We start from the raw sequence: 226,325 nt of genomic DNA on the forward strand, positions 1-226,325 counted from the left end.
TCCGGGTTGACGTAGATCAGGCCCATCTGCACCGCGGCGAGCGGGTTCTCCAGGTCGCGGTCGCCCGAGTAGCGGGCGTCGCCGAGCCAGGTGGTCTCGGGGCCCCAGTAGACGTCCTCGTCCGGCTCCCACACGTCGGCGCGGCCGCCGGCGAACCCGAACGTCTGGAAGCCCATGGACTCCAGCGCCACGTTCCCGGCCAGGATCATGAGGTCGGCCCACGACAGGCTCTGGCCGTACTTCTGCTTCACCGGCCACAGCAGGCGGCGCGCCTTGTCGAGATTGCCGTTGTCGGGCCAGGAGTTCAGGGGCGCGAAGCGCTGCTGCCCGGCCCCGGCGCCGCCGCGGCCGTCGCTGATGCGGTAGGTGCCCGCGGAGTGCCACGCCATGCGGATGATGAGCGGGCCGTAGTGCCCGAAGTCGGCCGGCCACCAGTCCTGCGAGGTCGTCAGGACGCGCTCGATGTCGGCCTTGACCGCCGGGAGGTCGAGGGTCAGGAACGCCTGCCCGTAGTCGAAGTCCTCGCCGAGCGGGTTCGTCTCGGCCGGGTTCTTGGCCAGCAGCCGCAGGTTGAGCCGGTCGGGCCACCAGCCGCGGTTGCCGCCGCCCTGCGCCGGGACGGGCGCCCGCCCGTGCGCGACGGGGCACTTCGACTCGGCCCCCGCCTCCGGGTCGTGGACGATGGCGTCGTGGTCCTGGGACATGGATTTCCTCCTCATTCGCCGGGGAGCCCCGAACCCCTGCCAGGGGCGGCCCCCACACCGGGTCTAGACAACAACCTACTCGTAGTTTAGACAGAGTCTAAATCAGGGCCCTGCGGCGGCTATCCACCCGTCCAGACCGGTACAACGGCCCATCCTAAGGACCATCGGTGCGCCGGTGGAGGAAACGCCCATTGCTCACCTGATCCGCGACGGTTCCGGGCCGCCGGACCGGCCGCCCAAGCCGAACCGCTGGACCAGGCCGCTGGACCGAACCGCCCGGGTCAGGCCGCCAGGAGCCGCCTGAGCGCGTCGAGCTGGACCTCCGGCAGGCCCGCGAGCTCCGGTGCCGCCAGGTCGGCGGCGTTGGCGACGGTCCACTCGTCCATCGCCCACACCACGGCCTTCGCGAGGTGGCGCTGGAGCGCGAGCGGGAGCCCGTCGCCGACCGCGCCGCCGGCCCGGCCGACCTCCAGGGCCCGGTCGATCCAGGCGTCGACCGCCGCGCGGACGGCCGCGAGCGGCGCCCCGGCGGGCGCGTCGGAGAGGTAGAACAGCGCCGCGAACCGCATCGCGTCCGGCTCCTCCCGGGCGATCCGGGCGAGCCGCGCGGTGAGGTCGCCGACGCCCGACCAGAAGTCGCCCTCCGCCAGCGCCTCGGGCGGCGGGGCACCGAGCGCGGCCGCGGCGGCCTGCGCGAGGTCCTCGACCACCGCGTCGAACAGCTCCTCCTTGGACGCGAAGTAGTGGTAGAACGAGCTCTTGCTCATGCCCTGGCCGCGGATGACGCGGTTGAGCGACGCGCGCTCGTACCCCGCCCGCGCGAACTCCTCCGCCGCCGCCCCGAGCAGCGCCGCGCGCCGCCGCGGCGGCAGTACTCCCACTGCACGCGTCATGGCGCCAGCATACCCACCGCACTGGACCGGGTGGTCCACTCGGGTGTACGGTGGCTCTGGACCACCCGGTCCACTCGTCTCGATCCGCGCTTTCCGAACCGCGCCTTCCCAACCGTGCCTCTCAAGCCGTGCGACCCGAACCACGTATCCCGAACCGAGGAGGAGCCGTGCTCCAGGAGACCTCCGTCCGCACCCAGCTCGACGCCGCCGCGCGCGACCGCACCCGGGTCCTCGTCGTCGGCGCCGGGGTCGCGGGCCTGACCGCCGCGGGCATCCTCCGCCGCAGCGGCCTGCACCCCGTCCTGATCGAGCGGTCCGGGCCCGACGCCCCCAGCGGGTACATGCTCGCCCTCATGCCCCTCGCCGACCCCGCGCTCGCCGACCTCGGCGCCACCGACGAGTACCGGGCCCGCAGCACCCCGATCGACCGCTACCGCATCCGCGACCACCGCGGCGCCGTCGCCCGCGACTACACCATGGGCGCCCTTCTCGACACCTACGGCGACTACCGCGGCATCTCCCGCGGCGAACTCCTCGCGGCCCTGGCCGCCCCCGGCGGCACCGTCACCCGCCGCGCCCGCGTCACCCTGCTCGACGCCCGGCCCGAGGCCGTCACGGCCGTCATCGCCCATGGCGGCACCGAGACCGAGGCCGTCTTCGACGCCGTCGTGGTCGCCGACGGGCTCCACTCCCAGACCCGCGCCCAGGTCACCGGCACCGCCGCGGAGCGCGACACCGGCTGGGTCGCCTGGACGAGCGCCGACGCGGACGCCGACCTCGCGGAGGAGCTGTGGGGCGTCGGCTCCTTCGTCGGCGCCTACCCCGTCAAGGACCGCCTCGGCACGATCGTCTGCGCCCCCGCCACCGCCGCCGCGGCCGGACTCCCCGCCTTCATCGCGCGGATCCGCGAGCGCACCCCGCACCTGAGCGAGCGCTTCGACCGCGTCCTCACCGAGGCCGCCGACGGCCGCGAGACCTACTACTGGCCGCTCACCGACTGCCGCAGCGCCGTCTGGGCCCGCGGCCGCATCGCCCTGGTCGGCGACGCCGCCGCCGGGTTCCTCCCCACGGCCGGGATCGGCGCGGGCATGGCGATGGAGTCCGCCCGGGCCCTGGCGATCCGCCTCGCCGGCGCCGACGACGTCCCGGCCGCGCTGGCGGCCTACGAGCGCGACCAGCGCCCGCGTGTGGAAGCGGCCCAGCGCAACTCGCGGCAGCTCGCACCGCTGCTGTTCAACACCAGCCGGACGGCCGCCGCTGTGCGCGACGCCGCCGTCCGCTTCGTCCCGCTCGGCGCCGCCCTCGGTCCGATCCGAAAGCTCCTGGACTCGCGGCCCTGACGATCGGGGTGCTGGTGAACCGCAGCGCTGATGAACCGCGACGCACACAAACCGGTTGCGTCCGAGAGCGGTTGCCGGTTGAATGCGCTGCATGGAACCAGCAGCGGCAGCGGCCGCACTCGGCCTCGGCGCCCTGCGCGGACCGGCGGTCGTCCTCAAAGCCGATGAGCTCTCCCCGGTGTGGCGGCTCGACACCGCGACCGGGACCTGGGTCGTCAAGAGCCTTCTCCCGCACGGCGACTACTGGCTCGCCGACGTCGCCCAGACCGGCCGCCTGGAGGCCGCGGCCTGGGAGGCCGGCGTCGCCATGGCCGAGCCGTTGCGCCCCGAGACGGCCGCCGCCGGCATGTGGGCGCCGGTCGGCGACGGCTCGTACGCGAGGGCCGCGAGGTTCCTCGACGGCGCCCCGGCCCCCGCACCGGTGCCTCGGCGCCTCGCCGCCTGGGCCGGCGCGACCTTCGCGGCCCTGGAACGGCTCGCGGTCGCGCCCGACCGGGACCCGGCCGGCGACTACGCCTTCCGCTTCCACCCCGAGGCCGAGTGGGACGAATGGCTCGGCCAGGCCCAGGACCTCGACGTCCTCGACGCCGCCGGGAGCCGCGCGCTCAAGGACATCGCGGTGCGCATCGCCGCCGCCGGCGAGCCCGCCGTCGCCGCGATGCCGCGGCGGCTGGTCGTCCACGGCGACTTCAGCCACCTGAACATCATGGTGACTCCGCAGGGCCCCAAGCTCATCGACTTCGACTCCGGCGGTCCGGCCGTCCCGTGGTGGGAGCTGGTGGCGATCGCGATCGAGATGGGCGCCCCGGCCCTCGGCGTCATGGAGCCCGACCGCGCCAGCGTCGAGGCGTGCGTCTCCGGGTACGCGGACGCGGGCGGTACGGTCCGCGACACCGGCGAAGGCGCCTTCACCGGCATGCTCGCCGGGCGCCTGTCCACGGCCGCTTGGCAGCTCTGGATGGCCTGCGGACACCGCGGCGGCAGCCCCGAGACCCAGGCGGGCTTCGCCCGCGACCTCCGCGGCTCGATCACCGCCCTGACGGCGATGCTCGACGCGCTCCCGGTCTGGTCCTCCTGGCTCAAGGGCTGACCACGGTAAAGTCCGATCGGCTTGCGCCGCAGACGATCAGTGCCTGCGCGGCCCCGACGCCCGAGCCCGCTCAGTCCTCGGGTCCGACCCCGCCGCCGGGGGTCACCAGGCCCGTCTCGTACGCCACCACCACCGCCTGGGCCCGGTCGCGCAGGCCGAGCTTCGCGAAGATCCGCGCCACATGGGTCTTCACGGCGCTCGGGCCCGCGCTGCGCGCCCACCGGCTCTCGGCCGCCGAGGCCGTCAGCGCGGGCTCGGCCCCCCGCGGCGGCCGCGGCCTGCGCGTCCACCGCCGCCTCAGCGGCACGCCGCTGCCGCGCTCGGTGAGCCTGGGGCTGGGCCTGCCGTTCGCGCGGCCCGGCCGCACCGCGCTGACGGCCGCGGCCGTGGTGCTCGGGGTGACCACCGCGACCTTCACCGCGGGCCTGGCCGCGTTCGCGACCGGGGTCGACGCGATGATCCAGCGGCACGGGGCCGCCCAGGTCGAAGTCCTCGGCGGCTCCGGCGGTCCCGGCGCCGACACCGCTGCCGCCCTGGGGGACCGGGAGACGCAGGACCTCCTCGCGGCGATGCCCGGCGCCGCGAACGTGACGGCGAACCTGCGGATGCCGGTGTCGGTGTCCGGGTTCGCGAAGACGCCGACGCTGTGGTTCATCCGCGGCGACGCCTCCGACATGGGCTTCACCGAGCAGCTGGTCGACGGGCGCTGGCTCGGCGGCCCAGGCGAGGCGGTCCTCTCCTCGAAGGCCGCCCACCAGAGCGGCCTGGGGCCGGGGGACGAGATGACGCTCGAACTCGACGGCCGCACCGCCGCCGTGTCGGTCGTCGGCGTCGTCATGGGCAGCGGCACCGGCACGGTCTACACCGACTGGGACGTGCTCACCGGCCTGGCCGCCGACGTCGACGCCCTCGGGCAGCCGATCGCCTACGAGGTCGCGCTCGACGCGGGGACCGACCCGGCCGCGTTCCTCGCCGCCGTCGAGGACGAAGGGCTCATCGGCCGGTCCACGCGCCAGTCCGACGCCACCGGGGTCGCGGTCGTCGGCCTGGCGACCCTGTTCGCGCTCATGCTGGGGACCGTCGCGGCGCTCGGGGTGTTCAACACCGTCGCGCTCGACGCGCGCGAGCGCCGCCGCGACCTCGCCATGCTCAAGTCGATCGGCATGACCCCGCGCCAGGTGGTGGCGATGATGACGACCTCGATGGCGGGCCTGGGCGTCCTCGGCGGCCTGGCCGGCATCGGCCTCGGCGTGGCCGCCCACCGGCAGGTCATGCGGCTCGCGGCCGCCGCCTCGCAGGTCGACATGCCCGACTCGCTGCTGCGGACCTGGAACGCGCCGCAGCTCGCGCTGCTGGCCCTCGCGGGCCTGCTCATCGCGGTGGCCGGCGCCTACCTCCCGGCGCGGCGCGCGGCCCGGCTCACCATCGCCGAAGCGCTGCACAGCGAGTGAGGCCGGGAGCGGCGCCGGACTCCGGCGCCGCTCCCGCTCACGACTCGGGCAGGCCCTTGGGCCTGCGGGCGGCGGGGGAGCAGATCGCGGCCACCGCCACCAGCACCAGGACCACCAGGAACGCGTTGCGCAGGCCGACCTCCTCGCCGAGGACGCCGATGAGCGGCGGGCCCACGAGGAACGCCATGTAGCCGATCGTGGCGACGGCGGCGACGTTCGCGGTGGCCCGCCGCGGGTCGTCCGCGGCGGCCGACATGCCGACCGGGAAGCCGAGCGAGGCGCCCACGCCCCACAGGACCGCGCCGGCGATCGCGATCGGCGCGGTCGGGCCGATGATGACGAGCAGGAGCCCGGCGAACGCGAGCACCGCCGACCCGGCCAGGACCGGCACGCGCCCGAACCGGTCGAGCGCGGCCCCGCCGAACAGCCGCCCGGCCGTCATCGCGGTGACGAACACGGCGAACACCGCGGCCCCGCCGGGGTTGGTGAGGCCGTAGCCGTCGACCATCGCCAGGCCGAGCCAGTCGTTCGCGCTGCCCTCGGTGAACGCCATGCCGAGGATGATGAGTCCGATGAGGATGATGCGCGGGTCGCGCCACGCCGACAGGCGCCCGCGCCACCCGGCGGACTCGCCCGGCCCGGCCTCGTGCGGCTCCTCGGCCGGCTGGAGGTACCGGACCACCCACAGGTCGACCGCGATCACCGCGGCGCCGACCACCACGAGGTGCCACTCGACCGGGACGCCCAGCTGCTCGGTGAGCGCGCCGGTCCCTGCCCCGAGCATCGTGCCGACGCTGAACCCGGCGTGGTACATCGGCATCAGGGTCCTCCCGATGCGCCGCTCGTTGGCCGCGCCGGCGACGTTCATCGCCACGTCGAGGATCGCGTTGCCCCCGCCCGCGACCATGAGCGCGACGAACAGGAGCCAGAAGTCGGGTGCGAACCCGGCGATGAGCCCGGCCCCGATGAGCCCCACGGCCGCGGTCGCCAGGAACCAGCGGATCGCCCGGTTGACGCCGAGGTGGGTGATGACGTGGCTGGAGGCCACGAGCCCGAGGATCGCGCCGCCGGCCATGCCGAGGATGAGGACCCCCATCTCCTGCGTCGAGGCCCCGAGGATGTCGCGGATGTTCGGCACCCGCGCCGCCCAGTTGGCGAACACGAACCCCGACAGGGCGAAGATCGTGAACACGGCGTTGCGCCAGCGCGCGAGCACCGGGTCGGTACGGGGCGGGCGCTCGCGCAGGGAGGATTCGGTCACGTCGGTCCAATCGGGCGTCGAACGGCTGGCGGAGCGGCCCGGGGCGGCCGGGCACCGGACCAGCTTGCATCCGATCGGGCCGAACGGCAAACCGTTTCGACAGGTGGGAGCCGGTTGATCGCTAAAGGTGAGCGGAACCCGAGGTCAAGCTAGGCTTGCCCCCATGGACGACCAGGGGCTCACCATCGGCGAGGTCGCCGAAGCGACCGGCCTGAGCGTGCACGCGCTCCGCTTCTTCGAGCGCGAGGGCCTGTTCCTGCGCGACATCCCGCGCACGGCCGCCGGGCGGCGGGTCTTCGCGCCCGCCGACGTCGAGTGGCTGACCCTGATGAACCGCCTGCGCGACTCCGGGATGCCGATCGCGGGCATCCGCGGTTTCGCGGCCCTGGTGGCGGCCGGGCCCGGCAACGAGGCCGAGCGGCTGAAGCTCCTCAAGCAGCACGAGGCCGACGTCCGCGCGAAGATCGCGGAACTGGAGGCGTGCCTGGAGGTCGTCCACCACAAGGTCGTCGTCTACGAGCGCCACGTCGAGGCGGGCACCGCGCGGGGCCTGTGGTCCCCTCAGGGGCGCGCCGCGTAGGGGAGCGGCGCGTCCATGCGCCAGTGCTCGCGGTCCCGGTCCCCGGTCGCCGACATGAGCCGCACGCCGTCCTCGCGCCACCACAGCCACCCCGCGACGCCGGCGACCGGCAGGCCCGCCAGGAACGCGATGAGGACGAGCTTCCCGAGCGGGTCGGCCAGCGGCAGGTAGACCAGCGAACCGAACACGACGGCGCCGGCCGCGACCGCCGCGCCGGCCAGCGCGACCGCGAGGTACCGCCCGCGGACCCGCTTCGTGTCGGCGACGCTGCGCACGCGCACCAGCAGCTCCCGCCCGCACTCGCCGCAGTGCGCCTCGGCCACGTCCGCGCCCGCGGCCGGGCGGCGGAACGCGAGGTGCGTCAGCGCGAAGCGCCTGGTCTCCCTGGAGTACACGATCACGGTGAAGAACCTGGTGTCGACCAGGTGCCCGACCACGACCCGGGCCTGCTCGTGCAGCGGCTGCATCACGGCTCCTCCCACTCGCCGCCACCTTAACCCCCGCCGGCCATCCGCGGCCCCGGACGCGCCCGGGGCCGGTTCCCCTGCGGCGCTTGGACTCCCTCCAATGAGCTCGCTCCGGTCGGGCTCTATCCAAAAGCGGCGGTCGCTGCCATACTCGAAGGCATCGATGCATTGGTATCGATACCAACGAGACGGAGGGCAGTCTTGAGAAGACTTCCTATCGCCTGCGCCGCAGCGGTATTCGTCAGCATGCTGGTCATCCAGCCCACCCAGGCCGCCCCACCGGGCCCGGCCGCACCGACCCGGGCCGAGGTCGCCACCGAGACCGACACCGAAGAGCTGCCCCAGCAGGGCGTCGGCGAACCCCAGCCGTTCGACCAAGCCGCCTTCGACGCCTACACCGACGACGGCGACGCCGACTTCGGCCCCTACGAGGCGGACTCGGCGCAGGCCGCCGAGCACAGCGCCGTGCGCCAGGAGATCACCGCCGACACGCTCGACGTCGAGCCGTTCGCCATGGAGGACGCCGCCACCGCGGCCGCCGACGACTGCGCCTCCTCCTACAACTACAACTTCCACGACTACGAGTGCCAGGCGTTCGCGGGCGACTTCGTGTTCCTCTACGACGTCAAGGACAGCCCCGGCGACGTCCGCGGCGTCCCCGCCGCCGCGGGCCCCAACGGCCGGCCCACCGCCGTGGTCGACATGATCAACGCCGTCGACGAGGCCCAGTCCGCCTACCGCCAGATGGGCTACGACGTCGACCCCGGCTCCGGGCCGTGGGCGGTCGTGGTGGGGCTCAACGACACCCAGGAGGGCTGGTTCCAGGGCGGCGCGTTCACGCTCCCGTTCGGCGCCACAGCCAGCCGATGATCGTCCTGCCCTCCGACCCCGGCCGGTACGACAGCGACAACTACGACTACCTGCCCCGGCACGAGTTCTTCCACATCGTGCAGTACCAGTACTGGGACGACACCGGCGACATCGGCTGGGCCTACCTGCGCGACTGGATGGGCGGGAGCGACTTCAAGACCATGAACTGGTGGATGGAGTCCACCGCCGAATGGGCCGCGCTCATGTCCTACCGGCTCCAGCCGTACCCGCCGTCGAACACCAGCGCCTCGCGCATGTACGCCCACGCGCTGGAGGAGTTCCTGGGCGACCCGGGCAGGGCGCTCAACGCGGCCGAGGAACTCGGCAGCTCGCGCCAGTACAGCACCTTCCTGCTCGCGTTCTACCTCAACGAGCAGACCGGCGGCACCGCCGCGGTCCGCAAGACCTGGGAGCACATCCGCGACCACGACTCGACCCCCGTCACCGCGATCAAGGCCGTCCTCACCGGGTACGGCCTCGACATCCCCTCCACCCTCCTCGGCTTCTCCGTGGCGAACTACCGCCTCGCCGCCGAGCAGGGCGGCGCCCCGCCGAACCCCATGGCCGGGTACGGGTACGACGACGCCGAGCGCTCCGTGTGGCGCGCCCAGCTCGTGGGCGACTCCCGCACCGACGACCACCTCCTCGGCGAGTACCGCCCCGCCCGCACCACCCGCGCGGTCCCCATGGGCACCCAGGAGACCTACGCCGCCGACATCGAACCGGGCGGCTCCGCCTACTTCGACTTCGCGGCCGTCCAGAACTCCGGCGACCCCGCCGACGGGTACGAGTCGAAGCTCACCATCGGCACCGAGGACCGCGACGACCTCGAGTACGTCGCCATGGTCTGGTCCCCGCAGGGCAGCCCCGGCTCCCTCTCCGAGTACCCCACGGCCGCCCGCGCGGTCTACCCGAACGCGAACAACGTCATCACGGTGACCGACTTCGCCTACCCGATGGTCGTCACCCTCGTCGCCACCCGCACCGACCTGAAGACGAACTCCGTCGAGGCCGACGGGGACGGCCGCGAGTACCGCTTCCGCGTCCGCGCCCTCGTCCCGCTCGACAGTCCCTCCTGCAACCTCTCGAACCTCACCGTCAGCAACCTCCAGGACGACGGGGTCGCGCCCGAGCAGCAGTTCCTCGACTACGCCGAGTCCACCCCGAACGGCTGGACCGGCGGCGACTCCACCTACTCGGTGCGCCTGCCCGACGGCGACCTGCTGTGGCTGTTCTCCGACACGTTCCTCGGACCGCTCAACAGCGACGGCACCCGCCCGGTCACCGCACCGCTCATCAACTCCACCTTCGTGAGACAGGACGGGGGCACGCTCTCGACCATCCAGGGCGGCACGGCCGCCAACCCCGAGGCGATCATGCCGCCGCCGGAGGCGAACCACTGGTACTGGCTCGGCGACGGGATGATCTCCCGCCGGGGCGGCACCGACTACCTCCAGGTGGTCTTCCAGGAGTACCTGCGGTTCGGCTCGGGCGACTGGGACTGGCGCTTCGACCAGAACGTGGTCGCCACGTTCGCGCTCTCGAACCTGAAGGACCCCGTCAGCGTCCAGTCCCTGCCCTCGCAGGCGGGGGCGTGGGGCTCGGCGCTGCTGCCCGCGAGCCAGTCGGGCGACGGCTACACCTACATCTACGGGATCGCCGACGCGCCCACGAACAAGAAGCAGCGCATCGCCCGCGTCCACGGCACCGACCTGGGCGCGACCGCGAAGTGGCAGTTCTGGACCCCCGACGGGTGGACCGCGTACGAGTCCGACACGGGCACCGGCCTCAACGGCATCGCCAACGAGTACTCGGTGACGAAGTGGAACAACCAGTACGTGCTGGTCTCCCAGGACTCGACCGTGGCGTTCAACAACCAGGTGTTCGCCTACACCTCCTGCTCGCCGGCCGGGCCGTTCACCAACCGGAGCCTGGTCTACGCGATGCCGGAGACGGGCCTGTTCGGCAGCTACGGCGACGAGCGGATCTTCGCCTACAACGCGCACCTGCACCCGACGATCAGCTCCGGGAACCGGTTCGTCATGTCCTACAACGTCAACACCTTCGACAGTCGCATGACCGCGGAGGGCTCGCACTACACGGACCCGAGCATCTACAAGCCCCGGTTCATCAGCTTCACGCTGAATTAGGACGGGGCGCCGGCACATCCTCTCGGTGCCTCCGGGGTACCCCGGAGGCACCGAGAGGAGGGAACGGCATGACCTGGATCCTGCGAAAGGTGGCGTTCGCCGTCGGCCTGGCGATCACGCGGCGCCTGCTGCGCATCGCCAGGCGCCGCCGCGCCGAGCGGCGCGCACTGGAGGCGTCCGTGACACCCGGGAGCCCGGCGTCCCGGGGTTCGTCGCCGCGGTGATCGCCTCGGCGCCGCTCACCGGCGCCGCCGAGACCATCGCCTCCGGCCGCCACCAGACCGCCCACTCGTCTCCCGAACGACCGCGCCGGGGCCTGCTCACGCGAGCGGGCCCCGGCGGCCCCACGCCTGGAACAGCACGGCCGTCGTCGGCACCGGCACCATCCGCACCCCCGCCCGGCGCCCCAGCCCCCACCGGAACGCGTCCACCAGGGACGGCCGCACCCCGCGCAGCACCAGGTCGACCCCGTGCCGAGCGCACTCCTCCACCAGCGCCCGCCGGTCCACCAGCAGCGCCGGGTCGTGCACCCCGCGCACGGCGATCCGCGGGATGCGCTCGGCCACGGTGATCGCCAGGAACCGGCACAGGGCCGTCGCCGCGAGGGTGTCGACCAGCAGCAGCCCGCCCGGGCGCAGCAGCCGGCACGCCTCCGCGACCGCCGCGGGCAGGTCCGGGACGTGCTCCAGGATCTCCCCGGCCGCCACCACGTCGGCGCACCCGTCCGGCAGCGGCACCGCGCACACGTCCCCGCGGACCGCGAGCACCCCGTGCGCGGCGGCCAGCCGCAGCGACTCCCGCGACAGGTCCACCCCGATGTGCGTGTAGCCCTTGCCCTCCAGGTGCGGCGCGAGCAGCCCCGCCCCGCAGCCCAGGTCCACCAGGACCGCGCCGGGACGCCCCGCCTGCGGAACCAGCGCGCCCCGCGCCGCGGCCAGCCAGTGCAGCACCGCGAACGCGCCCCGGGGCCGCCACCACTCCCCGGCGAGCCGGTCGTACATCGCAGGGTCGTTGGGGGCGAGATCGTTGGGGGCGAGGTCATCGAGAGCGAGGGCGTCGCGGGGGAGGTCGTCGGGGGCGGGATCGTCCGGGGTGCGGCCGTCGGGGGCCGTTCGGGTCTGGCGGCGCATGCCCCCAGGGTGGCACACTGATCCGCATGACAACGGCCGCAGCGATGCTCAAAGCGCTCGTCCAGGCGTCCCACACCCTCCCCGCCCTCGCGGTCACCCTCGTCACCGCCGGGCTCGCCGCCTCCACCGGCCGGTCCGTCCCCGGGATCATCGCGATCGCCGTCGCGATCCTCCTGGGCCAGTTGTCGGTCGGCTGGCTCAACGACCTCGTCGACGCGCCCCGCGACGCCGAGGCCGGCCGGCCCGGCAAGCCCCTCGCCTCCGGCGAGCTCCACCCCGCGATCGCCAGCGCCGCCGTCGCCCTCGCCGCGCCCGCCGCGGTCCTGCTCACCCTCGTCTCCGGCCTCCCCGCGATGCTCGCCCACCTCGCCGCCCTGGTCTCCGCGTGGGCCTACGACCTCGGCGTCAAGGGCACCGCGTTCTCCGTGGCGCCCTTCGCGGTCTCCTTCGGACTCCTGCCCGCGATCGTGTCGCTCGGCGAGCCCGGCTCGCCCTGGCCGCCCCTGTGGCTCACCGCCGCCGCGGCCGCCCTCGGCTCGGGCGCGCACTTCGTCAACGTCCTGCCCGACCTCGCCGACGACGCCGCCACCGGCGTCCGCGGCCTCCCGCACCGCTTGGGCGCCACCGCGACCCGGCTCCTCGCCGCGGCCCTGGTCCTCACCGCCTCGGTGCTCCTGGCGTTCGGTCCGCCCGGCCCGCCCTCGCCGCTCGTCCTCGCCGCGGTCCCGTTCGCCGCCGCCGTCCTCGCCGCCGGCCTGCTCCTCGGCCGCCGCCCCGGCTCGCGCGCCGCGTTCCACGCCGTGCTGCTCGTGGCCCTTGTCGACGTCGTCCTGCTCCTCCATACTGGGGTGCCCGCCGGCTGAGGCCCGAAGGTTCGGGAACCGGGCTCCGGGGCATCCGCCACCGGTTGTCCGCGACCCGAGGAGTGAACGCCCATGCCAGCACCCACCGAGTCCAGGGGCGGTGAGGCGCTCGCGCTCGCGCGCGAGCTCGCACCGCGCTTCGCCGAACGCGCCGCGGCCCACGACGAGCGGGGGCGGTTCCCCGAAGCCGACTTCGCGGAGCTGCGCGCGGCCGGACTGACCGGGCTCATGGTCCCGGCCCGCCTGGGCGGGTTCGGCGCCTCGTTCGCCGAGTACGCGGCGGTCGCGGCGGCCCTGGCGCGCGGCGCGGGCTCGACGGCCCTCATCTTCAACATGCACGCCTCGGTGACCGGCGCGCTCGCGCAGACCCCCGAGCACCTGGTGCGCGCCCTCGGCGCTCCCGAGAGCTTCTTCGCCGCTCGGGACAAGGCCCTCGAAGCGGCCGCGGGCGGCGCCCTGTACGCGGTCGCGATGAGCGAGCGCGGCGGCGGCTCGCGCCTGTCGAAGACCACCACCGCGTACCGCCGCAGCGGGGACGGCTTCCGCATCACCGGCGCGAAGGCGTTCGTGTCCGGCTCGGGGCACGCCGACGCCTACCTCGTGACCGCGCGCGACACCGAGTCCGAGGAGCCCCTGGTCTCGCACTTCCTGGTCCCCGCGGGGGCCGGGGTCCGGGTCGAGGAGACCTGGGACTCGCTCGGCATGCGCGCCACCGGGAGCCACGACGTCCACTTCGACGCCGAGGTCGGCCCGGACGCGCTCCTCGGCGGGGTCGAGGGGCTCGCGCTCCTGCTCGCCGAGGCCATGCCGCAGTGGCTCGTCGCCTCGTACGCCGCGGTCTACACCGGGGTCGCGCGGGCGGCCGTCGACGCCGCCTGCGACCACGTGCGGGGCCGCGGGCTCGACGGCCTCGCGCCCGTGCGCGCCCGCATCGGCCGCGCCGAGGCCGCCGTCGCCGCAGCCGAACTCGTGGTCGCCGAGGCCGCCCGGCGCATCGACGCCGACCCGGGGGAGGACGCCACCAACCGGTGGGTGTGGCGGGCCAAGCTCACCGCCGGGGACACCGCGTTCCAGGTCGCCTCCTCGCTCCTGGAGGCGGCCGGGACCGGCGCCTCGCGGCGCGGTCACCCGCTCGAACGGCTCTACCGGGACGCCCGCTGCGGCGCCCTCCAGCCGGCCACCTCCGACGTGTGCGCCGACTGGCTCGGGGCCGCCGCCCTCGGCGGGGACCCCGACCGCGACACGGCGGTCCCGCGGTGGTGAGCGCCCGGATCGCCGGGATCGGCACCGCGCTGCCGCCCCAGTTCGAGCAGCAGTGGCTGTGGGACAACGTCTTCCGCGGCCACTTCGGCGGCAGCCGCGTCGCCGGGCGCATGTTCGACACCGCCGGGGTCGCCCGCCGCCACTCCTCGACCCCGCCCTACGAGCTCGCCGACGCCGCCGGATGGTCCACCGAGGAGCGGATGCGCCGGTACGCCGAGCGCGCCCCGGCCCTCGGCCTGCGCGCCGTGCGCGGCGCGCTGGCCGCCGCCGGGACCGACCCCGACGAGATCGGGCTCCTCGCCGTCGCCACCTGCACCGGCTACGGCACGCCCGGCACCGACATCGAGCTCGCCGGGTCGCTGCCGCTGCGCGCCGACGCCCGGCGGCTCCTGGTGGGCCACATGGGGTGCCACGCCGCGATCCCGGCCCTCGGCGCGGTCACCGACTACGTCGCCGCCCACGACCGGCCCGCGGTCCTGCTGTGCGTGGAGCTCACCTCGCTCCACGTCCAGCCCGGCACCCGCGACATCGACCAGGCCGTGGTCCACGCCCTGTTCAGCGACGCCGCGGCGGCACTGGTCCTGCGCCCGGGGGACGGGCCGGGCCCCGAGTCTTCGCGGCTGCGCGTCGTGGACGTGGCCGCCCGCACCGACACCGCCCGCCGCGGCCACATGACCTGGCGCGTCACCGATCTGGGCTTCCGCATGGGCCTGTCGCCGGAGGTCCCCGAGGCGCTGAGCGAGCACGTGGGCCCGCTCGTGAAGGACCTCCTGGCCCGCCACGGGCTCGACCGCTCCCAGGTGGCGGGGTGGGCCGTCCACCCCGGCGGGCCGCGCGTCCTCGACGCCGTCGCCGCGGGCCTCGACCTCGGGCCCGACGTCCTCGACCCGTCGCGCCGCGTCCTCGCCGAGCACGGGAACTGCTCCTCGGCGACAGTGCTGCTCGTCCTCGACGAGATCCTGCGGGCCGGACCGCCCGCAGGACCGGTGGTCATGCTCGCCTTCGGCCCCGGCCTGACCCTCTACGCGGCACTCCTCGACACCTGAGCGCGGCGGCCCGCGGCGGCGCGCCGCCGCGGGCCCGCCGCGCATACGAATCTGCTGAGGTGGTCCCCGTCGAGGCGGGGATGCGCTTTGAGAACCGTGCTCCGAGAACCGCGCTCCGAGAACCGCGCCCCTGAAACCCGGTCGCGCGCATCGCCGCACCCTGGTACCTTCGGTGCCATGTCCTCTCCGGAAGCGTTCAGAACCGGGCCGCCGCACCGCCGGCGGCCCGCGGCGCACGCCTGAGAACTCTCTATGAGCCCTGCCCCCGAGGCAGGGCCTCCCTCCGTGCGTCCAGGGCCCGGCGGCGTCCCGCCGTCCGCTCTCGACAATTCGGAGAAACCGCAATGCCTTTCGTGCTGTACCTGCTCGCCACAGCCGTGTTCGCCCAGGGCTCCTCGGAGTTCATGCTCGCCGGCCTGCTGCCCGACCTCGCCGCCGACCTCGGCGTCACCGTCGCCGAAGCCGGGCTCCTGACCTCGGCGTTCGCCGCCGGAATGGTGGTCGGGGCGCCGCTCATGGCCGCCGCCGGGCGCCGCTGGCCCCCGCGCACCGCCCTCGCCGCGTTCCTGGCGCTGTTCATCGCCGCGCACGCCGCCGGCGCCCTCACCGACCACTTCGCCGTCCTCCTCGCCACCCGCGCGGTCGCCGCCCTCGCCAACGCGGGCTTCCTCGCGGTCGCGCTCACCACCGTCGCACTCCTCGTCCCCGAGACCGCCCGCGCCCGGGCCCTCGCGGTCCTGCTCGGCGGCACCACCCTCGCCCTGGTCGCCGGGGTCCCGGCGGGCGCGCTCCTCGGCGACGCCCTCGGCTGGCGCGCGACCCTGTGGGCCGTCGCGGTCCTCGCCGCCCCCGCGCTCGCCGCGGTGCTCCTCGCCGTCCCCGACCGGCCCGCCGCCGCCGCGCCGCTGGCCCTGCGCACCGAACTCGCCGTCCTCACGCGGCCCGACGTGGTCCAGGTGCTCGCCCTCGGCGTCCTCGTCAACGGCGGCACCTTCGGCGCCTACACCTACCTCGGCGCGCTCGCCGAACGCCGGGTCCCGCTCGTGCTGGCGCTGTTCGGCATCGGCGCGTTCCTCGGCGTCGCCGCGGCCGGGCGCCTCGCCGACCGGCACTGGCGCCGCCTCCTCGCCTGGTGCGGTCCGCTCCTCCTCGCCGGCTGGCTCGCCCTCGCGCTCGCCCCGGCCGCGCTGGTCCTCCTCGCGCCCGTCCTCGGCGCGCTCGCGTTCGCCGCGGGCAGCACGCTCATCGGCCGCATCATGGCCGCCGCGCAGGACGCGCCCACCATGGGCGGGTCCTACGCGACGGCCGCGCTCAACGTCGGCGCGATGCTCGGCCCGGTCCTCGCCGGGGCCGCCTACACCGCGGCGGGCGCCGCCGGACCTGCCTTCGCCGCCGCCGGCCTCACCGCGAGTGCGATCGCGGTCGCCGTGTACGCCGGCAGGACCAGCAGCCCCGCCCACCACGGCAGCGGGAAGTAGCCCGTCCACGGGACGTGGTGGCCGATCACCTGCGGGACTCGGCCGCCGTCTGCTTCACCACCGCGAACCCCGCGGCCGGGGCGGCGCGCAGCAGCCACTGCGCGGCCGAGTCCCGCAGGACCGGCACCGCCCCGGGCGTGGGCTACCGGCTCGCTTGAGGCCCTTCGGGTCCGCGGTGCCGCTTGGCGCGGATCGTGAGCTTCTGCGCCACGAGCGAGGCCGACCCGGCGATCGCGGTGATGTTGAACGCCATCTGGACGCTGAGCACGCCGCGCGCGAGCTGCCCCGCGGCGTGGACGTCGCCGAACCCGACGGTGAGCAGGGTGCTGAGCGCGAAGTACAGCGCGTCGATCCGGGTGTCGAGCCCCGCGAACTCGCCGGGCCGGTGCACGGCCACGGCGAAGTCGATGAGCGCGAACAGGAGCACCCCGGCCAGGACCCCCACGACCAGGCCGCCCAGCGGCGCCCGCGGGTCCCGGAGCTGCCGCACCGCCTGCCAGCGGATCGCGACCGCCAGGACCACGAGCATCGCCGCGGTGACCGTCCACCGCACCGCGAGCGTCCCCGAGTCCGCCTCGGCCTTGACCGGCACCACCGCGTACGCCACGCCGAGCGCGACGCAGACGACCGCGTACCGCACCGGCCCCGGGATCCGCCTCACGCCGCCACCGCCTCAGTTCCCGCGCGTGGCCGGTCGAGGACCCGCTCGGTCACGAACGCGACCACGACCGCGATGAGCACCACCGGGGCCATCGACGCCGCGTCCGCGCCCAGCAGCAGCGTCACCAGGACCGCAGCCGAGACCGGCAGCGGCAGGACCGCCGCGGTCGCCGCGGCCATCCCCACCGCCAGCGCCGGCACGGTCCCGAACCCCGGCAGGGCGCTCAGCAGCACGCCCGCCGCGGCGCCGAGGAACAGGCCCGGGAAGATCGGGCCGCCGCGCAGGGCCGCGAGCGACACCGCGTACGACACGCCCTTGCAGACGATCATCGCGACCAGCGCCCACGCGGTGATCGAGGCGGGGTCGCGGCTCAGCTCCGCGAGGGAGTCCTGGCCCGACAGCAGCACGTCGACGGGGGAGCGGCCGGTGAGCAGCGCGTACGCGCCCGCGGCCACCGCCGTCACCGCGACCGCGGTGAGCGCCATCGTCATCGGCCGCCGCTCGGCCGCGGGCGCGAGCGCGCGCCCCAGGACGTGGACCTGCTTGACGAGGACCGCGACCGCCACTGCCGCGGGGACAGTCCACAGGAGGTCGGTGACGTGCAGGACCGCGCCCGCGTCCAGTCCCGGCAGCGAGAGCGAGGACACCGGCAGGCCGGTCCAGTCGCCGAGCCCGGTGAACACGAGCGCGCCCACGCCCGCCGCGAGCAGGCACGGCAGGATCACGCGAGTCAGCCGCGGCCGAGCGAATCCGGCCGCCTCCATGATGAACACCGCCGCCACGAGCGGGCTGCCGAAGATCACCGCGACCGCCGCGGCCGCGCCCGAGGTGCCCAGGACCGCCGACTCCGGCGTCCCCTGCTCCGGCCCCCACCGGCGCGCCACCAGCAGCGCGACCGCCCCGCCGACGGCGATGAGCGGCGCCTCCGGCCCGAGCACCACGCCGAGAGGGAGCCCGCCGAGCGCCGCCAGCAGCACCCCGGGCAGGTACGAGGGCTTCACGGGATCGGCCGACAGGCCGTCGATCGGCACGTGCCCGCCGCCGCCAGGCAGCCACTTGACGGCCGCCCCGGTGGCGAACCCGCCGACCAGCAGCCACGGCGCGGGCCACCACCACGGCGGCACACCGTGCCCCAGGTCCGCGGGCAGGTCCTCCCACACGAACCCCGTCAGCCAGTGCAGCAGCGCCAGGAACGCGAACGCCGCCACCGACACCGGGACGCCGACCAGGCCGGCGAGCAGCAGCAGCCGCACGTACCGCCAGGCCCCCGCCGACCGCTCCGCCTGCGCGTTCCCGGCCGGCCCCGTCTCCGCCTGCTCGTCCACTGTGCGCCTCCTGCGTCACAGTTTTCCCTGCGGAGGGGCCCCGTACCGGGCGTTCGGCCCAAACCGGGCCGGATCAGCGCGCGGCGCCCGGCCGCAGCGCCGCCATCGTGCGGTCCAGGCACGGCTCGAACGCCTCCGGGTCGCCGAGGGCCGGGAACGCCGACGCGTGCAGGCACGCGAACGCCCCGCCGACCATGGCGCGCAGCATCACCGGGTCCGCGTCCTCCCCGGCCCGCTCCAGCAGCGCCTCGGTGAGCATCCGCTGCAGGAGCTCCAGGCGGCACAGGTACGAAGCGAGCAGCCGCGGGCTGCCGTCGATAATTCGCTGGATCGCGGCGTCGTGCTCGCGCGATACTGGGTCGCCGAATCGCTCCACGACCGGATCGAACGCGCGCCGCAGGGAGTCCCACTCGGGCTCTCCCGGGGGCCGCGCCGCCAGCCGGTCGGCGAGGTCCTCGCCCAGCCGCTCCAGGCTGTCGAGCACGACCTCGTCCTTGGACGCGAAGTAGCGGAAGAAGCTCCGCTGCGACATGCCCACGGCCGCGGCGATCTCGTCGACCGTGGTCTCCTCGAAGCCCTTGGCGACGAACAGCGACTCGGCGGTCCGCGCGATCCGGGACTGCACGGCCCGACGTGACACTTCTCGCAGACTGGTACCGGCGGTCATGCCAAGGATGTTAGCAACTGCAATGATTGACAGTCACTGACACTTCCGGTGCGTACCCGCCGTCACCACAGCGGGCCCCGTCGGCACCGGGAAGGCCACAACACCCGAAGGATCCCCCATGAGCGTTGACCAGCGTCCGGCCGACACACCAGAAGCGGCCGGCACACCCGCGGCGGTCGAGACCCCCGCCTCGGAAGGCGTCCCGGCCCAGATCAAACTGGTCCTCGGCGTGCTCCTCGTGGCCGCGTTCGTGATGATCCTCAACGAGACCATCATGGGCGTCGCCCTCCCCGAACTCATGGAGCAGTTCAGCCTGACCGCCGCCACCGTCCAGTGGCTCACCACCGGCTTCATGCTCACCATGGCCATGGTGATCCCGATGACCGGCCTCATCCTCCAGCGGTTCACCACGCGCACGGTGTTCATCGCCGCGATGACCCTGTTCACGGCGGGCACGATCCTCGCCGCGTCGGCGCCGGTCTTCGGCGTCCTCGTCGCCGCCCGCGTCATCCAGGCCAGCGGCACCGCCGTCATGCTGCCGCTGCTCATGACCACCGTGATGACCTTCGTCCCCGCCGACCGGCGCGGGCGCACCATCGGCCTCATCACCATCGTCATCGCCGTCGCCCCGGCGGTCGGGCCCACCTTCTCCGGGTTCGTCCTCGCCCAGCTCTCCTGGCACTGGATGTTCCTGTCGGTGCTGCCCATCGCCGTCCTCGGCCTCGTCCTCGGCGCGCTGAAGATCCAGAACCTCGGCGAGACCCGCCCGGTCAAGTTCGACCTCCTCTCCGCGCTGCTCTCCGCGGTCGCCTTCGGCGGGCTCATCTACGGCCTGTCCTCGATCGGCGAGGCCGCCGCCGGGGCCCACACCCCCGTGCCGCCGTACGCGACGATCGCCGCGGGCGCGGTGGCGCTGGCCCTGTTCACCATCCGCCAGCTCCGCCTCCAGCGCACCGACTCGGCGCTGCTGGACCTGCGGGTGTTCCGCAGCCGCTCGTTCACCGTCGGCGTGGTCATGCTGCTGGTCTCGATGGCGGCGCTGTTCGGCTCGCTCATCCTGCTGCCCATGTACCTCCAGAACGTCCTGGACCTCACCACGTTCCAGACCGGCCTGGTGGTCCTGCCCGGCGGCCTGGCGATGGGCCTGACCGGCCCCGTGGTCGGGCGCCTGTACGACCGGTTCGGCCCGCGCCCGCTGGTCATCCCCGGCTCGTTCGGGGTCTTCGGGGCGCTGGCGCTGCTGACGATGCTCGACCAGGCGAGCCCGGTGTGGTTCGTCGTCGTCATCCACGTCCTCATGAGCCTGTCGCTGAGCATGCTCATGACGCCGCTCATGACCTCCTCGCTCGGGTCGCTGAAGATGGAGCTGTACTCGCACGGCAGCGCCGTCCTCACCACGCTCCAGCAGGTCGCGGGCGCGGCCGGCACGGCCGTGTTCATCACGCTGATGACCACGGGCACCACCGCGAGCCTGGAGGCCGGGGCGAACCCGGTCACCGCGCAGGCCGACGGCATCCACACCGCGTTCCTGTGGGGCGCGGGGATGGCCGTGATCGCCGTGGCCGCCGCGTTCCTGGTCCGCCGCCCGGCGGTGGACGGCCAGGAGCCGGCCCTCGCCGCGCACTGACCCGCACGGCAGCAGTACGGAGGAACGGGCCCGACCGCATCGCGGTCGGGCCCGTTCCCGTGTGATCCCTAGAGTGCGTCCAGATAGGGCCGGTGGCTCTCCATGAACTCCCAGCCGTAGTACTCGTCCCAGTTGATCGACCAGGTCATGAGTCCGCGCAGGCCCGGCGAGGCGCCGCCGCGGAGCGTGTAGCCGCCGCAGTCCGCCCCCGAGGTGAGGCAGTCGAGGGCCTGGTGCACCTGGGCGGGCTGCGTGTAGCCGTTCCCGGCGCTGACCGCGGCGGGGAGCCCGAACGCGATCTGGTCCTCGCGCAGGCCGGGGAAGAACCGGCCGGTATTGGCGACCTGGAACCCGGCCTTGAGCATGTCGGTCATGGCGATGTGGAAGTCCGCGCCGCCCATGTTGTGGTACTGCCCGTCCAGGCCCATGACGGGGCCGGAGTTGTAGTCCTGCACGTGGAGCACGTCCAGCTGGTCCCGGAGGGCGTGGATGACCGGCAGGTACGAGCCGGTGCGGTTGTCGCCGGCGCTGGTGCCGCCGTAGAACTGGTGGCCGACCTGCACGAAGAACGTCTCGGGCGCCATCGAGAGCACGAAGTCGTCGCCGTACTCGGCCGTCAGCGACTTGAGCGCGCTGATGAGGTTGACGATGACGGGCGTGGTCGGGTTGCGGAAGTCGCCGTCCCCGGCGTTGAAGTACAGCGAGTGGCCTTCGAGGTCGACGTCGAGGCCGTCGAGCCCGTACTCGTCGATGATGGCGCCCACCGAGTTCACGAACGCGTCCCGCGCGGCGGTCGTGGTGAGCTGCACCAGGCCGTTCTGGCCGCCGATGGAGAGCAGGACCTTCTTGCCCTCGGCCTGCTTGCGGTCGATCGCGGCGATGAACTGGGCCTTGGTCTCCACGTTGGGGCACTCGGCGACCGGGCACAGCGAGAAGCGGATGTCGCCGGAGGTCGGGGTGGTCGGCTCGCCGAACGCGAGGTTGATGACGTCCCATTCGGACGGCACGTCGTCCATCCGCAGGTAGCCCGATCCGTTCGCGAAGCTGGTGTGCAGGTAGCCGATGAGCGCCCGGTCGGCCAGGCCCGATCCGGTGCACCCGGCGGTCCGGCCGCTCACCGCGGCGGCGGGGCCCTCGCCCTCGGCGTTGCGCGCGGTCACGGTGAACTCGTAGGTGGTGCAGGCGGACAGGCCGCTGATCGTGGCGCTGGTGCCGGTGACCGCGACGTCGGCGGCCCCGGCGCGGCGCACGGTGTAGCCGTCCACGTCGCCGGAGGCGGCGTTCCAGGCGAGGGACACGCTGGTCTCGGTGGTCTGCGCGACGCGCGGCGACCCGGGCGCGCCGGGCACCGAGCCCTCGCCGCCGCCCTCGCCCGGCGGGCCGTCCACGACCACGTCGTCGACCCAGAAGTCGCCCTGGCCGTACCAGCCGTGGACGTACACCTCGGCGGTCGTCTGCGACGCGCCCGTGGTGAAGGTGGTGCTCAGCTGCGCGTACGACGCGGGCGACCCGGTCCAGGTCGACCCGCCCCCCGTCGCGCCGAGGTACACGTAGGAGCCGCGCACCCAGGCGCTGAGCGTGTAGGTGCCGCCCGGCTGCACCGGGACGGTGAGCGCGCACCGCCCGGTCGAGGCCGAGCCGGCGGTCCCCTTGAGCGCCTTGGTCCCCGAGCGCACCGGCGACGACACCACCTGGCCCCCGTCGCAGTTCCACGGTGCCACCGTCCCGGATTCGAACCCCGGATCGGCGAGCAGGTTGGCGGCCTGCGCGGGCGAGGCGCTGAGCGCTCCGGCCAGCAGCACCGCCGCGGCGGCGAGCAGGGATGCGAGCAAACGCGGTCTTCTCATGTGGTCCTCCCGTACTGACAGTAAACCTTCCTATTAATAAATGTCAATACGTCGGTGCCGTCCTCGGGCGCGGCGGGTCCACAGGAGATCAGCGGCAGCGCGGGGCTCGGGATCGCGGCTCCCGGTCAGGACCGCCGGGGCCGGTAGAGGCCGACGAGGACGCCGTACCGGGCCCCGTCCTCCTCGTTCTCGAGGTCCTGGACCAGCGCGTCGAGGGTGTCGCGGAGGCGCCGGGCCTGGGCCTCGGAGAGGCGGACGCTCCGGAGGTGGAGCAGCGGGTCGTCCTCGGCGGTGAGCATCTCGTCGGCCACGGCCGCGAGGGCCGCCTTGGTGCTCTCGCCGGGGTCGAGGTGCAGCTTGCGGAAGGCGCGCTTGAAGTACTGCTCGGTGCCGCCGCGGACCTTGCGGGCCTCGTCGAGGTCGACCAGGCCGGCCTCGCGCAGGATCTTCAGGTGGTGCCCCGCGCTGCCCTTGCTGATCCCCAGGTCGGCGGCGAGGCCGCTCAGGGTCGCGGGCCGCTCCCCGAGGGCGAGGAGCAGTCGGTGGCGCACCGGGTGCCCCAGGGCCCGGTACTGCGCGGGCGTCGCGACCTGCACGGGTTCGTCCATGAAAATAAGTGTCCAGAACTCTGGACACTTTGTCAAATCGGTGGTTGACTGCTCGATGTCACCCGCCCCTCCAGGAGGTCCCGATGTCCGTCGTCACCCAGGTCGCGCAGCTCCTCGACCAGCACTACGTCTTCCCCGACGTCGCCGCCGAGCTCGGCGCCGTCCTCGCCGCCCGCGCCGCCGAGGGCCGCTACGAGGGCGCCGACCAGGCCCGCCTCGCCGAACTCGTCACCGCCGACCTCCAGTCCGTCAACGGCGACCTCCACCTGCGGCTCAAGCACAGCGACACCGCGCTCGAGGAGACCCACGACGACGAGGAGACGCAGCTGCGGCAGATGGCCGAGTGGAGCGACCTCACCTGCGGCGGCGTCGCGAACGCGCAGCGCCTCCCCGGCAACGTCGGCCTGCTCAGGATCGCCCCGCTCCTGTTCCCGCCCGCCGTCGCCGAAGCCCGCGTCAGCGCCGCCCTGCGCCTCCTCGCCGCCACCGACGCCCTCATCGTCGACCTGCGCGAATGCCTCGGCGGCGACCCGACCATGGTCTCGTGGGTCCACAGCCACTTCACCGGCGTCGAACCCGTGCAGCTCTCCGGCATGGCCCACCGCGACCCCGCGGACTTCAAGCAGCAGTGGACCTCCCACGTCCCCGGCCCCAAGTTCGGCCCCGACAAGCCCATGTGGGTGCTCACCAGCGCCGCCACGTTCTCCGGCGGCGAGGCCCTGAGCTTCGACCTCCAGGAGCAGGGCCGGGCCGCGATCGTCGGCGAGCGCACCAGAGGCGGCGCCCACCCCCGCCAAGGCTTCAAAGTGGACACCCACCTGGAGGTCACCATCCCCACCGCCCGCTCTGTCAGCCCCCGCACCGGCGGCAACTGGGAGGGCACCGGCGTCGTCCCCGACGTGCCCACCACCGCGGCCGGCGCCCTGCCCGAGGCCCACCGCCGCGCCCTCGCAGCCGTCCTGGCCCTCGGCGCCGACGGCCTGCGCGCGCAGGCCGCCGCCGAAGCCGCCGCGGCCCTGCGCGACCTCGAAGCGGCCCAGGCGAACACGTAGCCGGAGGGCCTGCATCCCGCCGCCCCCGCGGGCGGCGGTATCGTGTGGCGCACCGAGGAGCGGACCATTCGTCACCGTTGCGGCGGTATCGGGCGGCCCGGCGCCCCGGCCTCCCCCGTAGCCGACGGCCTCTCGAAGGAGACCTCCCTTGCAGCGCACCACCCAGATGCTCGGCGTCCTCAACATCCTCATGGAGGGCCAGCGCCGCTCCGAGTCGGGCACCACCCGCAAGGTCGACGCCGTGTTCGACAAGATGCAGGCCAAGGCCCGCAAGGACACCGGCACCGCCGGCCTCGTCCTCGACGACGAGGACGCCGCGCTCATGGAGACCCTGCGGTACCTCCTGCACTGCTGGGCGAAGACCCCCGACCTCTCCGGCGTCGGCTGGCGCTCGGCCAAGGACATGGTCGAGGCCCGCATCTCCAACCTGCTCACCGTCCGCCGCCTCCAGGCCCAGCACCCCGAGGTCCGCGACGAGGTCGTCGAGCGCCCCATCTTCGTGCTCGGCCTGCCCCGCACCGCGACCACCCTCGCGCAGCACATCATCGCCGGCTCCGACTCCGCCCGCGCCCCGTTCCTGTGGGAGATGTACTACCTCGGCCTCGAACCCTCCCCTGAGGAGCGGCGCCGCCGCATCCGCGCCACCCAGAAGCGCCTCGACATGACGCTGCTGCTGTCGAAGTCGTGGACCTCCATCCACCCCACCAACGCCGAATGGCCCGAAGAGGACTTCTGGCTCAAGTTCCACGCCGTCTTCCACACCACCGTCGCGCCCCTGCCCGGCTACCTCGACTGGTACCGCACCTCCTACGACCGCGACACCGACTTCCGGTTCGTGCGCGACGCCCTCCAGGTCCTCCAGGCCGGGCGGCCCAAGCAGCGCTGGGTCCTCAAGCACCCCGGCAACATCTTCAACCTCGACTCGATCCTGCGCGTCTTCCCCGACGCCCAGATCGTCCTCACCCACCGCGACCCCACCACCGTCATGTCGTCGCTGTGCTCCATGGTGGAGAGCCTGTACAGCATCCACCTCAAGCGCGGCGCCGTCGACCCCGAGGAGATCGGCCGCACCTGGCTCCGGGAGCTCGCCCAGGGCATGGAGCAGTGCCGCCAGGTGCGCGCCGCCGCCGGGCAGCCGGGCCGGTTCGTGGACGTCAAGTACCACCGCCTCACCGGCTCCCCGCACTCCGCCGTCCCCGAGCTGTTCCGCCAGCTCGACCTCCCGTGGGGCCCCGACGACGAGGCCCGACTCGAAGAGCAGCTCACCCGCACCGGCCAGGGCGGCGGCCGCGACGGCGTGCGCCGCCACGAGCACTCCCTCCTCGGCTACGGCCTCGACCCCTCCGAGGTCGACGACGCCTTCGGCAGCGACTACATGCGCATCGCCGCGGGGTAAAAGCGCTCGCGCGGGACGCACGGGCCGATCTAGACTCGCGCCCGTGCGCCCCGCCGCGACCCCGAGGAGACCCATGACCGAGCCCACCGCCGACCTCGCCCGCGCCCTCGTGGCCGAGCAGTTCCCGCAGTGGGCCGGCCTCCCCGTCGCACCGGTCGACCGGCAGGGCTGGGACAACCGCACCTTCCGCCTCGGCGACGGGCTCACCGTGCGCCTCCCCACCGGACCGACGTACGCCCTCGCCGTCGCGAAGGAGGACCGCGTCCTCCCCGCGCTCGCCCGCCACCTCCCGCTCCCCGTCCCCGAACCCGTCGCCACCGGGAAGCCCACCGCGGACTACCCGCACCCGTGGTCGGTCCGGCGCTGGCTCGATGGCACGACCGTCCAGGACGCGCCCGGCCTCGACCAGGAACGCCTCGCCCGCGACCTCGGCGCCGTGCTCACCGACCTGCGCGCCGCCCCGCTCGGCGACGGCCCCGCCGCCGGGCGCCACTCGTTCTACCGCGGCTGCCACCCCAGCGCCTACGCCGACCAGGTCCAGGACGCCCTCCGGACCCTCGCCGGCGAGGTCGACACCGCGGCGTGCGAAGCGGTCTGGGCCGCCGGCATGACCACCGTGTGGCAGGGCCCGCCCGTGTGGTTCCACGGCGACATCGCCCCGGGCAACCTCCTCGCCTCCGGCGGGCGCCTCTCGGCGCTCATCGACTTCGGCACCTGCGGCACCGGCGACCCCGCCTGCGACCTCCAGATCGCCTGGACCCACTTCACCGGCGACGCGCGCCGCGCCTTCCGCGAGGCCGCCGGCCTCGACGCCGACACCTGGGCGCGCGCCCGCGCCTGGACCCTCTGGAAGGCGCTCATCGTGACCGCGGGCGACCACGACCGCGACGGCTCCCAGCGCCGCGCCCTCCACGCCGTCCTGGCGGACCCGGCCGCATGAACGCACAGCACGTCCTCGCACTCCTCGACGCCATGCGCCGCAACGGCATCGACGTGTGGATCGGCGGCGGCTGGGGCGTCGACGCCCTCCTCGGCGAGCAGACCCGCCCCCACCGCGACCTCGACCTCATGCACCGCGCTGAGCACGAGGGCGCCCTCACCGCCCTCCTCCAGGACCTCGGCTACACCGAGACCCTCGACCAGCGGCCCGTCCGCTTCGTCATGACCGCCCCCGGCGGCCCCGAGATCGACCTGCACCCCCTGGTGTTCGGCCCCGACGGCGCCGCCGTCCAGTCCTCCTTCGACCCCGGGGCGCCCTTCCGCTACCCGGCCGACGCCTTCACCACCGGCACCGTCGACGGCACCCCCGTCCCGTGCCTCTCCGCCGCCCAGCAGAACCACTTCCACCAGGGCTACGAACCCACCGACCGCGACCGGCAGGACATGGCCCGCCTGCGCCGCGCCTTCGGCATCGCCACCCACTTCTGAACCACGGCACTCCGACGCGCTCACCGGAAGTCGCGCGACGGCGCCGCCGGACTGCTCAAGTCCAGCTCGACCAGCTTGTACGCCACGATCATCGGCATCGTGCTCGCATGCGCGTCGACGGCCTTCTCCACCGTCCCCTTGACCCGCAGCGCCTTCGCTACCGTCGCCACCGACTGCCAGCGCTTCCACAGCCCCTGCGAGCACACCACGTTCGCGATCCCCGTCTCGTCCTCCAGGCTCAGGAACGTCGCCCCCTTCGCCGTCGAGGGGCGCTGGCGGTGCGTGACGATCCCGGCGATCTCCACCCGCTTGCCGTCCTTCATGTGCGGCAGCCGCTTCGCGGGCAGCACCCCGTCGGCGTCGAGCGCGGCGCGCGCGAACTCCATGGGGTGCATCTCGACCGACAGGCCCAGGCCCGTGTAGTCGGCGCGCGCGAGCTCGGTCGCGCTCATCCCCGGCAGCGTCGGCGGCGGCGCGGCGGGGCCCGTCCCCGCGATCGTCCCCGGCCGCTCGTCCACCGTGCCCGCCGCCCACAGCGCCCGCCGCCGGTCCGGCTCCAGGCTCTCCAGCGCGCCCGCGACGGCCAGCCGCTCCAGCGCCCCCCGGCCCAGCCCGGCCCGGCGCGCCAGGTCGGCCAGGGACGTGAACGGGCCGTCCGCGTCCCGCGCGGCCGCGATCCGCCCGGCGGGCGCGGACCCCAGGCCCTTCACGTTGTCGAGGCCCAGCCGCAGGTCCGCGACCCCGTGCAGCGGCGGCTCGCACGCCCGGTCGGCCGCGATCAGCGAGGCGACCTCCCCGCTCGCGTTCACGTCCGGGGCCAGCACCGCGATGCCGTGCCGCTGCGCGTCGGCGACCAGCGACGCGGGGGAGTAGAACCCCATCGGCTGGCTCGCCAGCAGCCCCGCGTAGAACGCCGCCGGGTAGTGGCACTTGAGCCACGACGAGGACCACACCAGGTGCGCGAACGAGGCCGCGTGCGACTCCGGGAACCCGAAGTCGGCGAACGACTTCAACTGGTTGTAGATCTGATCGGCCTGCTCCCCGACGATCCCCTTGCGCCCCATGCCCTCGTACAGTCGCGCCCGCAGCTCCTCCATGCGCTCGGCCGACCGCTTGGCGCCCATGGCCCGGCGCAGCCGGTCGGCCTCCCCGCCGTCGAACCCCGCCGCGATGATCGCGATCTGCATGAGCTGCTCCTGGAACAGCGGCACCCCGAACGTCTTCGCCAGCACCGGCATCAGGTCGGGGTGCACCAGGTGCTCCCACGCCTCCCCGTTGCGCCGCCGCAGGTACGGGTGGACCGCGCCGCCCTGGATCGGGCCCGGCCGGATGAGCGCCACCTCCGCCACCAGGTCCCGGAACGTCCGGGGCCGCAGCCGCGGCAGCGTCGCCATCTGCGCCCGCGACTCCACCTGGAACACCCCGACCGTGTCGGCGCGCTGGAGCATCGCGAACACCGCCGCGTCGTCGGGCGGCAGGCGCGCGAGATCGACCCGCACCCCGTGGAACTGCGCCACCAGGTCGACCATCCGGTGCAGCGCCTCCAGCATCCCCAGGCCCAGCAGGTCGAACTTGACCAGCCCCGCGTCCGCGCAGTCCTCCTTGTCCCACTGGAGGACCGTGCGGTCCTGCATCCGCGCCGGCTCCACCGGCACGATCTGGCTCACCGGCTCCTCCGTGAGCACCATCCCGCCCGGGTGGATGCCCAGGTGCTGCGGCATGTCCCGCAGCTCGGACGCCAGGGCCTGGACGTCCACCGGGATGTCCCCCGCCTCCTCGGGATCGAGCCCGCTCCAGCGGTGCAGGCGCTTCGACCACGCCACCGCCTGGTCGTGCCCGTACCCCAGCGCCTTCGCCGCGTCGCGCACCGCCGACCGCGGCCGGTACGTCACCACGTTCGCCACCAGCGCCGCCCGGTCCCGCCCGTACCGCTCGTACACGTACTGGATGACCTCCTCGCGCCGCCCCGACTCGATGTCCACGTCGATGTCCGGCGGGCCGTCCCGGTCGGCCGACAGGAACCGCTCGAACAGCAGCCCGAAGTCGATCGGGTCCACATTGGTGATCCCCAGGGCGTAGCAGACCGCGCTGTTGGCGGCCGAACCCCGGCCCTGGCACAGGATGTCCCGCTCCCGGCAGAAGCGCACGATGTCGGCCACGATGAGGAAGTACCCCTCGAACCCCAGCCCCCCGATCACCCGCACCTCCTTGTCCAGCTGCGCCCACGCCGCCCGCAGCGCCGGGTCGTACGGGTCCCCGTACCGGTCCCGCGCCCCCGCCACCACCAGCGCCGCCAGCGCCGACAGGTCGTCGTGGCCCTCCGGAACCGGGAAGCGCGGCAGCCGCGGCTTCAGCAGCTCCAGGTCGAACGCGCACTCGGCCGCGATCCGCACCGACTCCTCCACCGCCGCAGGGAAGTCCGCGAACCGCAGCGCCATCTCCCCGCCCGAGCGCAGGTGCGCCCCCGCGTTCGCCGGCAGGTACGGATCGGCCTGGTCGAGCGTGCTCCGCGCCCGGATCGCCGCCAGCGCCGCGGCCGCCTTCGCCCGCGCCGGCGACGCGAAGTGCACGTTGTTCGTCGCCACCACCGGCACCCCGCAGCGCCGCGCCACCGCCGCCAGGGCCTCCATCCGCTCGACGTCCCCGGGCAGGTCGTGGCAGGTCAGCTCCACCGACACGCGCCCGGGACCGAACAGGTCCACCAGCGTGCGCAGCTCCCGCTCGGCCGCGGCGGGCCCGCCCGCGGCCAGCGCCGAGTGCAGCGGGCCCTTGCGGCAGCCGGTGAGCACCTGCCAGCGCCCGCCCGCATGAGCGGCCAGCGACTCGATCCCGTACCGGGGCAGGTCCTTCTCACCGCCCGCGAGCTTCGCCTCCGTGATCGCCCGCGACAGCCCCCGGTACCCGCCCGGGTCCCGCGCCAGCACCACCAGGTGCGTCCCGGCCGGGTCCGCCTGGCCCCGCCGCGCCCGCGGCATGTCCAGGCCCAGCTCCGCCCCGAACACCGTCGGCAGGCCCGCCGCCCTCGCGGCCGTGGCGAACTGCGACACCGCGTACAGGCCGTCGTGGTCGGTGATCGCGAGCCCCCGCAGCCCCAGCCGGACCGCCTCGGCGGTCAGCGCCGCGGGGGAGTCGGCGCCGTCGGCGAACGAGTAGTGCGAATGGCAGTGCAGCTCCGCGTAGTCAGTCATACCAGCCCACCGCCCGCCACCGGCCGTCCTCCCGGGCCAGCAGCGCGACGCTCCCGTCGGCGAGCTCCACCTGGAGGCGCGCGTACCGGCGCGCGTCCGCGCTCCACCACCGCTCGGCCACCGGCCACGGCCCCGCCCACGCCGCGATCCGGATCCGCCTGCCGCCCAAGGCCACCAGTGCCGGCGTCGCCGACAGGTCGCCGCGCGCCGACACCGCCACGACCGCGCCGGCCGCGTCCAGGACCTCCACGTCCTGCCCGGTGCCGGTGAGCTGCGGCAGCGGGTCGGGCAGCCCGCCCGGCCACGGCCCCGACGGCTGCGGCGGCGGCGGTTCGACCTCCCAGGCGGCGCTGGCGTACCGCTCGGAGAGGTCGCGGCCGTCGGAGGGCCCGGCGATGCGGACGGCCTCGGGGCCGAGCAGGCTCTGCGTGTGCCGCAGGGCCGCTTCGGCCCTGACGGCGGCGGCGGTCTTCTCGCCCCACAGGCCGCGCCCGGCGGCGACGAGGCCGACCAGGCCGCCGGGGGCGAGTTCGAGCGAGGTGACGGCGTTCGCGGCCTCGTCGCCGCCGTGGACGAGCGGGCCGGCGGCGAGCCAGCCCTCGAGCTGCCAGCGGACGCGGCGGGCGAGGTCGGGGGCGGTGATGGCGGGGTCGATCTGCCAGGTCCGGCGCCGCTCCAGGCCGCTGCCGGTGCGGGCGGTGACGGTGACGCGGGTGCAGGTGAGGTTGCGCTCGTCGAGGACGCGCAGCAGCCGCTCGGCGAGCGGGCGGGCCGCGAAGACGGCGTGCTCGACGGTCTCGTACGGCGTCTCGGGCGTGTCGGCGACCGCGAGTTCGGGCGCGACGGGTCGCGGCACGAGCGGGCGGGTGGAGCGCCCCGCGGCGAGCGCCTGGGCCCGCCGCACCGGCGCGCCGAACCGCTCGGCCACGGCCTGCGGCGGGAGCTCCCGGAACTTCCCGAGCGTGTCGATTCCCAGGTGCCGCAGGATCTCGCAGGTCTCCGGCTCCACCAGGGCGGTGGCGAGGAGGTCGGCGACGTCCCTTCGCGCGAGGAACGCGGCGTCGCCGCCGGGCGGCACGATCCGGCCGTCGCGGGCGGCCAGGACGGCTGCGAACAGGCCGTCGGCGACACCGGTGAGGCAGTCCTGCTCGACCAGGCCCGAGACGGTGTCGATGAGCCGCTCGCAGAACAGCGCCTCGTCGCCGGACCCGGCGCGCAGGGGCACGGCCGCGCAGCCCGGTTCGAGGACCTCGACGTACGGGGTGAGCAGGTCGAGGGCGTCCAGGACCGGCTCGAACGCGGCGGCGTCCTCCCCGTCCCAGTCGACCAGCCGCATCACCAGGACCCGGCTGGGGGCCCGGCGGATGCGCGGGTTCACGGCCCCTCACCTCCGGCGATCCGGGCCGCGGCGGGAACCGGGCCGCCGGCGTCATCGAGGGTCCGGGCCCCGCCGAACGAAGCCGCATCGCCGCGCGGTTCGGCGGCACTCTGTTCGGCGGTACTCGGCTCGATTGCGCTCTGCTCGACAGTGCTCTGTTCAACAGTGCGGTCGCGGAGGTCGAGGACGTGCTCGGGGGGCCTGCCGCCGTAGGGCCAGACGGAGGCGCGGCGGACACCGCCCGAGCGCCAGCGGGAGGCGACCTCGAGTTCGCAGGCGTCGAGCCGCCCCGCGCCCCAGCGGCGTCCGGCGTTCTCGCGCAGGCCCTTCCAGTGGGCGCGGGCCACCTGGAGCCGGGCGTCGGCGCCGGCCACGGGCCGGGTCTCCCACCACACGATGGAGGTGCCGCTGCCGCGGGCGCGCGCGGCCAGGCGCCGCGCCTGCACGGGGCTCAGGGCCTCGCTGGGGACGACGATCGCGGCGACGCCCTCGGCCAGCGCCCCGGCCGCCTCGGCGACGCGCGACCCCGGGTCGACCAGCGCCACCCGCCCGAGGTCGACCCCGGCGGCGGTCGCGGCGAGCGGGTAGACGCGCGGCAGCCCGACCAGCGCGCACCACGCTCCGGCCCCGGTCGGCCCGGCGAGGAGCCGCCACAGCAGTGAGGTGGCCCCCCGCCGCCCGGCCGTGATCGCTGTCACTGTTGCGAGTCCGCCGTGGGGGAGGAGCCCGGAAATGTCGGAGGTGACCGGCAGGATGGTCTTCGGAGTTCCGACGACCGCCTGGCGGTGCTGTTCGATATGGCGACGCTGCTCGGCGAGACTGTGTTGCTCGGTGTGACGGTGTTGTTCGGCGTGGCGGTGCTGCTCGGCGAGACGCTGCTCGGTCTGGCGCTCGGCCTGCCCAAGCAGGCGGCTCTCGGTCGAGTCCGGCGCCTGCCGCCCGGCGGCCCGGCCCGCCTCGCCCGGCGCCGCAGGCGCCGGGGCCGTGCCCGCGGCGGCACCGCGAAGGTCCGCGCCTGTGCGCAGCCCGAGCTCAGCGGCCAATGCGGCCGCGACCGTCGTCGCCACCAGAACCCCCGTGCTGTGTCGAACGTGTGTATCAAGATCAACTTACCGAACCTCGACGCCGATGCAACATCAAACGGGTGTTCGATAAATCTCGCGGGCCTGGTATGGCCGACCCCACGCCACTCGTCCGGGTGACAATGCCCCCGCGACCCCGGTTTCCTGTCGCACCCCCCGGCAAGACTGGCCGCTACGGTCCCCTCAGGGTGGGTGGGGGTTTGGGATGGTATACGACCTTCAGCTCTTAAAGCGCGTCGCGAACACTTCTCGGTCGGTTTCCCGGAGAAGCCCTGCTCGATCCGATCCGCGTCATTTCACCGTGCCGTTCCACGGCGCCGCTCCGCAGTGTCGTTCTGCGGTGTCCCTCCATGGTGTCGATGGTGCCGCTCGATGGTGCCGCTCCACGGTGCCACTCGACGTGTCATCTCGCAGTGCCGTCCCGCGGTGCCATTCGATCATTAATCGAGACATGGCTATATAGAAAAGCCTGTGCTAAAGTCTGGTTACTTCTTGCAAGAACTGCAAGAACACATCTGGGAACGGCAAGAAACACCGGATCGACCACCACGCCCCACAGGAGTTCGACATGACCCGCGGACACCGCCGCCGTTCCCGGCTGCTCGCCGCCGTCCTCGCACTGGCCGCCGCGCTCATGGCGCTGCTGGCCGTCCCCGCCGCGACGGCCGCCGCCACCACCGCCACCGTCTACTACCGCGCCCCCGCCGGGTGGACCGGCGCCAACCTCCACTACGCCGCCGACGGCGGCGCCTGGACCGCCGTGCCCGGCGTCCCCATGGCCGCCGCCTGCACCGGCTGGCTCTCCCGCACCGTCGACCTCGGCGCCGCGACCGGCGCGCAGGTCGTCTTCAACAACGGCGCCGGGACCTGGGACAACAACAACGGCGCGAACTACCGGATCGGCTCGGGCGACGTCACCGTCTCCGGCGGCCGCGTCGCCGCCGGGAACCCCTGCGGCGGCGAGGAGGCCGTCGTCTACTACGACCTCACCTCCATGGGCTGGACCCAGGCATACCTCCACTACGCCGTGAACGGCGCGTGGACCACCGCCCCCGGCACCGCCATGGCCGAGCCCGCCTGCGCCGGCTGGGCCCGCCTCACCGTCCCCCTCGGCTCCGCCGCCGGCCTCACCGCCGCGTTCAACAACGGTGGCGGCGTCTGGGACAACAACGGCGGCGCCGACTACCGGATCGGCACCGGCACCACCCTCGTGACCGGCTCCGAGGCCGCCGCCGGCACCGACCCCTGCGAGGCCGCCGAGCCCGACACCACCGCCCCCGCCGCGCCCGCGGGCGTGACCGCGGTCGTCAACGCCACCACGGTGATCCTGTCCTGGAACGCCGCCACCGACGACGTCGGCGTCACCGGCTACCGCCTCACCCGCACCTCCGCAGGCGGCACCGAAACCCGCACCACCACCGCCACCGAGTTCACCGACGCGAACCTTGACCCCGACACCCGCTACACCTACACCGTGGCCGCCTACGACGCCGCCGGGAACGTCTCGGCCGCCAGCGCCGCCGTCACCGCCATCACCGGCGACGCCCCGCCGACCGCCGCCGGCGGCGAGATGCTCGGCGGCGACCCCCGCCAGGATCCCATCTACTTCGCCATGACCGCCCGCTTCTACGACGGCGACGAGTCGAACAACCGCGGCGGCGCCAAGCACGAGACCTCCGGCAACGCCGCGTACGACGACCCCATGTTCCGCGGCGACTTCTCCGGCCTCATCGAGCGCCTCGACTACATCAAGGCCCTCGGCTTCTCCGCCGTCTGGATCACCCCGGTCGTCCTCAACCGCTCCGACTACGACTACCACGGCTACCACGGGTACGACTTCTACGAGATCGACGCCCGCCTCGAATCCGAGGGCGCCTCCTACCAGGACCTCATCGACACCGCCCACGACAAGGGCATGAAGATCTACCAGGACGTCGTCTTCAACCACTCCTCCCGCTGGGGCGCGGTCGGCCTGGAGACCCCCACCGTCTACGGCGTCCAGGACGCCCAGTGGGGCGACTTCTACGACACCTACAACCCCGACTTCACCTACGACGGCCTCGCCGTCGAACCGGGCTCGGGCCGCTCCCACTACAACGGCGACCTCTGGTCCACCGCCGAGCCCGCCGGCAACACCTGCCGCAACTGGGGGCAGTTCACCGGCAACTACAGCGCCGAGGGCTGGAAGGTCTACCACTGCCAGTGGCCCAGCCCGACCTCCGGCATGTTCTCCGCCGCGAACTACCACCAGTGCTGGATCGGGAACTGGGAGGGCGAGGACGCCCGCTCCTGCTGGATCCACGAGGACCTCGCCGACTTCAACACCGAGGACGAGGCGGTGCAGGAGTACCTGATCGGCGCCTACGAGCAGTACATCGACATGGGCGTCGACGGCTTCCGCGTCGACACCGCCGTCCACATCCCGCGCGTCACCTGGAACCGGGTCTTCCTGCCCGCCCTCCAGGAGCACCTGACGGCCAAGTACGGCGCCGAGAAGGCGCAGGACTTCTACATCTTCGGCGAGGTCGCCGCGTTCGTCCACGACCGCTGGAACCGCGGCTCGGTCAACCACTCCGCGCAGTTCTACACCTGGCAGGAGCGCCGCGAGTACGCCGCCGACGACGTGGCCGCCGCCCTGGAGCAGTACGACTGGGAGAACACCCAGGGCACCGGGAACCAGCCCACCAGCGACAACGCCTTCCTCGACGGGAACACCTACCACGCCCCCGACCACTCCCAGTTCTCCGGCATGAACATCATCGACATGCGCATGCACATGAACTTCGGAGAGGCGTCGAACGCGTTCTTCAACGGCAAGGACTCCGACCCCTGGGTCAACGACGCCACCTACAACGCCGTCTACGTCGACTCCCACGACTACGGCCCCAACAAGTCCAGCACCCGCTACGCCGGGGGCACCGACGCCTGGGCCGAGAACATGAACCTCATGTGGACCTTCCGCGGCATCCCGACCCTGTTCTACGGCTCCGAGATCGAGTTCCAGGCCGGGGTGCGGATCGACTGCGGCCCCACCTGCCCCCTGGAGGAGACCGGCCGCGCCTACTACGGCGACCACCTCGAAGGCACCCTCGCCGTCAGCGACTTCAGCCAGGTCGACTCCGCCACCGGCGCGATCGCGACCACACTGGACCAGCCGCTCGTGCAGCACCTCCAGCGGCTCAACGAGATCCGCCGGGCCGTCCCCGCGCTCTCGATGGGCCAGTACTCCACCGAGGACGTCAGCGGCGGCATCGCCTTCAAGCGCCGCTACACCGACGCCGACACCGACAGCTTCGCCCTCGTGGCCGTCACGGGCTCGGCGACCTTCACGAACATCCCCAACGGCACCTACACCGACGCCGTCACCGGCGACGTCAAGACCGTCGCGAACGGCACCCTCACCGCCACCGTGAGCGGCCAGGGCGACATGGCCGTGTGGGTGCTCGACACCGCGCTCACCGACGCGCCGGGCCAGGTCGGCGAGGACGGGCCCTACCTCTCCTGACCCGCCCCCGGACCGCCGGAAGCCTTGCCCTCCCAGAAGGGCCGGGCCGGCCGCGGGGCGACCCCCCGCGGCCGGCCCGGCCCGCCTACCCGTCCGGTCCCGGACCGCGCTAGTCGATCGTGTGGCCGCCGTTGACCGTTAGGCGCTGGCCGGTCACGAACGACGCCGCGTCGGAGGCCAGGTAGGACACCGCGGCGGCGATGTCGCCGGGCACGCCCATGCGGCCCATCGGGACGTCGGCCACGTACCCGGCGGTGTCGGCGTCGGTGAGCTCGCCGTGGCGCTCCACCGGGGTCCAGCCGGGCGCCACCAGGTTCACGGTGATCCCGTCGGCGCCCAGCTCCCGCGCCCACGACCGGGTCAGGCCCCACTGCGCGCCCTTCGCGGCCACATAGGCCGACCAGCCCGCGAGCGCCCGCTCGAACATGTCCGAGCCGATCTGCACCACCCGGCCGCCGCCCGCTTCGCGCATGTCCGGCAGGAACGCCTTGAGCAGCAGGGTCGGGCTCTTGACGAAGAACTCCAGCTGCGCGAGGTGGTCGCTCCACTCCAGGCGCTCGACCGGGACCTCCGGCTGCGGGCCGGTGGCGTTCGCCACCAGCACCGTCACCGGGCCCAGCCCGGTGCGCACCCGCGCGGCGAGGTCCGCGACCGCGGCCTCGTCGGTGACGTCGCCGCCGAACGCGGCGGCGGTGCCGCCCGCGGCCCGGATGTCGGCGACGACCCGCTCGGCCGCGTCGGCGCTGGAGCCGTAGTTGACCGCGACGGCGAACCCGTCGGCGGCGAGGCGGCGCGCGATGACCGCGCCGAGACCGCGGGACGCACCGGAGACGAAGGCGACGGGCATGGCAGGAGTCCTCCAGACGGGCGGGCCGCCCTTCGGCCCGGTCGAACCTAGCCGCCGCTGAACCGGTTCGGCAACTCCCGTCCCGGCCACGGAGACGCGACGCGGGGGATCGGGGCGGCGGTCCGGGAGGCAGCGGTTCGGGAGGCGGCGGTTCGGCATTGGGCCGGACCGGCAGCGCCCTCACCCCGAGCCGGCCCCCGGACCACCCGGCGGCACCACGCCCGAACGCCGAACGGCGGCGCCCCCCAGGGAGCGCCGCCGTCCGTTCAGCCGGTCAGCAGCCGATGCTGTCGAAGCCCTCGCGGGTCACGTTCACGATCGCCGGCCGCGGGAGCGAGCCGGGGCCGTCGGGCCACTGCGAGAGCGGGTTCTCGTAGCTCGCGCCGGACAGCTCGCCCGGGTGCTGGGCCGCGACCAGGATGTGCTTGTCCTGCACCACCGGGCCGCAGGTCTCCGCGCCGATCGGCACCGTCAGGAACTGCTTGGTCAGGCCGCGGTACCGGCCCTCCAGCGCGACGGCGAACAGGCCGTCGTTCGAGCCCAGCGCGTTGCCGTCGGTCGAGATCCACAGGTTGCCGTGCGGGTCGAACGCCACGTTGTCGGGGCACGAGATCGGCGAGACCTGGTCCTTCGGGAAGCCGCCGAAGTAGGTGTCGGCCGCGGCCGGGTCGCCGCAGACCAGCAGCAGGTTCCAGCCGAACGTCGACGCCGTCGGGTCGTCGCGGCGCTCGGTCAGCTCCAGGACCTGCCCGTGCTTGTTCGCGTTGCGCGGGTTCGCCTCGTCGGCCTTCGCGTTCGAGCCGGTGCCGCGGTTGGTGTTGTTGGTGAGCGCCACGTACACCTTGCCGGTCTTCGGGCTCGGCTCGACGTCCTCGGGGCGGTCCATCTTGGTCGCGCCGACCCGGTCCGCGGCCTGGCGGGTGTGCACGTACACCTCTTCGGCCGAGAAGCCGTCCACGTACGACCGGTCGCCCGAGGCGAGCTTGATCCACTCGCCGGAGCCGTCGAAGGCCCCGTCGCGGGGCAGCGCGCCCGAGCCGTCGATCTGCTCGACCGGGCTGTCGCCGGTGAACTTCGCGACGTACAGCGTGCCTTCGTCGAGGAGCTTGCGGTTGTGCTCGCGGGCGCTGCGGGAGTTCCCGGTCTTCATCTTGTGCTTGGAGATGAACTTGTACATGTAGTCGAAGCGCTCGTCGTCGCCCATGTAGACCACGACCCGGCCGTCGCGCGCCAGGCGCGGGCCCGCGCCCTCGTGCTTGAAGCGGCCCAGCGCGGTCCGCTTGCGCGGCGCCCAGTCGGGGTCGTACGGGTCCAGCTCGACGATCCACCCGAACCGGTTCGGCTCGTTCGGCTCCTGCACCAGGTCGAAGCGGGTGTCGTACTGCTCCCACTTGCGGGCCGAGGCCCCGCCGGAGAAGCCGTAGCGCGCCAGCGCCGCCTTCCGCTCCGGGTCGGTCACCGACGCGAAGTTCGCGAAGTACTGGTTGAAGTTCTCCTCGCCCGAGAGGACCGTGCCCCACGGGGTGGTCCCGCCCGCGCAGTTGTTCAGCGTGCCGAGCGCGGTCTCGCCCTCGGGGTCCGCGGAGGTCTTCAGCAGGTCCGAGCCGGCGGCCGGGCCGCTGATGACGAACGGGGTCTCGGCGGTGATGCGGCGGTTGAGCCCGTCGCCGACGACGGGGGTGAGCGCCCCGGTGCGGCGGTCCTCCTTCACCGTCACCACCGACAGGCCGTGCGCGGCCAGGCCGATGCGGATCTGGTCCTCGGTCGGCGCGGCCTCGTCGTAGTCCGGGAGCATGGAGCTCTCGGTGGTGTACTCGTGGTTCGCGACCAGGACCTTCTTGTGGCGGTCCGAAGGATGGGGGAGGAGCGCCACGTAGTCGTTGTTGTACCCGAACTGGCCCGCCTGCGACTCGGGGGTCTGGTTCTCGGGGTCGAACTCGGGGGCGCCCGCGAGGACCGGGTCGCCCCAGGCGATCACGACCTGCTGCTCGTAGCCCTCGGGGGTGACGACCGCGTCCTCGCGGTTGGGGGCGACCGCGTCGAAGTCGAGGCCGCGGGGCGCGCGGCCCCACCAGTGCGCCGAGGAGGCGTCGCCGCCGGCGTCGGCCGCGGCCGCGGGGGCGGCGACCGCGCCGGTCGCACCCACGACCAGGCCCGCCGCCACGCCGCCCTTGAACAGGCCGCGGCGCGACACCGCCTTGGCGATCACGTCGCCCAGGTACTCGTTGTCGGAGGTGTTCGGGACCGGGTGGCTGCAGGCGTCGCCGCAGCGGTACATGCACGTCAGCGCCGAGCGCCCGCCGTGCACGGACGGGAACAGCTGCAGGCGCCGGCGCTCCGGGTTCTGGGGTTGCATTCGCTTCTCCATGGCAGTCCGATGGGGAACGCGTGCGGGGGTCGCTGCGTTCGGTTGTCTCTCGCCCCGGACGCTATGCGGCACGGGTACGCGGTTCCACCAACGTCGAATGAACAGCCGGAGAACGCCCTCGCCACGGTAGTGCGGATTCGTCCGAGGCGAGGGCGAAACGGCGCGGCTCAGCCCGCGGCGCCCGAGGCCGCCCGCGCGGGCGCCCCCTTCACGCCCAGCAGCTCGGTCGGGACCTTCGCGGTCTCCCGCGCCGTCGCCACCGCGATCGCGTTCACCAGGCACATGACCGCGGTGAACACCGCGACCCGCACCCACGCGCCCTTGTCGGCGCCTTCGATCGCGACCGCGATCGTGGGCAGGAACCCGCTGATCGCGAACCCGATCTGGGTCCCGATCGCCATCCCCGACAGGCGCACCCGCGCGGTGAACATCTCCCCGTAGAACGAGGGCCAGGTCGCGTTCGCCGCCTGGTACACGAGCCCGAACAGGAGGATGCCGAGCCCGAATACGAGCGCCCAGTTCCCGATCGAGATCGCCCACAGGTACGGGAAGATGAGGATGCCGCACCCGATCGAGCCGGTCAGGAACACCGGCTTGCGCCCGTACCGGTCGGCCGCGATGCCCCACAGGGGGATCAGCGCCACCGCGAGGATGTTCGCGGCGACCCCGACCCACAGCATCGGGGTCCGCTCCAGCCCGACGGTGTTGACCGCGTACGTGAGCGCGTAGACGGTGAAGATCGTCGAGACCGAGGCGATGAGGGCCGCGCACACCACGCGCAGCACGTCGGCCCAGTGGTCGCGCAGCAGCACCGCGAGCGGCAGCTTCACCACGTCGCCCGAGCGGGCCGCGTCCTCGAACACCGGGGTCTCGTCGAGCCGGCGGCGGATGACGTAGCCGACGACGACCATGATCACGCTGGCCCAGAACGGGACCCGCCAGCCCCACGACAGCAGCGCCTCCTCGGGGAGGGCCGCGACGGGCAGGAACGCGGCGGTGGCGATGAGCTGCCCGGCCTGCGTCCCGCTCAGCGTCCAGGAGGTGAAGAACGCCCGGCGGTGCGCGGGCGCGTGCTCCAGGCTCATCGAGTTCGCGCTGGCCTGCTCGCCCGCGGCCGACAGGCCCTGGAGGAGGCGCAGCGTGACCAGGAGGATCGGCGCGGCGATCCCGATGGTCTCGTAGCCCGGCAGGCACCCGACGAGGAACGTGGAGGCGCCCATGAGCAGCAGGGTGAAGACGAGGACCTTCTTGCGGCCGAAGCGGTCCCCGACGTGGCCGAGGATGACGGCGCCGAGCGGGCGGGCCGCGTAGCCGACGCCGAAGGTGGCGAGGGCGAGGAGGGTCCCGGTGGCGGGGTGGGACTCGGGGAAGAACACCCGGCCGAACACGAGTGCGGCCGCGGTGCCGTAGATGAAGAAGTCGTAGTACTCCAGGGCCGAGCCGATCCAGGCGGCGACGGCGGTCTTGCGGGGCGCGCCCCGGTGCGCGGGGCCCGGGGGCTGGGGGGCGGGGTGGTCGGACACGGTGAACTCCTCCGGCGGTGCGCCGTTGCAGGGCGGCGGGGTGGCCATTCCATCCAGTGAACGTACTGGATAGTTATGTACTGCTTGGTTAATCACCGATCATTCGCCAGCGTGGCGGCGCTGTCAAGAGGCTGGAGCGCGCGATATGCGCAGGTCGGCGGGCAGCATGCATCGCGGCCCGTCGATACGGAAGCAGGGGAGGGCGGGGTCAGCGCCTGGAGAGGTACTCCACGACCATGTCGCCGAGCATGGTCCGGTGGTGCGCGCGGCGCCCGGGGTCGAGCATGTCGCGGCCGAAGATCGTGCTCCAGGTGTGCCGGTTGGCGATCCGGAAGACGCAGTACGAGGAGATGAGCATGTGGACGTCGAGGGCGTCCACGTCCTCGCGGAGCACGCCCGCGGCCCAGCCGCGTTCGAGGATGCGCCCGATGAGCTCGGGGACCGGCGCCGACAGGCTCGGGAGCATCTCGGACTGCGCGAGGTGCTTGGCGCCGTGGATGTTCTCGATGCTCACCAGGCGGATGAAGTCCGGGTGCGACTCGTGGTGGTCGAAGGTGAGCTCGGCGAGCTGGCGGAGCGCGGCGAGGGGGTCGAGGTGCTCGACGTCGACCTGCCGCTCCAGGGAGCGGATCACCGAGTACGCCTGCTCCAGGACCGCGAGGTAGAGGCCCTGCTTGCTCTGGAAGTAGTAGTAGATCATCCGCTTGGTGGTGCGGGTCTTCGCGGCGATCTCGTCGACCCGCGCGCCCGCGTAGCCGTTGGCCGCGAACTCGCTCGTGGCCACGTCGAGGATCTCGGCCCGGGTGCGCTGGGGGTCGCGGACGCGGCCTTCGGCCGGCGCGGTCTCGGGCGGCTGGGTGCTCAAGCGGTTCCCCCGGGTGGCGGTGCGTTGCGGACTCGCAACTGTATCCCGCTCCCGCGCGCGCCGGCCCCACGGCCGCTCGTGCGGTGGGGCGCAGTGGGTCCGGTCGCGCACCGCCTTCCCGGGCGCGGCGCCTTTCCGAACCCCGTGCCTTTCCAAACGTCCCCGGGGTTGCTAAGTTGAAGTAACTAGTTCGTACATATGCGGCCGCATCGCGAGGAGACCCCCGTGCCCACTGACTTCGGCGCTCCCGGCGCGCACCTCATCGGGCTCATCGGCGCCGGGATCGGGCCCTCCCTCAGCCCCGCGCTCCACGAGCGCGAGGCCGACGCCCTGGGCCTGCGGTACCAGTACCGGCGCCTCGACCTCCTCGACCTCGGGATCGGGCCCGAGCGGATCGGCGACCTCCTCGCGGCCGCGCGGCTCACCGGCTACACCGGACTGAACGTCACCCACCCGGTCAAGCAGGCCGTCATCGCCCACCTCGACGCCCTCGCGGAGGAGGCCGCCGTCCTCGGCGCGGTCAACACCGTCCTCTTCAAGGGCGGCAGAGCGATCGGCTACAACACCGACGCCTCCGGGTTCGCCCGCTCCGCCATGGGCGGCCTCGCGGGGGCCGCGCTCGACCGGGTCGTCGTCCTCGGCGCGGGCGGCGCCGGCGCCGCGGTCGCCCACGCGCTCCTGGGCATCGGCGCCGGACACGTCCTGGTCCTCGACCTCGACACCGACCGCGCCGCCCGCCTCGCCGACGCCCTCGGCGCCCACTTCGGCCGCGACCGCATCGGCTCCGGGCCCGCCGACGCGCTCGCAGGTGCCGTCGCGGGTGCCGACGGCCTCGTCCACGCCACCCCCACCGGCATGGCCGCCCACCCCGGCTCGGCGGTGCCGAGCGGGCTCCTGCGGCCGGACCTGTGGGTCGCCGAGGTCGTCTACTTCCCGCTGGAGACCGCGCTGCTCACCGCCGCCCGCGCCGCCGGATGCCGTGTCCTCGACGGCGGCCGCATGGCCGTCTACCAGGCCGTGGACTCCTTCCGGCTGTTCACCGGCACCGAACCGGACGCCGACCGGATGCTCCGCCACTTCGACGAGCTCGCCCGCTGAGGAGGACCCCCGTGCACACCCTGGGCATCGCCACCGTCTGCCTCTCCGGCACCCTCGACGACAAGCTCACCGCGGCCGCCGCCGCGGGCTTCGACGGTGTGGAGGTCTTCGAACCCGACCTCGTCGCCGCCGCCGACGGCCCCGAGGAGGTCCGCGCCCGCTGCGCCGACCTCGGCCTGAGCATCGACCTGTACCAGCCGTTCCGCGACTTCGAGGCCGTCCCGCCCGGCCTGCTGCGCGCCAACCTGCGCCGCGCCGAGGCGAAGTTCGCGGTCATGGAGCGCCTGGGCGCCGACCTCATGCTCGTGTGCTCCAGCGTCCACCCCGACGCCGTGGACGACGACGACCTCGCCGCCGAACACCTGCACCTCCTCGCCGAGCGCGCCGCCGGCCACGGCGTGCGCCTCGCCTACGAGGCCCTGGCCTGGGGCCGCCACGTCGCCACCTACGACCGGGCCTGGCGGATCGTGCGCCGCGCCGACCACCCGAACCTGGGCCTGTGCCTCGACTCCTTCCACATCCTCTCGCGCGGCTCCGACCCGGCCGCGATCCGCGTCATCCCGCCCGAGAAGCTGTTCTTCCTCCAGCTCGCCGACGCCCCGCACCTCGACATGGACGTGCTCCAGTGGAGCCGCCACCACCGGCTCTTCCCCGGGCAGGGCGCCTTCGACCTCCCCGGGTTCCTGCGCACCGTCCTCGGCACCGGCTACACCGGGCCGCTCTCCCTCGAGGTCTTCAACGACGTGTTCCGCCAGTCGGACCCGCGCGTGGCGGCCGTCGACGCGCTCCGGTCCCTCCTCGGCCTCCAGGAGGCCGCCGGGCACACCGCCCTGCCCGCGCCGCCGCGCCTCGACGGCACCGCGTTCGTCGAGATCGGCGCCGGACCCGGTGCCGACGCCGAGGTCACCGGGGCCCTGGAGGCGCTCGGGTTCACGCGCGGCGGCGAGCACCGCTCGAAGCCGGTCTCCCTGTGGGAGCAGGGGAGCGCCCGCGTCCTCGTCAACCGCGCCGCCGCGGCCGAGGGCGCGACCGCGGTGGCCGCCATCGCCGTCGAGAGCACCGATCCGCCCGCGTCGGCCCGCCGGGCCGAACGCCTCCTCGCCCCGGTCCTGCCGCGCGAGCACCGCGCCGGCGAAGCCGACCTCGCGGCCGTCGCCGCCCCCGGCGGCACCTCGGTGTTCTTCTGCCGCACCGACGCCGCCGAAGGCTGGCGCGCCGACTTCGCACCCACCGGCGAAGTCCCGGACCCCGGCGCGGGCCTCACCGCCGTCGACCACGTGGCCCTGACCCAGCAGACCGACGACTTCGACGGCGCCGCGCTCTTCTACCGCACCGTCTTCGGCCTCCACCCCGAGAAGGCCGCCGAGGTCGCGGCCCCCTTCGGGCTCATGCGGAGCCTGTCGATGACCGACGCCGAACGCCGGGTCCGCATCGCCCTGAGCGTGGCCGCGGTCCGCCGCGGCGGCTGGGCCCCCGGCGTCCCCCACCCCCAGCACGTCGCCTTCGCCACCGCCGACGCCGCCACCGCCGCGGCGCGCCTGCGCGGGGCCGGGCTCCTGCTGGAGATTCCCGGCAACTACTACGACGACCTCGACGCGCGCCTCGACCTGCCCCCCGACCGCCTCGCCCTCATGCGGGAGCGCTCGCTGCTGTACGACCGCGACGAGCACGGCGAGCTCCTCCACTGCTACACGCCCGTCCTCGGCTCCCGCGTCTTCTTCGAGGCGGTGCAGCGCATCGGCGGCTACACCGGCTACGGCGCCCCCAACGCCCCGGTCCGCATGGCCGCGCACCGCCGCGAACGCCTCGCCCGGAGCCGAGCGGCGCGCCCTCACTGGTCGCCGCCCACCCCGACGCAGCGGTAATGTCGATCCCGTCCACGGCCCCGCGACCCGACGGGTGGTCCATTCCATGCAGCGCGTCCGCCTCCACCTCGACGCCCCGCCCCGCACCGTCCAGGCCGGGATCGGCCTCCACGGCCGCACCGTCGCCGAGGACGTCTTCCGCCTCCCCGACCTGTGGCAGCTCCACCTCTACGACTACGAGGCCGACCTCGACGTGGGCGGCACCGCCCACGCGATCCGGCCCGGCCGCGTCAGCCTCATCCCGCCCGACACCGAGGCCCGCTTCCGCTACCGCGGCCCCTCCGAGCACCTCTACGTCCACTTCAGGCTCGCCGAGTCCGGTGCGGCCCACTCGGTCCCGGTCATGCGCGACACCGGGGCCGACCTGACCCGCGTCGCCGAGGCCCTGCGCCGCACCGTCGCCTCGCCCTCCACCACCCGCGCGAACGCCGAGGTCTGGACCCTCCTGTGGCGCCTGGCCGACCTCCCGCCCGAGGCGCCCGCCGGGCCCGTCGCCGACGCCCTCGCCTACGTCGAGGCCAACCTGCCCCGGCCCCTCGCCGTCCCCGACATCGCCGCCGCGGTCGGCCTGTCCCACAACCACCTCACGCGCCTCTTCCGCGCCGCCACCGGCACCACCGTCGTCGCCCACATCCGCCGCCGGCGCCTCGAACGCGCCCGCCACCTGCTCAGCGAGTCCACCCTCTCCATCCCGGCCGTCGCCGCCGCGGTCGGCGTCCCCGACCTCCAGGCGTTCAACAAGGCGTGCCGCCGCGAACTCGGCGCCGCGCCCCGCGAGATCCGGGCCGCCGGGCGGGGGAGCACCGGCTGAAGAGGGGTTACCGTCCGGTTCGCGACCTGATATCTTCACGAACGTTACTCACGTCACTTTCGGAGGTGCCCGTGGCCGCGATGCCGCGCCTGCCCGGCGGATTCGTATGGGGCGCCGCCACCTCGGCGTTCCAGATCGAAGGGGCCACCACCGAGGACGGCCGCGGCCCGTCCGTCTGGGACGCCTTCACCGCCACCCCCGGCAAGGTCCGCGACGGCCACACCGCCGACACCGCGTGCGACCACTACCACCGCTACGAAGAGGACGTCGCCCTCCTGCGGCGCCTCGGCGTCGACGCCTACCGCTTCTCCGTCGCCTGGCCACGCATCCAGCCCACCGGCTCCGGCCCCGCCAACGAACCCGGCCTCGACTTCTACGACCGCCTCGTCGACGCCCTCCTCGCCGCCGGGATCGCCCCCATGCCCACGCTCTTCCACTGGGACCTCCCGCAGGCCCTCGAAGACCGCGGCGGCTGGCTCGACCGCGACACCGCCCACCGCTTCGCCGAGTACGCCGCCGTCGTCGCCGCCCGCCTCGGCGACCGCGTGCGCCACTGGATCACCCTCAACGAGCCCTTCGAGCACATGGCCCTCGGCTACGCCCTCGGCCAGCACGCCCCCGGACACACCCACCTCCTCGACGCGCTCCCCGCCGCCCACCACCAGCTCCTCGGCCACGGCCTCGCCACCACCGCGCTCCGCGCCGCCGGAGCCCCGCACGTCATGCTCACCAACTCCTACACGCCCGCGGTCCCCTACAGCGGCAGCGAAGCCGACACCGAGGCCGCCCTCGCCTACGACACCCTCCACCGCCGCGTCTTCACCGATCCCGTCCTCCTCGGCACCTACCCCGACCTCGGCGCCTTCGGCCTCGACGGCGCCCTCCCCTTCATCGAGGACGGCGACCTCCAGGCCATCAGCGCGCCCCTCGACGGCCTCGGCGTCAACTACTACAACCCCACCCGCGTCACCGCCCCCGAACCCGGCACCACCCCGCTCCCGTTCGAACTCGCCGAGTTCGACCACGTCGACACCACCGACTTCGGCTGGCCCGTCATCCCCTCCGGCCTCACCCGGACCCTCCTCGACCTCACCGCCGACTACGGCGACGCCCTCCCGCCCCTGTGGGTCACCGAGAACGGCTGCTCCTACGACGTCGCGCCCGACGCCGACGGCCGCATCCGCGACCAGGCCCGCACCGACTACCTCGACGCCCACGTCAGGGCCGTCGCCGCCGCCGTCGAGCAGGGCGCCGACGTCCGCGGCTACCTCGTGTGGAGCCTCCTCGACAACTTCGAGTGGGCCGAGGGCTACCACCAGCGGTTCGGCCTCGTCCACGTCGACTTCGCGACCCAGGCGCGCACCCCCAAGGACTCCTTCGACCGCTACGCGGCGCTCATCCGGGCCCAGCGCCCGTGACCGCCGCCCCGCCCGCGCCCCACCCCGCCCTGGCCGAACCCGAACGCAACGTCGGCCGCGTCTGGATCGGCGGCATCACCACCGCCATGCTCGGCCTCTACATGGCGTTCTTCACCCCGATCCAGGTGCTCCTGCCCCTCCAGCTCGCCGCGATCGACGAGGACGGCAAGGTCGCCGCGTTCGGCCTCGTCACCGGCGTCGGCGCCCTCGTCGCCGTCGTCGCCAACCCCGTCGCCGGGGCCCTCTCCGACCGCACCACCGGCCGGTTCGGGCGCCGCCACCCCTGGACCCTCGGCGGGGTCGCCCTCGGCGCCGCCGCCCTGTGCCTCCTCGGCACCCAGACCACCGTCCTCGGCGTCCTCGTCTGCTGGTGCCTCGCGCAGGCCGCCCTGAACGCCGGGTACGCGAGCCTGAACGCCGGCATCCCCGACCACGTGCCCGTGCGCCAGCGCGCCGTCGTCTCCGGCTGGATCGGCTTCCCGCAGGCCCTCGGCCTCGTCGTCGGCGCCGTCATCGTCACCATGCTCGTCACCGGCCTCGCATCCGGCTACGCCGTCATCGGGATCGGCGCCCTCGCCATGGCCCTGCCGTTCGTCCTGTCCACACCGGACCCGCCCCTGCCGCGCCGCGCCCGCCCCGCGTTCTCCTGGAAGGCCCTGCTCGACACGTTCTGGGTCTCCCCGAAGGCCCACCCCGACTTCGCGTGGGCCTGGTTCACGCGCTTCCTCGTCATGCTCGGCAACGCCACCGGCACCCTGTACCTGCTGTACTTCCTCGACGACGCCGTCGGATACCCGAACCCCGAAGAGGGCGTGCTCATCCTGACGCTCCTGTACACCGGCGGAGTCATCGCCACCGCGGTGGCGGGCGGGATCGTCTCCGACCGGATCGGGCGCCGCAAGGCCCTCGTCACCGCGTCCTCAGTGGTCATCACCGCGGCCGCGCTCATCCTCGTCTTCTGGCACACCTGGCCCGCCGCGATCGCCGCCGCCGCGATCATGGGCGCGGGCTTCGGGGTCTACCTCTCGGTCGACCAGGCGCTCATCACGCAGGTGCTGCCCGCGGCCACCGACCGCGCCAAGGACCTGGGCATCATCAACATCGCCTCCACCGTGCCGCAGGTGCTCGGCCCGGCGCTCGCGGCCCCGATCATCGCCGGGTTCGGCGGCTACGCCGGGCTGTACGCCGTCGCCGCGGGCGTCACGCTCCTCGGCGGCATCCTGGTGTGGCCCATCAAGTCCGTGCCCTAGAACCCGCGGCCGTACAGGCGCCGCAGGTCCACCAGGGCCGCGCCGCCCTCGCGCCCGGCCGCCTCCAGTTCCGGTGTGAACCCCGTCAGCGAGAAGACCCCCAGGACCGCGCCCTCGGCGCGGTAGCCGAGGCCCCCGAGCGCGCGCCGGATCGTCTCCAGGCGCTCCAGCGCGGGGACGCCCTGGCGCTGGCCGGTGGCCTTCGCCTCGCCGATGAACGTGACGGTGCGGCCCTGCACGCCCAAGACGTCCACTTCGTACTTCGCGCGGCCCGCGTTGTCCTGCACGTTCGCGGTGCCGACCTCGCCGAAGCCCTCCTCGCGGCCGAGCTCGGCGGCGGCGAAGCGCCGCACCCACTCCCGGGCCAGCTCCTCGAAGTGCGGGCCGATGATCTGCGACCGGAACGTGTCGCGCATGGCCCGCCACACCTGCCGCGACTGGCCCAGTTCGAGCTGCCCCTGGCGCGGGGCGGTCACGAGCCGGTCGAAGCGGATGATCGGGTCGCGCACGCTGATCGAGCTGCGCCCGCGCACCAGGTCGACCCGGCGCGCGACGTACCCGGTGGACTCCAGGGTCCGCAGCAGCGGGCGCACCGCGTCCTTGCTGCGGCCGGTCTCGGCGCCGATCTTCGCGAGCGTCGTGGAGCCGCGGGCGATGGCGCCGAGCACATCGTGGTACGCCGACCGGTCGGTGATCCGCGGGTCCTCGCGCAGCAGGTAGTCGACCTCGGCGGTGGTGAACGCGCCGAACCCGGTGCTCAGCAGCGTGTCCGGGACCCACTCCTCGAACTCGGCGGGGGAGTGCGGCACCCGGTCGATGAGGCGCCGGTACCCGGGGTAGCCGCCGACGCAGGCGTGGACCTTGAGCGCGGTCTCGGGGTCGTCGATGCCCCACAGCCCGGCGGTCTGGCGGTAGTCGAGCGGCCCGAGCTTGAGGTCGACCATGGCGCGCCCGCGCAGCGGCTTCGTGCCCGAGAGCAGTTCGCGCATGACGCTCAGGGACGACCCGCACAGGATCACCCGCCCGCCCGGGCCCTCGCCGCGCTGGGACCGGTCGTAGAGGAGCTGGAGGAGGCCCGGCAGCTGCGGGGCCTTCGCCATCGCGTAGGGGAACTCGTCGATCACCAGCAGCGGTGGGCGCCCCGCGGGGGCGGTGCGGGCCGCGACGTCGAGGGCGCTGACGAGCAGCGGCTCCCAGTCGGCCGTGGCGGCGCCGGTGATCCCGCCGTGCGCGGCGATCCCGGCCGCGAACCGCGCCCGCGCCGACAGGTCGCCCTCCTCCTGCACGCACACGTGGTAGAGCCCGCCCACGGCCCCCGCGGCGGCGGTGAGCAGGTGCGTCTTGCCCGCGCGGCGGCGCCCGGAGACGATCCCGATCTTGAGCGAGCCGTCGTCCCCGGCGCGCAGGAACCGCTCCAGGACCGCCCATTCGAGGTCCCGGCCGATGATGGTGTCGGGCTTCTCCACGAGCGCCCCCTTCCCGGTCGAGTCGTGTAGTCGAGACTACACGAAAACCGTGTAGTTCGAACTACACGGTCTTCACTTCCGGGCGGTCACCACTCGATCGGGAGCTCGTGCACCCCGTAGATGATCATGTCGGTGCGCATCCGCACCGCCTCCGACGCCACCGCCAGCCGCAGGCCCGGGAACCGCGACAGCAGGGCCGGGACCGCCACCTGGAGCTCGACCCGCGCGAGCTGCTGGCCCAGGCACTGGTGCACGCCGTGCCCGAACGCCACGTGCCCGGCCGTCGACCGCAGCAGGTCGAGCACGTCCGGATCCGCGAACCGCGCCGGGTCCCGGTTCGCCGCCGGGATCGACACCGTCACCGACTCACCGGCCTTCACGGTCTCCCCCGCCAGGACCACGTCCTCCGTCGCCGCCCGCACCGTCGCCGGGATGACGCTCAGGTACCGCAGCAGCTCCTCCACCGCCGGAGCGGCCAGGCCCGGGTCCCCGCGCAGCTCCGCGAGTTGCACCGGGTGCTCCAGCAGTGCGAACGCCCCCAGCGCGATCATGTTCGCCGTCGTGTCCAGGCCCGCCCCCAGCAGCGAGAACCCGATGTTCACCAGCTCCTCGTCCGTCAGGTCGGTCGCGACCAGCCCGCCGAGCAGGTCGTCGGTCGGCGCGGTCCGCTTGGCCGCCACCAGCTCCGACACGAACCCGTGCACCGCCGCGAACGCCGCCGCCCGCTCCTGCGGCGCGTCCGACATCCGGAACAGCCGCAGCGCCGGCCCCTGGAACCGCTCGCGGTCGGCGTACGGCACGCCCAGCAGCTCGCAGATCACCTGCGACGACAGGGGCACCGCGAGGTCCCGCACCACGTCCGCGGGGGCGCCGCCTTGCTCCATCGCGTCCAGGAGCCCGGCCGTCACCTCCTCCACGTGACCGGTCAGCGCCCGCATGCGCCGCACCGTGAACTGGCCAGTCAGCAGCCGCCGGTAGCGGCCGTGGCCGGGCTCGTCCATCGACCCGAACATCCCCGGCGGCGCCGGCCGGACCGCGTTCGGCACCCCCGGGAACGGCTGGTGGTACCGGTCCGACCGCGCGCTGAACCGCGGATCGGCCAGCACCTCCCGCACCAGGGCGTGCCCGGTCGCGAGCCACCCGACGTGCCCGTCCGGGTAGGTCATGCGCGACAGCGGGGACCGCTCCCGCAGCCGCGCGAGCGCCGCGGGCGGATCGAAGGGGCGGTCGGCCGGGCGGTCCGCCGGCAGGGCCGGATGCTTCACGTGCTCCTCAGGTTCCATGCCCGGGACGCTAGGCTCGATCCACCCGGTCCTGCAAGCACCGCAGAGTGAACCGCCAGTTCACCGCCGTCCCGTGCGTGCAATGACCTTGGATCTGAACGCACAGGAGGAGCGATGCCCGGAGGCCGCCTGACCTACGAGGAGCGCCGCGCCATCGCCGACGGCGTCGCCCGCGGCCGCAGCTGCGCCGAGATCGCCCGCGGCCTCGACCGGCCCGCCTCCACCGTCAGCCGCGAGGTCGCCCGCAACGGCGGCGCCCGCCGCTACCGCGCCAACCTCGCCGAGCAGGCCGCGCGCTGGCGGGCCCGCCGCCGCGCGCCCCACCCCGAGCCGTCCCCCGGGCCGCGCTCTGACGAGGCCGCCCCTGCCGCCGACCGGCACGGGTTCGGGGACCGCTTCGCCGCGACGATGGTCCGCACCGGCGTGCCCGCCATGGCCGCCAAGGTCCTCGCGCGCCTGTACACCAGCGACGCCGGGAGCCTCCCCGCCGCCGACCTCGCCGCGGCCATGCGCGTCAGCCCCGCCTCGGTCGCCAAGGGCGCCGGCTGGCTCGTCGAGCGCGGCATGGTCGCGCGCGAACGGGAAGGGCGCCGCGTCCACTACCGGATCGACGACGAGGCCGCCTACCGCGCGTGGCGCACCAGCCTCGACGGCATGGCCGCCTGGGCCGAGCTCACCGGCCAGGGCGCCGACCTCCTCGGCGACGCCACCCCCGCCGGGGCGCGGCTGCGCGACACCGCCCGCTTCTTCGACCTCCTCGGCCGCGACATGGCGCAGGCCGCCGAGCACTGGCGCCGGATCTCAACCGGCCGTTGAGGCCGCCGTCGTCGCAGCCACGGTCCGGTACTGCGAGGGCGCGAGGCCGTACTCCTTCGCGAACGCCTGGCGCAGGGACTCGGCCGAGGCGAACCCGCAGCGGGCCGCGACCCGGGCCACCGGCAGGTCGGTCGTGGCCAGGAGCTGCGCCGCGGAGGTCACGCGGGCCTTCCTGACGTACCGGCCCGGGGTCTGGCGCAGGTGCGCGCGGAACAGGCGGGTCAGGTGGCGCGGGCTCACCCGCGCGAGGCGGGCCAGCGCCTCGGTCGACAGGTCGGCGTCGAGCGAGGCGGCGATGTGGCCGGTGACCTTGCGGACCGTGTCGTGGTCGGTCGCGGGCGCGGCGGTGAACACGCTCATCTGGGCCTGGTTCCCGGGCCGGTGCAGGTAGGTGACCATGGCGCGCGAGACCCAGCGGGCCATGTCTGGCCCGAAGTCGGCCTCGATGAACGACAGCGAGAGGTCGAGCGCGCTGGTGACCCCGGCGGCGGTGTAGACGTTCCCGTCCTGGATCCAGATCGGGCGCGGGTCGACCTCGACGGCGGGGTAGGCCGCGGCGAGTTCGTCGGCGAAGCGCCAGTGGGTGGTCGCGCGCCGGCCGTCGAGGAGCCCGGCGGCGGCGAGGACGCTCGCGCCGGTGCACAGGGAGGCCACGCGCTCGCTCTCGCGGGCGAGGCGGCGCACGTGGCCGACCAGGCGCTCGTCGCGGGCCGCGCCGGTGTGCCCGAGGCCGCCGGAGACCACGAGCGTCCCGACCGGGCCCTTGACGCGTTCGAGCACGGCCTGGGCGTTGAGGACCAGGCCGGAGCTGCACGTGACGGGAGCGCCGCCGGGGGTCGCGAGCACGAGGTCGTAGCGCAGCGCCGGGTCGATGTGGCGCACCGCGTCGAGGGTGGTGGTGACGCAGGCGATGTCGAGGAGTTCGGCGTCGTCGTAGCCGACGACGACCACGCGGTGCGGGTCCATGCCTCCAGGCTAGGGCAGACCGGGGATGGTCCGGAAGACCATGATGCCAAGATTTCGGACATCGGGCCGTCCCCGACTTGACCGCGGGGGCCCACAGGCGGAGAGTCGAAGACGTCAGATACCCCCTCCAGGTATACGAGGAGCTTCCAATGTCGACCACCACCCCTGAGCAGACCGGTCCGGAGCGGACCGGGAACCGGGTCCTGCGCTACTGGCCCGTCGCCGCGGGCATCGCCGTCGGCGTGCTCTCCGGCTACGGGGTCGCCGCCGGGGCCGACCTCGCGCCCGTGCTCACCGCCTCCGGGCTCGTCTACCTCGGCGCGGCCGCGCTCCAGCGGCGCGGCGCCGCCTGGCCCGTGTTCTTCGTGGCCTTCGTGGTCATCGGCGCGTCCCGCTTCCTGCCCTGGGAGGACGCCGCCACCTGGGTCCTGCTCGGCTTCGCAGCCGCGTTCGCCCTGTACGGCCTGGTCCGCGGCGCGATCCGGCCCTTCGAGGCCCTGCCGCTCCAGTCGCTGGCGATGGTCCTGTTCGGCGGCGCCTCGGTCCTGGTCCTCATCATCGGCGGCGACACCGCCGCCTACATCGTGGCCGCGGGCCTGCTCGCCCACGCCGGCTGGGACGCCTGGCACCACCGCACCGGCCGCGTCGTGGTCCGCTCGATGACCGAGTTCTGCATGTTCCTCGACGTCATCGCCGCCGGTTTCATGATCGCCGCGGCCCTCGCCTGAAGCCCCGCCCGCACCACCGGCCATCGCCCGGGACCGACCGGTCCCGGGCGGTGGCGTCCTGAGACCGTTTGCCCTACAATCTGGATCGACAATTATAAATGCCTGGATTGCTGAGGAATTTTTTTCCCGGCATGCTCAGCGACCGGGCGCGTCCAATGGAGTCGATATGTCATCGAGTACTTCAGTGCGCCCATCGCGACGACGCCGCCTCGCGGCGGCGGTCGCCTTCCTGGTCGGCGCGGTCCTCGCGGCCGCGACCGCCCTCGTCACCGCCACCGGGGCGCAGGCCGTCGAGACCGGTGTCTGGTACAACGTCGAGTCCCGCCACTCCGGCCTGGTCCTCGGCATCCGCGCGGCCTCCACGGCCGGCGGCGCCGAGCTCGTCCAGTGGTCGAGCAACGGCTCGCACGACCAGCAGTTCCGCTTCGTCGACGCCGGCGGCGGCTACTTCAAGATCCAGGTCCGCCACTCCGGCCAGGTCCTCGACGTCGCCAGCGGGTCCACCGCCGACGGCGCCAAGGTCCAGCAGTGGGGCGACGCGGGCAGTACCAACCAGCAGTGGCGCATCACCGAGAGCGGCGGCTACGCCACGATCGTCAACCGCGCCTCGGGCAAGGCCCTCGACGTGTGGGAGTGGTCGACCACCAACGGCGGCAGGATCTCCCAGTACACCGCCACCGGCGGCACCAACCAGCAGTGGCGGCTCGTCCCCGCCGCAGGCGACATCGAGGCCGACATCGTCGTCGCCGCGGACGGCTCGGGCGACTACACCGGGGTCCAGGCCGCGGTGAACGCCGCCGCCTCGGGCTCGACCATCCTCATCAAGGCCGGCACCTACAAGGGCGCCGTCACCGTGCCCTCCTCCAAGACCGGCCTGACGTTCGTCGGGGCCACCGGGAACGCGGCCGACGTCGTCATCCACGAGAACCGCTGCGCCGGCTGCAGCAACGGCTCGGGCGGCACGTGGGGGACCAGCGGCAGCGCCAGCGTCCTGCTCCAGGGCGCGGACTTCACCGCCGAGGACCTCACCTTCGCCAACACCTACGACGAGGCCGCGAACGGCGCCAGCCAGGCCGTCGCCGTCAAGGTCCAGGGCGACCGGATGGTCTTCGACAACGTCCGCTTCCTCGGCAACCAGGACACCCTCCTGACCGACTCGGGCAGCGCCACCACGGTGTCGCGCCAGTACTACCACGACTGCTACGTGGAAGGGGACGTCGACTTCATCTTCGGCCGCGGCACCGCCGTGTTCGACGGCTGCCGCATCCACTCGCTCAGCCGCGGCTCCACCACCAACAACGGCTACATCGTCGCGCCGAGCACCGAGATCACCAACCCGTACGGGATGCTGTTCCACCGCTGCTCGCTGACCAGCAACGCCCCCGCCGGCTCCGTGTACCTGGGCCGCCCCTGGCCCGCCGGGGGCTCGACCACCGCGCGCGGCCAGGTCCTCTACCGCGAGACCACCATGGGCGCGCACCTCCGCACCGCCGAGCCGTGGTCGGACATGTCCGGCCTGGCCTGGGAGGACGCGCGCCTGCGCGAGTACCAGAACACCGGCCCGGGCGCCGCGGTGAACGGCAACCGGCCCCAGATGTCCGCCAGCGAGGCCGCCAACTACGAGATGGTCGACTACCTGCGCGGCTCCGACGGCTGGAACCCGATCCGCTAGCACGGCCGCCGGGGCACCCGCCCCGGCGGCCCCGACACCGTTGCGGCACATGGATTCGGCCTCCCGGCCGCGCCGTCCCGTTAGAATCTGCGGATGCCCACGACCCCCGCCCGCCCGTGACCGCCGCCTACCTCGCCGGACTCGCGCTCGGCTTCGCGCTCATCGTGCCCATCGGCGCCCAGAACGTCTTCGTGTTCGGCCAGGGCGTCGCCCTCGGCATGCCGAGGGCGCTGTGGGCCGTCGCCGGTGCGGGCCTGTGCGACACGCTCCTCATCGTCCTCGGCGCGACCGGCGCCTCCGCGCTCCTGGACTCCGTGCCCGGCCTGCGCCCCGCCATGCTCGCCGCCGGGGCCGCGTTCCTCACCTACCTCGGGGTGAAGTCCCTGCGCGCCAAGCCCGCCGCGATCGAGGACGAGGCGGGCTCCTGGTCCCCGCTGCGCACGCTCCGCCGCACCGCCGCGGTCTCGCTGCTCAACCCCCACGCCATCCTCGACACCGTCGGCGTCCTCGGCGCCGCGATCGCCGCCCAGGCCGCAGCCTCGCGCACCGTCTTCGCCGCCGGGGCCGTCACCGCCTCCTGGGCCTGGTTCCTGCTCCTCGCCGGCGCCGCCACCGGCCTGCGCGGCGCCATGACGAAGGAGCGCCACGTGTGGTTCGACCGCGCCTCCGGGCTGATCCTCCTCGTCTTCGCCGCCTGGCTCGCGTACGAGTTCGTCCAGGCCCTCCTGTGAACCCTTCCTGGGCGCGCTGTTGCGATCCGCGCCTTGGGAGCGATTGACAAAGTTTAGTCTCACAACTTAGTCTTGGCATCGAGGATTCTCGATGGGTTCCCGCGGCCCCGCGTCCTCCCCGGCACGACGCGGACAGAAGGAGCACCATGCAAGGCGTCAAGCGACGAACCCGCAAGTGGATGGCGCTGGCGGTAACCGCCCTCGCCGTCCTGGCCGCCGGGCTCGGCATCCTCGCCCCCTCCGCCGCGTACGCGGCCGAGGGCTGCAAAGTGGACTACAAGATCGCGAGCCAGTGGGGCGGCGGCTTCACCGGCGACGTGAAGATCACCAACCTCGGCACCGCCGTGAGCAGCTGGAACCTGGTGTGGACCTTCCCGAACGGGCAGCGGGTCACCCAGGCGTGGAACGCGACCACCACCAACTCCGGCGACACCGTCACCGCCAGGAACATGAGCTACAACGGGTCCATCCCCACCAACGGCTCGGTCTCCTTCGGCTTCAACGGCTCCTGGTCCGGCACGAACGGCACCCCGGCCTCGTTCAGCCTCAACGGCGCCGTGTGCACCGGCACCGTCGGCGAGCCCAGCACCCCGCCCACCACCACCCCGCCGCCCACCGGCGGCGCCGACGCCATGGAGACCGTCCAGGCGATGCAGCCGGGCTGGAACCTCGGCAACTCCCTCGACGCCGTCGGCGCCGACGAGACCGCCTGGGGCAACCCGCGCATCACCGAGGCGCTCATCGACAACGTGGCCGCCCAGGGCTACAACAGCATCCGCATCCCCGTCACGTGGGACAACCACCAGTCCAAGTCCGCGCCGTACGCCGTGGAGGACGCCTACCTCGACCGGGTCGAGGAGGTCGTCGGGTGGGCGCTCGACGCCGACCTGTACGTCCTCATCAACATCCACCACGACTCGTGGATCTGGATGGCGGACATGAACGCCAACCGGACCGTGGTCGAGGACCGCTACGAGGCCATCTGGACCGCGCTGGCCGCCCGCTTCCGCGACGCCCCGCCCGAGCTGCTGTTCGAGAGCGTCAACGAGCCGCAGTTCAACAACGTCGACGACACCACCGCGTACGCGCTCCTGGACGACCTGAACACCTCGTTCCACTCGATCGTCCGCGCCTCCGGCGGCGGCAACGCCGACCGCGTCCTGGTCCTGCCGACCCTCCACACCAACGCCGACCAGGGCCGCCTCGACGCCCTCAGTGCCACCATCGACGCCCTGGACGACCCCAACATCGCCGCCACGATCCACTACTACGGCTTCTGGCCCTTCAGCGTCAACATCGCCGGGTACACGAAGTTCAACGACGAGGTCCGCGCCGACCTGGAGGGCTACTTCGACCGCGCCTACAACGAGTTCGTCGCCAACGGCATCCCGGTCCTGGTGGGGGAGTACGGCCTCCTCGGCTTCGACGCCCACACCGGCACCGTCGAGCAGGGCGAGAAGCTCAAGTTCTTCGAGTACGCCGGGTACTACGCCCGCCAGAAGGGCATCACGCTCCAGCTGTGGGACAACGGCCAGCACTTCGACCGGACCGCGTTCACGTGGAAGGACCCCGAGCTCTTCACCGCCATGAAGGCCGCCTGGACCACCCGCTCGGGCACCGCGTCCACCGACCAGGTCTACGTCGGCCGCACCGCCACCGTGGCGGACGTGTCGGTCACCCTCAACCTGAACGGCACCACGTTCCAGGGCCTGCGGGTCGGCTCGACCAACCTCGTCCAGGGCACCGACTACACCGTCTCCGGATCGACGCTCACCATCAAGGCCAGCAGGCTGACCACGCTCCTCGGCGACCGCTCCTACGGCGTCAGGGGCAGCGTCCACGCGGTCTTCTCGCAAGGCGCGCCGTGGCGCATCAGCGTCATCTCCTACGACCAGCCGACGATGTCGGCGGCCACCGGGGCCGCGGCGACCTTCGCGATCCCCACCCAGTTCAAGGGCGACCAGCTCGCCACCATGGAAGCCAAGTACGCCGACGGCACCCCCGCCGGCCCGCAGAACTGGACCAGCTACAAGGAGTTCGGCCGCGCGTTCAACCCCGACTACACGGCCGGCACCGTCACACTGCCGACCGCGTTCTGGTCCGAGGTCAACGACGGCCAGAAGGTCACCCTGACGTTCCACTTCTGGAGCGGCCGCACGGTGACCTACTACGTCACCGAGTCCGGCGGCAACGTCACCGGATCGCTCACCTAAACCCCTAGCGAGCGGAACGGCCCGGCGCGAGAGCGCCGGGCCGATCCGCGTCCGCCTAGCGGGTCGACTCGCGGACCTTCAGCTCGAACGGGGCCGTGTGCTCCTCGGGAGGACGCGAGGGGTGCTCCATGCGGGCGGCGATGAGGGCGACCGCCTTCTCGGCCATCCAGCGGTGGTCGGGGGACACCGACGACAGGGTCGGGGTCGTGTACGCCGACTCGGGGATGTCGTCGAAGCCGATGACCCGCACGTCCTCGGGGACCCGCAGCCCCACGTCCGCCAGGCCCCGCACCACGCCCATCGCCACCGTGTCGGTCACCGCCACCACGCCGTCGAACGGCACCCCGGACGCGTGCAGGCGCCGCACCGCCCGCCGGCCGTCCTCCATGGACATCCCCGACAGCGCCACCAGCGAGGTGTCCAGTTCGAGGCCGTTCGCCGCCAGGCCGTCCACATAGCCCTGATGGCGCCGCGAGACCACGTGCACGCCCTCCAGGCTCCACCCGGTCACGTTCGCGATCCTGGTGCAGCCCTGCGCGATCAGATGCTCGGTGGCCGCCCGCGAGCCCGCCTCGTTCGCCATCCCGACATGGTCGATGCTCGCCCCGAAGTCGCGCTCGCCGAGCATCACGATCGGGAAGTCGCCCCACGAGTGCCCCTGGTCGCGCGGGTCGAGGACCACCGCGCTCAGGATCAGCCCGTCGAACTGGAGCTTGTGCGACTGCGCGACCGCCTCGACCTCGCCGGTGTCGCTCCCGCCGGTCTGCTCGATCGCCACATGGAACCCGCGGGCGCGCGCCGCGTCGATCACCAGGGCCCCGAGCATCCCGAAGTACGCCTGGTCCACGCCGGGCACCGCCAGGCCGATCACCCCTGTGCGCCCCGCCTTCAGCGTGCGCGCGTTGACGTTCAGGCGGTACCCGGACTGCTGGATCGCATCGAGGACGCGCAGCCGGACGGGCTCGGAGACCCCGGCCCGGTTGTTGACCACGTTGGACACGGTCATCTTCGACACGCCGGCCAGGCGCGCCACGTCGCTCATCGTCACCATCTCGGGTACCGCCTTTCGGGATCCGACGATCCTCCTATGTTCTCACCCTAGTGCGAGCGTCCGACTACGCCACGTCCCCGGCCACGGTCACGAACGAGTGCGCGGGCAGGTGGACGAGCAGTCGGCCGCCCTCGATCCGCGCCCCGTCGTGCGCCCGCGGGGCGACGGCCTCGGGCGCCTCGGGGGTGTTGTGCGAGTGGAGGGTACCCGCGGTGAGGATCTCCGACTCCAGTCCGGCCACGACACCGCCGCGCAGGTCGATCTCGACGTCGGCGGCCTCGCCCGCGTCCAGGTTCGACAGCGACACCAGCAGGCGGCCGTCCTTGCGGGAGGCCGAGACCGACACCGTCGCCAGCTCGGCGCCGTCCACGTCCTTCACCGGCGCGCCGCCCACGACGTGCACCTGGAGGCTCGCGGCGTCCTGGTGGCCCTTGTTCATCCGGAACACGTGGTACGTCGGCGTGAGCACCAGCGCGCCCGAGTCGGGGTCGGTGAGGATCATCGCCTGGAGCACGTTCACCGTCTGCGCGATGTTCGCCATCACCAGGCGGTCGGCGTGCCGGTGGAAGATGTCGAAGTGGAGGCTCGCCACGAGCGCGTCGCGCATCGTGTTCTGCTGGTACAGGAACCCGGGGTTGGTGCCCGGCTCCACGTTCCACCACGTGCCCCACTCGTCGAGCACGATCCCGATCTCCTTCTTCGGGTCGTACAGGTCCATGACGTTGGCGTGGCCGGTCAGCAGCTCGTCGGTGCGCGCGGCCTTCGCCATCGTCGTGTAGTACTCGGCGTCGGTGAACTCGGTGGCCGAGCCCTTGTCGGCCCAGGTGCCCGCCACGGTGTAGTAGTGCACCGAGACCGCCTGGTACAGCGGGCGCTCGACGCGTTGGCAGCCGAGGTGGGAGAGCTGCTTCATGAGCGTCTCGGTCCACCCGTAGCTGAAGTCCGAGGCGCCGGCGGCGATGCGGTAGAGCTTGTTGTCGCCGTAGTCGCGGCAGTAGGTCGCGTAGCGGCGGGCCTCCAGGGCGTACTGCTCGGCTGTCATGTTGCCGCCGCAGCCCCAGGTCTCGTTGCCCAGGCCCCAGTACTTGACGCTCCACGGCTCCTCGCGGCCGTTGGCCTTGCGCTCGCGGACCGCGGGGGAGTCGCCGTCGCGGGTGAGGTACTCGACCCACTCGCTCATCTCCTGGACGGTGCCGGAGCCGACGTTCCCGGAGATGTAGGGCTCGGTGCCCAGCAGCTCGCACAGGGCCATGAACTCGTGGGTGCCGAAGTGGTTGTTCTCCTCGACCCCGCCCCAGTGGGTGTTCACCATGACGGGCCGGTCCTCCTTGGGGCCGATGCCGTCCCGCCAGTGGTACTCGTCGGCGAAGCAGCCGCCGGGCCAGCGCAGGTTGGGGATGTCGAGGGCGCGCAGGGCCTCGACCACGTCGAGGCGGATGCCGCCCTCGTTCGGGATGTCGGAGTCCTCGCCCACGTAGAAGCCGCCGTAGATGCAGCGGCCCAGGTGCTCGGCGAAGTGGCCGTAGACGTGGCGGTTGATGACGGGGCCTTCGAGGTCGAGGTTGACCACGGCGTTGACGGTGCTGCTCATCGGAGCCTTCCGGGTGAGTGGTGTGTTTATCGGTAAAGTCGTCTCACTCTACCGGGTTCCGGCGCCACCTTGTCAAGAGCGCGGCGTCAAGAGCGGCGGTCGCTGGGGCGGCACGGTCTGGGCGGCACGGTCGGAGCGGCACGGTCGAGGCGGCACGGTCAAGGACGCGGTGCCGAGCGCCGGGAATTTCCAAGCCCGCCCCCGGCCTTGAACCTCCCGGCAGCCGACGACACCGAGGAGGACGACGTGACCGACGACTTCACCCGCGACTGGCGGGCCTGGCACGCGAGGCGCGAGGCCGCGCTGGCCGAGCCCCACGGCTGGCTCAGCCTCACCGCGTTCCACTGGCTCGACGGCGACCCGGCCCGCCTCGACGGCCTGCCCGGACTCTGGAGCTCCGACGGTGACGCCGTCACCGTGACCGCCGCGGCGGCCGACCGGCTCATCGCCGACGGCGCCCCGGTCGAGGGCACTGCCGAATTCAAGACCCCGGCGGGCGTGGCCTGGATCGACTACGGCGACAAGCGCCTCGAACTCGCCCCGCGCGGTGGCCGACACGCCGTGCGCGTCCGCGACCCGCAGGCGCCCACGCGCACCGGCTTCACCGGGGTGCCCGCCTACGACCCCGACCCGGCGTGGGTCGTCACCGGCGATTTCACCGCCGACCCGGACCGGGTCGAGGTCGGCTCGGTCCGCGCGGGGGTCGACCAGTCGCTCGACGCCCTCGGCACCGTCCGCTTCGACCTCGCGGGCGAGACCCAGGAGCTCGTGGCCGCCGACGCCGGGAACGGCCGCCTGTGGCTGCTGTTCCGCGACCCGACCAACGGCGACACCACCGCCTCGTTCCGCCAGCTCACCACCGCCGCGCCCGCGGCGGACGGCACGGTGGCGCTCGACTTCAACCGGTCGATGAACATGCCGTGCGCCTTCACCGAGTTCGGCACCTGCCCGCTCCCGCCGGGCCCGAACCGCCTCACCGTCGCGGTCACCGCGGGCGAACGCGAACCGGCATAAAGAGGTATATCGGCCCCGATGCAAGCCACATCGGGGCCGAAGGACGCACCGACGTAGAGTCGTCATCCGGACCGCCCTTCGAAAGGACCCCGGATGTTCGACGCCGTGCCCAATCCCGTCCTGTTCAACGCCTTCGGCGTGCCGACGACCCTCATCGAGGTCCTCGGCTTCGCGTCCGGCGCCCTCTGCGTGTGGCTGGTCGCCCGCCAGCACATCGCCAACTGGGGCATCGGCATCTTCAACTGCCTCATGTTCATCGTCCTGTTCACCCAGTGGGGCCTGTACGCCGACGCGGGGCTCCAGCTCGTCTTCATCGCCCTCGGCGCGTACGGCTGGTGGAACTGGGTCCGCGGCGGCGGCCCCGCCGACGACACGCTGCCCGTCTCGCGCACCGGCCGCACCGAGTGGACCGCCCTCGTCGGCGCCGGCCTCGCCGCGCTCGCGGCCATCGCGATCCTGCTCGACCGCGCCACCGACTCCACCGTCCCCTTCTGGGACGCCCTCACCACCGTGCTCTCGCTCATGGCCACCTACGGCCAGACCCGCAAACGCGTCGAATCGTGGTGGCTGTGGATCGCCGCCGACCTCGTGTACATCCCGCTGTACGCGTCGAAGGGCCTGTACCTGACGTCGATCCTCTATATCGGGTTCCTCGCGCTGTGCGTGCTCGGCCTGCGCAACTGGCGCCGGGACCTCACCGCCCGCCCGGTCGCGGAGGCCGCCGCGTGAGCCTCCCCGAGCACGGCCTGGTCCTCGGCAAGTTCTACCCGCCCCACGCCGGCCACCACCACCTCGTCCGCTCCGCCCTCGCCGGGTGCGAGCGGCTGACGGTCCTGGTCAGCCACGCCACCGTCGAGTCCATCCCCCTCGCCGACCGGGTCGCGTGGCTCCAGGAGGCCCACCCGGAGGCGCGGGTCATCGGCACCGTCGACGACGTCCACATGGACCTCCACGACGAGGCGGTCTGGCAGGCCCACGTCGACATCTTCCAGGCCGCCGTCCCCGAGCGGATCGACGCGCTCTTCACCTCCGAGCCGTACGGGCCCGAACTCGCGCGCCGCCTCGGCGCGCGGCACGTCGAGGTCGACCTCGACCGGACGCGCTTCCCGGTGTCGGGCACGAAGGTCCGCGCCGACCCGGCCGGGAACTGGCACTTCCTCGAAGGGCCCGTGCGCGCGGGCCTCGCCATGCGCGTGGTCGCGCTCGGCGCCGAGTCCTCCGGGACCACGACGATCGCCGAGGCGCTGGCGCAGGTCTACGCGGCCCGCGGCGGCGCCTGGGCCCAGACGCGCTGCGTCCCCGAGTACGGCCGCACGTTCAGCGAGGAGAAGCTGGCGGCACTGCGAGCCGTGCGGCCCGGGGCGGCGTGGGCCGACGTCAGGTTCGACACCGCCGACTTCCCGCGCATCGCCGCGCGCCAGAACGCCCTGGAGGAGGCCGCGGCCCGCGCGGGCGGGCCCGTCCTGTTCTGCGACACCGACGCCTTCGCGACCGCGGTCTGGCACGAGCGCTACATCGGCGGCCGCAACCCCGCGGTCGACCCGCACGCCGACGCGCTGCGCCACCACCTGTACCTGCTCACCGACCACGAGGGCGTCCCGTTCGAGGACGACGGCCTGCGCGACGGCGAGCACCTGCGCCCCTGGATGACCGCCCGCTTCCAGGCCGAACTCGAGCGCACCGGCCGCCGGTACGTGAAACTCCAAGGCCCCCATGAGGACCGGCTCGACCAGGCGGTGCGCGCGGTCGACGCGCTCGTCGCCGGGGGCTGGGGGATCGCCGACCCGCTCCCGGAGTACCGGTGACGCGATTCTGACGGGCCCGGCCGCGATCCTGATGCGACGGCGACGGCCGCGCGGGCGCAGCGGTGCCTACGCTTCAGGCGCCCCGCGACCGCACCCACCGGAGGACCGCCATGGACATCGCCGAACACCCCCGCCGAGCGAGCGCCGGCGCGATGATCGGCCGCGCCACCGTGCGCGCCGCCTCCGACGGCGGCGAGGCCCATGTGACCGTGGACCTCGCCGGGGCCGTCGTCGGCGTCGGCTTCGGGCCCGCGAGCCGCGGCATGCGGGAGGTCGACCTCGCCGCGCACGTCCTCGCCGCCTACGAGCGGGCCGCCGCCCAGGCCGCGCGCCTGGCCGCGGAGCTGCCGTGCGCGGATCCGGGTTGCCCGCCGGGCCCGGCCGGCGCACACTGACCACATGCGCATCAGGGCCGTGGCCGAAGCCGACCTGCCCCTCCTCCAGGACATCGAGCGCGCCGCCGGCGAGTGCTTCCGCACCGTCGGCATGGCCGCCGTCGCCGACGACGAACCGCTCACCCTGAAGGAGCTCGACGACTACCGCCGCACCGGCCTGGCCTGGGTCGCGGCAGAGGACGGGACGCCCGTCGCCTACCTCATCGCCGAGCCCGTGGACGGCGCCCTGCACATCGAGCAGGTCTCGGTCCACCCCGACCGGTCCCGCCTCGGCATCGGCCGCGCCCTCATCGACCACGCCGCGTCCCGCGCCGCCGCGGCCGGCTTCGCCGCGCTCACGCTGACCACGTTCACCGAGGTCCCGTGGAACGCGCCCTACTACGCCCGCCTCGGCTTCGCCGCGCTCGAGGAGGCGGCGCTCACCCCCGGCCTGCGCGCGATCCGCGACCGCGAGGCCGCCCACGGCATCGCCCGGTGGCCTCGCGTGTGCATGCGCCGCCCGGTCCCTACCGTGCGAGGCCCGCCTCGACCCGCCGGATCGGAATACTCCTCGGGACCCTGCCGTTAAGGTAGATGCAAACGCATCAACTTCGAGCCCGCCGCGGCGGGGAGAGCAGGGAAATCCGATGCAGTTCGGGATCTTCTCAGTCAGTGACATCACGCGCGACCCGATCTCCGGAACCACCCCGAGCGAGGCCGAGCGGATCCAGGCGATCCTCAAGATCGCCGTCAAGGCCGAAGAGGTCGGCCTCGACGTCTTCGCCATCGGCGAGCACCACAACCCGCCGTTCTTCTCCTCCTCCCCGACCACCCTCCTCGCGCACATCGCCGCCCTCACCGAGCGGCTGATCCTCACCACCGCGACCACCCTCATCACCACCAACGACCCGGTGCGCATCGCCGAGGAGTACGCGATGCTCCAGCACCTGTCCAAGGGCCGCATGGACCTCATGCTCGGGCGCGGCAACACCGCCCCCGTCTATCCGTGGTTCGGCCAGGACATCCGCCAGGGCCTGCCCCTCGCGCTCGAGCACTACAACCTCCTGCACAAGCTGTGGCGCGAGGACGTCGTCGACTGGGAGGGCCAGTTCCGCACGCCCCTCCAGGGCTTCACCTCCACGCCCCGCCCGCTCGACGACACGCCGCCGTTCGTGTGGCACGGCTCCATCCGCACGCCCGAGATCGCCGAGCAGGCCGCGTTCTACGGCAACGGCTACTTCGCCAACCACATCTTCTGGCCCACTTCGCACTCCAAGCGCCTCATCGACTTCTACCGCCAGCGCTTCGAGCACTACGGGCACGGCACGCGCAAGCAGGCGATCGTGGGCGTCGGCGGGCAGGCGTACATCGCCAAGCGCTCGCAGGACGCGGTCAAGGAGTTCCGCCCGTACTTCGACGAGGCGCCCGTGTACGGCCACGGCCCGACCCTGGAGGAGTTCACCAAGGGCACGCCGCTCACCGTGGGCAGCCCGCAGGAGGTCATCGACAAGACCCTGACCTTCCACGACGCGTTCGGCGACTACCAGCGCCAGATGTTCCTCATCGACCACGCGGGCATGCCGGTCGGGATGGTCCTGGACCAGTTGGAGCTGCTGGGCGGGGAGGTCGTGCCGGTGCTGCGCAAGGAGCTGGCGTCGCGCAGGGACCCGGAGTCGGCGGAGGCGCCGACCCACGCGGGCCTGGTGGCGGCGAAGTACGGGGAGGGCCCGGTGCGGCAGCCGCGGCCGAACGCCAACCGCGGCGACAACGTCACGGGCGCCTCGCCCTACCAGGACTCGGCCCCGGCGGCCGAGTACCCCGAGCTCTAGGAGGACCGGTGACGCGCTCACGGATGCGGCTCGCGAACGAGTCGTGGGAGTCGATCCTGACGGCCCATGCGGCGCTGATGAAGCGGTTCGCGGCGGAGCCGATCTGGGACGAGGTGTCGATGCGCGAGTACGACGTGCTGTACACCCTGTCGAAGCACGAGGGGCCGATGCGGCCGTTCGAGTTGGGCCGGGGGGTGCTGCTGAGCCAGCCGGCGCTGTCGCGGCTGGTGGAGCGGCTGGTCGAGCGCGGTCTGGTGGAGCGGACGCCCGATCCCGAGGACGGGCGCGGGCGGCGGCTGGGGCTGACGTCGGCGGGGCGTGAGGCGCAGCGGGCGGTCGGCGGCCGGCACGCGGTGGACGTGGCGCACGCGCTGGCGGACGTGCTGACCGATGAGGAGATGCGCCAGTTGGGCGCGATCGGACGCAAGCTGGCCGGGGGGAAGGCCCCGGTGCAGCGGAGCAGTGAGGAGGCCGTGCTGTGAGCACCGCCAAGGAGCCGTACCGGCTCGCCGTCGTGAGCGCCGGCACCAGCGACCCGTCGTCGACGCGGATGCTGGCGGACCGGATCTCGTCGCGGGTGGGGTCGCTGGCGCGGGAGCGGGGCGTGTCGGTGGAGGTCGAGGTGATCGACCTGCGCGAGTTGGCCACGGAGATCACGACGGCGATCGTGTCGCAGTTGATGGGGCCGAAGATGACGCGGGCGGTCGAGGTGCTGGGGCGTGCGGACGGGGTCGTGGCGAGTGCGCCGGTGTACAAGGCGGCGCCGAGCGGGCTGTTCAGTTCGTTCTTCCATGTGCTCGACAACGACCTGCTGATCGCGAAGCCGGTGGTGCTGGCGGCGACGGCGGGGACGGCGCGGCATGCGCTGGTGGTGGACGAGCAGATGCGGTCGTTGTTCGCGTACTTGCGGACGATGACGGTGCCGACGTCGGTGTTCGCGGCGACGGAGGACTGGAACTCCTCGGAGCTGGGGGAGCGGATCGGGCGGGCGGCGATCGAGCTGCTGCTGCTGATGGAGTCGGGGTTCGCCGAGCAGGTGCGGTCGGAGTCGTGGCGGTCGTACCAGCACGAGTACGGTTCGGCGGGCGGCACGGAGCTGGACATCGATCTGGGTTCGGATCTGATGCGGTTGGCGGCGGGCGGTGCGGCGCCGCCGCAGCGCAGGGCCGAGTGACCGACCGGGGGCCTCGGGGCGCGGGAGCGCTTCGGGGCCTTCGCCGTCCCCTGGCCGCGGGGTGGTCGCTGTACATTGGAGGGAACCCTGGGAGGTCCTTCATGAGCGATCGCGACATGGTCAGCACCGGTGAGTTCATCGTCTATCCGACCGAGGGGCCGGCGGAGGTCATCGAGACCGTCGAGGTGGTGGCGGCGGACCCGACGGGCGGCGACTTCCTCGACGCCGATACGGCGCCGGAGTGACGGTCAGGTCTCGTCCCGCAACGTGACGGCGCGGCGGCCCCGGTTCGGGGCCGCCGCGCCGTCGTTCACTTGCCGAGTCGGTGGAGGGCGACCGCGGCGGCGGTCTCCTCCTCGGTCAGGTCGGCGTTGATGAGGGCGCCGGCCATGGCGCCGGCGACCGCGGCGGGTCCGACCTGGGCCATGAGGTCGGTGACGTTGCCGGCGGCCCAGACGCCGGGGACGGCGGTCTTGCCGAAGGCGTCGGCGGGGACGTGGGTGCCGGCGCCGGACGGGTGGTCGGCGACCTCCAGGCCGAGGTCGGCGAGGAATCCGGCGCGGGCCTCCATGCGGGTGGCGATGGCGAACGCCTCGCGCGGGACGAGGCGGCCGTCGGCCATGCGGGCGCCGTCGGCCTCGACGGCGGCGATCGGTCCCTCCTCGACGCGGATGCCGCGGGCGGCGAACTTCTCGCGTTCGTCGGCGGTGAGCTCGGGCGCGGTGTGGGTGAAGAACACGAGGTCGGCGGTCCACTGCCGGAACAGGAGCGCCTGGTGGACGGCCATGGGGCCGGTGCCGATGACGCCGATGGCCTGGTCGCGGTGCTCCCAGCCGTGGCAGTACGGGCAGTGCATGACGTCCTTGCCCCAGCGTTCGGCGAGGCCGGGGATGTCGGGGAGCCGGTCGACGATCCCGGCGGCGACGAGCAGGCGCTTCGCGGCGACTTCGCGGCCGTCGTCGAGGGCGACGACGAACGACTCGTCCCGCCGGTACGCCTTGGCGACCCGGCCGGTGACGACGTGCCCGCCGTAGCCGCGGACCTCGTCTCGGCCGGTGGCGAGGAGTTCGCCCGGCGGGACGCCCTCGCGTCCGAGCAGGCCGTGGACGCCGTCGGCGGGGGCGTTCCTGGGTTCGCCCGCGTCGATGACGGCCACCGACCTGCGGGCGCGTCCGAGCATGAGCGCGCCGTTCAGTCCGGCCGCGCCGCCGCCGATCACCACGACGTCGTACCGGTCCCTCAGTTCATCGGTCACTTCGACCACCTCCTGCCCGTACCGTAGATCCGCGGGTGCGAAACCGGCAAGCTTTCTTGCCGGTCTGGCAAACTGGGGGCATGGACATGGACAAGGCGCTCGAAGCGGTGGGGCCGCGCCTGCGGGCGCTGCGAAAGGAGCGCGAGGCGACGCTGGCGGACCTGGCCGCGACCACGGGCATCTCGGTGAGCACGCTCTCGCGCCTGGAGTCGGGGGCGCGCCGGCCCACGCTGGAGCTGCTGCTGCCTCTCGCGAAGGCCCACGGGGTGACCCTGGACGAGCTGGTCGACGCGCCGCCGACGGGCGATCCGCGCATCCACCTGCGCCCGGTCGTGCGGCACGGGATGGTGCACCTGCCGCTGACGCGGCGGCCCGGCGGCATCCAGGCGTACAAGCTCATCATCCCGGCCGGGGAGCCGAGCGAGCCGGACCCGCAGGCGCACGAGGGCTACGAGTGGATGTACGTGCTCAACGGGCGGCTGCGGGTCGTCCTGGGGGAGCACGGCTTCGTGATGCGCCCCGGGGAGGCCGCGGAGTTCGACACGCGGACCCCGCACTGGTTCGGGCGGGCGGGGGAGGAGTCGGTGGAGTTCCTCAGCCTCTTCGGGTCCCAGGGCGAGCGCGCGCACCTGCGCGCGAAGCCGAAGGCGAAGGGCGGGTCCGGGGCGACCGGCTAGTCGAGGAACCCGAGGACGTGCGCGAGGCCGCGCTCGCCGGTGCGGGGCTCGCCCGGGAGGATGTAGGCGCGCAGGCCCGAGGCCGCGGCGCCGCCGTCCTTGGCGGGGTTGTCGCCGACCATGAGGGTCGCGCGCGGGTCGACGCCGAGCCGTTCGCACGCGGCGCGGAACAGGACGGGGTCGGGCTTCTCGGTCCCGTACTGGTAGGAGACGACGCGCACGTCGACGAGGTCGTCGAGCCCGAAGTGCGCCATGTGGACGCCGACGTCCCACGGGAAGTCCGAGACGATCCCGGTCCTGATCCCGCGGCGGCGCAGCTCGCGCAGCAGCGGCTCGGTGTCGGGGTAGGGCACCCACGCGTCGGGGGCGGCGATCGACTCGTACGCGGCGTCCTCGATGCCCTGGAGGTAGTCGATGCGCGCGAACCAGGTGAGCAGCGCGGTCCGGTGCCGCGCGGCGGACTCGTCGCGCCCGATCTGGGCCGCGGCCACCTCGGGGATCCGGTACGCCTCGTACAGCTGCTCGGCGGTCTTCTCCAGGACCTCGGCGTCCAGTGCCCGCCCGGTCGCCGCGGCGATCCGGCCCAGCCAGGTGGGGACGTCGACGAGCTTGAAGATCGTGTTGCTGAAGTCGAACAGGACCGCCTCGATCGGCGGCACCGGCCCGGCCTGCTCGGCCTCGGTCGGCCGGTAGGCGGCGGCGGAGTCGAAGAGGTTGTAGATCACGGCGGGCCTTCCGTTCGCTCTGGCATTCGCGGCGCCCCCTTGCGCCCGCCGCAACCGTAACCGCCCCGGAGCGCCCGGAACCACCGCCGCGGCCCCGCCGCACGCAACCGTCCCCGTCCCTTCGGCCGCCGTTCACTTCGCGGCGAGCCGGGCCCGGGTCCCCGCGAGCTGATCGGGGACCCGGGCCCGGGGCTTCGGTGGAGGGGTCTCGGTGGCGGACGCGCGGGTCCCCCGCGCAGGGGAAGGTGCGAGCGCCCTGCGCGGGGGAGTCTGCCTCCTAGCGGTCGCCCGCCAGGCCCCAGGATTTGCGGATGCGGTTGTCGGCGGCCTTGAACGCGGTGTCGACCAGGATGCCGATCACCAGGACCGTCACGATCCACGTGAGCACCCGCGCCGAGTCGTTGAACTCCCTGGCGCCCTGCATGAGCGCGCCGATCGAGCCCTGTCCGGCCACGATCACCAGCAGCTCCCCGGCCATGAGCGAGCGCCACGCGAACGCCCACCCCTGCTTGAGCCCGGACACGAACGACGGCAGCGTCGCGGGCAGGATCACGTGCCGGTACAGGCCGAAGCCCTTCATGCCCAGCACCGTCCCGACCCGCTTCCACGCCGGCGGCACGTAGTCGATCCCCGAGATGATCCCGTTCGCGATCGACGGGACCGCCCCGAGCACCACCACGAACAGGATCGCCGACTCCGAGATCTTGAACAGCAGGATCGCGAGCGGGAACCACATGATCGACGGCATCGTCTGGAGCCCGGTGATGAGCGACCCGATCGCCGCCCGCAGCGGCTTGAACCGCGCCACCGCGATCCCCAGCACCGACCCCACCGCCACCGACAGCGCGAACCCCGTCAGGGCCCGCTGGAGCGTGATGAGGATCGCCTGCCCGTAGTCGGGCGTCGCGGCGTACGCGACCAGGTCCTCCCACACCGTCAGCGGCGCCGGCAGGACCCATGGGGCCTTCCACTCGCTCAGGAACAGCAGCTGCCAGGCCCCGATCACCAGGACCAGCGCCAGGACCTTCGGCCAGGTCCCCGCCCACAGCCGCGAGGCGAACCGGCCCCACCGGGTCTCGGTGATCGGCGTGCGCTCCAGCTCGTCGAGCCCCGACACCCAGTCCCGGGACGTGTCCTCGGCCTCCGGCTTCACGGTCTCAGTTGGCATGGCGGCCCACCTCCTCCCGGAGCGCGTCGGTGATCTCGGCCGCCAGCGCCGCCACCGGCGCCGAGTCGATGCGCCGCGGCCGCTCCAGGTCCACGTCGTACACGTTGAGGACCCGGCCCGGGCGCGAGCTGAGCAGCACCACCCGGTCGCCCAGGCGGACGGCCTCGCGCACGTTGTGCGTCACGAACAGGACCGTGAGGTGCCGCTCGCGCCAGATGCGTTCGAGCTCGTCGTGGAGGAGGTCGCGGGTCATGGCGTCGAGGGCGCCGAACGGCTCGTCCATGAGCAGCACGGAGGCGTCCTGTGCGAGGGCCCTGGCGAGGGCCACGCGCTGGCGCATGCCGCCGGAGAGCTCGTGGGGCCGCTTGTGGGCGAACCCGGTGAGCCGCACGGTCTCCAGGAGTTCGAGTGCGCGTCGGCGTCGTTCAGCCCGACCGACGCCGCGCACGCGCAGGGCGATCTCGACGTTGCCCTGGACGGTGAGCCAGGGGAACAGCGCCGATTCCTGGAACATCATGGCGACGGGCTGGTCGACGTGGTCGATCCGGCCGCCGGAGATGTCGTCGAGTCCGGCGACGAGGGAGAGCAGGGTGCTCTTGCCGCAGCCGGAGGCGCCGAGGAGGCAGGTGAAGCTGCCGGGCGCGACGGTGAGGGAGACGCCGTCGAGGGCGGTGACGGCGCCCGGGCCGCGGCCGTAGCGCTTGACCACGTCGGTCAGCACCACGGCGCCTTCGGCCCGGGCGGTGTCGTCGTCCCGCGTGCCCGCGCCTGCGAACTGGGCTGTGCGGGCCCGGGTCATGCCAGGTCACCTGCCGAGACCTCGGTGTCGCCGCGGTCGGCGAGGACCTGGTTGAGGGCGTCGAGGGCGTAGATGCCGGTGAGGTCGACCTCTTCGAGGAGTCCGATCTCGACGGCGTGCTCCTTGCTGCCCTGGAGGGAGGCGGCGATGGGGTCGGCGGTGAAGCTCAGGTTGGCGAAGGCCGCGGCGATGACGGCGTCGTCGAGGCGCTTGTCGGTCAGGGCCTCGATGCGGTCGTTCGATTTGACCTGGGCCTCGTCGGGGTTGGCGGCGATGTAGTCGAGGGCGGCGAGGTGCCCTTCGAGGAACGCCTTCACCAGGGCGGGCTGCTCGTCGAGGAAGGTCTTGGAGACGATGATGTGGGTGGTGACGAACTCGCCGCCCTCCCACAGCTCGCGCTCGTTGAGGAACTCGACGGCGCCGTGCTTGAGCAGGAGGTCGGAGTAGCGCGGTTCGACGGCCCAGGCGGCCTGGACGGTGCCGTCGTCGAAGGCCGCGGCGACCTCGGAGTTGTCGATGGGGGTGACCGAGACGTCGCCGCCGCCGTTCTCGTCGGTGGCGAAGCCCTGCTCCTTGAGCCAGTAGCGGGCCGCGACGTCCTGGGTGTTGCCGAGCTGCGGGGTGGCGAGGGCCTTGCCGCGCAGGTCCTCGACCTCGGTGATCTCGGGTTTGACGACGAGGCCGGCGCCGCCGGAGGTGGAGCCGGCGATGATGTGGAGGGCTTCGCCGCCGGACTGGGCCCAGCCGTTGATGGCGGGGTTGGGGCCGATGTAGGAGATGTCGATGGCGTCGGCGAACAGGGCCTCGATCGCGGAGGGTCCGGCGTTGAAGACGGTCTCCTCGATGGTGACGGCCTCGGGGAGGGTGTCGGCGAAGACGCCGGCTTCGAGGCCGACGAGGGCGGGGGCGTGGGTGACGTTCCCGAAGTAGCCGAGGCGGATGGTGCCGCTGGCGGTGGCCGCGTCGGCGTCGGCGGCGGCCTCGTCGGGGTTCTCGTCGTCGCCGCAGGCCGCGAGGGCGCCGACGGCGGGCAGGGCGGCCGCGGCCGCGATGACGCTGCGGCGCTTGAGGGGGCGCGGGCTGGCAGAGCTCATGGGGATGCTTTCTGGTTCGATCGGGAAAGGAGCATTCCTAGTAGTCCGATTACTCCGACTAATCTAGTGGGAATTCTAGGATGGCCGCCGAAGCGGCGGCAACCCGGGTCCCGCGATGTGGGCGCGGAGAACGCGTTCCAGCTCGCGAAACACTGGCGGTCCCGCGCATTGGGACGGTTCCGTCCCTTATGCCCGGACGGTCCCGGCGGGCGGGCCGGGACCGTCCGGCGCTAGCGGGAGTGCGCGAGGACGCCCTTGACGGCCGAGGCGACCGCCTCGGCCCGCCGCGGGTTCTCCGGGCGCGCGAGCCCGTAGTGGCCCCGCAGCGTCGTCGCCTCGTACTCGGTCCGGAAGCGGCCCTTGGCCTGGAGGATCGGCACCACCTGGTCCACGAACGCCTCCAGCCCCGAGGGCAGGACCGCCGGCATGATGTTGAACCCGTCGGCCGCGCCGTTGTCGGCCCAGTCGAGGATCGCGTCGGCGACCTGCTCGGGCGTCCCGGTGAACGTCCGGTGCCCGCGCCCGCCGCCGAGCCGCCCGATGAGCTGGCGCACCGTCAGGCGCTCGCGCCGGGCCAGGTCCACGATGAGCGTGAACCGGCTCTTGGCGCCCTCGATCTCGTCCTCGGTCGGCAGCACCGCGGGGAGCTCCTTGTCGAGGTCGAGTTCGGACGGGTCGAGCTTGAGCTGCTTGGCGAGGTTCCCCAGCGCGTACTCGGGGACGATGAGCCGGTCCAGCTCCTCCTCCAGCAGCCGCGCCTCGGCCTCGGTCGAGCCCAGGACCGGGACGATGCCCGGCAGGACCAGCACGCCGTCGGGGTCCCGCCCGGCGTCCTTCGCGCGGCGCTTGACGTCGGCGTAGAACGCCTGCGCCTCCTCGATGGTCTGCCAGGCGGTGAAGATCGCCTCGGCGTGGTTGGCCGCGAACGCCCGCCCGTCCTCGGAGGACCCGGCCTGCACCAGCAGCGGGTGCCCCTGCGGGGTGCGGGGGACGTTGAGCGCGCCGGCGACCTGGAAGTGCTCGCCCGCGTGCGCGGCGGGGTACAGGAGGCGGTCGTCGCCCCACAGGCCCGCCTCCTTGTCGGCGAGCACCGCCTTGTCGTCCCAGGAGTCCCACAGCTTCTTGGCGACCTGGAGGAACTCCTCGGCCCGGGCGTACCGGGCCGCGTGGGACGGCAGCTCGTCGCGGTTGAAGTTCCGCGCCGCGTCCAGCGTGGCCGTGGTGACGATGTTCCAGCCCACGCGCCCGCCGGAGATGTGGTCGATCGACGCGAAGCGCCGCGCCAGGTTGTACGGCTCGTTGTAGGTCGTCGAGGCGGTCGCGATGAGCCCGATGCGCGTCGTCAGCGCCGCGATCGCGGCCAGGACCACCGTCGGCTCCAGCGACCCGGAGGGCCGGCGCCCGATCGTGCCCCACAGCGACGGCGAGTCGGCGAAGAAGATCGAGTCGAGCCGCCCGCGCTCGGCGGTCTGCGCGAGCTTCGCGTAGTGCGCGATGGACGTGGTCGAGTACGGGTCGGACTCCGGGAGCCGCCACGACGCCTCGTGGTGCCCGGTGCTCATCAGGAACGCGTTCAGGTGCAGCGGCTTCGGCGAGGTGCTCATGATTCCTCCGGTGTGATCTCGGCGCCGCCGGCGAGGCCGAGCGCGGCGAGCAGTTCGGTCCGGACCGCCGCGAACGCGGGGTCGGAGGGGTCGCGGGTGCCGTCGAGGTCGATGCGCCGCTCGGTCTTGACGACCCCGCGGTCCAGGACCAGCACCCGGTCGGCGAGGACGATCGCCTCGTCCACGTCGTGCGTCACCAGCAGCACCGCCGGGCGGTGCCGCTCGTACAGGGCCCTGAGCAGCCCGTGCATTTTGATGCGCGTCAGCGCGTCGAGGGCCCCGAAGGGCTCGTCGGCGAGCAGCAGCTCGGGCTCGCGCACCAGCGACCGGGCCAGGGCCACGCGCTGCTGCTCGCCGCCCGACAGCTCCCGGGGCCAGGCCCGCTCGCGCCCGGCCAGGCCCACCTCGGCCAGGGCCTCCTTGCCGCGCCCGACCGCGCCGGGGCCCTCCAGCCCCAGCACCACGTTGCGCAGGACCCGCTGCCACGGCAGCAGCCGCGAGTCCTGGAACACCACCGAGACCTGCTCGGGCACGGCGATGTCGCCGGTCCCCGAGGCGTCCTGGTCCAGGCCCGCCAGGGCCCGCAGCAACGTGGACTTGCCCGAGCCCGAGCGGCCCAGGAGCGCCACGAACTCGCCCGCCTCGATGTCGAGGTGGAGCCCCGACAGGACCGGCCGGTCGTCGGTGAAGGAACGGTGCAGGTCGCGGATCTGCACGGCCGCGGTGGCCGTCAGTCCTCCAGGGTGCGCCGCCATGACAGGGCCCTCCTTTGGATCAAGCGGACGACGGTGTCGGAGGCGAGCCCCAGGAGCGCGTACAGGACCAGGCCGACGATGATCACGTCGGTCTGCCCGTACGTCCCGGCCAGCAGCATCATGTACCCGATGCCGCTGGTGGCGTTCACCTGCTCAACCACCACCAGGGACAGCCAGGACGAGGTCACGGCGAACCGCATCCCCAGCAGGAAGCCCGGCAGCGCCCCGGGCAGGACCACCCGGCCCACGAACGCGCCCGGCCGCAGCCGCAGCGTCTCGGCCAGCTCGGCGTAGCGCCCGTCGATCGAGCGCAGGCCGTTGTGGGTGTGGATGTAGATCGGGATGAGCACCCCGAGCGCGATCGTGATGATCTTCATCCGCTCGTCGATGCCGAACCACAGCAGCAGGAGCGGCAGCAGCGCCAGGTTCGGGATGGACCGCTTGATCTGCACCGGCCCGTCCACGATCGCCTCGCCCCAGCGGCTCAGGCCCGACACGAGCGCGAGCGCGAGCCCGGCGAGGACGCCGAACACGAGGCCGAGCGCGAAGCGGCGGGCCGACACCAGCAGGTCCGGCCCCAGCCGCCCCGACTCCCACAGGTCCCACGCGGTCGTCACCACGGTCCACGGGGCCGTCAGGACCCGCGGGTCGATCCAGCCCTGCGCCGAACCCCAGCTCCACACGCCCAGCAGCAGGAGCGGGCCGATGAGGTACCCGAGCCGGATCGGCTTGCCGGGCCCGAGGCGGCGCTTGCCCCGCGGGCGCGAGGCGCGCCCGGCGGCCAGCTCCTCGTCGTCGACCGGCGGGATCACGGCCCCCGCCTGGGCCTTCGCCTCGACGGCCGTCATGACGCGCCGCCGTCGCCGTACTCGGCGATGCCCTCGGCCACCAGCGGCTCGAAGCGCCGGTCGTACAGGTCCTCGGCGTCCAGCACCTCGTTCCCGGTGCCCGCGGCGACGACCTCGATCGTCTCCTGGTGGCGCTCGATGGTCTCGTCCCAGGTCTCGGGGAAGTCCGGCTCGCCCTCGCGGTCGAACAGGTACGCCCCGTCCTCGGCCGACAGGCCCTCGTGCTCGACGTACCAGGCGTCGATCCACTCGTCGCGGTTGGCGCGCGTCCACAGCTTCGCCGCGCCCCACAGGCGCACGTACTCCGCGATCGCCGCCGCCTTGTCGGCGTCCTCCAGGACCTCCACGGGCGCGTACAGCACCCACGGGTCGTCGCGCAGGCCGTGCGGGATCGCCGTCGCCCCGTCCGCGCCGTACTTGTTGAGGTAGGACTTCACCTGGGTGCCGCCGATCGGCGCGACGTCGACCTCCCCGCCCGCCAGGGCGTTCGAGTACGTGTCGGCCGTGGACGGCAGCTCCACCAGCTCCACGTCGTCCTGGTCCAGCCCGGCCGCGTCCAGGACCCGCAGGATCAGCGCGCCCTGCGCCTGCCCGGGGGAGTACGCGATCCGCTTGCCCGCCAGGTCCTCGATGGACGCGACGGCGGCGCCGGGGGCCACCCCGAGGTCGTAGATCGGGTGGTCGAGCGGGTCGATGCGCCCCGCGGCGGCCACGATCCGGGTCGGCAGGCCCGTCCAGTTGGTGTGGATCGGCGGGATGTCGGCCACCGAGGAGATGTCGAGGGACTTGGCGCGGAACGCCTCGGCGGACTTGGGCCCGCCGGAGATGTTCGCCCACTCCACCTCGAAGGTCAGCAGGGACGCCAGCCCCGACAGCTCGAACGCGAGCTGCTGGGACGGGTCGCCGATGACGAGCTTGGTGCCCTCGGGCACCGCGGTCGGCAGGTCGGCGTCGGCCGCGAGCAGCGGCCCGGCGTCCTCTTCGGAGCAGGCGGCGAGGGCCAGCGCGGCGACGGCGGGGGCGCCCGCCAGGAGGGTTCGTCGAGTGGTCTTGGACGGCATGGGGATTGCCCTTTCGGGGAGGTTCGGAGAAGCGGTCGTCAGTCGAGGGGGGCGGCGGCGCAGTAGCCGCCGGCGTGGTAGACCAGCGGTTCGTGGTCGCCGCCGGTGGCGGCGCCGACGACCAGGGCCAGGACGATGTGGTGGTCCCCGGCCTCGATGCGGTCGGTGACGACCGCCCGCAGGTGCGCGGGGGCGTCGGCGAGCACCGGCTCGCCGGTGTCGAGCCGCGACCAGGCGGTGCCGCGGAAGCGGTCGATGCCGCTGGTGGCGAACCGGGTCGCGACGGCGTGCTGCTCGGCGGACAGGAAGTTCACGGTGAGGCTCTCGGCCTCGCGGACCGCCGGCCAGGCCGAGGAGCCCGAGGCGATCGCGAAGGACACCAGCGGCGGGTCGATCGAGACCGACGTGAGCGAGGTGGCGGTGAACCCGGCCGGGCCGTCCCCGGCGTCGGCGAGGACCACGGTCACCCCGGCCGGGTGGGCCCGGAACAGGGACCGGAACGAGGCGGGCTCGACGCCCGCGTGGACCTGGGTGCTCATGCCGGCACCCCGGCGCCCGCGGCGGCGCGCAGGGCCGGCAGGTGGGCGCCGGTCCACTTGGCCAGCCGCTCGTCGAGCTCGGAGAGCTCCTGCTCCCGCAGCGTGAGCGAGGGGACGGGCAGGCTCGCGCCGAGCTCGGCCAGGACCGGGCGCAGCTGGAGGTCGGCGAGGAACCGGTGCTCGGCGGAGGCCGCGATCGTCACCGGGACGGCCACGGTCCCGGCGAGGGCGCCCGGGGGGAGCTGGTCGAGGAAGAGCTTGAGCAGGCCGGTGTAGCTGGCCTTGTAGACGGGCGTGCCCACCACGAGGACGCGGGCGGCGCGGACGCGGGCCTCGGCGTGGTCGTAGCCGGGGGGCTCGATCCCGTCCAGGTAGAGCTCGGCGAGGTCGATCGAGGCGGTCGCCTCCCCGGGGCCGGCGATGGCGGCGGCCAGGGCCTCGGCGGTGGTCAGGGTGCGCGACAGGCGCTTGGGGTTGCCGACCACTGCGGTCACGGCGGTGCTGTCGGTCACGGTGCAGTCCTTACGGTGGGTAGCGTGCGAGGGCACGCCGCTGGAGGGCGTGCTGGGAAGGGACCCGCTGGGGCCCTGGGGAATCGGCGCCGCGTGAGGCCGCGGCCGGATCGTGTGTGAAGGTGTGCGCGTCGGGAGCGGCCCGTGGCGGGCGGGTCCCGACTAGCGCATTCGGGGACGACAGAGGGCGCTGGCGGCGCGCATCTGGTCGATCTCGCGCCGCCGCGTCAGGAGGCTGGCGGACGTCATGCCGACAACACTAGCAGTATTCCTATAGAAATACTAGGATTTCTTAGATGGTGAGAAGCCGGTCCTCGCCGGGGTACCCGGCCGGGGTGGTCCGGTACTCCACGTCCCGGCTGCGCGTGAACCGGTAGCCCACCCCCCGCACCGTGGCCACCAGGGCGTCGAACTCGGCGAGCTTGGCGCGCAGGCGCCGCACGTGGACGTCGACGGTGCGCCCGGGCAGGCCCGTGTCCGGTGTCTCCCAGACGTACTGGAGCAGCTCCGACCGGGTGTGGACCATGCCGGGGTGGCGGGCGAGGAAGGCCAGGAGCTCGAACTCCAGACGGGTCAGCGCGACCACCTCGCCGTGGATGGTGACCTCGCGGCCGGCGGTGTCGATGACGAGCGCGGGCGCGGGGGCCGGGATTCCGGGGACCGGGGCCTCGAGGGCCGGCTCGGGCGGGGACGCCTGCGCCCCTTCGACGTTGACGCGCCCTCCGCCCTGCGCGAGCACCCCGAGCGCCGCGGTGAGGCGGCGCGCCAGGCGCGGGTCGTCGGCGGGGATCTCGACGGTGACGGTGATCGTGGCGGTGCCCGTGCGGCGGTGGACCGGGGGACGGGTGCGGGTCTGGACGGGAGTCATGGCGGCGCCTTCGTTCGATTCTCGACAGAGGATTCCGGGACGGGCGGCGACGTCGGGCAGCGCTCGGTTCAGCGCACCGCCGCGGCGGGGCCGCCCGGGCGACACAGCGCGGAGTCCGAACGCGCGAAGTCGATGTGGCGCCTCTTGGTCCACCCCGTCCTCGCCGGTTCGCTGGTGCGGTTCACCCCGACAGCATATCCTATCGATCAAGTAGGATTCAAGTACACGTTCCCATTTGCCCCGAAACACGAGGAGGGAGCCCGCCATGCAGGTCTCCGCTCGCGGCGAGTACGCCGTCCGCATCGCGGTCACGCTGGCCCAAGGCCATCCGCGCACCATCTCCGCCAGCTCCCTGGCCGCCGCGCAGGCCCTGCCGCGCAAGTTCGCGGAGGTGATCCTCGGCGACCTGCGCCGGGCGCACCTCGTCGACAGCGTCCGCGGGGTCGAGGGCGGCTACCGCCTCGCCCGGTCCCCTGAGGACGTCTCGGTGGGGGAGGTGCTCCGCGCCGTCGACGGGCCCCTCGCCGAGGTCCGCGGGCGCCGCCCCGAGGAGACGAGCTACGAAGGCGCCGCGGTGAACCTGCCGCGGCTGTGGGTCGCCGCGCGGGCCGCGGTGCGCTCGGTCTTCGACGAGGTCTCCCTGGCCCAGGCCGCGACGGGGGAGTTCCCGCTCCGCATCGACGAGCTCACCGCCGCCGACGACGCGTGGACGCCCCGGTAGTCCACATCGCCCGGTGGCGGTTGCGCGGGGGGCGCGGGCGCCGTACCATGCCTATATCCTATTGATCCGATAGGAATACTGTGTGCGGGCCCGGCGCCCGCCGCCTCCGCCGAGACCCGGGAGTCAGCATGTCCGAAGCCCCGCTCCGCGACCGCGCCGCCGCGCCCCTGACCGAGGACGCCGCGCACGAGCGCATCGCCTCCCTGGCCTTCGAGCCCGCCGCCACCGGGCGCGTCGGCGCCGAGGTGGAATGGCACCTCACCAGCCCCGCCGACCGGCGCCGCCGCGTCGACCCCGAGACCGTCAAGGCCCTCCTCGGCGTCCGCGACGCCCTCCCGCGCCGCACCCGCCTCAGCTTCGAACCCGGCGGCGCCCTCGAACTGAGCACCCGGCCCGGCACCCTCACCGAGTGCTTCGACGACCTCGAAGCCGACCGCGACCGCATCGCCGCCGCCCTCGCCGCCGAGGGCCTGGAGCTCCTTGGCCTGGGCCTCGACCCGGTCCGCCTGCCCCGCAGGGTCGTCCGCAGCCCCCGCTACCAGGCCATGGAGGAGCTGTTCGACCAGGACGGGCGCGCCGGGCGCTGGATGATGGCCAACACCGCCTCCGTCCAGGTCTGCGTCGACACCGGCACCGAGGCCGACCTCGCCGCCCGCTGGACCCGCGCCCACCGCCTCGCCCCCGTCCTCATCGCCGCCTTCGCGAACTCCCCGCTGCGCCGCGGCGAACCGAGCCTGTGGCGCTCCACCCGCCAGCACGTGTGGACCGCGATCGACCCCACCCGGTCCCGCCCCGTCTCCGCCGGCGACCCCCGCGAGACCTGGGCCCGCTACGCCCTCGACGCCCGCGTCATGGCCGTGCGCGGACCCGGCCGCTGGACCGTCCCCCGCGGCCTCACCTTCCGCGACTGGCTGCGCGCCACCGACCTCCGCCCGCCCACCCGCGACGACCTCGACTACCACCTGACCACGCTCTTCCCGCCGGTGCGCCCGCGGGGGCGCTACCTCGAACTGCGCATGATCGACGCCCAGCCCGGCCCCGACTGGATCGTCCCCGTCGCCCTCGCCGCCGCCCTCTTCGACCACCCCGGCGCCGCCGCGGCCGCCGACCGCGCCCTCGCACCCCTGTGGGACGGCGCCACCGCCGCCGACCTCGCCCTCCGCGCCGCCACCGCCGCCCTCGGCGACGGCCCCATCGCCGCCGCCGCCCTCGCCTGCTTCACCGCCGCCCGCGACGCCACCGCCGACCCCCGCATCGCCGCCGCCCTCGACCGCCACACCGAGACCTTCGTCGCCAGAGCCCGCACCAGAGCCGACGACCTCGTCGCCGCCCGCCGCTGACCGCCCACGTCACCACTTCGGACTCGCCGCGCCCCCGCAGCCCGGCCCGCCGATACGATGGGCGCGACCCTGCTCCCCGACCGTGCCAGCAGACCGTGCCATCAGATCAGGCCCTGCGGCCAAGCCCTCCGACAAGGACACCGATGCCTCCCCGCCGCCCCACCGCGACCCGGCGCCGACTCATCGGAGGAGGACTCGCCCTCTCGGGCGCCGCCCTCCTCGCCGCCTCCGGCGACGACCGCCCCGCCACCGCACCCGACGGCGACCGCGCCGCCGAGCGCGCCGCGACCGGCCTCCTCGACCGCGCCCGCGACCTCCTCGTCGGCGGCGCCTTCGACCCCGCCGACGCGGACTACGCGCAGGCCCTCGGCGCCCTCGACCGCGCCGCGACCCGCTTCTGGGACGACATGGACCGCGGCGAGGACCGCACCGCACTGTGGAGCGACATCGCCCCGCCCTCCGACCCCGCCGGCTTCAACACCGCCTACTCCCGGATCCTGCGCACCGCCCTCGCGTGGGCCACCCCCGGCACCGGCCAGCACGGCGACGACGCGATCGCCGCGGGCCTCGCCGACGCCCTCGCGCTCCTCCACCGCGAGGGCTACCACGCCGACGCCGAGCGCACCGGCAACTGGTACTGGTGGGAGATCGGCTCGCCCGCCGCCCTCATGCGCGCCTGCGTCCTCCTCGGCGACCACGTCCCCCGCGACGACCTCGCCCGGTACCTCGCCACCGTCGACCGCTGGTGCCCCGGCGCCTCCGTGCGCCCCACCGCACCCGACGAGGCCGAGACCGGCGCCAACCGCGCCGACAAGGCCGCGATCCTCACCCTCCGCGGCATCCTCGGCCGCAGCCCCGCCAAACTCGAGCAGGCCCGCGACGACCTCACCGGCGCCGCCGGCGACGGCGCGGGCAACGTCTTCGCGCTCGTCACCGCCGGCGACGGCTTCCACGACGACGGCTCGTACCTCCAGCACGGCTGCGTCCCCAGCACCGGCAGCTACGGCATGGTCCTGCTCGGCTCGGTCGCGCTCGTCACCGCGCTCCTCCACGGCACCCGCTGGGCCGTGCCCGCCGCCGACGTCGAGCGCCTGTACACCACCGTCGAGCAGTCCTTCGCGCCCTTCAACGAGGACGGGCGCTTCATGGACTGCCTGCGCGGCAGGAGCATCGCCCGCCCCTACCACCGCGACGACACCACCGCCGCCGCGCTCCTCACCGCCGTCACCGCGCTGGCCGAGCACGCCTCCGAACCGCACCGCGCCCGCCTGCGCTCGCTCGCGAAGGGCTGGCTCGAACGGACCGGCCCCGCGGCCTACTTCGGCGCCGGAGACGTCGGCGGCATCCGGCGCGCCAAGGCCGTCCTCGCCGGCGACGACCCGGCCGCCGCCCGGCCCGAACTCACCCGCGTCTACCCCGCGATGGACCGCATGCTCGTGCGCCGCGCCGACTGGTCACTGGCGCTGTCCATGTCCTCCAACCGCATCGCGGCCTACGAGACCGGAAGCGGCGAGAACCTGCGCGGCTGGTACACCGGCGACGGCATGTCCTACCTGTACCTCACCGCCGACCCGGACCAGTACGGCGACGAGTTCTGGCCCACCGCCAACCCGTACCGGTACGCGGGCGTCACCGCCGACACGCGCGAGCGCGGACCCGAGGGCGAGGACGACCGCCTCACCGCCCCCCGCCCCGCGAACGACGTCGCCGGCGGCGCGACCCTGCTCGACCGGTACGCCGTCGCCGCCATGGACCTCGTCGCCGAGGGCTCCTCCCTGCGCGCCAAGAAGGCGTGGTTCGTCGCCGGTGACGCCGTGATCGCCCTCGGCGCCGGGATCACCGCCACCGACGGCCGCGCGGTCGTCACCGCCGTCGAGCAGCGCAACCTCCACGAGGACGGCGACAACCGCCTCCTGGTCGACGACACCGAGCGCGCCCTGGAGGCGGGGCTCTCCGACCGGCTCGTGAACGCCCGCTGGGCCCACCTCGACGGCGTCGGCGGCTACGTCTTCCCCGGCGGCGCCGACGGGCTCCTCGCGCGCCGCGAGACCCGCCGCGGCTCCTGGAACGACATCGAGCAGGGCCCCACCACCGGCGGCGGCGACACCACCGTCCACAGCAGGCGGTACCTCTCGCTGTGGTTCAACCACGACGCCTCGCCCGCGGACGCGACCTACGCCTACGCGCTCCTGCCGACCGCCACCGCCGAAGCGACCCGCGACTGGGCCGCAGCCAGGCCGGTCACCGTGCTGTCCAACACCACCGCCGTCCAGGCCGTCGGCGACGAGGGTCTGGGCCTGGTCGCCGCCCACTTCTGGGAGCCCGGCGACGCCGGCGGCCTCGCGTGCGACGCCCCCGCCTCGGTCCTGGCCGTGCGCGACGGAGACGAGGTGCACGTGGCCGTCGCCGACTCCGGCCGCACCACCGACACGGCCGTGGTCGAACTGCCCTGGGCCGTCGCGGGCGTGCTCCAGGCCGACGAGACGGTCGTACTCGAAGCCGACCGCCCCGCCAGGCTCGTCGTCCGCCTGCGCGGCACCGGCGGGCGCACCCAGCGGGCCGTGCTCGCCGCTGTCTAGCGCCCCAGGTGCGCGGTCGCGGCCGGGCGGAAGAGGAGGAGCAGGGCGAGCGCCGCGGCGAGGACGAAGATGATCTCCAGGACCGACTCGCCGGGCCCGAACCAGGTCGGAAGGTGGTCGTAGACCTGTTCTGCCACCAGGGAGTCGGCCTCGTTCGCCGTCTCGGTGGCGAACACGTACCCGAGGTGGAACAGGCTCGGCAGCGCCCACAGGACCACCCCGAGCGGGGCCGCGACGGCCGCGAGCGTGCGGGCGCCCCGGCGGCCCCGGGCGGTGCCGATCGCCGCCGCCACCAAGAGCGCGGCGAACACGAGCGACGCGGCGACCGCCGCCCAGTACGGCAGGTACCAGGCCGCGGGTCCGAACTGCTCGCACGGGAACGAGCTGTCGGGCCAGCCCCCCGAAGGCTCCAGGTCCACGACCTCGTCGCACGCGCGCGCCGAGGCGTCCTGGAACGCGCCGTACTGCACGATGCGGGCGATCCCCACGGCCGCCGCCGCTCCCGCGGCGACCCACAGCGCCGCACCCCCGGCCTTCAGCACGCCGGGCCTGGTCTCGGTCTCGCTCATCTCGGTGCTCCCCTTCAGCGTCGTGAGCGACCACTGTAGGGCCCCGAGGCGACCGTATCGACCGGCGGGGGACCAAGCGGTCGAAAACGGCACGCGGGAGGGGCGTTCGGACCGAGACGCAGCGGTCTACGGCTTGCTTTGCCTCCTGCGGCCGTCTGCGATTCCTGCGGCCCACGGTCTGCTGTGCCTTCTACGGCCGACTGTGCTTTTCGCGGCCTACGGCCTACTGTGCTTTCTGCGGCCTACGGCCTACTGTGCTTTCTGCGGCCTATGGCCTGAACCGGTACCCCATCCCCGGCTCGGTCAGCAGGTGGACCGGGCGGGCCGGGTCGGCTTCGAGCTTGCGGCGGAGCTGGGCCATGTACTGGCGCAGGTAGTTCGTCTCCCGGTCGTAGTTGGGGCCCCAGACGCGGTGCAGCAGCTCGCGCTGGCTCACCAGCTTCCCCGGGTTGCGCAGCAGCACTTCGAGGAGCTGCCACTCGGTCGGCGTCAGGCGCACCTCGTCGCCGTCTTTGCGGACCTCCCGCGCCGCCAGGTCCACCGTCACCGGCCCGATCGCCGTCACCGGCGAGTCCGAGCCCGGACCCGAGCGGCGCGTCGCCGCCCGCACCCGCGCCAGCAGCTCCCCGATGTCAAAGGGCTTCGTCACGTAGTCGTCCGCGCCCGCGTCCAGCGCGGCGATCTTCTCCGCGCTCGCGGCCCGGCCCGACAGCACCAGGATCGGCGCCTTCGACCACCCGCGCAGCCCCTCGATCACCTCGGAGCCGTCCATGTCCGGCAGCCCCAGGTCGAGCACCACCAGGTCGGGCACCACCGCCGCCGCGGCCCGCAGCGCCTGCGCGCCGTCGGCCGCGGTCGTCACCTCGTACCCGTGCGCCGCCAGGTTGATCCGCAGGGCCCGCGCGATCTGCGGCTCGTCGTCCACCACCAGTACCTTGATCACTCCGCACCCTCTCCATCGGACGCCGCTATCCGCAGCGCCAGCACCATCGTCAGCCCGCCGCCGGGAGTCGCCTCCGCTGCGAGCGAGCCGCCCATCGCCTCGGCCAGGCCGCGCGAGAGCGCGAGCCCCAGGCCGACGCCCGTCGTGTTGTCCCGGTCCCCGAGCCGCTGGAACGGCCGGAACATCGTCTCCCGGTCCTCATCGGGCACCCCCGGGCCCCGGTCGACCACCCGCAGCTCCACCGCCTCGCCGTGGATGCCCGCGGTCACCCGCAGCGGCACCCCCGCCGGGCTGAACCGGAGCGCGTTCGCGATGACGTTCACCAGGATCCGCTGCAGCAGTCCGGGATCGGCAAGGACCTCGGGCAGATCCGGGGCCACGTCCAGGCTCACGTCCGCCGCCGCCTCACCGATCTCGTCGAGCGCCCACGGCACCGCCTCGTCCAGCGCGATCGGCACCGGATCGGCCCCCAGCACCCCCGCCTGCAACCGGCTCATGTCCAGCAGGTTGTCCACCAGGCCCGTCAGCCGCGTCAGCGACTGGTCCGCCGAGTCCAGCAGCTCCGCCCGCTCGGCGGGCGTGAACAGCTCCCCGGTGGACTTCAGGCTGGAGACCGCGACCCGCGTCGACGCCAGCGGCGTGCGCAGGTCGTGCGAGACCGCCGCCAGCAGCGCCGTCCGCAGCTTGTCCGCGTCCGTCAACCGCTGCACCGCCTCCGCCTGCCGCTCCAGCCGTTCGCGTTCGAGCGCCGCGGCCGCGTGCATCGCGAACGCCTGCGCGATCCGCCGGTCCGCCGCCTCGAGCGTGTGCCCGCGCAGCGCCATCGCCAGGTCGTCGTTGATCGGCAGGTCGTTGTCGGCCGCACCGGGACTCGTGCACGCCGCCCCCGCGTGCGCGACCGGCCGCCACGCCTTCGGGTCGCGCCGCTCGTCGGGGCCCGCGCCCTTCGCCGTCCGCTCCAGCAGCGTCACCGATTCCAGCCCGAACGTCTCCCGCAACTGCTCCAGGAGGTCGTCCAGGCGGTTCCCGCCGCGCAGCACGTTCCCCGCGAGCGTCGCCAGGGTCTGCGCCTCCGCGCTGGCCCGCGCCGCCAGGCGCGCCCGCGCGGCCGACAGGTTCACCACCGCCGCGCCGCCCAGCGCCAGGGCCACGAAGATGACCAGCGCGATCAGCTGCTCCTGGTCGTGGATCTTCAACTCGTAGTACGGGGTCGCGAAGAAGTAGTTGAGGAGGAAGAACCCCAGCAGCGCCCCCAGCAGCGCCGGCCACATGCCGCCGGTGAGCGTCAGCGCCATGACGGCGGTGAGGACGATGAGGATCATTGTCGTCAGCGACAGCTCCTCGTGGAACGGGATGAGCACCACCACGAGAGCGGGGATCCCCAGGAACGCCAGCCCGATCCCGAGCCGGCGTCGCGCGGCCCCGATCAGGTACCGGCCCGAGCGCGAGCGCTGCACGCTCGCGACCCGCTCGTGGCTGACCAGGTGCACGTCGATCTTCCCCGACCTTGCCGTGGTCGTGACGCCGACGCCGCGCGAGAGCGCCTGCGCGAACCGGCCCCGCCGCGACGCCCCCAGCACCAGCTGGGTCGCGTTGGCGCCCTGCGCGAACTCCAAGAGCGCGTCGGGGATCGAGTCGCCCACCACCTGGTGGTACGAGCCGCCCAGGTCCTCCACGAGGTTCCGCTGCCGGGCGAGGTTCCGCGCCGAGGCCGCGCTCGTCAGCCCGTCGCCGGAGGCCACGTACACGGCCTTGAGGTCGGCGCCCCCGGACCGCGCGGCGATGCGCGCCGCCCGCCGGATCAACGTGTCCCCCTCGTCCCCGCCCGACAGGGCCACGACCACGCGCTCCTTCGACTCCCACACCGCGGTGATGTGCTGGGCCGCCCGGTACTGCTCCAACTGGTCCTCGACCTTGTCGGCCAGCCACAGCAGCGCCAGCTCCCGCAGCGCCGTCAGGTTCCCCACCCGGAAGTAGTTCGCGAGCGCCGCGTCCACCTTCTCCGGCGGGTACACGTTCCCGTGCACCATCCTGCGCCGCAACGCCTCCGGCGTGATGTCGGCCAGCTCCACCTGGTCGGCGCGCCGCACCACCTCATCGGGCACGGTCTCGCGCTGCGGGACCCCGGTGATCTGCGCGACCACGTCGTTCAGCGACTCCAGGTGCTGCACGTTCACCGTCGAGATCACGTCGATCCCCGCGTCCAGCAGCTCGTCGATGTCCTGCCAGCGCTTCTCGTTGCGCGACCCCGGCACGTTCGTGTGCGCCAGCTCGTCGACCAGCGCCACGGTGGGGGCGCGGGCGACGACGGCGTCCACGTCGAACTCCTCGAAGGCCGACCCCCGGTACTCGACGGTCCTGCGGGGCACGGTCTCGAGGTCGCCGATCAGCTCGGCGGTCGCGCGGCGCCCGTGGGTCTCGACGTAGCCGATGACGACGTCGGTTCCGCGCGCGGCGCGGCGGCGGGCCTCCTCCAGGGCGGTGAAGGTCTTCCCGACGCCCGGGGCGGCGCCGAGGTAGATCCTGAGTTGTCCACGTGGCACCTGCTAATCATTCACGCGTTTCGCCGGTTCGGCCGTCAAGAACGCGTCAAAGGTGTCAGGGCCGACCGCCGCGGTCCTCAGGCGCCGCCCAGGAACCGCACGATGACGGGGGTCGCGGCGCCCTTGGCGACGGCGTCGGGGCCGAGCATCCCGGGTGCGATCCGGGCGCTGGCGAACGGCTGCTTGAGGGCGTATTCGCCGGTGGCGGCGGTGATGTCGCCGAGGCGGCGGCCGGCGAGCATGAGCCCGGCCCAGCCGCCGATGACGATGAGCTCGGGGTTGAACAGGTTGAGGAGGTCGGCCAGGCCCGCGCCGAGGTAGCGGACGGTCTCGTCCACGACGGCGACGGCGGCGGGGGAGGGGTCCGCCAGCAGGCGCCCGAGCGCGGCCTCCTCGCCGCCGTCGAGGTCGACGGCCCCGGCGGCGGCGAGGTACCGGTCGAGGATGCCCTCGGCGCCGACGTACGCCTCCAGGCAGCCGCGGCTGCCGCACCGGCACGCGGGGCCGTCGACGCGCATGGTGGTGTGGCCCCATTCGCCCGCGCTGGAGCCGGCGCCGCGGTACAGGGCGCCTTCGGCGATCACGCAGGAGCCGACGCCGGAGCCGATGAGGGCGATGATGGCGTTCTCGGCGCCGCGTCCGGCGCCGAACCACAGTTCGGCCTGGCCCATGGTCATCGCGCCGTTCTCGACGTGGACCGGGAGCGGGTCGAGGCGGTCGGCAAGCATGCGGCCCAAGGGGACCGCGTCCCAGCCGAACGCCTGGGCGTGGACGACGCCGTCGGGGCCGTACTCGACGATGCCGGGCATGCCGACGCCGACGCCGAGGACGGGGACGCCTCCGGCCGCGGCGAGCACTTCCTTGACGCCGGCGGCGATGTGCTCGATGACGGTGGCCGGGTCGTGGCGGCCGGTCTCGAGCGCGTAGCGGGCGGCGGCGCGGGCGGCGAGCTTGAGGTCGAGGAGTTCGACCTGGACGTGGGTCTCGCCGACGTCGACGCCGACGACGAGGGCGTGGCCGGGGTCGACGTCGAGGAGGATGTGGGGGCGGCCGCCGTCGGAGTCGACCTTCCCGGCCTCGCGGAGGATGCCCTCGGCGATGAGCTCGGCGGTCACGTTGGAGACGGTGGCGGTGCTCAGGTTCGTGGCGGGGGCGAGGTCGCGGCGGGTCAGCGGGCCGTCGAAGTACAGGGTCCGCAGCAGGCGCGCCCGGTTGCCGAGCTTGAGGTCGCGCGTGGTCATCCGCTTGGGGCGTTCCATCTGTCCACCACTCCGTGTCGTTACCTGTCCGGGACCATGCCGTTATTGCGGGGAGATTGACGGCACGAGTCGATCTACTTAATCTAAGTCTTAACAGTAAGTCGTAGACCTACTGATCCAGCCTACATCCGGGTCACTCCGGACCGCGTCGGCCGGAGTCTCTCAAGGGCCCCGGCAGGAGCGGGAGCGCCGCCCGCACCCCAGAGAGCGCTCCCTCACAAGGACCCTCCGCACAGGAGCCTTCCGCAATCCCTCCCGGCCGCCGGCGTCCTCCGGCGGCCGCAGCAAGGAGCATCCATGAGGATCACACCTCCCCTCCGCCGCCGCGGCGTCTCGGCCGCCAAGGCGGCCGCCATCGGCGGCGCCGCCCTCCTGGCCGCCACGGCCTGCCTCGACGGCGGCGGCTCCAGCGCCTCCGACAAGGTGGAGATCACCTGGTTCGTCGGCATGGGCGCGGGCTCGGACGCCCCGACCATCCCCGCGCAGGAAGCGGTCGTCGAGGAGTTCAACGCGAGCCAGGACGAGATCGAACTCGTCCTCGACATCGTCGACGCCGACCAGGCGCCCAACATCCTCTCCACCCGGATCGCCACCGGCGACGCCCCCGACATCGTGGGCCCCATGGGCATCCGCGGCCGCTCCACCTTCCCCGGGGCCTGGCTCGACCTCACGCCGTACATCGAGGAGAACGAGTACGACCTCACCGACTTCGACCCCGCCCTGGTCGACTTCTACCGGATCGAAGAGGAGGGCCAGATCGGCCTGCCCTTCGCGGTCTTCCCGTCCTTCCTCTACATCAACCTCGACCTCTTCGACGAGGCCGGACTGCCCTACCCGCCCCAGGAGTACGGCGCCCCCTACGTCGACGCCGACGGCGTCGAGCACGTCTGGGACATCGCGACCATGACCGAGCTCGCCAAGCAGCTCACCGTCGACGCCGAGGGCAACGACGCCACCAGCGCCGACTTCGACCCGGCGAACATCGTCCAGTTCGGCTTCGGCAACGTCTTCGCCGACATCCGCGCCCAGTCCACCCTCTTCGGCGCCGGCTCCCTCGTGGACGACGCGGGCGACGCGCAGATCCCGGCCCACTGGGCCGAGGCCCAGCAGTGGTACTACGACGGCATGTGGACCGACCACTTCATCCCCAACGGCCCCTACGGCGACTCCGACATGCTCAACGCCGGGTCCTGGTTCGAGTCGGGCAACCTCGCCATGGGCTACACCCACCTGTGGTACGCGACCTGCTGCATGGCCGGCTTCGAGGGCACCTGGGACACCGCGGTCGCCCCGTCCTACGACGGCACCACCACCGCCAAGCTCCACGCCGACACGTTCTCCATCACCAAGGACACCGAGCACCCCGACGAGGCGTTCGAGGTGCTCACCTACCTGATCGGCGACGCCGCCGAGACCCTCACCCAGACCTACGGCGGCATGCCCGCGCGCATCAGCCTCCAGGACGGGTACTTCGAGCGCGTCGGCGCCGCGAACTTCGAGGGCCAGGACATCAACTGGGACGTGGCCGTCGAGGGCATGACCTACGTCGACAACCCCTCCCACGAGGGCGGCATGCCGAACTTCCTGGAGTCCGAGGCGGTCCTGGCCGAGTACGCCACCAAGTTCAACCAGGAGGAGGGGCTCGACATCCCCACCGAGCTGGCGGCCCTCCAAGCCGAACTGCAGGCGGTCTTCGACGCCGCGGAGTAGCCGCACCCGGTAGCCGCACCCCCGAGGCCCGCCATCCCGGGCCTCACCTCCCCGCCGGGCGGGCGGCACCCGCCCGCCCGGCGCCCCACGCCTCACACCATGCCTCCCGAAAGGCGACACCCATGTCCGGTTTCACCGACGCGGTCCTGACCGCGCGGCGGCGGAAAGGCGGCCGTCCCACCCGCCCCGCCGGACCGATGCAGCGCCGCGAAGCGCGCTGGGGCTACGCGTTCATCAGCCCCTGGATCATCGGCTTCCTCCTGTTCTGGCTCGTGCCCATCGGCGCCTCGCTCGTCTTCTCCACCCTCGACTTCCAGCTCACCGACCCCGACGCCACCAGCTTCGTGGGCACCTCGAACTGGGAGCGGGCCCTGTCGGACCCCGACACGTGGACCGCGCTGGCCGCGACCTTCCGCTTCACCGTGCTGTTCCTGCCCCTGAGCATCGTGGTCGCCCTCGGGCTCGCGCTCCTGCTCAACTCCAAGCACCTGAAGTTCACCGGGTTCTTCCGGCTGCTGTTCTACGCGCCCTCGATGATCCCGCTGGTCGCCGGCGTCCTCATCTGGCAGCAGGTCCTCAACCCCCAGACCGGCTGGGTCAACCGGCTCATCGGCCTCACCGGCGTCGACGCCACCGGCACCGACGGCATCCGCTGGTTCGACAACCCGATCCTGGTCCTGTTCGCGTTCAGCTTCATCGGCCTGTGGGGCATCGGCAACGCCATGATGGTCAACCTCGCCGGCCTCCAGGGCATCCCCACCGAGCTCTACGAGGCCGCCGAGATCGACGGCGCCGGCTGGTGGCGGCGGCTGCGCAGCGTCACACTGCCCCTGCTGTCGCCGATCATGTTCTACAACCTGGTGATCGGCTCGGTCGCGATCCTCCAGTACTTCGTCGTCCCGTGGGTCCTCTTCGGCGCCACCGGCCGGCCCGGCGGCGCCAGCCGCTTCCTGCTCGTGCACTTCTACCAGCAGGCGTTCGTGTTCGGCGACATGGGCTACGGCGCCGCCCTCGCCTGGCTCATCTTCATCCTCGTCGCCGTCTTCACCGCGGTGCTCTTCGGCACCTCCCGGTACTGGGTCCACTATGGAACGGAGCGCTCGTGACCGCCACCGCCACCGCGCCGCACACCGAGGCCGCCGAGACCCCGCCCGCCGAGAAGGCCATGCGCCGCAAGCGCCGCGGGATCACCATGACCATCGTGACCACCCTCGGCGCGCTCCTGCTCGCCGTCGTGTTCCTCATGCCCCTGGGCTACGGCGCCGCCACCGCCCTCAAGGACAAGGACGGCGTCTCCGACCCCAACGCCGCCGTCCTCCCCGTCTCCGCCCTCACCTTCGAGTACGAGGGCGAGGTCCACGACGTCTACGCCGTCCCCATGCCCGACGGCACCACCCGCGACCTCGCGCTCATCGAGCCCGGCCGCGAGTCGAGCACCTTCGTCGACCCCGAGGACCCCGGCGCGGGCCCCATCGAGTGGGACGGGCGCTGGCGCACCCTCGAACCGGTCACCGGCCTCAACCCCCAGTGGGGCAACTTCGAGGAGGCGTGGAACACCATCTCGTTCCTGCGCCTGACCGGCTGGACCCTCATGTACGCCCTGGTCAGCATGGCCCTGACGGTGGTGTCCTCCGCGGTCGTCGCCTACGGCTTCGCGCGCTTCCGGTTCCCCGGCCGCGGGCTCCTCTTCGGCCTCCTCATGGCCACGATCCTGCTGCCCCCCGCCGTCACCCTCGTCCCCAAGTACGCGGTGTTCCTCCAGATGGGATGGGTCGGCACCTACCTGCCGCTCATCGTCCCGCAGCTGTTCGCCAACGCGTTCAACGTGTTCCTGCTGCGCCAGTACTTCCTCACCATCCCCAGGGAACTGGAGGAGGCCGCCCGCATCGACGGCGCCGGCCCCATCAGGACCTTCCTGCGCGTCATCATCCCCCAGTCGGTCCCGGCGCTCACGGCCGTGAGCCTGTTCCACTTCTTCTACGCCTGGAACGACTTCTTCGAACCGCTGCTCTACCTCGCCGGCAACCGCGAGATCGTCCCCATCGGCGTGGGCCTGAGCTACTTCAGCGGCGTCTACAACTCCGAGCCCCACCTCATCCTCGCCGCGTCCCTCCTGGCGCTGGCCCTGCCGGTCGCGATCTTCCTCGCGGCGCAGCGGGTCTTCGTCCAGGGGATCGTCGTCACCGGCGTGGACAAATGAGCCCGGCCACACCACCACCAAGGAGCACACCATGACCAGTCCCTTCCCCGACGGCTTCCTCTGGGGCGCCTCGACCGCGGCCTACCAGATCGAGGGCGCCGCCGCCGAGGGCGGCCGCGGACCGTCCATCTGGGACACCTTCGCCCAGACCCCCGGCAAGGTGAAGAACGGCGACACCGGCGACACCGCGTGCGACCACTACCACCGCTGGCGCGAGGACTTCGGCATCGCCGCCGGCCTCGGCCTCAAGGCGTACCGCCTCTCGGTGTCCTGGGCCCGCCTCCAGCCCGCCGGGCGCGGCGACCTCAACCCCGAGGCCGTCGCGTTCTACCGCGAGCAGCTTGCCGACCTGCGCGACAAGGGCATCCGCTCCGCCGTCACCCTCTACCACTGGGACCTCCCGCAGGTCCTGGAGGACGAGGGCGGCTGGCCCGAGCGCTCGGTCGCCGAGTGCTTCGGCGACTACGCCCGGCGCACCGCCCAGGCCCTGGGCGACCTCGTCGACGAGTGGATCCCGATCAACGAGGCGTGGTGCGCGGCCTTCCTCGGCTACCACGTGGGCGTCCACGCCCCCGGCCGCCAGGACCGCACCGCGGCCCTGCGCGCGGCCCACCACCTCAACGTCGCCCACGGCCTCGCCGTCGCCGCGATCCGCGAGCACGCCCCCGCGGGCAAGGTCGGCTCGGCGGTGATCCTCACCGACATCGAGGCCGCCACCGACAAGCCCGAGGACGTCGCGGCCGCCCGCCTCTCCGACGGCGGCGGCAACCGGCTGTTCCTCGATCCGCTGTTCCGCGGCGCCTACCCCGAGGACATGCTCGCCCACTTCGCGCCCACCGGCGCGTTCGACGCGGTCCTGCCCGGCGACATGGAGTCCATCAGCGCACCCCTGGACTTCGTGGGCGTCAACCACTACCACCGCTTCGTCGTCGAGGCCGACCCCAGCGACGAGCACCTGGGCAACCGCAGCCTGCCCCCGCAGCACGCCGTCACCGCCTTCGGCTGGGAGATCCACCCCGAGAGCCTGCGGCGGGTCCTCACGCGGCTGTCCACCGAGTACACCGGCCTGCCGGTGTACATCACCGAGTCCGGCGCGTCCTTCGAGGACGCCGTCGCCGCCGACGGCTCGGTCGACGACGCCGACCGGGTCGACTACCTCGACGGCTACATGCGCGCGGCCGGGCGCGCCATCGAGCAGGGGGTCAACCTCAAGGGCTACTTCGTGTGGTCGCTGCTCGACAACTTCGAGTGGGCCGAGGGCTACTCCAAGCGCTTCGGGATCGTCCGCGTCGACTACGAGACCCAGCGGCGCACCCCCAAGCGCAGCGCCGAGTGGTACCGGGACGTCATCGCCTCCAACGGCGCGTCCCTGAACTGGGCCTAGGACTCCCGGCTCGCGGGCCTTGCCGGGCCCCGCGAGCCGGGCCTCACCCGACCGGCGGGGGACCGGCGGTGCCCCGCTCGATCAGCGCCACGTCCAGTGAGACCGCCTGCTCGGGGCGGTCCTTGCCCGCGAGGCGGTCCATCATGAGGCGGACCGCCTCGGCGGCCTTCCCCGGCAGGTCCTGCGCCACCGTCGTGAGCTTCGGGGTGACGTAGACGGCGAGGTCGGCGTTGTCGTAGCCGACGACCGACACGTCCCCGGGCACCGAGCGGCCCGCCGCCGCGAGCCCCTCGATGAGGCCGATCGCGAGGATGTCGGCGGTGGTGAACACCGCGGTCACCTCCGGGTGCTCGGCGGCCAGGCGCCGCCCGTACTCCAGGCCCGCCGCGTGCGTGGTCTCCACCTCGGACGCCAGCGCCGGGTCGAACGCGATCCCCTGCCCCGCCAGGACCTTCCGGTAGCCCTCGAAGCGCTGGCGCACGACGCCGGTGTCGGAGAACGCGGGGCCGGCGAACGCGATCCGCTCGTGCCCGAGCCCGACCAGGTGCCGCATGGCGAGCTCGGCGCCGCCGAAGTCGTCGGAGCGGACCTCCAGCGCGAGCGGGTTCTCCGAGTAGGAGTCCATGGCCACCAGGGCCACGTCGCCGACGTCGGCGGCGGTGAGGCGGTCGATGACGACGTCGTTGAAGCCCAGGAGGACCGCGCCGTCGAGGTTCCACGAGCGCAGGGCCTCGGTGATCTCCCCGCGCCGGGAGATCCCGCGGAGCATGAGGTGGTAGTCCAGGCGCCGCAGCTCGCGCTCGAGCATGCCGACGACCTCGACGGTGTGCGGGTCGATCGTCAGGGACGACTCGCCGACGGCGGGGACGAGGAGCCCGACCAGGCGCGAGGAGCGGGCCGCGAGGCTGCGCGCCGAGGCGCTGGGGACGTACCCGCGCTCCTTGACGAGGCGCATGATCCGCTCGCGGGTGGCCGCGGAGACCCGGGCCTGCTTCCCGTTGACCACGTTGGACACGGTCATGAGGCTGACGCCGGCCTCGGCCGCGATGTCCTTCAGCGTGACGCCCAAGAGGGCTCCTTTCCATCGAGCAAGCGGATGCCGGTACCCCGCCGTTGACAAGTGTGACATCCAAGAGCTAAGCTTCCGGCCAAGGTATAGCGCTAAACCTAGCATGTGCAGGGCATTCACCATGCCCTGACCCCCTCCTAGGTCGCGTTCGACGCATGGACGGAGCCACATTGCAATCGCGACAGCAGCCCCAGGCCGCCCCCGAGTGGTGGCGGAACGCGGTGATCTACCAGGTCTACCCGCGCAGCTTCGCGGACGCCGACGGCGACGGCACCGGCGACCTCGCCGGGGTGCGCGAGCGCCTGCCCTACCTCGCCGCCCTCGGCGTCGACGCGCTCTGGTTCACCCCCTGGTACCGCTCGCCGCAGGCCGACGGCGGCTACGACGTCGCCGACTACCGCGAGATCGACCCCGCCTTCGGCACCCTCGCCGACGCCGAGGCCCTCATCGAGGACGCGCTCGCCCTCGGCATCCGCACCATCGTCGACGTCGTCCCCAACCACGTCTCCTCCGAGCACGCCTGGTTCAAGGAGGCCCTCGCCGCCGCCCCCGGCGACCCCGCCCGCGACCGCTTCTGGTTCCGCGACGGCAAGGGCCCCGGTGGCGACCGGATGCCCACCGGCTGGACCTCCAGCTTCGGCGGCGACACCTGGACCCGCACCGAGGGCCCCGACGGCGAGCCCGGCCAGTGGTACCTCCACCTGTTCGCCCCCGAGCAGCCCGACCTCAACTGGACCCACCCCGACGTCGTCGCCGAGCACGAGGCGGTCCTGCGCTTCTGGTACGACCGCGGCGTCGCCGGCATCCGCATCGACTCCGCCGCCCTCATCGCCAAGGACCCCGAGCTGCCCGAGGTGGGGGAGCACCACGAGCCCGGCCGCCACCCCCACCTCGACCGCGACGAGCTCCACGACGTCTACCGCGGCTGGCGCAAGGTCGCCGACTCCTACGGCGACGACCGCTTCCTCGTCGGCGAGGTGTGGCTCGCCGACACCGAGCGGTTCATGCTGTACCTGCGCGACGACGAGATGCACATGGCCTTCAACTTCGACTTCATGACCCGCCCCTGGGACGCGGCCGAACTGCACGAGTCCATCGGCGCCACCCTCGCCGCCCACGAGGCCGCGGGCGCCCCGCCCAGCTGGGTCCTGTCCAACCACGACGTCACCCGCCCCGTCACCCGCTACGGGCGCGAGGACTCCTCCTTCTCATTCCTCGCCAAGCGCTTCGGCACCCCCACCGACCTCGCGCTCGGCTCCCGCCGCGCCCGCGCCGCCGCCCTGCTCACCGCCGCCCTCCCCGGCGTCCTCTACGTCTACCAGGGCGACGAGCTGGGCCTGCCCGAGGTCGAGGACCTGCCCGAGGGCACCCGCCAGGACCCCATGCACTTCCGCACCGACGGCGTCGACCCCGGCCGCGACGGCTGCCGCGTCCCCCTCCCGTGGACCCCCGACGGCGACACCTTCGGCTTCAACACGAACGGCGCTCCCCCCTGGCTGCCCCAGCCCGCGGGCTGGGGCAGCCGCGCCGCCGCCCTCCAGGAAGCCGACCCCGGCTCCTTCCTGGCCCTGTACCGCGACGCGATCCGCCTGCGCCGCACCGAACCCGCCCTGCAAGGTGACGGGTTCGCCTGGCTCGACACCGCGCCCGGCACCCTCGCCTTCCGGCGCGGGACCGACCTGACCTGCGTCGTCAACTTCGGCGACGCCCCGGTGGACCTGCCCGCCCACACCGAGGTGCTGCTCGCCAGCGCCGAGACCGGCGACGGCCGCCTGCCCGGCGACGCCGCCGCGTGGCTGCGGGCCTGACCGCACGACCCCTCTCAACCGCAATGGAAACCGACAAGGAGCAACGATGCTTACCTCTCGCGCCACCGCAGCAAGGACCGCGGCCGCCATCACCGCGCTGGGCGTCTCCGCGCTCGGCCTCGCCGCCTGCTCGGACGAGCCCGACGACGGCAAGACCCACATCACCGTCACCATCGACGCCGGGCTCGAACAGGAGGCCATCGACGCCTTCGAGGCCCGCGTCGAGCAGTTCGAGGACGCCAACCCCGACATCGACGTGGAGACCCAGGAGTACACCTGGACCGCCGGGACCTTCACCGCCCAGCTCGCGGGCGGCACCCTCCCCGACGTGTTCACCATCCCCTTCACCGACGGGCGCGGCCTCATCGAGCGCGGCCAGATCGCCGACATCTCCGCGTACACCGCCGAGCTGCCCTACCGCGACGGGTTCAACCCCAACATCGCCGCGGCCGGCGAGGACGCCGACGGCAACCTGTGGGCCGTCCCGATCGCCGCCTACGGCCAGGGGCTCCACTACAACCGGACCCTCTTCGCCGCCGCGGGCCTCGACCCCGACGCGCCGCCCACCACCTGGGCCGAGGTCCAGGCCGCGGCCAAGGCCATCAGCGACGCCACCGGCGAGGCCGGCTACTCGGTGATGACCAACGACAACACCGGCGGCTGGATCCTCACCACCGTCGTCAACGCGCTCGGCGGGCGCACCGAGGACGGCGGCACCGCCACCATCGACACCCCGCAGATGCGCGAGGCCCTCACCCAGCTCCAGACCATGCGCTGGGCCGACGACTCCATGGGCGACACCCTCCAGTACGACTGGGGCACCATCAACCAGGACTTCGCCGCGGGCCGCATCGGCATGTACGTCTCCGGCGGCGGCAACTACGGGAACCTGTTCACCCAGAACGGGCTCAACCCCGACGACTACGGCCTCGCCGTCCTCCCGCTCGCCGACTCGCCCGACGCCGGGGTCCTCGGCGGCGGCACCCTCGCCGCCGTCAGCCCCAACGCCGAGGCCGACGAGCAGGAGGCCGCGGTCGCCTGGATCGACTTCTACTACATGGAGAAGCTCACCGACCAGGAGGCCGCCGTCGCCGACGCCGAGGTCAAGGCCGAGACCGGCCAGCCCGTGGGCGCCCCCGAGCTCCCCGTGTTCGACCAGGCCACCTACGACGAGCAGCAGGGCTGGATCGCCGAGTACGTGAACGTCCCCGTCGAGCAGATGGCCCCCTACACCTCCCAGGTGTTCGCCCAGCCGCTGCTGACCGAGCCGGTCACCGCCACCCAGGAGGTCTACGGCGTGCTCGACACCGTCGTCCAGTCCATCCTCACCGACGAGAACGCCGACATCGACGCGCTCCTGGAGACGGCCCAGGCGAACGCCCAGGCCGCCATGGACGCCGCCGCCTAACCGAGGGCAACGACAGACATGACCACCACCGACACCCGCCTCGCCGGTGTCACGGGGGACCAGGCCGGGCCGCGCACCGCGGCCCGGCCCGGCCGCCCGGGCTCCCGCCTCGCCCGCGCCCGCACCGGGCTGCACACCCTCGTCTTCCTGGCGCCGATGCTCGTCGTGTTCGGCGTCTTCTCATGGGTCCCCATCGGACGCGCCGTCGTCATGAGCTTCCAGCGCACCAACCTGGTCGCCGACCCCGTGTTCGTGGGCTTCGCCAACTTCGAGCAGGTCTTCGCCGACCCGCTGCTGTGGACCGCGATCCAGAACACCGGCTACTTCGCGCTCCTGGCCCTGCTCTTCGGCTACCCGATCCCGCTCGTGGCCGCGATCCTCATGAGCGAGGTCCGCAAGATGCGCGGCCTGTTCTCGGCCCTCGCCTACCTGCCCGTGGTCGTCCCGCCGGTCGTGGCCGTCCTGCTGTGGCGCCTGTTCTACGACGCCGGCGAGGACGGGGTCTTCAACACCATCCTCGGCTGGTTCGGCGCCGCCCCCGTCGCCTGGCTCCAGGACGCCGACATCGTCATGCCCTCCCTGGTCCTCGAAGCGACCTGGGCCGCGGCCGGCGGCACCGTCATCATCTACCTCGCCGCCCTCATCGGCGTCGACCCCAGCCTCTACGAGGCCGCCGAGATCGACGGCGCCGGCGTGTGGCGCAAACTCTGGCACATCACGCTCCCGCAACTGCGCGGCGTCCTGCTCATCACCTTCATCCTCCAGATCATCGGCACCGCCCAGGTGTTCCTGGAGCCGTTCCTGTTCACCGACGGCGGCCCCGCCAACCGGACCCTGACGCTGCTGCTGCTCATCTACCGGTACGCGTTCACCAACTCGCTCGGGGGCGACTACGGCGCCGCCGCCGCCCTCAGCCTCATGCTCGCGGTGGTCCTCGCCGGGTTCTCGATGCTGTACTTCCGCCTCACCCGACACTGGAGCAGCTGATGGCCGCGGTCAAGAGCACCACCGACCGGGGCCTGCTCGCCCCCACCGACCGCAGGCGCGCCAGCGTCCGCTGGAGCACCCGGCTCTCCCACGGCCTGCTCCTGGCGATCCTCGCCGTCGCCGGGCTGGGGCCCATGCTCTGGCTCGCCAAGGCCGCCGTCACGCCCACCCAGGACACCCTGCGGAACCCGATGGCGCTGTGGCCGGGCGGCATCGACCTCGCCAACCTCGCCGAGGCGTGGACCCGCGTGGAGATCGACAAGTACTTCTTCAACACCATCGCCCTCGCCGCCGGCTCCTGGGCCGTCCAGCTCCTGGTCGCCGCCACCGGCGGGTACGCCCTCGCCGTCCTGCGCCCGCGCCTGGGCCGCTACCTCTCGGGCGCGATCCTGGCGACCCTGTTCGTGCCCAGCGTGGTCCTGCTCGTCCCGCTCTACCTGACGATCCTCGACCCGCCCGTGCTCGGCACCTCCATGCTGAACACGTTCTGGGCCGTGTGGCTCCCGGCCGGCGCCAACGCCTTCAACGTCCTGCTCATGCAGCGCTTCTTCGCGAACCTCCCCCGGGAGATCTTCGAGGCCGCCCGCGTGGACGGGGCCGGGCCCTACCGGCTGTTCTGGTCGATCGTGCTGCCCATGTCGCGCCCGGTGATCGGGGTCGTCTCCGTCTTCGCCGTCATCGCGTCCTGGAAGGACTTCCTGTGGCCGATGCTGGTGCTGCCGGACCCGGCCCTCCAGCCCCTGTCGGTCCGCCTGCCCGCGCTCCAGCAGTTCGTCGAGCTCGACGTGTTCCTGGCCGCGCTGGCGATCTCCTCGCTCATCCCGATCGCGCTGTTCCTGGTGTTCCAGCGCCTGTTCCTGTCGAGCGCGGGGCTGGGCGGGGCGGTCAAGGGCTGACCCCGCGGGCGGGGGACCGGCGCTGCTCCCGGCCCCCGCCCGCTCCGCCGGTCCTGCCCGCCGGCCCTGCGCCGCACCTGGCGCCCAAATCGCCCTATTGACAATGATCTATCCCGATGTTAAAAAGATAGGACTATTTAGAGAGAGCGCTCTCTCGGTGTAGTCCCGCCGTGACCGCGCTCCTCCACGGAACGAGAGGACGCCTCCGTGAGACCACCCCGAGTCCACAAACCCATCCGCAGACTGCTCGCGATCGCCACCGCCGCCGTGGCGGCGGCCGCCGCGGTCACCGTGGGCCTCACCGCCGCCGGCGCCGACGAGCCCGACGAGGTCCAAGTCCAGGAGCAGGTCCAGGCGCAGGCCCTGACCTGGAGCGACGAGTTCAACGCCGCCGCCGGGACCGCGCCGAACTCGTCCAAGTGGCGCTACGACATCGGCGGGGGCGGCTGGGGCAACAACGAGCACCAGTACTACACGAACTCCACCAGCAACGCCGCCCACGACGGGGCCGGCAACATGGTCATCACCGCCCGCAAGGAGAACCCGGCCGGGTACCAGTGCTGGTACGGCTCCTGCCAGTACACCTCGGCGCGGCTGCTCACCAACGGCACCTTCACGCAGGCGTACGGCACCTTCGAGGCCCGCCTCCAGATCCCGCGCGGCCAGGGCATCTGGCCGGCGTTCTGGATGCTCGGCGACGACCTCGGCTCGGTCGGCTGGCCGCAGGCGGGCGAGATCGACATCATGGAGAACGTCGGCTACGAGCCGAACACCGTGCACGGCACCCTCCACGGGCCCGGCTACTCCGGCGGCGCCGGCGTCGGCGGCGCCTACACGATCGGGCAGCCGTTCGCGAACGGCTTCCACACGTTCGCAGTGAACTGGACCCCCAGCTCGATCAGCTGGTCGGTCGACGGCGTCACCTACCAGACCAAGACCACCGGCGACATCGGCGGCAACGAGTGGGTCTTCGACCACCCGTTCTTCATGATCCTCAACGTCGCGGTGGGCGGCAACTGGCCCGGGTACCCCGACGGCTCGACGCAGTTCCCGCAGACGATGAAGATCGACTACGTGCGCGTCTACTCCGGAGGGACCTCCGGGGGCGGGTCGGCCGTCACCGGGCTGGCCGGCAAGTGCCTCGACGTGGAGGCCGCCGGGACCGCCGACGGCACCCCCGTGCAGCTCTACACCTGCAACGGCTCCGCGGCCCAGCAGTGGACCGCGCCCGGCGACGGGACGCTCCGCGCGCTCGGCAAGTGCCTCGACGTCGCCAACGGCGGCACCGGCGACGGCACGCCGGTGCGATTGTGGACGTGCAACGGCTCGGGGGCGCAGCAGTGGGTGTTCTCGGGCGCGAACGACCTGGTGAACCCACAGGCGAACAAGTGCCTGGACGTGCCGTGGGCGAACTCGGCCGACGGCACCAACCTCCAGATCGTCACGTGCAGCGGCAACGCGGCGCAGAAGTGGTTCCGCTGACGCGCTGACCCGGCGCGCAGGTGAGGGCCGGAGGGGGTCAGCGACCCCTCCGGCCCTCCGCGCGCCCGGCGCTACCCGACCGGGCCGGCCTCGTCCCCGGCAGGGAACACACTGTCGAGTGCGAGGTTGAGTTCCACGACGTTCACCGCCGGGTCGCCCATGAACCCGAGGAACCGCCCGGTCGTGTGCTCCTCGACCAGCGCTTCGACGTCCTCAGTGCTCGCTCCGCGCTCGGCGGCGACGCGGGCGGTCTGGAGCTCGGCGTACTCAGGGCTGATGTGCGGGTCCAGGCCCGACCCCGAGGCGGTGACCGCGTCGGCCGGCACGGCCGGCTCGCCGGACGCGTCGCCCTCCACGGGCGTGACGATCGCCGCCGCGTAGTCCTCGCCGTAGACGGCGCACTCGACCGGCACACCTTCGTATTCGGCGAGGAACGGCGCGGCGACCGCGTCGCACGCCTCGTTCAGGCTCACGACCCGGACCACGTCGCCGGTCGTGCCCTCGGCGTAGAACACCCCGAGGACCGCGCCCACGGCGCCCGCACCGGACTCGGTGCAGTACGGCCGCGAGCCGTCCACGCCCTCGCGCTCGCCGATCGCGTACGAGCGCTCGCACACCTGCGTCAGCAGGCTCTTGGTGGCGAGCTCGTCGCCGTCCCAGCCCAGTGCGGGGTCGGGCAGCGCGTCCACGACGCTCTCGGGGCCCAGGTTCGAGGCGCCCGACACGAGCGGGTCGTAGTCGCCGTTCTCGCCGGCGGCCATCGACGGGCGCGACTGGAAGTACGCCGCGATCGCGTTCCCGTCCTCGTCGGTGAAGGACTGTCCCAGCAGCGAGGAGCCGACCACCGCGCCGTCCTCGTCGTAGACGAGCGACCCTTCGGCCTTGTGGTCCAGGCCGGGGAGCTGCGCCACGGCGAGGACCGCGAGCGGGTACAGGATGCCGGTGACGGCGGTGAGGACCAGCAGCGCGCGGAGCGCGGCCAGGTGCTGGGAGACCCAGCGGGGAAGGCGTGCCATTTATGCCACTCCTGGGATCAGGGCGACCGCGAGGTCGATGAGTTTGATGCCGATGAACGGCGTGACGATGCCCCCGAGGCCGTAGACCCACAGGTTCCGGCGCAGCAGCGCCGACGCGGACCCGGGCCGGTAGGCGACGCCCTTGAGCGCCAGGGGCACGAGGGCGACGATGACCAGCGCGTTGAACACCACCGCCGAGATGATCGCCGATTCCGGGCTGGCCAGGCGCATGACGTTGAGCGCGTCCAGTCCGGGGTAGATCACGGCGAAGATCGCCGGGATGATCGCGAAGTACTTGGCGATGTCGTTGGCGATCGAGAACGTCGTCAGGGCGCCGCGGGTCATGAGCAGCTGCTTGCCGATCGCCACGATCTCGATGAGCTTGGTCGGGTCCGAGTCGAGGTCGACCATGTTCCCGGCCTCTTTGGCCGCGGAGGTCCCGGTGTTCATCGCGACGCCGACGTCGGCCGCGGCGAGCGCGGGCGCGTCGTTGGTGCCGTCGCCGGTCATCGCGACCATCCGCCCGGCGTCCTGCTCGCGCTTGATGAGCGCCATCTTGTCCTCGGGCTTGGCCTCGGCGAGGAAGTCGTCGACGCCGGCCTCGGCCGCGATGGCCTTGGCGGTGCGGGGGTTGTCGCCGGTGACCATGACCGTGCGGATGCCCATGGCCCGCAGCCTCGCGAAGCGCTCGGCCATGCCCTCCTTGACCACGTCCTTGAGGTAGACCACGCCGAGGACGCGGGCGGTCTCGCCGTCCCGGTGCTCGGCGACGACCAGCGGCGTGCCGCCCTCGCGCGAGACCTGGTCGACCAGGTCGTCCAGGCGCGGGTTCGGGTCGCCTCCCGAGGCCCGCACCCACTCGGCGACCTGCGCGGCCGCGCCCTTGCGGATGCGGTGCACCGAGCCGTGCTCGTCGAGGTCCACGCCCGACATGCGGGTCTGGGCGGTGAACGCGATCCACTCGGCGTTCGCCAGCTCCCCGGCGGCGCGCTCGCGCAGCCCCTGGGACTCCTTGGCGAACACCACGATCGAGCGCCCCTCGGGGGTCTCGTCGGCGAGGCTGGAGAGCTGCGCGGCGTCGGCCAGTTGCGCGGCGGCGACGCCGGGGACGGCCAGGAACGAGGACGCGCGGCGGTTGCCGTACGTGATCGTGCCGGTCTTGTCGAGCAGGAGCGTGTCGACGTCGCCGGCGGCCTCCACGGCCCGGCCGGACATGGCGAGTACGTTGCGCTGCACCAGCCGGTCCATGCCGGCGATGCCGATGGCGCTCAGCAGCGCCCCGATGGTGGTCGGGATGAGGCACACCAGGAGCGAGACGAGCACGATCCCGGTGACGCCGTTGCCGTCGAGCACCGCGGAGTCGGGCGCTGCGGCCATGTAGTCCTTGGAGTAGACCGCGACCGGCTGCATGGTCACCACCGCGAGCAGGAAGACCACGGTCATCGCCGACAGCAGGATGTTCAGCGCGATCTCGTTCGGCGTCTTGCGCCGCTCCGAGCCCTCCACGAGCGCGATCATGCGGTCCAGGAAGGACTTCCCGGGCTCGGCGGTGATCTCCACGACGACCCAGTCCGACAGGACCCTGGTGCCGCCCATGACCGCGCAGCGGTCGCCGCCGGACTCGCGGATCACCGGCGCCGACTCGCCGGTGATCGCCGACTCGTCCACACTGGCGATGCCGGTGACGACGTCGCCGTCGCCGGGGATCGTCTGGCCGGCCTCGACCAGCACGTAGTCGCCGCGCTTGAGCTCGGGCGCGGGGACCTCGACCGTCGCCACCTTCGGGGAGGTGATGCCGGGGTCCTGCTCCGCGAGCCTCCGCGCGACGGTGTCGGTCTTGGCCTTGCGCAGCGAGTCGGCCTGGGCCTTGCCGCGGCCCTCGGCGATCGCCTCGGCCGCGTTGGCGAACAGGACCGTCAGCCACAGCCACGCCGTGATGAGCCAGGCGAACACGCTCGGGTCCGCGACCGCCAGCGCCGTGGTGAACAGCGCGCCGATCTCGACGATGAACATGACCGGGTTGCGCCACATCAGGCGCGGGTCGAGTTTGCGCAGTGCCGAGGGCGTGGACCTGACCCACTGCTTGGGGTCGAGCAGTCCGCCCCGCACCTTCGGCGCCACCGTTGTCATTGCAGACATTGCGGGCATCTCCTATTGCAGCCCTTCGGCCAGCGGGCCGAGGGCGAGGACGGGAAGGAAGGTCAGTGCGACGAGGACGAGCGTCACGCCCACGACCATGCCGACGAACAGGGGACGGTGCGTCGGGAGCGTGCCGGCTGAGGCGGGCACCGGCCGCTGCCTCGCCAGCGACCCGGCCAGGGCGAGCACCAGGATGATCGGGATGAACCGGCCGAACAGCATGCACAGGCCCAGGGCGGTGTTGAACCACGGCGTGTTCGCGCCGAAGCCGCCGAACGCGGACCCGTTGTTGTTCGACGCCGACGTGAAGGCGTACAGCAGCTCGGAGAGCCCGTGCGGCCCCGCCTCCTGGAGCGAGTCCATATTGGACGGCAGGAGGAACGCCGTCGCCACACCGACCAGGACCAGCACCGGGGTCACCAGGAAGTACATGCTTGCGAGCTTGATCTCCCGGGCCCCGATCTTCTTCCCCAGGTACTCCGGGGTGCGCCCGACCATGAGGCCCGCCACGAACACCGCGATCACCGCGAGCACGAGCATCCCGTACAGGCCGCCGCCGACCCCGCCGGGCGCGACCTCGCCGAACATCATGTTCAGCATGAGGACCCCGCCGCCGAACGACGTGAACGAGTCGTGGAAGGAGTTCACCGCGCCCGTCGAGGTCAGCGTGGTCGCCGCGGCGAACAGGCTGGAGTCCTCGACGCCGAAGCGGACCTCCTTGCCCTCCATCGCGGCCGTCACCGCCTGCGGCACGGTCCCGTTCCCGAGGGACTCGAACCCGAGCACGGCGGTGATCGAGGCGAGGGCAAGGACCCCCATGACCGCGATGATCGCGTACCCCTGCCGGTCGTCGCCGACGATGCGCCCGAACGTGCGCGGCAGCGCCACCGGGATCATGAGGATCAGGTAGACCTCCACGAAGTTCGTCCACGACGTGGGGTTCTCGAACGGGTGCGCCGAGTTCGCGTTGAAGAACCCGCCGCCGTTGGTGCCCAGCTCCTTGATCGCCTCCTGGCTCGCGACCGCGCCGCCGGTGATCGACTGCGTGTCGCCGGTCGCGGTCACCGCCTGCGTGACCTCGCCGAAGTTCTGGATCGCGCCGCCGAGGACGAGCACCACCGCGCCGACCGCGGCGATCGGCAGCAGCACCCACACGGTGATCCGGACCAGGTCGACCCAGAAGTTCCCGAGCCGGTCGGTGGCCTTGCGGGCGAAGCCCCGCACCAGGACCACCGCGACGGCCATGCCGACCGCCGCCGACACGAAGTTCTGCACGGCCAGGCCGCCGGTCTGCACCAGGTGGCCCATCGTGGACTCACCGGAGTACGCCTGCCAGTTCGTGTTCGCCACGAAGCTCACCGCGGTGTTCCACGAGACGTACGGGTCCACGCCCGGGAAGCCCAGGCTCAGCGGCAGGAAGTGCTGGAGCCGCTGGAGCCCGTACAGCAGCAGCACGCTCACCGCCGAGAACGCGAGCACGCTCCTGGCGTACCCGGCCCAGTGCTGCTCGGTCTCCGGTCGCGCCCCGATGACGCGGTAGATCCCGCGCTCGACCTTGTAGTGGCGCTCCCGGGTCACGACCCGGTAGAGGTAGTCGCCCAGCGGCCGGTAGGTCGCGGCGAGCGCGGCGACCATCGCCGCGATGAAGATGACGCCCGCGGTGGTGTCGCCCATCAGAAGCGCTCCGGTTTCAGCAGTGCGACCACCAGGTAGACGCCGACGAGGACGGCGAGGACGAGGCCGATGGCGTTGACGGCGCTCACAGCTTCTCCACCGCCTTCACGAGCAGGCCCAGGGCGATGAAGCAGACCACCGTCAGGGCCAGGTAGGCGAGATCGGGCATCGGATCCTTCTCTTCGAGCAGGGGAGGCGCGGTGTCGCCCGCGCCGCCGGTCCAGGGGTCGTGCGGCCCGGCGGATCCGAGTGAACGCCGCTCCGGGGGCCTTGCCCAGAGGACCTGACGGCTTCGCTACGGCCCGGCGCCGCTTCTTGACAGGCCGCTGACGATCCGGCCCCCGCCCGCCCGGAAATCCCCCGAAAGCGACCGAATCAGTCGAACCGCGCCCATCCCGCCACAAGCCCCCGTACGGTGTGTGCATCGGCGCCTCGCCGCGGCCGACCGGGCCGGTTCCTGCCATGCGACCGGCCCGGTCGGCCGCGGCGGACCCGTCGCACCGCCGCATCCAGGGAGACCACATGAGGCGCACCGCCGTGCCCGCCGCCCTCGCCTGCACCGCCCTGGCCTGCGCCGCGCTGGCGGGGTGCGGGGCGGACTTCGACGGGAACGGCTCCTCCAAGGCCCGCGCGGGCGTGGCCGACGTGCAGGACCGGGTGGGCAGCGTCGACTGGGGCGCGTGCGACCGCGACGCCATGTACGGCACCGCCGAGCTCACCGCGGCCGAGACCGCGTGGGCCGAAGCCCTCGAATGCGGATCGGTCCGCGTCCCGGTCGACTACGAGGACCCCGGCGGCCTCCAGGTGCGCATCGCGATGGTCCGCCACCCCGCCACCGGCGCCGACCGCACCGGCTCCCTCCTGGTCAACCCCGGCGGCCCGGGCGGCTCGGGGATCGCGCTGGCCCAGTACCCGTTCCTGCCCGAGGCGGTCACGGCCGCGTTCGACGTCGTCGGGTTCGACCCGCGCGGCACCGGCGCGAGCGCCGAACTCGCGTGCGGGTCCGAGGAGGCGTTCGACGCGGCCGTCACCGCCGTCGCGGCGACCGACCCGGCCGCGGTCACCGACGACCAGTCCGACGCCCTGAAGACCGGCGCGGCCGACTTCTCCGGCGAGTGCGCCCAGGAGAGCGACCCGGTGTTCCTGGAGCACATCGGGACCATGGAGGTCGCCCGCGACCTGGAGGTCATGCGCGCGGCCCTCGGCGACGACGGGCTGACCTACCTCGGCTACTCCTACGGCACCTACATCGGGCAGCTCTACCTGTACCTCTACCCCGACCGGGTGCGCGCCATGGTCTTCGACGGGGTCATGCGCACCACCGGCACGGTCCTCGACCTCGCCGAGGGGCAGGCCGCGGGCTTCGAGGCCGCGTGGCGGGCGTTCGTCGCCCACTGCCTGACCGTCGAGGGCTGCCCGTTCACCTCCGCGGCCACCGCCGACGCCGAGCTCACCGCGATCCTCACCCGCGCCCAGGCCGAGCTGGCCGGGTCGGTCACCGTCCCCGAACTGCTCGAAGCGGTCTCCCGGAGCCTCTACAGCGAAGCGAAGTGGACGGCCCTCGAACGGGTCCTCGCCGCGGCCGCCGACGGGTCGCCCCGCGACTTCGCCGCCGACCTCCGGGCCCTCGCGGGCGGCGCGGGCGCCGAGCGCGGCCTCCCGCGCCCGCTCCCGCCGGTCCCGCTGCCCCAGCGCGACGCCGACGCCGACTTCTACGCCGTCCAGTGCGCCGACCGCGACAACCCCGGCCACTTCGGCGCCTACGCCGACTCCGCGCAGGCCGCGTACGCGGCCTCGCCCCTGTTCGGGGCCGGGATCTCCTGGTCCTACCTGCCGTGCGCGACCTGGTCGGCCGACGAGCCGAACCCGTCCTCGATCTCCGGCGACGGCGCGCCGACCACCGTGCTCGTCGGCAACACCGGCGACCCGGCCACCCCGTACGCGTGGGCCCAGGCCGTCGCCGGGCAGCTCGACGCCGCCGTCCTGGTCACCTACGAGGGCTCCGGGCACACCGCGTACGCGCTCGGCCACGCGTGCGTCGACGGGCCGGTCACCGCCTACCTGACCGACCTCACCGTCCCCGAGCAGGGCCTGCGCTGCCCGCAGGAACTCGACTGACCCGACACAGTGGACCACCGGTACCGTGGGTCTCACTGGCGTGCGTACACCGACCGGTCACGCTGGCGCGTCTGGCAAGATGTCCCAGTCGCTCCGGGAGCCGCAATGCGGCGGAAGCGACGCCTGACCGTCGATGTGACGAAAGAAGCGCGAATGCACATTCCCCCCTGCCATGCACGGACGGAGGCGTCCGCATGGTCGACATGACCTGGTTCGAAGCGATCGTGCTCGGGATCGTCCAGGGCCTGACCGAGATGCTGCCGGTGTCCTCCTCGGCGCACCTGCGGCTCACCTCGGCCCTGTTCTTCGAGGAGGACGCGGGGGCGTCGTTCACGGCGGTCACGCAGCTCGGCACCGAGACGGCGGTCCTCATCTACTTCTGGAAGGACATCGTCCGCATCCTCGTCGCCTGGTGGAAGGGCCTGTGGAACAAGGAGGAGCGCGGCGGGACCGACTACCGGCTCGGCTGGTACGTCATCATCGGCACGCTCCCGATCGTGTTCTTCGGCCTCATCTTCAAGGACGCCATCCGCGACGGGGCCCGCAACCTGTGGCTCGTGGCCTTCAGCCTCATCTTCTTCGGCCTCCTGCTCGCCCTCGCCGAGCTCGTCGGCAAGAAGACCCGCACCTGGGACGACTTCCGCATGAAGGACGGCCTCATCCTCGGCTTCGCCCAGGCCGGCGCGCTCATCCCCGGCGTCTCACGCTCGGGCGGCACCATCACCGCGGGCCTGTTCATCGGCCTCGACCGGGCGGTGGCCGCCAGGTACTCGTTCCTGCTGGCGATCCCGGCCGTGTTCGGCGCCGGCATCCTCAGCCTCGGCGACGTCTTCGAACCCGCCACCGAGGGGTCGGTGCCCTCGGGCGCGCAGATGCTCGTGGCCACGATCATCGCGTTCATCGTCGGCCTCGGCGCCGTCCACTGGATGCTCAAGTGGGTCGCCAAGCACAGCGTCTTCATCTTCGTGTGGTACCGCTGCATCCTCGGCGTGCTCGTCGTCATCATGCTGGAGACGGGCTACCTCCAGGCCACCTGAGCCGCGGGCGAAGGGCCGGTCCGTTCGGACCGGCCCTTCGGTCTATCTGCGTTACCGTGCGTCTTGCGCCTGTGCCCCTTGCGATCGTGCTTCTCGCGGTCGTGCCCCGCGCGACTCGGCGGCCGCGAGGGCCGTGATCGAGGCGAGCAGGATCAGCGACCCCGCGACGGCCGCCGCCGTCAGCGGCTCACCGAGTACCGCGACCGCCAGCACCGCCGCGGTCACCGGCTCGATGAGCATCATCACCGACGCCGTCGCCGCCCGCACCCGGGCCGCGCCCGCGAAGTACAGCGGGTACGCCAGCGCCGTGGTGAACACCGCGAGGTAGGCCATGAGCGCCCACGCCCGCACTGGGTCGCCGCCGCGGGGGAGCAGCCCCTCCAGCAGCGCCGGGACCAGCAGCACCGCGGCCCCGACCCCGAAGGACCACAACGTGATCGTGAACGGGTCCTCGCCGCGCTGCCCGGCGCTGCGGCCCAGCAGCGTCACCGCCGCGTACCCGGCCGCCGAGAGCAGTGCGAGCGCCGCGCCCGCGGGGTCGACGCTCGCGTCCCCGCCGACCAGGACCGCGAGCCCGACGACCGCTCCGGCGACGGCGAGCAGGCCGCCGCGCCCGAGCCGCTCGCCCAGCGCGAGCCGGGCCCCGAACGCGGTGAGCACCGGCCCCGAGCCGAGCGTGAGCAGCGTCGCGACCGCCACGCCCGTGGCCTCCACGGACGCGAAGTACGCGGTCTGGAACACCGCCATGCCGAACCCGGCGCCCAACAGGTGCCCCAGGCGGCCCCGCAGCGGGCGCCTCGGCGCGCGGGGGCCGCGCGCGACGCAGAACGCCCCGAGGAGCACCAGGCCGCCCAGGTGCCGCCAGAACGAGACCGCGGCCGGCCCGATGTCGGTGGCGGCGTAGATCAGGTCGGCGGCGGCGCCGGTGGTGCCCCAGGCGAGGCCGGTGACGGTGAGGAAGGCGAGCCCGCGGCGGGCCGAACCCGGTCCCGGGTGCGCTTCGATGACAGTGGCTGCGCCACTTGCGGACATGTGTCCTCCAGAGGAGAGTCAGAACAAGGTCTCTCGTCTGCGGGCACACCGCGGAAACGCGACCGGCCCGTGGCCGGTCGCGGTGCTCAGATGCCCGCCCTAGCGGACGGGCGGGGAGATGCCGAAGCGCATGGCCGCAACCCTACACGCGCCCTGGCCCGCCCCGCTCCCGCGCGGCATGCCGGCTGCGGCGGCATGGAGGTGGCCGCCCCGGAGCGGCCGGTCGCCGTCCAGGACGCGGAGGCGGGTCACAGCCGCACTCCTGCACCAGTCTGACCCCGCGCGCCACCGCGCCCGGTCAGCGCGGCAGGTGCCTGCGGTAGGACCGGACCACCGCGAGCGCGCACACCGCGCCCGCGCCGACGACCCCCAGCAGCAGCGCCGTCGCAGGCGCACCCGTGGCGGCCGCGACCGCCGCCAGCAGTGCGGGGGAGGCGAACCCGAGGTAGGAGACCGCGTAGAACACGCCGGTGAGCCCGGCCAGGTCCGCCGGTCCGGCGATGCGCTGCACCTCCAGGAGCCCCGAGACCATGCCGATCCCCATGCCCGCGCCCACGAGCACCGCCGCGGCCGCGCCCAGGGGCCAGGACTGCCAGTGCGCCGCCGCCGCGACCAGCGCCACCCCGGCCACGATCGTCACCAGGCCCGTGAGCACGCCGCGCGCCGAGTCCCGCCGGTCGATGCGCTTCGCCAAGGGCTGCACCGCGGCCGAGGCCGCCAGCGCGACCGACGTCAGCAGGGTCGCGTACGCGATGCCCCACCCCTCGGTCGCCCCCTTGAGCAGCACCGGCAGGTACCCGTAGCCGATCGCGGAGGCCGCGAACACCCACGGGCCGCCCACGAGCACGACCCGCGTGAACCGCCGGTGCCCCGCCGCGGGGACCCGCAACCGCGCGCGCAGCGGCCCTGGCATCCCGCCGCCGATCGCCGTCTCAGGGGCACGGAGCACCAGCCACGCGAACGGCAGCGTCAGCGCCACGTGGATGAGGAACGGCAGCTGCTCGGGCCAGGGCCCCCACTGGGCGATGAGCCCGGCGACGCCCGCGCCCGCGAGCGACCCGAGCGAGAACGACAGCGTCGCGCGCCGCGCCCCGGCCCCGGTGTCGGCCGCCGGGTCGTGCGGCCACTGCGAGAGCTCCTTCATCCAGGCCGTGCCCACGCACGTCGCCGTCCCCACGGTGACCCCGGCGAGGAAGCGGCCCAGGCAGATCATCAGCGCCCCCGACTCGCCGAACGCGAGCGCGGTGCTCGCCGCGACCGCCGCGAGCACGCCCGCGAACATGACCGGGCGCCGCCCGTACCGGTCGCTGAGCGCGCCCGAGAGCAGGAACGCGGGGACCAGGCCGCACACGTACACGCCGAGGAACCCGTTCACCGCCGCGGTCGAGTAGTGCTGGCGCTCCTGGTAGAGCAGCAGCAGCGGGCTGAACTGGTTGCCGGCCCAGCTGGTGGTGAACATGACCGCGAACAGGGTCCGCCACGGGCGCGTGCGCGGGGGCGCGATCGGCTCGGGCGGCGCCAGGGTCGCGCTCATGCCAGGCCCTGGTGGCGCGAGAGGTGCACCTCCAGCACCGCGTGGTACGCGGCGGCGTCGTGCCGGCCCAGGCAGGCGGCCATCTCGCGGTGCTCGCGGAACGACAGGTCCAGGACCACGCCGCTGCCGGAGAGCACCAGGAACGCCAGCCGCAGCTGCCGGTCGCGCAGCAGGTCGAAGAAGTGCGCGGCGATCGGGTTGCCCGACAGGCCGACGACGGCGGCGTGGAAGTCGCAGTCGGCCTCCACGTACGCGGCCAGGTCCCCGGCGGCCAGCGCGGCCTCCTGCCGCGCCAGCGGCGCCCCCAGCGCCGCCTCGACCTCGGCCGCCGCGGGCGCCTGCGCGGCGATGCGCGCGACTGCGGTCCGCTCCAGGACCCCGCGGGTCTCGATCAGGTCGGCGACCTCGGTCACCGACACCGGCTGCACCGTCGCGCCCTGCCGGGAGGAGAGGGTGATGAGCCGTTCGGCGGCGAGGCGCAGGAACGCCTCGTGCACGGGGGTGCGGCTGAGTTCCAGCTCCTCGCAGATGCGGCCCTCGCTGAGGCGCTCGCCTCCGGGGAGCTCGCCGGTGATGATGCGCCGCTTGGTGTACGCGTACGCGCGTTCGGCCGCCGCCTGTCCCGTCACGGGTCAGGACGCTACCAGTTGCATGCAACGATGCATGCAACGATTCCGCCTCGTGGGATCAGCCGCCGCTGCGCTGGCGCACCGCGTACCCGGCCTTGCGGTTGAGGTCGGCGACCTGGCGGTCGAGCCATTCGATCTCGGTGAGGTTGGTGGACCGGTGGATCTGCATGAGGCCCTTGCGGAACGGGGAGTCGAGCTGCTCGGGCGGGATCGGGGTCCCGTTCGCGTCGAAGAACAGCTGCGCGGGCTGGTCGAGGAACTCGCGGCGCCGCGTCAGCACCAGGGCCTGCTCGCGGGGGTTCTCCAGGTGGTGGAGGAACGCCAGGAGCACGTACCACTTGTTGTCGTCGGTGATGAACCCCGGCTCGGGGTCGCGCAGCCACCGCCGCAGCTGGTCGGTGCCGGTCTGCGTGATCTCCAGCATGTGCCTGGGCGCAGCAACAGAGCCCGGCGCCGTGCGCCGGGTGAGGCATTGCGCGTCTTCGAGTTTCTTGATGGTGGGGTAGAGCGTACCGTCCGCGACCGGCCGCACGTGCCCGGCCAGGCTCGCGACGCGGTTCTTCAAGTCGTACCCGTGCAAGGGGAAGTCCCGCAGGAATCCGAGGATCGCCATCTTCAGCATGCGTCCATTATGCCATACATTTCAATATACATCGATCCCGAGGTTTAAAAACCTCCTTGTCAGTCAACGAAAGTGCCCCTCAAGAGCACGAGCACGGGCTCCGCCCGCGCACTCACCAAAAAGGAAAGCCCTCGCGGATCCCCTGGTCCAGGGGCCTGCGAGGGCGTTTCGGAGCCGATGTGGAGCGTCAGTCGAGGGGCTGGGCGTAGCGCCGCACGGTCTCCCGGATCGCCTCCGAGTGGAGGTAGATGTCCTCGAGGGAGTCCAGCGGGTGCCGGGTCTCCACCTTGTCGGCGTCGAACAGGCCGAGGTACCGCTTCGTGCGCCCGTTGAAGTGCAGCCGTGCGATGGGCTTGCGGTTGTTGTCGTCCATGATGATCGCGCAGTAGCTCTTGGCGTCGCGCTGGACGATCCGGTGCGGCTTGACCTCGCCGCAGGCGATCGCCTTGACGATCTGGTAGCCGCCGATCTCCTCCAGGGTCGTCTCGACCCCGGACTCGCGCTTCTCGGTGGTCTCCTCCTCGACCGCGCCCTCTTCGGCGACGGCCGGCTCGGGTTCCGCGGTGGCCGGGAACGACGACCCGAGGGCGCTCTGGAGGCGGCTGTTGACCTGGTCGTTGAGGAACTGCGCGGACGCCTTCGCGACCAGCGGGGTGAAGTGCTCGCGCACGCGCTGCGTGAACGAGCCCTCGTACACCCGGGTGGTGAGGAGCTTGACCCACTCGGGTTCGGGCTCTTTGAACAGGGCGGCGAGGGTCCGCTTGATCTGGCCGATGTACTTCAGCTCCTCGGCGGCGTTGATGATCGAGTCGAGGTCGAAGGACTCCTTGGTCAGCTTCCGCAGCTCGGGCAGGAGCGTCTCGTCGAGGTCGTCGAAGTCGAGCACGAGGAACGGCTTCTCGTCCATGCGGTTGGGGGCGTCGAGGTCGGTGAAGAACCGGTACTCCGCGCCGTTGGTGAGCACGGCGATCCTGGCGTTGGTGACCGCGAAGTAGCGGTAGAGCTGGGAGGCGTTCTCCAGCGTCAGCGCGTCCTGCGGACGCTTGCACTCGATGAGGATCTGGACCTCGCCCTGGTGCACGATCGCGTAGTCGATCTTCTCGCCCTTCTTGAGGCCGACGTCCGCGGTGAACTCGGGGATGACCTCGTGCGGGTCGAACACGTCGTAGCCGAGGACGGTCGAGATGAAGGGCATGATGAAGGCGTTCTTCGCGCCTTCCTCGGTCTGGATGATGTCCCGCTGGTTGCGGACTTTGGCGACGAGGGCGGCGATCCGCTCGTTGAAGTCCATGTCCCGCTCCTTTGCAAAAGCATGGCAGTGATGGGGGCGCTACTTCGAGTAGCAGAGCGTATAGCGCCGCCACCGGGCGGGACAACAGCCGTTCGGGCCCTTGCGCTCCACCGCCCGGACCATTCTGGAGCGACCGGATACGTTGCGGCCGTAGCCTTTCGGTGCATATCGCGAATTTCGAAGGCTTGTGCGATCAGACGATGTGGAAGTACCACAGGGCGAGGTAGGCGGTCGCGCCGAGGAAGGCGATGAGGACCAGGAGGACGAGCCATCCTGCGGCGGCCTCGAACATGCCGGGGCGGCCCGCGTCGCCGCCTGCCGCGGCCACCGGCTCCCACACGGACTCGTCGAGGATTCGCATGGGCGCGAGGGCCTTCGCGGGCGGGTACCAGGCCCGCGCCTGGTCGGCGAGGGCGGTGCGGTTGGCGGCCTGGAGGCGCCCGCGCCGGTTGTAGGAGAACAGGGCCACTTCGGACTCATCGGCGAGGGCGGCGACGGCGTCGTCCACGGGCATGCTCGTGTACAGGCGCCGTCTGCGGTCGGGGGCGCCGGTGCCGACGATCATGGGGACGTCCGCGGCGGTCACCTCGACGCCGGGCGCCTTGGCGGCGGCGACGGTCCGGGCGGACTCGACCGCGGCCTCCCACTGCGGGACGGGGAGGTGGTCGCCGTCGGTGCGGTCGAGGTGCCGCAGGTGCGCCTGGACGAGGCTGAGGAGGGCGTACGTCTGGGGCGGCACGTCGGACGGCATGTTCATGCGTTGAAGTGTCACATACCGTCGCGGTCGCCGCACCGGTCCCGACCTCGCGAGTGCGTCACTCAGAACGGCTCGATCTCGGCGCCGAGGAGCTGGAGGCGCTCGGCGAGGTGCTCGTAGCCGCGGTGGATGACGTTGATGTGGCGCAGTTCGGAGGTGCCGCGGGCGCGGAGCATGCCGAGCAGGAGCACGACGGCGGGCCGCAGCGCGGGCGGGCACGTGACCTCGGCCCCGGACCACTCGACAGGCCCCTCGACGCTGATGCGGTGGGGGTCGAGCAGGCGGACGTGCGCGCCGAGCCGGTTGAGTTCGGTCAGGTAGATCGCGCGGTTCTCGTAGACCCAGTCGTGGATCATCGTCGACCCCTCGGCGCAGGAGGCGATGAGCGCGAAGAACGGCAGGTTGTCGATGTTGAGCCCGGGGAAGGGCATCGGGTGGATCTTGTCCATGGGCGCGCGCAGGCGCGAGGGGTGGACGGTGAGGTCGGCGAGGCGGGTGCGGCCGTTCTCGGCGAGGTACTCGGGGCCGCGGGCGTACTCGAGGCCCATCTCCTCGGCGAGGGCGAGTTCGATCTCGGTGAACTCGATGGGGACGCGGCGGACGGTGATCTCGGAGTCGGTGACGATGGCGGCCGAGACGAGGCTCCACGCCTCGATGGGGTCCTCGGAGGGCGCGTAGTCGACGTCGGCGTCGAGGTCCTCGCGGCCGTGGACGGTGATGGTGGTGGTGCCGGCGCCGTCGATGCGGATGCCGAGGTGCTCCAGGTAGAAGCAGAGGTCCTGGACCATGTAGTTGCAGGAGGCGTTGCGGATGACGGTGACGGCCGGGAACCGGGCGGCGGCCATGATCGCGTTCTCGGTGACGGTGTCGCCGCGCTCGGTCAGGACGATGGTGCCGGGCGGGTCGACGCGGTCCTTGACGGTGGCGCGGTAGGCGCCGCCGGAGGTCTCGACGGCGAGGCCGAAGCGGCGCAGGGCGACCATGTGCGGTTCGACGGTGCGGTCGCCGAGCTCGCAGCCGCCGGCGAACGGCAGCTCGAACTCGGGGTAGTCGTGCAGCAGCGGGCCCAGGAACATGATGATCGACCGGGTGCGCCGGGCGGCGTCGGCGTCGACGCGGGTGAGGTCGAGGCGCTCGGGCGGGGTCAGGCGCAGGTCCTGGCCGATCCACTCGTAGTGGACGCCCATGGAGGCGAGGACCCGCAGGATGCGGTTGACCTCCTCGATGCGCGCGACCTTGCGGAGGGTTGTGGTGCCGCGGTTGAGGAGGCTGGCGCACAGGAGTGCGACGCAGGCGTTCTTGGAGGTCTTCACGTCGATGGCGCCCGAGAGCATGGTGCCGCCGGTGACGCGCAGGTGCCTGGGGGCGTCGCCGCCCGCGCCGTCGCTGGGAGCGGCGCTGCCGTAGTCGAACATGCGGTCAGCGTAACGGAGACGAGTGTCCGAATAGGGTCGTTCGTGTTCGAAGGGCGCCGGTCAGGGGGCCGGGTTGATGCCCTCGGCGGCGCGGATCCGCTCGTCGAGGAGCTCCATGACCGCGGCGACGGCGGGCCGCCGGGACCCGCCGCGCAGCGTGACGGCCCGGAAGTGCCGGTAGGGCGTGTAGGGGCCGCCGATGGGGACGCGGACGAGGTCGAGGTGGTGGGGGAGGTCGACCAGGCGCGGGATGAGCGCCACGCCCATCCGGTGGTCGACCATGATCGCGATGACGGGCCATTCGCGGGCCTCGCCGGTGACAGTGGGCCGGAACCCGGCGTTGGAGCAGGCGGTGAGGACGTGGCGGCGGTGGATGGAGCCGGGGACGCCGATGATCCAGGGTTCGCGTTCGAGGTCGCGCAGGTCGGCCTTGCCGGCGCCGGCCACCCAGTGGTCGGCGGGCACGACGAGGTCGAACGGGTCGTTGAAGACGGTCTGGGAGTCGAAGCGGATGTCCTCGGGCGGCGGGTTGTCGGGGGTGGCCTCGACGAGGGCGAGGTCGGCGTCGCCGGAGAACAGCAGGTCGAAGCTCTCGGTGGCCTCGGCTTCGCGCAGGCGCAGTTCGAGGCTGGGGTAGCGGTCGCGGGCGGCGTCCACGAGGGGGGCGAGGAGCGTGGCGATGGCGGTGGGGAAGCCGCACAGGCGCAGGAGCCCGGAGGGCTCGCCCTCGGTCGCCTGGATCTCGGCCTCGGCGAGGCGCCACATGGCCTCGATGGCGTCGATGTGGGCGATGAGGATCTGGGCGGCCGAGGACAGGCGCACCCCGCGCCCGACCGGTTCGAGGAGGGGCACGCCGAGGTCCTTGGAGAGCAGGCGGATCTGCTGGGAGGCGGCCGAGGTGGACATGTGGAGCGCCTTGGCCGCGCCCGAGACGGTCCCGTGGTGGGCGATGGCCCGCAGGACGTGCAGGCGGCGGAGGTCGATCACCGTGTGGCCCCAATCCCTTTAGTTTCCGCTTCACGATGAGTTTCGCAAACCATCGTCGCCCAAGTGTTGTAGCCCGGACGAATGGGACCTTAACCTCGATCGTGAGCGTGGTGCCGGCGTCGGAGCCGGCGGGTGCGCGCTCGAATCGAACACGCGATCCCCGATGCCTGTGAGGAGGACACGGTCATGCCCTGCTGCCCGTACTGCGGTTGGCCCGACGACGATCCGGTGACGACCGTGTCCCGGCACCCGGGCGCCGCCGGCGCCACGGTGTGGACGCGGTGCATCTGCGGTTCGCTCCAGATGCGCGTCCAGCGCGGCGACGTGCTCGCGGTCTGCGCGCGGAGCAGACCGAGCGGCCACCCGGCCGCCGCCTTCTAGCGCGTCAGCGCTCCTCCCGCACAACCTCACTTGAGTTCCGCTCGCGCCCGATCGGGCGCGGGTGCAGTCCTGCCTGCCTACGCTTCGAAAAGGGTTCACGAAATGCACGACTTCGACGTCCGGATCATGCTCCAGATCCTCGGCGCCCTGCTCTACATCACCAACTTCCTGCTCCTGCAGACCCACCGCATCCACGCGACGAAGCCGGCGTCGCTGGGCCTGGTGATCTCGGCCTGCTCGATCCTGCTGACCGCGGCGGTCATCGGCCGCGACTGGGGACTGATCCTCCTCGAAGGCACCTGGCTGATCATGGTCGCCACCACGTTCGTCATCCGCCAGCGCGCGGCGCGGCGGCAGGCGGTGCTGGAGCGGGAGGCGGTGGTCTCGGCGGTGCCGGCGCGTCCGGTGGCGGTGCGGGTGTCGGAGCCGGTCGCAGAGCCGGTCGTGGAGCCGGTGCTGGTGCGGGAGCCGGAACTGGCGGGTGCCGCGGCGTAGGGGCCGGTTAGGCTCGGGGCGTGGTTATCCGAGTGCTCATCGCAGACGATCAGGAGATGGTCCGGGCCGGGTTCCGGGCCATCATCGACGCGCAGCCCGATATGGAGGTGGTCGCGGACGCGCCTGACGGGGTGGTGGCGGTGGCGGAGGCGCGGCGGTTGCGGCCGGACGTGTGCCTGTTCGACATCCGGATGCCGCGTCTGGACGGTCTGGAGGCGACGCGGACGCTGCTGGCGGGTGCGAACGGTTCGGGGCCGCGGGTGGTGGTGGTGACGACGTTCGACACGGACGAGTACGTGTACGGTGCGCTGCGGTCGGGGGCGACGGGGTTCTTGTTGAAGGATTCTGGTCCGACGTTGCTGGTGGAGGCGGTGCGGGCGGCGGCGAGCGGTGAGTCGCTGGTGTCGCCGTCGGTGACGGTGCGGCTGCTGGAGCGGTTGAGCGAGCCGGTGAAGGACGGTCCGGAGGCGGTGCGGGTGCTGACGGAGCGGGAGTTGGATGTGGTGGAGCTGGTGGCGCGGGGGCGGACGAATGCGGAGATCGCGGGGACGCTGTTCGTGTCGGTGTCGACGGTGAAGACGCATCTGGAGTCGGTGCGGGCGAAGCTGCCGGCGCGGAACCGGGTGGAGATCGCGGCGTGGGCGTGGGAGCACGGCGTCGTCGGTTGATGCTGTCTGCTGGGGTGCTGTCGGTTGTGGTGCGGTTGCGGGGGTGCGGGTGATGCGGGGTCTCGCGGTGGGGTCGTCGGTGACGGAGACGGTGGTGACGCGGTCGCGGTTCGTGTGCTCGCTGTTCCGGGTGGGTTCGGAGGGTGAGGCGCGGGAGCGGGTGGCGGCGGTGCGGCGGGAGTGGTGGGAGGCGTCGCACCACTGCACGGCGTATGTGCTGGAGGGGGGCCGGGTGGCGCGGTCGAGTGATGACGGGGAGCCGGCGGGGACGGCGGGTGCGCCGATGCTGGAGGTGCTGCGGGGCCTGGAGCTGACGGAGGTGCTGGCGGTGGTGACGCGGTACTTCGGGGGTGTGAAGCTGGGTGCGGGCGGTCTGGTGCGGGCCTATGGCGGTGCGGTGTCGGCGGCAGTGGATGCGGCGGGGACGGTGGAGTTGGAGTGGTGGCCGCGGCTGCTGATCCGGGTCGATTATGCGAATGCGGGGAGTATGGAGGGGCTGCTGCGGTTGCGTGAGGACGTGCGGTTGGCGGAGGTGCTGTTCACGGACGTGGTGACGTTCGATGTGGCGTGTGCGGACGCGGAGCTGCTGGCGGCGTGGGCGGCGGGGCAGTCGGCGGGGTCGGCGGAGGTGGAGCCGGCGGGGTCGGTGCGGGTGGAGTTGTAGGATCCGTGTTGTGACCGATAACAATCTGATTCGGGGCAGCGGCGCCGCGTTCCCGAACCCCTTCATCCGCGAGCGCGCCGACCCGCAGATCCTGCGGCACGGCGGCCGGTACTACTTCACCGCGACGGTCCCCGCGTACGACCGGATCGTCCTGCGCACCGCGGCCACCCTCGACGGGCTGCGCACGGCCGAGGAGTCCACGATCTGGGTGCGGCACGCCGAGGGCGCGATGGGCTCGCACATCTGGGCGCCCGAACTGCACCGGATCGGCGGCGGCTGGTACGTGTACTTCGCGGCCGGGGAGGCCGACACGGCGACCGGGGACGTGTGGCGGATTCGCATGTACGTCCTGGAGAACCTGAGCGAGGACCCGCTGGCCGGGGAGTGGACCGAGAAGGGGCGGATCGCGACCCCGGTCGACTCGTTCTCCCTGGACGCCACCACGTTCGCGCACGGAGGCCGCCGGTACCTGTGCTGGGCGCAGCACGACCCGGGCCTGGCCGGTTCGAACACGAGCCTGTACCTCGCCGAGCTGGCCGACCCGTGGACGCTCGCGGGCGACCCGGTCGAGATCTCGCGGCCCGAACTGGACTGGGAGACCGTCCGGTTCGCCGTCAACGAGGGCCCGTACGCGCTGGTGCGCAACGGGAGAGTGTTCCTCACCTACTCCGCTTCGGGGACGGGCGCGGAGTACTGCGTGGGGCTGCTGACCGCCGACGCGGACGCGGACCTGCTCGATGCCGCGTCGTGGTCGAAGAGCCCGGTCCCGGTGTTCGGCACCAGTGCCGCGCACGGGATCTACGGGCCGGGGCACAACGCGTTCACCGTCGGCGAGGACGGGCGGGACCTCCTGGTCTTCCACGCCCGCGCGTACGAGGAGGTCGCCGGGGACCCGCTCGACAACCCCGACCGGCACTGCCGCGTGCAGCCCTTCACCTGGCGCGAGGACGGCACCCCCGACTTCGGGCTCCCGCTGCCCGAGAACGCTTAGCGTCCGTCGCGCGTCGGCCGGTCGGCCGAGGCGCGGGCGGTCCCTTGGGGACTAGCGTGGGACTCCCACCCCTGTGAGGAGTCCCCATGAAAGCCGTCGTCCAGGACCGGTTCGGCCCGCCCGAGCAGGTCCTCCGCGTCACCGACACCGACCGGCCCGTCCCGGGCCCCGGCGAGGTCCTCGTCCGGCTCCGGGCCACCAGCGTGAACACGCCCGACTGGATCGCCGTCGCCGGCGTCCCGTACGCGCTGCGCCTGGCCGCCCGCGCCGAGGGCGCGGTGCGCGGCACCGACATCGCCGGCACGGTCGCGGCCCTGGGCGAGGGCGTCACCGCGTTCGCCCTGGGGGACGCGGTGTTCGGCACCAAGTGGGGGTCGGGGTTCGCCACGGCCGGGACGTTCGCGGAGTACACGGTGACCGCCGCCGACCGGCTCATCGCGAAACCGGAGGCGCTGGCGTTCACCGACGCGGCCGCGTGCGTCATGTCGGGGCTGACGGCCCGGGCGGCCGCGGTCGACGCGTTCCCGACCGGGCCGGGGACGCGGCTGCTGGTCAACGGCGCGTCCGGGGGCGTGGGGACGTTCGCGGTGCAGATCGCCAAGCACCGCGGCGCGCACGTGACGGCCGTGTGCGGGCCGCGGAACCTCGACCTGGTGCGCGACCTGGGCGCCGACGAGGCGATCGACTACACCGAGCGCGACTTCACGGCCGGGCCCGACCAGTACGACGCGATCCTCGACAACGTCCTCAACCACCCGCCCCGGCGATCGTTCCGCGCCCTCGCCCCGGGCGGGGTGTACCTGCCCAACAGCATCGGCAACACCGGCGGGCTCCTCGCCGGGCTCGCGACCATGGCCGGGGCGAACCTGCGCGGCATGGCCACGCGCACCACCGTGCGGTCGGTGGACGGGAACTTCACGCCCGACCGCCTCGCCGAGGTCGCCGCGCTCGTCACCTCCGGCGCGGTGACGCCGGTGATCGACCGCGTCTACCCCCTGGAGGAGACCCCGGCCGCGGTGGCGCACATGTACACCCACCACGCGCGCGGGAACGTCGTCATCACCATGGGCGACTAGCGCTTCGAACGACCACAGCTCCAGGCGACAGGACCCCACGCGGCCGGCGCGTCGGGCGCCTAGGACCCCGCGGCCTCGCGCAGCAGCCGGACCGCCTTCGGGCCCACCCCGTGCAGCGCCCCCAGCTCCCGGTCGGTGAGCGCCGCGACCTGGGCGAGCGTGGTGATCCCCGCGTTCGCCAGCGCCCGGGTCGCGGGCCGGCCGATCGCCGCGGGGAGGTCCCGACCTCCCCGGACCCGGCCCGGTCGGCCGCGGCCGCCTGCGCGGCGAGGCCGGCGGGTGCGGCGGCGAGCCAGGCGCGGCGCACCCAGTGGTTGAGGGCCTGCCCGCCGATCCCGGCCACCGGCACCCGCGCCCCGTCACCGGTCCGTTCGGCCTCGGCCTCCTGGCGCACCAGGTCGTCGGCGTCCGCCTCCGGCAGGCGCAAGTGGACGGTCCGGTCCGCGTCGAGGGACGCGTACACGGCCCCGGCGACGGCGTAGGTCGTGCCGTCGGCGGTCGTGCCGGGGTTGGCGAGGGCGGTCTTGGCCAGGTGGGCGGCGGTCGTCATGGGGTCCACGATCCCATACGGGTGCGACTCAGTCCCCGGTGTCGCGGCGGCCGCGCTTGACCTCGCCGCGGCGCTTCTTGTCCTCCAGGCGGCGCCGCTTCTGGCCCCGGGACGGCTTGGTGGCGCGGCGGGGCGGGGGCGGGGCGGCGATGGCGCGGCGCAGGGCCTCACCGAGGCGCTCGGCGGCGGCCTCCCGGTTGCGCAGCTGGGACCGGAACTCGGAGGCGGCGATCACGAGCGTGCCGTCCACGAGCCTGGATTCGAGGCGGGCGAGGGCGCGTTCGCGCAGGGCGGGCGGGAACACCCGGGTGGCGGCGAGGTCGAAGACGAGTTCGACGCGGGAGTCGGTGGTGTTGACGCCCTGCCCGCCCGGGCCCGAGGAGCGGGAGAAGCGCCAGTGCAGCTCGGCGTCGGGGATCGCGTACTGGGCGGTGACGGTGACGGGCATGCGCGGGCTTTCAGGTGTCGAGGGCGGTGCGGGCCCAGCGGACGAGCATCGCCAAGATCGGGCGGCGCCGGGCCAGGACGTCCAGGTCGGCGCCGGCGTCGTAGTCGCTGCTGCCGACGCCCTGCCCGGCGGCCAGGCGCCCGAGCATCATCGAGGCGAGCCAACAGTACTTCGCGGCCCCCGCGGCCGCGACGGCTTTTCGCACCCCGGCCTCGTCCCGGTGCCCGGCCTCGGCCAGGCCTTCGAGGTAGGCGCCGGTGAGGGCGGTCTCGGCGTCGGCGAGGAGGGCGACGTCCTGGTGCCCGTCGAGGAACGCGTCCGGGATGAGGTTCGCGAGGTCCTCGCCGATCGCGCCGGTGCCGGTGAACGCCCAGTCGAACAGGGCGAAATCGCCGTCGGGGCGGCGGTAGAGGTTCATGGGCCACACGTCGAGGTGGCAGAGGGTCTGCGGGGCGGCCTCGGCGAGCGCGAACAGGTCCGTGCGCCGCTCCCACATGGCGCGCAAGCCGTTGCGGAGGTCCGCGGGCCAGTGCGCGGCGGCGGCCGAGTGGTCCCAGTCGACGTCCCCGAAGTCGCGGCGGCCCGCGTAGGAGCGCAGGAACCGGCGCGAATGCCACGCCTCCTCGCGGTGCGGGCGGCCCTGGGCGGCGCCGAGGCGGCGGGCGAACTCGGCGAGGTCGTCGACGCCCAGGCCCGTGCCCGGGGTGCCCTCGACCTTCTCGAGCCACAGTTCGAGGCTCCCGTCGGGGCGCTCCCCGGCCGCCATGAGCGCGGGCGCCCCGATCCCGGTGTCGCGGCCGTACCCGGCGGCGAACCCGCTCGTGTACGCGGCGTGCTCGCGCCGCCAGTAGTTCCAGTGCCGCGGATCCGCCGACGCCTCCCAGCCCCCGCGCCCGGCCCCGCCGGGCGTCAGGTGCTTGAGGACGGCGGCCCCGCCGGGCCCGGTGACCTGCCAGATCCCGCCCGTCGCCTGATTCCCGGTGTTGTGGACCAGCGCGGTCGCCGCACGGACGGGCGAGCCGATGGGGGAGTGGCAGGGGTCCTCGAGCACGCCGAGGATTCTCTCAGGCCCCCACCCGGAAGCACCGGCCGGTCCTCGGCTGCGGGCCGACGGTCTCGAACACGGCACCCGCTGGCGGCACCGGCCGGGCGGCGGCCGGCGGGGCCGGTCAGCGGTCCAGGAGTTCGGCCATCCAGTCGGCGGCGACGAGCGGGTAGTCCTCGGCGCTGCTGCTGGAGCACCGGTCGATGCGGTCGGCCTCGCAGGTGCGCACATCGACGGCGACCGCGGTGCGCAGCGGCTGCGGATCAGCGCTCGCGGCGTTGAACTGGGCCCACCGGGCGAAGGGCACCGGCCCGGGGTCGGTGAACGGCAGGATCGCGACGGCGTCGTGGAGCAGGTCGGCGCCGACCGGGATACAGGCGGGCAGCAGGAGCCGGTCCTCGGCCGGGTACGCGGGCGCGGCGGCCGGCACGGTCTCGGCGGCGCGGGTGTGCTCGTCCGGGTCGGCGTAGCGGTCGGTGAGGTGGAGGTCGTCCAGGCGCAGCATGAGACCGGGTGCGGTGGCGCACTCGGGCGGCGGGGCGTGCTGGGGCCACCACGAGTTCGGGCCCCACAGACCCGAGTCGTAGGCGTTCCCGGTGTCGGACCCCAGACCGAAGTAGTCGACCAGGGGCTCCCGCGGCGCGTCGCCGGCCGGGTCGAGGTTCGCGGTCTGGGTGATGAAGAGGTGGTCGGGCCGCCAGCGATCCGCCTCCTCCTCGCCGAGGAACGCCGCTCCAGGAGGCTCGTGCCGGTCGCCGCGCACGCACGACTGGAGGAGCGCGGGCCCGTCGCCCGTGGTCAGGCGCGCGTTCAGGCAGTGCGGCCCGCCCTCGGTCAGGGTGTCGGCGGCGACCGCGAGACGCACCCCGGACCCGAGGCCGTCCTCGTAGGTCTCGACGCGGACCGCCGTCACCGCGAGACCGGGCTCCCACACCAGGTCGAGGACCGCGGCGCCGGCGGTGAGGCGCGCCGTGCGCGCGACCGCGAGGTCGTCGATGCCGTCGGCCAGTGCGGCCGGGTCGGCCGCCGCGGGCGCGGCGGCGAGGTCGGCGGCATCCCAGTCGGTGCGGTCGGTGGAGGCCGGGGCGACCCCGAGGGCGGCGTCCCGCAGGTCGCCCCAGAACACGGCGGCCAGCGCGAGGAGAGCGGCCGAGAGCAGGACGATCCATCTGGCGCGCAACGGGAACCGGGCCGAGGTCAGGAGCGGGGGCACGCAAGGGAGCCTACCGGCGCGCCGGCCCCGGCGGGGTGCAGCGGGTTCGGGCCGCCGTGCCGAGGAGCGGGGCGGCCCGCGCGTTCGACGGGCAGGCCCCGGTCTCGCCGCCGCGGTGCCCGCGCTCGTTCCGGCCGGCGCGGTCGCCGAGGACCCGCGGTGCCCGCGGACGCCGACCGCGCGGTCGAAGACCGGCACGACCCGGCGTTCCGCGAAGGCACCGCAGTGCCGCAACGGACCCGACTCAGGGCCGGTCGGAGAAGTCCTGTACCGCCATGACCACGGTGCCGGTCTCGTCGGAGGCGTCGAGGTCGACGGTGAAGACCATCGCCCAGTCGCGGTCGCCGGCCGGGTCGTCGATGGTCTGGCGGACCGTCCAGGTGCGGCCGTCCTTGGCGATGTCGAGGAAGCCGGCGCCGCGGGCGTCGCCGGTGGTGCCGATGTCGTCGTGCGCGGCGAAATAGGTCTCCAGGGCCGTGTCCCAGCGCGACACCGGCCAGCCGGTGTCGAGGGCGGCGAGGGCTTCGGGGCGGTCGGCGGCGGCGAGTTCGACGTGGCGGAACGCGGCGTTGCGCACCGCGATCGTGAACGCCCGCTCGTTGTCGGTGAACGCCCGCGCCGGCCGACCCGTGTCCAGGTCCCCGTCGTCGTCGGCCGGGTTCGTCAACTGCTCCCACTCGTTGATGAGCGAGGAGTCGGTCTGGCGGATCGTCTCGCCCAGCCACGCCGTCAGGTCATCGAGTTCGGCCCCGCCGGTGTCCTCGGGCAGGGTCTGCACCAGCGCCTTGTACGCGCTGGAGAGGTAGCGCAGCAGCAGGCCCTCGGCGCGCGGGAGCCCGTACAGGGCGATGTACTCCCCGAAGCTCATGCGGCCCTCCCAGATCTCGCGGAGGATCGACTTCGGTTCGAGCTGGTAGTCCGCGGCCCACGGGTGGCTCGCCTTGTACGCCCCGAACGCCTCCTCCAGCAGCTCGGCGAGCGGCTTGGGGTAGTCGACCTCGGCGTCCTCGAGCTGGTTCATGCGGTCGTAGTAGTCGAGCCCGTCGGCCTTCATCGCGTTGATCGCCTCGCCCTTGGCCTTGCTGCGCTGGGCGGCCAGGATCTGCCCCGGGCCCTCCAGGGTCGCCTCCACGATCGACACGACGTCCATCGCGTACTCGTCGGACTCCGCGTCGAGGAGCTCCAGGGCCGCCAGCGCGAACGGGGCGAGCGGCTGGTTGAGCGCGAAGTGGTCGGGCAGGTCCACGGTGAGCTTCACGGTGCCGCCGTCGATGACGATGATCCCGGCGTCGCGCAGGGTCCGGGCGATGGTGAGGGCGGTGCGGGCCATCTTCAACTGGGTGGGGCGGTCGGCGTGGGAGTCCTCGATGAGGGTGCGCACGTGGTTGAACGTGTCGCCGCCGCGGCCCAGGAGGTTGATGAGCATCGCGTGCGTCATGCGCATGCGAGACGTCAAGGGCTCGGGGGCGGCCTCGGACAGGCCGGTGAACGTCTCCTCGGACCAGCCGACGAAGCCCTCGGGGGGCTTCTTCTTCGCCATCTTCTTGCGCTTCTTGGGGTCGAGGCCGAACTTCTGCATGGCCTTCTCGTTCTCGATCACGTGCTCGGGGGCCTGGCAGACCACGAACCCCTCGGTGTCGAACCCGGCCCGGCCGGCGCGGCCGGCGATCTGGTGGAACTCACGGGCGCGCAGGCGGCGGGTGCGGCGCCCGTCGTACTTCGTCAGGCCCGTGAAGACCACGGTGCGGATCGGGACGTTGATGCCGACGCCGAGCGTGTCGGTGCCGCAGATGATCTTGAGCAGGCCCTGCTGGGCGAGGCGCTCGACCAGGCGCCGGTACTTGGGGAGCATCCCGGCGTGGTGGACGCCGATGCCAGCGCGCACCAGGCGGGCGAGGGTCTGCCCGAACTTCGTGGTGAACCGGAACCCGCCCAGGGCGGCCGAGATCGCGGCCTTCCGCTCCTTGTCGACGAGGTTGAGCGAGGCGAGGGCCTGCGCGGTCTCCAACGCGGCGGCCTGCGTGAAGTGCACGATATAAGCGGGTGCCTGCTCATTGCGGACGAGGATCTCCACGGTCTCGTGCAGGGGGGTCTTGCGGTAGTCGTAGTGGAGGGGGACGGGCCGGGTCGCGGAGGCGACCAGGGCGGTCTCGCGGCCGGTGCGGCGGGTCAGGTCCTGTTCGAAGAACGCCGTGTCGCCGAGGGTCGCGGACATGAGCGTGAACTGGGCGCGGTGCAGCTCCAGGAGCGGGACCTGCCAGGCCCAGCCGCGGTCGGGTTCGGCGTAGAAGTGGAACTCGTCGGCGACCACCGAGTCGCAGTCCAGGGCCGCGCCCTCGCGCAGGGCGAGGTTGGCGAGGATCTCGGCGGTGCAGCAGATGAGGGGCGCGTCGGGGTTGACGGCGGCGTCGCCGGTGAGCATGCCGACGTTCTCGTGCCCGAACTGCTCGCACAGCTCGAAGAACTTCTCCGACACCAGGGCCTTGATCGGCGCGGTGTAGAACGAGGTCCGCTGGTTGGCGAGCGCGTTGAAGTGCGCGGCGGCGGCGATGAGCGACTTGCCCGACCCGGTGGGGGTGGCCACGACGACGTTCTGGCCGGTGCAGATCGCCAGGAGCGCCTCCTCCTGGTGCTCGTACAGGACGATCCCGGCGTCCTCGGCCCACTGGGCGAAGGCGGCGTACACGTCGTCGGGTTCGGGTCGGTCGGTCCCGGGCAGGTAGTCGATGAGGCTCACGCGTACCAATGGTGCCCGCCCGCCCGGGGCGGCCGCCAGCGGGCCCCGCTAGTGGTCGTAGGTGACCAGGACCGGGGCGTGGTCGGACCAGCGCTGATCGTGGGTGGCGGCCCGGTCGACCCACGCCTTCGTGGCCGTGGCGGCGAGTCCGGCGGTGGCCACGTGCAGGTCGATGCGCCAGCCGGCGTCGTTGTCGAAGGCCCGGCCCCGGTAGGACCACCACGAGTAGGGGCCGTCGACGCCCGGGTGCAGGGCCCGCACCACGTCGACGAACCCGCGGGGCCCGTACACGTCGGTGAGCCAGGCGCGCTCCTGGGGCAGGAACCCGGCGGTCTTGCGGTTCGCCCGCCAGTTCTTCAGGTCCGGTTCGGCGTGGGCGATGTTCCAGTCCCCGCACACCAGGTACTCCCGGCCCTCGCCGGCGGCGGTCTTGGCGGCGTCAACGAGGTAGTCGGCGAACGCGGCCATGAACCGCTCCTTCTCCTCCTGCCGGGGCGTCTCGGCCTCACCGGAGGGCAGGTACAGGGACGCGACCGTCAACCCCGGGAGGTCGACCTCGGCGTAGCGTCCGGCGCCGTCGAACTCGGTCGACCCGAACCCGATCCGCGACGCCTCCGGCGCCTCGCGGGTGAGGACCGCCACGCCCGCGCGGCCCTTCGCCGTCAGCGAGGGGGCGACGAGCCAGTGCCAGCCTCCCGCCGCGGCCACGTCCGCGGGGACCTGCGACTCGTCGGCGCGGACCTCCTGGAGCAGCACCACGTCCGCTTCCACGTTCGCGAGCCAGTCGACCAGGCCCTTCTTGGCGGCGGCCCGGACTCCGTTGACGTTGGCGGTGGCGATGGTGCGCATGCGCCCACCCTAACGCGCCCCGCCGACGCCCCCCGGCAGCGGCGCGAGGGCCGCGGCACGGACCGTGCGGGACGGACCCGGACCGGACGCGAGGACCCCATAGACTACGGGGCATGACACAGGTGGCGGGTCGGCGGCGAGTGCCCAGGGGCGGTTCACGGGTGCGCTGGGCCGTGGCCGGCCTGGCCGCGGCGGCCGCGGCGCTGGCCCTGCCGCAGCCCGCCCAGGCCGCCGCCGAACCCGAGGCCGCCGGGATCGTCATCGTCGGCGTCCCCGGCCTGAAGTGGTCCGACATCGACCGGGCCGACACGCCGCACCTGTGGGACCTCGCCGACGAGGGCGCCTCCGCGGCGATGAGCGTGCGCACCCTCGGGTCGTGGACGTGCCCCGAGGCCGGGTGGGTCAGCCTCGGCGCCGGCGAGCGCGCCGGCGGCGCCGCCCCCCGCGACGCCCAGTGCTCGGCCCAGTCCCAGCTCGAGGCCCCCGCCGGCACCGGCGACGGCTGGACCGTCGAAGGCTGGGACGCCTTCGTGGAGGCCAACAGCGCCTTCAACTACGGGGCCCGCCTGGGGTCCCTCGCCGACGCGCTCGCCGAGGCCGCCCTCCAGCAGGAGACCGCCGCCGCCGAGGCCGAAGCCGACGGCGAACCCGCCCCCGAACCGAACCCGGGCTCGTGCGTCGCCGCGATCGGCGACGGCGCCGCGCTCGCCGCGGCCGACACCGAGGGCCGCATCGCCTACTGGGCGCCGGGCCTGGAGTCCCTGCCGGACGCCATGGACGCCTGCGACGTCGTCATCGTCGACCCCGGTGTCGTCGTCGGCGACACCGCCGACCGCGCCCCCGACACCGGCACCGACTACGACCAGCTCGGCGAGGACGACACCGAGGTCGGCACCGAGGAGACCAGCGGCGCCGAGGACGCCGGGGAGATCACCCCCGACACCGACCCCGTCCGCACCGCCGCCGCCCGCGACGCCGACACCGCCGTCGGGGCCGTCCGCGACGCCCTGCCCGAGGACTGGCGGCTCATCGTCGCCGGCGTCAGCGACGCCGCCGCCCCCTCCTCGCTCCACCCCGTCCTCTATACCGGGCCCGGGGTCGAGGCCGGCGAACTCACCTCCTCCACCACCGGCCGCGACGGGTACATCCAGCTCACCGACCTGACCGCGACGGCGCTCGCCGTCGTCGGCGCCGACATCCCCGCCACCGTCGCCGGCGCGCCCGTCACCGTCCGCCCCGACCCCGGGCACACCGCGGCCGGCGCCGTCGCCAAGGGCACCGACGAGACCGCCGCCGCCGCCGCGGTCGCCGACGTCTCCCCCTACTTCTACTGGACGCTCTCGTTCGTCGGCGTCGCCGCGATGCTCACCGCCGCCCACTACGCCGCCGGACGTGACCGCTTCCGGCGCACCGCCCGCACCGTGTGCCTGGCGTTCTCCACGGTCCCGGTCGCCGGAGTCGCCGCCGGCATCCCCCCGTGGTGGCGCGCCGACCACCCCAAGCTCGCGTTCTGGGCCCTCATCGCCGCCGGCATGATCGTCCTCACCACGGCCGTGTCCCTCCCGTGGACCCGCACCGGCGTCCGTCCGATCCTCCTCATCGCCGGGACCTGCGCCGGCCTCATCGCCGTCGACCAGATCTCCGGCGCCACCTGGCCCCTCCACACCCCCATGGGCTACACCGCGCAGGCCGGGGCCCGCTTCACCGGCCTGGGCAACTACGCCTTCAGCGTCTTCGCCGCCGCCGTCATCCTCCTGGTGTGCTTCATCCCCTGGCGGGGCCGCACCCGCGTGTGGGGGCCCCTCGCCATCGGCGTGTGCGCCGTCGTCATCGTCGGCGCCCCCATGCTCGGGCGCGACATGGGCGGCACCCTCACCCTCGTCGCCGCCGGGATCCTCTGCTGCCTGAAACTGTGGGGCCGGCGCCTGTCCATCGGCTCGGTCGCCCTCGCCGGCGGCATCGCCTTCACCGTGTTCGCCGTCGGCGGCGTCCTCGACTACCTGCGCCCCGAAGAGGACCAGACCCACCTGGGCCGGTTCGTCGGCTCCGTCCTCGACGGCTCCGCGCAGCTCATCCTCATCCGCAAGGCCCGCGCCGCCCTCGGCACCATCGACGAGTCCATGGCGTTCATCTCCTTCGCCGCACTCCTGGCCGCCGTCCTCATCTGGCGCACCCGCGCCCCCGTCCGCACCGACCCCGTCGCCGCCGCCGTCGTCGGCCTCACCACCGTCGCCGTCATCGGCGGCCTCGTCAACGACTCCGGGATGGCCATCCCCGGCTTCACCGCCGCCCTCGGCTTCGGCCTCCTCGCCGCCGCCGTCGGCCCCCGCCCCGACACCACCGCCGCCCCCGCCCCGGCAACGGTGACGAAAGCCCCAGCGGCGACCTGAACCGCACCCGCGCACCCCCGGTCCGCCCGATCACGCACCGCAGCCAGGTAGGGTGAGGCGCATGCGCGTGGCCACCTGGAACATCAACTCGCTCAAAGCCCGCCTCGAGCGGGTCCTGGCCTGGCTCGCCGCGGCCGAACCCGACGTCGTGTGCCTCCAAGAGCTCAAATGCGCCACCGCCGACGTCCCCGTCGAGGCGTTCACCGCCGCCGGGTACGAGACCGCCGCCTGGGGCACCGGCCGCTGGAACGGCGTCGCGATCCTCTCCCGCGTCGGCCTGACCGACGTCCGCCAGGGCATCGCCGGCCAGCCCGATTTCGCCGACGAGACCGAGGCGCGCGCCCTCACCGCCACCTGCGGGCCCGTCCGCGTCCAGACCCTCTACATCCCCAACGGCCGCGACACCGCCGACCCGCACTTCCCGTACAAGCTCGCGTTCCTCCAGGCCCTCGCCGCCGACGCCGCGACCGACGCCGCCGGGGACCTCCCCTTCGCCGCCATGGGCGACTACAACATCTGCCCCACCGACGACGACATCTGGGACGTCGAGGAGTGGACCGGCACCACCCACGTCACCACCGACGAACGCGACGCCCTCACCGCCGTCAAGGCCGCCGGCCTCGCCGACGTCTTCCCCCGCGCCCTCAAATACGACCAGCCGTTCACGTTCTGGGACTACCGCAACCTCGACTTCCCCAAGAACCGCGGCCTGCGCATCGACCTCGCGCTCGCCAACCCCGCGTTCGCCGCCGCCGTCACCGACGCCTACGTCGACCGCAACGAACGCAAAGGCAAGGGCGCCTCCGACCACGCACCCCTCGTGATCGACCTCGACCTGTAAACCTGCCGCGCGGCCACCCCACCGACCACGAGCCGCGCCCGATCCGCCGGAAGGGCTGACCTCCACCCGTGCGACACAAGATCCTCTCCGTCCTCCTCCTCGTCGCGCTCCTCGCGCTCCTGCCCGCACCCGCGGCCGCCGAACCCGACGAGGAGACCCTCGAAGCCGACCTCACCGCCGCCATCGCCGCCGTCAACGACGCCCAAGCGGCCGTCGACGACGCCGACGCCCGCGCCGCCGAGCTCGCCGCCCAGATCACCGAGACCCAGGCGCGCCTGGCCGAACTCCAGACCGACCTCAACGACTACGCCCTCTACCTCCACACCGAAGGCGACCTCCAGCAGACCAACGCGATCCTCTCCTCCGAGGACACCCAGGACCTCATCGACGCCATGACCTTCACCGGGTTCCTCGGCCAGGAGCGCGCCGCCCTCCTCGCCGACGCCGGCGAGATCCTCACCCAGCTCGAAGCCGAGCAGGCCGCCCACGCCGACACCGTCGCCGAAGCCGCCGCCGCCCTCGAGGACGCCGAGCAAGCCCAAGAGGACCTCGAAGAGCAGCTCGACGAACTGCGCGCCGAAGAGGCCGCCGGGCCCTCCGGCGACGGCGGCGCCCCCGGCGCCGGGGACTACAACGGCGGCGACGGCGGCTGCACCGAGGACGACCCCACCACCTCCGGGTGCCTCACCCCCCGCACCCTCAACATGTACTACGAGACCAAGGACGCCGGCTTCGACCACTACGTGTCCTGCTACCGCTCCGGCGGCTCCGGCGAGCACCCCCTCGGCCGCGCCTGCGACTGGGCCGCCGACGCCTCCGGCTTCCAGGACGCCGACGCCTCCGGCGACGACAAGGCCTACGGCGACCAGCTCGCCGCCTGGTACGTCAACAACGCCGACGCCCTCGGCGTCGAGTACGTCATCTGGTACCGCCAGTTCTGGTCCTCCGGCGGCGGCTGGCGCTCCTACTCCGGGCAGGACGGCACCCCCGCCGGCGACCACACCAACCACGTCCACGTCTCCATGCAGTAGCGGGAAGGGCACCATGACCGACACCAGGCACCAGTACCTCGCCGCCGCCGCGACCGGCCTCGCGCTCGTCGCCGACGACGCCGTCGCCGACCAGTGGACCGAGCCCTCCGCCCTCGAAGGGTTCACCGTCGGCGGCCTCGCCGCCCACCTCGCCCAGCAGATCACCGCCGTCACCGCCGCCCTCGACGCCGACCACGACGGCAAACCCGTCACCGGCCTCCACGACCACTACCGGCAGGCCCCCTGGGTCGGCGCCGACATCGCCGGCGACTACAACACCGCCATCCGCGACGGCGGCGAACACGCCGCGCAGGCCGGGCACGCCGCGGTCCTCACCGCGACCTCCGCGGCCCTCCAGCGCCTCGCCGCCGAACTCCCGCTCCTGGCCCCCGCGCACACCACCGGGAACACGCGCTGGCCGTACGCGATGCGCCTCGACCACTTCCTGACCACCCGGATCCTCGAACTCGTCGTCCACGCCGACGACCTCGCCTACTCCACCGGCCTGGACACGCCCGGTTTCGACGACGAGGCGTTCGCGACCGCCGCCGCGCTCCTGGCGCACCTGGCGGCGGCCCGGCACGGGCAGGCCGCGCTCGTGCGGGCGCTGGCCCGCACCGAGCGGGCCCCGGGGTCGATCAGCGGCCTGTGATGCGAGCGGCACGCGCCAGCGAACGGGAGCCGGGCCCGGTCGCGGCCATGGCCCCGCCGGCTCCGACCGTGCGCCGCGCCCTCGCGGCCGCCGCGTGGCTGCTGGTGGTCCTCGCCGGGCTCCTGGCCGCGGTGTGGGGCGTCGCGTGGGCGCTCGAAGGCGGCCCGCAGCCCTCCGCGGACGCGGTCGAGGAGGCCGTGCACCTGACCCTCCCCGACGGCACCGACGTGATCGACGCGGACCTGTCGCAGGCCCAGCCGCCCATGCCGGGCGACCGGGCCGAGGCCACGATCGCGGTGCCGGCCGAGGCGTTCGGGGAGTTCATCGACGGCAACGGCATGGACGCCCCGCTCCTGGCGGGCGTGACGCCGGCCGGGACCGCCTCGGGCGTCATCCCGGCCGGGTGCACCGACGAGGTCTGCTACGCGGCGACGATCATCGTCACCGAGGACGCGGTCGAGGTGCGCCTCACCGTCACCCTGATCTGATCAGGCGAACAGCGCGGGCTCGCCGCGCTCCAGGCCCAGCAGCCACTCCTTGCGCCACAGGCCCCCGGCGTACCCGGTGAGCTTCCCGTTCGAGCCGATCACCCGGTGGCAGGGGACGACGATCGCGATCGGGTTGCGCCCGTTCGCGAGCCCGACGGCCCGCACCGCCTTCGGGTCGCCCAGGTTCTGGGCGACGTCCAGGTAGGACCAGGTCTCGCCGTAGGGGATGCGGACCAGCTCGGCCCACACCCGGTGCTGGAACCCGGTGCCCTCGGCCGCCAGCGGCAGGTCGAAGTCCTTCAGCTCGCCCGCGAAGTACGCCAGGAGCTGCTCCTCGGCGGCGGCCAGGACCGGCGTGGGCTCCTCGGGCCCCCAGGCGTCCTTCATCTCCTCGACGCCCATGTGGACGTACGTCAGGCCCTCCTCGACCGCCGAGACCGCCATCAGCCCCAGCGGGGACTCGAACTTCACGTGCCGCGCATCGGTGCGCATCATGCGCTCGCCTTCTCTCGTGTCTGGTCGTCGTTGCGGGCCGGGCCCGCGGGGGTCCGGTTCGTCGGGTGCTCGGTGGCCGCCCACAGGTACTGGACGGCGTAGGCGCGCCACGGCCGCCACGACTGCGACCGGGCCTCCAGGGCCTTGCCGGCGCCGAGGCCGAGCGACGCGGCCCCCTTGGCGACGCCGAGGTCGGTGAGCGGGAACGCGTCGGGGTCGCCCAGGGCGCGCATGGCGATCATCTCCACCGTCCACGGCCCCACGCCGGGGACCGCGGCCAGCTGCTCGCGCGCGGCCGCCCAGTCCGCGCCCGGCCCCAGCTCCACGCGGCCCTCCGCGAGGGCCGCGGCGAGGGCCAGGACGGTGCGCTTGCGCCCGCCGGGCATCGGCAGGTCCGCGGGGTCGGCCTCGGCGAGGGCCGATGAGTCGGGGAACAGGCGCGTCAGGCCGCCGTCGGGGTCCTCGACGGTCTCGCCGTACCGCTCGGCCAGGCGCGCGGCGATCGTGGCCGCGGACGCGGTGGAGACCTGCTGGCCGATGACGGCGCGCACGGCGTACTCGGGCGCGTCGGCCTTGCGGGGGACGCGTCGGCCCGGGGTCTTGGCGACCAGGGGCCCGAGGACGCCGTCGCCGGCGAGCGCCTCGGCGGGCGCGCACGGGTCGGCGTCGAGGTCGAGCATGCGCCGGCAGCGGGCGACGGCGGCGGTGACGTCGCGCAGGTCGGCGACGCGCAGCCGGGCCTCGACGTACCCGGGCCCGGGGGTGAGGGCGGCGATGCCGGGCCCGCCGGGCAGGCGCAGGGTGCGCCGGTAGGCGCCGCCGCGCCACTCCTCGACGCCGGGGGCCGCCGCGGCGGCGAGGTGCCCGAACAGGTTCGAGGGCTCGAACGGCTCCCGGTAGGCCAGGCGCACGGTGATCGCCCCGCCCCCCGCGGGCCGGGTCCTGGTCTTGGCGCGCAGCTCGGTGGGGGAGCAGGCGTAGACCTCGGCGACGACGCGGTTGAACGCCCGGATGGAGGCGAACCCGGCGGCGAACGCGACCTGGCCCATGGGCAGGTCGGTGTTCTCGATGAGGGTGCGGGCGACCTGGGCCCGCTGGGCGCGGGCGAGGGCGGCGGGCCCGGCGCCGACCTCGGCGACCAGCAGCCGCTCCAACTGGCGCAGGGAGTAGCCCAGGCGCCGGGCGAGCCCGGCGGCGCCCTCGCGGTCGACCACGCCCTCGCCGATGAGGCGCATCGCCCGCGCGCACACGTCCGAGCGCCAGTCCCAGGCCGGGGACCCGGGGGAGGCGTCGGGCCGGCACCGCTTGCACGCGCGGTACCCGGCGTCCTGGGCGGCGGCCGCGGAGGCGTAGAACCGCTGGTGCTCGCGCTTGGGTTTGACGGCCGGGCAGGAGGGCCGGCAGTAGATGCGCGTGGAGGTGACCGCCAGGAACACCCAGCCGTCGAAGCGGGCGTCGCGTCCGGCGACGGCTGCCTGGAGCTGCTCCTCGTTGCCGAGGATCTGAAGATCGGCCATGGGTACCAGCTTGCCCCCTGGAGCCGGCCGCGGCTAGCCAGAAATCGACATCACGATTCGGGCAGCTGGAGGCGGTCGACGGCCTCGCGGGAGCGGCGGGCCGGGCGCCGGTCGTAGCGGGCGGTGGTGGCGGGGGAGGCGTGGCCGACCAGGGACTGGGTGATGGCGAGGTCGACGCCGGCGTCGAGGAGCTCGCCGATGAAGGTGCGGCGGAAGTCGTGGGGGGTGTGTCGGCGCTGCCCGGCCTCCACGAGCCGCTTCGTCAGAAGGTCGGCGATGGCCTGCCCGGTCATGCCCGAGAGCTGGTTCCCGCTCCTGCGGAGGGCCCCGGCCTTGTTGATGGGGCAGAACAGGGCCCCGGGGGTGTTGCCGCGCACGGCCATCCACCGCTCGATGCGGGCCTGGGCGGCCTCGGTGACGTAGACGGCGCGCTCCTTGTTGCCCTTGCCGACGATGCGGATGGCGCGCTCGGAGGCGTCGTAGTCGGCCAGGCGCATCGAGGCGATCTCGCTCCTGCGGCACCCGGTGGAGTAGAGGGTGGCGAGGACGGCGGCGTCGCGGGCCCCGGCGGGCCCGGGGTCGGCGTCGCACGCGTACAGGGCCGCGCCGAGGGCCTCGCCGTCGACCTGCTGGCCGACCGGGAGCCGGGTGGCCTTGACCGGTTGGAGGTCGCAGGCGCGCTGGTAGTCGTCGGCGGCCATGAGGTCGAGCCGCCACGCCTCCTTCAGGACGCGGCGCAGGGCCGCGAGGTGCTTGTTGACGTACGCGCCCGACCAGCCGGCGTCGATCATGGCCGCGCGCAGCCGGGAGGTGTGCTCGTAGCGCAGCAGGTGCCAGGGCTGGCCCTCGCCGGTGGTGTCGGCGTCGCCGGACAGGAGCTGGGCGATGCGGTCGAGGCACCCGCGCATGGTGCGCCGGGACTCGGCCGAGCCGAGGGAGTCCAGATAGGCCCGGTACGGGTCGGCGTTGGGGGAGACGACGACGGTGCGGTCGCTCCAGTCGATGCCCGACAACGACGTGCCCGCCAACGACTTGCCTGCCGACGACTTGCCCGCCCCGCTGCCTGCCATGGCCCCACCCTAGACGACGGGGCCGACATGCCACGACCGCACCGCGATCCGGCCCGCGCCCGCTCCGGCCGGGCCCGGCCCGCCGTGGGAGGATCGCCCCCATGAGCGCGGCGTTCCACACCACGACCCTCGAGGTCCACACCGGACGGCGCGAGTGCGTCCGCAACCTCACCGGCGACTGCGAGGGCTTCCTGTCCTCGATCGGCGCCCGCGAGGGCCTGCTGAACGTGTTCGTGCCCCACGCGACGGCCGGGATCGCGGTGATCGAGACCGGCGCGGGGTCCGACGAGGACCTCCTCGACGCGCTCGGGGACCTGCTGCCGCGCACCGACCGGTGGCGCCACCAGCACGGGTCGATCGGGCACGGCCGCGACCACGTCCTGCCCGGCCTGGTCGCCCCGCACGCGACGCTCCCGGTGGTGTCCGGACGGCTCGCCCTGGGCACGTGGCAGTCGGTGCTCCTGGTGGACACCAACCGCGACAACCCCGACCGGACCGTCCGGCTCTCCTTCCTCGGCTGAAGACCCCCGCGCTAGGCGGCGGCGTGCATGCGGGCGAGCTGCCCGGCCTCCAGCTTGAGCGCGACCCCGGCGACGGCCTCCTCCAGCTGCGCGACCGACGACACCCCCACCAGGGGGACGATCGGCGCCTCGTGCGCGCACAGCCACGCCAGCACCACCTGGTTGCGGGTCGCCCCGGTCTCGGCGGCGACCTCGTCGAGCACCGCGAGCCGCGCGTCGGTCCCCGGGTGGGCGTAGTGCTCGCCCAGGGGCTTCTTCACGTACGCGCCCGACAGGAGCGAGGAGTACGCCAGCAGCGCCGTCCCCGGCGTGTGCGCCAGGTAGTCGAGGTCCTCCACCGCGGCGTGCACGTGCCCGCCCTCGGGCAGGACCGCCCCCGGACGCGGCTTCAGGTACGAGTACCGGTTCTGCATCGCCGTATAGGCCGCCGCACCCGACGCCGCTGCGACGCCGCGCGCCCGCTCGACGCGCCACGCGGTGTAGTTCGAGGCCCCGACCATGCGGGCCTTCCCGGCCCGCACCGCGTCGTCGAACCCGGCGACGGTCGCCTCCAGGGGCGTGTCCCGGTCGTCGCGGTGGGCCCAGAACAGGTCCACCCGGTCGGTGCCCAGCCGCGCCAGCGACTCGTCCAGCGCGGCCCCGATCCGCTCCCGCGACAGCGGCTCGGAGTGGTCCATGCCCCCGCCGAAGAACGTCGGCCGGCGCCCGGCCTTCGTCGCCAGCACCACCTCGTCCCGGTTCCCGCGGGCGGCGAACCACCGGCCCAGCAGCAGCTCCGACCGGTCCCCGGTGCCGTCGCCCTCCCAGAACATGTAGCAGTTGGCGGTGTCGATGAAGTTCCCGCCCAGTTCCACGAACCGGTCCAGGATCGCGAAGCTCAGCTCCTCGTCCTGCTGCGTGCCCAGGGCCATCGCCCCCAGGCACAGCCGCGACACGCCCACGGCGTCCGGTCCCAATGCGATCCGCTCCACAGCGGTCCCCTCTCGTCGTTCCCTACCCCGACGACGCTAGGACCTGGAGTGGACTCCAACGCAAACCCGCAGGCCAGTGCCCGTGCCCCACCCCGGCGGGGGCGGCGACTATCCTCGGAGGGCGTGGACACCACCTCAACGGCCGACGCTTACACGATCGGGGAGTGCGCGCGCCGCTCCGGCTTCACCATGGACACCCTCCGCTACTACGAGCGCATCGGCCTCATCGGCGACATCGCCCGCACCGCCACCGGCCAGCGCCGCTTCAACGACGAGCACCTCGAATGGCTCGGCGTCCTCAAGTGCCTGCGCGACACCGGCATGCCCGTGGAGCAGATGCACCGCTTCGCGACCCTCGTCCGCGACGGCGACCACACCATCGCCGAGCGCATCGCCCTCCTGGAGGACCACCGGACCGCCGTCGACGCCCGCATGGCCGACCTCGTCGCCAAACGCGACTACCTCCTGGGCAAGATCGCCTACTACAAGTCCGTCGCCTAGCGCCCGCCGCCGGGAAAACGACTCGACCCGCATCCGCTCGAGCCGCCATACTCCGCTGGTGCACCACCGCGACCGCGCCCTCGCCATCGCCGCCCGGACCGCCGCGGCCGAACCCGACGCCCTGGCCGTGGCCCTCGTCGGCTCGGTCGCCACCGGCACCGACCACCCCCACTCCGACATCGACCTCATCGCCGCCGCCCGCACGGACCCCGGCACCCGCGTCCTGCACGTCGAAGGCCGCATGGTCACCCTCACCCGCAAGACTCCCGCCGACCTCGCCGCGGCCCTGACCCGACCAAGGGAGGCCGGCGCCGCCGTCCCCGCCTGGCGCACCGCCCGGCTCCTGGCCGACCCCGACGGGATCCTCCACGACCTCCAGGAACACGCGCACGCCTGGACCTGGGACGAGGTCGAGCGCCCCGACGAGTGGGCCGCCGGCGAACTCGTCGGCCTCGCCGAGGAGGTCCACAAGGTCCACGGCATGCTCGCCCTCGGGCGCGCCCGGGCCGCCGCCGCGAACCGGCTCATCCTCGCGCTCGCGCTCGCCGTCCCCATGGCCGCCGCGAACCGGCTCCTCTACGGCTCCGAGAACGACCTCTGGGACGCCCTCGCCCGCACCGAGGGCCCCGCCTGGGCCCGGGCGTGGGACACCGCGACCGGCCTGGCCCCCGCCCCCCACGACACCGCCTGCCGGGCCGCCGCCGACCTCTACCGCACCGCCGCCGCCCGCCTCGCCCGCCACCTCGACCCGGCCGACCGCATCACCGTCACCACCGCCGCCGACCTGTGAAGGGGCCGCCTGTGCGCCGCCACATCCTCACCGGCGCCCCCGGCGCCGGCAAGACCACCATCGCCGACCGCCTCGCCCGCACCGGGCGCACCGTCGTCGCCGAAGCCGCCACCGACCTCATCCGCACCGCCCAGGCCGCCGGCGACCCCAGACCCTGGACCGACCCCGGATTCTGCGAGGCCACCGCCGCCCTCCAACGCGACCGCCGACACGACGCCGACCGCCTCCCGGGCCCCGACCAGTACTTCGACCGGTCCCCGGTCTGCACGCTCGCGCTGGCCCGCTTCCTCGGCCACCCCGTCGGCCCCGTCCTCGCCGCAGAACTCGACCGCGCCGCCGCCGACTACGCGCCGACGGTCCTCTTCGTCGACCTCCTCGACACGCTCACCCCGACAGCGGTGCGGCGCATCAGCCTCCCCGAGGCCCGCGCGTTCGCACAGGTCCACCTGGACGCCTACACCGAGTACGGGTTCCAGATCGCCCGCATCCCCGCCGGAACCGAAGCCGACAGGACCGCGCTGGCCCTGCGCCTGACCCGCCCCTGACCTCCCGGGGCCGCGTCACGCCACCGGGTCCAGGCCGACCAGGCCCCGCGCGTAGTTCACCGTCGACCGCTGGTACCGCGGCAGGTGCGGCGCCAGCGCCGTCAACGCCACCGACAGGCCCTCCCGGTCGCGTCCCAGCTTCGCCAGCGTCAGCGCCTCGCACATCGCCAGCGCCCCGTCGTAGGCGTCCGAGCCGCGCGCCCGCTCGTCCGCGATCACCGCCAGGGCCTCGGCGGGCCGGCCGGTCTCGCGGAGGGAGGACGCCATCTGGATCGACACGCGGCGCCGCCGCACCCCCGACAGGCCCGCGGCCACGGCCCGCTCGTAGTAGCCGACCGCGTCCTCGGTGAACCCGGTCGAGTCGTGCGCGCCGCCGACCTCGAACAGGCCCACGGCCTCGTCGCCGCACTCGGCCGCGAGGTCCTTCATGGCCTGCACGAACTCCTCGCGGCCCATCGCGTCGAGCCGCTCCCACAGCGCCGCGCAGCGCGCTTCCCAAGCCTCATCGGTCATGGCAGCGAACCTACCCGCTCCGCGCCGGTCGACCCTATTCGGGCCGTAGCCCGTCCCCGAGCGCCCCGAGCGCGCCCAGCAGCACCAGCCGCTCCCGCGCGTCCAGCGCCTCGTAGATCGGCGCATCGAGACGGTTCGTCTCCGCCTCCACCTGCTCCCACATCGGCCCCGACTCCAGCGCCACGACCTCGTCGACCGACAGGCCCGCCGCCGCCCACGCCGCCCGGTGCGCGTCCGCCCGGTGATGGCGCAGCGCCTCCAACCGCGACACCAGCAGCCCCGCCGCCGAGGCCCCAGGCGCCTCCCACGTCGGCGTGAACGCCGCGAACACCGGGCCCCCTCTGGCCGCCCCGGCCTCCAGCAGCCGGCCCACCAGCGGCAGCGCCGCCTCCACCGCCGACACCCCCGCCAGCGCCGGCGAAGGCGTGAACGACCACAGCGCCTCCGCCGCCGCGGCCAGCGCCCCCTCCACCCCCACCGCCAGCTCCCGGCCCCGCTCGGTCCAATCCCACGACCCGCCCGACCGCACCGCCAGACCCCGCGCCTCCTCCGCACCCGCCGCGAACGGCAGGTACACCATCCGCGCCGCCACCGCCGCCTCCGGCACCGGATGGTCCAGCATCGCGTACAGCAGATTGATCTCCAACCCCGGCAGCAGCCCCAACGGCGCGTACAACTCCCGCACCGCCGGGCGCGACGCGTGCCGCACCCCCACATGCAACCGGTCCACCACCGGACGGACCACCGCGGCGTACGAAGCGAGCGGATGCGACATCGAGAACTCCCGTCGACAGGGGAATATGATCAGGCCCCATGATGCCACCGCCGCCCCTCACCGCGCTCGCCGCCGAGACCGCCCGCATGGCACAGGCCCTCGACACCGTCACCGCCTGGGACACCCCCACCCGCTGCACCCCATGGGACGCCGCCGCACTCACCGCCCACGTCACCGGCGCCCTCGCCCGCCTCGACCCCATGCTCGACGCCCCCGAACCGCCCGCGGCCACCGTCACCGCCGCCGGCTACTTCACCCCCGACCACCGCTACTCCAACGCCGCCAACACCACCCGCGTCGACACCGCCACCTCGGCCGCACGCGACGCCGGGCCCGGCATCGCCGCCGCCTTCACCACCACCGCCGCCCGCGTCCTCGCCCGCTGCGCCACCCAACCCCCCGGCCGCCGCGTCACCACCCGCCACGGCGACCACATGACCCTCACCGACTTCCTCACCACCCGCGTCGTCGAGACCGCCGTCCACGGCATCGACCTCGCCGACGCCCTCGGCACCCCCCGCTGGACCACCCCCGACGCCCGCCACACCCTCACCCGCCTCCTCCTCGGACCCGGCCACACCACCGCGCTGGCGGCCCTCGGCGGGGACCCGGTCGCGTTCATCGCCAAAGCCACCGGCCGGGACCCGTTCCCGCCCAGCGAAAAGGCCGAGGCGACCCGCCTCGGCCTCGTACCGCTCGCGTTCGGCTAGCAGCCGGCGGCGACGTCGAGCAGCGCCGTCCGCTCCGCCTCATCCACGGTCAGCGACCACTCCTTCTTCACCTCGACCCACGCCCACACGTAAGCGCACCAGACACTTTCATCTTCGGGCATCCACTCCGCGGGGTCCTGGTCCGACTTGGACCGGTTCGAGGACGCGGTCACCGCGATGAGGTGCCACGAGTTCCCCAGCCAGTTCGCGTACGACTGCCGGTCCTCGGTCGTCCAGTTCACCGCCCCCGAACCCCACGCCTCCTTCAACGGCACGAAGTGGTCGATGTCGATGTCCCCGGACTCGGTGACGGTCTCGCCGTCGTACATCGACACCCACTCGCCGGTCATCGCCGCATCGCAGTCGGCCTCGGTCAGCCCACCCGACCGGTCCTGCGCCACCAGCACGTCGTCGCGGGCGTCGCACCCGTTCCCGTCGTCGTCCTTCCAGTGCGGGAACAGGGACCGGTCGTAGCCGCCGTTCTCCTCCTCGGCCACCGTCAGGGCCTCGATGTCGGAGGTCAGCACCGCCGGATCGACGGTCACCGAGAACGGCGCCGTGTCCGCGAACTCGGCCGGCGCCGCCGACCCGCCCCCCGACGGGAGGTCGTCGATCGCATCAGACAAGCTCTCGCAGCCGGTCGCGACCACGAGCAGGGCAGGGGACAGGAACAGGGCGAGACGGGAAGCGCGCATCACTTCGTCCTTACTGGAGTACCGGGCGGGGTCGGGGCCAGGGTGCCCCAGCTGTCCGCAACGTAACACGATCACGGCCACCGAACCACCGCCGCCTCTGCTAGATTCCCCCGGATGATCGTCTGGCTCAACGGCACCTTCGGCTCCGGCAAGACCACCACCGCGCGACTCCTCCAGACCGCGCTCCCCGCACGGCTCTTCGACGCCGAACACGTCGGCGCCCTCCTCGAATCCGTCATCGGCGACCTGCCCCACGACGACTTCAAGGACTTCCCGGCCTGGCGCGCCCTCACCGTCGCCACCGCCCGCCACGTCCTCGACCACGCCGGCGGCACCCTCGTCATCCCGCAGTCGGTCCTCCAGCGCGAGTACTGGACCGAACTCATGGACGGCTTCGCCCACCACGCCATCCCCGTCCGCGCCTACACCCTCCACACCGACCGCGACACCTTCACCCACCGCGTCGAACACGACACCGACGAACCCGGCGCCCGCCAGTGGCGCCTCGACCACCGCGACCCCTACGAGACCGCCCTCACCGAATGGCTCGCCGACGCCACCACCGTCGTCGACAACACCCGCGCCACCCCCGACCAGACCGCCGCGCGCATCACCGCCGACCTCCGAAACCGCGGAACCGCCTGAAAACGTCACACCCGGGCGCGACGATGGGGGACCACAGCCTCGACCGCACGGCAAAGGAGCCCGCCATGGCCTACCTCGTCCTCATCGGCACCCGCAAGGGCCTGTTCACCGCCACCAGCGACGACCGCGTCCACTGGTCCGTCGACGGCCCCGCCAAACTCGACCAGGACGGCTTCACCGCCGTCGCCGAGATCTACGCCGCCGCCTGCGACCCCGCCACCGGCCGCGTCCTCGTCGGCGCCTCCACCTTCTTCGGCCCCTCCATCTGGCGCTCCGACGACGCCGCCCGCACCTGGGACGAACCCGAGCACGCCCCCATGGCCTTCCCCCAGGACCTCCCGTACCGGCCCCTCGACTTCTCCGAGACCGCCGGCATCGACCAGCCCGACAGCCCCGAGACCAACACCGTCAAACGCGTCTGGCAGCTCGCCTTCGGCCCCGGCGACCGCGTCTGGGCCGGCGTCGAACCCACCAGCCTCTGGACCTCCGACGACGCCGGCCGCACCTTCACCTTCAACCAGGCCCTCTGGGACCACCCCCAGCACACCACCTGGGCCTCCGGCGCCGGCGGACCCGCCGTCCACACCATCGTCACCCACCCCGGCGAACCCGGGAAGCTCACCGTCGCCATCTCCTCCGGCGGCATCTACCAGACCACCGACGACGGCGCCACCTGGAACGGCATCACCAAGGGCATCACCGTCGACTACGGACCCGACGAGGCCCCCGAATCCGGCCAGTGCATCCACAAGGTCACCCGCGACGCCGCCGGCACCCTCTTCGCCCAGAGCCACGGCCCCGCCTACCGCGCCGACCGACCCGACGGCGGCTGGACGAACATCTCCGCCACCCTCCCCACCAACTTCGGGTTCGCCATGGTCGCCCACCCCACCCGGCCCGGCACCGTCCTCGCCTGGCCCGTCGGCGAAGCCATGGACCGCACCCCGCCGAACGCCCGCATCGCCGCCTGGCGCACCACCGACAACGGCGAGAACTGGACCTCCTGGGCCCACGGCCTGCCCGACGAGAACTACTACGGCACCGTCATGCGCGACGGCGCCTGCACCGACGGCGACCCCGCCGACCCTGGCTGGTACTTCGGCACCCGCTGCGGCGACGTCTGGGCCGCCGCCGACGACGGCCACTGGCACCAGGTCGCCGCCCACCTGCCCGACGTCCTCTGCGTCCGCGCCATGGTCACCGCATGAGCACCGACGTCAAGATCCCCGCCGCACTCGCCTCCGAGTGCGGCGGCGCCCGCCACCTCACCGTCGACCTCGACGAGCACGCCACCCTCGCCGACCTCCTCGACGCCGTCGCCGCCGCCCACCCACGCCTCGGCCGCCGCCTGCGCGACGAGTCCGGGCGCCTGCGCCGCTTCGTCAACGTCTACATCGGCGACGAGGAGTCCCGCCGCCTCCAAGGACTCGACACCCCCCTCGACGGCCGCGAGATCCAGATCCTCCCCTCCATCGCCGGAGGCTGAACACACCGGAGGGGCCGCCCCACCGGGACGGCCCCTCCGAAAACCGCGACTACGACTTGCCGTTGATCGACACCACGTCGACCACGAACACCAGCGTCTCGTTCGGGCCGATCACACCGCCCGCACCCGCCGCACCGTACCCCAGCTCCGGCGGGATCACGATCAGGCGCCGGTCACCGACCTGCGCACCCGCCAGCCCGTCGTTCCAGCCCTGGATCACCGGCGCCGAACCCAGCGGCGACACCGTGAACGGCTGCGCCCCACGGTTCCACGACGCGTCGAACTCCTTGCCGTTCGACCAGTTGAACCCCGCGTACTGGACCGCGACCGCATCCCCGGCCACCGCCTCCGCACCCGAACCCTCCACCACGTCGTGGACGAACAGCCCCGCAGGAGCCGCACCCCCCGGCACCGTCACCACCGGACGCGCACCCGTGTCCTCCGACACCGACACCTCGACACCGTCACTGATCTGCACCACGCTGACATCCCCTTCATCCGAGCCGCCCTCAGCGGCACCGCAACCGGCCAGCAGCACCGCACCCGCGGCCGCCACCGGCACCACAAACCTCAACAGCCTAAGCACCACCGCGAGAACCTACCACCCAGACCCCCGCACCCGCCCCCTCGCCTATCCTGGACCCCCGACCCGACCAGCAGGAGCACCGCACCATGCAACCCGCGCCCGACCCCGCCGAGCACGTCACCGAACTCCTGCGCGCCCTCACCGTCCAACTCCGCCTCCTCAACCACCAGGTCTCCGACCGCCTCGGCCTCCAAGACGTCGACCTCGAATGCCTCGACCTCATCGGCCGCACCGGACCCCTCACCCCCTCCGCGCTCGCCCGCGCCGCGGACCTGCACCCCGCCACGGTCACCGGGGTCCTCGACCGGCTCGAGAGCGCCGGGTGGATCCGCCGCGACCGGGTCCCCACCGACCGGCGCGCCGTGCACCTGACCGCCGACCCCGACCGGTCCGCGGCGGTCCGGGCCCACTACGAGCCGCTGCGCGGGGCCATCGCCGCGATCTGCGGCGACTTCGACCCCGCGCAGCTGGAGACGATCGCGGGCTTCCTCGCCCGCGTCACCGCCGCCGGGCAGGCGGCCACCGACGACCTCGCGGGCCGTCAGTAGGCGACGCCCAGGACCTTCCCGGCCGCGTCCGCATCGGCCGCGGCCGCGAGCATCGCCGCGGCCAGGTCCGCGCGGCCCAGCGTCCACCCGTTGCGCGGCTGCGCGCCCTCGGCGGTGCGCCAGGCGCCCTTCGCCGGGACGTCGGTCAGGCGCGGCGGGCGGACCACCGTCCAGTCCAGACGCGAGTCCACCACCAGGTCCTCCATGCGGGCCAGGTCCGCGTAGTGCGCGGCCAGGGCCCGCTTGACGATCGGCGTGACCAGGCGCAGCAGCGGCCCGTCGCCGGGGTCGGTGCGCGGCTTGTCGGGGCGCGCCGCGGTCGGCACGGTCCCGATCGGCGCCGCCGACAGCACCACCAGCCGCCGGACCCCGGTGGCGCGCATGGCGTCGAGGAGCGCGGCGGTCCCGGTAGCGGCCACCCCGGCGTCGTGCCTGCCGGTCGCGCCCAGTGCCGAGACGACCGCGTGCGCGCCGTCCAGGGCCTTCGCCAGCGCGTCGGGGTCCGGTGCCGCGAAGTCGGTGCGCGCGAACGGCACGCCCGGCGGGAGTTTCTGCGGCGACCGGACCAGGGCGGTCACCTCGTGTCCGGCGTCGCGGGCCTGCGACAGGACCAGGCGGCCCGTCGCGCCCGTGGCCGCTGCCAGTGCGAGTCTCATGGGGGTCTCTCCTCACGCAAAGATGATACGGATTCCATACTATCTGAGTTCCGTATCGATTCGGCACTGCGCGCACGCCCCGACTACGCTTCCAGGGACCGGCTTCCCGAGGCGAAGCCCCGAACCCCTTCCCGCAGGAGCCGCATTGACCCTCCCGGCCGCACCCGAACCCCGCCCCGCCCACCCCGTGCGGCGCGCGCTCACGACCTGGGGCGCGCTCATCGCCCTCCTGTGGGCGGTCCTCGTCGCCGACCTCGTCCTCCCCGCGCACCTGACGATGTGGGGGATCACCCCGCGCACCCTCGACGGTCTCGTCCCCGGGATCGTCGCCGCCCCGTTCCTGCACGCCGACGCCGCGCACCTCGCCGCGAACACCGTGCCCCTCGCCGTCATGGGCGTCGTCTGCGCCCTGCGCGACCGCGCCGGCATGTGGGCCGCCCTCGCCACCGCGCTCGTCGTCTCCGGCCTCGGCGTGTGGCTGCTGTCCCCGGCGCACTCGGTGACCGTCGGCGCCTCCGGCGTCGTGTTCGGCCTCTTCGGGTACCTGCTCGCGCGCGGCCTGTTCATGCGCAAGATCGGCGACTTCCTCATCGCCCTGCTCATCGTCCTCGTCTACGGCTCCCTCATCTGGGGCGTGCTGCCGACCAGCCCGTACATCTCCTGGCAGGCCCACCTGTTCGGGTTCCTCGGCGGCATCGCCGCCGCGATCGCCGTCGCCCGCTCCCGCCGCGCCAGGGCCGCCGCGTGAGCGCCCCCGCGGGCTTCGCGCACCGCGAGCGCGGGGACGGGACCGTCGTCATCACCCACCGCGGCCGGGCCGCCGCCACCCTCCGCGGCACCCGCGCCGCGAAGTTCCTCGCCGAGCTCGCCGCCGGCGACCCCCAGCTCGTCATGGCCCGGTGGACCGGCGCCTACCGGTTCGGCACCGAGCGCACCGCCCGCGACCACCCCCGCAACCAAGGCTGCGACCAGCGCCGGTAGCCCCACCGGGCACCCCGCGATTGACACCGGCCGACCCGCGGCACTATAGTGCTAACATCCTAGTGAAATAGAGTTACCGTGATCGACTTCCACCTCGAACCGCGCTCCGGCGTGGCCCCCTACATGCAGCTCGTCCACCAGGTCCAGCAGGCCCTCAGGCTCGGCATGCTCGCAGTGGGGGACCAGCTGCCCACGGTCAAGCAGGTCGTCGCCAAGATCGCCATCAACCCCAACACCGTCCTCAAGGCGTACCGCGAACTCGAACGCCAAGGACTCGTCGCCCCCAAACCCGGCCGCGGCACCTTCGTCACCGCCACCCTCGCCGCCGGCGACCTCGACGCCCACGCCGAACTCAAGACCGAACTCCACCGATGGATCACCCGCGCCCGCACCGCCGGACTCGACGACGACGCCATCACCGCACTCTTCGCCACCACGATCAGAAAGACCTGACCCCGAAAGCAGGACCATGGACACCCCGGTCATCCGCGCCGACGCCCTCACCAAGCGCTACGGCCCCCACCCGGCCCTCACCGACGCCACCCTCGACATCCCCGCCGGCCGCATCGTCGGCCTCGTCGGCCCCAACGGCGCCGGCAAGTCCACCCTCCTCGCCCTCGCCGCCGGCCTCATCCGCCCCACCTCCGGCACCATCGACGTCCTGGGCCGCCGCCCCGCCGCCGACACCGCCCAACTCGCCCGCGTCGGCTTCGTCGCCCAGGACACCCCCGTCTACGCCCAGCTCACCGTCGCCGAGCACCTGCGGCTGGGGGAGCGGCTCAACCCCGCCTGGGACCGCCCCTTCGCCCACGCCCGCATCAAGCAGATCGGCCTCGACCCCGCCAAGAAGGCCGGACGCCTCTCCGGCGGCCAGAAGGCCCAGCTCGCCCTCACCCTCGCCGCCGCCAAACGCCCCGAACTGCTCATCTTCGACGAACCCGTCGCCGCCCTCGACCCCCTCGCGCGCCGCGCCTTCCTCCAGAACCTCATGGAGTTCGTCGCCGAGATCGACGTGTCGGTGATCCTGTCCTCCCACCTGATCTCCGACGTCGAACGCGTCTGCGACCACCTCGTCATCCTCGCCGAATCCCGCGTCCAGGTCGCGGGGGACATCGACGACCTCACCGCCGCCCACTTCCGCGTCGTCGGCCCCCGCGGCACCCTCGACACCCTCCCCGCCGGCACCGACGTCATCGCCACCGAGCACACCGACCGCCAGACCACCCTCATCGTCCACGCCCGCAACGGCACCCGCCCCGACACGCTCGGGCAGACCGAACCCGTCGGCCTCGAGGACATGGTCCTCACCTACCTCCACCGCGCCCAAGGCACCGGCGCCCCGACCCTCCAGGAGAGCACCCGATGATCTGGCTGACCTGGCGCCACATGCGCACCCAGACCCTGTGGACCGCCGCCGCCCTCGCCGCGCTCGCCGTCTACCTGCTCTACCTCGGCGCCGACCTCCGCGAGGTCTACGACCGCGACATCGCCGGCTGCACCGCCGAATGCGGCCAGGCCGCCAGGGCCGTCGCTGACGCCTTCGGGACCCCGCTGCTCCTCCTGGGCCTCGTCCTCATCGCCGGCCCCGCGCTCCTGGGCGCCTTCTGGGGCGCGCCCCTCATCACCCGCGAACTCGAGACCGGCACCCACCGCCTGGTGTGGAACCAGTCGGTCACCCGCACCCGCTGGCTCACCGTCAAGCTCGTCCTCGTCGGGGGAGTGAGCGTCCTGCTCACCGGCGCGCTCAGCCTCCTGCTCACCTGGGCCGCCGCGCCCTACGACCAGGTCGCCGCCTCCCGTTTCGAACCGCTCACCTTCGCCGCCAGGGACATCGCCCCGTTCGGGTACGCGCTCCTGGCGTTCGCCATCGGCCTCGCCGTCGGCGTCCTCGCCCGCAAGACCCTCCTCGCCATGGCCGTCACCATCGCGCTCTTCATCGCCTTCCAGGTGCTCATGGCGACCGCCGTCCGCCCCCACTTCGCCGAACCGGTCACCGAGACCATCGCGTGGTCCGACGCCAACGCCGTCGGCACCATCGACTCCTTCGGCATCGGCCCCCACGGCGCCGGCATCCAGGGCTACACCATCACCGACGCCTGGGTCCTGTCCGACTACATCACCGTCTACAAGGCCGACGGCACCGAGGTCGACGAGGACGACATCGCCGCGTGCGACCAGCAGACGCTCCACCCCGACGAGTGCATGACCTCGCTCGGCGCCGTCTTCGACGTCACCTACCAGCCCGCCGACCGGTACTGGCCGTTCCAGTGGGCCGAGTTCGCCGCCGCGGCCGGTCTCGCCGCACTCCTCATCGGCCTCGCGTTCTGGCGCGTCCCCCGCGGCATCAACTGACGCGATTCCCGCAAGCAACGGTGGGCGGACCCCAGGGTCCGCCCACCGTCTTCCACGTGCCGCGCCGCCCGATCCCGGGCTAACCGGGGGACTAGCTCCCGGCGATGTTCACCATCCACGCGATCCCGAACCGGTCCACCAGGGCCCCGAACTCGTCGCCCCACATCTGCTTCTCCAGCGGGATGCTCACCGACCCGCCCTCGGACAGGCCGGCGAAGTAGCCGCGCAGCGCGTCGCCGTCGTCGCCCGAGAGGCTGATCGCGATGTTCCGGCCCGGCTCGTACGGCATCCCCGGCGGCGTGTCCGACGCCATGACCGTGTACCCAGCAGACGAGGTCAGCTGCGCGTGCATCACCTGCTCCGCCGGGGCGTCCGGCACCCCCGACTCCCCGAACGTCATCACGTTCAGCTCACCGCCCAGCACCGACTGGTAGAACTCCATCGCCTCCCGCGCGTTCCCGTTGAACGACACGTAGGGATTGAGGATCGAACCCATCGCAGACTCCTTCCGCCCGATCTCCCCGCCATCGTCGCAGCGCCCGCCGCCACCGGCGGCCGAATCCCGGAGACCCGCCTCCGCAGGATCCGCCCCGGGATCTCCGCGAGTCCCCGTCATGCCCGTCCTCCGGGCCGGCCCCGGCGGGCCCATCGCGCCGAAAGGGCCACCGACCCGACGAACGCTGCTGCGGATCGCCGTAGGTCGTCACAGGGTCCTCACACCTATAACTTGCGGGAACGGCACTTCTCGTGAGTTATGCATCGGGAGGCGACACGCCTGTTTTCCTATTATTTAAATATCAATACCGGAAATAAATAATGTTAGGATGTGGGCATGACGAAAACAGATGCCACCGCCCAGACCGCCCCGAAGCTCGTGACGCTGTGCAAGCGGTGCGGCACGCCGATCCCGCAGCAGCCCGGCCGCGGACGCCCGCGCCTGTACTGCGCCGACGGCGACTGCGCCTCCCAGGCCAAGCGCCAGCGCGAGCTGCGCCGCGCCACCCCCGGGCTCGAAGGCGCGCTGGCGCGGGCCGAGGAGCTGTACGAGCAGATCGAGCAGTCGATGTCCTCGGCGCTGGCGCCGCTCGCGGAGGCCCTGCGGGCCGAGACCGACCCGGCCGAGGTGGAGGCGCGGATCGCGGAGGTCCGGTCCGAGGCCGCCGGTGCGGTGGCGGCGGCCCGGGCGGAGCGGGACGAGGTGGCGGCGCGGGCGGGTGCGCTGCGCGAGGAGGTCGCGCAGGCGCTGGCGGAGGTCGAGCGGGTGACCGCGGTGGCCGCTGCCGGTGAGGCGCGGGCGAAGGAGGCCGTGGCGGCGCGGGTGGCGGCGGTGCGGGACGCGGAGTCGTCGCGTGCGGAGGCCGAGCGGGCGCTCGCTGAGGCGGCGGCTGCGGTGGCGGATCGTGATGCGGCGGTGGAGGAGGCGTCGCTGGCGCGGGCCGAGGCCGCCGGTGCGGTGGTGGAGCGGGACGCGGCGGTGGCGGGCCGCGAGGAGGCCGAGCGGGCGGCGGGTGCGGCCCGCGGTGAGGCGGCGGCGGCGCGGGCGCGGGCGGATGAGGTGGCCGCGGAGGCGGCGGAGGCGCTGCGTGCGGGTGAGGCGGCGCTGGAGCGGGCCGAGTCGCGGGTGTCGTCAGTGATGGTCGAGCGCGATCGTGAGCGGGCGCGGGTGGAGTCGCTGGTGGCGGAGGTGGCGGTGGCGCGCCGGGATGCGGAGCACGCGTCGGCGGCGGCGCTGGAGCGGGCGGAGGCGCTGTCGCGGTTGCAGGGCGAGTTCGCGGACGCGGTGGCGGATCAGCGGGTGCTGGCGTCGCGGTCGGCGGCGGCGGAGGCGGCGCTGGTGGAGGCGCGTGGTGAGGCGGGGTCGTGGCGTGAGCGGGCGCTGGCGGCGGAGGCGCGGGCGGTGCCGGCGCCGGAGTAGTCCGCTCGGGTACTCCCCCGTGCCGGTGGGCGGGGGTTTTGTCCGGTTCGGGGCCCGGTGGTGCCGGGCCCCGTCGGTGTCCGGGTGCGCGGTCTGGGTGCGCGGTCTAGAGGCCGGCGGCGGTGCGGGCGGCCTGCTCGACCTGGGCGCGGTAGGCGGTCCAGTCGTACTGGTCGGCGGGCGGGAGGTTCGTGTTGCGGGCGCCGAGTCCGGCGGCGCCGTCGATGGTCTCGCGGACGATGTCGGCGTGTCCGGCGTGGCGGTTGGTCTCGGCGGTCATGTGGACGAGGATCTGGCCGAGGGTGACGGTGCGGCGTTCCTCGGGCCACCAGGGGACGGTGCCGGTGGCGTCGAGGTCGAGGGCGTCGACGGTGGCGTTGGAGTGGTCCCAGACGCGCCGGTAGAGGTCGGTGAGGTATTCGCTGGTCTCGTCGGCGGTGGCCCACATCTCGATGTTGGGGACGGACTCGATGAGGGCGAACCAGGCGGGCGGGTCGGGGAAGGGCCGGTCGAAGACGGTGCCGAAGTACTCGACGTCGGTGGCGGCGGAGTGCTTGACGAGGCCGAGGAGGTTGGTGCCGGTGGGGGTGAGGGGTCGGCGCAGGTCGTACTCCCCCAGGCCGTCGAGCTTCCACAGGAGGGCTTCGCGGGCGGACTGGAGGTAGCGCTGGAGGGTGGTCTTCAGGTCGGTCATGGGTGCGAGTGTGGCATCCGGGTGTGACGTCAGAGGTCGGTGGGGACGGATTCGTAGACGCGGACGTCGGCGGGGCGGGCGCGGTGGGCGTCGAGGGCGGCCGAGCCGACCCGGTGGTGGGGTGCGTCGAGGTGGTGCTGGAGGGCGGTGCGGTCGGTCCAGGCTTCGACGCAGACGAACGCGCCGGGTTCGGTGACGCTCTCCCAGAAGTGGTAGGCGAGGCAGCCGGGGTCGTTGGCGAGGGTGGACGCCTGGAGGGCGCGCAGGCCGTCGCGGTAGGCGTCGAGGTGTTCGGGCTGCGCCCAGAGGTACGCGTGCACGGTGATCATGCGGGTGAGGTTATCCGGTCGACCGGGGGCGGTGTTGCTGCTAGGGTCCCGGCGATGACTTCTCATGACGGGCCGTCGCGGTACGGCCATCTCGACTGCAACTCCCCCATCGCCGCGTGGCGCTTCGACCGGCAGGTCGCGGAGTGCGCGTCGTTCGCGCCGGAGACGATCCTCGACATCGGGTGCGGGTGGGGCGAGCTGCTCCAGCGCGTGGCCGAGCGGGTCCCGGGCGCGCGGGCGGTGGGGGTCGATTCGGACGTGGAGCTGCTGGAGCGGGGCCGGGCGGGTGCGGCCCGGCGCGGGATCGCCGACCGGGTCGAGTTCGTGGAGTACCGGGGCGAGGCGTGGACGGAGCCGGCGGACCTGGTGGTGTGCATCGGGGCGGCGCACGCGTTCGGGACGGGCCCGGAGGCGGTCGCGGCGCTGGCGGAGCTGGTGAAGCCGGGTGGGCGGCTGCTGTTCGGGGACGCGGTGTGGGCGCGGGAGCCGTCGGAGGCGGACCTGGCCCGGATGTGGCCGGAGACGTCCGCCGCGGACTGGGTGTCGCTGCCGGATCTGGTGGACGCGGCGGTGGAGGCGGGCCTGCGGCCGTTGCGGGTCGAGTCGGTGGAGCAGTCCGAATGGGACGACTTCGAGTCCGAGTTCCTGGCGGACAAGGAGTTCTGGCTCCAGGCGAATCCGCGCCACGAGCGGGCCGCGGAGGTCCGGGAGGCCGCGGACGCGCATCGTGCCTGGTGGCTGCGGGGTCACCGCGGTGTGCTCGGGTTCGCGTATCTGACGCTGGGGCGCGCGGTAGCGTTAGCGGTGTGGGCACGGCCCGGACCCGGTGGGGGTCCGGGCCTTCGTCGTCTCCTCCCCCGGGTGCGTCAGAGGGCGGCGAGGACGCACAGGGCGATGAAGAGGACCTGTTCGGCGGTGCGGATGCCGAGGGGGGTGGCGGGTTTCCCGGCGAGGGGGACGCCGCGCTTGGCGGCGGAGTAGTTCGCGGGGAACATGGCGGCGAGCAGGAGTGCGAGGCAGGCCGCGGCGGCGGGTGCGGTGGCGGGGACGAGGAGTCCTGCGGCGCCGGCGAGTTCGAGGACGCCGGTGAGGGCGACGAGCGCGGCGGGTGCGGGCAGGCGCGGTGGGACCATGCGGACCATGTCGTCGCGGAACTTGGGCGCGAAGTGGACGGCGCCGGTGAGGGCGAACATGGCGGCGAGGCCGATGCGCAGGCACATTTGCCAGTCGTCGAGGGCGTCGGCGCCGAGGAGCCCGGCGAGGCGGGCGAGGAGGGTGGCGGCGGTGAGGGTGATGATGGGTGCCATGGGGCTGCCTTCGGTGGTGGGCGCGAAGCCGGTCTTGACAGTGTCAAGTTAAGGGTGCGCCGGGAACTGGACACTGTCAAGTCCATGGGCTGTGGTGTGCGCTACCGGCGCGAGCGCCAGGCCGCGACCGCCTCGTCGGCGTCGACGGGCCCGAACCGCAGCGGCGGGCCCTCGACCGGGCCGATGAGCGCCTTGCGGATCCGCGTGTTCAACTCCCCCACCGCCGCGCGCACCGCGGCCTCGTCGGCCAGCGCGTCGAGGGCGGCGGGGAGGTCTTCGCGTTCCTTGGCGAGGCGGAGGGCGGGCGGGAGGGCGTCGGGGCCGAGGGGGTCGCGGGCGGCCTGCTGGTGGAGCCACCAGTCGTCGTGGAGGGGGCGGTCGAGGCCGGGGAGGGGCTTGCCGGCGCCGGGGAGGTTCTTGAAGTCGCCGCGGGCTTCGGCTTCCTGGATGGCGCGGTCGACGCCTCTGGCCTGGCGGTCGCTCATGGCGGCGCTCCCCTCGTGGTCGGGTGCCGCAATGGTATCGGTCAGGTGGCGGCTTGGACGACGAGTGCGACGGCGGTGAACTGGGCGGTGTAGGCGGCGAGGGTGAAGGCGTGGAAGACCTCGTGGAAGCCGAACCACTGGAGGGAGGGGTTGGGTTTCTTGAGGGCGTAGACGAGGGCGCCGACGGTGTAGAGGACGCCGCCGGTGTAGATGAGGATCGTGGCGGCGAGGCCGGCGCCGGCGAGGAGTTGCGGGGTGACGGCGACGGCGGACCAGCCGAGGACGATGTAGAGGGCGGTGTAGAGCCAGCGGGGGGCGTCGTGCCAGAGGATGCGGAAGAGGACGCCGAGGGCGGCGCCGGTCCAGATGACGGTGAGGAGGGCGGTGCGGGGGGTGCCGTGGAGGGCGAGGGCGGCGATGGGGGTGTAGGTGCCGGCGATGATGAGGTAGATGTTGGCGTGGTCGAGGCGTTTGAGGACGGCGGTGGTCTTGTCGGGGAGGTCGGTGCGGTGGTAGAGGGCGGAGACGCCGAAGAGGGCGGCTGAGGCGGCGGTGTAGACCGCGGCGGTGAGGCGGCCGGGGAGGGTGGGGGCGGTGGCGGTGAGGGCGAGTCCGGCGAGGAGTGCGATGGGGAGGGCGCCGAGGTGGAGCCAGCCGCGGAGGCGGGGTTTGGGGTGGGTGTACGCGGGTGCCAGTGCCATGGTTCGAGGCTACGTCCGCGGGTTACCGGTCGGTAGTGCCGCTGCTCCCCCGAATGGTGGTGGGGTTAGGCCCCGAACGGGCGGCGTGCGGGGGTTGCGCGGTTTACGCTGCGGCCGTGGACTGGGACGGGGTGCTGGTGTTGGCGGTGGCGGCGGTGGCGGCGCCGCTGCTGGTGGACCGGGTGGAGCGGTGGGTGCGGCTGCCGGGCGTGGTGGTGGAGATCGTGCTGGGGGTGCTCATCGGTCCGCAGGTGCTGGGGCTGGTGCAGACGGGGGTGCTGCTGGAGACGGTGTCGCAGCTGGGGTTGGCGATGCTGTTCTTCCTGGCGGGGTTCGAGATCGACTTCCGGGCGGTGCGGGGGCGGCCGATCGGGTTCGCGGCGCTGGGTTGGGCGGTGTCGTTCGCTTTGGCGGTGCTGCTGCTGTGGGGGGTCGGTGCAGGGGGCGCGGTGCTGATCCTGGCGATCGGGTTGTGTTCGACGGCGCTGGGGACGATCCTGCCGATCGCGCGGGATTCGGGGCTGCTGGCGGGGCCGGTGGGGCCGCATCTGATGGCGGTGGGGGCGGTGGGCGAGTTCGCGCCGATCGCGCTGCTGGCGCTGTGCTTCTCGGAGGGGTCGCATTCGGGGCGCACGACGCTGGTGATCGCGCTGGTGGGGTTGGCGGTGGCGGCCGCGGTGTTCGGGTCGCTGCGGCGGTCGGCGCGGGTGGGGCGGCTCCTGTCGGCGACGCTGGGGACGAGTGCGCAGCTGGCGGTGCGGTTGTCGGTGCTGGTGCTGCTGGCGTCGGTGCTGCTGGCGGCGGAGATCGGGGTGGACATCGCGTTGGGGGCGTTCGCGGCGGGGGTGTGCATGCACGTGCTGCTGTCGGCGCTGGACGAGCGGGAGGAGGCGCTGGTGCAGTCGAAGCTGGACGGGATCGGGTTCGGGGCGGTGGTCCCGGTGTTCTTCGTGTACACGGGGGTGACGTTCGATCTGGACGCGCTGGTGGGCTCGCCGGTGGCGCTGGCGCTGATCCCGGTGTTCCTGGCCGCGTTCGCGCTGGTGCGTGGCGCGGTGACGTGGGTGTTCGCGCGCGGGTCGCTCGTCGGGGGTGACCGGCGGGCGCTGGCGGCGTTCGCGGCGACGCAGCTGCCGATCGTGGTGGTCGCGTCCGCGACGGCGGTGGAGCGGGGCCTGGTGGGCGAGGCGGTGGCGGCGGCGATGGTCGGTGCGGCGATGGTGTCGGTGCTGCTGTTCCCGCTGGCGGGGTTGCGGTGGGCGCGGCGCTCGACCGCGGCGGTGGCGGCGGAGCCGATCTAGGCGCGGGTCCGCGCCCGGGCGTAGGGGCGGATACGTCCGCGCGCGGATGTGCCGCCTGGGGGCGGGCCGCGATCGTGGACGGTATGAGAAAGCTACGCCGACCGGCCTACCGGTTCTTCATCGTCGCCCATGTCGCCTCGTCGGTCGCCTGGCTCGGGTTGAGCCTGAGCCTGCTGGTCCTGGCCGTGCGGGCGGTGACCGCGTCGGACGCGGGCGACCAGTTCGCGGCCGGCACCGCGATGGACGCGCTGGCGTCGACCCTGTCCCTGCCGATCGGCGCGGTCGCGATCGCGACCGGGCTGGTCCTGATGTTCGGCACCCGGTGGGGGCCGTCGCACAAGTGGGTGCTCACCAAGCTCGTGCTCACGTGCGCGGCGTATGCGGCGACGGTGTTCGCGCTCCTGCCGGGCCTGGACGAGCTCGCCGCGCTCGTGGACCCGGACCGGGTGCGGACGGTGGACGCCGGCGTCCTCTACGGGCCGGTCGTGTCCTCGCTGATCTACCTCGGTTCGACGGTCCTGTCGTACGTCAAGCCGTGGGGACGGCTGGGCGCGAGGCGCGCGCCGGCCCCAGCACGAGTGCCCGCCCGTAGTGCTCGATGAGCGCGTCGCCCTCGGCCTCCCAGGTGCGTCCGCGCACCTTCAGGCGCCCGCGCCGGCCCCACTGGCGCAGCACGTCCCGGCGCCCGGCCAGGGACGCGACCAGGCCCGCCAGCGAGGCGGGGTCGCCGGCCGGGAAGTGGGTGCCGTCGACGCCGGGGTCGACGAGTTCGGCGGCGCCGCCGGCGTCGACGGCGAGGACGGCGACCCCGGAGGCGTGGGCCTCCTGGATGGTCTGGCCGAACGTCTCGAAGGGGCCGGTGTGGACGAACAGGTCGAGGGAGGCGTACAGGCGGGAGAGGTCTTCGCCGTGGAGGGCGCCGAGGAAGGACGCCTGCGGGAGGAGGCGTTCGAGGGCGCGGCGGCGGGGGCCGTCGCCGGCGATGACGAGGCGCACGCCGGGGAGGTTCGCGACGTCGGCGAGCCAGTGGAGCTGCTTCTCGCGGGCGAGGCGGCCGACGTAGCCGACGAGGAGTTCGCCGTCGGGGGTGAGGGCGTCGTGGAGGGTCGTGTCGCGGAAGTCGGGGTGGAAGCGGTCGGTGTCGACGCCGTGCGGGAGGACGGCGACGGAGCCGATGCCCTGGTCGGTGAGGTCGCGTGCGGTGCAGTTGGAGAGGGCGAGGTTGACGGCGGCGCGCGAGTGGATGGACTTGAGGCGCTTCCACACGAGCTGTTCGAACGCGGTGAGGTGGTAGGCGCGGGTGTAGGCGGGCAGGTCGGTCTGCCAGACGGCGACGGCGGGGACGCCGCGGCGTTCGGCCCAGGCGGCGGCGCGGGCGGTGTATCCGAAGGGGGAGGCGAGGTGGACGACGTCGGGGCGGTGGGCGTCGAGGGCGTCGTCGAGGGCGCGGGTGGCCAGGCCGGCGCGGAAGTGCCGGTAGGCGGGGAGGCGCACGGAGGGCACGTGGACGACGGGCCAGTCGAAGACCGGGCGGGGGCCGGGGCCGGGCGCGGGGGCGATGACGACCGGTTCGATCCCGCGCGAGGCCAGGTGCGCCGCGGCGCGTGCGACGGAGCGGGCCACGCCGTTGACTTGCGGCGGGAAGGACTCGGTGACCAGTGCGACTCTCATGCCCGGAGCTTAAAGGCGCAGGTGGGCGCGGGAGGGAAGGACACATGTCGCGGGTCTGAACCGCAGTCGATATTCGTTGTGGGGCGTGTCCGGTTCGTTCAAGCGCGGGGGCGGTGCGGGTTCTAGCGTGGCGGGTATGAGACGGATGAGTGCAGACGTGGAGGCCAGGGCGGCGCGGTTCGTGTGGCGCACCGGTGGACTGGTGGACCAGCGCCGTATGGAGGCGTGCCTGGGGGCAGGGTCGGCGGGGGCGGGGTCGGTGCGGGCGGCGGTGCTGGCGCACCGGACCGGGGACGGGGGGTTCGCGTACGGGATCGAGCCGGACGTGAAGGGGCCCGAGGCGCAGCCGCTGTCGGCGATGGGCGCGGTCGAGGTCCTGGCCGAGGTCGGGGCGCTCGATGCGGCGACGGGGGCGGGGGTGTGCGGGTGGATGGCGCGGTGGACCGCGGCGGACGGGGGCGTCCCGGACCTGCTGGCGTCGATCGCGGCGTATCCGCATCCGCCGTGGGTCCAGGCCCCGCCGCAGGACCGCGGCGGGCTGCTCACCACGGCGCGGACGGCGGGGCTGCTGCGGGGCGCGGGGGTGGTGCACCCGTGGCTCGAGGGGGCGGTCGCGTTCTGCCGGGACCGGATCGACGCGCTGGCGGCGAGCCACCCGTACGAGGTGTTCAGTATCGCGGCGTTCCTCGCTAGCGAGCCGGACCGGGCGTGGGCCGAGGCGGCGGCCGAGCGCGTCGGGGCGATGGTGCGTGCGGGGCTGGTGCTGCTGGACCCGTCGGATCCGGGCGGGCAGGAGCCGCCGCCGGGGTACGCGCCCGGCGAGCACCACCTCGCCTGCGACTTCGCGCCCGCGCCGGGCAGTGTCGGCGCGGTCTGGTTCACCGGCGCGGAGATGACCGCCGCGCTGGACGCGCGGGCGGCGGAGCAGGAGGCGGACGGGGGCTGGCCGATCCACTACCGGCGCTGGCATCCGGGCATCGAGCAGCAGGCCCGCCCCGGGTACACGGTCAAGGCGGTGCGGACCCTCCGGGCGTGGGACGGGCACGCGTAGGGGCCCGGCCCGACCACCGGCGGACCTCGCGGGACAGGTGCGCCTGGTCGGCGTACCCGGCCTCGGCCGCTGTTCGCGCCCACTGCCCTGGGGCCGGGGCGGCGGTGGCGCGGCGGAAGCGGAGGATCTGCTCCAGGGTCTTGGGCCCGTACCCGGCCGCGTCGAGGATGCGGCGGCGCAGCTGCCGCTCCGAGAGCCCGAGTTCGCGGGCGAGGACCGGGAGCCGCAGCGGGCGGGGCCGGTTCAGGGCCGCCGCGGCGGCCAGCGCCACCGGGTCCGGCGCGTGGCCGTGGAGGGCCCGGTCGAGGAGCGCGTGCGCGAGGAGCCCGGCGGCGAGCCACGGGTCGGATTGGGCCGCAAGGCGATCGGCGAGCGCCCGGTCGTGCCGGGGGTCGCCGTGGCGGAGGTCGTCGAGGGCGGGCTGGGCGTCGCGGACCGCGGTCGCCGGGACCGGGCCCAGGAGGACCCGGGCCGCGCCCGGGCGCAGCCGCACCCCGGCGATCACCTCGCCCGGTGCGAGGGGGGTGTCGCGGGGGCCGGTGTCGGGGCCGGCGACCTCCAGCCTTCCTGCGCGCCACAGCAGGTCGGTGCACCCGTCCGGGACGATCAGGGCGGTGCCGGGGGCGGGGGCGCGGTGCACCCACAGGCACGCCGACCACGCTGCCGCGGCGGCGGGCGCGGGGCGCTCCTCATAGGCCGGTGCGGGCCCGGCCGGTGCCTCGTCCACTCCCCGACCGTAACGCGCTGCACCGACACCGCTCGCGGCGCGCGCGACTGCCGGGCGGGGCAGTGTCGGACCCTGCGGGTACGTATTGGAGGATGCAGACCAGTTCACCAGGCCGCGCCCGCCAGGGCCGCCTCCGAACCCATGTGAAGGAGCCCCCGATGTCACTGTCGAGTGCCGACATCGCCCATCTCGAAGCGGTGCTTGCGCAAGGCAAGAAGCCCAAGGTGGTGTTCACCGACGCGGCCGGGCAGGTCGCCGGCCGCACCGGCAAGGTCGTCGCCCTCGACCCCGCCGGCGTCGACGACTTCGTGCAGGTCGCCTTCGGGTCCGACGAGCTGTCGTTCTCCGCCGCGGAGCTGCGCCTGCCCGCGCCCGGCGAGGGCGCCCGGCGCACGGCCGCGCCGCGGCAGCGCTCGGCGGCCCCTTCGGGGCCCGGGCTGCTCCCCGACGACGCCCCCGCACCCGCACCGCAACCGAAACCCGAAGTGAGCGAGAGGAAGCCCGTGACCGAACCCGAGACCACGCCCGCGGCAGAGCCGGCCCCGGTAAAGAAGAAGACCGCCCGGCCCCGCGCCGCGGCCGCCAAGCACCCCGAGCTCCAGGTGATCTTGACCTATGAGGACGGCGAGTGGTCGGTCGCCGCGAGCCGCGGCGCCCGCACGGTCGTCAAGGGCGCCAAGGTCGCCCACACGAACGCGCTGGCGATGTGCCAGGCCGCGGGCGCCGTCGAGGTCGAGGAGGTCGTCTCGGAGGTGGTCGAGAAGATCCGCTCCGAGGCCGCCGAGGAGGCCGCCCGGCTGCGCCGCCAGCTCGAAGAGGCCGAGGCGCGCCTCGCCGAACTGAAGTAGCGGGGACCTCCCGAAGGAGCAGCAGCCGCGGCCCGAACGCACCGGTTCGGGCGCGGAGCCGACGGGCCCGGGACGCCGCACGCCGGCGGACCGGGCCCGGCTGTATCCCATCCGGGTCCCCCACCCCGCCCGCCCTGGTGCACCGGCGGTTGCCCGTGCGGTTCACTGCGTATCGGTCGCTGATCGGGTCGTGGCAGGCTCCTCTCGGTCGTTTCCGACGGGGTGGGAGCCATAGTGCCGGGAGCGACCTGAAGGAGAGCTGAAGGCGCCTGAAGAGAGCTTCAGGAGGCGGGGTCAGTCGCGGGCGTGCTTGATGTAGATCATGACCGCTTCGCGGGTGGTCTTGACCCCCAGGGACTGCCGGGCGGCGGCGATGCGGCGGTTGGCGGTGCGCAGCGACACGAACTCGGCCTCCGCCGCGGCCGCGATCGTCGACCCCGAGGCGAGGCGGGCCAGCAGCGCCCGCTGCTCGGCGTCGAGGTCGAGCCCGTCGGCGGCCTCGGCCTTCCCCGGGGTCACCCCGAGGGGCCCGACGCGGCGCAGGTCCGCGGCCAGGTTCAACGCCAGCTGCCCCGAGGCGACGGCGATGATCCCCGCCCCGCGCGCGGCCGCGAGCACGGCCTGGGAGGCGGTGTGGTCGTCGCCGACCTGCCCGTGGCACACCAGGCGCCGGTCGGCCAGGTCCCACGCCGGCTCCAGCAGCGCGAACCCGCGGTGCGCCGACCAGCCCGCGGCCGCGCACCGGCGCACCAGCGCCTCGGCCTCGCCCGCCGCGGCGACCACGTGCAGGGGCACCTGCTCGCCCATCAGCCCTCACCGCCTTCCAGCGGCGCCGCCGACAGCAGCACGGCGGCCTCGGTGCGGGTCTTCGCACCGAGCTTGCGCATCCCTGAGCGGATGTGGGTCTCGACGGTCTCGGCGGTGATCCCGAGGATCTCGGCGATCCGCCGCGAGGGGTGCCCGGAGGCGACGTGCCGCAGCACCTCGGCCTCGCGGTCGGTCAGGCCCCCGCCCCCGCGCGCCGACCGGCGGTCGCGGCGCACGTCGTGCTTGCGCAGGCCCCGGCGGGCCCGCCCGGCCAGGACGATGAGGCCGTGCTCGTCGGCGATCCGCTCGGCCGCCTCCAGGGCGGCGACGGCCGCGTGCGGCTCACCCGAGTGCGCCGCCAGCGCCAGCAGGCAGCGGACCTGCTCGCGGGCGGCGAGGCCGTCCCACGCCGAGGCGGCCTGCGCGAACGGGCCCGGTGCGGCCTTGTCCCACGCCGCGAGGGTGGTCGCGACCGGGGCGGGCCAGGGGACGGCGTCGGCGGGCACCGGCTCGGTCCCGGTGTCGTAGGCGATCCACCGGCCGGTGATGTGCGCGAGCCCGCCGACCAGGCCCGGCTGGGCCTCGGGCGCCTCGGGCCCGGGCTGGCCGTCGAGCCACGCGGTCTCGTGCTCGAGCCAGGCGACGAGCCCGTCGAGCGCGGCGGGGGCGTCGTGCAGGCGCGACAGGCGCGCCCGCGCGGCCCCGAGGGCGCCGGTGTCGGCCTCGGCGAGCGCGATCGACGCGGCGATGAGCGTGTCGGCGACGGCCGGGAGGGCGTGGTCGGCCAGCGACTGGGCCGCGGCGATCACGTTGTCCAGGCCCGTGCCGGACAGGACCAGGCACCAGGCGGCGGCGGCGAGGAACCGGGTCTGCCACGAGTAGGCGCCGTCGGCGCCGGCCCGGTCGGCGGCCTCGTGGGCGACCGCTTCGGCCTCCACGAGGCGGGCGGCGTCGGCGAGGGCGATGACCCGCGACCACGCGCACCACGCGGCGGTGGTCGCGTCCCCGGCGGCGCGCGCGAGCGCTTCGGCCGCGGCGAGGGCGTCGGGGTCGTCCCCGGCGAGGGCGGCGGCGAGCCCGGGGTGGTCGGTGCCGGCGTAGATCGTGCGCAGTTCGAGCGCGAGCCCGGCCCGTTCGTGGACGGGCGCGCACAGCAGCCGCAGCTGGTCGGTCTCGGGCCCGGGCGGCGCGGCCTGGAGGGCGGCGCGGGCGCGGGGGGTCTCGCCCACGGCCAGGAGCGCCCAGGCGCGGACGACGGCGGTCTCCCCGTCGCTGCGGGGGGCGCGGTCGAGGACGGCGAGGGCGGCGTTGGTGCGCCCGGCCTCGAGGGCGGCGCGGGCGGCGGGGACGGCGTGGGCGCCGTCGAGCTCGGCCGCGAGCAGCAGGGCCTCGGCCCGGGTCTGAGGGGAGGCGTCGCGGGCGGCGGCGAGCGCGGCGGCCAGGGCGCGGTCGGCGAGGCCGGCGGCGTGGGCGTGGCGGGCGGCCTCGACGCCGGCGGTGGCGTCGGCGAGGTGCTCGTGCATCGACCGGCGGGCCTCGGCGTCGAGGATGCCCGCGGCGATCTCGGCCATCCACGGCGACGCGGGGCGCAGGAACGGGCCCTCCCACGCGGCCAGGCCCGCGTCGGCGAGGACCTGCGCGCCCTCGCCCAGCAGGCTCGGGTGCGCCGGGCGCCCGAGCAGGCCGAGGACGGCGAGGGCGGTGCGCCCGGCCCGGGGCAGGTCGGCGATCGCCGCGGCCGCCGCCGAGGCCGGGTCGCCGGGCGCGCCCGGGTCGGGTTCGGCCGCACCGGTGTGGGCGGCGCGGCGCGCCAGCGCGGTGAGCGCGAGCGGGTTGCCGCCGGCGCGGGCCGCGAGCGCGCCGGCGCGCGCCGGCGGCAGGGCGGGCGCGGCCTCGGCGACCAGCGCGGCGGCCTCGGCGTCGGTGAGCTCGGGGACGGGCACGACGACGGCGGCGGCGAGCAGGCGCGCGAGGGCGTCGTCGCCGAGCCGGTTGGGGATGCGCAGGGCCGCGGCGACCGGGAGCCGTTCGGCCAGGACCGGCAGGACCGCGAGCGTGGCCGCGTCGCACCACTGGAGGTCGTCGATGACGAGCAGGCCCCCGCGGGTGCGGGAGTAGACGGCCTCGGCCAGGAGCGGGAGGTCCCCGGCGGGCATGCGGGCGCGGGTGGCGCGTTCGAGCGCGAGCGCGGGCTGCCCGGAGAGCATCGCCAGGCCCCCGCCGGCGTGCACGGGCCGCTTGGAGGCGCGGGCGAGCCGCTCCAGGAGCCGGGTGCGGCCGGAGCCGGGCGGGCCGGTGACGACCACCAGGCCCGGTCCCGCCAGCGCGCCGGCCATGGCGCGCAGCGCATCGTCACGGTTCGCGACCGCGCCGGGCGGGGGCGGTGCGGCGACGCGGGGCGCCAGTCCGGGAGTGGGCGGCGGGGCGGCCAAGGGGGCTCCTAACGCTGTGGCACGAATGGGGGAGGCGGCCGGGCGGCTGCGGTTTGTAATCTCGTGTTGTCGACCGACGGCCGACGCCTCTCATGATATTGCGGAAGCTTCGATGCCGCAGACCGGCGTCGGCGGCCGAAGCGCCGCAGACCGGCGCGGGCCCCGATCATCGGGACCGACGAGACTAGCAGGAGAGGGCGGACGCGGGGACCATGGTGGCAGGTCAACTCACCACGAGCGTGGCGAGCATGTGCGAGGAACTGGCCGGGAAGGTCAGCAGCGCGTCGCGTCCCGTGGTCGAGGAGGTCGCCGGCCGCCTCGGGCAGCCGTTGCGGGTCGCGGTCGCCGGGCGGTTGAAGGCCGGGAAGTCCACGCTCGTGAACGCGCTCATCGGGCGGCGGGTCGCGCCGACGGCGGCGGGCGAGTGCACCCGGGTGGTGACGCAGTTCCGGTACGGCCCGGCCGACCGGGTCGACGTGGTCGCCCGCAACGGGTCCAAGCACGCCGTCCCGCTGGACGCGAACGGGATGATCCCCACGACGCTGCCGATCCCGGCCGACGAGGCCGCGATGATCGACGTGCAGCTGTCCTCGGACCGGCTGCGGGACCTGACCGTGGTCGACACGCCCGGCCTCCAGTCGGTGAACACCGACATCTCGGAGGCGGCGCGGGAGATGCTGTTCGCCGCCCCGATCGCCGAGGACGTCGACGACGACTCCAAGGCCGCCGTCGAGTCGGCCGAGGCGATCATCTACGTGTTCACCCAGCAGGTCCGCGCCGACGACGTCGACGCCCTGGAGGCGTTCGCGAAGGCGTCCCAGCAGCTCTCCTCCTCCCCCATGAACGCCCTGGGCCTGTACAACAAGGCGGACAAGCTCGCGCCCGGGCCCGGGCAGGACCCGTGGCCGGTGGCCGGGCCGATCGCCGGCGACCAGGCGAACGTCCTGCGCCGCTCGGTGTGCGACGTCGTCCCCGTCGTGGGGCTGCTCGCCGAGACCGCCGAGGCCGGGCTCTTGACGGCCGCCGACTGCGAGGCCCTGCGCACCCTCGCCGGGCTCGGCGAGGAGAAGCGGGCGCTCATGCTCGCCTCCGCGGGCCTGTTCCTGTCCACCGAGAGCCCGGTCGACAAGCACCAGCGCCAGCGCCTGCTCGAGCGCCTGGACCTGTACGGCATCCACTTCGCGATCGCGCACCTGCAGGCGAGCCCGCACCTGGCGACGGGGGAACTGGTGCGGCTGCTGTTCGCCGCCTCGGGGTTCCCGCGCCTGCGCACGACCCTGCACCAGATCTTCGGGGTCCGCGCCGACGTCATCAAGGCCGGATGGGCCCTGGGGCGCCTGGACGCGGCCGCGGCCTCCGGGCCCGCGGCCGACCGCGACCTCCTGCGGGGCGCGGTCGAGTCGATCGTCGCCCGCCCCGAGTACCACCGGCTCCCGCTGCTGGAGGCGGCCGCGCAGGTCACCACCGGGCAGGTGGCCCTGCCTGAGGCCATGGAGGCCGAGGTCGCCCGGCTCGCGCTCACCGACGACGCCGGCGTGGTCCTGGGCCTGCCGGATGCGCCGCGCCCGCAGCTGCGGCGCGCCGCCATCGAGGCGGCCGCGCGCTGGCGGGCCTTCGCCAACGGCGGCGCCACCCCGTCCCAGGCCAGGGTGGCGAACGTGGTGCATCGTGGTTTCCATCTGCTGGCCCAACGACTCGGCTGACCCCGTCACCGTTACGACCTAAGGAGAGCAAAGTGACGAATCGACTCGGCGGACCGCTGGTGGGGGCCCTCGTGGGCCTCGCCGCCGCGGCCCTGGGCGCGGTGTTCCTCACCGGCGGCGGGTTCGATGCGCGCGTCCTGGGCATAGCCGCCGGCTCGGTCCTGGTCACCGCCGCCGTCGCGTTCGCCGCCGGCAGGTCCATCGCCGCCCCCGCCGCCAAGGCCGCGGCGCTCAACCCCCCGCCGTTCGCGCCCCCCGCCGGCACCGGCGCGGTCTCCGGGGCGATCCCGGTCGGCCAGCTCGCCGACTCCGCCCGCGCCGCCCAGAACACCACCGACCGGACCGTCCTGGTCGAGACCTGCATCTGGATGCGCGACCGCGCCACCTCCCCCGCGCTTGCCCAGCACCTGGACGGCGCGTTCGCGAAGGTCGGCGTCAACCCCGTCGACGCCACCGGGCAGCGCTTCGACCCGGCCGTCCACGAGGCCGGCTCCACCGTCGCCGCCCGCGGGCCCGCCGACGAGGGCATCATCGCCCGCACCGAGCAGATCGGCTACACCGACCGGGGCCGCATCGTGCGCCACCCGATCGTCACCGTCTACCGGGGCCAGGGGGTGCGGGCATGACCGACACCGCCGCCCCCGCCGCGGCCGCCTCCCCGCCGCAGCCGGCGCCCGCGAAGAAGGCCGCCGCGAAGCCGAACCCGGCCGTGGCGATCCACAAGCTGTGCGTCAAGGCCGCGAAGGCCGGGAACGCGTCGCTGCGCACCGTCGACGCCCGCGCGGCGGCCGAGGTGGACGAGGTCGCGCGCTGGCAGCCGGACAAGCCCGTCGCCGTCGTGGTCGGCGAGACCAAGCGCGGCAAGTCCTCGCTGGTGAACGCCCTGCTGGGCATGCCGGGCCTGTCGCCGGTCGACGCCCAGGTCGCCACCACCGCGTACCTGGAGTTCGCGTACGCCGACCAGGCGTCGGTGCGGGCCTGGCAGCCCGGCGCGGCCGACCCGATGCTCCTGGGCGTGGGCGACCTGCGCAACTGGGCGACGCGCCTGGGCACGATGCCGCCGGGGATGGTCCCGCCGCGGCGCATGCTCGTCGGCCACCCCTCGGCGCTGCTCAAGCACATGTCGGTGGTGGACACGCCCGGGACCGGCGGCCTGGACCCCGACCACGCGGTGATCGCGCTGGAGGCGGTCGCGCGGGCGACGTGCCTGATCATGGTCACCGACGCCTCGTCGCCGATGGCGAAGACGGAGCTGGACTTCCTCACCGAGGCGTCCAAGCGCGTGAACTTCGTGGTGTTCGCGCTGACGAAGACCGACACGTACCCGGGGTGGAAGACCGTCCTGGAGGAGAACCGGTCGCTGATCGAGGCGCACGCGCCCCGGTTCCGCAACGCCCCGCACTTCCCGGTGTCGGCGATGCTCGCCGAGCACGCCCTGAACTCGCAGGGCCCCACCCGCCAGGCCCTGGCGAAGGAGTCGGGGATCGGGAAGATGCAGCGGGCCCTGGTCAAGGTGGGCGCCGCGGGGAAGGCCCTGGTGGCCGCGAACGTGGTGCGCGCGGTGCGCACCGAGTTCTCCCGCCTCGCCGTCTCGGCGCAGGAGGACATGAAGGCGTACGACCCCGACCCTGAGACCGCCAACCGGCTCAAGGAGGAGAAGAAGTCGGCGCTGAACGCGCGCCGCACCGAGACGAAGAAGGCGAACCTCGCGCTGCGCGTGGAGACCCAGCGGGCCAAGATCGAGGTCCAGGGGCGCCTGCGCGCGCACCTCCAGGAACTGGAGGAGGCCCTGCTCAACGAGTTGGAGAAGGCGAACAAGGCGGCCCTGGAGTCGCTGCCGCAGCGCATCGACATCGCCCTGCAGGGCATCGCCGCGCGCCTGTCCGGGGAGCTGCACCAAAGGTTCGTGCTGCTGGCCGAGCGCGTGCTGCGGCAGGTGTTCACCGAGGACGAGCTCATGCAGGCCACGAACTCGATCTCGGCGGGCCTGCGGGCCGCGGCGTCGGGCCGGGCCCGCCGGGACGCGAACCAGGACGGGGCGCTGCTCATGGCGTCCTCGGCGGGTGTGGCGATGATGGCCGGGCGCGCGGTGACCGCCGGTGCGGGCATGATCGGCCTGACCGCGGTGGCCGGGTCGGTCGCGTCGGTGGCGCTGACGGCCTCGGGTGTGGGCATCGGCCTGGCCGCGGCCGCGTTCCTGCTGTACCGCCGCAAGATCCAGGGCGACCGGCAGGCCGCCAAGCAGTGGGTGCAGCGCGTGATCGCCGAGGCCCGCGCGAACCTCAACGAGGAGATCGGGTTCCGGTTCACCGAGGTCGAGTTCGTGTTCAACTCCACGCTGGACGACGCCCTGGAGCGGCGCGCCGCCGAATTCGACGCGCGGATCTCCGCGGCCGAGAACGCCGCGAAGGCCGACCAGGCCGCCCGGGCCAAGAAGCAGGCCGCGCTCAAGCAGCGCCGCGACTCCATGGCCCAGAAGGTCAAGCAGCTCGACGAGGTGCTCGCCAAGGCCCGCACCCTCGTACCAGGAGATGAGGAATCCGATGGATGAGTTCGACGAGTTCGACCCTGAAGGGGGCGACGGCGACTTCCCCGACCTCGACGACGACGGCCAGGAGGCCCCCGGGTTCGACGAGTTCGACACCGGCGAGGTTCCCGACGAGGACGGCCTGGACGCGTTCGCGTTCGACGACGACCTCGACGAGGACGCGCCGCTCGACGAGGCGTTCGACGCCGAGTACGAAGACGGCACTGTCGAGGACGCGGACGCGGACGCGGACGACGAGCCGGGCGGGGACGAGACCGCGTACGCGGCCACCTACGAGGACCTGCTGCTCGACGAGGCCGACAACCCGCCGACGTTCCCGCCCGAACTCGACCTGGACGTGCCCGAGCCCGTCGACGGCTACCCGTGGGTCGACCTGGACGCCCTCGGGTCGGCCGAGGCCGAGCCGTGGGTGAACTCGGTGGACGCCTCCGAGTACGCCATCGCCGACATCGACGACCCGGCCGCGCAGGCGCTCGCGCGCTTCTGGCAGGGCTAGCGGACCGCGGTTCGGCGGGCCCGGCAGCCGCCGACCGGTGCACCGGCCCCGCGCCTTCGGGCGCGGGGCCGTCCGCGTGCGCGCCCCGCCCGCACCCGCACCTTGCATCGACAATAGTGAATGGCACCGGTGTGCACTGTCCGATGTCGCCTGCCCCGGGTCCGCCGCCGCAATGGCGCAAAGCGCCGGCCCGGTCCCCTCCGGCGGCGCCGCGTTTCGCCGAAGACGCTCGCGGGGAGGGGAAACCGCAGGCCGGAAGGGGCGGGGCCCGTCCCACCGGGGCGCCGTGGGGGCTCCACTGTGGCGCTGCGCGGGCCCGGGAGGCGAAGTCCCGGCCACGACAGGCTGAATTTTCGGGACCTGCCGACACCGAAAGGGGCGAACCGGCGGTAGATTGGGGGCTCCATTACCGTCGAGTCCGACGCCCGATCCCCTCGCCGGGCACAGGCCCGTCCCCGTACGACCGACCGGGAGCCGTGGTGAACGAACCAGACCACTACCGCGTCCTCGGGGTGAGCCCGCAGGCACCACGCAACGAGATCCAGGCCGCCTACCGCAGGCGCCTGCGCGAGACCCATCCCGACCGCGGCGGCGACGAGGGCGAGTTCCACCTCGTCCAAGGCGCCTGGGAGACGCTCTCGCACCCCGGGCTGCGCCGCGAGTACGACCTGCTGCGCTTCGGGCGCCGCGCCGCCCGCCGCTACGGCCGGGCCGCCGCCAAGCCCGCGCACCGCAAGGTCCGCGGCTGGAACGTCGCGCCCGCGCCCGCACCGGTGCAGCACGCGTTCCCCGCCGAGGGCGCCCTCGTGGCCGTCCCCTGGCACGCCCGGCTGCGGCGCCTGCGCCCGGTCTACCGGCCCTCCGCGTGGACCGCCGCGGCCCTGTGCACCGCGGCGGCGGCCGTGTGGGTGTTCATGGGGCTCGGCTTCCTCGGGCAGGCCCTGGCCTCCGACTCGTGGGTGTTCCTCATCCTCGCCATCCCGGTGACGATCGCGGTCGCGATGATCGTGGCCGTCCAGACCAGCCGGGCCCTGCGCCGGCGCCCCGACCGGTCCCCGCCCCCGCCGACCGGGCGGCTGGTCATCGCGGCCCTGTTCGCCGCCGCCGTCATCGTCCTCGCCGGGCCCTCGACGCCGTGGGGCTGGGCCCTGGGCGTGTACGTCCTCACCGGCGCCGGCCTCGCCTGGACCGTCAAGCGGCTGCGGTTCACCATCGCGCTGCGCCGCACCGTGGGCGGGGCCCTGCGCCAGTTCAACGCGTTCGGGCCCGCCGGGACCCGCCCGAAGGCCGACCGGCCCACCGGGAAGCTCCTGCGCGAGGTCCTCACCAACCTCCCCGCCGCGCGCCTGTTCGTGGCGCTCCCGGCCGAGGAGGACACGCGGGTGCCGCACGCGATCGTGTGCGGCGACCGGATCGCGCTGCTGTGCGCGCCGGTGGGCCGCGACAGCGCCGACGTCGACTCGGTGAACCTCCCCGAGGCCGTCAAGGCCCTCGACGCCGCGCTCCCGGACGCGCACGTCCAGGGGTGGGTGCTGTGGCCGACCCTGCCCGAGACCGCGCGCGCCGGGGAGTCCGCCGCGGTCCACGACGTCGCCGTCGCCCAGGCCGCGGCCGACATCGGCCTGTGGCTCGCCGCCGGCGGCGCGGTCTACGACCTGCCGGTGCTCCAGGCCCTGCGGATGCGCCTGGCGGCCGTCCCGGCCCCCCGCACCGGCGAGCGCACCGCCGTCGTCAGAGCCTGAACGACCCGCCCGCATCCGTCCCTCACGCTGCGCTTCCGTGCGCTCCGTGAGCAATCGCACCCTCCACACGGGCGGGTGCGGACAGTAGGGTTCAGGCAATGGACGCCACCGCCCGCGCCGACGCACTCGTCGCCGACCGCCTCCGCGCCGCCGCCGGGCGCGAACCCCTCCCGGGCCGGGCCGATGGCACCGGCGCGGCCCGGATCGCCGCCGCGGTGAGCGCGGGCTCGCCCCATCAGGACCGGTTCACCGCCGAGGTCGCGGCCGCGGTGCGCGGCACCGCCCTCGCCCTGGAGGCCGCCCGCCCGCACCCGACCGATCTGTGGGCCGCCGCCGCCGCGGCGCACCCGGACCCGTCGGTGTGGTTCGAGCAGGCCGTCGTCCTCGGGCACCCGGTGCACCCGCTCGCGCGCTCGCGCGGGGGACTCACCGACGATGAGATCCGCGCCTACGCGCCCGAACACCGGGCCCGGTTCGACTTGGGGCTCTTCCACTTCGCGGACCTGCGCGAACCCCCATGGTGGCTGTCGGCCCGCGGCCCGACCGGGCACCTGCCGGTCCACCCCTGGCAGGCCGCGCGCCACGGCCTCGGCGCACCCGCCCGCAAGCTCACCGGGGCCGCGCCGCTCATGAGCCTGCGCACCGTCGCTGTCGGCGACATGCAGATCAAGACCGCCGTGGACCTGCAGCTGACCTCGGCGGTCCGCCACGTCTCGGCCGCCGCGGTCCGCAACGGCCCGCTTCTCGCCCGCGCCCTCGCCGCCGACGCCGCCGCGCACGGCATCGCGCTCCTGCCCGAGCGGGCCGCGATCACCGAAGGGCCCGAGGGCGAACCGCGGCCGCACCTCGCCGCGATCGTGCGCCCGGCCCCGCACGCCATCGGCCACCCCCGGGCCGTGCCGCTGGCCGCGCTGGCCGAGCCCTGCCCCGCCGACGGGCGCCCGATCGCCGCGGCGTTCACCGGGAACGACCCCGAGGCGTGGTGGGAGCAGTTCGTGCGGGTGGCGCTGGCCCCGCTGCGGCTGTTCGCCGCGACCGGCGTCGCCTTGGAGGCGCACGGGCAGAACACCCTCGCCTCGTTCACCGGGGACCGGCCGACGGCCTTGGTGTACCGGGACTTCGGGGGCGTGCGCGTCCCGCCCGGGGCGTTCCCGGGGATCGCCGGCGACCTCCCCGAACCCGATCCCGAAGCGCGCCTGGTGAAGCTCCTTGCGGCCCTGTTCCCGACGACGCTGACGTCGATCGTGGAGGCGTTCGCCGCCTGGTCCGGCACCGACCCCGGCAAGTGGTGGTCCACCGTGGCGGCGGGCGTGCGCGACCTGGGCCTGGAGCCGTGGATCGCCGACGCGGTCCTGCGCGCGGACTGGCCGATCAAGGCGACCACGGCGATGCGCCTGGCCGCGAACCCGACCGGCGACATCTGGGTCCGGGTCCCCAATCCGCTGGCGGCGGCGTGAACCTCACCGACCAGATCCTGGCCGCGGCCTGGCGCGAAGACCTCGCCGGGCACCGCACTAGGCACCGTACTGGGGCCGCGCCCGTCCCCGAGGGCCCCTTCAACCAGCTCCAGTACCCCGAGAGCGCGGACGAGGACGGCGACCCGGTCAAGACCCTCGAAGGAGTCCTCGGCGGACCCGTCCCCGGGCACCTCGCGGCGGAACTGGAGTCCGCGCGCACCGGCCGGGCCCTCGCCCGCTCCCGCGCCGCGGGCCGGCGCCGCCGCGTCAAGGCGCTCGCCGACCGGACCGGGACGCCGAGCCTCGCCCGACTCGTCGCGGCGTGCTCGCGCGACGTCGACACGACCGCGCGGCTGTTGGAGACCATGGCGACCGATGGGCACCAGCTCCACCCGTGCGCGCGCACCCGTCTGGGCTGGGACCGGTCCGACCTCGAACGCTACGACCTGGAGACCCCCGCCCCGATCCGGGTCCGGCTCGTCGCCGACCGCGCCGGGGTCCTGGAGCGGTCCGGGGCCGACTTCCGCACCCACCCGATGCTCGCGGGCCTGGACCTGCCCGACCCGGTCGTCCCGGTCCACCCCTGGCAGCTCGAGCACCGCGTCCTGCCCGCCTACGGGGACCTGTTCGCGACCGGGCGGCTGCGGGTCCTGGACGCGACCGTGCCGGGGTGGCCGACCGCCGCGATCCGCACCCTCGCCGGGCACCGCGCCCCCGGGTTCCTCAAGCTCGCCATCGGCATCCACATCACCTCCACGCGCCGCGACATCTCCCCCGCGACCGCGCTCCTCGCCCCTGTCCTCTCCCGCCACCTCACCGCGCTCGAGGCGGACGGGACGCACCGCCTGCTCCCGGACCTGTCCGGGGCGTGGCTGCCGGGCCGGCGCGACCTCACCGCCATCGCCCGCGCCCCCCTCGCCGCGGTCACCCCGCCGGGGACGGTCTGCGTGCCCGCGACCGCGCTCGCCGCGACCTCACCGGTTACCGGGGTGAGCCTCGCGGCGGAGTACGCGCACTGGCACGGCGACCCGGGCGCGTGGCTGCGCGCCTACGCGGCCCTGTTCGTGCCCCCGGTGCTCGCGAAGGCCGCCATGGGCATCGGCCTCGAAGCGCACCTGCAGAACAGCCTGGTCGCCATGGACGGCCCCGTGCCGGTCGCGGCCGTGACGCGCGACCTCGGCGGCGCCCGCCTCCACCCGCCCGCCCTCCCCTTCGCGGTGGCGCTGCCCGAGGGGAGCCCGGTGCGCGCGGCCTCGCTCGACCAGGTGCGCGCGAAGGTCGCCTACACGCTGTTCCAGAACCACCTCGCCGCCCTCGCCGCGGCGCTGGCGCGCGACACCGGGCTCGACGCGGCCCGGTTCTGGGCCGACCTGGCCGACCTTGTCGCCGCCCTCGACCTCCCCGCGGCCGACCGCGACTTCTATCTGGCGCCGGTCGTGCCGACGAAGGCGCTGCTGTCGATGCGCCTGGAGCCGGGCCGCGAGATCGAGGCCCCGGTCGACAACCCCTTGGCCCGCCCGTGATCCCCGCGAAGGTGACCGCCGCGGTCGCCGCCCTCGACGGGCCCGCCAGCGCGTGGCTGTACGACCCCGGCGTCTTCGGCGAGCGCCTGGCGTCGGTGCGGGCGGCGATGCCCGCGTGGACCGTGCTGTACGCGATGAAGGCGTGCGCGAACCCCGCGATCGTGGCCGCGGCCGCGCGGGACGCGGACGGGATCGAGTGCGCCTCCGGCGGCGAACTCGCCGCCGCGCGGGCCGCGGGGGCGCGGCGCCTGGCGTTCTCGGGCCCGGCGAAGACCCCCGCCGACCTCGCCGCCGCCGCGGCGTGCGACACGCCGCTGTGCGTGCACGTCGAGAGCGTGCGCGAGCTGGCGCCCCTGGCGGCGGGCGGGTTCGCGGGCCCGGTGGCGGTGCGCGTCAACCGCGGGCGCGCGCTGCCGGGGAGCCACCAGATGACGGGGGCGCCCACGCCGTTCGGCATGGACGAACCGGCCGCGCTCGCCGCCGTCGACCGGGCCCTGGAACTGGGGTTGGACGTGGCGGGGTTCCACCTGCACGCGGTCTCGAACTGCCTGGACGCCCCCGCCTACGCCGCGCACGTCGCCGACGCCCTCGCATGGGCGCGGCGGGCGGCGGCGGGCCGGTTCGCGCTGCGGTACGTGAACGTGGGCGGGGGCCTGGGCGCGGACCCGCGGGGGGACGTGATCGACCTCGGCGCGCTCGCGGGCGCCCTCGCCGGGGTGTCGGCGCCGGGGGTGGAGCTGGTGATCGAGCCGGGCCGGTACCTGGCGGCGCCGGCGGGCTGGTACGCGGCCGAGGTCGTGGACGTGAAGACCGTGGCGGGGCAGGCGTTCGCGGTGGTGCGCGGGGGCACGCACCACTTCCGGCTGCCCGCCGCGTGGGGGTACTCGCACCCGTTCGAGGTGGTCCCGGGCCCGCGCACCGGACCCGTCCTGTCCGATGCGGAGGTGCGGGTGTGCGGGGAGCTGTGCACGCCCCGCGACGTCCTCAACGCCGGGCAGCACGTCGCGGCGATCGGGGCCGGGGACCGGCTCGTGTTCGCGAACGCCGGCGCCTACGGTTGGGAGATCTCGCACGACCGGTTCCTGGGCCATCCGGGCCCTGACTTGGTCGTCATCGACTGATCGGCCGATCCGCAAACGTTCGCCGTACGTCTACTATGAAGGGCCCGGCGTGCCCGGTCCGTCCCGACCAGGTGCGCTACCGCCTCGATCCCCCCATTGAGGAGTCCGTATGCCGAATCGGCGTTTTGCCCGGCGGACCCATCGCGAAGCGGCCCGGCTCGTCGCCGCCGGCGACCACCCCGCAGCGCAGGCCGCGTTCGCCGCCGCCGCGATCGAGTACCGCGACCGCCTCGCCGGCCACCCCGGCGACCGGTCGTCCCGCGAGGACTTCGCCGACCTGCTCGCCGCCCGCGCCGCCGCCCACACCGCGGTCGGCGACTACCCGCACGCCTACGCCGCCGAGCGCGAGCGCGCCGAGGTCGCCGGGCCGCTCGGCCTGGCCGGACCGGCCCGGGCCCGCCAGCGCCTGGACCTCGCCGAGGCCGCGGTCCGCGCCGGACGGCTCCTGACGGCGGCCGTGCAGGCGGACTCGGCGCTGAACGCCCTCGACGACACCGACCCGGCCGACCCCGCGGGCGCGGGCTTCGCCGACCTCGCCGCCGCGCTGGCCCGCGCGGCGCGGGTGTTCGGGCGCGCGGCCGACCCGGACCTGGCGGTGGGCGCCGCCGACCAGGCGGCGCGGATGCTGCTGGCGGCAGGCCGCCAGGACGAGCTGCTGCGCGACAGCCTGCGCCTGGCCGCGGCCCTGCACGCCGCCTCCGGCCGGGGCGCGCACGCCCGGGGCGCGAAGGACCTGCTGGGCAAGTACTTCCCGGACGCGGAGGCGCTGACGGCCCCGAACCTGGTGACGCTGCGCGGGGCGCTCCAGACCGCCGCGGGGATGGGGGCGTTCGCCGACGCGTCGCTCATCCGCCGCCTGTGCCCGGACCCGGCCGGGCGCGACGCCCCGCCGACGGTGTCCTCGCGGTGCGACCTGGGCCTGGCGGCGGTGGCGCTGCACGCGGCCGAGCCGGCCGTCGAGGCGCTCGCGCGCACCAGCCCCGGCGCGGCGTGGCGCATCGCCAGCGAGGTCCACTACCTGCTGGCGGCGGCCGACCGGCACGGGGAGCGGAACCTGCACGTGAACTTCCGCGACCACGGCCCGGTGTGGGTGGCGATGCTCATGGCGCTGGCGGTGGACGGCAAGCGGGGCCCGCTCATGGCCGATCTGGCGCTGGTGCTGTCGGGGCTGTGCGACCGGCTCCACACGCGGCATGCGGCGCCGGAGTACGAGCCGCTGATCCGGGCGGCGCAGCGGTTCATCGCGATGCACCGGGACGGCGAGCGGTGAGGGCGGTGGTGGTGGCCGCGTGCTGGCGGGGCGAGCCGGGCACGGGCTCCCCGACGGTGGTCGTCGACGATGCGGGCCTGTCGGACGAGGAACGGGCGCGGGTCCCGGGGGACACGGGGGTGTCGCACGCGGTGTTCGCGGACCGGTCGGGTCCGGTGGTGCGGCTGCGGTTCTTCACTGCGGCCGGGGAGCTCCCGGCGTGCGGGCACGGCACCCTCGCGGCGTGCGTGGCGCTGGAGGCGTGGGAGCACCGGGCCGGGCGTGACACGGATGAGTGGCGGTTCGCGGCGGGCGGGCGCGAGTTCTCGGGCGGTATGACCCCGGAGGGCGCGTGGTTCTCTGCGGGGGTCGTGCGCCACCGCGTGCCCGCGGACGCGGGACCGGTCCTCGATGCGCTGGGCGCGGTCCCGGCGGGGCCGGTGTACGCGGCGGGGACGGCGCGCGAGCGGCTGCTGGTGCCGGTCGCCCCTGACGCGCTGGGGCCGCTGGCGCCGGACGCGGGGGTCCTGGCGGCGGCGTGCGACGCGGCGGGCCTCCTGGGCTGCTTCGTGTACGCGCCGAGCCGTGCGCGCTGGTTCGACGCGCGGATGTTCGCGCCTTCGATCGGGGTCCCCGAGGACGCGGCGAACGCGAACTCGGTCGCGGCCCTCGCGGGCGTCCTCGCGCAGGACGGCCCGCTCAGGCTGGTGGTGTCGATGGGCGGGAGCCTCGGGTCGCCGTCGCGGATCAGGGCCGAGGGGTTCCCTGCCGGCGACGGGTCGGCGCGGGTGCGCCTCTCGGCCCGGATGGGCCCGGCCCGCGACCTCGTCTCGGGCTTCAGCGTTCGGGGCCGAACCAGCCGGGGGCGTCGAGGCGCCAGATCTCGCCGGGGGTGAGGTCGGCGAGGTCGGCTTCGAGCCGTTCGAGGCGGTCAGGGCCGAGGGTGTCGGCCCATTGGGCGCGCACGCGCGCGAAGGTGCGGGCGGAGCGGTCGAGGACGTCGCGGCCGGCGTCGGTCAGGCGCACGGCCTTGCGGCGGGCGTCGTGCGGGTCGGGGGCGCGTTCGACGTAGCCCTGCCGCTCCAGGGCGGCGATGGTCTTCCCGGCGGCCTGCTTGGAGACCCCCAGGCGCGCGCCGAGTTCGACGGCGGTGGTCCCGCGGGTGCCGATGGCCTGGAAGACGAAGCCGTGCATGGGCCGCAGGTGCTCGTGGCCGGCGCGGGCGAGGTCGTCGTGGACGGCGTCGACGGCGGCGCGGAAGGCGGCGAAGAGGCGCAGCGGGAGCTCGTGTCCGGGGGCCGACTCACCCATGATCGACAACCAGGTTTACTATATGGGCAACCATGTTGTCCATTCTAGGAGACGCCCCTATGCGCATCGTCCGCAGTACCGAGACCCGCCGCACCGCCACCCCCGCGGCGGTCATGACCACCCTCGCCTCCCCGACCCTCGGGGACGCCCCGTTCCCGCTGTGGCGCGTCGAGGCCGCCCCCGGCACCGCCGGGCCCCTCCACCGCGTCGACGCGCCGCAAATCTGGACCCTCACCGCCGGCACCGTCACGGTCGAAGAAGGCGCGGTGGAAGGAGACACGGTCGAAGGAGGTGCGGCCGAGACCGGCGGTGAGGCCACCGAGCTCGCGGCCGGGGACACGCTCGTCATCCCCGCCGGGCAGGACCGGCGCTTCACGCCCGGCCCGGCGGGGTTCACGGCGATCGTGGCCGGCCCGGCCGGGATGCGCGCCGCCGTGCCCGCGGCCCCCGATCAGCTCGTCGACCTCGCCTGGGCCGCTTAGGCGGCGAGGCGGGTGCGGCGCCGGTGCGCGTAGTCGCGCAGGGCCCGCAGGAAGTCGACGCGGCGGAACCCGGGCCAGTACACGTCGCAGAAGTACAGCTCCGCGCCCGCCGACTGCCACAGCAGGAAGCTGGAGAGTCGCCGCTCCCCGGAGGTGCGGATGATGAGGTCGGCGGCCGGCAGGTCCGGGGTGTACCGGTGGGCGTCGATGTCGGCCTCGCGCAGCCGGCCGGCGAGGTCGGTGATGCCGGTGCCGCGGGCGGCCTCGTGCGCGAGGAGTCCGCGGACGGCGTCGACGATCTCGGCCTGCCCGTCGTACCCGATCGCGACGGTCAGGTGCGCCCCGGTCCGGTGCGCCGTGGCCGCCGCCGCGGCCTCCAGGGCCAGCGCGGTGGCCTCGGGGAGGGTGTCGAGGCGCCCGGCCAGGTGCAGCCGCCACGGGCTGCCCGCCTCGCGCAGGCGCCGGGCGACGATGTCCTCGACCACGGCCAGGAGGTGGGCGACCTCGCCCCCGCCGCGCTTGGCGAGGTTGTCGGCGGAGGCGACGTACACCGAGACGTGGGCGATGCCGAGCCCGTGGCACCACTCCAGGAGGTCGGCGAGGTGCTCGGCCCCGTACCGGTGCCCGGTCCCGGGGTCGGTGAAGCCCTGGGCGCGGGCCCACCGCCGGTTGCCGTCCATGGCGACGGCGACGTGCCCGGGCAGCAGGGCGGGGTCCAGGCGCCGGGCCAGGCGCGCGGTGTAGAGCCGGTACAGGGGTGCGCGCATGGCCCGATCCTAACGGCCCCTAGGGCAGTCGCTCCTGCGCGTAGGCGTCCATGGCCGCGCGCAGGTAGGCGGCGAAGCCCGCGCCGACCCGGTCGTAGGTCTCGCGGAAGCGCGGGTCGTCGGTGTAGAGCGCCGCGAGCCCGGTGTACGCCTCGCGGCCGGGCTCGGAGTCCCAGTGGCGGGCGACGAGCCGGTGGTGGTCGGCGACCACGGCCTGGACGGGCGCGTCGCCGGGTGCGTGTCCGGCGGTGCGGAGGGCGTCGAGGGCGGCGTTGACGCGGTCGAACTCGGCGGGGATCGCGCGGCGCTGCTCGGGGGTCATGTCCTGGACGACGGCCCAGGCGCGTTCGACGACGGCCTGGCCCCATCTGCGGCGGGCCTCCTCGCGGTGCCGGTCGTCGAGTCCGGTGAACCAGGTCTCGGGTGCCATGGGCGTGCCTCCTTCGAGTTGGCGGATGGTGTCGGCGACGGTGGCGGCGAGGCGGGCGAGCCGCTCCTGCTCGGCGGCGATCTCGGCCGCGTGGCGGCGCAGCGCCTGCGTCTCGTCGAGGCCGCCTTCGAGGATCTGCGCGATGGTGTCCAGGCGCAGGCCGAGGCGTTTGAGCAGGAGGATCTGCTGGAGGCGCAGGAGTTCGGGCCGGCCGTAGCGGCGCTGGCCGCCGTGGCCGGCGCCGGCGGGGGCGAGGAGGCCGATGGCGTCGTAGTGGCGCAGGGTGCGCGCGGTGACGCCGGTCAGCTTGACCACGTGCGCGGTCGTCCAGGTGTCCATCGCCGTCCTTCCGTCGGTGCGGGTCCGACGGTATCGGCTGACGCCGCGTCAACCGCAAGGAAAGAGAGACGCGGGTCACCGTCAAGTGGCGCGACCAAGGCGCGCCCGGTTCGTTGTTTACATGGGGCGGCATTGACCCACTCACGTGGGGCGGATTTCCCCTGGGGTCTCCCCGCTCACGCGGGGCAGGAGAAAACGAGCGGCCCCCGGCGATCGCCGGGGGCCGCTTTCTCGCTTCCATTGCTAGGCGGCGCGGACGGCGGCCTTGCGGAAGTCGCGGTTGAGGCGGCCGATGACGTCGAGGCCGATCTCCTTGGGGCAGGCGGCGGCGCATTCGCCGGTGTTGGTGCACCCGCCGAAGCCGGCCTCGTCGTGGGCGGCGACCATGCCGAGGACGCGGGTGCGCCGTTCGGGCTGGCCCTGCGGGACCAGGCCGAGGTGGGCGACCTTCGCGGCCATGAACAGCATCCCCGACCCGTTGGGGCAGGCCGCGACGCAGGCCCCGCAGCCGATGCAGGCGGCGGCCGAGAACGCGGCGTCGGCGTCCTCCTTGGGGATCGGGGCGGCATGCGCGTCGGGCGCGGTCCCGGTCGGCGCGGAGATGTACCCGCCGGCCTGGATGATCCGGTCGAACGCGGAGCGGTCGACGACGAGGTCCTTGATGACCGGGAACGCCCCGGCCCGCCAGGGCTCGACGTCGATGGAGTCGCCGTCCTTGAACTTGCGCATGTGGAGCTGGCAGGTGGTGGTGGCGCCCTGGGGGCCGTGCGGCTGGCCGTCGATGACCAGCGAGCAGGACCCGCAGATGCCCTCGCGGCAGTCGTGGTCGAACGCGACGGGGTCGCCGCCCTCGGCGATGAGCCGCTCGTTGAGGACGTCGAGCATCTCCAGGAAGGAGGCGTCCTCGGAGACGTCGTCGAGTTCGTAGGCGACCATCCGGCCCTTGGCGTCGGCGTCGCTCTGGCGCCAGATTCGCAGCTTGAGTTTCACTTGTAGCTCCGTTGGGTGGGCTTGACGTACTCGAACACGAGCGCTTCCTTGTGGAGGACCGGTTCGTCCCCGCCCCACTCCCACGCGGCCACGTACGAGAACTCGTCGTCGTCGCGCTTGGCCTCGCCGTCGTCGGTCTGGGACTCGGCGCGGAAGTGCCCGCCGCAGGACTCGGTGCGGTGGAGGGCGTCGATGCACATGAGCTCGCCGAGCTCGAAGAAGTCGGCGACGCGCCCGGCCTTCTCCAGCTCCTGGTTGAGCCCCTCGGCCTTCCCGGTGACCTTGACGCGCTTGTAGAACTCGGCCTTGAGGTCGCGGATGAGCCCGATGGCCTTGCGCAGGCCCTCGTCGGTGCGCTCCATCCCGCAGTACTCCCACATGATCTTGCCCAGTTCGCGGTGGAAGGAGTCGACGGTGCGGTCGCCCTCGTTGCCGAGGAAGAACGCGATCCGCTCCTCCACCTCGCGCCGCGCGGCCACCACGGCTTCGTGGGTCTCGTCGAGGGCGTCGAAGGGCCCGTCGGCGAGGTAGTCGGAGATGGTGTTGGGCAGCACGAAGTACCCGTCGGAGAGCCCCTGCATGAGCGCGGACGCGCCCAGCCGGTTGGCGCCGTGGTCGGAGAAGTTCGCCTCCCCGGTCACGAACAGGCCCGGGATGTTCGACGACAGGTCGTAGTCGACCCACAGGCCGCCCATCGTGTAGTGCACGGCCGGGTAGATGCGCATGGGCCGCTCGTACGGGTTCTCGCCGGTGATCCGCTCGTACATGTCGAACAGGTTCCCGTACTTCGCCTCCACGGCCGGCTTGCCCAGGCGCGCGATGGCGTCGGCGAAGTCGAGGTAGACGCCGAGCCCGCCGGGGCCGACCCCGTGGCCCTCGTCGCACACGACCTTCGCCGCCCGCGAGGCGATGTCGCGGGGCACCAGGTTCCCGAACGCCGGGTAGCGCCGCTCGAGGTAGTAGTCGCGCTCGTCCTCGGGGATGTCGGCGGGGTGCCGGTCGTCGCCCTTGCGCTTGGGCACCCACACGCGGCCGTCGTTGCGCAGCGACTCCGACATGAGCGTGAGCTTCGACTGGTGGTCGCCCGACTGCGGGATGCACGTGGGGTGGATCTGCGTGTAGCACGGGTTCGCGAAGTACGCGCCCTTGCGGTGCGCCCGCCACCCGGCGGTCACGTTGCAGCCCATCGCGTTCGTCGACAGGAAGTACACGTTCCCGTACCCGCCGGTGGCCAGGACGACCGCGTCGGCGAGCTCGGTGGTGATCTCCCCGGTCACCAGGTCGCGCACGATGATCCCGCGCGCCTTCCCCTCCACGATGACCAGTTCGAGCATCTCGTGGCGGGTGTGCAGGTCGACCGTCCCGGCCGCGACCTGCCGCTGCAGCGCCTGGTAGGCGCCCAGGAGCAGCTGCTGCCCGGTCTGGCCGCGCGCGTAGAACGTCCGCGACACCTGCGCGCCGCCGAACGACCGGTTGTCGAGCAGCCCCCCGTACTCGCGCGCGAACGGCACCCCCTGGGCCACGCACTGGTCGATGATCTCGGTGGAGACCTCCGCGAGCCGGTGCACGTTCGACTCCCGCGACCGGAAGTCGCCGCCCTTGACGGTGTCGTAGAACAGCCGGTGCACGCTGTCGCCGTCGTTGCGGTAGTTCTTCGCCGCGTTGATGCCGCCCTGCGCGGCGATCGAGTGGGCCCGCCGCGCCGAGTCCTGGAAGCAGTAGTTCGCCACCCGGTAGCCCAGCTCGCCCAGCGTCGCCGCCGCCGAGGCCCCGGCCAGGCCGGTCCCCACCACGATGACCCGGAGCTTGCGCCGGTTCGCGGGGTTGACCAGCCGCCCCGAGAAGCGCCGCTTCTCCCACCGGTTCTCGATCGGCCCCGCCGGGGCCTTCGCGTCCGCGACGGGCGCGCCGTCGCGGTAGAAGTCGATGCTCATATCACTCCACCAGTCCGAACGTGACCGACAGGGGCACGATCGCGAACCCCACGACGATGACCACGGCGACCGCGAGCGCGGTCGCCTGCGTGCGCTTGCGCCACTTCGTCCCCGGCCCGGCGATCGTCTGCACCGCCGACCAGACCCCGTGCCGCAGATGGAACCCCAGGGCCACCAGCGCCAGCAGGTAGAACACCGTCACCGGCCACCGCGACGGGTCGAACGTCGCCACCACGGCCCCGTAGGCGTCGTGGACGTCCTTGACCGGGTTCACCGTCCGCCACGTCAGGTCCAGCAGGTGCCACACCACGAAGAGGATGATGACGATCCCGCCCAGGCGCATCGTCAGATACGCGTTCGGGGACTCGCCCTTGGCCTGCTGCCGGTGCGCGTACTTGACCGGCCGCGCGTGGTGCGAGCGCACCGACAGCACGATCCCGGTCCACAGGTGCACCGCGATCGAGGCCACCAGGCCGATCCGCAGCACCCACAGCAGGCTCTCGTGCGGCAGCAGCGGCTCCCCGAACGAGCGCAGGCCCGCCGCGTAGGCGTTCATCTCCTCCCGGCCCTCGAACACGTGGAGGTTCCCCGCCATGTGCGCGATGATGAACAGCACCATCAGGACGCCCGAGACGGCCATGGCGATCTTCAAGCCGATGTTCGACCGCCACGGCCCCACGGGCTTGGGCGGGCGCTTCGCCGAAGGCGCGGCGGTGCGCGATTGCAGTTCCGTAGACACGACCGGATGCTAGACGCGACCGGGCTCACCGGTCCAATTCATGGCACCACCCCGAACCATGCCGATACGTTATGGACATGCGCCCGCAGCAGCTCCAAGCCTTCCTCACCGTTGCACAAACCCGGCATTTCACCCACGCGGCCGAAGAACTCGGTGTGACACAACCGTCATTGAGCAAACAGATCCAAGCCCTCGAAACCGAACTCGGCGCCCCCCTCCTCACCCGCTCCCGCGGCCGCATCGAACTCACCGACGCCGGACACACCCTCCTCCCCCACGCCCGCCGCATCACCGCCGCCCACGCCGCCGCCCGCGCCGACATCGACGACGTCCTCGCCGTCCGCGCCGGCCACCTCCGCCTCGGCGCCACCCCCTCCCTCTGCGCCTGGCTCATCGCCCCCCTCCTCACCCGCTACACCGAAGCCCACCCCGGCGTCACCGTCACCCTCACCGAAGACGGCTCCGGCCCCCTCGCCGAACGCCTCGCCGCCGGCGACCTCGACCTCGCCTTCACCGCCGGCGACACCGGCCACGACACCGGCCTCACCGTCCAACCCCTCCTCGCCGAAGCCCTCGTCGTCGCCTCCGCCGCCCACCTCCCACCCCTCACCCGCCAGGCCTACATCGGCCTCACCCAACTCAGAGAACAGGCGTTCGTCCTCCCCGCCCACGGCTACGACCTCCGCGACCTCACCATCACCACCTGCGAAGCCGCCGGCTTCACCCCCCGCACCGGCGTCGACGGCGGCGCCACCGACGCCGTCGCCTCCCTCGTCGCCGCCGGCCTCGGCATCGCCCTCCTCCCCGCCATGATCACCGCCGGCCGCCCCGGCCTGCGCGCCACACCCCTCGCACCCCCCGGCGCCTCCCGCACCATCGCGCTGGCGGCGCGCCGGGACGCCCCGTTGACGAAGGCGGCGGGGGCGTTCGCGGCGTGCCTGGACGAGCACCTGACGGACCTGCACGCGTGGGGGCGCCTGCCCGAGGGCATGCGCGCGGTCTGAGAGCCCCGCTAGGGATTGAAGGTGTCGCGGTCGAACATGGCGGCGATCTGCCGCGCCGAGGGGGTGCCGGCGTCGGGGTCGGCCCCGGCCTCCAGGAGCGCGGCGACGACGTCCTCGGAGTTCTTGAAGACCGCGCCGGCGAGCGGGGACTGCTGGCGGTCGTTGCACCGGTCCACGCCCGCCCCGGCCGCCACCAGCGCCCGCACGGTCCCGGCGTGCCCGTGGTAGGCCGCGAGCATGAGCAGCGTGTCCCCCGACCCGGTGGCGAGGTCCACGGGCAGCCCCGCGGCGACGAACGCGAGGAGCCGGTCGGTCTCGCCGGCCCGGGCCAGGTCGAACGCGGCCTCGGCGATGGTGCGGAATTCCTCGTCGTCGCTCATGCGCACCAGCTTGGCACAACCCCCGCACCCGCGCCCCGCGATCGCGGGCGCGCTCAACTGTGGACGGGCGGGCGCGTGGTTCACCCGGGCAGGTGTCGCGCCGGGTATTGACACGACTGCGCCGAGGTGGGAAAGATTGATGCGGGCCCGCAGGCGATGCGCTGACACGAACCGCCGCGCCGCCCGTATCGGTGGGACAAGAACGGTGAGGACTCGGGCATGAGCGAGCCGAAAATCCTAGGACAGTTCCAATTGGAACATCGGACCATCCAGGTCAGCGGCGACGACGGGAACGCCGGCACGGTCTGGCTCCAGCGGCTCCACCCCGACCCTCCCATGGCGCTGGGGTGCGTCGTCGAGCTCGACTCCCAGACGCCGCGGCTGCGCCTGTACCGGGCCGAGTGGCCCGACGCGCTCCGCGAGCGCGCCAAGGAGCAGACGATCGCGATCTGGAAGGCGTCCCGGGACGTAACACCAGGCGCGCGGTGACCGCGCGGGCCTTCGCCTCGGCCTCGGCGACCTCCGCGTCCGGGTCCGACCGCCACGTGACGCCCCCGCCCGCCCACAGGTGGACGCGGTCCCGGTCGAGGGCGACGGTGCGGATCGTCACGCCCAGGCGGACCCGGTCGCCCTGGAGGTACCCGAACGCGCCCATGGCCGGGCCGCGCCCGGCCGGCTCCAGTCCGGCGACGAGGTCGAGCATCGCGAGTTTCGGCGTCCCGGTCACCGAACCGGGCGGGCACAGCGCCCGCAGCAGGTCCGCCAGACCCGCCCCCGGCCCGATCTCGCACACCACAGTGGATTCGGCCTGCCAGAGGCGGTCCCATTTCGCGAGCGCGAACAACCGCTCCACGGCCACCGTCCCGGGGACCGCCACCTGAGCGAGGTCGTTGCGCGCGAGGTCGACGATCATGACGTGCTCGGCCCGCTCCTTCACCGACGCGAGCAGGTCGGCGCGGCCCGCCGCCGTCGCCGGCGCGGTGCCCTTGATCGGGTGCGTCGCCGCCCGCGCGCCCCCGACGGTGAGGAACGCCTCCGGGGACCCCGAGGCCACCAGCCAGTCCGCCCCCGACAGGACCCCGCCCCACGCCGCGCCCGGAATGCCCGCGACCGCGGCCGCGATCCCCGCCGGGTCGCCCGACCAGGCCGCGGACCGGTGCCCGACCACGTTCGCCACGTACACCTGGCCGCGCCCGATCGCCTCCTGCACCGCCACCACCGCCTTCGCGTGGTCGGCCCCGGTCCACGACGCCCGCCACCCCCCGACGGCGAACGCACCAGGGGGAGCGGGTTCGCGGGCGGGGCCGTGCGCGAAGGCGACCAGCGCCAGATCCGGGACGGCCGGGACCGGCGACGGCGCGCCCGTCGCACCCCCGACCATCACCGCGCCCGCGGCCGACGACACCAGGACCGCCACACCGCACACCGAGCCCTCAGCGCCCGTGTGCGCGCCCCGGTACGACGCGCAGAACGCCGCCGCCAGCGCCGCCGGGTCGCCCCCGTCGCCGACCCGCCACTCCAGGCGGTCGACCTCCACCAGCCGCGCCCGGCACGCCGCGCCCACCCCCGGCGGCGCCGGAGGCACCGCCCCCAAGATCGACATGGAACCAGTGTCGCCCAACCCGAGCCGCCCTCCCGAACCGAGTGGGGCACCTCACGCCGGAGCGATCTCCCCCAGGACCCCGCCGTCCTCCGGCGCCGCCAGGAACGCCCCGCCCCCGGCCGACGCCAGCACCTCCAGGTTCGCCGAGTTCGCCGACCCGAACCCCACCGTGTACACCGACACGCCCCCGCCCAGGCCCTCCAGCGTCCCCGCCGTCTCCTCCACCGTCGGCAGGCTCGCCGTGTCCTCACCCGAGTTCGTCAGCACCACGATCACGCTCGACGCCCCGTCCACCGCCCCCGCGCTCATCTCCTCGTACGCCGCCACCAGCGAGTCGTACAGCGGCGAACCGCCCTCATAGGTGGCGTTCTCCGACAGGTCGTACAACTCCTCGGTCAACGCCGACTTCCCGTCCGCCGACATCTCCGCCGGCGCCGCCACCGACCGCCAGTTCGACTCGCCCCCCGCACCGACCCCGTACTCCCACAACCCCGCCGTCCACGCCGGCTCCATCTCCGCGACCATGTCCACCGCCATCCGCACCGCCGCGATCCCCGCCTCGACCTCCTCGCCCTCGTACGCCACGGTCTCCTCCATCACCGCCGACGACCAGTCCAGCAGGAACAGCACGTTCAAGTCCTCCGCGCCCGACTGCCACGCCCGCACCGCCTCGCCCACCGACTCCGGCGTCGTCTGCCCCAGCGCCGCGGCCTCGTCCTCGACCGGGGCCAGGTCGGGGTCCGAGAACTCGCCCGACGCCACCTGCCCCGCCACGAACTCCCCGAACCGCTCCGCGATCTGCGCGTCCGACGGCGACACCCACGCCGCACCGCCCAGCACCAGGTACGACGCCACCGCCCCCACCATCGTCCCGCTCGGCTTCACCGGCACCAGCGGATCCGCCGACTCCGACGACGCGTTGAAGTCCTCCACCTGGTAGTCCAGCAGCGTCATCACCTGCGACGGATCCGCCGCCTCCGCGTACGCGGTCCGCAGCGCCGACGCGTCCGCCGCCGACGACCCCGCCTCGATCGCCGCCGCATACGCGTCCGCCGCCGCCTGCGAGAACCCCCCGGCCCCGTCCGACGACGCGTTCAGCAACGCCACCAGGCCCTCCGTCGACGACCGCGGATTCGCCGCCGCCAGACTGATCTCCCCCGCCGCGGCCGCGTCCATCACGTCCTGCCACGACGGCGGCTCACCCCCCAGCCATCCCAGGCCCGTCGCCGTCGACTCCGCCACCGCCAGCACCGACGCCGCCTCCCCCAGCACCACCGGATCCGACGTCACGTACCCCGCCGTCGCCTCACCCGCCGTCAACCGCGACGCCCACGCCTGCGCATCCGGCGCCCACGCGATCGGCCGGTCCCCGAACGACATCGAGTTCCACGTCCCCGTGATCCCCTGCAACGCGTCCGCCGCCGACACCTCCGTCACCGACACCCCGATGCACTGCCCGTTCAACTCGGGCTGCTCCCGCTCCCACGCCTGCGCCGCATCCCCCAGCGACCCGTACACGCTCGGCGCCGCCGCCACGGTCACCCGCCACATCTCACCCGAGCACCCCGACCGCAGCAGCGCCACGAAACCCCACGTCAACCCCGACGCCACCAGCACGCACACCAGCGTGATCACGATCCACGGGGCCACCAGCATCTTCTGGCCGCCCTTCTTGCGGCGCCGACCGGTGCGGTGGGACTTCACCTTGTGCTCAATACCGAAAACCATGCGCGTCACTCCTGGGGGATCGTTCGGCGACCAGTCTAGAGCCCGCACGTCGAAGGCCCGCCCACAGTAGTGAGCGGGCCTCCGGTCACGCTACTCCCCGAACGCCTCCACCGGCGGACACGTGCACGCCAGGTTCCGGTCCCCCCACGCATTGTCGATCCGGCCCACCGGAGGCCAGTACTTCCCCTCACCGACCCCCGCCGGCCACGCCGCCGCCGACCGCGAATACGCCCGGTCCCACCCGTCACCGGTCACCACCGCCGCCGTGTGCGGCGCCGCACGCAGCGCCGACGCCTCCACCGCCACCGCACCGGACACGACCGCGTCGATCTCCGCCCGGATCGCGACCATCGCCGCCACGAACCGGTCCAGCTCCGCCAGGTCCTCCGACTCCGTCGGCTCCACCATCAACGTCCCCGCCACCGGGAACGACATCGTCGGCGCATGGAACCCGTAGTCGATCAACCGCTTCGCCACGTCCTCCACCGTCACCCCCGAATCCCTCGTGAGCCCCCGCAGATCGAGGATGCACTCATGCGCCACCAGCCCGTGCTCACCCGTATAGAGCACCGGGAAGTGGTCCCGCAGCCGCGCCGCCACGTAGTTCGCCGCCAGCACCGCCGACGCCGTCGCCGCCGTGACACCCGCCGAACCCATCATCCGCAGGTACATCCACGGGATCTGCAGAATCCCCGCCGAACCCCACCGCGCCTGCGACACCGGACCCACCGGACCCGCCGCCGCAGAAGGATCGGACGGCAGGAACGGCACCAGATGCGCCGCCACCGCCACCGGACCCACACCCGGACCGCCACCGCCGTGCGGAATGCAGAACGTCTTGTGCAGGTTCAGATGCGACACGTCCGCCCCGAACCGCCCCGGCTTCGCCCACCCCAGCAGCGCGTTCAGGTTCGCCCCGTCCACGTACACCTGCCCGCCCGCGTCATGCACCCGCGCGCACACGTCCACGATCGTCGACTCGTACACCCCGTGCGTCGACGGATACGTCACCATCAGCGCCGACAACCGGTCCGCATGCACCGCGATCTTCGCGTCCAGATCCGCGAGGTCCACGTTCCCCGCCTCGTCGCACGCCACCACCACGACCCGCATCCCCGCCAGCACCGCCGACGCGGCGTTCGTCCCGTGCGCGCTCGCGGGGATCAGGCACACGTCCCGGCCGGTCTCGCCCCGGTCGTGCTGCCACGCCCGGATGGCCAGGAGCCCGGCGAGCTCGCCCTGGGACCCGGCGTTGGGCTGCACCGACACCGCGGCGTACCCGCACACGTCCGCGAGCCAGCCCTCCAGCTGCTCGATGAGCTCCCGCCAGCCCTCGGTCTGGTCGGCCGGGGCCAGCGGGTGCACGTCGGCGAACGCCGGCCACGAGATCGGTTCCATCTCCGCGGCCGCGTTCAGCTTCATCGTGCACGACCCGAGCGGGATCATGCCCCGGTCGAGCCCGTAGTCCTTGTCGGCCAGGCGCTTGAGGTAGCGCATCATCGCCGTCTCGGAGTGGTGGGCGGTGAACACCGGGTGCGTCAGGTACGCCGACTCGCGGCGCACCGCCGCGGGGAGGTCGAGGTCGACCGGGCCGCCGAGGGGGACGCCGAACGCGGCGCACACCGCCTCCAGGTCGGCCTCGGTCGTCGTCTCGTCGCACGAGACGGCCACGGTGTCATCGTCCACGCCCCGCACGTTCACGCCCCGCTCCGCGGCCGCGGACACCACCGCGGCGCCGCGCCCGGGGACCGTCGCGGTGACGGTGTCGAAGAACGCGCCACCGCCCACGGCCACACCCCCGGCGGTCAGCGACGCGGCCAGGCGCGCGGCCCGCCCCGCGGCGTGCTCGGCGATCCGCCGCAGCCCCTGCGGGCCGTGCCAGACCGCGTACGAGGACGCGATCACCGCCGGCAGCACCTGTGCGGTGCAGATGTTGCTCGTGGCCTTCTCCCGCCGGATGTGCTGCTCCCGCGCCTGGAGCGCGAGCCGCAGCGCCGGCTGGTCCCCCGAGTCCCGCGAGACGCCCACCAGGCGGCCCGGCAGCTGCCGCTGCAGCGACTCGCGCACCGCCATGTACCCCGCGTGGGGGCCGCCGAAGCCCATCGGCATCCCCAGCCGCTGCGTCGACCCGACCGCGATGTCCGCCCCGAACTCGCCCGGCGCGGCCAGCAGCGTCAACGCGAGCAGGTCCGCCGCCACCGTGACGAGGGCGCCCTGCGCGTGCGCGGCCGCCGTGACGGCCCGCCAGTCGCGGACCTCCCCGTCGGCGCCCGGGTACTGGAGCAGCACCCCGAACGCGCCCTCCGGGACGCCTTCCGCCAGGTCGGCCGCCACCAGCTCGATCCCCACCGGCTCCGCCCGCGTCCGCAGCACCGCGAGCGTCTGCGGAAGCACCCGCGAATCCACCGCGAACACCTCGCCCGCCCCGCGCTTCGCCGCACGGCGCGCCAGCAGCATCGCCTCGGCCGCCGCCGTCGCCTCGTCCAGCAGGCTCGCACCCGCCACCGGCAGACCCGTCAGGTCCGCCACCATCGTCTGGAAGTTCAGCAGCGCCTCCAGGCGCCCCTGCGAGATCTCCGCCTGGTACGGCGTGTACGCGGTGTACCACGACGGGTTCTCCAGGACGTTCCGCCGGATCACCGCCGGCGTGTGCGTCCCGAAGTAGCCCAGCCCGATCATCGACCGCATCGCGCGGTTCCGCTCGGCCAGACCCTTGAGCTCGGCCTGCGCCTCGGTCTCGGACACCGCCGGCGGCAGCGCCAGACCGTCGCGCGAGCGGATCAGCTCGGGCATGCACGCGTCCATGAGCGCGTCCAGGCTCGGATACCCGACCGCCTTGAGCATGGCGTCCTGATCCGCGGGATCGGTGCCGATGTGGCGGGCGGCGAAGGAAGAACGGTCGGTCACGGTACCTCCGGTGACATGGGACGACACTGGCATCCCCTCGTCTGTCACCGGGCCGGGCACGAGCACCGCCGGCTTCAGAGCGGCCTAACCCGAACGGTCCTGGTACCTGAGAGTTTGAAGCGAGGGACTTGCCCCTTCGGTGCCGTGTAGCGCATGAGGCCCACGATCTCTCCCGCCCGGTTTTCCGGCTCTGCCGCCATCGTAGGTCAGGACACCCCGCGCCGGCGACCGGGCACACCCGTCGTGTGGCGCTCCTCCAGCCGCGCCGCCCCGTGCAACTGCGTCGGCGCCTTCACCGGCGCCTCACCCGGCAGCGTCGCCAACCGGCCCATGACCTCGGTCACCGTCGACCGCACCGCGATCCCGAAGACGCCCTGACCGCCCCGCAGCAGATCGATCACCTCGCCCGCCGACCGGCACTCGTACACCGTCGACCCGTCCGACATCAGCGTGATCTCCGCCAGGTCCTTCACCCCGCGCGACCGCAGCGCCTCCACGGCCTTGCGGATGTTCTGCAGCGACACCCCCGCGTCCAGCAGCCGCTTGATGACCTTCAAGACGATGATGTCCCGGAACGAGTACAACCGGTTCGACCCCGACCCCGACGCCGGCCGGATGCTCGGCTCCACCAGCCCCGTCCGCGCCCAGTAGTCCAGCTGCCGGTACGTGATGCCCACGACCCGGCACGCCGCCGTCCCGCGCCACCCGCGGATCTGACTGGGAGGGACCGCAGGGCGGGCCGACGAGGGTTCACTGTGGGCGTCCATCGCACATCCTCCGAGCGCAGCCGGTGTTCTACGAGGGTGAGCGTAACGCCGCGACCCTCCACCATGGGCTGAACAAGAGAAAAGCTCGACAGGTCCCCGGGGGGCTAACGCCCCTCCTCGAAGTCCTCGGGCGTGACCTCCTCGAGGAACTCCCGGAACTTCTCCACTTCGTCCTCCTGCGTATCCGGGAGGACCACCCCCGCCTCGTCGAGCACCGCGTCCGCGCACCAGATCGGCGCCTCCGTCCGCAAGGCGATCGCGATGGCGTCGGACGAACGGGACGACACCCGCGTGCGCCCGTCCAGGACCAGCTCCGCGAAGTAGATCGTGTCCCGCAGCTCCGTGATCTCCACCGCCGTCAGCGTCACGTCCAACGCGTCCAGCACATCGCGGATGAGGTCGTGCGTCAGCGGACGCGACAACTGCACTTCCTGCTGCTGATAGGCGATCGCCGCCGCCTCGACCGTTCCGATCCAGATCGGGAGGTAGCGGTTCCCGTCGACTTCCTTGAGGAGCACCACCGGCTGGTTGCTCGGGAGTTCCACGCGGACCCCGACCACGGTCATCATCCGCACCGGTAACGCCTCCAACGGATCGCCGTCTGATGGAAGGACCCGCCAGGGACTGGCCCGGGCGGGTCCTGAGACTTCAGCCTACTGCGCCGATGACGCGCGCGCGGCGCGCGCCGGGGTTACGGCCCTTGCTAAGCGGCCGGCTTGGGACCGGAGATGAACACCAGGCGGAACTTGCCGATCTGCACCTCGTCGCCGTTGCCCAGGCCCGCGGTCTCCACGCGCTCCCGGTTGACGTAGGTGCCGTTGAGGCTGCCCACGTCGCGGACGGTGAATCCGGACGCGTCGCGGTGGAACTCGGCGTGGCGCCGCGAGACGGTCACGTCGTCGAGGAAGATGTCGGAGTCGGGGTGGCGGCCGGAGGTCGTCACTTCGGTGTTCAGCAGGAAGCGCGCACCGGCGTTCGGCCCGCGGCGGACCACCAGCAACGCGGTGCCCGCCGGCAGGGAGTCCGCCAACCGGGCGGAGTTGAGCTCCGCGTCGACCTCGCCGCCCTCCTGCAGGGCGGACAGGTTCATCGTGGCCGTCACATCCGGCGGAGGGAACTCGTCATTCGAACGCGTCATGGGATTGCCACCTTCTAGCAAGTCTGGACCCTCTGGTCACTCCGTAAGCTTCGCATACGCTCCGGCGTCGAGCAAAGCACTGAGCGAGCCGGCATCCTCGACTTCGATGTCGAACATCCAGCCCGCCGCATAGGGGTCGCTGTTCACCAATTCCGGGGATTCCGACAATTCGTCATTGCACGCAAGAATCTTACCGGTCAACGGAGCGTACACGTCGGAGACGCTCTTGGTCGACTCGACTTCGCCGACCACGTCACCGGCCCGAACCTCGGCGCCCGCCTCCGGAAGTTGGACGTATACGACGTCGCCCAGCGCGTTCTGCGCGAACTCGGTGATGCCGATGCGGAGGACGTTCCCGTCCCGCTGCTCGACCCACTCGTGCTCCGCCGTGTAGCGCAGTTCTTCCGGAATCACCTGGTGCTCCCCTCTGAGGACCCCGCCGGGAGGCGGGTCGGACGCACATGACCGTATCGCCCGGCCGAACGGCCGCTGCATCGGGTCGGGGGCCGGGTGACCGACCGCGGCCCGCCGCAGCAGCGGTGGGACCGCTTCCCTGCTCAGGCCGCGATCTCGGTGCGCGGTCGCCCGACCTTGAGGATCTGGCGGGCCTGGCGCAGGTACACCAGGGCCGCGAGCCAGTACAGGCCCAGGCCCCACCAGGCGAGGGCCCAGCCGAGCGGCTTGGCCCAGAAGTCGGCCTCAGGGACGAGCCCGGCGATGACGAGCACCGGGAACGTGCAGAACACGATCGTCGTCGAGGCCTTCCCCAGGAAGTGCACTTGGGGCGGGGCGTGGCCGTGCCAGCGCAGGACGATGACCATGGTGACCATGACGGCCTCGCGGGCGAGGGCGGCGAGGGTGAACTGCCACGGCAGCAGTTCCACGTAGGTGAGCGCCAGGAGCGCGGTGAGGATGTACAGCCGGTCCACGAAGGGGTCGAGGAGGCGGCCGAGCTTGGAGACCTGGTTCAGGTGGCGGGCGAGCTGCCCGTCGACCCAGTCGGTGCCGCTGCCCACGGCGAGGACGACGGCGGCCTGCCAGTAGTACTGCGTCGCCAGGAGGAGGTAGCAGAACAGCGGGATGCCGAGCAGGCGCACGGCCGTGACCAGGTTGGGCCAGGTCCACACCCCCCATCCGGCGGGGGGTGCTGTCGCTGCTGACTTGCTCAAGGCGGTCCTCTCGGCGGCGCCGGCCGCGGTGGCGGTCCGGTGCCCTGGGTCGGTCTCCTCTCGCTCGCCGGCGGACGAGCGGTGTGTGGTCGTTTCGTTCGCTTCGGTGGGTGTACCGAGATTCTAGCCGTAGGCGCCGACACCCGTACCGCGGAAATCCGAGGCCCTTGTGGGGTCGCTGACGGGCGAAGCCCGGCGTTATAGGTACCCGAGCCCGAGGTCGGGCCGTGATTCCACAAGAGGCGGTACGCCTCGGAGTCGATATATCTCTTGTATAAAACGTGATAGGAAACAACCCGAGCCGGTCCGCAGGGACCGGCTCGGGCCGCGTTCGGGGGGTCGCGGGGCTATGCCGCGGGCGCGCCGGGGATGAACTTCTCCGGCTCCTCCTTGCGGAAGTACGCGTTCGCGGCGGGCAGCGCCAGCAGGATGACGACCAGCAGCGAACCGAGGACGCCCAGGGCCACGACGCCGTAGTCGACCACGGGGGTCCAGGACGGGTAGGCGCCGTAGGCGGCGTCCATGAGCGCCTGCGCGTCGATGCCCTCGGTGCCGGACGCCTCCAGGCCCGCGTCGAGCGAGGCCGCGCCGGCGATGATGCCGAAGGCGAGCACGCCGGAGCAGATGAGGACGAGCGGCTGCACGATCCAGGTGAGGATGCGCCCGACGCGGTTGCCCGCGGCGTTGAGGAGCGCGAAGACGACGAGCAGGACGGCGAACGCGATGAAGACGATCGCGTTGACGCCGCCGCCCTCGAAGGTGAACCCGTCAGGCAGGTCGGAGGTGGAGAATCCCTGGGCTTCGAGCTCGGCCTCGGCGGCGTCCTGGGCGTCGGCGCCGTAGAGGAATCCGACGACGGCCTGGGCCACCAGGAACAGCGCCAGCAGGATCTGGATCCACACGGCGGCGCTGACGGCGCCGGGGCGGTTCCTGCCGGTGGGTTGGGGCGGGGTCTGGGACATGGTTGCCTCCGTGCGGGTTCACGGCCGGCCGTGGCGGCCGGACCACTGGGGGTGGTTCGACCCCCACGCTAGCAAGCATCGACGCCCGTCGCTGGAAGGAATACCGGTCCTTCTCGGGCAGGACGCCGCGCGCCCCCGCCTCGCCCGTGAGGACTACTCCCCTGCCGCCCCCTCCGCGCGCTCCAGGCGCCTGCGGCGCACGGCCACCGCCGCCCCCGCGAGGCACCCGGCCATCGGGACCGCCAGGAGCCACAGCGCCCACGCGGTGGCCGCGAAGACGGCCAGGCCCCCCAGGAGGATGCCGGTGCCGCTCACGTCGGTCCTGCTGTGCGCCAGGGCGGCCGCGAACGCGTCGCGCCACCGCGCTGCGGGCGACCACTCGGCGGCGGCGCGCAGCAGGACGGTGGCCGCGAGCGCGGCGACGACGAAGGTGGCGAGCGCGAACCCGGGGCGGCCGGGCACGCCCTCCTGGGCGAGCACGGCGAGGTTGAGCCCCAGGAGCAGGGCCGCGCCGGCCATGGCGAGGCCGACGCGCCAGCCGCCGCGCCACGCCTCGCGGAAGTCGGTCCAGAAGCCGCGCCAGGAGGCCGGGTCGCCCTCGGTGTAGGCGCGGAGGTGGCGGCAGGCGGCTGCCAGCGCGGCCGGGACGGTCACGACCGGGAGGGCCGCGAGGGCGAACCAGACGCCGGTGAGCAGGCATTCGGCGAAGAGCGCGAAGCCCTCGCCGAACGCCCGCCGCGGCCGGCGGGAGGCGCGGGGCGCGTCCGCTCGCACGGCCGCCACTACCCCTTGACCCCGGAGGTGGCGATGCCCTTGATGAGGAACTTCTGGAAGACCAGGAAGAACAGCACGACCGGGACGAGCGAGAGGAGGGTCATGGCCATCATGCCGCCGTAGTTGGAGACGGCCTCGGTGTTGTTGTAGGACTGGAGGAGCCGCGGCAGCGGGAACTTCTCGATCTCGTGCAGGTAGATCAGGGGGCCCATGAAGTCGTTCCAGGAGCCGATGAACGTGAAGATCGAGGAGGTCACGATCGCCGGGCGCAGGAGCGGCAGCATGATCGAGAAGAAGATGCGGAAGTGCCCGGCGCCGTCGATGGTGGCGGCCTGGTCGAGTTCGCGCGGGATGCCGCGCAGGAACTGGATGTACATGAACACGAAGAACGCGTCCAGGGCCAGGAACTTGCCGATGACGAGCGGGAAGATCGTGTTGACGACGTCGAGCTCGGAGAAGATCAGGTACTGCGGGATGAGCATGACCTGGCCGGGGAGCAGGAGCGTCGCGATGACGACGGCGAACATGGCCTTGCGGCCGGGGAACTCCAGGCGGCCGAGCGCGTAGGCGGTGATCGAGCAGGAGACGACGATGCCGACCACCGACAGGGCGGCGATGACGAACGAGTTCCAGAAGAACCGCCACAGCGGGACGCCGGCGAGGCCGTCGAAGGCGGAGGCGAAGTTCTCCCAGGTGACCGTGGTCGGGATCGGGGAGAGGTCGGTGATGATGTCGGCGTTGGGCTTGATCGAGGCGGTGAGGACCCAGAAGGCCGGGTACAGCACGACGACCAGGGACGCGAGGAGGCACAGGTGCCAGAGGACGGACTTGCCGCGTTCGGCGCCGGTGCGCTGGCGGCGGCCGACGACGCGGGGTTCGGCGGCGGCGTGTTCGGCGGTGGTTGCGGCGGTCATTTGTTGTCCTCCCCCGCGTAGTAGACGAGGTTCTTGGCCGCGCGGAACATGATCAGGGTGACCACGCCGACGGCGAGCACGAGCATCCACGCCCACGCGGAGGCGTAGCCCATGCGCAGGTCGACGAAGGCGAGCGCGTAGATGCGCACGGTGTAGAAGAGGGTGGACCAGGCGGGTCCGCCGGCGGTGCCGCCGATGATGAAGGCGGGGCCGAACATCTGGAAGGCGTGGACGGTCTCCATGAGGACGTTGAAGAAGATGACCGGGGAGAGCATGGGGATCGTGATGTGCACGAACCGGTGCCACTTGCCGGCGCCGTCGACCTCGGCGGCCTCGTAGAGCTCGCCGGGGACCTGGAGGAGGCCGGCCATGAAGATGACCATGGGGGCGCCGAAGGTCCACACGCTCAGGAGCACGAGCATGAGGATGGAGACGTCGGGGTTGCCGATGAACCCGCCGCCCTCCCAGCCGAAGAGGCTCATGAACTGGTCCTGGGGGCCGTCGGCGGCGAAGAGCGCCTTCCAGACCAGGGCCATGCCGACGCTCATGGCGATGAGCGAGGGCATGTAGAACGCGGCGCGGTAGAAGCCGATGCCGCGGCGCTTCTGGGTGAGGAGCATGGCGACCGCGAGGGAGGCGAGGAGCTTGAGCGGGACGGCCAGCACGACGTACAGGAGGGTGACCTTGACGGCGCGGGAGAACATCGGGTCGGCGAACATCGCCGTGTAGTTGTCGAGGCCGATGAAGTCGCCGCCGAGGATCAGGTGGTAGTCGGTGAACGAGAGGTACAGCGACCACAGCATGGGCCCGAGGGTGAACACCAGCGAGCCGATGATCCACGGGGTCATGAAGGTGTAGCCGGTCAGCAGCTCGCCGCGGCGCGAGATCGCGGGGCGGCGCCTGCCGCCGCGCTTGCGCTGCTTCGCCTGTGCGGCGAGTGCTCCGGCCTCGTGGGCCGCGGGCGGGGCCGCGGTGGAGGGAATCGTCACGGTGAGGTTCCTTGTCGGCGTGGGTTGCGGTCCGCGGAGTGACGGGCACTCCGCGGACCTCTGGTCGTTGCTTCGGCGCCTGTGGTCGCTACTGCTCAGCGCTTCCAGTCGCTGCTAATGCTGCTGGTCGCTCCTGCGCAGTGGTCCCAGTCGCTACTGCGCTGCGTTCCTGGTCGCTCCTGCGCTGCGCTCTTGGTCGCTACTGCTCCGCGGCGAGGAGGGTCTCGGCCTCGGTGAAGAGCAGTGCCGCCGCCTCGGCGGGGCTCATGGCCGCGTACTGGACCTGCTGGTAGATCTCGCCGAACTTGACCTCGATGGCGCCGGTGGCCGCGGGCGGCGCGGGCGGCGGGGTGGTCAGGTACTGCGAGACGCTGGCCTCGTAGTCGAGGACGGCCTGGGCGTACTGGTCGATCTCGGCGTTCTCCAGGCCGACGTTGGTGGCCGGGATGCCGCGGTTGGTGCCGAGGATCGCCAGCGCCTCGGGGTCGCCGAGGAAGAAGTCGACGAACTTGGCGGCGGCCTCGGCCTGCTCGGTGGCGGCCGAGATGACCAGCTGCATCGAGGGCTTGAGGTAGAGGCCGAGGTTGGACGGGTCCAGGCTCGGCGGGGCGGCGAGGGCGAGGGTGCCCCCGTTGGCCTCGACGGTGGGCGAGAAGCCGGGCATGAAGTTGTCCCAGCCGATCTCGGAGGCGAGGACGTCCTGGACCAGGCCGCCTTCGGTCCATTCGATGGTGGTCTCGACCGGCGGGACGTTCCCGGCGGCGTACAGGTCGGCGGTGGTGGTCCACCACTCGGCGAGCTGCTCCTGGGTGAAGTTGAGGGCCTTGCCGTCCTCGGTGTAGAAGGACCCGCCCTGCTGGCGCAGCCACAGCTCCATGAAGTGGTACTGGCCGGCCCAGTCGCCGCCGCCCCACTTGCCCTCGCCGAGGGCGGGGGTGAGGGTGGCGATGTCGGCGGAGTACTGGTCCCAGCTGTAGCCGGGGGCGGGGGCGGCGACGCCGTTGGCCTCGAACCAGTCGCTGCGGTAGATCAGGCCGAGGGTGTTGCCCGCGGCCGGGACGGCGATGAGCTGGCCGTCGAGTTTGGCGGTCTCCAGGAAGCCCTCGCGGAAGTCGTCGGTCTTGACGACGCCTTCGAGGGGCAGGAGCATCCCGGCGCCGCCGAACTGGCGCAGGCGGGAGTAGTCCATCTGGAAGACGTCGGGGAGGTCGCGCGAGGCCATGCGGCCGGCCATGCCCTCCCAGTAGGTCGGGAAGTCGGCGAAGTTGGCGGTGACCTTGATGCCCTCGTTCTTCTCCTGGAAGAGGGTGATGACCTGGTTGGTGAGGTCGGCGCGGGTCTCGTCGCCCCACCATTCGAAGCTGATCTCGATCGGGTCGTCGGCGGTGCCGGCGGGCCCGTCGTCGCCGCAGGCCGCGGCGGCGGCGAGGACGGCGGCCGCGGAGGCGCCCGTGAGGAGGGATCGGCGCCGGAGGCGGTAAGGGTGGCTGATCATCGTTGACTGCTCCTTCTTGTATGAGGGGTCCCGCCGGGGCGGGCCTTCGGGATTCAGGGTTGGTGCCCCAACAGGCGTTGGGAGGCGTGGGACCAAGGTGCTCGGGGCCCTTGGGGTTCGTAGCGCCTGGGCCGCGCGGAGGCGCGGGCGGCGGCGCGGCGGGCCGCCGGCCCGGGGGCGATGAGGCCGAGGGCCTGGGCCTGGACGAGGGCGTTGCCGAGGGCGGTGGCCTCGTCGGGTCCGGCCAGGACGGGGCGGCCGGTGGCGTCGGCGGTGCGCTGGCACAGGAGCGTGTTGTTGGATCCCCCTCCGACGATGTGAACGGTATCAACCGGTCGGTCGGTGAGGGTTTCGAGGGCGTCGATCGCGCGGCGGTGGGCCAGCGCGAGGGAGTCGATGACGCACGCGGCGGTCTGGGCGGGGGTCTCGGGGGCGGGCTGGCCGGTCTCGGCGCAGTAGGCGCGGAGGCGGGCGGGCATGTCGCCGGGGTCGGCGAAGCGGGGGTCGTCGGGGTCGACGACCGAGCGGAGCGCCTCTTCTCCGGCGGCGGCGTCGAGGAGGCCGGCGAGGTCGATGCCGCGGCCTTCGCGGCGCCAGGTGTCGACCGATTCGCTCAGGAGCCAGAGTCCGGCGACGTTGCGCAGGAAGCGGACGGTGCCGTCGGCGCCGCGCTCGTTGGTGAACCCGGCGGCGAGGGCGGCGGGGGTGGCGATCGGGGTGTCGCGCTCGGTGCCGACGAGGGACCAGGTGCCGCAGGAGATGTAGGCGGCGGTGCCGGAGGAGGCGCTGTCGGGAGCGGCGCCGTCGGTCTCGTAGGGGACGGCGGCGACGGCGGCCGCGGTGTCGTGGCTGGCGGTCGCGATCACCTGGGTGGCGGCGCCGAGGCCGGTGGCGGCGGCGATCTCGGGGAGGATCGGGCCGAGGACGGTGCCGGTGGGGGTGACCGGTCCGAGCAGGGCGAGGTCGATGCCGAGCCGGTCGGCGACCGCGGTGGACCAGTCGCCGGTGTCGGGGTCGAGGAGCCCGGTGGTGGAGGCGTTGGTGGCCTCCCAGGCGGGGCGCCCGCTGAGCCAGTAGGCGAGGAGGTCGGGGACGAGGAGGGCGCGGTGGGCGCCGGGTGCGTCGGCGGTGAGCTGGAACGCGGTGTTGAACGGCTGGGGCTGGACGCCGGTGTGCGCGAACAGCTCGTCGGCGCCCGTGTGCGCGAGGACCGCGGCCTTGGCCGCGGCGCCGCGGGCGTCGCGGTAGCAGTAGGGGTTGGCGAGGAGGTGCCCGTCGGCGTCGAGGAGGCCGTAGTCGACGGCCCAGGAGTCGACGCCGATCGCGGCCGCGCCGCCGGTGGCGCGGAGGCCGTCGAGGACGCCCGACCACAGGCCGAGCACGTCCCAGTACAGGCGCCCGCGCACGGTGACGGCGCGGTTGGGGAACCGGGCGGCCTCGGTGAGGGTCACCCGGTCCCCCGCCCGGTCCCGTGTCACCTCGGCGGCCATGACGCGTCCGGAGGAGGCGCCGAGGTCGACGGCGGCGAGCGTGGTCATCGGCGCTCCCTCCGGTGCGGGGAGCGGCGGGCGGGTCGGGCGGGGGTCATCTGAGGAACCCTTGCGGGTTCCCGGAGTCCACGGGGATGTGGACGCCGGTGGTGAGGCCGAGGTCGGGGCCGACGAGCGCGTAGACGGCGTCGGCGACCGAGGACGGCAGGACCTCGCGCTTGAGGAGGGTGCGCCCGGCGTAGTAGCGGCCCAGCTCCTCCTCCTTGACGCCGTAGACGGCGGCGCGCTCGGCGCCCCAGCCGCCGGCGAAGATCCCGGAGCCGCGCACGACCCCGTCGGGGTTGACGCCGTTGACGCGGATGCCGTGCTCGCCGAGTTCGGCGGCGAGGAGGCGCACCTGGTGGGCCTGGTCCGCCTTCGTGGCGGAGTACGCGATGTTGTTGGGGCCGGCGAAGACCGAGTTCTTGGAGGCGATGTAGACGATGTCGCCGCCCAGGCCCTGGCCGATCATGGTGCGGGCGGCCTCGCGGGAGACGAGGAAGGAGCCCTTGGCCATGACGTCGTGCTGGAGGTCCCAGTCGGCGGCGGTGGTGTCGAGCAGGGACTTGGAGAGGGAGAGCCCGGCGTTGTTGACGACGAGGTCGACCCCGCCGAACGCGAGCGCGGCCTCGGCGACGGCGGCGGCGACCGCGGTCTCGTCGGTGACGTTGCAGGACACGCCGACCGCGACGTCGGTCGAGCCGATCTCGGCGGCGGCGGCCCGAGCCTCGCCGGCGTCGAGGTCGGCGACGACCACGCAGGCGCCTTCGGCGGCGAGCCGGGCGGCGGTGGCCTTGCCGATGCCCCCGGCCGCGCCGGTGACCAGGGCGATGCGCCCGGCGAGCGGCTTGGGTTTCGGGCGGCGCTGGAGCTTGGCCTCTTCGAGGGACCAGTACTCGATGCGGAACTTCTCCGACTCCTCGATGGGCCGGTAGGCGGAGACGGCCTCGGCGCCGCGCATCACGTTGATCGCGTTGACGTAGAACTCGCCGGCGACGCGCGCGGTCTGCTTGTCGGCGCCGAAGGAGAACATGCCGACCCCGGGGACGAGGACGATCGCCGGGTCGGCGCCGCGGATCGCCGGGGAGTCGGGTTCGGCGTAGCGCTCGTAGTAGGCGCGGTACTCGTCGCGGTAGGCGGCGTGGCGTTCGCGCAGGTGCGCGACGACGTCGTCGAGGGGGTCCTCGGCGCCGGTCTCCAGGACCAGGGGCCGGACCTTGGTGCGCAGGAAGTGGTCCGGGCAGGAGGTGCCGAGCGCGGCCAGGCGCGGCATCTCGGCGGAGGCGAGGAAGTCGAGGACCTCGGCGGTGTCGGTGAAGTGGCCGACCTGGCGGTGGTCGGTGGAGGCGAGGCCGCGGATCACCGGGGCGAGGGCGGCGGCGCGGGCGCGGCGGGCCTCGGGGCCGAGCGGGGCCCGTTCGGCGACGCGCTCGCCGAAGGGGGCGGGGCGGCCGTGCTCGGCCAGGTACGCCTCGCAGCCGTCGATGATCTCCAGCGAGTTCGCCTCGCACGCGGCGGAGGTGTCGCCCCAGGCGGTGATGCCGTGGCCGCCGAGGATGCAGCCGATGGCCCGCGGGTTGGCGGCCTTGATCGCGGCGATGTCGAGCCCGAGCTGGAAGCCGGGGCGGCGCCAGTCCACCCACGCGACGCGGTCGCCGAACGCGGCCGCGGTGAGCGCGGGGCCGTCGGCGGCGGTCGCGAACGCGATGCCGGCGTCGGGGTGCAGGTGGTCGACGTGGTTCGCGTCGACCAGGCCGTGCATGGCGGTGTCGATCGAGGGGGCGGCGCCGCCGCGGCCGTGGAGGCAGTAGTCGAAGCGCTCGACCATGGCGTCCTCGGCGTCGAGGCCCGGATAGGTGCCGGCCATGGCGCGCAGGCGGTCCAGGCGCAGGACCGCGAGCCCGCCGGGCGTGAGGGTGCCGAGGTCGCCGCCGGAGCCCTTGACCCACAGCAGGTCCACGTCGTGTCCGGTGACCGGGTCGGTCCCGGTGCCCTTGGCGGAGGTGTTGCCGCCGGCGAAGTTGGTGTTCCGCTTGTCGGCGCCGAGCCGGTTGGAGCGGGCGATGAGGTCGTCGACCGCGCCCTGGGAGTCCGCCATCTACGCGCCCCATCCGGCCTGGGAGCCGCCCACGCGGGCGGCCTTGATCTCCTCGGCGTACCCGGAGGCGGCGTAGGCGGCGAGCGGGTCGGCCGCGAGGCCCTGCCCGGTCCGGACCTCGGCCACGAGCGGGCGCACGTCGGTGTTGTAGGCGTCCATGAGGACCGCGTTCGCGCCGAGGACGTCGCCGGCCCGCTGGGCGGCGGCGAGCGCGTCGTGGTCGACCAGGAGGGCCTTGGCGGTGGCCTCCTGCACGTTCATGATCGAGCGGATCTGGCCGGGGATCTTCGGCTCGATGTTGTGGCACTGGTCGAGCATGTAGGCGATGCCGGAGGCGGGGAGGAGGGCGTCGCGCAGGGCCAGCTCGTGGAGGATGCGGAAGAGCTGGAACGGGTCGGCGGCGCCGACCATGAGGTCGTCGTCGGCGTAGAACCGGGAGTTGAAGTCGAAGCCGCCGAGCTTGCCCTCGCGCAGCAGGAACGCGACGATGAACTCGATGTTGACGCCGGGGGCGTGGTGGCCGGTGTCGATGACGACCTGGGCCTTGGGGCCGAGCTTGAGGCAGTGCGCGTACGCGGTGCCCCAGTCGGGGACGTCGGTGGTGTAGAACGAGGGCTCGAACAGCTTGTACTCCAGCAGGAGCCGCTGGTCGTCGCCGAGGCGCTCGTAGACCTCGGCGAGGACGTCGGCGAGGCGGTCCTGGCGGCCGGCGATGGAGTCCTGGCCGGGGTAGTTGGTGCCGTCGGCGAACCAGAGCTTGAGGGTGTCCGACCCGGTGGCGTCCATGATGTCGACGCATTCGAGGAGGTGGTCGGCGGCCTTGCGGCGGATCTTCGCGTCGGGGTGGCAGACGCTGCCGAGCATGTAGTCGTCGTCCTGGAACGTGTTCGAGTTGATCGTGCCGATCCTGACCCCGAGCGCGGCGGCGTGGCGGGCGAGGTCGCCGTAGTCCTCGACCCTGTCCCAGGGGATGTGGAGGGCGACCGAGCCGGCGGCGCCGGTGTACTTGTGGACCTGGGCGGCGTCGGCGAGCTTCTCGTACGGGTCGCGCGGGACGCCTTGCTGGGCGAAGACCTTGAAGCGGGTGCCGGAGTTGCCGAACGCCCACGAGGGCGTCTCGATGCTCTGGCCCGCGAGCACCTGCTGGGCGTACGGGGTGCGGTCACTCATTTGCCGGCTCCTTCAGCCGCGGCGTCGGCCGCGGCCAGTTGGGTCTCCAGGTTGAACACTTCGGTGAGGACGTTGAACGCGTCGTCGGCGTGCGCGCCGCCGGTGCCCTCGAAGAACGGGGCCATGGACTCCTGCCAGCGGGCGTTGACCTCGGTGCGGGCCATGGCCTCGCGGGCGGCGTCGAAGTCGGCGGTCTCGAGGTAGCCGACGAGGAGGCCGTCCTCGGACAGGAACAGGGAGTAGTTCGTCCAGCCGGTCGCGGCGAGGGCGCGGAGCATGTCGGGCCAGACCGCGGCGTGGCGCTCGCGGTACTCCTCGCGGCGGTCGGGCCGGACGCGGAGGGTGAAGCACACACGGGTGAGCGGCGGCTCGCCCTCGGGTGACGCGGTCACGGGGGTTCCTCCCTGGGGTGCGGGGCGCGGCGTGTGAACGCCGTGTTTTTGAATCGTTTCATGAACGGATTTCGCTAAACTAGAACGCGAAGCAAGCGCTTGTCAAGCCACGGCCGGGAAGAAATTCGAACACGGTCCGGTATATGCTCCTCACGCTCGCCGTTCACCGTTGAACCGTTTCAATCGACGGTGGCGTCGACGGGCGTCGATCCCCGCCACTGGAGGAGCCGGCAGTCCCCTGCCGTCCCGCCAGCGCCCCTGCCCCCCGATAGACTCATTGAGGTGACCATGACCACCACCAGTATGAAGGACGTCGCGAAAGCGGCCGGCGTCTCGGTCGGGACGGTCTCCAATGTGCTCAACCGGCCCGAGGCCGTCGCCGAGGAGACCCGGGCCCGGGTGCAGGCGGCCATCGCCGATCTCGGCTACGTGCGCAACGACTCCGCGCGCCAGCTCCGCGCCGGGCGCAGCCGCACGGTGGCGATCGTGGTCCTCGACGTGGCGAACCCGTTCTTCACCGACGTGGTGCGCGGCGCCGAGCCCCTTGTGGAGTCGGCGGGCGGCGTGGTGACGGTGTGCGACTCCGGTGAGGACGTGCGCCGCGAGCGCCGCCACCTGGAGCTGCTGGAGGAGCAGCGGGTGCTGGGGCTGCTCATCACCCCGGTGGACGACTCGTCGGCGTCGTGGATCGAGCGGCTGTCGGGGCACGACATCCCGGTGGTGCTGGTCGACCGCGGCGCGGGGCGCCACCCGCACTGCTCGGTGGCCGTGGACGACGTGCACGGGGGCCGGCTGGCCGCGCAGCACCTGGTCGAGCGGGGGCACCGCAAGATCGCGTTCATCGGCGGGCCCGCCGCCATCCCGCAGGTCGCCGACCGGCTCGGCGGGTGCCGGGAGGTGTGCGAGGAGTCCGGTGTGGAGCTGGAGGTGTTCGCGACCCCGGGGCTGAACTTCCAGGCGGGCCGCGAGGCGATCGAGCAGATGCTGGGGAGCGAGGACCGGCCCACGGCCGTGTTCTGCGCCAACGACCTCGTCGCGCTCGGGGCGCTCCAGGGGCTGACGATGCACGGCGTGAAGGTGCCGCAGGAGTGCGCGATCGTCGGCTACGACGACATCGACTTCGCCGCGGCGGCGGCCGTGCCGCTGTCGTCGGTGCGCCAGCCGCGGGCGCAGCTCGGGCGCACGGCCGCGCAGCTGCTGTTCGACGAGATCGCCGAGGGGCGCGACCACACGCACCGGAACGTGGTGTTCCAGCCCGAGCTGGTCGCGCGGGCGTCGACGGCGCTGGAGCTGTGACGGCCGGAGCGGTGGAGAACCCGCGGAGAAAAACCTGCGCCCGGGGACTGTACCGGTAAAGCTCTGATCTGGTAGCGTCACCGCAACCGGACCCGCCAGGGGCCCGGGTTACCGCTCACCACGCAGCTCCCCGGAGGCGATCATGGCCGACCACCACCGCGCACGCATCGAGTTCGACCCCCGCTTCACCGTGGCCGAGGTGCCCGACCGGCTCTTCGGGTCGTTCGTCGAGCACCTGGGCCGGTGCGTCTACACCGGCATCTACGAGCCCGAGCACCCCACCGCGAACGAGGACGGCCTCCGCGAGGACGTCCTCGAACTCGTCCGCGAACTGGGCCCGACCATGATCCGCTACCCCGGCGGGAACTTTGTCTCCGGCTACCGGTGGGAGGACGGCGTGGGCCCCAAGGAGGACCGGCCGCGGCGCCTCGACCTCGCCTGGGGCGTCACCGAGACCAACCAGTTCGGGCTCGGCGAGTTCATGAAGTTCTGCCGCACCGTCGGCGTCGAGCCGAACATGGCCGTCAACCTCGGCACCCGCGGCCTCCAGGAGGCCCTGGACCTGTTCGAGTACGCCAACCACCCCTCCGGGACCCACTGGTCGGACCTGCGCCGGTCGCACGGCGACGAGGAGCCCTACGGCATCAAGCTGTGGTGCCTGGGCAACGAGATGGACGGCCCCTGGCAGATCGGCCAGCGCACCGCCACCGAGTACGGCCGCGTCGCCGACCAGGTGGCCCGCTCGCTGCGCATGATCGACGGCGGCGACGACCTCGACCTGGTCGCGTGCGGCTCCTCCTCCCGCGGCATGCCGTTCTTCGGCGCGTGGGAGAACGAGGTGCTGACCCACACCTACGACTCGGTCGACTACATCTCCGCGCACGCCTACTACCACCCGCTCGACGGCGACGTGGTGTCCTTCATGGCCTCGGCGCAGGACATGGAGCTGTTCATCGACGGCGTCATCGCCACCGCCGACGCCGTGGGCGCGAAGCTCAAGAGCGACAAGAAGATCAACATCTCCTTCGACGAGTGGAACGTCTGGTACCAGACCGCGCCCTCCGGCGAGCGGCCCGAGCCGTGGTCGGTGGCCCCGCGCCAGCTCGAGGACCACTACTCGGCGATGGACGCGGTCGTGTTCGGCTCGCTGCTCATCACGCTGCTGCGCCGCTCCGACCGCGTCACCGCCGCCTGCCTCGCGCAGCTCGTCAACGTCATCGCGCCGATCATGACCGAGCCGGGCGGCCCGGCCTGGCGCCAGACCACGTTCTTCCCGTTCGCCGAGGCGTCCAGGTACGGGCGCGGCACGGTCCTGAACGTCAACGCCGACTCGCCCGGGTTCGACACCGCGAAGTACGGCGAGGTCGCGGCGCTGCACTCGGTGGCCGTGGCGAACGAGGACGGCTCGGTCACCGTCTTCGCCGTCAACCGCGACCTGGAGACGCCGATGACGCTGGAGATCGACGCGTCCTCGGTGCGGGTCGGCGATGTCACCGTCTCGACCCTCACCGGCGAGCGCGACGCCAAGAACACCCTCGACGACCCCGAGCGGGTCGCCCCGGTCGCCAACGAGCACGTCACCGTCAAGGACGGCACGATCAGCGTGGAGCTCCCGGCGATGAGCTGGAACACCATCCGCATCGTCTAGGGGCGCATGACGACAGGGCCCGGACCATCGGTCCGGGCCCTTCGCCGGTGACGGATCAGCCCGGGAGGAGGCCGCGGCCCTCGCGGACCTCGAAGACGAGCTGGGTCTCGGTCTGGCGGACCATCGGGTGGACGGTGACGTGCTCCAGGATGAGGTCGCGCAGGGCCTCGGGGCCGGCGACGGCCACGTGGAGGAGGAAGTCGTCGTCGCCGCCGACGTGGAAGACCGTCAGCACGCCCGGGAGCGCCACGAGCCGGTCGTAGAGGTGGTGCACGAGCTCGCGGCTGTGGCTGCCCAAGCGCACCTTGATGATCGCGTGCAGCGGGCGGCCCAGGGCCTCGGGGCTCAGGTGGGCGCGGACGGCGGTGAGGACCCCGGCCTCGCGCAGGGCGCGGACCCGGTACGCGCACGTGGACTCCGCGACTCCGGCCCGCGCCGCGAGGGCGGCGTTGGTCATGCGGCCGTCCTCGGTGAGCGCGGCGAGGATCGCCAGATCGGTGCCGTCCAGTGCCGCCTGGTGCGGTTGCGTTTTCTTCGGCCGCTCCCCCGCCATCACACGTCCTTCCGCTGAATCCCCACCGGTACCGGGCCCTGCCGGAGGTTTCTTCGGCAAGTATTGCAGCAGGTTGTGGATCCGCCTACAGTCCTCGCATGACTTCGCCGTGGCTGCAACCCGACACGATCGCCGTTCACGCCGGCCGCGAGGACCTCGCCGGACTCGGCGTCCACGCCCTCCCGATCGACCTCTCCTCCACCAACCCCCTCCCCGGCATCGAAGCCGGCGGCCTCTCCTACGAGGCGATGGCCGCCGGCGGCACCCCCACCCCCGAGGGCGGCGCGGTGTACGCGCGCCTGTGGAACCCCACCGTGGCCCGGTTCGAGTCGGCGCTGGCCGAACTCGAGCACGCCGAGGCGGCCGTGGCGTTCGCCTCGGGCATGGCCGCCATGACCGCCGCGATCCTGGCCGCGACCGCCGGGACGGGGCGCCGCCACGTGCTCGCGGTGCGCCCGCTGTACGGCGGCACCGACCACCTCCTGTCGACGGGCCTGCTCGGGACCGAGACCACGTTCTGCACCGCGGCCGAGGTCGCGGCATCGGTGCGGCCCGACACCGCGATGGTGGTCCTGGAGACCCCCGCGAACCCGACGCTCGACCTGGTCGACATCCGCGCGGTGGTCGCGGCGGCCGGGGGCGTCCCGGTGCTGGTGGACAACACGTTCGCGACCCCGGTCCTGCAGAACCCGGTCGACTTCGGGGCGGCGATGGTGCTGCACAGCGCCACCAAGTACCTCGGCGGGCACGGCGACGTGGTCGCGGGCGTCATCGCCTGCGGCGGCGAGACCGCGGCCGCGCTGCGGCGGGTCCGAGCCGTCACCGGCGGCCTGCTCCACCCGCTCGGCGCCTACCTGCTCCACCGGGGGCTGACGACGCTGCCGATCCGGGTGCGCGCCCAGCAGGCCGGGGCGCAGCGGATCGCCGCCTGGCTCCAGTCGCATCCGGGTGTCGCGCGGGTCCATTACCCCGGGCTGACCGGTGACCCGCTGCTCGGCGTGCAGATGCGCGGGCCCGGCGCGATGATCGCGGTGGACCTGGCCGGCGGCTACGAGGCGGCCCGGCGGGTCACCTCCGCGGTGGCCCTGTTCACGCACGCGGTGTCGCTCGGCGGCGTGGACTCGCTGATCCAGCACCCGGCGGCGCTGACGCACCGGCCCGTGACCGGCGACGCGAAGCCCGCCGACAGCATCGTGCGGCTCTCGATCGGCCTGGAGGACCCCGAGGACCTCATCGCGGACCTCGACCGGGCGCTCACGTTGCGGCGGCCGGTCGAGGTCCTGCGCGAGGTTCAGCCCGGCATCGCGTAGCCGAGCTCTTCGGCGGCCACGGACCAGAACGCGTTCTCGTCCTCGACGGCGGCCGCGTCGACCGCTGCGAGGCGTTCGAGGACCGCTTCGGTGAACGCGTCGCCGCGGTCCTCGTCCTCGTCGGGGTCCTCGGCTTCGGCGCGTTCGACCTCCGCGGCAGCCTCGGCGTACACCTTGGAGCAGGCGGTGAACGCGGCGGCGCTCGAGTTCACCAGCGCGGGCTCGTCGCCTGCGGGCAGCAGCCACACGCCGCCGCCCTCGCGGTCCACGCCGATGTCGCTCAGGCCCGGGTCGGCGGCGACCAGGGCGTACACGCGGCCGCCCGCGCGGTGCTCGCGGTACGGGGGCTCCTGCCATTCGCCGGGGTACGGGGTGTCGGCGCGGTCGGCGAGCGCGCGGGCGATGTCCCGGTCGGTCAGTGCGTCGGTCATTGGGCGAACCGATCCGCGAGGTCGTACAGGGCGGCGGCCGCGGCGCGGTCGCCTTCGACGGCGAGCGCGTCGACCGGCAGGCGCCGCCACAGCCACAGCAGGACCTCCCCGGGGGAGCCGGCGACGACGCCGCTCGCACCGGCGGTGATCCCGTCGGCGATGTCGATCCCCGCGACGCTGACGATGACGGTCCACTCGGTGTCCCCGGCGCGGACGCCGAGCTCCAGGCCGAGATTGGCGAGGAGGTCGTCGGCGACCCAGTCGCGGTAGGCGCGCGAGCCCCACGCGAGCATGACGGTGAACATCTCGTCGATGCCGTCGAGGGCGAGCGCGGGGTCGATCGGGCCGACCGTGCGGCCCGCGGCGAGTTCGGCGTCGGCGCGGTGGACGACGGTCTCCTGGGCCATGCGCCGGATCCAGAACCCGACGGTCTGGTCCGGGCCGTACCAGGTGTGGGACAGGCTCTCGGGGCCGCGGTCGCCGAACTCGGCGAGGAGGTCGGCGAGCGCGGCGTCGAAGCGCTCGACGGCGGCGCCCGTGCGCTCGATCGCGTCGGCCTCGCCGGGTTCGCGGAAGAGGCGCATCGACTGGATCTTGTGGTCGTAGACCTCGGTGACGTGGTCGAGCAGGTCGGTGGCGGTCCACTCGGGGCAGCTCGGCACCTTCGCGTCCGGGGCGGCCGCGAGGGCGGCCTCCCGGAACCGGGCGGCGTCGGCGGTCAGGTGGGTCTGGAGGTCGGGGAATTCCATGCGGGGAATCCTCGCACGGCCGTGCGACGCCCGGGCGCTACTCCCCCGGCTCCCCTTCCTTCGACAGCTCGGCCAGCAGTTCGCGGGCGTACGCGTCAGCGCGCTTGGCGCGCAGGGTCTCCACCTCGACCTCGGTGTCCCCGCGCTTGAGCCGGATGCGGGTGGGCCGGATACGGGCGCCGAGCCACACGCCGATGGTCGTGGTCGCGGCGGTGAGCACGGCGGGGTTCCCGGCGAACATGGTCAGGGTGTCGGTGACGGCGCCCAACTCGCCGCGGCCGGGCCGCCGGAACTCCAGCCCGAGCCCGGCCGTGCGCAGTTCGGGGTCGCGGCGCAGCAGCGCGAGCAGTTCGCGGATCTCGCTCGGGTCGCCGGTGACGGCGAGCCGGTCGGCCTCGGGCATTGGCGCGGTCCTCTCCGGAGGGGTTGCGGGGCCTCCCGCTTCGGTCGGCGCGGCCGAGCCGGACTCCATAGCGGGGGAGGTCCGGTCCCTTGCCGACGCCGAGTCCTCAGGGTAGCGGCCGGTGGCAGGGGACGGGGTTCCCGGCGTTCCGGGTCATGCCGCGCGGTGGCTCCTCCAGCCGCCCTCGCCGGTGATGTCGATGCCGCTGGGGGCGTTGGCGACGAAGCCGGTGGTCCAGGTGCCGTCGGCGAGTTCGACGCTGCCGAGGGTCATGGGGGCGGGGAGGGCGGTGAGGAAGGCGCCCAGGGCGGCCGGGCTGAGGAGCCAGCGTTCGCCCGGGAGGCTCGCGCCGTCCTCGGCGCGGACGACGAGGGGTTTGGGGGGCGTGGTGTCGAGCGCGTACATGCGGTAGGCAGGGGCGGTGGCGACCTCGCCGTCGAAGCGGGCGCCGAGGTCGGTGAGCTGGTGGTTCAGGGGCATGCCGGTGAGGTGGGCGCCGAAGACGACGAGTTCGGCCCCGGCGGGGGCCAGGAGCGGCGCGGGCACGTCCTGGTAGCGGGCGGCGAGGTCGAGGGCGACCTGGTCGTGGAAGGCCGGGACGATGACGCTGAGGCCGAAGCCCTTGGTGCCGGCGGTCCCGGCGGGGACGGCGACGGCGGCCATGTCGAGGAGGTTGACGAAGTTGGTGTAGGTGCCCATGGCGGCGTTGACGGCGATGGGGTCGGCGCGGACCTCGGCGATCGTGGGGTGGAGGGGCGCGGTGGGCAGGAGCAGTGCGTCGAAGCCGTCGAGGAGGTCGGCGGCGCGGCGGCGGGCCGCGCGCAGGCGCTGCTGGTCGGCGACGAGGTCGGCGGCGGTGAACTTGTCGGCGCCCCTGACGATCTCGGCCACGATGGGGTCGGCGTCGCCGGGCCGGGCGTCGATGTGGGCGCCGAACGCCGCGTACCGCTCGGCGACGAGCGCGCCTTCGTAGAGCAGCAGCGCGGCGTCGAGGAGCGGCTGCACGTCGACCGGGACGAGCTCGGTCCCGGCGGCGGCGAAGCGGGCGAGCGCGGCGTCCCACAGGGGCCGGAGTTCGGGGTCGAGGCGGGCGAGGTTCGCACCGGTGGGGACGGCGGCGCGGGCGGCGGGCGGGGCCGCGAGCGGCACGTCGGCGGGCCGGTCGCGGGAGGCGGGGTCGTCGGCCGGGCCGGTCATGACGCGCATCGCGGCGGCGGCGCCGGCGAGGTCGGGGGCGAAGACGGTGAGGCAGTCGTAGGAGGGGCAGGCGGGGACCACGCCGTCGACCGGGACGAGGCCGAGGCTGGCCTTGATGCCGACGATCCCGTTGAGGGCGGCCGGGACCCGGCCGGACCCGGCGGTGTCGGTGCCGAGCGCGAAGTCGGCGATGCCGAGGGCCACCGCGACGGCGGACCCGGAGGAGGACCCGCCGGAGACCCGCGCGGGGTCGGCGGCGGCGCGCACGGCGCCGTAGGGGCTGCGGGTGCCGACGAGGCCCGTGGCGAACTGGTCGAGGTTGGTCTTGCCCAGGCAGACCGCCCCGGCCGCGCGGAGGCGGGCGACGGCGGTGGCGTCGCGGTCCGGGGTGTACGCGTAGGACGGGCACCCGGCGGTGGTGGGGAGCCCGGCGACGTCGATGTTGTCCTTGGCGGCGAAGACGAGCCCGGCGAGGGGCAGGTCCTCGCCCGCGTCGAGCCGGGTCTGGACGCGGGCGGCCTCGGCGCGGGCGTCGGCCTCCTCGCGCAGGCTGATCCAGACCTCGGGCCGGTCGGCCCCGGCGATGCGGGCGTAGGCGGCCTCGACGCGTTCGACGGTGTTCACTCGGTCCCCTGTCTCGTTGTCCACGTTGCCTATCGGATGACCAGCAGCGGCGCGCCGGGCGCGGCCTGGTCGCCCGGGCGGGCGAGCACGCGCGTGACGGTGCCGGAGACCGCGCAGGCCACGGGCATCTCCAGTTTCATCGCTTCGAGGACCACGACGGTGTCCCCGGCGGTGACGGTGTCGCCCTCGGCGACGTTGACGCGCCACACGCTCGCGGCCATGGGTGCCTCGACCAGGGTCTCGCCCGGTGCGAGTTCCACGGTCGCACCGTCGCCGGGGGCCGGTTCGGTGTGGTCGCGGTCGAACTCCCCCGCGTCGGCCCAGCGCCGCCGCTCGGCCTCGAACGCGGCGGCCTGGCGGGCGCGGAACGCGTCGATGGCGTCGGCGTTGTCGGCCAGCAGGCGCCGGTAGTCGGCGTAGGCGAAGGTGCCTTCGCGGATGTCGATCTCGGCGCGCCCGGCGGCGAGGTCGCGGCGGGTCTCGGCCAGCTCCTCCTCGGAGACGCGCGTGAACCTGACGCGGTCGAAGAAGCGCAGGAGCCACGGCAGTCCGTCCTTGAAGGACGGCAGGTCGCGCAGGCCGGCCCAGATGGGGGCGGTGCGGCCGACGAGCTGGTACCCGCCCGGGGAGTCCATGCCGTAGATGCACATGTAGGAGCCGCCGATGCCGACGGTGCCCTCGGCGGTCCAGGTGCGGGCGGGGTTGTACTTGGTGGTGACGAGCCGGTGGCGCGGGTCGACGGGCACGGCCGCGGGGGCGCCGAGGTACACGTCGCCCAGGCCCAGGACGAGCCATTCGGCGGCGGTGGCGATCCCGGCGACGTCCTCGACCGAGTCGAGGCCGTTGATGCGGCGGATGAACTCGATGTTCGAGGGGTTGAAGAGCGCGTCGTCGCGGACGTTGGTCGCATACCGGGCGATGGCCTCGTCGACCACGGCGTCGTTCCAGGAGATGGGGAGGCGGACCTCGCGGGAGGGGACGGTCATGTCGCCGGTGTCGGGCAGGTCGGCCTCGAGTTCGGTGAGGAGCCCGGTGAGCGTGCGGATGGGGAGCACGTCGGGGTCGACGTGCAGGTGGAGGGAGCGCACGCCCGGGGTGGTGTCGATGAGCCCGGCGGGGTCCGCGGCGGCGAGGGCGTCCATGAGGGCGCCGACGCGCATGCGCAGCGCCAGGTCGAGGTGCATGGGCCCGTATTCGAGGAGGACCGCGTCGTCGCCGGCGCGGCGGTAGGCGACGGCGGGCCGGTCGTCCCCGGCCTCGATCGCGGCGAGGGTGGCCTCGTCGCGGGCGGCGTTCACCAAGGGGACGTGGGCCAGCGTGGGCTCGGCGCGCAGGCGGTCCGCCTCCTCCTCGGCGACCGGCAGGAAGCGGACGGTGTCGCCGGGGCGGAGCTGGCCGAGCTTCCACCGGTCGGCGGTGGTGACGGTGAAGGGGCACGCGAAGCCGCCGAGGCTGGGCCCGTCGGGGCCCAGCAGCGCGGGCGTGTCGCCGGTGAAGTTGACGGTGCCGACCGAGTACGGGTTGTCGTGCAGGTTGGAGGGGTGGAGCCCGGCCTCGCCGCCGTCGGTGCGGGCCCACTGCGGGCGCGGCCCGTCGAGGCGCACCCCGGAGCGCCCGGCGTGGACCTGCACCGACCACTCGGCGGCGTAGATCCGCTCCATGTCCGCGACGGTGAAGTAGTGCGGGGCGGGCTGGGGGCCGGGGGTGACGGTGAGGGTCCACTCGTGCCCGAAGGCCGGGCGGTCCGCCACCGGGACCGGGGAGGAGGTCCCGATGGCGGAGGTTCCGGTGGCGGAGTTCTCAGTGGCGCAGACGGGGACGAGCCGGTCGCCGACGCGGAGGCGGTCGCCGGTGTAGCCGCCGATGCGCCCGGGCGGGAACGTGGAGGCCGAGCCGAGGAAGGTCGGGACGTCGAGGCCGCCTTGGAAGAGCACGTAGGTGCGCGCGCCCGCGTCGGCGATCTGGCCGACCGCTAGTTCGCCTCCGGCGGGGACGGCGACGGGGACCCACTGCTCGACCGGTTCGCCGTCGAGCATGACGGGCGCGGGGGCGCCGGTGACGCACACGGTGACCGGGACGCCGAAGCGCAGCACCGGTCCGGCGATGGTGCACTCGAGGCCGGGCGCGCCCTCGTCGTTGCCGAGGGCGCGGTTGCCGAGCCGGAACGAGAGGTCGTCCATCGGCCCCGACGGCGGCACCCCGACCTGCCAGTGGCCGATCCGGCCCGGGAAGTCCTGCACCGTGGTGAGGACCCCGGCGCTGACGACGTCGATGCGCGGCGAGGCGTCCGCGATCGTGGCGACCGTGGCGGTGTCGTGCTCCACGGCGAGCACGCGCGGGTCGACCGCGGCGGCGCGGAGCTGCCCGAGGTTGGTGTGGACGCCCTCGATGCGGGTGGCGGCCAGCGCGTCCGCGAGCGCGGCCCACGCGTCGGCGCGGGTGGCGCCGGTGGTGACGATCTTCGCGAGCATCGGGTCGTAGACGGCGGGGACCTCGGTGCCGCGTTCGATCCAGGTGTCGACGCGGGCCTGCTCGGGGAGGTCGACGCAGGTGAGGAGCCCGGCGCTGGGGAGGTGGCCGCGGGCGGGGTCCTCGGCGTAGACGCGGGCCTCGACGGCCGCGCCGGTGACGGCGGGCCCGGTCTCGGGGACGCCGTCGAGGAAGGCGGTGTCCCCGGCGGCGGCGCGGATCATCCACTCCACCAGATCGATCCCGAGGACCGCCTCGGTGACGGGGTGCTCGACCTGGAGGCGGGTGTTGAACTCCAGGAAGGACGCCTCCTCGCGGCCGGGGTCGTAGATGAACTCGACGGTCCCGGCGGAGCGGTACGCCGCGTCGGCGGCGAGCGCGCGGGCGGCGGTGTGCATCGAGGCGCGGACGGCGTCGGGGAGGCCGGGCGCGGGGGCCTCTTCGAGGACCTTCTGGTGGCGGCGCTGGAGGGTGCAGTCGCGGTCGGCGAGGGAGACGACGCGGCCCTCGCCGTCGCCGAAGACCTGGACCTCCACGTGCCGGGCGTGCAATACATAGCGTTCGATATATACCGAGTCGTCGCCGAAGTTGTCGGCGGCCAGGCGCTTGACAGAGGCGAAGCCCGCGGCCAGCGCGGCCGGGTCCTCGGCGACGCGCATCCCGATGCCGCCGCCGCCCGCGGAGGCTTTGACGATCACGGGGTAGCCGATGGCCGCGGCCGCGGCGACCGCCTCCTCGGGGGTGGCGAGGGCGGCGGTGCCGGCGGCGAGCGGGACGCCCGCGAGGGTCGCGGCCTCGCGCGCGGTCACCTTGTCGCCGAAGCGCTCCAGCTGCTCGGGGGTGGGGCCGATGAACACGAGCCCGGCCGCGGCGGTGCGGCGCGCGAACTCGGCGTTCTCGGCGAGGAACCCGTACCCGGGGTGGACGGCCTGCGCGCCGGTGTCCTTGGCCGCCGAGAGGATCGCGTCGACGTCGAGGTAGGACTCGGCGGGGGCCGCCGGGCCCACGCACACCGCCTCGTCGGCCTCGCGGACGTGGAGCGAGGCGGCGTCGGCCTCGGAGTAGACGGCCACGGTGGCGATCCCGAGCCGGTGGGCGGTCCGGGTGATGCGCCGGGAGATCTCGCCGCGGTTGGCGATGAGGATGCGCTCGAACATGGGTCTCGCTCTCTCGGGGTTCAGGGCCGGACGGCGTTCGCGAGGTGGGCCCAGGTGAGGGCCGCCTCGGCGCGGCCGACCACGATGGACCGGGACGTCTCGATGTGGCGGGTGAGGATCGCGGTGGCCTCGGCGTAGCGGCCGTCGAGGGCGCCTTCGGCGATGGCGATGTGCTCGGCGATGGTCGACTCCATGCGCTCGGCGGTGAAGTAGTCGAACATCCGGGCGGGCCTGATCCGGTTGTTGACGGCCTTGAGCGCCTCGGCGAGCTGGGGGTTGCCGGAGGCGGCCAGGAGCGTCAGGTGGTAGCGCTCGTCGGACTCGACGAACCCGGCGTCGGGGCCGGGCGGGGCGTCGCGCAGGCGGTACCAGCGTTCGAGTTCGGGCCCGAGGAGGTCCGCGTCGTGCCGGACCTCGGGGTCGGCGGCGGCGCGGGAGAGGCCGCGCAGCTCCAGGGTGAGGCGCACTTCGTAGAGGTCGTTGAGCTGGTCGATGCGCGGGCGGTAGGGGTAGAGGCCGTCGACTTCGCGGGAGACGAGGCCGTCGGCGGAGAGGCGGCTGAGCGCTTCGCGCACGGGCGTGCGGGAGACGCCGTAGTTCCCGGCCAGGCGCTCCTCGCCGAGGCGCTTGCCCGGTTCGTAGCGTCCGGCCATGAGGTCGGCGCGCAGGGCGACGTAGACGCGGGCCGCGAGCGGGCCGCCCGACTCCGGCAGGGGGGAGAGTTCGGCGGTCATGCGCGGGCTCCGGTCGGCGGTTCGGGGGTGCGGGTCATATGGCCATCGCCTCTCGGACGCGGGTCGCGGCGCCGGTGCCGGTCGCGCCGGTGGAGGCGGTGCGGCCCGAGCGCAGGACGCAGTACCGGTCGGCGGCCTGGAGCGCGAAGCCGAGGTGCTGCTCCACCAGGAGCACCGAGAGGCCGCCGCGGGAGGCGAGCGCGGTGACGGTGGCCTCGATCTCGGCGACCACGTTGGGCTGGATGCCCTCGGTGGGCTCGTCGAGGATGAGCAGGCGCGGTTCGGTGACGAGGGCGCGGGCGATGGCGAGCTGCTGGCGCTGGCCGCCGGAGAGCAGGCCGGCCTGGCGGCCGAGGAGGCCGCGCAGCGCCGGGAACAGGTCGAGCTGCTCGTCGACGAGGGCCTTGCCGCGCTTGCGGCCGTCGGCGACCAGGCGCAGGTTCTCCCCCGCGGTCAGGTGCGCGAAGCACTGCTGGCCCTGCGGGACGTAGGCCATGCCGGCCTTGACGCGCTTGTTGGTGGGGCGCCTGGTGACGTCCTGGCCATCGAACTCGACGGTGCCGGACATGGCGGGGATGAGGCCGACGACGGCGCGCAGGAGGGTGGTCTTGCCGGCGCCGTTGTGGCCGACGACGGCCACGACCTCGTCGGCGCCGACGTCGAGGGACACGCCGTGGACGACGGCGGAGCGGCCGTAGCCGCAGGTGAGGTCACGCAGTCGCAGCATCGGCGGGCTCCTTCGCGGTGCCGAGGTAGACCTCCTGGACGCGGGGGTCGCCGGAGACCTCGTCGACCGAGCCGGAGGCGAGGACGGCCCCGGCGTGGAGGACGGTGACGCGGGAGGCGAAGGCGCGCATGAAGTCCATGTCGTGCTCGACCACGGCGACGGCCCGGTCGGCGGCGATGTCGTGCAGGAGGCGGCCGGTGGTCTCGCGCTCGTCGTGGCCCATCCCGGCGATGGGCTCGTCGAGCAGGAGCACGTCGGCGTCGCCGACGAGGAGCATCCCGATCTCCAGCCACTGCTTCTGGCCGTGGGCGAGGGCGCCCGCGGGGGTGTCGGCCCGGTCCCCCAGGCCGATGCGCTCCATCGTGGCCCTCACGTGCGGGGGCAGGTGCCGGCGGCGGCGCAGGAGCGTCCACGGGGAGCGTCCGGCCCCGGCGGCGATGTCGAGGTTCTGGGCGACGGTGAGGGCCTCGAAGACGGTGGCGGTCTGGAAGGTGCGGCCGATCCCCTTGCGGGCGATGTGGTGGACCTTGCGGCCGCGCAGCTCCTCGCCGTCCTTGACGACCGAGCCGGTGTACTTCGCGAGGCCGGTGACCGCGTCGACAAGGGTGGTCTTCCCGGCGCCGTTGGGGCCGATGAGGAAGTGCACCTCCCCGCGGGCGAGTTCGAGGTCGACCCCGTCGACGGCCCGGAAGCCGTCGAACTCGACCACGATGTCCTTGCAGCTCAAGGCGATGTTCATGCGGCGGCCTCCACTTGCGTGCGCTTGGTCGGGAACCGGCGGGCGACGCTCGCGATCGAGGCGATGCCGCCGGGGAGCAGGGCGATGACGAGGACGAACAGGAGCCCTTGCGCGTACGTCCACGCGGAGGGGAACTGCTCGGAGAGGGCGGTCTGTGCCCAGGCGACGGCGAGCGCGCCGACGACGGGGCCGACCAGGCTCGCGCGCCCGCCGATGGCGACGCCGAGGATGAACATGATCGAGGGGACGATCCCGATGCTCGCCGGGGAGATGATCCCGACGATCGGCACGAACACGGCCCCGGCGACGGAGGCGAAGAGCGCGGCGACGGCGTAGGCGACGACCTTGACGTTCGCGGCGTCGTAGCCGAGGAAGCGCACGCGCTCTTCGGCGTCGCGGACGGCGACGAGGAGCTCCCCGTAGCGCGAGCGGCGCAGTTGCAGCGCGACGGCGACGACGCTCAGGAGGACCCCGGCGGCGATGAAGTAGAGCATCCGCTGGTTGACCGGGTCGGCGAGGGTGAAGCCGAAGAAGTACCGGAAGCGGCTGAGGCCGTTGAACCCGCCGAGGGACTGCTGTCCGATGAGGAGGATCGCGAAGGCCCCGGCGAGCGCCTGGGAGAGGATCGCGAAGTAGGCGCCCTTGACGCGGCGCTTGAACACGGCCAGGCCCAGGAGCACCGCGAACGCGGTCGGCAGGACGAGGATCGCCGCGATCGTGAAGGCGGGCGAGGAGAACGGCGCCCAGTAGGCGGGGAGTTCGCGGATGCCCGCGAGTTCCATGAAGTCGGGGACGGCGCCGGGGCCGCCGCGGAACTCGGCGTCGGCGGTCTTCAGGTGCATCGCCATGAGGTAGGCGCCCATGCCGAAGAAGACGCCCTGCCCGAGGGTGAGCATCCCGCCGCGGCCCCAGGCGAGGCCGATGCCGACCGCGACGACCGCGTAGCACAGGAACTGGGCGAGCAGGCCGAGCCGGAACCCGGAGAGCAGCAGGGGAGCGAGTCCGAAGAGGACGAGTGCGGCGGCGGCGAACCCGGTCCAGGTGCCGGCGCGGGTCTGGAGGAAGCGGTTCATCGGCGTCCGTTCCGGTTCGGGCGGTGCGGTCGGGTGCGGGTCATGCGAGGCTCCTGGTTCGCAGCGTGAACAGGCCCTGCGGGCGCAGTTGGAGGAAGACGACGATGACGACGAAGACGCCGACCTTCGCGAGCGACGCGGTCGAGTAGGTCTCGAACACCGCCTGGAGCGCGCCGAGGGCGACCGCGGCGACCACCGCGCCCTTGATGCGGCCCAGGCCGCCCGCGACGACCACGAGGAACGCGTCGACCAGGTAGGACTGGCCGGTGGTCGGGCTCGTGGACCCGATGAGGGTCAGGGCGACTCCGGCGACGCCCGCGAGGCCCGAGCCGATGAAGAACGTGGCGGCGTCGACCCGGCGCGAGGAGATCCCGGCGGTCTCGGCGAGGTCGCGGTTGCCGGTGACGGCGCGGATGCGCCGCCCGGCCGGCGTGAACCGCAGGACCAGCGCCACGGCGGTGACGGCGAGGACCGCCAGCGCCATGATGAACAGCCGGGTCCTGGGGACGGTGGTGCCGAGGAGGTCGACGCCGCCGCGGAGTGCTTCGGGCACGGACACGTTCACCGCGGGCGCCCCGAACACGTCGCGGGCGGCCTGCTGGAGGACCAGGCCCACCCCGAAGGTGACCAGGAGCGTGTCGAGCGGGCGGTGGTAGAGGCGGCGCAGGAGCAGGGCCTCCAGGACCAGGCCCATCGCGCCGCCCACCAGGAATCCGATCGGGAGGGCGATCAGGAGGGACACGCCGGCGTCGCCGACGACCTGCTGGACGACGTACGCGGTGTAGCAGCCGGCCATGATGAACTCGCCGTGCGCCATGTTGACGACGCCCATCTGGCCGAAGGTGAGCGAGAGGCCCAGGGCGGCCAGCAGCAGGATCGAGCCGGTGCTGAGGCCGGTGAGGAGCTGCCCTACGAGGAGGTCCACGGTGTCCCCTTCCTGATCGTCCGGTCCGGTTACTCGGTCACCGCGAGGTCGGCGGCCCAGTCGTAGCCTTCGAGGAACGGGTCGGGCTCGATGGGCCCGTCGGACTCCCAGACGGTGTAGAGGAGGCCGTCGGCGGCGATCTCGCCGATGCGGGCGGTCTTGGTGACGTGGTGGTTGTCGCCGTCGATGACGACGGTCCCTTCAGGGGAGTCGAAGGAGACGCCGTCGGCGGCGGCCTGGACGTCGGCGACCGCGAAGGACCCGGCCTTCTCGACGGTGGCGGCCCACAGGTGCACGGAGTTGTAGGCGGCCTCCATGGGGTCGGAGGTGACCCGCTCGGCGCCGTACTCGGCCTTGAACGCCTCCACGAACGCGGTGTTCGCGGGCGACTCGACGGTCTGGTAGTAGTTCCAGGCGGCGAGCTGGCCCTCGATGTTCTCGACGCCGATGCCGCCGACCTCCTCCTCGGCGATGGAGACGCTCATGACGGGCATGTCGGCGGCGGTGAGGCCGACGTTGGCGTACTCGCGGAAGAAGGCCACGTTGGAGTCGCCGTTGAGGGTGTTGAACACCGCGTCGGCGTCGGCGGACTTGACCTGGTTGACGATGGTGGAGAACTCGGTGGAGCCCAGGGTGACGTAGTCCTCGCCGAGGACCTCGATGCCGTGGGCCTCGGCGTAGGCGTTGATGATCGCGTTCGCGGTGCGCGGGAAGACGTAGTCGGAGCCGACGAGGTAGAGCGACTCGACGCCGGTCTCGGCGAGGTAGTCGAGCGCGGGGATGATCTGCTGGTTCGTGGTGGCGCCGGTGTAGAAGATGTTCTCGGAGGCTTCGAGGCCCTCGTACTGGACGGGGTAGTACAGGAGCGAGTCGTTGTCCTCGAAGACCGGGAGCATGGCCTTGCGGGAGGCGGAGGTCCAGCCGCCGAAGACGGCGGCGACGCAGTCCTCGCGGATGAGCTTCTCGGCCTTCTCGGCGAAGACGGTGGGCTCGGAGGCCCCGTCCTCGGCGACGATCTCGATCTGCTTGCCCTGGACGCCGCCGGCCGCGTTGACCTCCGCGACGGCCAGCGCGATGGCGTCGCGGACGGTGGTCTCGGAGATGGCCATGGTGCCCGAGAGGGAGTTGAGGGAGCCGACCTTGACGGTGTCGCCGGAGGTGTCCACGCAGGACTCGGTGGCGACGGTCTCCTCGCCGGCGCGGGCGCCGCAGGCGGCGGTCGCGAGGAGTCCGGCGAGGGCGGCGGAGGCGGCGAGCGCGCGGGCGAGGCCGCGGACTTCGGGCGTGGGGCGCAGTGGCATGTGCGGGTGACCTTTCGCAGAGGAGCGTCCCGGCATGGAGGGGTGCCGGGTCTGCAAGGGAGCGCCGCCGCAGGTCGCGGCGGGTGTACGGGGGCGTATACAGCGTCGTATCCGCTCTGGGTCCAAGCTATGGGCGCGATGTTTCGCCGCCGTTCACGTCGCGCACAGTCCCGTGAACTCTCGTTGCCCGCACGTAAAGAAACGCGCACAACGGGGTCGGGAGGCGCGGGAGGCGAGGCGACCGGTCCGGCTGCGGGGTTCAGACGTCCTGGAGGTAGCGGGCGACGAGCTCGGTGCGGCCGGCGGTGCCGGTCTTGGCGAGCAGGCGGGACATGTGGACCTCGACGGTGCGCTCGGAGATGCCGAGTTCGGCGGCGATGCGGCGGTTGGTGGCGCCGCGGGCGGCGGCGCGGAGGACGTCGGTCTCGCGGGCGGTCAGGGCGGCGGTCATCGGTGCGGCCGTGAGGGAGGCGACGAGCGCGGCGGCTGCGTCGCGGCGGTGGCCGGGCCAGCGCGAGAGGAGGGCGAGCGCGTCGCGGGCGTGCGCGAGGGCGGCGGCGCGGTCGCCGAGGCGCCGGTGCGCTTCGGCGGCGAGGGTGCGGGCGGTGCTGCGCCGGTGGGGCTGGTCGGCGGCGAGGGCGCCGTCGAGGAGGGCGAGGGTCCCGGTCCAGTCGCCTTGGCGGAGGCGGGACTCCATCCACATGAGGTCGGCGTGCGGGCTGGAGCCGGGTGCGGGGACGGTGCCGAGGCAGTCGGTGAGGAAGCGCCGCACGGCGGCCGGTGCGGTGCCGCGGCCCTGGGCGAGGCGGGCGACCTCGATGACGCGGTATTCGCGGAGGCGGTGGAGGTCGGGCGGGACGGCGTCGCGGTAGGCGCGGAGGGCGGTCTCGAGTTCAGTGCGGCCGAGTTCGGTGCGGCCGAGTTCGGCATGGCCGGCTTCGGTGCGGACGGGTTCGGCTCGGTCGGCGCGGCGGGCGGCGAGGGCGGCGGCGAGCCAGTGCGGGTAGGTGACGACCCAGCCCTGGTCCATGCCGGCGACGAGGTCGAGACCTTCGCGGCACAGGCGCTCGGCGGTGTCGAGGTCGTCGCGTTCGACGGCGAGGAGTCCGGCCTTGGCGGCGAGGACGGCCCGCTCGTGGGGGTCGGTCTCGATCCGGGCGCGGGCGCTGAGGAGGTCCCAGGCGCGGTCGAGGTCGCCGAAGCCCGTGGCGGCGTCGGCGGCGACGCGGGTGATCTTGCCGCCCCAGGCGGCCATGCCGAGGTCGCCCACGGCGGCCACGGCCCGGTCGTAGAGCCGCCACGCCTGCGGTTCGGGGAGGTCGGCGAGGTGCACGGCGAGGAGGTTGTTGACGGCGCGGCCGAGTTTGCGCAGGTCGCCGTCCGCTTCGGCGTCGCGCCAGACCTCGTGGAGGGTCAGCACGGCCGCGTCGGTGTCGCCGAGGTAGTGCAGGGCGGTGGCGCGGCTGATGGCGATGGAGCGGCGCTGGACGTGGAGGCCGTGGCGCGCGAGGAGGGCGTCGGCCTCGTCGCAGAGGGCGGGCAGGCCGCGGTGGTCGGCGGCGCGGACCATGGCCTGGGCGCGGCCGGTGAGGCAGCGGCCGTGCTCGGCGCTGCCGGGTTCAGCGAGGGCTTCGGCGGCGGCCAGGAGCGCCCACTGGTCGGCGATGCGGCCCTGGTGCCAGGCGGTCTCGGCGAGGCGGAGGTGCGCGATGCACCGATCGGGGCCGGAGCCGGCCCGGCTCAGATGTCCGAAGTGGACGACTGCGGCGGGGTAGTCGCCCGACAGGAGCGCGGCCTGTCCGGCGGTGTAGCGCAGGCCGGTGTGGTCGGGGGCGGATTCGAGGGCGGCCTCGGCGGTGCGCTGCGCGGACTCGAGGTGCCAGGAGTCGAGTTGGCGGGTCGCGGTCCGGTCGGCCGCGGCGGCGACGAGGCCGGTCTCCCCGAGCGCCGCGGCGTGGGCGGCGACGGCCTGGTCGTCGCCGCGGGACAGGGCGGCGTCGAGGGCGGCGCGGTGGACGGCGGCGGCCTCGTCCGGGAGTGCGGTGGCGGCGAAGGCTTCGCGCATGAGGGCGTGGGGGAAGCGCAGGACGGTGCCGTCGTGGACAACGACGCCCGCGGCGGTGAGCCGCGGCAGGGCGGTCACCAGGAGGGCGGTGCCGAGGACGCCCGCGGCGACGGCGGTGTCCGTGCGCTCGCCCAGGAGCGCGAGGCCGCGGGCGAGCCGCCGGACGGGCGGCTCCTCCCCCGCGAGGCGGGCCCGGACGAGCGAGGCGAGACGGCCCGGGAGCGGCGCGGTGGCGGACCCGGCCGCCGCGAGCTCCTTGACCCAGAAGGGGTTCCCGCCGGTGCGGCGGTGCACGGCCCGGACGGCGGCGGGCGTGGCGTCCGCGCCGAGGAGCGTGCCGGTCTCGGCGGCGGTCAGGGGCCGCAGCGCGATGGTGTCGGCGACGGGCGCGGCGGCCAGGCGGGCGAGGGTCCGGGCGGCCGCGGCGGGGTGGCGGGCCTCCTCGGGCGGGCGCCCGGCGGCGAGGAGCAGCACCGGGAGGTCCCAGGCGGCGGCGAGTTCGGACCACAGGGCGAGGCTCTCGGGGTCGAGCCAGTGGAGGTCGTCGACGGCGAGGAGCGCGGGGCCGGCGCCGACGAGGCGGCGGACGGTGCGCATCGCCCCGCGCAGGAGCGCGCCGTCCGGGAGCGGCCGGGGGGCTACGTCGTCGGCGGGTTCCTGGCGCAGGACGCGCCACAGCCGCTCGTCGGTGCCGCCCGGCCGGTCGGCGTCCGCGGTGGCGGCGGCGAACCAGTCGTGCGGCGCGGCACCGTCGGCGCGGGCGGTGCCCGCGAGCAGGAGCGGGGGCGCGACGGCGGCGACGGCCTCGCGCAGCAGCCGGGTCTTGCCGATCCCCGCCTCCCCGACGACCGTCACCGCGGCCGGCCCGCCGCCGGAGCGCAGCCGGTCCCACGCCGCGGTGATGCGCGCGAGCTCGGCGTCGCGGGCGATGAACGGGGACATGCGCTCAAGGGTAGAACCCTCGGCGGACCCCGGAACGGGCCCGCGCGGCGGGGTGAGGCGTACGTGGAAACACGTATGGCGGCGCGGCCTTCACAGGTCGATGCTGAAGGCATGAGCCTCACCGGAATCGACGCCCCCGCGGTGGAAGTGCGGGCACTGGTCCGCGACTTCGCGACCGCCAGGGGCGGGCCGCCCCGCCGCGCGCTGGACGCCTTCAACCTCACCGTCGCGCCCGGGGAGGTCCACGGCCTGCTCGGGCCCAACGGCGCGGGCAAGACCACGCTGTGCAAGATCCTCTCCACGATCCTGCTGCCCACCTCCGGGACCGCCCGCGTGCAGGGCCTCGACGTCGTCACCGACGCCAAGCGGGTCCGCCCGCTCCTGGGGATCGTGTTCGGCGGCGAACGCGGCCTCTACGCGCGCATGACCGCCGCGCAGAACCTGCGGTTCTGGGCCGCGCTCTACGGCCACGGCCGCCGCGAAGGGCGCCGCCGCGCCGCCGAGCTGCTGGAGCGGGTGGGCCTGGGCCCGCGCGCGAACGAGCCGGTCGAGACGTTCTCGCGCGGCATGAAGCAGCGCCTGCACCTGGCCCGCGGCCTCGTCGGGGACCCGCGCGTGCTCGTGCTCGACGAGCCGACCGTGGGCATGGACCCGGTGTCTGCGCACGAGTTCCGCGACCTCGTGGAGGACCTGCGCGGCGAGGGCCGCACGGTCCTGCTCACCACGCACGACATGGCCGAGGCCGAGGCGCTGTGCGACCGGGTGTCGTTCATCGACGGCGGCCGGCTGCTGCGCTGCGAGGACCCGCGGGTGCTCGGCGAGCTCC

At 73.6% G+C, this 226,325-nt stretch carries 211 protein-coding genes, 1 pseudogene and 1 riboswitch (2 of these 213 cut by a window edge); of the genes and pseudogenes, 99 read left to right on the forward strand and 113 right to left on the reverse strand.

Features of this window, described 5'->3' with window-relative positions; translation table 11 throughout:
* Positions 1-704 carry the 5' portion of a catalase/peroxidase HPI gene (gene katG / locus BLS99_RS06235; protein WP_091045500.1) on the reverse strand. 1,522 nt of this gene lie to the left of the window's left edge, so 704 of the gene's 2,226 nt are visible here — the first part of the coding sequence; its start codon is at positions 702-704; its stop codon lies off the left edge, out of view.
* A gap of 281 nt (positions 705-985) precedes the next feature.
* On the reverse strand, positions 986-1,597 hold the full coding sequence (locus BLS99_RS06240; protein WP_091045502.1) for a TetR/AcrR family transcriptional regulator: 612 nt from the start codon (positions 1,595-1,597) through the stop codon (positions 986-988).
* A gap of 167 nt (positions 1,598-1,764) precedes the next feature.
* On the opposite strand from BLS99_RS06240, the gene BLS99_RS06245 reads away from it, so the two are divergent.
* Positions 1,765-2,937, forward strand: a complete 1,173-nt coding sequence (locus BLS99_RS06245; RefSeq protein WP_091045505.1) for an FAD-dependent oxidoreductase — start codon at positions 1,765-1,767, stop codon at positions 2,935-2,937.
* A gap of 91 nt (positions 2,938-3,028) precedes the next feature.
* The gene (locus BLS99_RS06250) at positions 3,029-4,027 is read left to right on the forward strand and encodes a phosphotransferase (RefSeq protein ID WP_176953227.1); all 999 of its coding nucleotides are present in this window, start codon (positions 3,029-3,031) and stop codon (positions 4,025-4,027) included.
* 70 nt (positions 4,028-4,097) lie between these two features.
* Here the strand turns inward: BLS99_RS06250 and BLS99_RS27750 are convergent, their stop codons facing one another.
* Entirely contained in the window at positions 4,098-4,433 is a 336-nt protein-coding gene (locus tag BLS99_RS27750; RefSeq protein WP_218126402.1) for a response regulator transcription factor, read from the reverse strand.
* On the opposite strand from BLS99_RS27750, the gene BLS99_RS06255 reads away from it, so the two are divergent.
* Complete coding sequence (locus BLS99_RS06255; protein ID WP_176953228.1) at positions 4,426-5,478, forward strand: FtsX-like permease family protein; 1,053 nt, start codon at positions 4,426-4,428, stop codon at positions 5,476-5,478. The two genes, BLS99_RS27750 and BLS99_RS06255, sit on opposite strands and share 8 nt — an antisense overlap.
* A 37-nt stretch (positions 5,479-5,515) precedes the next feature.
* Here BLS99_RS06255 and BLS99_RS06260 read toward each other — a convergent pair whose 3' ends face one another.
* Positions 5,516-6,739 carry an MFS transporter gene (locus tag BLS99_RS06260; RefSeq protein ID WP_091047703.1) on the reverse strand — a complete coding sequence of 408 codons (1,224 nt, stop codon included), beginning with the start codon at positions 6,737-6,739 and terminating at the stop codon, positions 5,516-5,518.
* Positions 6,740-6,902: 163 nt separating this feature from the next.
* On the opposite strand from BLS99_RS06260, the gene BLS99_RS06265 reads away from it, so the two are divergent.
* On the forward strand, positions 6,903-7,319 hold the full coding sequence (locus tag BLS99_RS06265) for a MerR family transcriptional regulator (RefSeq protein ID WP_091045513.1): 417 nt from the start codon (positions 6,903-6,905) through the stop codon (positions 7,317-7,319).
* On the opposite strand, the gene BLS99_RS06270 is transcribed toward BLS99_RS06265, so the two are convergent.
* On the reverse strand, positions 7,301-7,786 hold the full coding sequence (locus BLS99_RS06270; RefSeq protein ID WP_091045516.1) for a hypothetical protein: 486 nt from the start codon (positions 7,784-7,786) through the stop codon (positions 7,301-7,303). The genes BLS99_RS06265 and BLS99_RS06270 overlap by 19 nt on opposite strands.
* Positions 7,787-7,987: 201 nt before the next feature.
* Between BLS99_RS06270 and BLS99_RS06275 the strand changes: the two genes are divergently transcribed.
* The 3 genes from BLS99_RS06275 to BLS99_RS26060 all read left to right on the forward strand — a co-directional run bounded on the left by BLS99_RS06275 (position 7,988) and on the right by BLS99_RS26060 (position 11,030).
* Complete coding sequence (locus BLS99_RS06275; protein WP_143034704.1) at positions 7,988-8,656, forward strand: hypothetical protein; 669 nt, start codon at positions 7,988-7,990, stop codon at positions 8,654-8,656.
* On the forward strand, positions 8,653-10,806 hold the full coding sequence (locus BLS99_RS06280) for a glycoside hydrolase family 183 protein (protein ID WP_091045523.1): 2,154 nt from the start codon (positions 8,653-8,655) through the stop codon (positions 10,804-10,806). Before BLS99_RS06275 ends, BLS99_RS06280 begins: the two co-directional genes overlap by 4 nt.
* Positions 10,807-10,874: 68 nt before the next feature.
* Entirely contained in the window at positions 10,875-11,030 is a 156-nt protein-coding gene (locus BLS99_RS26060) for a hypothetical protein (protein ID WP_176953229.1), read from the forward strand.
* 96 nt (positions 11,031-11,126) lie between these two features.
* Here BLS99_RS26060 and BLS99_RS06285 read toward each other — a convergent pair whose 3' ends face one another.
* On the reverse strand, positions 11,127-11,807 hold the full coding sequence (locus BLS99_RS06285; protein WP_218126389.1) for a methyltransferase domain-containing protein: 681 nt from the start codon (positions 11,805-11,807) through the stop codon (positions 11,127-11,129).
* A 155-nt stretch (positions 11,808-11,962) separates the two neighbouring features.
* Between BLS99_RS06285 and BLS99_RS06290 the strand changes: the two genes are divergently transcribed.
* The 4 genes from BLS99_RS06290 to BLS99_RS06305 all read left to right on the forward strand — a co-directional run bounded on the left by BLS99_RS06290 (position 11,963) and on the right by BLS99_RS06305 (position 16,586).
* Entirely contained in the window at positions 11,963-12,799 is an 837-nt protein-coding gene (locus tag BLS99_RS06290; protein ID WP_091045529.1) for a UbiA family prenyltransferase, read from the forward strand.
* 72 nt (positions 12,800-12,871) lie between these two features.
* Positions 12,872-14,062 (forward strand): acyl-CoA dehydrogenase family protein, encoded by a 1,191-nt coding sequence (locus BLS99_RS06295; protein WP_091045533.1) that lies wholly within the window; start codon positions 12,872-12,874, stop codon positions 14,060-14,062.
* Entirely contained in the window at positions 14,056-15,108 is a 1,053-nt protein-coding gene (locus tag BLS99_RS06300) for a type III polyketide synthase (RefSeq protein ID WP_218126313.1), read from the forward strand. Before BLS99_RS06295 ends, BLS99_RS06300 begins: the two co-directional genes overlap by 7 nt.
* 344 nt (positions 15,109-15,452) lie before the next feature.
* On the forward strand, positions 15,453-16,586 hold the full coding sequence (locus BLS99_RS06305) for a Cmx/CmrA family chloramphenicol efflux MFS transporter (RefSeq protein WP_091045535.1): 1,134 nt from the start codon (positions 15,453-15,455) through the stop codon (positions 16,584-16,586).
* Positions 16,587-16,728: 142 nt separating this feature from the next.
* On the opposite strand, the gene BLS99_RS06310 is transcribed toward BLS99_RS06305, so the two are convergent.
* From BLS99_RS06310 to BLS99_RS06320, 3 genes are all read right to left on the reverse strand, one after another.
* Positions 16,729-17,247, reverse strand: coding sequence for a potassium channel family protein (locus tag BLS99_RS06310; protein WP_218126314.1), 519 nt, complete (start codon positions 17,245-17,247; stop codon positions 16,729-16,731).
* Positions 17,244-18,572 carry a chloride channel protein gene (locus BLS99_RS06315; RefSeq protein WP_091045539.1) on the reverse strand — a complete coding sequence of 443 codons (1,329 nt, stop codon included), beginning with the start codon at positions 18,570-18,572 and terminating at the stop codon, positions 17,244-17,246. The genes BLS99_RS06310 and BLS99_RS06315 overlap by 4 nt, the downstream gene beginning before the upstream one ends.
* A 73-nt stretch (positions 18,573-18,645) precedes the next feature.
* Positions 18,646-19,197, reverse strand: coding sequence for a TetR/AcrR family transcriptional regulator (locus tag BLS99_RS06320; protein ID WP_176953230.1), 552 nt, complete (start codon positions 19,195-19,197; stop codon positions 18,646-18,648).
* A gap of 160 nt (positions 19,198-19,357) precedes the next feature.
* Here BLS99_RS06320 and BLS99_RS06325 point away from each other — a divergent pair, with 160 nt between their 5' ends.
* Complete coding sequence (locus BLS99_RS06325) at positions 19,358-20,866, forward strand: MDR family MFS transporter (RefSeq protein WP_091045546.1); 1,509 nt, start codon at positions 19,358-19,360, stop codon at positions 20,864-20,866.
* 68 nt (positions 20,867-20,934) lie between these two features.
* Here the strand turns inward: BLS99_RS06325 and BLS99_RS06330 are convergent, their stop codons facing one another.
* Both BLS99_RS06330 and BLS99_RS06335 read right to left on the reverse strand, forming a co-directional pair.
* Positions 20,935-22,713: a chitinase gene (locus BLS99_RS06330; RefSeq protein WP_091045549.1), complete on the reverse strand. Its 1,779-nt coding sequence runs from the start codon at positions 22,711-22,713 to the stop codon at positions 20,935-20,937.
* Between the two features lie 125 nt (positions 22,714-22,838).
* Positions 22,839-23,321 carry a helix-turn-helix domain-containing protein gene (locus BLS99_RS06335; protein ID WP_091045553.1) on the reverse strand — a complete coding sequence of 161 codons (483 nt, stop codon included), beginning with the start codon at positions 23,319-23,321 and terminating at the stop codon, positions 22,839-22,841.
* Positions 23,322-23,404: 83 nt separating this feature from the next.
* On the opposite strand from BLS99_RS06335, the gene BLS99_RS06340 reads away from it, so the two are divergent.
* The 4 genes from BLS99_RS06340 to BLS99_RS06355 all read left to right on the forward strand — a co-directional run bounded on the left by BLS99_RS06340 (position 23,405) and on the right by BLS99_RS06355 (position 27,197).
* Positions 23,405-24,373, forward strand: a complete 969-nt coding sequence (locus BLS99_RS06340; protein ID WP_091045556.1) for a S41 family peptidase — start codon at positions 23,405-23,407, stop codon at positions 24,371-24,373.
* 148 nt (positions 24,374-24,521) lie between these two features.
* On the forward strand, positions 24,522-25,769 hold the full coding sequence (locus BLS99_RS06345) for a sulfotransferase family protein (RefSeq protein WP_091045559.1): 1,248 nt from the start codon (positions 24,522-24,524) through the stop codon (positions 25,767-25,769).
* A gap of 73 nt (positions 25,770-25,842) precedes the next feature.
* Complete coding sequence (locus BLS99_RS06350) at positions 25,843-26,709, forward strand: aminoglycoside phosphotransferase family protein (RefSeq protein ID WP_091045563.1); 867 nt, start codon at positions 25,843-25,845, stop codon at positions 26,707-26,709.
* Positions 26,706-27,197 carry a nucleotidyltransferase domain-containing protein gene (locus BLS99_RS06355; protein WP_091045566.1) on the forward strand — a complete coding sequence of 164 codons (492 nt, stop codon included), beginning with the start codon at positions 26,706-26,708 and terminating at the stop codon, positions 27,195-27,197. The genes BLS99_RS06350 and BLS99_RS06355 overlap by 4 nt, the downstream gene beginning before the upstream one ends.
* 20 nt (positions 27,198-27,217) lie before the next feature.
* On the opposite strand, the gene BLS99_RS06360 is transcribed toward BLS99_RS06355, so the two are convergent.
* From BLS99_RS06360 to BLS99_RS06370, 3 genes are read right to left on the reverse strand one after another with little or no spacing between them, the layout of a single operon-like run.
* The gene (locus tag BLS99_RS06360) at positions 27,218-30,385 is read right to left on the reverse strand and encodes an error-prone DNA polymerase (RefSeq protein WP_091045568.1); all 3,168 of its coding nucleotides are present in this window, start codon (positions 30,383-30,385) and stop codon (positions 27,218-27,220) included.
* A complete protein-coding gene (locus BLS99_RS06365) occupies positions 30,378-31,763 on the reverse strand; it encodes a DNA polymerase Y family protein (protein ID WP_091045572.1) in 1,386 nt (461 codons plus the stop codon). The genes BLS99_RS06360 and BLS99_RS06365 overlap by 8 nt, the downstream gene beginning before the upstream one ends.
* Positions 31,760-32,461: a hypothetical protein gene (locus BLS99_RS06370; RefSeq protein ID WP_143034705.1), complete on the reverse strand. Its 702-nt coding sequence runs from the start codon at positions 32,459-32,461 to the stop codon at positions 31,760-31,762. The genes BLS99_RS06365 and BLS99_RS06370 overlap by 4 nt, the downstream gene beginning before the upstream one ends.
* Before the next feature lie 87 nt (positions 32,462-32,548).
* On the opposite strand from BLS99_RS06370, the gene BLS99_RS25545 reads away from it, so the two are divergent.
* The gene (locus tag BLS99_RS25545) at positions 32,549-32,965 is read left to right on the forward strand and encodes a hypothetical protein (RefSeq protein ID WP_143034706.1); all 417 of its coding nucleotides are present in this window, start codon (positions 32,549-32,551) and stop codon (positions 32,963-32,965) included.
* Positions 32,966-33,413: 448 nt separating this feature from the next.
* Complete coding sequence (locus tag BLS99_RS27315) at positions 33,414-36,350, forward strand: carbohydrate binding domain-containing protein (protein WP_091045577.1); 2,937 nt, start codon at positions 33,414-33,416, stop codon at positions 36,348-36,350.
* A gap of 109 nt (positions 36,351-36,459) precedes the next feature.
* Here the strand turns inward: BLS99_RS27315 and BLS99_RS06380 are convergent, their stop codons facing one another.
* The 4 genes from BLS99_RS06380 to BLS99_RS06395 form a co-directional block, all read right to left on the reverse strand.
* Positions 36,460-37,197 (reverse strand): SDR family NAD(P)-dependent oxidoreductase, encoded by a 738-nt coding sequence (locus BLS99_RS06380; RefSeq protein WP_091045580.1) that lies wholly within the window; start codon positions 37,195-37,197, stop codon positions 36,460-36,462.
* A gap of 274 nt (positions 37,198-37,471) precedes the next feature.
* On the reverse strand, positions 37,472-39,553 hold the full coding sequence (locus BLS99_RS06385) for a PhoX family protein (RefSeq protein WP_091045582.1): 2,082 nt from the start codon (positions 39,551-39,553) through the stop codon (positions 37,472-37,474).
* Positions 39,554-39,732: 179 nt separating this feature from the next.
* Complete coding sequence (locus tag BLS99_RS06390; RefSeq protein ID WP_245712171.1) at positions 39,733-41,088, reverse strand: MFS transporter; 1,356 nt, start codon at positions 41,086-41,088, stop codon at positions 39,733-39,735.
* Between the two features lie 208 nt (positions 41,089-41,296).
* Positions 41,297-41,953 (reverse strand): TetR/AcrR family transcriptional regulator, encoded by a 657-nt coding sequence (locus BLS99_RS06395; RefSeq protein WP_091045588.1) that lies wholly within the window; start codon positions 41,951-41,953, stop codon positions 41,297-41,299.
* 225 nt (positions 41,954-42,178) lie between these two features.
* On the opposite strand from BLS99_RS06395, the gene BLS99_RS06400 reads away from it, so the two are divergent.
* From BLS99_RS06400 to BLS99_RS06420, 5 genes are all read left to right on the forward strand, one after another.
* Positions 42,179-43,051: a shikimate dehydrogenase gene (locus BLS99_RS06400; protein ID WP_245712172.1), complete on the forward strand. Its 873-nt coding sequence runs from the start codon at positions 42,179-42,181 to the stop codon at positions 43,049-43,051.
* An 11-nt stretch (positions 43,052-43,062) separates the two neighbouring features.
* Positions 43,063-44,916, forward strand: coding sequence for a sugar phosphate isomerase/epimerase and 4-hydroxyphenylpyruvate domain-containing protein (locus tag BLS99_RS06405; RefSeq protein ID WP_091045595.1), 1,854 nt, complete (start codon positions 43,063-43,065; stop codon positions 44,914-44,916).
* A 46-nt stretch (positions 44,917-44,962) separates the two neighbouring features.
* Entirely contained in the window at positions 44,963-45,727 is a 765-nt protein-coding gene (locus tag BLS99_RS06410) for an AraC family transcriptional regulator (RefSeq protein WP_091047711.1), read from the forward strand.
* Positions 45,728-45,807: 80 nt separating this feature from the next.
* A complete protein-coding gene (locus tag BLS99_RS06415; RefSeq protein WP_091047715.1) occupies positions 45,808-47,145 on the forward strand; it encodes a GH1 family beta-glucosidase in 1,338 nt (445 codons plus the stop codon).
* Entirely contained in the window at positions 47,142-48,395 is a 1,254-nt protein-coding gene (locus BLS99_RS06420) for an MFS transporter (RefSeq protein ID WP_245712173.1), read from the forward strand. Before BLS99_RS06415 ends, BLS99_RS06420 begins: the two co-directional genes overlap by 4 nt.
* On the opposite strand, the gene BLS99_RS06425 is transcribed toward BLS99_RS06420, so the two are convergent.
* Positions 48,392-49,861, reverse strand: a complete 1,470-nt coding sequence (locus tag BLS99_RS06425; protein ID WP_091045598.1) for an ATP-binding protein — start codon at positions 49,859-49,861, stop codon at positions 48,392-48,394. The two genes, BLS99_RS06420 and BLS99_RS06425, sit on opposite strands and share 4 nt — an antisense overlap.
* Positions 49,862-49,947: 86 nt before the next feature.
* Positions 49,948-51,144 carry a cytochrome P450 gene (locus BLS99_RS06430; RefSeq protein WP_176953231.1) on the reverse strand — a complete coding sequence of 399 codons (1,197 nt, stop codon included), beginning with the start codon at positions 51,142-51,144 and terminating at the stop codon, positions 49,948-49,950.
* A 114-nt stretch (positions 51,145-51,258) separates the two neighbouring features.
* On the opposite strand from BLS99_RS06430, the gene BLS99_RS06435 reads away from it, so the two are divergent.
* Positions 51,259-51,960 carry a GbsR/MarR family transcriptional regulator gene (locus BLS99_RS06435; protein ID WP_091045602.1) on the forward strand — a complete coding sequence of 234 codons (702 nt, stop codon included), beginning with the start codon at positions 51,259-51,261 and terminating at the stop codon, positions 51,958-51,960.
* Here the strand turns inward: BLS99_RS06435 and BLS99_RS06440 are convergent.
* Complete coding sequence (locus tag BLS99_RS06440; RefSeq protein ID WP_091045605.1) at positions 51,946-52,926, reverse strand: GlxA family transcriptional regulator; 981 nt, start codon at positions 52,924-52,926, stop codon at positions 51,946-51,948. The two genes, BLS99_RS06435 and BLS99_RS06440, sit on opposite strands and share 15 nt — an antisense overlap.
* A gap of 149 nt (positions 52,927-53,075) precedes the next feature.
* Between BLS99_RS06440 and BLS99_RS06445 the strand changes: the two genes are divergently transcribed.
* From BLS99_RS06445 to BLS99_RS06460, 4 genes are all read left to right on the forward strand, one after another.
* On the forward strand, positions 53,076-53,654 hold the full coding sequence (locus tag BLS99_RS06445) for a hypothetical protein (RefSeq protein ID WP_218126317.1): 579 nt from the start codon (positions 53,076-53,078) through the stop codon (positions 53,652-53,654).
* A gap of 184 nt (positions 53,655-53,838) precedes the next feature.
* Positions 53,839-55,326 (forward strand): pectinesterase family protein, encoded by a 1,488-nt coding sequence (locus BLS99_RS06450; protein WP_176953232.1) that lies wholly within the window; start codon positions 53,839-53,841, stop codon positions 55,324-55,326.
* 116 nt (positions 55,327-55,442) lie between these two features.
* Complete coding sequence (locus BLS99_RS06455; RefSeq protein ID WP_091045611.1) at positions 55,443-56,057, forward strand: LysE/ArgO family amino acid transporter; 615 nt, start codon at positions 55,443-55,445, stop codon at positions 56,055-56,057.
* Between the two features lie 146 nt (positions 56,058-56,203).
* Positions 56,204-58,270, forward strand: a complete 2,067-nt coding sequence (locus BLS99_RS06460) for a cellulase family glycosylhydrolase (RefSeq protein ID WP_091045614.1) — start codon at positions 56,204-56,206, stop codon at positions 58,268-58,270.
* A 55-nt stretch (positions 58,271-58,325) separates the two neighbouring features.
* Here BLS99_RS06460 and BLS99_RS06465 read toward each other — a convergent pair whose 3' ends face one another.
* Positions 58,326-59,312: a LacI family DNA-binding transcriptional regulator gene (locus BLS99_RS06465; RefSeq protein ID WP_218126318.1), complete on the reverse strand. Its 987-nt coding sequence runs from the start codon at positions 59,310-59,312 to the stop codon at positions 58,326-58,328.
* 73 nt (positions 59,313-59,385) lie between these two features.
* Positions 59,386-60,912 (reverse strand): alpha-N-arabinofuranosidase, encoded by a 1,527-nt coding sequence (locus tag BLS99_RS06470; RefSeq protein ID WP_091045622.1) that lies wholly within the window; start codon positions 60,910-60,912, stop codon positions 59,386-59,388.
* 246 nt (positions 60,913-61,158) lie between these two features.
* On the opposite strand from BLS99_RS06470, the gene BLS99_RS06475 reads away from it, so the two are divergent.
* From BLS99_RS06475 to BLS99_RS26065, 9 genes are all read left to right on the forward strand, one after another.
* Positions 61,159-61,926, forward strand: a complete 768-nt coding sequence (locus BLS99_RS06475; protein ID WP_091047728.1) for a DUF1684 domain-containing protein — start codon at positions 61,159-61,161, stop codon at positions 61,924-61,926.
* Positions 61,927-62,019: 93 nt separating this feature from the next.
* Entirely contained in the window at positions 62,020-62,655 is a 636-nt protein-coding gene (gene pnuC / locus BLS99_RS06480; protein ID WP_091045626.1) for a nicotinamide riboside transporter PnuC, read from the forward strand.
* Complete coding sequence (locus tag BLS99_RS06485) at positions 62,652-63,731, forward strand: AAA family ATPase (RefSeq protein WP_091045629.1); 1,080 nt, start codon at positions 62,652-62,654, stop codon at positions 63,729-63,731. The genes pnuC and BLS99_RS06485 overlap by 4 nt, the downstream gene beginning before the upstream one ends.
* A 110-nt stretch (positions 63,732-63,841) precedes the next feature.
* Positions 63,842-64,126 (forward strand): hypothetical protein, encoded by a 285-nt coding sequence (locus BLS99_RS06490; RefSeq protein WP_091045633.1) that lies wholly within the window; start codon positions 63,842-63,844, stop codon positions 64,124-64,126.
* Between the two features lie 4 nt (positions 64,127-64,130).
* On the forward strand, positions 64,131-64,694 hold the full coding sequence (locus BLS99_RS06495) for a GNAT family N-acetyltransferase (RefSeq protein ID WP_091045636.1): 564 nt from the start codon (positions 64,131-64,133) through the stop codon (positions 64,692-64,694).
* Between the two features lie 58 nt (positions 64,695-64,752).
* Positions 64,753-65,934: an LLM class flavin-dependent oxidoreductase gene (locus tag BLS99_RS06500; protein ID WP_091045640.1), complete on the forward strand. Its 1,182-nt coding sequence runs from the start codon at positions 64,753-64,755 to the stop codon at positions 65,932-65,934.
* Positions 65,935-65,942: 8 nt separating this feature from the next.
* Positions 65,943-66,416, forward strand: coding sequence for a MarR family winged helix-turn-helix transcriptional regulator (locus BLS99_RS06505; RefSeq protein WP_218126319.1), 474 nt, complete (start codon positions 65,943-65,945; stop codon positions 66,414-66,416).
* Positions 66,413-67,108, forward strand: a complete 696-nt coding sequence (locus BLS99_RS06510) for a CE1759 family FMN reductase (protein WP_091045648.1) — start codon at positions 66,413-66,415, stop codon at positions 67,106-67,108. The genes BLS99_RS06505 and BLS99_RS06510 overlap by 4 nt, the downstream gene beginning before the upstream one ends.
* 101 nt (positions 67,109-67,209) lie before the next feature.
* Complete coding sequence (locus BLS99_RS26065) at positions 67,210-67,353, forward strand: hypothetical protein (protein WP_176953233.1); 144 nt, start codon at positions 67,210-67,212, stop codon at positions 67,351-67,353.
* A 65-nt stretch (positions 67,354-67,418) separates the two neighbouring features.
* Here BLS99_RS26065 and BLS99_RS06515 read toward each other — a convergent pair whose 3' ends face one another.
* On the reverse strand, positions 67,419-68,363 hold the full coding sequence (locus tag BLS99_RS06515) for an NAD(P)/FAD-dependent oxidoreductase (protein WP_091045652.1): 945 nt from the start codon (positions 68,361-68,363) through the stop codon (positions 67,419-67,421).
* 80 nt (positions 68,364-68,443) lie between these two features.
* Between BLS99_RS06515 and BLS99_RS06520 the strand changes: the two genes are divergently transcribed.
* Positions 68,444-69,040, forward strand: coding sequence for a helix-turn-helix domain-containing protein (locus BLS99_RS06520; protein WP_091045655.1), 597 nt, complete (start codon positions 68,444-68,446; stop codon positions 69,038-69,040).
* Here BLS99_RS06520 and BLS99_RS06525 read toward each other — a convergent pair.
* The 11 genes from BLS99_RS06525 to BLS99_RS27320 all read right to left on the reverse strand — a co-directional run bounded on the left by BLS99_RS06525 (position 69,037) and on the right by BLS99_RS27320 (position 79,013).
* The gene (locus BLS99_RS06525) at positions 69,037-69,765 is read right to left on the reverse strand and encodes an HAD family hydrolase (protein WP_091045658.1); all 729 of its coding nucleotides are present in this window, start codon (positions 69,763-69,765) and stop codon (positions 69,037-69,039) included. The two genes, BLS99_RS06520 and BLS99_RS06525, sit on opposite strands and share 4 nt — an antisense overlap.
* Before the next feature lie 277 nt (positions 69,766-70,042).
* On the reverse strand, positions 70,043-70,933 hold the full coding sequence (locus BLS99_RS06530; protein ID WP_091045660.1) for an ABC transporter permease: 891 nt from the start codon (positions 70,931-70,933) through the stop codon (positions 70,043-70,045).
* Complete coding sequence (locus tag BLS99_RS06535; RefSeq protein WP_091045663.1) at positions 70,923-71,732, reverse strand: ABC transporter ATP-binding protein; 810 nt, start codon at positions 71,730-71,732, stop codon at positions 70,923-70,925. The genes BLS99_RS06530 and BLS99_RS06535 overlap by 11 nt, the downstream gene beginning before the upstream one ends.
* The gene (locus BLS99_RS06540) at positions 71,729-72,826 is read right to left on the reverse strand and encodes an ABC transporter substrate-binding protein (protein WP_091045666.1); all 1,098 of its coding nucleotides are present in this window, start codon (positions 72,824-72,826) and stop codon (positions 71,729-71,731) included. Before BLS99_RS06540 ends, BLS99_RS06535 begins: the two co-directional genes overlap by 4 nt.
* Before the next feature lie 230 nt (positions 72,827-73,056).
* Positions 73,057-74,430, reverse strand: coding sequence for an LLM class flavin-dependent oxidoreductase (locus tag BLS99_RS06545; RefSeq protein ID WP_091045669.1), 1,374 nt, complete (start codon positions 74,428-74,430; stop codon positions 73,057-73,059).
* On the reverse strand, positions 74,427-75,185 hold the full coding sequence (locus BLS99_RS06550; RefSeq protein ID WP_091045671.1) for an ABC transporter ATP-binding protein: 759 nt from the start codon (positions 75,183-75,185) through the stop codon (positions 74,427-74,429). Before BLS99_RS06550 ends, BLS99_RS06545 begins: the two co-directional genes overlap by 4 nt.
* On the reverse strand, positions 75,161-76,033 hold the full coding sequence (locus BLS99_RS06555) for an ABC transporter permease (protein WP_091045674.1): 873 nt from the start codon (positions 76,031-76,033) through the stop codon (positions 75,161-75,163). Before BLS99_RS06555 ends, BLS99_RS06550 begins: the two co-directional genes overlap by 25 nt.
* On the reverse strand, positions 76,030-77,094 hold the full coding sequence (locus BLS99_RS06560; protein ID WP_091045678.1) for an ABC transporter substrate-binding protein: 1,065 nt from the start codon (positions 77,092-77,094) through the stop codon (positions 76,030-76,032). The genes BLS99_RS06555 and BLS99_RS06560 overlap by 4 nt, the downstream gene beginning before the upstream one ends.
* Before the next feature lie 38 nt (positions 77,095-77,132).
* Positions 77,133-77,633: a flavin reductase family protein gene (locus BLS99_RS06565; RefSeq protein ID WP_091045680.1), complete on the reverse strand. Its 501-nt coding sequence runs from the start codon at positions 77,631-77,633 to the stop codon at positions 77,133-77,135.
* Positions 77,630-78,145 carry an NADPH-dependent FMN reductase gene (locus BLS99_RS06570; protein WP_176953234.1) on the reverse strand — a complete coding sequence of 172 codons (516 nt, stop codon included), beginning with the start codon at positions 78,143-78,145 and terminating at the stop codon, positions 77,630-77,632. Before BLS99_RS06570 ends, BLS99_RS06565 begins: the two co-directional genes overlap by 4 nt.
* A gap of 292 nt (positions 78,146-78,437) precedes the next feature.
* The gene (locus BLS99_RS27320; protein ID WP_091045686.1) at positions 78,438-79,013 is read right to left on the reverse strand and encodes a winged helix-turn-helix domain-containing protein; all 576 of its coding nucleotides are present in this window, start codon (positions 79,011-79,013) and stop codon (positions 78,438-78,440) included.
* A gap of 265 nt (positions 79,014-79,278) precedes the next feature.
* Between BLS99_RS27320 and BLS99_RS06580 the strand changes: the two genes are divergently transcribed.
* The 3 genes from BLS99_RS06580 (at position 79,279) to BLS99_RS06590 (ending at position 83,653) form a co-directional block, all read left to right on the forward strand.
* Positions 79,279-79,734: an RrF2 family transcriptional regulator gene (locus tag BLS99_RS06580; RefSeq protein WP_091045689.1), complete on the forward strand. Its 456-nt coding sequence runs from the start codon at positions 79,279-79,281 to the stop codon at positions 79,732-79,734.
* 128 nt (positions 79,735-79,862) lie between these two features.
* Positions 79,863-81,074 (forward strand): glutamate-cysteine ligase family protein, encoded by a 1,212-nt coding sequence (locus BLS99_RS06585; protein ID WP_091045692.1) that lies wholly within the window; start codon positions 79,863-79,865, stop codon positions 81,072-81,074.
* Between the two features lie 143 nt (positions 81,075-81,217).
* Entirely contained in the window at positions 81,218-83,653 is a 2,436-nt protein-coding gene (locus tag BLS99_RS06590) for a polysaccharide lyase 8 family protein (protein WP_091045694.1), read from the forward strand.
* Here the strand turns inward: BLS99_RS06590 and BLS99_RS06595 are convergent.
* The 4 genes from BLS99_RS06595 to BLS99_RS06610 all read right to left on the reverse strand — a co-directional run bounded on the left by BLS99_RS06595 (position 83,650) and on the right by BLS99_RS06610 (position 88,967).
* Complete coding sequence (locus BLS99_RS06595; protein ID WP_091045697.1) at positions 83,650-84,222, reverse strand: hypothetical protein; 573 nt, start codon at positions 84,220-84,222, stop codon at positions 83,650-83,652. The genes BLS99_RS06590 and BLS99_RS06595 overlap by 4 nt on opposite strands.
* Before the next feature lie 268 nt (positions 84,223-84,490).
* Complete coding sequence (locus BLS99_RS06600) at positions 84,491-85,165, reverse strand: response regulator (protein WP_091045700.1); 675 nt, start codon at positions 85,163-85,165, stop codon at positions 84,491-84,493.
* Positions 85,162-87,708 (reverse strand): sensor histidine kinase, encoded by a 2,547-nt coding sequence (locus BLS99_RS06605; RefSeq protein ID WP_091045704.1) that lies wholly within the window; start codon positions 87,706-87,708, stop codon positions 85,162-85,164. The genes BLS99_RS06600 and BLS99_RS06605 overlap by 4 nt, the downstream gene beginning before the upstream one ends.
* A 77-nt stretch (positions 87,709-87,785) precedes the next feature.
* Positions 87,786-88,967, reverse strand: coding sequence for an ROK family transcriptional regulator (locus tag BLS99_RS06610; protein ID WP_091045707.1), 1,182 nt, complete (start codon positions 88,965-88,967; stop codon positions 87,786-87,788).
* Positions 88,968-89,264: 297 nt separating this feature from the next.
* On the opposite strand from BLS99_RS06610, the gene BLS99_RS06615 reads away from it, so the two are divergent.
* The 4 genes from BLS99_RS06615 (at position 89,265) to BLS99_RS06630 (ending at position 94,261) form a co-directional block, all read left to right on the forward strand.
* Complete coding sequence (locus tag BLS99_RS06615; RefSeq protein ID WP_091045710.1) at positions 89,265-90,677, forward strand: ABC transporter substrate-binding protein; 1,413 nt, start codon at positions 89,265-89,267, stop codon at positions 90,675-90,677.
* Between the two features lie 122 nt (positions 90,678-90,799).
* Positions 90,800-91,783, forward strand: a complete 984-nt coding sequence (locus BLS99_RS06620; RefSeq protein ID WP_091045714.1) for a carbohydrate ABC transporter permease — start codon at positions 90,800-90,802, stop codon at positions 91,781-91,783.
* Positions 91,780-92,877: a carbohydrate ABC transporter permease gene (locus tag BLS99_RS06625; protein WP_218126321.1), complete on the forward strand. Its 1,098-nt coding sequence runs from the start codon at positions 91,780-91,782 to the stop codon at positions 92,875-92,877. Before BLS99_RS06620 ends, BLS99_RS06625 begins: the two co-directional genes overlap by 4 nt.
* A gap of 31 nt (positions 92,878-92,908) precedes the next feature.
* On the forward strand, positions 92,909-94,261 hold the full coding sequence (locus tag BLS99_RS06630; protein WP_091045717.1) for a GH1 family beta-glucosidase: 1,353 nt from the start codon (positions 92,909-92,911) through the stop codon (positions 94,259-94,261).
* A gap of 43 nt (positions 94,262-94,304) precedes the next feature.
* Here BLS99_RS06630 and BLS99_RS06635 read toward each other — a convergent pair whose 3' ends face one another.
* The gene (locus BLS99_RS06635) at positions 94,305-95,330 is read right to left on the reverse strand and encodes a LacI family DNA-binding transcriptional regulator (RefSeq protein WP_091045719.1); all 1,026 of its coding nucleotides are present in this window, start codon (positions 95,328-95,330) and stop codon (positions 94,305-94,307) included.
* Between the two features lie 155 nt (positions 95,331-95,485).
* Between BLS99_RS06635 and BLS99_RS06640 the strand changes: the two genes are divergently transcribed.
* From BLS99_RS06640 to BLS99_RS06660, 5 genes are all read left to right on the forward strand, one after another.
* Complete coding sequence (locus tag BLS99_RS06640; protein ID WP_091045722.1) at positions 95,486-97,138, forward strand: glycoside hydrolase family 13 protein; 1,653 nt, start codon at positions 95,486-95,488, stop codon at positions 97,136-97,138.
* Between the two features lie 46 nt (positions 97,139-97,184).
* On the forward strand, positions 97,185-98,546 hold the full coding sequence (locus tag BLS99_RS06645; RefSeq protein ID WP_091045726.1) for an ABC transporter substrate-binding protein: 1,362 nt from the start codon (positions 97,185-97,187) through the stop codon (positions 98,544-98,546).
* An 18-nt stretch (positions 98,547-98,564) separates the two neighbouring features.
* Positions 98,565-99,533, forward strand: a complete 969-nt coding sequence (locus tag BLS99_RS06650; RefSeq protein ID WP_091045729.1) for a carbohydrate ABC transporter permease — start codon at positions 98,565-98,567, stop codon at positions 99,531-99,533.
* A complete protein-coding gene (locus BLS99_RS06655) occupies positions 99,533-100,429 on the forward strand; it encodes a carbohydrate ABC transporter permease (protein ID WP_091045733.1) in 897 nt (298 codons plus the stop codon). The genes BLS99_RS06650 and BLS99_RS06655 overlap by 1 nt, the downstream gene beginning before the upstream one ends.
* Before the next feature lie 207 nt (positions 100,430-100,636).
* Positions 100,637-101,911: a glycoside hydrolase family 16 protein gene (locus BLS99_RS06660; RefSeq protein ID WP_091045736.1), complete on the forward strand. Its 1,275-nt coding sequence runs from the start codon at positions 100,637-100,639 to the stop codon at positions 101,909-101,911.
* Positions 101,912-101,982: 71 nt separating this feature from the next.
* Here BLS99_RS06660 and BLS99_RS06665 read toward each other — a convergent pair whose 3' ends face one another.
* From BLS99_RS06665 to kdpF, 4 genes are read right to left on the reverse strand one after another with little or no spacing between them, the layout of a single operon-like run.
* Positions 101,983-102,927, reverse strand: coding sequence for a potassium-transporting ATPase subunit C (locus tag BLS99_RS06665; protein WP_091045739.1), 945 nt, complete (start codon positions 102,925-102,927; stop codon positions 101,983-101,985).
* Positions 102,928-105,066: a potassium-transporting ATPase subunit KdpB gene (gene kdpB / locus BLS99_RS06670; protein ID WP_091045743.1), complete on the reverse strand. Its 2,139-nt coding sequence runs from the start codon at positions 105,064-105,066 to the stop codon at positions 102,928-102,930. It lies immediately after the preceding gene.
* A 12-nt stretch (positions 105,067-105,078) separates the two neighbouring features.
* Positions 105,079-106,740: a potassium-transporting ATPase subunit KdpA gene (gene kdpA, locus BLS99_RS06675; RefSeq protein ID WP_091045746.1), complete on the reverse strand. Its 1,662-nt coding sequence runs from the start codon at positions 106,738-106,740 to the stop codon at positions 105,079-105,081.
* The gene (gene kdpF / locus BLS99_RS25550; protein WP_136531143.1) at positions 106,740-106,829 is read right to left on the reverse strand and encodes a K(+)-transporting ATPase subunit F; all 90 of its coding nucleotides are present in this window, start codon (positions 106,827-106,829) and stop codon (positions 106,740-106,742) included. Before kdpF ends, kdpA begins: the two co-directional genes overlap by 1 nt.
* Positions 106,830-107,262: 433 nt before the next feature.
* On the opposite strand from kdpF, the gene BLS99_RS06685 reads away from it, so the two are divergent.
* Both BLS99_RS06685 and BLS99_RS06690 read left to right on the forward strand, forming a co-directional pair.
* Positions 107,263-108,858 carry an alpha/beta hydrolase gene (locus BLS99_RS06685; RefSeq protein WP_143034707.1) on the forward strand — a complete coding sequence of 532 codons (1,596 nt, stop codon included), beginning with the start codon at positions 107,263-107,265 and terminating at the stop codon, positions 108,856-108,858.
* Between the two features lie 203 nt (positions 108,859-109,061).
* Positions 109,062-109,895: an undecaprenyl-diphosphate phosphatase gene (locus BLS99_RS06690; protein ID WP_091047734.1), complete on the forward strand. Its 834-nt coding sequence runs from the start codon at positions 109,062-109,064 to the stop codon at positions 109,893-109,895.
* Positions 109,896-109,946: 51 nt separating this feature from the next.
* Here BLS99_RS06690 and BLS99_RS06695 read toward each other — a convergent pair whose 3' ends face one another.
* From BLS99_RS06695 to BLS99_RS06730, 8 genes are all read right to left on the reverse strand, one after another.
* Entirely contained in the window at positions 109,947-110,927 is a 981-nt protein-coding gene (locus BLS99_RS06695) for a DMT family transporter (RefSeq protein WP_091045756.1), read from the reverse strand.
* 298 nt (positions 110,928-111,225) lie between these two features.
* Positions 111,226-112,461 (reverse strand): MFS transporter, encoded by a 1,236-nt coding sequence (locus BLS99_RS06700; RefSeq protein ID WP_091045759.1) that lies wholly within the window; start codon positions 112,459-112,461, stop codon positions 111,226-111,228.
* Positions 112,458-113,090 (reverse strand): GntR family transcriptional regulator, encoded by a 633-nt coding sequence (locus tag BLS99_RS06705; RefSeq protein WP_091045761.1) that lies wholly within the window; start codon positions 113,088-113,090, stop codon positions 112,458-112,460. Before BLS99_RS06705 ends, BLS99_RS06700 begins: the two co-directional genes overlap by 4 nt.
* Positions 113,091-113,148: 58 nt before the next feature.
* Entirely contained in the window at positions 113,149-113,712 is a 564-nt protein-coding gene (locus BLS99_RS06710) for a PadR family transcriptional regulator (protein ID WP_091045765.1), read from the reverse strand.
* 187 nt (positions 113,713-113,899) lie between these two features.
* Positions 113,900-115,003, reverse strand: coding sequence for a type I restriction endonuclease (locus BLS99_RS06715; protein ID WP_091045769.1), 1,104 nt, complete (start codon positions 115,001-115,003; stop codon positions 113,900-113,902).
* A 193-nt stretch (positions 115,004-115,196) separates the two neighbouring features.
* On the reverse strand, positions 115,197-115,760 hold the full coding sequence (locus BLS99_RS06720) for a hypothetical protein (protein WP_091045772.1): 564 nt from the start codon (positions 115,758-115,760) through the stop codon (positions 115,197-115,199).
* Positions 115,761-115,822: 62 nt separating this feature from the next.
* Complete coding sequence (locus tag BLS99_RS06725; protein WP_091045774.1) at positions 115,823-117,175, reverse strand: UDP-N-acetylglucosamine 1-carboxyvinyltransferase; 1,353 nt, start codon at positions 117,173-117,175, stop codon at positions 115,823-115,825.
* 60 nt (positions 117,176-117,235) lie between these two features.
* On the reverse strand, positions 117,236-118,162 hold the full coding sequence (locus tag BLS99_RS06730) for a LysR family transcriptional regulator (protein ID WP_091045778.1): 927 nt from the start codon (positions 118,160-118,162) through the stop codon (positions 117,236-117,238).
* 228 nt (positions 118,163-118,390) lie between these two features.
* Here BLS99_RS06730 and BLS99_RS06735 point away from each other — a divergent pair, with 228 nt between their 5' ends.
* The 6 genes from BLS99_RS06735 (at position 118,391) to BLS99_RS06760 (ending at position 122,437) form a co-directional block, all read left to right on the forward strand.
* Entirely contained in the window at positions 118,391-118,543 is a 153-nt protein-coding gene (locus BLS99_RS06735; protein WP_218126322.1) for a hypothetical protein, read from the forward strand.
* A 102-nt stretch (positions 118,544-118,645) separates the two neighbouring features.
* Complete coding sequence (locus BLS99_RS06740) at positions 118,646-119,038, forward strand: CBU_0592 family membrane protein (protein ID WP_091045784.1); 393 nt, start codon at positions 118,646-118,648, stop codon at positions 119,036-119,038.
* Between the two features lie 20 nt (positions 119,039-119,058).
* A complete protein-coding gene (locus tag BLS99_RS06745) occupies positions 119,059-119,706 on the forward strand; it encodes a response regulator (protein WP_091045787.1) in 648 nt (215 codons plus the stop codon).
* A 79-nt stretch (positions 119,707-119,785) separates the two neighbouring features.
* A complete protein-coding gene (locus BLS99_RS27325; protein ID WP_281243541.1) occupies positions 119,786-120,370 on the forward strand; it encodes an IMPACT family protein in 585 nt (194 codons plus the stop codon).
* Positions 120,371-120,380: 10 nt separating this feature from the next.
* Complete coding sequence (locus BLS99_RS06755; protein ID WP_218126323.1) at positions 120,381-121,361, forward strand: glycoside hydrolase family 43 protein; 981 nt, start codon at positions 120,381-120,383, stop codon at positions 121,359-121,361.
* Positions 121,362-121,447: 86 nt separating this feature from the next.
* Complete coding sequence (locus BLS99_RS06760; protein WP_091045794.1) at positions 121,448-122,437, forward strand: NAD(P)-dependent alcohol dehydrogenase; 990 nt, start codon at positions 121,448-121,450, stop codon at positions 122,435-122,437.
* A 578-nt stretch (positions 122,438-123,015) separates the two neighbouring features.
* Here BLS99_RS06760 and arfB read toward each other — a convergent pair.
* From arfB to BLS99_RS06790, 5 genes are all read right to left on the reverse strand, one after another.
* A complete protein-coding gene (gene arfB, locus BLS99_RS06770; RefSeq protein ID WP_091045798.1) occupies positions 123,016-123,435 on the reverse strand; it encodes an alternative ribosome rescue aminoacyl-tRNA hydrolase ArfB in 420 nt (139 codons plus the stop codon).
* A 10-nt stretch (positions 123,436-123,445) separates the two neighbouring features.
* Complete coding sequence (locus BLS99_RS06775) at positions 123,446-124,486, reverse strand: aminoglycoside phosphotransferase/kinase family protein (RefSeq protein ID WP_091045801.1); 1,041 nt, start codon at positions 124,484-124,486, stop codon at positions 123,446-123,448.
* 118 nt (positions 124,487-124,604) lie between these two features.
* Positions 124,605-125,693, reverse strand: coding sequence for a hypothetical protein (locus BLS99_RS06780; protein WP_091045805.1), 1,089 nt, complete (start codon positions 125,691-125,693; stop codon positions 124,605-124,607).
* A gap of 244 nt (positions 125,694-125,937) precedes the next feature.
* Entirely contained in the window at positions 125,938-128,439 is a 2,502-nt protein-coding gene (locus tag BLS99_RS06785) for a DUF3516 domain-containing protein (RefSeq protein ID WP_091045809.1), read from the reverse strand.
* 39 nt (positions 128,440-128,478) lie between these two features.
* Positions 128,479-129,279: an exodeoxyribonuclease III gene (locus BLS99_RS06790; protein ID WP_091045813.1), complete on the reverse strand. Its 801-nt coding sequence runs from the start codon at positions 129,277-129,279 to the stop codon at positions 128,479-128,481.
* A 113-nt stretch (positions 129,280-129,392) separates the two neighbouring features.
* On the opposite strand from BLS99_RS06790, the gene BLS99_RS06795 reads away from it, so the two are divergent.
* The 5 genes from BLS99_RS06795 (at position 129,393) to BLS99_RS06815 (ending at position 134,681) form a co-directional block, all read left to right on the forward strand.
* Positions 129,393-131,669, forward strand: a complete 2,277-nt coding sequence (locus BLS99_RS06795) for a hypothetical protein (protein ID WP_143034708.1) — start codon at positions 129,393-129,395, stop codon at positions 131,667-131,669.
* Positions 131,670-131,730: 61 nt separating this feature from the next.
* Positions 131,731-132,510: an exodeoxyribonuclease III gene (locus BLS99_RS06800; RefSeq protein WP_091045819.1), complete on the forward strand. Its 780-nt coding sequence runs from the start codon at positions 131,731-131,733 to the stop codon at positions 132,508-132,510.
* Between the two features lie 68 nt (positions 132,511-132,578).
* Positions 132,579-133,541 (forward strand): coiled-coil domain-containing protein, encoded by a 963-nt coding sequence (locus BLS99_RS06805; RefSeq protein WP_091045822.1) that lies wholly within the window; start codon positions 132,579-132,581, stop codon positions 133,539-133,541.
* Positions 133,542-133,554: 13 nt separating this feature from the next.
* A complete protein-coding gene (locus BLS99_RS06810; RefSeq protein ID WP_091045826.1) occupies positions 133,555-134,193 on the forward strand; it encodes a maleylpyruvate isomerase N-terminal domain-containing protein in 639 nt (212 codons plus the stop codon).
* A complete protein-coding gene (locus BLS99_RS06815) occupies positions 134,193-134,681 on the forward strand; it encodes a hypothetical protein (RefSeq protein WP_143034709.1) in 489 nt (162 codons plus the stop codon). The genes BLS99_RS06810 and BLS99_RS06815 overlap by 1 nt, the downstream gene beginning before the upstream one ends.
* On the opposite strand, the gene BLS99_RS06820 is transcribed toward BLS99_RS06815, so the two are convergent.
* The 3 genes from BLS99_RS06820 to BLS99_RS06830 form a co-directional block, all read right to left on the reverse strand.
* A complete protein-coding gene (locus BLS99_RS06820) occupies positions 134,682-135,176 on the reverse strand; it encodes a methylated-DNA--[protein]-cysteine S-methyltransferase (RefSeq protein ID WP_281243542.1) in 495 nt (164 codons plus the stop codon).
* Complete coding sequence (locus BLS99_RS06825; RefSeq protein WP_425432606.1) at positions 135,173-136,678, reverse strand: DNA-3-methyladenine glycosylase 2 family protein; 1,506 nt, start codon at positions 136,676-136,678, stop codon at positions 135,173-135,175. Before BLS99_RS06825 ends, BLS99_RS06820 begins: the two co-directional genes overlap by 4 nt.
* Positions 136,679-136,743: 65 nt before the next feature.
* Positions 136,744-137,763: a tyrosine-type recombinase/integrase gene (locus BLS99_RS06830; protein ID WP_091045835.1), complete on the reverse strand. Its 1,020-nt coding sequence runs from the start codon at positions 137,761-137,763 to the stop codon at positions 136,744-136,746.
* A 101-nt stretch (positions 137,764-137,864) separates the two neighbouring features.
* Here BLS99_RS06830 and BLS99_RS06835 point away from each other — a divergent pair, with 101 nt between their 5' ends.
* Complete coding sequence (locus BLS99_RS06835) at positions 137,865-138,284, forward strand: secondary thiamine-phosphate synthase enzyme YjbQ (RefSeq protein ID WP_091045838.1); 420 nt, start codon at positions 137,865-137,867, stop codon at positions 138,282-138,284.
* Between the two features lie 11 nt (positions 138,285-138,295).
* On the opposite strand, the gene BLS99_RS06840 is transcribed toward BLS99_RS06835, so the two are convergent.
* Complete coding sequence (locus BLS99_RS06840) at positions 138,296-139,255, reverse strand: aldo/keto reductase (RefSeq protein WP_245712176.1); 960 nt, start codon at positions 139,253-139,255, stop codon at positions 138,296-138,298.
* Positions 139,256-139,378: 123 nt separating this feature from the next.
* On the opposite strand from BLS99_RS06840, the gene BLS99_RS06845 reads away from it, so the two are divergent.
* The 3 genes from BLS99_RS06845 to BLS99_RS06855 are packed head-to-tail and all read left to right on the forward strand — an operon-like array spanning position 139,379 to position 141,091.
* Positions 139,379-139,756: a MerR family transcriptional regulator gene (locus BLS99_RS06845; protein WP_245712177.1), complete on the forward strand. Its 378-nt coding sequence runs from the start codon at positions 139,379-139,381 to the stop codon at positions 139,754-139,756.
* A 58-nt stretch (positions 139,757-139,814) separates the two neighbouring features.
* A complete protein-coding gene (locus BLS99_RS06850) occupies positions 139,815-140,546 on the forward strand; it encodes a nucleotidyltransferase domain-containing protein (RefSeq protein ID WP_091045842.1) in 732 nt (243 codons plus the stop codon).
* 11 nt (positions 140,547-140,557) lie between these two features.
* On the forward strand, positions 140,558-141,091 hold the full coding sequence (locus BLS99_RS06855; protein WP_091045844.1) for an AAA family ATPase: 534 nt from the start codon (positions 140,558-140,560) through the stop codon (positions 141,089-141,091).
* 15 nt (positions 141,092-141,106) lie between these two features.
* Here BLS99_RS06855 and BLS99_RS06860 read toward each other — a convergent pair whose 3' ends face one another.
* Complete coding sequence (locus BLS99_RS06860; protein WP_091045847.1) at positions 141,107-141,604, reverse strand: tetratricopeptide repeat protein; 498 nt, start codon at positions 141,602-141,604, stop codon at positions 141,107-141,109.
* Positions 141,605-141,638: 34 nt separating this feature from the next.
* The gene (locus BLS99_RS26070) at positions 141,639-142,379 is read right to left on the reverse strand and encodes a hypothetical protein (protein WP_091045849.1); all 741 of its coding nucleotides are present in this window, start codon (positions 142,377-142,379) and stop codon (positions 141,639-141,641) included.
* 38 nt (positions 142,380-142,417) lie between these two features.
* Between BLS99_RS26070 and BLS99_RS06870 the strand changes: the two genes are divergently transcribed.
* On the forward strand, positions 142,418-143,089 hold the full coding sequence (locus BLS99_RS06870; RefSeq protein WP_091045851.1) for a maleylpyruvate isomerase N-terminal domain-containing protein: 672 nt from the start codon (positions 142,418-142,420) through the stop codon (positions 143,087-143,089).
* On the opposite strand, the gene BLS99_RS06875 is transcribed toward BLS99_RS06870, so the two are convergent.
* Positions 143,086-143,784, reverse strand: a complete 699-nt coding sequence (locus BLS99_RS06875) for an HNH endonuclease family protein (protein WP_091045854.1) — start codon at positions 143,782-143,784, stop codon at positions 143,086-143,088. The two genes, BLS99_RS06870 and BLS99_RS06875, sit on opposite strands and share 4 nt — an antisense overlap.
* A 114-nt stretch (positions 143,785-143,898) precedes the next feature.
* On the opposite strand from BLS99_RS06875, the gene BLS99_RS06880 reads away from it, so the two are divergent.
* The 3 genes from BLS99_RS06880 to BLS99_RS06890 all read left to right on the forward strand — a co-directional run bounded on the left by BLS99_RS06880 (position 143,899) and on the right by BLS99_RS06890 (position 145,915).
* The gene (locus BLS99_RS06880) at positions 143,899-144,429 is read left to right on the forward strand and encodes an AAA family ATPase (RefSeq protein ID WP_091045856.1); all 531 of its coding nucleotides are present in this window, start codon (positions 143,899-143,901) and stop codon (positions 144,427-144,429) included.
* 65 nt (positions 144,430-144,494) lie between these two features.
* Positions 144,495-145,637, forward strand: a complete 1,143-nt coding sequence (locus BLS99_RS06885) for a beta propeller repeat protein (RefSeq protein WP_091045858.1) — start codon at positions 144,495-144,497, stop codon at positions 145,635-145,637.
* Positions 145,634-145,915: a MoaD/ThiS family protein gene (locus BLS99_RS06890; protein WP_091045861.1), complete on the forward strand. Its 282-nt coding sequence runs from the start codon at positions 145,634-145,636 to the stop codon at positions 145,913-145,915. The genes BLS99_RS06885 and BLS99_RS06890 overlap by 4 nt, the downstream gene beginning before the upstream one ends.
* Positions 145,916-145,964: 49 nt before the next feature.
* Here the strand turns inward: BLS99_RS06890 and BLS99_RS27330 are convergent, their stop codons facing one another.
* Positions 145,965-146,363, reverse strand: a complete 399-nt coding sequence (locus BLS99_RS27330; protein ID WP_091047749.1) for an FKBP-type peptidyl-prolyl cis-trans isomerase — start codon at positions 146,361-146,363, stop codon at positions 145,965-145,967.
* A 224-nt stretch (positions 146,364-146,587) separates the two neighbouring features.
* On the opposite strand from BLS99_RS27330, the gene BLS99_RS06900 reads away from it, so the two are divergent.
* Positions 146,588-147,049, forward strand: coding sequence for a MarR family winged helix-turn-helix transcriptional regulator (locus tag BLS99_RS06900; protein WP_091045864.1), 462 nt, complete (start codon positions 146,588-146,590; stop codon positions 147,047-147,049).
* On the opposite strand, the gene BLS99_RS06905 is transcribed toward BLS99_RS06900, so the two are convergent.
* On the reverse strand, positions 147,043-147,705 hold the full coding sequence (locus BLS99_RS06905; RefSeq protein WP_091045868.1) for an NAD(P)-dependent oxidoreductase: 663 nt from the start codon (positions 147,703-147,705) through the stop codon (positions 147,043-147,045). The genes BLS99_RS06900 and BLS99_RS06905 overlap by 7 nt on opposite strands.
* A gap of 145 nt (positions 147,706-147,850) precedes the next feature.
* Here BLS99_RS06905 and BLS99_RS06910 point away from each other — a divergent pair, with 145 nt between their 5' ends.
* The 5 genes from BLS99_RS06910 (at position 147,851) to BLS99_RS06930 (ending at position 151,038) form a co-directional block, all read left to right on the forward strand.
* Positions 147,851-148,453: a rhomboid family intramembrane serine protease gene (locus tag BLS99_RS06910; RefSeq protein WP_176953235.1), complete on the forward strand. Its 603-nt coding sequence runs from the start codon at positions 147,851-147,853 to the stop codon at positions 148,451-148,453.
* On the forward strand, positions 148,450-148,686 hold the full coding sequence (locus tag BLS99_RS06915) for a hypothetical protein (protein ID WP_091045875.1): 237 nt from the start codon (positions 148,450-148,452) through the stop codon (positions 148,684-148,686). Before BLS99_RS06910 ends, BLS99_RS06915 begins: the two co-directional genes overlap by 4 nt.
* Before the next feature lie 78 nt (positions 148,687-148,764).
* Entirely contained in the window at positions 148,765-149,139 is a 375-nt protein-coding gene (locus tag BLS99_RS06920; protein ID WP_091045879.1) for a GntR family transcriptional regulator, read from the forward strand.
* 16 nt (positions 149,140-149,155) lie between these two features.
* Positions 149,156-150,052, forward strand: coding sequence for an ABC transporter ATP-binding protein (locus BLS99_RS06925; RefSeq protein ID WP_091045883.1), 897 nt, complete (start codon positions 149,156-149,158; stop codon positions 150,050-150,052).
* Positions 150,049-151,038 (forward strand): ABC transporter permease subunit, encoded by a 990-nt coding sequence (locus BLS99_RS06930; RefSeq protein ID WP_091045886.1) that lies wholly within the window; start codon positions 150,049-150,051, stop codon positions 151,036-151,038. The genes BLS99_RS06925 and BLS99_RS06930 overlap by 4 nt, the downstream gene beginning before the upstream one ends.
* Before the next feature lie 91 nt (positions 151,039-151,129).
* On the opposite strand, the gene BLS99_RS06935 is transcribed toward BLS99_RS06930, so the two are convergent.
* Positions 151,130-151,534: a VOC family protein gene (locus tag BLS99_RS06935; protein WP_091045889.1), complete on the reverse strand. Its 405-nt coding sequence runs from the start codon at positions 151,532-151,534 to the stop codon at positions 151,130-151,132.
* Between the two features lie 336 nt (positions 151,535-151,870).
* Between BLS99_RS06935 and BLS99_RS26075 the strand changes: the two genes are divergently transcribed.
* On the forward strand, positions 151,871-152,953 hold the full coding sequence (locus BLS99_RS26075) for a hypothetical protein (RefSeq protein WP_091045893.1): 1,083 nt from the start codon (positions 151,871-151,873) through the stop codon (positions 152,951-152,953).
* 106 nt (positions 152,954-153,059) lie between these two features.
* On the opposite strand, the gene BLS99_RS06945 is transcribed toward BLS99_RS26075, so the two are convergent.
* Positions 153,060-153,647: a DinB family protein gene (locus tag BLS99_RS06945; RefSeq protein ID WP_091045896.1), complete on the reverse strand. Its 588-nt coding sequence runs from the start codon at positions 153,645-153,647 to the stop codon at positions 153,060-153,062.
* 29 nt (positions 153,648-153,676) lie between these two features.
* On the reverse strand, positions 153,677-153,976 hold the full coding sequence (locus BLS99_RS06950) for a putative quinol monooxygenase (RefSeq protein WP_176953236.1): 300 nt from the start codon (positions 153,974-153,976) through the stop codon (positions 153,677-153,679).
* Positions 153,977-154,030: 54 nt separating this feature from the next.
* On the opposite strand from BLS99_RS06950, the gene BLS99_RS27605 reads away from it, so the two are divergent.
* Positions 154,031-154,957, forward strand: a complete 927-nt coding sequence (locus tag BLS99_RS27605) for a class I SAM-dependent methyltransferase (protein WP_091045904.1) — start codon at positions 154,031-154,033, stop codon at positions 154,955-154,957.
* On the opposite strand, the gene BLS99_RS06960 is transcribed toward BLS99_RS27605, so the two are convergent.
* From BLS99_RS06960 to trhA, 3 genes are all read right to left on the reverse strand, one after another.
* A complete protein-coding gene (locus BLS99_RS06960; RefSeq protein ID WP_091045908.1) occupies positions 154,843-155,283 on the reverse strand; it encodes a DoxX family protein in 441 nt (146 codons plus the stop codon). The two genes, BLS99_RS27605 and BLS99_RS06960, sit on opposite strands and share 115 nt — an antisense overlap.
* A gap of 101 nt (positions 155,284-155,384) precedes the next feature.
* Entirely contained in the window at positions 155,385-155,768 is a 384-nt protein-coding gene (locus BLS99_RS06965; protein WP_091045911.1) for a DnaJ family domain-containing protein, read from the reverse strand.
* Between the two features lie 41 nt (positions 155,769-155,809).
* Positions 155,810-156,469: a PAQR family membrane homeostasis protein TrhA gene (gene trhA, locus BLS99_RS06970; RefSeq protein WP_091045915.1), complete on the reverse strand. Its 660-nt coding sequence runs from the start codon at positions 156,467-156,469 to the stop codon at positions 155,810-155,812.
* Between the two features lie 116 nt (positions 156,470-156,585).
* Between trhA and BLS99_RS06975 the strand changes: the two genes are divergently transcribed.
* Entirely contained in the window at positions 156,586-157,770 is a 1,185-nt protein-coding gene (locus BLS99_RS06975; protein ID WP_176953237.1) for a cation:proton antiporter, read from the forward strand.
* 83 nt (positions 157,771-157,853) lie between these two features.
* Complete coding sequence (locus BLS99_RS26080; protein ID WP_176953238.1) at positions 157,854-158,372, forward strand: DUF2269 domain-containing protein; 519 nt, start codon at positions 157,854-157,856, stop codon at positions 158,370-158,372.
* Here BLS99_RS26080 and BLS99_RS06985 read toward each other — a convergent pair.
* Positions 158,299-159,441 (reverse strand): glycosyltransferase, encoded by a 1,143-nt coding sequence (locus BLS99_RS06985; RefSeq protein WP_091045925.1) that lies wholly within the window; start codon positions 159,439-159,441, stop codon positions 158,299-158,301. The two genes, BLS99_RS26080 and BLS99_RS06985, sit on opposite strands and share 74 nt — an antisense overlap.
* Before the next feature lie 145 nt (positions 159,442-159,586).
* Here BLS99_RS06985 and BLS99_RS27335 point away from each other — a divergent pair, with 145 nt between their 5' ends.
* Entirely contained in the window at positions 159,587-160,492 is a 906-nt protein-coding gene (locus BLS99_RS27335; RefSeq protein WP_091045929.1) for a hypothetical protein, read from the forward strand.
* On the opposite strand, the gene BLS99_RS06995 is transcribed toward BLS99_RS27335, so the two are convergent.
* Positions 160,449-161,219: a helix-turn-helix domain-containing protein gene (locus tag BLS99_RS06995; RefSeq protein WP_091045933.1), complete on the reverse strand. Its 771-nt coding sequence runs from the start codon at positions 161,217-161,219 to the stop codon at positions 160,449-160,451. The genes BLS99_RS27335 and BLS99_RS06995 overlap by 44 nt on opposite strands.
* 158 nt (positions 161,220-161,377) lie before the next feature.
* Here BLS99_RS06995 and BLS99_RS26085 point away from each other — a divergent pair, with 158 nt between their 5' ends.
* A complete protein-coding gene (locus tag BLS99_RS26085) occupies positions 161,378-162,067 on the forward strand; it encodes a hypothetical protein (protein WP_091045937.1) in 690 nt (229 codons plus the stop codon).
* Positions 162,068-162,361: 294 nt separating this feature from the next.
* On the opposite strand, the gene BLS99_RS07005 is transcribed toward BLS99_RS26085, so the two are convergent.
* Both BLS99_RS07005 and BLS99_RS07010 read right to left on the reverse strand, forming a co-directional pair.
* Positions 162,362-162,874, reverse strand: coding sequence for a helix-turn-helix domain-containing protein (locus tag BLS99_RS07005; RefSeq protein WP_091045940.1), 513 nt, complete (start codon positions 162,872-162,874; stop codon positions 162,362-162,364).
* On the reverse strand, positions 162,874-165,306 hold the full coding sequence (locus BLS99_RS07010) for a helix-turn-helix transcriptional regulator (RefSeq protein ID WP_218126325.1): 2,433 nt from the start codon (positions 165,304-165,306) through the stop codon (positions 162,874-162,876). Before BLS99_RS07010 ends, BLS99_RS07005 begins: the two co-directional genes overlap by 1 nt.
* A gap of 248 nt (positions 165,307-165,554) precedes the next feature.
* Between BLS99_RS07010 and BLS99_RS07015 the strand changes: the two genes are divergently transcribed.
* From BLS99_RS07015 to BLS99_RS07060, 10 genes are all read left to right on the forward strand, one after another.
* A complete protein-coding gene (locus BLS99_RS07015) occupies positions 165,555-167,009 on the forward strand; it encodes a dynamin family protein (RefSeq protein WP_245712180.1) in 1,455 nt (484 codons plus the stop codon).
* Between the two features lie 32 nt (positions 167,010-167,041).
* The gene (locus BLS99_RS07020; protein WP_143034712.1) at positions 167,042-167,635 is read left to right on the forward strand and encodes a nucleotide exchange factor GrpE; all 594 of its coding nucleotides are present in this window, start codon (positions 167,042-167,044) and stop codon (positions 167,633-167,635) included.
* On the forward strand, positions 167,632-169,560 hold the full coding sequence (locus BLS99_RS07025; RefSeq protein WP_091045953.1) for a dynamin family protein: 1,929 nt from the start codon (positions 167,632-167,634) through the stop codon (positions 169,558-169,560). The genes BLS99_RS07020 and BLS99_RS07025 overlap by 4 nt, the downstream gene beginning before the upstream one ends.
* Positions 169,553-170,053: a hypothetical protein gene (locus BLS99_RS07030; RefSeq protein WP_091045956.1), complete on the forward strand. Its 501-nt coding sequence runs from the start codon at positions 169,553-169,555 to the stop codon at positions 170,051-170,053. The genes BLS99_RS07025 and BLS99_RS07030 overlap by 8 nt, the downstream gene beginning before the upstream one ends.
* A 479-nt stretch (positions 170,054-170,532) precedes the next feature.
* A complete protein-coding gene (locus BLS99_RS07035; RefSeq protein ID WP_176953239.1) occupies positions 170,533-171,795 on the forward strand; it encodes a J domain-containing protein in 1,263 nt (420 codons plus the stop codon).
* Between the two features lie 98 nt (positions 171,796-171,893).
* The gene (locus BLS99_RS07040; protein WP_091045961.1) at positions 171,894-173,252 is read left to right on the forward strand and encodes an IucA/IucC family protein; all 1,359 of its coding nucleotides are present in this window, start codon (positions 171,894-171,896) and stop codon (positions 173,250-173,252) included.
* Positions 173,249-174,775: an IucA/IucC family protein gene (locus BLS99_RS07045; RefSeq protein WP_091045965.1), complete on the forward strand. Its 1,527-nt coding sequence runs from the start codon at positions 173,249-173,251 to the stop codon at positions 174,773-174,775. Before BLS99_RS07040 ends, BLS99_RS07045 begins: the two co-directional genes overlap by 4 nt.
* Positions 174,772-175,896 carry a type III PLP-dependent enzyme domain-containing protein gene (locus tag BLS99_RS07050; protein ID WP_176953240.1) on the forward strand — a complete coding sequence of 375 codons (1,125 nt, stop codon included), beginning with the start codon at positions 174,772-174,774 and terminating at the stop codon, positions 175,894-175,896. Before BLS99_RS07045 ends, BLS99_RS07050 begins: the two co-directional genes overlap by 4 nt.
* A gap of 109 nt (positions 175,897-176,005) precedes the next feature.
* Positions 176,006-177,166 (forward strand): hypothetical protein, encoded by a 1,161-nt coding sequence (locus tag BLS99_RS07055; RefSeq protein WP_091045968.1) that lies wholly within the window; start codon positions 176,006-176,008, stop codon positions 177,164-177,166.
* Positions 177,163-178,041: a PhzF family phenazine biosynthesis protein gene (locus BLS99_RS07060; RefSeq protein ID WP_091047756.1), complete on the forward strand. Its 879-nt coding sequence runs from the start codon at positions 177,163-177,165 to the stop codon at positions 178,039-178,041. The genes BLS99_RS07055 and BLS99_RS07060 overlap by 4 nt, the downstream gene beginning before the upstream one ends.
* Here the strand turns inward: BLS99_RS07060 and BLS99_RS07065 are convergent.
* On the reverse strand, positions 177,983-178,456 hold the full coding sequence (locus tag BLS99_RS07065; protein WP_091047760.1) for a MarR family winged helix-turn-helix transcriptional regulator: 474 nt from the start codon (positions 178,454-178,456) through the stop codon (positions 177,983-177,985). The genes BLS99_RS07060 and BLS99_RS07065 overlap by 59 nt on opposite strands.
* 59 nt (positions 178,457-178,515) lie before the next feature.
* Between BLS99_RS07065 and BLS99_RS07070 the strand changes: the two genes are divergently transcribed.
* Positions 178,516-178,938 carry a cupin domain-containing protein gene (locus BLS99_RS07070; RefSeq protein ID WP_091045971.1) on the forward strand — a complete coding sequence of 141 codons (423 nt, stop codon included), beginning with the start codon at positions 178,516-178,518 and terminating at the stop codon, positions 178,936-178,938.
* Here the strand turns inward: BLS99_RS07070 and uppS are convergent.
* The 5 genes from uppS to BLS99_RS07095 all read right to left on the reverse strand — a co-directional run bounded on the left by uppS (position 178,935) and on the right by BLS99_RS07095 (position 184,137).
* On the reverse strand, positions 178,935-179,705 hold the full coding sequence (gene uppS, locus BLS99_RS07075) for a polyprenyl diphosphate synthase (protein WP_091045973.1): 771 nt from the start codon (positions 179,703-179,705) through the stop codon (positions 178,935-178,937). The genes BLS99_RS07070 and uppS overlap by 4 nt on opposite strands.
* Before the next feature lie 19 nt (positions 179,706-179,724).
* Positions 179,725-180,474 carry a MerR family transcriptional regulator gene (locus BLS99_RS07080; protein WP_091045976.1) on the reverse strand — a complete coding sequence of 250 codons (750 nt, stop codon included), beginning with the start codon at positions 180,472-180,474 and terminating at the stop codon, positions 179,725-179,727.
* A 243-nt stretch (positions 180,475-180,717) separates the two neighbouring features.
* Positions 180,718-181,464: a succinate dehydrogenase/fumarate reductase iron-sulfur subunit gene (locus tag BLS99_RS07085; RefSeq protein WP_091045980.1), complete on the reverse strand. Its 747-nt coding sequence runs from the start codon at positions 181,462-181,464 to the stop codon at positions 180,718-180,720.
* A complete protein-coding gene (locus BLS99_RS07090) occupies positions 181,461-183,398 on the reverse strand; it encodes a fumarate reductase/succinate dehydrogenase flavoprotein subunit (RefSeq protein ID WP_091045983.1) in 1,938 nt (645 codons plus the stop codon). The genes BLS99_RS07085 and BLS99_RS07090 overlap by 4 nt, the downstream gene beginning before the upstream one ends.
* 1 nt (position 183,399) lies before the next feature.
* Positions 183,400-184,137 (reverse strand): succinate dehydrogenase cytochrome b subunit, encoded by a 738-nt coding sequence (locus BLS99_RS07095; RefSeq protein WP_218126327.1) that lies wholly within the window; start codon positions 184,135-184,137, stop codon positions 183,400-183,402.
* Between the two features lie 77 nt (positions 184,138-184,214).
* On the opposite strand from BLS99_RS07095, the gene BLS99_RS07100 reads away from it, so the two are divergent.
* Complete coding sequence (locus BLS99_RS07100) at positions 184,215-185,141, forward strand: LysR family transcriptional regulator (protein ID WP_091047767.1); 927 nt, start codon at positions 184,215-184,217, stop codon at positions 185,139-185,141.
* Positions 185,142-185,149: 8 nt separating this feature from the next.
* On the opposite strand, the gene BLS99_RS07105 is transcribed toward BLS99_RS07100, so the two are convergent.
* The 18 genes and pseudogenes from BLS99_RS07105 to BLS99_RS07190 form a co-directional block, all read right to left on the reverse strand.
* Entirely contained in the window at positions 185,150-185,521 is a 372-nt protein-coding gene (locus BLS99_RS07105; RefSeq protein ID WP_091045987.1) for an ankyrin repeat domain-containing protein, read from the reverse strand.
* Between the two features lie 463 nt (positions 185,522-185,984).
* A pseudogene (locus BLS99_RS07110) lies at positions 185,985-187,124 on the reverse strand (chorismate-binding protein); the annotation flags it as partial.
* Positions 187,125-187,175: 51 nt separating this feature from the next.
* Positions 187,176-188,852, reverse strand: coding sequence for a VWA domain-containing protein (locus BLS99_RS27340; RefSeq protein ID WP_281243564.1), 1,677 nt, complete (start codon positions 188,850-188,852; stop codon positions 187,176-187,178).
* A gap of 90 nt (positions 188,853-188,942) precedes the next feature.
* Positions 188,943-191,792, reverse strand: a complete 2,850-nt coding sequence (gene gcvP, locus BLS99_RS07120; RefSeq protein ID WP_091047769.1) for an aminomethyl-transferring glycine dehydrogenase — start codon at positions 191,790-191,792, stop codon at positions 188,943-188,945.
* 51 nt (positions 191,793-191,843) lie between these two features.
* Positions 191,844-191,944: riboswitch (glycine riboswitch) on the reverse strand.
* 21 nt (positions 191,945-191,965) lie between these two features.
* The gene (locus BLS99_RS07125) at positions 191,966-192,526 is read right to left on the reverse strand and encodes a MerR family transcriptional regulator (RefSeq protein ID WP_091045998.1); all 561 of its coding nucleotides are present in this window, start codon (positions 192,524-192,526) and stop codon (positions 191,966-191,968) included.
* A gap of 104 nt (positions 192,527-192,630) precedes the next feature.
* Positions 192,631-193,101, reverse strand: a complete 471-nt coding sequence (locus BLS99_RS07130) for a bifunctional nuclease family protein (RefSeq protein WP_091046001.1) — start codon at positions 193,099-193,101, stop codon at positions 192,631-192,633.
* A 128-nt stretch (positions 193,102-193,229) separates the two neighbouring features.
* Positions 193,230-193,664 (reverse strand): FHA domain-containing protein, encoded by a 435-nt coding sequence (locus tag BLS99_RS07135; RefSeq protein ID WP_091046005.1) that lies wholly within the window; start codon positions 193,662-193,664, stop codon positions 193,230-193,232.
* 36 nt (positions 193,665-193,700) lie between these two features.
* A complete protein-coding gene (gene gcvH, locus BLS99_RS07140) occupies positions 193,701-194,078 on the reverse strand; it encodes a glycine cleavage system protein GcvH (RefSeq protein WP_091046008.1) in 378 nt (125 codons plus the stop codon).
* Positions 194,079-194,221: 143 nt separating this feature from the next.
* Positions 194,222-194,833: a CDP-alcohol phosphatidyltransferase family protein gene (locus BLS99_RS07145; protein ID WP_091046011.1), complete on the reverse strand. Its 612-nt coding sequence runs from the start codon at positions 194,831-194,833 to the stop codon at positions 194,222-194,224.
* A 347-nt stretch (positions 194,834-195,180) separates the two neighbouring features.
* The gene (locus BLS99_RS07150) at positions 195,181-195,795 is read right to left on the reverse strand and encodes a hypothetical protein (protein WP_091046014.1); all 615 of its coding nucleotides are present in this window, start codon (positions 195,793-195,795) and stop codon (positions 195,181-195,183) included.
* A gap of 153 nt (positions 195,796-195,948) precedes the next feature.
* Positions 195,949-196,578, reverse strand: coding sequence for a DUF624 domain-containing protein (locus BLS99_RS07155; RefSeq protein ID WP_091046018.1), 630 nt, complete (start codon positions 196,576-196,578; stop codon positions 195,949-195,951).
* A complete protein-coding gene (locus BLS99_RS07160; RefSeq protein WP_091046021.1) occupies positions 196,578-197,483 on the reverse strand; it encodes a carbohydrate ABC transporter permease in 906 nt (301 codons plus the stop codon). Before BLS99_RS07160 ends, BLS99_RS07155 begins: the two co-directional genes overlap by 1 nt.
* Positions 197,480-198,472, reverse strand: a complete 993-nt coding sequence (locus BLS99_RS07165) for a carbohydrate ABC transporter permease (protein WP_218126329.1) — start codon at positions 198,470-198,472, stop codon at positions 197,480-197,482. The genes BLS99_RS07160 and BLS99_RS07165 overlap by 4 nt, the downstream gene beginning before the upstream one ends.
* A gap of 199 nt (positions 198,473-198,671) precedes the next feature.
* On the reverse strand, positions 198,672-199,967 hold the full coding sequence (locus BLS99_RS07170) for an ABC transporter substrate-binding protein (protein WP_091046024.1): 1,296 nt from the start codon (positions 199,965-199,967) through the stop codon (positions 198,672-198,674).
* Positions 199,968-200,020: 53 nt separating this feature from the next.
* Positions 200,021-201,505, reverse strand: coding sequence for a rhamnulokinase (locus BLS99_RS07175; protein WP_091046027.1), 1,485 nt, complete (start codon positions 201,503-201,505; stop codon positions 200,021-200,023).
* Between the two features lie 46 nt (positions 201,506-201,551).
* Entirely contained in the window at positions 201,552-203,594 is a 2,043-nt protein-coding gene (locus BLS99_RS07180) for a bifunctional aldolase/short-chain dehydrogenase (protein WP_091046031.1), read from the reverse strand.
* Complete coding sequence (rhaI, locus tag BLS99_RS07185) at positions 203,595-204,764, reverse strand: L-rhamnose isomerase (RefSeq protein ID WP_091046034.1); 1,170 nt, start codon at positions 204,762-204,764, stop codon at positions 203,595-203,597.
* Positions 204,761-205,156 (reverse strand): L-rhamnose mutarotase, encoded by a 396-nt coding sequence (locus BLS99_RS07190; RefSeq protein ID WP_091046037.1) that lies wholly within the window; start codon positions 205,154-205,156, stop codon positions 204,761-204,763. The genes rhaI and BLS99_RS07190 overlap by 4 nt, the downstream gene beginning before the upstream one ends.
* A 288-nt stretch (positions 205,157-205,444) precedes the next feature.
* Between BLS99_RS07190 and BLS99_RS07195 the strand changes: the two genes are divergently transcribed.
* Positions 205,445-206,452, forward strand: coding sequence for a LacI family DNA-binding transcriptional regulator (locus BLS99_RS07195; protein WP_218126330.1), 1,008 nt, complete (start codon positions 205,445-205,447; stop codon positions 206,450-206,452).
* Between the two features lie 142 nt (positions 206,453-206,594).
* A complete protein-coding gene (arfA, locus tag BLS99_RS07200) occupies positions 206,595-208,100 on the forward strand; it encodes an arabinosylfuranosidase ArfA (protein ID WP_091046041.1) in 1,506 nt (501 codons plus the stop codon).
* A 55-nt stretch (positions 208,101-208,155) separates the two neighbouring features.
* Here the strand turns inward: arfA and BLS99_RS07205 are convergent, their stop codons facing one another.
* Positions 208,156-208,653: an Lrp/AsnC family transcriptional regulator gene (locus BLS99_RS07205; RefSeq protein WP_091046045.1), complete on the reverse strand. Its 498-nt coding sequence runs from the start codon at positions 208,651-208,653 to the stop codon at positions 208,156-208,158.
* Between the two features lie 98 nt (positions 208,654-208,751).
* On the opposite strand from BLS99_RS07205, the gene BLS99_RS07210 reads away from it, so the two are divergent.
* Positions 208,752-209,963 carry a trans-sulfuration enzyme family protein gene (locus tag BLS99_RS07210; RefSeq protein ID WP_091046049.1) on the forward strand — a complete coding sequence of 404 codons (1,212 nt, stop codon included), beginning with the start codon at positions 208,752-208,754 and terminating at the stop codon, positions 209,961-209,963.
* Here BLS99_RS07210 and BLS99_RS07215 read toward each other — a convergent pair.
* The 12 genes from BLS99_RS07215 to BLS99_RS27345 form a co-directional block, all read right to left on the reverse strand.
* On the reverse strand, positions 209,945-210,394 hold the full coding sequence (locus BLS99_RS07215; RefSeq protein WP_091046052.1) for an SUKH-4 family immunity protein: 450 nt from the start codon (positions 210,392-210,394) through the stop codon (positions 209,945-209,947). The two genes, BLS99_RS07210 and BLS99_RS07215, sit on opposite strands and share 19 nt — an antisense overlap.
* Entirely contained in the window at positions 210,391-211,143 is a 753-nt protein-coding gene (locus tag BLS99_RS07220) for a maleylpyruvate isomerase N-terminal domain-containing protein (RefSeq protein WP_091046054.1), read from the reverse strand. Before BLS99_RS07220 ends, BLS99_RS07215 begins: the two co-directional genes overlap by 4 nt.
* Before the next feature lie 37 nt (positions 211,144-211,180).
* A complete protein-coding gene (locus tag BLS99_RS07225) occupies positions 211,181-211,546 on the reverse strand; it encodes an effector-associated constant component EACC1 (RefSeq protein WP_091046058.1) in 366 nt (121 codons plus the stop codon).
* A gap of 153 nt (positions 211,547-211,699) precedes the next feature.
* A complete protein-coding gene (gene atzF / locus BLS99_RS07230) occupies positions 211,700-213,391 on the reverse strand; it encodes an allophanate hydrolase (RefSeq protein WP_218126331.1) in 1,692 nt (563 codons plus the stop codon).
* Positions 213,392-213,396: 5 nt separating this feature from the next.
* Positions 213,397-216,993, reverse strand: coding sequence for an urea carboxylase (gene uca / locus BLS99_RS07235; protein ID WP_091046065.1), 3,597 nt, complete (start codon positions 216,991-216,993; stop codon positions 213,397-213,399).
* A 20-nt stretch (positions 216,994-217,013) separates the two neighbouring features.
* Positions 217,014-217,727, reverse strand: a complete 714-nt coding sequence (locus BLS99_RS07240; protein ID WP_091046068.1) for a GntR family transcriptional regulator — start codon at positions 217,725-217,727, stop codon at positions 217,014-217,016.
* A 34-nt stretch (positions 217,728-217,761) separates the two neighbouring features.
* On the reverse strand, positions 217,762-218,454 hold the full coding sequence (gene urtE, locus BLS99_RS07245) for an urea ABC transporter ATP-binding subunit UrtE (protein ID WP_091046071.1): 693 nt from the start codon (positions 218,452-218,454) through the stop codon (positions 217,762-217,764).
* Positions 218,438-219,193 (reverse strand): urea ABC transporter ATP-binding protein UrtD, encoded by a 756-nt coding sequence (gene urtD / locus BLS99_RS07250; protein WP_091046075.1) that lies wholly within the window; start codon positions 219,191-219,193, stop codon positions 218,438-218,440. The genes urtE and urtD overlap by 17 nt, the downstream gene beginning before the upstream one ends.
* Entirely contained in the window at positions 219,190-220,266 is a 1,077-nt protein-coding gene (gene urtC, locus BLS99_RS07255; RefSeq protein ID WP_091046077.1) for an urea ABC transporter permease subunit UrtC, read from the reverse strand. The genes urtD and urtC overlap by 4 nt, the downstream gene beginning before the upstream one ends.
* Before the next feature lie 40 nt (positions 220,267-220,306).
* Entirely contained in the window at positions 220,307-221,191 is an 885-nt protein-coding gene (gene urtB, locus BLS99_RS07260; protein WP_091046080.1) for an urea ABC transporter permease subunit UrtB, read from the reverse strand.
* Positions 221,192-221,220: 29 nt separating this feature from the next.
* Positions 221,221-222,492 (reverse strand): urea ABC transporter substrate-binding protein, encoded by a 1,272-nt coding sequence (gene urtA, locus BLS99_RS07265; RefSeq protein ID WP_091046084.1) that lies wholly within the window; start codon positions 222,490-222,492, stop codon positions 221,221-221,223.
* 259 nt (positions 222,493-222,751) lie between these two features.
* Complete coding sequence (locus BLS99_RS27345; RefSeq protein ID WP_091046087.1) at positions 222,752-225,499, reverse strand: helix-turn-helix transcriptional regulator; 2,748 nt, start codon at positions 225,497-225,499, stop codon at positions 222,752-222,754.
* A 111-nt stretch (positions 225,500-225,610) separates the two neighbouring features.
* Between BLS99_RS27345 and BLS99_RS07275 the strand changes: the two genes are divergently transcribed.
* Positions 225,611-226,325, forward strand: the 5' portion of a protein-coding gene (locus tag BLS99_RS07275; protein WP_091046090.1) for an ABC transporter ATP-binding protein. It continues 260 nt past the right edge of the window; 715 of the gene's 975 nt are visible here — the first part of the coding sequence; its start codon is at positions 225,611-225,613; its stop codon lies beyond the right edge, outside the window.

This window comes from Glycomyces sambucus, assembly GCF_900102815.1.
Lineage (GTDB): Bacteria > Actinomycetota > Actinomycetes > Mycobacteriales > Micromonosporaceae > Glycomyces > Glycomyces sambucus.

Bases quoted from the DNA above. Each gene is read 5' to 3' on its own strand.
- BLS99_RS06445 (WP_218126317.1), top strand. From the start codon at position 53,076: ATGTCGACCACCACCCCTGAGCAGACCGGTCCGGAGCGGACCGGGAAC.
- BLS99_RS06790 (WP_091045813.1), bottom strand. From the start codon at position 129,279: ATGCGCACCATCGCCACCGCCAACGTCAACGGAGTCCGGGCCGCCGCC.
- BLS99_RS06330 (WP_091045549.1), bottom strand. From the start codon at position 22,713: ATGAGAAGACCGCGTTTGCTCGCATCCCTGCTCGCCGCCGCGGCGGTG.
- trhA (WP_091045915.1), bottom strand. From the start codon at position 156,469: ATGGCACTGGCACCCGCGTACACCCACCCCAAACCCCGCCTCCGCGGC.
- arfB (WP_091045798.1), bottom strand. From the start codon at position 123,435: ATGCCCGTCACCGTCACCGCCCAGTACGCGATCCCCGACGCCGAGCTG.
- BLS99_RS06760 (WP_091045794.1), top strand. From the start codon at position 121,448: ATGAAAGCCGTCGTCCAGGACCGGTTCGGCCCGCCCGAGCAGGTCCTC.
- BLS99_RS06715 (WP_091045769.1), bottom strand. From the start codon at position 115,003: ATGGACTTCAACGAGCGGATCGCCGCCCTCGTCGCCAAAGTCCGCAAC.
- BLS99_RS06535 (WP_091045663.1), bottom strand. From the start codon at position 71,732: ATGACCCGGGCCCGCACAGCCCAGTTCGCAGGCGCGGGCACGCGGGAC.
- BLS99_RS06350 (WP_091045563.1), top strand. From the start codon at position 25,843: ATGACCGAGCCCACCGCCGACCTCGCCCGCGCCCTCGTGGCCGAGCAG.
- BLS99_RS06460 (WP_091045614.1), top strand. From the start codon at position 56,204: ATGCAAGGCGTCAAGCGACGAACCCGCAAGTGGATGGCGCTGGCGGTA.
- BLS99_RS06725 (WP_091045774.1), bottom strand. From the start codon at position 117,175: ATGTTCGACTACGGCAGCGCCGCTCCCAGCGACGGCGCGGGCGGCGAC.
- BLS99_RS07195 (WP_218126330.1), top strand. From the start codon at position 205,445: ATGACCACCACCAGTATGAAGGACGTCGCGAAAGCGGCCGGCGTCTCG.
- BLS99_RS06870 (WP_091045851.1), top strand. From the start codon at position 142,418: ATGATGCCACCGCCGCCCCTCACCGCGCTCGCCGCCGAGACCGCCCGC.
- BLS99_RS06530 (WP_091045660.1), bottom strand. From the start codon at position 70,933: ATGCCAACTGAGACCGTGAAGCCGGAGGCCGAGGACACGTCCCGGGAC.
- BLS99_RS06700 (WP_091045759.1), bottom strand. From the start codon at position 112,461: ATGAGCGCGACCCTGGCGCCGCCCGAGCCGATCGCGCCCCCGCGCACG.
- BLS99_RS06550 (WP_091045671.1), bottom strand. From the start codon at position 75,185: ATGGCGGCGCACCCTGGAGGACTGACGGCCACCGCGGCCGTGCAGATC.
- urtA (WP_091046084.1), bottom strand. From the start codon at position 222,492: ATGCCACTGCGCCCCACGCCCGAAGTCCGCGGCCTCGCCCGCGCGCTC.
- BLS99_RS06820 (WP_281243542.1), bottom strand. From the start codon at position 135,176: ATGATGCGCACCGATGCGCGGCACGTGAAGTTCGAGTCCCCGCTGGGG.
- BLS99_RS06965 (WP_091045911.1), bottom strand. From the start codon at position 155,768: ATGAGCGACCGCCAGGCCAGAGGCGTCGACCGCGCCATCCAGGAAGCC.
- BLS99_RS07015 (WP_245712180.1), top strand. From the start codon at position 165,555: ATGTGCGAGGAACTGGCCGGGAAGGTCAGCAGCGCGTCGCGTCCCGTG.
- BLS99_RS06285 (WP_218126389.1), bottom strand. From the start codon at position 11,807: ATGTACGACCGGCTCGCCGGGGAGTGGTGGCGGCCCCGGGGCGCGTTC.
- BLS99_RS06610 (WP_091045707.1), bottom strand. From the start codon at position 88,967: ATGGAACGCCCCAAGCGGATGACCACGCGCGACCTCAAGCTCGGCAAC.
- BLS99_RS06815 (WP_143034709.1), top strand. From the start codon at position 134,193: ATGCGAGCGGCACGCGCCAGCGAACGGGAGCCGGGCCCGGTCGCGGCC.
- BLS99_RS06270 (WP_091045516.1), bottom strand. From the start codon at position 7,786: ATGCAGCCGCTGCACGAGCAGGCCCGGGTCGTGGTCGGGCACCTGGTC.
- BLS99_RS07070 (WP_091045971.1), top strand. From the start codon at position 178,516: ATGCGCATCGTCCGCAGTACCGAGACCCGCCGCACCGCCACCCCCGCG.
- BLS99_RS06650 (WP_091045729.1), top strand. From the start codon at position 98,565: ATGACCACCACCGACACCCGCCTCGCCGGTGTCACGGGGGACCAGGCC.
- BLS99_RS06560 (WP_091045678.1), bottom strand. From the start codon at position 77,094: ATGCCGTCCAAGACCACTCGACGAACCCTCCTGGCGGGCGCCCCCGCC.
- BLS99_RS07090 (WP_091045983.1), bottom strand. From the start codon at position 183,398: ATGAGCATCGACTTCTACCGCGACGGCGCGCCCGTCGCGGACGCGAAG.
- BLS99_RS06435 (WP_091045602.1), top strand. From the start codon at position 51,259: ATGCCCGGAGGCCGCCTGACCTACGAGGAGCGCCGCGCCATCGCCGAC.
- BLS99_RS06655 (WP_091045733.1), top strand. From the start codon at position 99,533: ATGGCCGCGGTCAAGAGCACCACCGACCGGGGCCTGCTCGCCCCCACC.
- BLS99_RS06540 (WP_091045666.1), bottom strand. From the start codon at position 72,826: ATGAGCTCTGCCAGCCCGCGCCCCCTCAAGCGCCGCAGCGTCATCGCG.
- BLS99_RS06385 (WP_091045582.1), bottom strand. From the start codon at position 39,553: ATGCAACCCCAGAACCCGGAGCGCCGGCGCCTGCAGCTGTTCCCGTCC.
- BLS99_RS07210 (WP_091046049.1), top strand. From the start codon at position 208,752: ATGACTTCGCCGTGGCTGCAACCCGACACGATCGCCGTTCACGCCGGC.
- BLS99_RS07065 (WP_091047760.1), bottom strand. From the start codon at position 178,456: ATGGGTGAGTCGGCCCCCGGACACGAGCTCCCGCTGCGCCTCTTCGCC.
- BLS99_RS06690 (WP_091047734.1), top strand. From the start codon at position 109,062: ATGACCTGGTTCGAAGCGATCGTGCTCGGGATCGTCCAGGGCCTGACC.
- BLS99_RS06695 (WP_091045756.1), bottom strand. From the start codon at position 110,927: ATGTCCGCAAGTGGCGCAGCCACTGTCATCGAAGCGCACCCGGGACCG.
- BLS99_RS07025 (WP_091045953.1), top strand. From the start codon at position 167,632: ATGACCGACACCGCCGCCCCCGCCGCGGCCGCCTCCCCGCCGCAGCCG.
- urtC (WP_091046077.1), bottom strand. From the start codon at position 220,266: ATGAACCGCTTCCTCCAGACCCGCGCCGGCACCTGGACCGGGTTCGCC.
- BLS99_RS06810 (WP_091045826.1), top strand. From the start codon at position 133,555: ATGACCGACACCAGGCACCAGTACCTCGCCGCCGCCGCGACCGGCCTC.
- BLS99_RS07220 (WP_091046054.1), bottom strand. From the start codon at position 211,143: ATGGAATTCCCCGACCTCCAGACCCACCTGACCGCCGACGCCGCCCGG.
- urtD (WP_091046075.1), bottom strand. From the start codon at position 219,193: ATGAACATCGCCTTGAGCTGCAAGGACATCGTGGTCGAGTTCGACGGC.
- BLS99_RS06305 (WP_091045535.1), top strand. From the start codon at position 15,453: ATGCCTTTCGTGCTGTACCTGCTCGCCACAGCCGTGTTCGCCCAGGGC.
- BLS99_RS26065 (WP_176953233.1), top strand. From the start codon at position 67,210: ATGAGCGATCGCGACATGGTCAGCACCGGTGAGTTCATCGTCTATCCG.
- pnuC (WP_091045626.1), top strand. From the start codon at position 62,020: ATGTTCGACGCCGTGCCCAATCCCGTCCTGTTCAACGCCTTCGGCGTG.
- BLS99_RS06925 (WP_091045883.1), top strand. From the start codon at position 149,156: ATGGACACCCCGGTCATCCGCGCCGACGCCCTCACCAAGCGCTACGGC.
- BLS99_RS06465 (WP_218126318.1), bottom strand. From the start codon at position 59,312: ATGAGCGACGTGGCGCGCCTGGCCGGCGTGTCGAAGATGACCGTGTCC.
- BLS99_RS06930 (WP_091045886.1), top strand. From the start codon at position 150,049: ATGATCTGGCTGACCTGGCGCCACATGCGCACCCAGACCCTGTGGACC.
- BLS99_RS06340 (WP_091045556.1), top strand. From the start codon at position 23,405: ATGTCCGTCGTCACCCAGGTCGCGCAGCTCCTCGACCAGCACTACGTC.
- BLS99_RS06380 (WP_091045580.1), bottom strand. From the start codon at position 37,197: ATGCCCGTCGCCTTCGTCTCCGGTGCGTCCCGCGGTCTCGGCGCGGTC.
- BLS99_RS07135 (WP_091046005.1), bottom strand. From the start codon at position 193,664: ATGACGCGTTCGAATGACGAGTTCCCTCCGCCGGATGTGACGGCCACG.
- BLS99_RS27345 (WP_091046087.1), bottom strand. From the start codon at position 225,499: ATGTCCCCGTTCATCGCCCGCGACGCCGAGCTCGCGCGCATCACCGCG.
- BLS99_RS06985 (WP_091045925.1), bottom strand. From the start codon at position 159,441: ATGAGAGTCGCACTGGTCACCGAGTCCTTCCCGCCGCAAGTCAACGGC.
- BLS99_RS06830 (WP_091045835.1), bottom strand. From the start codon at position 137,763: ATGGCAGGCAGCGGGGCGGGCAAGTCGTCGGCAGGCAAGTCGTTGGCG.
- kdpA (WP_091045746.1), bottom strand. From the start codon at position 106,740: ATGGGCGACACCACCGCGGGCGTCATCTTCATCGCGGCGATGGTCGCC.
- BLS99_RS06860 (WP_091045847.1), bottom strand. From the start codon at position 141,604: ATGACCGATGAGGCTTGGGAAGCGCGCTGCGCGGCGCTGTGGGAGCGG.
- BLS99_RS06410 (WP_091047711.1), top strand. From the start codon at position 44,963: ATGCAGCGCGTCCGCCTCCACCTCGACGCCCCGCCCCGCACCGTCCAG.
- BLS99_RS27605 (WP_091045904.1), top strand. From the start codon at position 154,031: ATGACTTCTCATGACGGGCCGTCGCGGTACGGCCATCTCGACTGCAAC.
- arfA (WP_091046041.1), top strand. From the start codon at position 206,595: ATGGCCGACCACCACCGCGCACGCATCGAGTTCGACCCCCGCTTCACC.
- BLS99_RS07205 (WP_091046045.1), bottom strand. From the start codon at position 208,653: ATGGCGGGGGAGCGGCCGAAGAAAACGCAACCGCACCAGGCGGCACTG.
- BLS99_RS06620 (WP_091045714.1), top strand. From the start codon at position 90,800: ATGTCCGGTTTCACCGACGCGGTCCTGACCGCGCGGCGGCGGAAAGGC.
- BLS99_RS06835 (WP_091045838.1), top strand. From the start codon at position 137,865: ATGAGCGCGGCGTTCCACACCACGACCCTCGAGGTCCACACCGGACGG.
- BLS99_RS06565 (WP_091045680.1), bottom strand. From the start codon at position 77,633: ATGAGCACCCAGGTCCACGCGGGCGTCGAGCCCGCCTCGTTCCGGTCC.
- BLS99_RS07170 (WP_091046024.1), bottom strand. From the start codon at position 199,967: ATGATCAGCCACCCTTACCGCCTCCGGCGCCGATCCCTCCTCACGGGC.
- BLS99_RS07240 (WP_091046068.1), bottom strand. From the start codon at position 217,727: ATGACCGCCGAACTCTCCCCCCTGCCGGAGTCGGGCGGCCCGCTCGCG.
- BLS99_RS06630 (WP_091045717.1), top strand. From the start codon at position 92,909: ATGACCAGTCCCTTCCCCGACGGCTTCCTCTGGGGCGCCTCGACCGCG.
- BLS99_RS07100 (WP_091047767.1), top strand. From the start codon at position 184,215: ATGCGCCCGCAGCAGCTCCAAGCCTTCCTCACCGTTGCACAAACCCGG.
- BLS99_RS07105 (WP_091045987.1), bottom strand. From the start codon at position 185,521: ATGAGCGACGACGAGGAATTCCGCACCATCGCCGAGGCCGCGTTCGAC.
- BLS99_RS06720 (WP_091045772.1), bottom strand. From the start codon at position 115,760: ATGAACATGCCGTCCGACGTGCCGCCCCAGACGTACGCCCTCCTCAGC.
- BLS99_RS06905 (WP_091045868.1), bottom strand. From the start codon at position 147,705: ATGAGACTCGCACTGGCAGCGGCCACGGGCGCGACGGGCCGCCTGGTC.
- BLS99_RS06800 (WP_091045819.1), top strand. From the start codon at position 131,731: ATGCGCGTGGCCACCTGGAACATCAACTCGCTCAAAGCCCGCCTCGAG.
- BLS99_RS06500 (WP_091045640.1), top strand. From the start codon at position 64,753: ATGCAGTTCGGGATCTTCTCAGTCAGTGACATCACGCGCGACCCGATC.
- BLS99_RS06740 (WP_091045784.1), top strand. From the start codon at position 118,646: ATGCACGACTTCGACGTCCGGATCATGCTCCAGATCCTCGGCGCCCTG.
- BLS99_RS27340 (WP_281243564.1), bottom strand. From the start codon at position 188,852: ATGGTTTTCGGTATTGAGCACAAGGTGAAGTCCCACCGCACCGGTCGG.
- BLS99_RS06890 (WP_091045861.1), top strand. From the start codon at position 145,634: ATGAGCACCGACGTCAAGATCCCCGCCGCACTCGCCTCCGAGTGCGGC.
- BLS99_RS06470 (WP_091045622.1), bottom strand. From the start codon at position 60,912: ATGAGCAGCACCGTCAACGCCGTGGTCAACCTCGACCTCGAAGGCCCC.
- BLS99_RS06875 (WP_091045854.1), bottom strand. From the start codon at position 143,784: ATGCGCGCTTCCCGTCTCGCCCTGTTCCTGTCCCCTGCCCTGCTCGTG.
- BLS99_RS26060 (WP_176953229.1), top strand. From the start codon at position 10,875: ATGACCTGGATCCTGCGAAAGGTGGCGTTCGCCGTCGGCCTGGCGATC.
- BLS99_RS27320 (WP_091045686.1), bottom strand. From the start codon at position 79,013: ATGACTCCCGTCCAGACCCGCACCCGTCCCCCGGTCCACCGCCGCACG.
- BLS99_RS07125 (WP_091045998.1), bottom strand. From the start codon at position 192,526: ATGGACGCCCACAGTGAACCCTCGTCGGCCCGCCCTGCGGTCCCTCCC.
- BLS99_RS06685 (WP_143034707.1), top strand. From the start codon at position 107,263: ATGAGGCGCACCGCCGTGCCCGCCGCCCTCGCCTGCACCGCCCTGGCC.
- BLS99_RS06885 (WP_091045858.1), top strand. From the start codon at position 144,495: ATGGCCTACCTCGTCCTCATCGGCACCCGCAAGGGCCTGTTCACCGCC.
- BLS99_RS27315 (WP_091045577.1), top strand. From the start codon at position 33,414: ATGACCCGCGGACACCGCCGCCGTTCCCGGCTGCTCGCCGCCGTCCTC.
- BLS99_RS06585 (WP_091045692.1), top strand. From the start codon at position 79,863: ATGTCCGAAGCCCCGCTCCGCGACCGCGCCGCCGCGCCCCTGACCGAG.
- BLS99_RS07005 (WP_091045940.1), bottom strand. From the start codon at position 162,874: ATGGGCGAGCAGGTGCCCCTGCACGTGGTCGCCGCGGCGGGCGAGGCC.
- BLS99_RS26075 (WP_091045893.1), top strand. From the start codon at position 151,871: ATGACGAAAACAGATGCCACCGCCCAGACCGCCCCGAAGCTCGTGACG.
- BLS99_RS06490 (WP_091045633.1), top strand. From the start codon at position 63,842: ATGGACATCGCCGAACACCCCCGCCGAGCGAGCGCCGGCGCGATGATC.
- BLS99_RS26085 (WP_091045937.1), top strand. From the start codon at position 161,378: ATGTCACTGTCGAGTGCCGACATCGCCCATCTCGAAGCGGTGCTTGCG.
- BLS99_RS26070 (WP_091045849.1), bottom strand. From the start codon at position 142,379: ATGTCGCATCCGCTCGCTTCGTACGCCGCGGTGGTCCGTCCGGTGGTG.
- BLS99_RS06280 (WP_091045523.1), top strand. From the start codon at position 8,653: ATGATCGTCCTGCCCTCCGACCCCGGCCGGTACGACAGCGACAACTAC.
- BLS99_RS06240 (WP_091045502.1), bottom strand. From the start codon at position 1,597: ATGACGCGTGCAGTGGGAGTACTGCCGCCGCGGCGGCGCGCGGCGCTG.
- BLS99_RS06415 (WP_091047715.1), top strand. From the start codon at position 45,808: ATGCCGCGCCTGCCCGGCGGATTCGTATGGGGCGCCGCCACCTCGGCG.
- BLS99_RS07175 (WP_091046027.1), bottom strand. From the start codon at position 201,505: ATGACCACGCTCGCCGCCGTCGACCTCGGCGCCTCCTCCGGACGCGTC.
- BLS99_RS06325 (WP_091045546.1), top strand. From the start codon at position 19,358: ATGAGCGTTGACCAGCGTCCGGCCGACACACCAGAAGCGGCCGGCACA.
- BLS99_RS06795 (WP_143034708.1), top strand. From the start codon at position 129,393: ATGACACAGGTGGCGGGTCGGCGGCGAGTGCCCAGGGGCGGTTCACGG.
- BLS99_RS06960 (WP_091045908.1), bottom strand. From the start codon at position 155,283: ATGGCACCCATCATCACCCTCACCGCCGCCACCCTCCTCGCCCGCCTC.
- BLS99_RS07030 (WP_091045956.1), top strand. From the start codon at position 169,553: ATGGATGAGTTCGACGAGTTCGACCCTGAAGGGGGCGACGGCGACTTC.
- BLS99_RS06935 (WP_091045889.1), bottom strand. From the start codon at position 151,534: ATGGGTTCGATCCTCAATCCCTACGTGTCGTTCAACGGGAACGCGCGG.
- BLS99_RS06295 (WP_091045533.1), top strand. From the start codon at position 12,872: ATGCCAGCACCCACCGAGTCCAGGGGCGGTGAGGCGCTCGCGCTCGCG.
- BLS99_RS06595 (WP_091045697.1), bottom strand. From the start codon at position 84,222: ATGAGCGAGACCGAGACCAGGCCCGGCGTGCTGAAGGCCGGGGGTGCG.
- BLS99_RS07080 (WP_091045976.1), bottom strand. From the start codon at position 180,474: ATGGACACCTGGACGACCGCGCACGTGGTCAAGCTGACCGGCGTCACC.
- BLS99_RS06430 (WP_176953231.1), bottom strand. From the start codon at position 51,144: ATGGAACCTGAGGAGCACGTGAAGCATCCGGCCCTGCCGGCGGACCGC.
- BLS99_RS06900 (WP_091045864.1), top strand. From the start codon at position 146,588: ATGCAACCCGCGCCCGACCCCGCCGAGCACGTCACCGAACTCCTGCGC.
- BLS99_RS07055 (WP_091045968.1), top strand. From the start codon at position 176,006: ATGCCGAATCGGCGTTTTGCCCGGCGGACCCATCGCGAAGCGGCCCGG.
- BLS99_RS06590 (WP_091045694.1), top strand. From the start codon at position 81,218: ATGCCTCCCCGCCGCCCCACCGCGACCCGGCGCCGACTCATCGGAGGA.
- uppS (WP_091045973.1), bottom strand. From the start codon at position 179,705: ATGCGCGCACCCCTGTACCGGCTCTACACCGCGCGCCTGGCCCGGCGC.
- BLS99_RS06880 (WP_091045856.1), top strand. From the start codon at position 143,899: ATGATCGTCTGGCTCAACGGCACCTTCGGCTCCGGCAAGACCACCACC.
- BLS99_RS07040 (WP_091045961.1), top strand. From the start codon at position 171,894: ATGGACGCCACCGCCCGCGCCGACGCACTCGTCGCCGACCGCCTCCGC.
- BLS99_RS06265 (WP_091045513.1), top strand. From the start codon at position 6,903: ATGGACGACCAGGGGCTCACCATCGGCGAGGTCGCCGAAGCGACCGGC.
- BLS99_RS06360 (WP_091045568.1), bottom strand. From the start codon at position 30,385: ATGACTGACTACGCGGAGCTGCACTGCCATTCGCACTACTCGTTCGCC.
- BLS99_RS06335 (WP_091045553.1), bottom strand. From the start codon at position 23,321: ATGGACGAACCCGTGCAGGTCGCGACGCCCGCGCAGTACCGGGCCCTG.
- BLS99_RS06250 (WP_176953227.1), top strand. From the start codon at position 3,029: ATGGAACCAGCAGCGGCAGCGGCCGCACTCGGCCTCGGCGCCCTGCGC.
- BLS99_RS06495 (WP_091045636.1), top strand. From the start codon at position 64,131: ATGCGCATCAGGGCCGTGGCCGAAGCCGACCTGCCCCTCCTCCAGGAC.
- kdpB (WP_091045743.1), bottom strand. From the start codon at position 105,066: ATGTCTGCAATGACAACGGTGGCGCCGAAGGTGCGGGGCGGACTGCTC.
- BLS99_RS07160 (WP_091046021.1), bottom strand. From the start codon at position 197,483: ATGACCGCCGCAACCACCGCCGAACACGCCGCCGCCGAACCCCGCGTC.
- BLS99_RS06290 (WP_091045529.1), top strand. From the start codon at position 11,963: ATGACAACGGCCGCAGCGATGCTCAAAGCGCTCGTCCAGGCGTCCCAC.
- BLS99_RS06945 (WP_091045896.1), bottom strand. From the start codon at position 153,647: ATGACCGACCTGAAGACCACCCTCCAGCGCTACCTCCAGTCCGCCCGC.
- BLS99_RS06520 (WP_091045655.1), top strand. From the start codon at position 68,444: ATGGACATGGACAAGGCGCTCGAAGCGGTGGGGCCGCGCCTGCGGGCG.
- BLS99_RS27335 (WP_091045929.1), top strand. From the start codon at position 159,587: ATGAGTGCAGACGTGGAGGCCAGGGCGGCGCGGTTCGTGTGGCGCACC.
- BLS99_RS06580 (WP_091045689.1), top strand. From the start codon at position 79,279: ATGCAGGTCTCCGCTCGCGGCGAGTACGCCGTCCGCATCGCGGTCACG.
- BLS99_RS26080 (WP_176953238.1), top strand. From the start codon at position 157,854: ATGAGAAAGCTACGCCGACCGGCCTACCGGTTCTTCATCGTCGCCCAT.
- BLS99_RS07180 (WP_091046031.1), bottom strand. From the start codon at position 203,594: ATGGCGGACTCCCAGGGCGCGGTCGACGACCTCATCGCCCGCTCCAAC.
- urtE (WP_091046071.1), bottom strand. From the start codon at position 218,454: ATGCTGCGACTGCGTGACCTCACCTGCGGCTACGGCCGCTCCGCCGTC.
- BLS99_RS06440 (WP_091045605.1), bottom strand. From the start codon at position 52,926: ATGGACCCGCACCGCGTGGTCGTCGTCGGCTACGACGACGCCGAACTC.
- BLS99_RS07215 (WP_091046052.1), bottom strand. From the start codon at position 210,394: ATGACCGACGCACTGACCGACCGGGACATCGCCCGCGCGCTCGCCGAC.
- rhaI (WP_091046034.1), bottom strand. From the start codon at position 204,764: ATGAGTGACCGCACCCCGTACGCCCAGCAGGTGCTCGCGGGCCAGAGC.
- BLS99_RS06950 (WP_176953236.1), bottom strand. From the start codon at position 153,976: ATGATCACCGTGCACGCGTACCTCTGGGCGCAGCCCGAACACCTCGAC.
- BLS99_RS06355 (WP_091045566.1), top strand. From the start codon at position 26,706: ATGAACGCACAGCACGTCCTCGCACTCCTCGACGCCATGCGCCGCAAC.
- BLS99_RS06615 (WP_091045710.1), top strand. From the start codon at position 89,265: ATGAGGATCACACCTCCCCTCCGCCGCCGCGGCGTCTCGGCCGCCAAG.
- BLS99_RS06645 (WP_091045726.1), top strand. From the start codon at position 97,185: ATGCTTACCTCTCGCGCCACCGCAGCAAGGACCGCGGCCGCCATCACC.
- BLS99_RS07225 (WP_091046058.1), bottom strand. From the start codon at position 211,546: ATGCCCGAGGCCGACCGGCTCGCCGTCACCGGCGACCCGAGCGAGATC.
- uca (WP_091046065.1), bottom strand. From the start codon at position 216,993: ATGTTCGAGCGCATCCTCATCGCCAACCGCGGCGAGATCTCCCGGCGC.
- BLS99_RS07150 (WP_091046014.1), bottom strand. From the start codon at position 195,795: ATGTCCCAGACCCCGCCCCAACCCACCGGCAGGAACCGCCCCGGCGCC.
- BLS99_RS06665 (WP_091045739.1), bottom strand. From the start codon at position 102,927: ATGGCACGCCTTCCCCGCTGGGTCTCCCAGCACCTGGCCGCGCTCCGC.
- BLS99_RS06640 (WP_091045722.1), top strand. From the start codon at position 95,486: ATGGACGGAGCCACATTGCAATCGCGACAGCAGCCCCAGGCCGCCCCC.
- BLS99_RS06710 (WP_091045765.1), bottom strand. From the start codon at position 113,712: ATGCTGAAGATGGCGATCCTCGGATTCCTGCGGGACTTCCCCTTGCAC.
- BLS99_RS06555 (WP_091045674.1), bottom strand. From the start codon at position 76,033: ATGACGGCCGTCGAGGCGAAGGCCCAGGCGGGGGCCGTGATCCCGCCG.
- gcvP (WP_091047769.1), bottom strand. From the start codon at position 191,792: ATGCCAGTGTCGTCCCATGTCACCGGAGGTACCGTGACCGACCGTTCT.
- BLS99_RS06545 (WP_091045669.1), bottom strand. From the start codon at position 74,430: ATGAGCACCTCGCCGAAGCCGCTGCACCTGAACGCGTTCCTGATGAGC.